Annotated in this window: 210 protein-coding genes, 1 pseudogene and 2 riboswitches (1 of these 213 only partly in view); of the genes and pseudogenes, 74 read left to right on the top strand and 137 right to left on the bottom strand. The window is 61.7% G+C overall.

Annotation, left to right across the window (positions count from 1 at the left end; genetic code table 11):
* Positions 1–185, top strand: the 3' portion of a protein-coding gene (locus JWZ97_RS17975) for an Arm DNA-binding domain-containing protein (protein ID WP_205431977.1). Its footprint begins 91 nt before the window's first position; 185 of the gene's 276 nt are visible here — the last part of the coding sequence; its start codon lies beyond the left edge, outside the window; the stop codon is at positions 183–185.
* Positions 186–850: 665 nt separating this feature from the next.
* Here the strand turns inward: JWZ97_RS17975 and JWZ97_RS17970 are convergent.
* Together JWZ97_RS17970 and JWZ97_RS17965 are read right to left on the bottom strand one after the other, a co-directional pair.
* Entirely contained in the window at positions 851–2,089 is a 1,239-nt protein-coding gene (locus JWZ97_RS17970) for an ImmA/IrrE family metallo-endopeptidase (protein ID WP_205431975.1), read from the bottom strand.
* Between the two features lie 39 nt (positions 2,090–2,128).
* Positions 2,129–2,413, bottom strand: a complete 285-nt coding sequence (locus JWZ97_RS17965) for a type II toxin-antitoxin system HigB family toxin (protein ID WP_205431973.1) — start codon at positions 2,411–2,413, stop codon at positions 2,129–2,131.
* Between the two features lie 1,096 nt (positions 2,414–3,509).
* Between JWZ97_RS17965 and JWZ97_RS17960 the strand changes: the two genes are divergently transcribed.
* Positions 3,510–6,437, top strand: coding sequence for a hypothetical protein (locus JWZ97_RS17960; protein WP_205431972.1), 2,928 nt, complete (start codon positions 3,510–3,512; stop codon positions 6,435–6,437).
* Between the two features lie 166 nt (positions 6,438–6,603).
* On the opposite strand, the gene JWZ97_RS17955 is transcribed toward JWZ97_RS17960, so the two are convergent.
* From JWZ97_RS17955 to JWZ97_RS17935, 5 genes are all read right to left on the bottom strand, one after another.
* Positions 6,604–8,808: a patatin-like phospholipase family protein gene (locus JWZ97_RS17955; RefSeq protein ID WP_205431970.1), complete on the bottom strand. Its 2,205-nt coding sequence runs from the start codon at positions 8,806–8,808 to the stop codon at positions 6,604–6,606.
* Positions 8,809–9,274: 466 nt separating this feature from the next.
* On the bottom strand, positions 9,275–10,285 hold the full coding sequence (locus JWZ97_RS17950) for a M48 family metallopeptidase (protein WP_205431968.1): 1,011 nt from the start codon (positions 10,283–10,285) through the stop codon (positions 9,275–9,277).
* Positions 10,282–11,343 (bottom strand): YjgN family protein, encoded by a 1,062-nt coding sequence (locus JWZ97_RS17945; protein ID WP_205431966.1) that lies wholly within the window; start codon positions 11,341–11,343, stop codon positions 10,282–10,284. The genes JWZ97_RS17950 and JWZ97_RS17945 overlap by 4 nt, the downstream gene beginning before the upstream one ends.
* Positions 11,310–11,912, bottom strand: coding sequence for a hypothetical protein (locus tag JWZ97_RS17940; RefSeq protein ID WP_205431964.1), 603 nt, complete (start codon positions 11,910–11,912; stop codon positions 11,310–11,312). The genes JWZ97_RS17945 and JWZ97_RS17940 overlap by 34 nt, the downstream gene beginning before the upstream one ends.
* Before the next feature lie 98 nt (positions 11,913–12,010).
* The gene (locus tag JWZ97_RS17935; protein WP_205431962.1) at positions 12,011–12,394 is read right to left on the bottom strand and encodes a hypothetical protein; all 384 of its coding nucleotides are present in this window, start codon (positions 12,392–12,394) and stop codon (positions 12,011–12,013) included.
* A gap of 103 nt (positions 12,395–12,497) precedes the next feature.
* Here JWZ97_RS17935 and JWZ97_RS17930 point away from each other — a divergent pair, with 103 nt between their 5' ends.
* Positions 12,498–12,935: a hypothetical protein gene (locus tag JWZ97_RS17930; protein WP_205431960.1), complete on the top strand. Its 438-nt coding sequence runs from the start codon at positions 12,498–12,500 to the stop codon at positions 12,933–12,935.
* A gap of 41 nt (positions 12,936–12,976) precedes the next feature.
* On the opposite strand, the gene rsmI is transcribed toward JWZ97_RS17930, so the two are convergent.
* Positions 12,977–13,840, bottom strand: coding sequence for a 16S rRNA (cytidine(1402)-2'-O)-methyltransferase (rsmI, locus tag JWZ97_RS17925; RefSeq protein WP_240342391.1), 864 nt, complete (start codon positions 13,838–13,840; stop codon positions 12,977–12,979).
* Between the two features lie 28 nt (positions 13,841–13,868).
* Between rsmI and JWZ97_RS17920 the strand changes: the two genes are divergently transcribed.
* From JWZ97_RS17920 to JWZ97_RS17910, 3 genes are read left to right on the top strand one after another with little or no spacing between them, the layout of a single operon-like run.
* Complete coding sequence (locus tag JWZ97_RS17920; RefSeq protein WP_205431957.1) at positions 13,869–15,752, top strand: penicillin-binding protein activator; 1,884 nt, start codon at positions 13,869–13,871, stop codon at positions 15,750–15,752.
* On the top strand, positions 15,749–16,120 hold the full coding sequence (locus JWZ97_RS17915; protein ID WP_205431955.1) for a YraN family protein: 372 nt from the start codon (positions 15,749–15,751) through the stop codon (positions 16,118–16,120). Before JWZ97_RS17920 ends, JWZ97_RS17915 begins: the two co-directional genes overlap by 4 nt.
* A 4-nt stretch (positions 16,121–16,124) precedes the next feature.
* Positions 16,125–16,712: a phosphoheptose isomerase gene (locus JWZ97_RS17910; RefSeq protein ID WP_205431954.1), complete on the top strand. Its 588-nt coding sequence runs from the start codon at positions 16,125–16,127 to the stop codon at positions 16,710–16,712.
* A 46-nt stretch (positions 16,713–16,758) separates the two neighbouring features.
* On the opposite strand, the gene JWZ97_RS17905 is transcribed toward JWZ97_RS17910, so the two are convergent.
* The 21 genes from JWZ97_RS17905 to JWZ97_RS17805 form a co-directional block, all read right to left on the bottom strand.
* Complete coding sequence (locus tag JWZ97_RS17905; protein WP_205431953.1) at positions 16,759–17,769, bottom strand: alpha/beta hydrolase; 1,011 nt, start codon at positions 17,767–17,769, stop codon at positions 16,759–16,761.
* A 24-nt stretch (positions 17,770–17,793) separates the two neighbouring features.
* Positions 17,794–18,954, bottom strand: coding sequence for an META domain-containing protein (locus JWZ97_RS17900; protein ID WP_205431952.1), 1,161 nt, complete (start codon positions 18,952–18,954; stop codon positions 17,794–17,796).
* A 65-nt stretch (positions 18,955–19,019) separates the two neighbouring features.
* Positions 19,020–20,459 carry an META domain-containing protein gene (locus JWZ97_RS17895; RefSeq protein ID WP_205431951.1) on the bottom strand — a complete coding sequence of 480 codons (1,440 nt, stop codon included), beginning with the start codon at positions 20,457–20,459 and terminating at the stop codon, positions 19,020–19,022.
* Positions 20,460–22,245: 1,786 nt separating this feature from the next.
* The gene (locus JWZ97_RS20405) at positions 22,246–22,314 is read right to left on the bottom strand and encodes a hypothetical protein (protein ID WP_371822630.1); all 69 of its coding nucleotides are present in this window, start codon (positions 22,312–22,314) and stop codon (positions 22,246–22,248) included.
* A 390-nt stretch (positions 22,315–22,704) separates the two neighbouring features.
* Positions 22,705–23,868: an acetylornithine deacetylase gene (argE, locus tag JWZ97_RS17885; protein WP_205431950.1), complete on the bottom strand. Its 1,164-nt coding sequence runs from the start codon at positions 23,866–23,868 to the stop codon at positions 22,705–22,707.
* 26 nt (positions 23,869–23,894) lie between these two features.
* Complete coding sequence (locus JWZ97_RS17880; protein ID WP_205431949.1) at positions 23,895–25,247, bottom strand: GH1 family beta-glucosidase; 1,353 nt, start codon at positions 25,245–25,247, stop codon at positions 23,895–23,897.
* Positions 25,248–25,296: 49 nt separating this feature from the next.
* Positions 25,297–25,614 carry a CcdB family protein gene (locus tag JWZ97_RS17875; RefSeq protein WP_205431948.1) on the bottom strand — a complete coding sequence of 106 codons (318 nt, stop codon included), beginning with the start codon at positions 25,612–25,614 and terminating at the stop codon, positions 25,297–25,299.
* Entirely contained in the window at positions 25,614–25,850 is a 237-nt protein-coding gene (locus tag JWZ97_RS17870) for a type II toxin-antitoxin system CcdA family antitoxin (protein WP_205431947.1), read from the bottom strand. The genes JWZ97_RS17875 and JWZ97_RS17870 overlap by 1 nt, the downstream gene beginning before the upstream one ends.
* Positions 25,851–25,942: 92 nt before the next feature.
* Complete coding sequence (locus JWZ97_RS17865; RefSeq protein WP_205431945.1) at positions 25,943–26,704, bottom strand: tetratricopeptide repeat protein; 762 nt, start codon at positions 26,702–26,704, stop codon at positions 25,943–25,945.
* A gap of 4 nt (positions 26,705–26,708) precedes the next feature.
* A complete protein-coding gene (locus tag JWZ97_RS17860) occupies positions 26,709–27,782 on the bottom strand; it encodes an NAD(P)H-quinone oxidoreductase (RefSeq protein WP_371822539.1) in 1,074 nt (357 codons plus the stop codon).
* The gene (locus JWZ97_RS17855; RefSeq protein ID WP_205431943.1) at positions 27,782–28,267 is read right to left on the bottom strand and encodes a protein disulfide oxidoreductase; all 486 of its coding nucleotides are present in this window, start codon (positions 28,265–28,267) and stop codon (positions 27,782–27,784) included. Before JWZ97_RS17855 ends, JWZ97_RS17860 begins: the two co-directional genes overlap by 1 nt.
* Before the next feature lie 127 nt (positions 28,268–28,394).
* Positions 28,395–29,522, bottom strand: coding sequence for a succinyl-diaminopimelate desuccinylase (gene dapE, locus JWZ97_RS17850; protein WP_205431941.1), 1,128 nt, complete (start codon positions 29,520–29,522; stop codon positions 28,395–28,397).
* Complete coding sequence (locus JWZ97_RS17845) at positions 29,519–29,887, bottom strand: ArsC family reductase (RefSeq protein ID WP_205431932.1); 369 nt, start codon at positions 29,885–29,887, stop codon at positions 29,519–29,521. The genes dapE and JWZ97_RS17845 overlap by 4 nt, the downstream gene beginning before the upstream one ends.
* Positions 29,888–29,940: 53 nt before the next feature.
* Positions 29,941–31,497, bottom strand: a complete 1,557-nt coding sequence (locus tag JWZ97_RS17840) for a fused MFS/spermidine synthase (protein ID WP_205431930.1) — start codon at positions 31,495–31,497, stop codon at positions 29,941–29,943.
* A 163-nt stretch (positions 31,498–31,660) separates the two neighbouring features.
* Positions 31,661–32,656: a VPLPA-CTERM sorting domain-containing protein gene (locus JWZ97_RS17835; protein WP_205431923.1), complete on the bottom strand. Its 996-nt coding sequence runs from the start codon at positions 32,654–32,656 to the stop codon at positions 31,661–31,663.
* 105 nt (positions 32,657–32,761) lie between these two features.
* A riboswitch (cyclic di-GMP riboswitch) is annotated at positions 32,762–32,843 on the bottom strand.
* Between the two features lie 466 nt (positions 32,844–33,309).
* Positions 33,310–34,071 carry a hypothetical protein gene (locus JWZ97_RS17830; RefSeq protein WP_205431919.1) on the bottom strand — a complete coding sequence of 254 codons (762 nt, stop codon included), beginning with the start codon at positions 34,069–34,071 and terminating at the stop codon, positions 33,310–33,312.
* 347 nt (positions 34,072–34,418) lie between these two features.
* Positions 34,419–35,306, bottom strand: a complete 888-nt coding sequence (locus JWZ97_RS17825; protein WP_205434713.1) for an FAD:protein FMN transferase — start codon at positions 35,304–35,306, stop codon at positions 34,419–34,421.
* A gap of 152 nt (positions 35,307–35,458) precedes the next feature.
* On the bottom strand, positions 35,459–35,980 hold the full coding sequence (locus JWZ97_RS17820; protein WP_205431918.1) for a transposase: 522 nt from the start codon (positions 35,978–35,980) through the stop codon (positions 35,459–35,461).
* A gap of 113 nt (positions 35,981–36,093) precedes the next feature.
* On the bottom strand, positions 36,094–39,465 hold the full coding sequence (locus JWZ97_RS17815; protein WP_205431916.1) for a DUF3570 domain-containing protein: 3,372 nt from the start codon (positions 39,463–39,465) through the stop codon (positions 36,094–36,096).
* A complete protein-coding gene (locus JWZ97_RS17810) occupies positions 39,452–39,676 on the bottom strand; it encodes a DUF4266 domain-containing protein (RefSeq protein WP_205431915.1) in 225 nt (74 codons plus the stop codon). The genes JWZ97_RS17815 and JWZ97_RS17810 overlap by 14 nt, the downstream gene beginning before the upstream one ends.
* An 18-nt stretch (positions 39,677–39,694) precedes the next feature.
* Entirely contained in the window at positions 39,695–40,192 is a 498-nt protein-coding gene (locus JWZ97_RS17805; RefSeq protein ID WP_205431914.1) for a TlpA disulfide reductase family protein, read from the bottom strand.
* 621 nt (positions 40,193–40,813) lie between these two features.
* On the opposite strand from JWZ97_RS17805, the gene JWZ97_RS17800 reads away from it, so the two are divergent.
* The 4 genes from JWZ97_RS17800 (at position 40,814) to JWZ97_RS17785 (ending at position 47,707) form a co-directional block, all read left to right on the top strand.
* On the top strand, positions 40,814–43,054 hold the full coding sequence (locus JWZ97_RS17800; protein WP_205431913.1) for a cytochrome c peroxidase: 2,241 nt from the start codon (positions 40,814–40,816) through the stop codon (positions 43,052–43,054).
* 93 nt (positions 43,055–43,147) lie between these two features.
* Positions 43,148–43,897 (top strand): VPLPA-CTERM sorting domain-containing protein, encoded by a 750-nt coding sequence (locus tag JWZ97_RS17795; protein ID WP_205431912.1) that lies wholly within the window; start codon positions 43,148–43,150, stop codon positions 43,895–43,897.
* A gap of 375 nt (positions 43,898–44,272) precedes the next feature.
* Positions 44,273–44,347: riboswitch (cyclic di-GMP riboswitch) on the top strand.
* A 145-nt stretch (positions 44,348–44,492) separates the two neighbouring features.
* Positions 44,493–45,338 (top strand): VPLPA-CTERM sorting domain-containing protein, encoded by an 846-nt coding sequence (locus tag JWZ97_RS17790; protein ID WP_205431911.1) that lies wholly within the window; start codon positions 44,493–44,495, stop codon positions 45,336–45,338.
* A gap of 230 nt (positions 45,339–45,568) precedes the next feature.
* Complete coding sequence (locus tag JWZ97_RS17785) at positions 45,569–47,707, top strand: cytochrome-c peroxidase (protein WP_240342389.1); 2,139 nt, start codon at positions 45,569–45,571, stop codon at positions 47,705–47,707.
* 65 nt (positions 47,708–47,772) lie between these two features.
* On the opposite strand, the gene JWZ97_RS17780 is transcribed toward JWZ97_RS17785, so the two are convergent.
* From JWZ97_RS17780 to dapA, 5 genes are all read right to left on the bottom strand, one after another.
* On the bottom strand, positions 47,773–49,047 hold the full coding sequence (locus JWZ97_RS17780) for a PepSY domain-containing protein (protein ID WP_205431907.1): 1,275 nt from the start codon (positions 49,045–49,047) through the stop codon (positions 47,773–47,775).
* A gap of 101 nt (positions 49,048–49,148) precedes the next feature.
* A complete protein-coding gene (locus JWZ97_RS17775; RefSeq protein ID WP_205431905.1) occupies positions 49,149–49,595 on the bottom strand; it encodes an Hsp20/alpha crystallin family protein in 447 nt (148 codons plus the stop codon).
* A 108-nt stretch (positions 49,596–49,703) separates the two neighbouring features.
* On the bottom strand, positions 49,704–53,579 hold the full coding sequence (gene purL / locus JWZ97_RS17770; protein WP_371822629.1) for a phosphoribosylformylglycinamidine synthase: 3,876 nt from the start codon (positions 53,577–53,579) through the stop codon (positions 49,704–49,706).
* A gap of 66 nt (positions 53,580–53,645) precedes the next feature.
* Positions 53,646–54,380, bottom strand: a complete 735-nt coding sequence (gene bamC, locus JWZ97_RS17765; protein WP_205431901.1) for an outer membrane protein assembly factor BamC — start codon at positions 54,378–54,380, stop codon at positions 53,646–53,648.
* Positions 54,377–55,261: a 4-hydroxy-tetrahydrodipicolinate synthase gene (gene dapA / locus JWZ97_RS17760; RefSeq protein ID WP_205431900.1), complete on the bottom strand. Its 885-nt coding sequence runs from the start codon at positions 55,259–55,261 to the stop codon at positions 54,377–54,379. Before dapA ends, bamC begins: the two co-directional genes overlap by 4 nt.
* A gap of 145 nt (positions 55,262–55,406) precedes the next feature.
* On the opposite strand from dapA, the gene JWZ97_RS17755 reads away from it, so the two are divergent.
* The 8 genes from JWZ97_RS17755 (at position 55,407) to JWZ97_RS17720 (ending at position 60,957) form a co-directional block, all read left to right on the top strand.
* Entirely contained in the window at positions 55,407–55,934 is a 528-nt protein-coding gene (locus JWZ97_RS17755; protein ID WP_205431899.1) for a glycine cleavage system protein R, read from the top strand.
* 17 nt (positions 55,935–55,951) lie between these two features.
* Positions 55,952–56,416, top strand: coding sequence for a peroxiredoxin (locus tag JWZ97_RS17750; RefSeq protein WP_205431895.1), 465 nt, complete (start codon positions 55,952–55,954; stop codon positions 56,414–56,416).
* Between the two features lie 183 nt (positions 56,417–56,599).
* On the top strand, positions 56,600–58,015 hold the full coding sequence (locus JWZ97_RS17745) for a PhoH family protein (RefSeq protein ID WP_205431893.1): 1,416 nt from the start codon (positions 56,600–56,602) through the stop codon (positions 58,013–58,015).
* Positions 58,016–58,106: 91 nt separating this feature from the next.
* Positions 58,107–58,316 (top strand): hypothetical protein, encoded by a 210-nt coding sequence (locus JWZ97_RS17740; RefSeq protein WP_205431885.1) that lies wholly within the window; start codon positions 58,107–58,109, stop codon positions 58,314–58,316.
* 99 nt (positions 58,317–58,415) lie between these two features.
* Positions 58,416–59,177 carry a Cthe_2314 family HEPN domain-containing protein gene (locus JWZ97_RS17735; protein WP_205431884.1) on the top strand — a complete coding sequence of 254 codons (762 nt, stop codon included), beginning with the start codon at positions 58,416–58,418 and terminating at the stop codon, positions 59,175–59,177.
* Positions 59,178–59,422: 245 nt separating this feature from the next.
* Complete coding sequence (locus JWZ97_RS20400) at positions 59,423–59,563, top strand: PhnA domain-containing protein (RefSeq protein WP_371822537.1); 141 nt, start codon at positions 59,423–59,425, stop codon at positions 59,561–59,563.
* Between the two features lie 126 nt (positions 59,564–59,689).
* Positions 59,690–59,905, top strand: coding sequence for a hypothetical protein (locus JWZ97_RS17725; RefSeq protein ID WP_205431882.1), 216 nt, complete (start codon positions 59,690–59,692; stop codon positions 59,903–59,905).
* Positions 59,906–60,003: 98 nt separating this feature from the next.
* Positions 60,004–60,957: a hypothetical protein gene (locus JWZ97_RS17720; protein ID WP_205431881.1), complete on the top strand. Its 954-nt coding sequence runs from the start codon at positions 60,004–60,006 to the stop codon at positions 60,955–60,957.
* 102 nt (positions 60,958–61,059) lie between these two features.
* Here the strand turns inward: JWZ97_RS17720 and JWZ97_RS17715 are convergent, their stop codons facing one another.
* From JWZ97_RS17715 to JWZ97_RS17650, 14 genes are all read right to left on the bottom strand, one after another.
* A complete protein-coding gene (locus tag JWZ97_RS17715) occupies positions 61,060–61,413 on the bottom strand; it encodes a hypothetical protein (RefSeq protein ID WP_205431880.1) in 354 nt (117 codons plus the stop codon).
* 517 nt (positions 61,414–61,930) lie between these two features.
* A complete protein-coding gene (locus JWZ97_RS17710; protein ID WP_205431879.1) occupies positions 61,931–62,671 on the bottom strand; it encodes a hypothetical protein in 741 nt (246 codons plus the stop codon).
* 185 nt (positions 62,672–62,856) lie between these two features.
* Positions 62,857–63,360 carry a response regulator transcription factor gene (locus tag JWZ97_RS17705; protein WP_205431878.1) on the bottom strand — a complete coding sequence of 168 codons (504 nt, stop codon included), beginning with the start codon at positions 63,358–63,360 and terminating at the stop codon, positions 62,857–62,859.
* 77 nt (positions 63,361–63,437) lie between these two features.
* Entirely contained in the window at positions 63,438–64,442 is a 1,005-nt protein-coding gene (locus JWZ97_RS17700) for a DUF4438 domain-containing protein (RefSeq protein WP_205431877.1), read from the bottom strand.
* Complete coding sequence (locus JWZ97_RS17695) at positions 64,439–65,287, bottom strand: hypothetical protein (protein ID WP_205431876.1); 849 nt, start codon at positions 65,285–65,287, stop codon at positions 64,439–64,441. Before JWZ97_RS17695 ends, JWZ97_RS17700 begins: the two co-directional genes overlap by 4 nt.
* Before the next feature lie 110 nt (positions 65,288–65,397).
* Positions 65,398–65,934 (bottom strand): hypothetical protein, encoded by a 537-nt coding sequence (locus JWZ97_RS17690; protein WP_205431875.1) that lies wholly within the window; start codon positions 65,932–65,934, stop codon positions 65,398–65,400.
* A 99-nt stretch (positions 65,935–66,033) separates the two neighbouring features.
* Complete coding sequence (locus tag JWZ97_RS17685) at positions 66,034–66,768, bottom strand: poly-gamma-glutamate hydrolase family protein (RefSeq protein WP_205431873.1); 735 nt, start codon at positions 66,766–66,768, stop codon at positions 66,034–66,036.
* A 95-nt stretch (positions 66,769–66,863) separates the two neighbouring features.
* Complete coding sequence (locus tag JWZ97_RS17680) at positions 66,864–67,742, bottom strand: hypothetical protein (RefSeq protein WP_205431864.1); 879 nt, start codon at positions 67,740–67,742, stop codon at positions 66,864–66,866.
* 115 nt (positions 67,743–67,857) lie between these two features.
* On the bottom strand, positions 67,858–68,955 hold the full coding sequence (locus JWZ97_RS17675) for a hypothetical protein (RefSeq protein WP_205431862.1): 1,098 nt from the start codon (positions 68,953–68,955) through the stop codon (positions 67,858–67,860).
* Between the two features lie 49 nt (positions 68,956–69,004).
* A complete protein-coding gene (locus JWZ97_RS17670) occupies positions 69,005–69,703 on the bottom strand; it encodes a hypothetical protein (RefSeq protein WP_205431860.1) in 699 nt (232 codons plus the stop codon).
* A gap of 35 nt (positions 69,704–69,738) precedes the next feature.
* Positions 69,739–71,517: a hypothetical protein gene (locus JWZ97_RS17665; RefSeq protein WP_205431858.1), complete on the bottom strand. Its 1,779-nt coding sequence runs from the start codon at positions 71,515–71,517 to the stop codon at positions 69,739–69,741.
* 42 nt (positions 71,518–71,559) lie between these two features.
* Positions 71,560–72,837 (bottom strand): hypothetical protein, encoded by a 1,278-nt coding sequence (locus JWZ97_RS17660; protein ID WP_205431856.1) that lies wholly within the window; start codon positions 72,835–72,837, stop codon positions 71,560–71,562.
* 40 nt (positions 72,838–72,877) lie between these two features.
* Complete coding sequence (locus JWZ97_RS17655; RefSeq protein WP_205431854.1) at positions 72,878–73,825, bottom strand: hypothetical protein; 948 nt, start codon at positions 73,823–73,825, stop codon at positions 72,878–72,880.
* Positions 73,826–73,869: 44 nt separating this feature from the next.
* Positions 73,870–74,982, bottom strand: a complete 1,113-nt coding sequence (locus tag JWZ97_RS17650) for a hypothetical protein (RefSeq protein WP_205431852.1) — start codon at positions 74,980–74,982, stop codon at positions 73,870–73,872.
* 234 nt (positions 74,983–75,216) lie between these two features.
* Here JWZ97_RS17650 and JWZ97_RS17645 point away from each other — a divergent pair, with 234 nt between their 5' ends.
* On the top strand, positions 75,217–76,047 hold the full coding sequence (locus tag JWZ97_RS17645; protein ID WP_205431849.1) for an SDR family oxidoreductase: 831 nt from the start codon (positions 75,217–75,219) through the stop codon (positions 76,045–76,047).
* Positions 76,048–76,060: 13 nt separating this feature from the next.
* Here the strand turns inward: JWZ97_RS17645 and JWZ97_RS17640 are convergent, their stop codons facing one another.
* The 4 genes from JWZ97_RS17640 to JWZ97_RS17625 are packed head-to-tail and all read right to left on the bottom strand — an operon-like array spanning position 76,061 to position 78,902.
* Entirely contained in the window at positions 76,061–77,410 is a 1,350-nt protein-coding gene (locus JWZ97_RS17640) for a peptide MFS transporter (RefSeq protein ID WP_205431848.1), read from the bottom strand.
* Positions 77,411–77,424: 14 nt separating this feature from the next.
* Positions 77,425–77,769 carry a HopJ type III effector protein gene (locus JWZ97_RS17635; protein ID WP_205431847.1) on the bottom strand — a complete coding sequence of 115 codons (345 nt, stop codon included), beginning with the start codon at positions 77,767–77,769 and terminating at the stop codon, positions 77,425–77,427.
* A gap of 26 nt (positions 77,770–77,795) precedes the next feature.
* Positions 77,796–78,350, bottom strand: a complete 555-nt coding sequence (locus tag JWZ97_RS17630) for an isochorismatase family protein (RefSeq protein WP_205431846.1) — start codon at positions 78,348–78,350, stop codon at positions 77,796–77,798.
* A 12-nt stretch (positions 78,351–78,362) separates the two neighbouring features.
* Positions 78,363–78,902, bottom strand: a complete 540-nt coding sequence (locus JWZ97_RS17625; RefSeq protein WP_371822534.1) for an arylesterase — start codon at positions 78,900–78,902, stop codon at positions 78,363–78,365.
* A gap of 64 nt (positions 78,903–78,966) precedes the next feature.
* Here JWZ97_RS17625 and JWZ97_RS17620 point away from each other — a divergent pair, with 64 nt between their 5' ends.
* Together JWZ97_RS17620 and JWZ97_RS17615 are read left to right on the top strand one after the other, a co-directional pair.
* The gene (locus JWZ97_RS17620; RefSeq protein ID WP_205431844.1) at positions 78,967–79,644 is read left to right on the top strand and encodes an ABC transporter ATP-binding protein; all 678 of its coding nucleotides are present in this window, start codon (positions 78,967–78,969) and stop codon (positions 79,642–79,644) included.
* A gap of 81 nt (positions 79,645–79,725) precedes the next feature.
* Positions 79,726–80,394: an LON peptidase substrate-binding domain-containing protein gene (locus tag JWZ97_RS17615; protein ID WP_205431843.1), complete on the top strand. Its 669-nt coding sequence runs from the start codon at positions 79,726–79,728 to the stop codon at positions 80,392–80,394.
* Between the two features lie 39 nt (positions 80,395–80,433).
* Here the strand turns inward: JWZ97_RS17615 and JWZ97_RS17610 are convergent, their stop codons facing one another.
* Positions 80,434–80,874 carry an FxsA family protein gene (locus JWZ97_RS17610; protein ID WP_205431833.1) on the bottom strand — a complete coding sequence of 147 codons (441 nt, stop codon included), beginning with the start codon at positions 80,872–80,874 and terminating at the stop codon, positions 80,434–80,436.
* Positions 80,875–80,921: 47 nt separating this feature from the next.
* Between JWZ97_RS17610 and cutA the strand changes: the two genes are divergently transcribed.
* From cutA to JWZ97_RS17595, 3 genes are all read left to right on the top strand, one after another.
* Complete coding sequence (gene cutA / locus JWZ97_RS17605; RefSeq protein ID WP_205431831.1) at positions 80,922–81,257, top strand: divalent-cation tolerance protein CutA; 336 nt, start codon at positions 80,922–80,924, stop codon at positions 81,255–81,257.
* A gap of 86 nt (positions 81,258–81,343) precedes the next feature.
* The gene (dsbD, locus tag JWZ97_RS17600; RefSeq protein WP_205431829.1) at positions 81,344–83,770 is read left to right on the top strand and encodes a protein-disulfide reductase DsbD; all 2,427 of its coding nucleotides are present in this window, start codon (positions 81,344–81,346) and stop codon (positions 83,768–83,770) included.
* Positions 83,770–84,294 (top strand): TlpA disulfide reductase family protein, encoded by a 525-nt coding sequence (locus JWZ97_RS17595; protein ID WP_205431821.1) that lies wholly within the window; start codon positions 83,770–83,772, stop codon positions 84,292–84,294. The genes dsbD and JWZ97_RS17595 overlap by 1 nt, the downstream gene beginning before the upstream one ends.
* 207 nt (positions 84,295–84,501) lie before the next feature.
* Here JWZ97_RS17595 and JWZ97_RS17590 read toward each other — a convergent pair whose 3' ends face one another.
* From JWZ97_RS17590 to JWZ97_RS17570, 5 genes are all read right to left on the bottom strand, one after another.
* Positions 84,502–87,687 carry an efflux RND transporter permease subunit gene (locus tag JWZ97_RS17590; RefSeq protein ID WP_205431820.1) on the bottom strand — a complete coding sequence of 1,062 codons (3,186 nt, stop codon included), beginning with the start codon at positions 87,685–87,687 and terminating at the stop codon, positions 84,502–84,504.
* A 1-nt stretch (position 87,688) separates the two neighbouring features.
* Positions 87,689–89,044 (bottom strand): efflux RND transporter periplasmic adaptor subunit, encoded by a 1,356-nt coding sequence (locus JWZ97_RS17585; protein WP_205431819.1) that lies wholly within the window; start codon positions 89,042–89,044, stop codon positions 87,689–87,691.
* Positions 89,041–90,291, bottom strand: coding sequence for a TolC family protein (locus JWZ97_RS17580; RefSeq protein WP_240342388.1), 1,251 nt, complete (start codon positions 90,289–90,291; stop codon positions 89,041–89,043). The genes JWZ97_RS17585 and JWZ97_RS17580 overlap by 4 nt, the downstream gene beginning before the upstream one ends.
* A 560-nt stretch (positions 90,292–90,851) precedes the next feature.
* Positions 90,852–93,617, bottom strand: a complete 2,766-nt coding sequence (locus JWZ97_RS17575) for a TonB-dependent receptor domain-containing protein (protein ID WP_205431817.1) — start codon at positions 93,615–93,617, stop codon at positions 90,852–90,854.
* Positions 93,618–94,693: 1,076 nt separating this feature from the next.
* Positions 94,694–97,861 carry a TonB-dependent receptor gene (locus JWZ97_RS17570; protein WP_205431816.1) on the bottom strand — a complete coding sequence of 1,056 codons (3,168 nt, stop codon included), beginning with the start codon at positions 97,859–97,861 and terminating at the stop codon, positions 94,694–94,696.
* A gap of 1,184 nt (positions 97,862–99,045) precedes the next feature.
* On the opposite strand from JWZ97_RS17570, the gene JWZ97_RS17565 reads away from it, so the two are divergent.
* Entirely contained in the window at positions 99,046–99,531 is a 486-nt protein-coding gene (locus tag JWZ97_RS17565; protein ID WP_205431815.1) for an SRPBCC domain-containing protein, read from the top strand.
* Positions 99,528–99,809 carry a SelT/SelW/SelH family protein gene (locus JWZ97_RS17560; RefSeq protein WP_205431814.1) on the top strand — a complete coding sequence of 94 codons (282 nt, stop codon included), beginning with the start codon at positions 99,528–99,530 and terminating at the stop codon, positions 99,807–99,809. The genes JWZ97_RS17565 and JWZ97_RS17560 overlap by 4 nt, the downstream gene beginning before the upstream one ends.
* A gap of 69 nt (positions 99,810–99,878) precedes the next feature.
* On the opposite strand, the gene JWZ97_RS17555 is transcribed toward JWZ97_RS17560, so the two are convergent.
* Positions 99,879–100,208 (bottom strand): hypothetical protein, encoded by a 330-nt coding sequence (locus tag JWZ97_RS17555; RefSeq protein WP_205431813.1) that lies wholly within the window; start codon positions 100,206–100,208, stop codon positions 99,879–99,881.
* Between the two features lie 38 nt (positions 100,209–100,246).
* Positions 100,247–101,137, bottom strand: coding sequence for a tRNA nucleotidyltransferase (locus JWZ97_RS17550; protein WP_205431812.1), 891 nt, complete (start codon positions 101,135–101,137; stop codon positions 100,247–100,249).
* Positions 101,138–101,334: 197 nt separating this feature from the next.
* On the opposite strand from JWZ97_RS17550, the gene JWZ97_RS17545 reads away from it, so the two are divergent.
* Positions 101,335–102,498 carry an AAA family ATPase gene (locus JWZ97_RS17545; protein ID WP_205431808.1) on the top strand — a complete coding sequence of 388 codons (1,164 nt, stop codon included), beginning with the start codon at positions 101,335–101,337 and terminating at the stop codon, positions 102,496–102,498.
* An 87-nt stretch (positions 102,499–102,585) separates the two neighbouring features.
* Here the strand turns inward: JWZ97_RS17545 and JWZ97_RS17540 are convergent, their stop codons facing one another.
* Both JWZ97_RS17540 and JWZ97_RS17535 read right to left on the bottom strand, forming a co-directional pair.
* The gene (locus JWZ97_RS17540; RefSeq protein WP_205431807.1) at positions 102,586–103,179 is read right to left on the bottom strand and encodes a DNA-3-methyladenine glycosylase I; all 594 of its coding nucleotides are present in this window, start codon (positions 103,177–103,179) and stop codon (positions 102,586–102,588) included.
* Positions 103,172–104,002 (bottom strand): PHP domain-containing protein, encoded by an 831-nt coding sequence (locus JWZ97_RS17535; protein WP_205431805.1) that lies wholly within the window; start codon positions 104,000–104,002, stop codon positions 103,172–103,174. The genes JWZ97_RS17540 and JWZ97_RS17535 overlap by 8 nt, the downstream gene beginning before the upstream one ends.
* Positions 104,003–104,300: 298 nt before the next feature.
* Here JWZ97_RS17535 and JWZ97_RS17530 point away from each other — a divergent pair, with 298 nt between their 5' ends.
* The 3 genes from JWZ97_RS17530 to JWZ97_RS17520 all read left to right on the top strand — a co-directional run bounded on the left by JWZ97_RS17530 (position 104,301) and on the right by JWZ97_RS17520 (position 106,568).
* Positions 104,301–104,891 (top strand): HNH endonuclease, encoded by a 591-nt coding sequence (locus JWZ97_RS17530; protein WP_205431804.1) that lies wholly within the window; start codon positions 104,301–104,303, stop codon positions 104,889–104,891.
* 61 nt (positions 104,892–104,952) lie between these two features.
* Positions 104,953–105,381: a bis(5'-nucleosyl)-tetraphosphatase gene (locus JWZ97_RS17525; RefSeq protein ID WP_205431802.1), complete on the top strand. Its 429-nt coding sequence runs from the start codon at positions 104,953–104,955 to the stop codon at positions 105,379–105,381.
* Positions 105,382–105,410: 29 nt separating this feature from the next.
* On the top strand, positions 105,411–106,568 hold the full coding sequence (locus tag JWZ97_RS17520; RefSeq protein WP_205431801.1) for a carboxynorspermidine decarboxylase: 1,158 nt from the start codon (positions 105,411–105,413) through the stop codon (positions 106,566–106,568).
* A 2-nt stretch (positions 106,569–106,570) separates the two neighbouring features.
* On the opposite strand, the gene JWZ97_RS17515 is transcribed toward JWZ97_RS17520, so the two are convergent.
* A complete protein-coding gene (locus JWZ97_RS17515; RefSeq protein WP_205431800.1) occupies positions 106,571–107,488 on the bottom strand; it encodes a LysR family transcriptional regulator in 918 nt (305 codons plus the stop codon).
* 168 nt (positions 107,489–107,656) lie between these two features.
* On the opposite strand from JWZ97_RS17515, the gene JWZ97_RS17510 reads away from it, so the two are divergent.
* The 3 genes from JWZ97_RS17510 to JWZ97_RS17500 all read left to right on the top strand — a co-directional run bounded on the left by JWZ97_RS17510 (position 107,657) and on the right by JWZ97_RS17500 (position 110,360).
* Positions 107,657–108,673 carry an NAD(P)-dependent alcohol dehydrogenase gene (locus JWZ97_RS17510; RefSeq protein ID WP_205431799.1) on the top strand — a complete coding sequence of 339 codons (1,017 nt, stop codon included), beginning with the start codon at positions 107,657–107,659 and terminating at the stop codon, positions 108,671–108,673.
* A 182-nt stretch (positions 108,674–108,855) separates the two neighbouring features.
* Complete coding sequence (locus JWZ97_RS17505; RefSeq protein WP_205431797.1) at positions 108,856–109,356, top strand: C40 family peptidase; 501 nt, start codon at positions 108,856–108,858, stop codon at positions 109,354–109,356.
* Between the two features lie 11 nt (positions 109,357–109,367).
* Positions 109,368–110,360 carry a zinc-dependent alcohol dehydrogenase family protein gene (locus JWZ97_RS17500; RefSeq protein ID WP_205431796.1) on the top strand — a complete coding sequence of 331 codons (993 nt, stop codon included), beginning with the start codon at positions 109,368–109,370 and terminating at the stop codon, positions 110,358–110,360.
* Positions 110,361–110,490: 130 nt separating this feature from the next.
* Here JWZ97_RS17500 and JWZ97_RS17495 read toward each other — a convergent pair whose 3' ends face one another.
* The 3 genes from JWZ97_RS17495 to JWZ97_RS17485 all read right to left on the bottom strand — a co-directional run bounded on the left by JWZ97_RS17495 (position 110,491) and on the right by JWZ97_RS17485 (position 114,824).
* Positions 110,491–111,687: a substrate-binding domain-containing protein gene (locus tag JWZ97_RS17495; protein ID WP_240342387.1), complete on the bottom strand. Its 1,197-nt coding sequence runs from the start codon at positions 111,685–111,687 to the stop codon at positions 110,491–110,493.
* 165 nt (positions 111,688–111,852) lie between these two features.
* Positions 111,853–113,253: a Re/Si-specific NAD(P)(+) transhydrogenase subunit beta gene (gene pntB, locus JWZ97_RS17490; protein WP_205431794.1), complete on the bottom strand. Its 1,401-nt coding sequence runs from the start codon at positions 113,251–113,253 to the stop codon at positions 111,853–111,855.
* Between the two features lie 17 nt (positions 113,254–113,270).
* Entirely contained in the window at positions 113,271–114,824 is a 1,554-nt protein-coding gene (locus tag JWZ97_RS17485; protein ID WP_205431791.1) for a Re/Si-specific NAD(P)(+) transhydrogenase subunit alpha, read from the bottom strand.
* A gap of 332 nt (positions 114,825–115,156) precedes the next feature.
* On the opposite strand from JWZ97_RS17485, the gene radC reads away from it, so the two are divergent.
* Positions 115,157–115,834 (top strand): DNA repair protein RadC, encoded by a 678-nt coding sequence (gene radC / locus JWZ97_RS17480; protein WP_205431782.1) that lies wholly within the window; start codon positions 115,157–115,159, stop codon positions 115,832–115,834.
* A 42-nt stretch (positions 115,835–115,876) separates the two neighbouring features.
* A complete protein-coding gene (locus tag JWZ97_RS17475) occupies positions 115,877–116,686 on the top strand; it encodes a pteridine reductase (protein WP_371822533.1) in 810 nt (269 codons plus the stop codon).
* A 191-nt stretch (positions 116,687–116,877) separates the two neighbouring features.
* On the opposite strand, the gene JWZ97_RS17470 is transcribed toward JWZ97_RS17475, so the two are convergent.
* From JWZ97_RS17470 to ndk, 10 genes are all read right to left on the bottom strand, one after another.
* On the bottom strand, positions 116,878–118,422 hold the full coding sequence (locus JWZ97_RS17470) for an MBOAT family protein (protein ID WP_205431781.1): 1,545 nt from the start codon (positions 118,420–118,422) through the stop codon (positions 116,878–116,880).
* Positions 118,423–118,424: 2 nt separating this feature from the next.
* Positions 118,425–119,531: a hypothetical protein gene (locus JWZ97_RS17465; protein ID WP_205431779.1), complete on the bottom strand. Its 1,107-nt coding sequence runs from the start codon at positions 119,529–119,531 to the stop codon at positions 118,425–118,427.
* 35 nt (positions 119,532–119,566) lie between these two features.
* Entirely contained in the window at positions 119,567–120,094 is a 528-nt protein-coding gene (locus tag JWZ97_RS17460; protein ID WP_205431777.1) for a dihydrofolate reductase, read from the bottom strand.
* The gene (gene der, locus JWZ97_RS17455; protein WP_205434710.1) at positions 120,091–121,491 is read right to left on the bottom strand and encodes a ribosome biogenesis GTPase Der; all 1,401 of its coding nucleotides are present in this window, start codon (positions 121,489–121,491) and stop codon (positions 120,091–120,093) included. Before der ends, JWZ97_RS17460 begins: the two co-directional genes overlap by 4 nt.
* Positions 121,492–121,493: 2 nt before the next feature.
* Positions 121,494–122,684, bottom strand: coding sequence for an outer membrane protein assembly factor BamB (bamB, locus tag JWZ97_RS17450; protein WP_205431775.1), 1,191 nt, complete (start codon positions 122,682–122,684; stop codon positions 121,494–121,496).
* On the bottom strand, positions 122,684–123,331 hold the full coding sequence (locus tag JWZ97_RS17445) for a tetratricopeptide repeat protein (RefSeq protein ID WP_205431773.1): 648 nt from the start codon (positions 123,329–123,331) through the stop codon (positions 122,684–122,686). The genes bamB and JWZ97_RS17445 overlap by 1 nt, the downstream gene beginning before the upstream one ends.
* A 13-nt stretch (positions 123,332–123,344) precedes the next feature.
* The gene (hisS, locus tag JWZ97_RS17440; protein WP_205431771.1) at positions 123,345–124,616 is read right to left on the bottom strand and encodes a histidine--tRNA ligase; all 1,272 of its coding nucleotides are present in this window, start codon (positions 124,614–124,616) and stop codon (positions 123,345–123,347) included.
* 15 nt (positions 124,617–124,631) lie between these two features.
* On the bottom strand, positions 124,632–125,384 hold the full coding sequence (pilW, locus tag JWZ97_RS17435) for a type IV pilus biogenesis/stability protein PilW (RefSeq protein WP_205431769.1): 753 nt from the start codon (positions 125,382–125,384) through the stop codon (positions 124,632–124,634).
* Positions 125,381–126,412, bottom strand: a complete 1,032-nt coding sequence (rlmN, locus tag JWZ97_RS17430) for a 23S rRNA (adenine(2503)-C(2))-methyltransferase RlmN (protein WP_240342605.1) — start codon at positions 126,410–126,412, stop codon at positions 125,381–125,383. Before rlmN ends, pilW begins: the two co-directional genes overlap by 4 nt.
* Before the next feature lie 112 nt (positions 126,413–126,524).
* The gene (gene ndk / locus JWZ97_RS17425; protein WP_205431760.1) at positions 126,525–126,956 is read right to left on the bottom strand and encodes a nucleoside-diphosphate kinase; all 432 of its coding nucleotides are present in this window, start codon (positions 126,954–126,956) and stop codon (positions 126,525–126,527) included.
* 304 nt (positions 126,957–127,260) lie between these two features.
* Here ndk and JWZ97_RS17420 point away from each other — a divergent pair, with 304 nt between their 5' ends.
* Entirely contained in the window at positions 127,261–127,602 is a 342-nt protein-coding gene (locus tag JWZ97_RS17420; RefSeq protein ID WP_205431759.1) for a hypothetical protein, read from the top strand.
* A gap of 86 nt (positions 127,603–127,688) precedes the next feature.
* Positions 127,689–128,840: a radical SAM family heme chaperone HemW gene (gene hemW / locus JWZ97_RS17415; protein ID WP_205431758.1), complete on the top strand. Its 1,152-nt coding sequence runs from the start codon at positions 127,689–127,691 to the stop codon at positions 128,838–128,840.
* 174 nt (positions 128,841–129,014) lie between these two features.
* Here the strand turns inward: hemW and JWZ97_RS17410 are convergent, their stop codons facing one another.
* The 6 genes from JWZ97_RS17410 to JWZ97_RS17385 all read right to left on the bottom strand — a co-directional run bounded on the left by JWZ97_RS17410 (position 129,015) and on the right by JWZ97_RS17385 (position 134,715).
* A complete protein-coding gene (locus JWZ97_RS17410; RefSeq protein WP_205431754.1) occupies positions 129,015–129,830 on the bottom strand; it encodes a formylmethanofuran dehydrogenase subunit C in 816 nt (271 codons plus the stop codon).
* Between the two features lie 13 nt (positions 129,831–129,843).
* Positions 129,844–130,740: a formylmethanofuran--tetrahydromethanopterin N-formyltransferase gene (fhcD, locus tag JWZ97_RS17405; RefSeq protein ID WP_205431753.1), complete on the bottom strand. Its 897-nt coding sequence runs from the start codon at positions 130,738–130,740 to the stop codon at positions 129,844–129,846.
* A 25-nt stretch (positions 130,741–130,765) separates the two neighbouring features.
* A complete protein-coding gene (locus JWZ97_RS17400; protein WP_205431748.1) occupies positions 130,766–131,251 on the bottom strand; it encodes a Uma2 family endonuclease in 486 nt (161 codons plus the stop codon).
* Positions 131,252–131,268: 17 nt separating this feature from the next.
* Positions 131,269–132,930 carry a formylmethanofuran dehydrogenase subunit A gene (locus JWZ97_RS17395; RefSeq protein ID WP_205431746.1) on the bottom strand — a complete coding sequence of 554 codons (1,662 nt, stop codon included), beginning with the start codon at positions 132,928–132,930 and terminating at the stop codon, positions 131,269–131,271.
* A 107-nt stretch (positions 132,931–133,037) separates the two neighbouring features.
* Positions 133,038–134,315: a formylmethanofuran dehydrogenase subunit B gene (locus JWZ97_RS17390; RefSeq protein ID WP_205431744.1), complete on the bottom strand. Its 1,278-nt coding sequence runs from the start codon at positions 134,313–134,315 to the stop codon at positions 133,038–133,040.
* 199 nt (positions 134,316–134,514) lie between these two features.
* Entirely contained in the window at positions 134,515–134,715 is a 201-nt protein-coding gene (locus tag JWZ97_RS17385; protein WP_205431742.1) for a hypothetical protein, read from the bottom strand.
* 2 nt (positions 134,716–134,717) lie between these two features.
* Here JWZ97_RS17385 and JWZ97_RS17380 point away from each other — a divergent pair, with 2 nt between their 5' ends.
* Positions 134,718–134,873 (top strand): hypothetical protein, encoded by a 156-nt coding sequence (locus JWZ97_RS17380; protein WP_205431740.1) that lies wholly within the window; start codon positions 134,718–134,720, stop codon positions 134,871–134,873.
* A 113-nt stretch (positions 134,874–134,986) separates the two neighbouring features.
* Here JWZ97_RS17380 and JWZ97_RS17375 read toward each other — a convergent pair whose 3' ends face one another.
* The 3 genes from JWZ97_RS17375 to JWZ97_RS17365 all read right to left on the bottom strand — a co-directional run bounded on the left by JWZ97_RS17375 (position 134,987) and on the right by JWZ97_RS17365 (position 139,332).
* Positions 134,987–135,277 carry a hypothetical protein gene (locus JWZ97_RS17375; protein WP_205431739.1) on the bottom strand — a complete coding sequence of 97 codons (291 nt, stop codon included), beginning with the start codon at positions 135,275–135,277 and terminating at the stop codon, positions 134,987–134,989.
* A 1,132-nt stretch (positions 135,278–136,409) separates the two neighbouring features.
* Positions 136,410–138,146: an RNA-directed DNA polymerase gene (locus JWZ97_RS17370; protein WP_205431737.1), complete on the bottom strand. Its 1,737-nt coding sequence runs from the start codon at positions 138,144–138,146 to the stop codon at positions 136,410–136,412.
* Positions 138,139–139,332, bottom strand: a complete 1,194-nt coding sequence (locus JWZ97_RS17365; protein ID WP_205431735.1) for a class I SAM-dependent methyltransferase — start codon at positions 139,330–139,332, stop codon at positions 138,139–138,141. Before JWZ97_RS17365 ends, JWZ97_RS17370 begins: the two co-directional genes overlap by 8 nt.
* Positions 139,333–139,644: 312 nt before the next feature.
* Between JWZ97_RS17365 and JWZ97_RS17360 the strand changes: the two genes are divergently transcribed.
* The gene (locus JWZ97_RS17360; protein ID WP_205431733.1) at positions 139,645–140,001 is read left to right on the top strand and encodes a hypothetical protein; all 357 of its coding nucleotides are present in this window, start codon (positions 139,645–139,647) and stop codon (positions 139,999–140,001) included.
* Between the two features lie 160 nt (positions 140,002–140,161).
* Here the strand turns inward: JWZ97_RS17360 and JWZ97_RS17355 are convergent, their stop codons facing one another.
* The gene (locus JWZ97_RS17355) at positions 140,162–140,410 is read right to left on the bottom strand and encodes a hypothetical protein (RefSeq protein WP_205431731.1); all 249 of its coding nucleotides are present in this window, start codon (positions 140,408–140,410) and stop codon (positions 140,162–140,164) included.
* 30 nt (positions 140,411–140,440) lie between these two features.
* Entirely contained in the window at positions 140,441–140,698 is a 258-nt protein-coding gene (locus JWZ97_RS17350) for a hypothetical protein (RefSeq protein WP_205431730.1), read from the bottom strand.
* 132 nt (positions 140,699–140,830) lie between these two features.
* On the opposite strand from JWZ97_RS17350, the gene JWZ97_RS17345 reads away from it, so the two are divergent.
* Entirely contained in the window at positions 140,831–141,022 is a 192-nt protein-coding gene (locus JWZ97_RS17345; protein WP_205431728.1) for a hypothetical protein, read from the top strand.
* A gap of 498 nt (positions 141,023–141,520) precedes the next feature.
* Here the strand turns inward: JWZ97_RS17345 and clpB are convergent, their stop codons facing one another.
* Positions 141,521–144,097: an ATP-dependent chaperone ClpB gene (gene clpB, locus JWZ97_RS17340; protein WP_205431726.1), complete on the bottom strand. Its 2,577-nt coding sequence runs from the start codon at positions 144,095–144,097 to the stop codon at positions 141,521–141,523.
* Positions 144,098–144,334: 237 nt separating this feature from the next.
* Here clpB and typA point away from each other — a divergent pair, with 237 nt between their 5' ends.
* The 3 genes from typA (at position 144,335) to JWZ97_RS17325 (ending at position 147,919) form a co-directional block, all read left to right on the top strand.
* The gene (gene typA / locus JWZ97_RS17335) at positions 144,335–146,158 is read left to right on the top strand and encodes a translational GTPase TypA (RefSeq protein ID WP_205431724.1); all 1,824 of its coding nucleotides are present in this window, start codon (positions 144,335–144,337) and stop codon (positions 146,156–146,158) included.
* Positions 146,159–146,377: 219 nt separating this feature from the next.
* Positions 146,378–147,202, top strand: a complete 825-nt coding sequence (locus JWZ97_RS17330; RefSeq protein WP_205431716.1) for a heme-binding protein — start codon at positions 146,378–146,380, stop codon at positions 147,200–147,202.
* A gap of 105 nt (positions 147,203–147,307) precedes the next feature.
* The gene (locus JWZ97_RS17325; RefSeq protein WP_205431714.1) at positions 147,308–147,919 is read left to right on the top strand and encodes a HEAT repeat domain-containing protein; all 612 of its coding nucleotides are present in this window, start codon (positions 147,308–147,310) and stop codon (positions 147,917–147,919) included.
* Between the two features lie 317 nt (positions 147,920–148,236).
* Here the strand turns inward: JWZ97_RS17325 and JWZ97_RS17320 are convergent, their stop codons facing one another.
* Positions 148,237–148,851 (bottom strand): M15 family metallopeptidase, encoded by a 615-nt coding sequence (locus JWZ97_RS17320; RefSeq protein ID WP_205431712.1) that lies wholly within the window; start codon positions 148,849–148,851, stop codon positions 148,237–148,239.
* A gap of 128 nt (positions 148,852–148,979) precedes the next feature.
* Here JWZ97_RS17320 and JWZ97_RS17315 point away from each other — a divergent pair, with 128 nt between their 5' ends.
* From JWZ97_RS17315 to JWZ97_RS17255, 13 genes are all read left to right on the top strand, one after another.
* Positions 148,980–150,194, top strand: a complete 1,215-nt coding sequence (locus JWZ97_RS17315) for an EAL and HDOD domain-containing protein (RefSeq protein ID WP_205431710.1) — start codon at positions 148,980–148,982, stop codon at positions 150,192–150,194.
* Positions 150,195–150,229: 35 nt separating this feature from the next.
* Positions 150,230–152,422 carry a primosomal protein N' gene (locus JWZ97_RS17310; RefSeq protein ID WP_205434709.1) on the top strand — a complete coding sequence of 731 codons (2,193 nt, stop codon included), beginning with the start codon at positions 150,230–150,232 and terminating at the stop codon, positions 152,420–152,422.
* Positions 152,423–152,708: 286 nt separating this feature from the next.
* Positions 152,709–152,900, top strand: a complete 192-nt coding sequence (gene hemP, locus JWZ97_RS17305; protein ID WP_205431708.1) for a hemin uptake protein HemP — start codon at positions 152,709–152,711, stop codon at positions 152,898–152,900.
* A 107-nt stretch (positions 152,901–153,007) separates the two neighbouring features.
* Positions 153,008–153,751, top strand: coding sequence for an energy transducer TonB (locus JWZ97_RS17300; RefSeq protein WP_205431707.1), 744 nt, complete (start codon positions 153,008–153,010; stop codon positions 153,749–153,751).
* A 5-nt stretch (positions 153,752–153,756) separates the two neighbouring features.
* Positions 153,757–154,500: a MotA/TolQ/ExbB proton channel family protein gene (locus JWZ97_RS17295; protein ID WP_205431705.1), complete on the top strand. Its 744-nt coding sequence runs from the start codon at positions 153,757–153,759 to the stop codon at positions 154,498–154,500.
* Positions 154,500–154,928, top strand: coding sequence for a biopolymer transporter ExbD (locus JWZ97_RS17290; RefSeq protein WP_205431703.1), 429 nt, complete (start codon positions 154,500–154,502; stop codon positions 154,926–154,928). Before JWZ97_RS17295 ends, JWZ97_RS17290 begins: the two co-directional genes overlap by 1 nt.
* Before the next feature lie 70 nt (positions 154,929–154,998).
* Positions 154,999–157,152 carry a TonB-dependent siderophore receptor gene (locus JWZ97_RS17285; RefSeq protein ID WP_205431701.1) on the top strand — a complete coding sequence of 718 codons (2,154 nt, stop codon included), beginning with the start codon at positions 154,999–155,001 and terminating at the stop codon, positions 157,150–157,152.
* 189 nt (positions 157,153–157,341) lie between these two features.
* Positions 157,342–159,513, top strand: a complete 2,172-nt coding sequence (locus JWZ97_RS17280; RefSeq protein ID WP_205431699.1) for a TonB-dependent siderophore receptor — start codon at positions 157,342–157,344, stop codon at positions 159,511–159,513.
* 99 nt (positions 159,514–159,612) lie between these two features.
* Positions 159,613–160,308: a PepSY-associated TM helix domain-containing protein gene (locus JWZ97_RS17275; RefSeq protein WP_205431697.1), complete on the top strand. Its 696-nt coding sequence runs from the start codon at positions 159,613–159,615 to the stop codon at positions 160,306–160,308.
* 141 nt (positions 160,309–160,449) lie between these two features.
* Positions 160,450–161,133: a Fe2+-dependent dioxygenase gene (locus tag JWZ97_RS17270; RefSeq protein ID WP_205431695.1), complete on the top strand. Its 684-nt coding sequence runs from the start codon at positions 160,450–160,452 to the stop codon at positions 161,131–161,133.
* Positions 161,134–161,325: 192 nt separating this feature from the next.
* Positions 161,326–162,831 (top strand): multicopper oxidase family protein, encoded by a 1,506-nt coding sequence (locus JWZ97_RS17265; protein WP_240342386.1) that lies wholly within the window; start codon positions 161,326–161,328, stop codon positions 162,829–162,831.
* A gap of 197 nt (positions 162,832–163,028) precedes the next feature.
* Positions 163,029–163,238, top strand: coding sequence for a dodecin (locus JWZ97_RS17260; protein ID WP_205431693.1), 210 nt, complete (start codon positions 163,029–163,031; stop codon positions 163,236–163,238).
* 18 nt (positions 163,239–163,256) lie between these two features.
* Positions 163,257–163,760 (top strand): disulfide bond formation protein B, encoded by a 504-nt coding sequence (locus JWZ97_RS17255; RefSeq protein WP_205431692.1) that lies wholly within the window; start codon positions 163,257–163,259, stop codon positions 163,758–163,760.
* Positions 163,761–163,821: 61 nt separating this feature from the next.
* Here the strand turns inward: JWZ97_RS17255 and JWZ97_RS17250 are convergent, their stop codons facing one another.
* From JWZ97_RS17250 to JWZ97_RS17215, 8 genes are all read right to left on the bottom strand, one after another.
* Positions 163,822–164,505 (bottom strand): hypothetical protein, encoded by a 684-nt coding sequence (locus JWZ97_RS17250; protein ID WP_205431682.1) that lies wholly within the window; start codon positions 164,503–164,505, stop codon positions 163,822–163,824.
* 80 nt (positions 164,506–164,585) lie between these two features.
* Positions 164,586–164,813, bottom strand: a complete 228-nt coding sequence (locus JWZ97_RS17245; RefSeq protein WP_205431680.1) for a hypothetical protein — start codon at positions 164,811–164,813, stop codon at positions 164,586–164,588.
* An 80-nt stretch (positions 164,814–164,893) separates the two neighbouring features.
* Positions 164,894–166,192 (bottom strand): MFS transporter, encoded by a 1,299-nt coding sequence (locus JWZ97_RS17240; RefSeq protein WP_205431672.1) that lies wholly within the window; start codon positions 166,190–166,192, stop codon positions 164,894–164,896.
* Positions 166,189–167,571 (bottom strand): amino acid permease, encoded by a 1,383-nt coding sequence (locus JWZ97_RS17235; RefSeq protein WP_205431668.1) that lies wholly within the window; start codon positions 167,569–167,571, stop codon positions 166,189–166,191. The genes JWZ97_RS17240 and JWZ97_RS17235 overlap by 4 nt, the downstream gene beginning before the upstream one ends.
* A 196-nt stretch (positions 167,572–167,767) precedes the next feature.
* Positions 167,768–168,565, bottom strand: a complete 798-nt coding sequence (locus JWZ97_RS17230) for an FRG domain-containing protein (protein ID WP_205431667.1) — start codon at positions 168,563–168,565, stop codon at positions 167,768–167,770.
* Positions 168,562–169,389 carry a hypothetical protein gene (locus tag JWZ97_RS17225; RefSeq protein ID WP_205431666.1) on the bottom strand — a complete coding sequence of 276 codons (828 nt, stop codon included), beginning with the start codon at positions 169,387–169,389 and terminating at the stop codon, positions 168,562–168,564. Before JWZ97_RS17225 ends, JWZ97_RS17230 begins: the two co-directional genes overlap by 4 nt.
* Before the next feature lie 200 nt (positions 169,390–169,589).
* Positions 169,590–170,003, bottom strand: coding sequence for a type II toxin-antitoxin system VapC family toxin (locus JWZ97_RS17220; RefSeq protein ID WP_205431665.1), 414 nt, complete (start codon positions 170,001–170,003; stop codon positions 169,590–169,592).
* Complete coding sequence (locus JWZ97_RS17215; RefSeq protein WP_205431663.1) at positions 170,000–170,239, bottom strand: type II toxin-antitoxin system Phd/YefM family antitoxin; 240 nt, start codon at positions 170,237–170,239, stop codon at positions 170,000–170,002. Before JWZ97_RS17215 ends, JWZ97_RS17220 begins: the two co-directional genes overlap by 4 nt.
* Positions 170,240–170,537: 298 nt before the next feature.
* On the opposite strand from JWZ97_RS17215, the gene JWZ97_RS17210 reads away from it, so the two are divergent.
* Positions 170,538–170,906, top strand: coding sequence for a YciI family protein (locus tag JWZ97_RS17210; protein WP_205431661.1), 369 nt, complete (start codon positions 170,538–170,540; stop codon positions 170,904–170,906).
* A 105-nt stretch (positions 170,907–171,011) separates the two neighbouring features.
* Positions 171,012–171,497 (top strand): VOC family protein, encoded by a 486-nt coding sequence (locus tag JWZ97_RS17205; RefSeq protein ID WP_205431659.1) that lies wholly within the window; start codon positions 171,012–171,014, stop codon positions 171,495–171,497.
* Between the two features lie 282 nt (positions 171,498–171,779).
* Here the strand turns inward: JWZ97_RS17205 and JWZ97_RS17200 are convergent, their stop codons facing one another.
* Positions 171,780–172,604, bottom strand: coding sequence for a bifunctional 2-polyprenyl-6-hydroxyphenol methylase/3-demethylubiquinol 3-O-methyltransferase UbiG (locus JWZ97_RS17200; RefSeq protein ID WP_205431657.1), 825 nt, complete (start codon positions 172,602–172,604; stop codon positions 171,780–171,782).
* Between the two features lie 618 nt (positions 172,605–173,222).
* Here JWZ97_RS17200 and JWZ97_RS17195 point away from each other — a divergent pair.
* The gene (locus tag JWZ97_RS17195) at positions 173,223–174,200 is read left to right on the top strand and encodes a quinone oxidoreductase (protein WP_205431655.1); all 978 of its coding nucleotides are present in this window, start codon (positions 173,223–173,225) and stop codon (positions 174,198–174,200) included.
* Positions 174,201–174,361: 161 nt separating this feature from the next.
* On the opposite strand, the gene JWZ97_RS17190 is transcribed toward JWZ97_RS17195, so the two are convergent.
* Complete coding sequence (locus JWZ97_RS17190; RefSeq protein ID WP_205431636.1) at positions 174,362–174,673, bottom strand: hypothetical protein; 312 nt, start codon at positions 174,671–174,673, stop codon at positions 174,362–174,364.
* A 275-nt stretch (positions 174,674–174,948) separates the two neighbouring features.
* On the opposite strand from JWZ97_RS17190, the gene JWZ97_RS17185 reads away from it, so the two are divergent.
* The 4 genes and pseudogenes from JWZ97_RS17185 to JWZ97_RS17175 all read left to right on the top strand — a co-directional run bounded on the left by JWZ97_RS17185 (position 174,949) and on the right by JWZ97_RS17175 (position 177,895).
* Positions 174,949–175,965 carry an efflux RND transporter periplasmic adaptor subunit gene (locus JWZ97_RS17185; protein WP_205431634.1) on the top strand — a complete coding sequence of 339 codons (1,017 nt, stop codon included), beginning with the start codon at positions 174,949–174,951 and terminating at the stop codon, positions 175,963–175,965.
* Positions 175,965–176,666 (top strand): annotated as a pseudogene (locus tag JWZ97_RS20395) (ABC transporter permease); the annotation flags it as partial. The gene JWZ97_RS17185 and the pseudogene JWZ97_RS20395, both read left to right, overlap by 1 nt.
* Positions 176,667–176,804: 138 nt before the next feature.
* On the top strand, positions 176,805–177,209 hold the full coding sequence (locus tag JWZ97_RS20390) for an ABC transporter permease (protein WP_371822628.1): 405 nt from the start codon (positions 176,805–176,807) through the stop codon (positions 177,207–177,209).
* Positions 177,206–177,895 (top strand): ABC transporter ATP-binding protein, encoded by a 690-nt coding sequence (locus JWZ97_RS17175; RefSeq protein WP_205431631.1) that lies wholly within the window; start codon positions 177,206–177,208, stop codon positions 177,893–177,895. Before JWZ97_RS20390 ends, JWZ97_RS17175 begins: the two co-directional genes overlap by 4 nt.
* Positions 177,896–177,989: 94 nt before the next feature.
* Here the strand turns inward: JWZ97_RS17175 and JWZ97_RS17170 are convergent, their stop codons facing one another.
* Positions 177,990–182,612, bottom strand: coding sequence for a PAS domain S-box protein (locus JWZ97_RS17170; RefSeq protein WP_205431629.1), 4,623 nt, complete (start codon positions 182,610–182,612; stop codon positions 177,990–177,992).
* A 203-nt stretch (positions 182,613–182,815) separates the two neighbouring features.
* Here JWZ97_RS17170 and JWZ97_RS17165 point away from each other — a divergent pair, with 203 nt between their 5' ends.
* The 4 genes from JWZ97_RS17165 to JWZ97_RS17150 all read left to right on the top strand — a co-directional run bounded on the left by JWZ97_RS17165 (position 182,816) and on the right by JWZ97_RS17150 (position 187,751).
* The gene (locus tag JWZ97_RS17165; protein WP_205431627.1) at positions 182,816–184,141 is read left to right on the top strand and encodes a dicarboxylate/amino acid:cation symporter; all 1,326 of its coding nucleotides are present in this window, start codon (positions 182,816–182,818) and stop codon (positions 184,139–184,141) included.
* Positions 184,142–184,209: 68 nt separating this feature from the next.
* Positions 184,210–184,353 carry a hypothetical protein gene (locus tag JWZ97_RS17160; RefSeq protein ID WP_205431625.1) on the top strand — a complete coding sequence of 48 codons (144 nt, stop codon included), beginning with the start codon at positions 184,210–184,212 and terminating at the stop codon, positions 184,351–184,353.
* Positions 184,354–184,923: 570 nt separating this feature from the next.
* Positions 184,924–186,390 (top strand): TldD/PmbA family protein, encoded by a 1,467-nt coding sequence (locus JWZ97_RS17155; protein WP_205431623.1) that lies wholly within the window; start codon positions 184,924–184,926, stop codon positions 186,388–186,390.
* On the top strand, positions 186,387–187,751 hold the full coding sequence (locus JWZ97_RS17150; RefSeq protein ID WP_205431622.1) for a TldD/PmbA family protein: 1,365 nt from the start codon (positions 186,387–186,389) through the stop codon (positions 187,749–187,751). Before JWZ97_RS17155 ends, JWZ97_RS17150 begins: the two co-directional genes overlap by 4 nt.
* 33 nt (positions 187,752–187,784) lie before the next feature.
* Here JWZ97_RS17150 and JWZ97_RS17145 read toward each other — a convergent pair whose 3' ends face one another.
* Both JWZ97_RS17145 and JWZ97_RS17140 read right to left on the bottom strand, forming a co-directional pair.
* The gene (locus JWZ97_RS17145) at positions 187,785–188,639 is read right to left on the bottom strand and encodes a general secretion pathway protein GspB (protein ID WP_205431620.1); all 855 of its coding nucleotides are present in this window, start codon (positions 188,637–188,639) and stop codon (positions 187,785–187,787) included.
* Positions 188,640–188,651: 12 nt separating this feature from the next.
* Positions 188,652–190,409: an ExeA family protein gene (locus JWZ97_RS17140; RefSeq protein WP_205431618.1), complete on the bottom strand. Its 1,758-nt coding sequence runs from the start codon at positions 190,407–190,409 to the stop codon at positions 188,652–188,654.
* A 582-nt stretch (positions 190,410–190,991) separates the two neighbouring features.
* Between JWZ97_RS17140 and JWZ97_RS17135 the strand changes: the two genes are divergently transcribed.
* Positions 190,992–191,513: a cell wall hydrolase gene (locus tag JWZ97_RS17135; RefSeq protein WP_205431617.1), complete on the top strand. Its 522-nt coding sequence runs from the start codon at positions 190,992–190,994 to the stop codon at positions 191,511–191,513.
* A 253-nt stretch (positions 191,514–191,766) separates the two neighbouring features.
* Here the strand turns inward: JWZ97_RS17135 and nth are convergent, their stop codons facing one another.
* The 14 genes from nth to JWZ97_RS17065 all read right to left on the bottom strand — a co-directional run bounded on the left by nth (position 191,767) and on the right by JWZ97_RS17065 (position 201,738).
* On the bottom strand, positions 191,767–192,405 hold the full coding sequence (gene nth / locus JWZ97_RS17130; RefSeq protein ID WP_205431615.1) for an endonuclease III: 639 nt from the start codon (positions 192,403–192,405) through the stop codon (positions 191,767–191,769).
* A 5-nt stretch (positions 192,406–192,410) separates the two neighbouring features.
* A complete protein-coding gene (locus tag JWZ97_RS17125) occupies positions 192,411–193,157 on the bottom strand; it encodes an electron transport complex subunit E (protein WP_371822529.1) in 747 nt (248 codons plus the stop codon).
* Positions 193,150–193,809, bottom strand: coding sequence for an electron transport complex subunit RsxG (rsxG, locus tag JWZ97_RS17120; protein WP_205431613.1), 660 nt, complete (start codon positions 193,807–193,809; stop codon positions 193,150–193,152). The genes JWZ97_RS17125 and rsxG overlap by 8 nt, the downstream gene beginning before the upstream one ends.
* Positions 193,806–194,831 carry an electron transport complex subunit RsxD gene (rsxD, locus tag JWZ97_RS17115; protein WP_205431611.1) on the bottom strand — a complete coding sequence of 342 codons (1,026 nt, stop codon included), beginning with the start codon at positions 194,829–194,831 and terminating at the stop codon, positions 193,806–193,808. The genes rsxG and rsxD overlap by 4 nt, the downstream gene beginning before the upstream one ends.
* An 80-nt stretch (positions 194,832–194,911) precedes the next feature.
* On the bottom strand, positions 194,912–195,697 hold the full coding sequence (locus JWZ97_RS17110) for an NYN domain-containing protein (protein ID WP_205431604.1): 786 nt from the start codon (positions 195,695–195,697) through the stop codon (positions 194,912–194,914).
* A gap of 104 nt (positions 195,698–195,801) precedes the next feature.
* Entirely contained in the window at positions 195,802–195,996 is a 195-nt protein-coding gene (locus JWZ97_RS17105) for an addiction module protein (RefSeq protein ID WP_205431603.1), read from the bottom strand.
* A gap of 36 nt (positions 195,997–196,032) precedes the next feature.
* On the bottom strand, positions 196,033–196,296 hold the full coding sequence (locus tag JWZ97_RS17100) for a Txe/YoeB family addiction module toxin (protein WP_205431602.1): 264 nt from the start codon (positions 196,294–196,296) through the stop codon (positions 196,033–196,035).
* Entirely contained in the window at positions 196,293–196,535 is a 243-nt protein-coding gene (locus JWZ97_RS17095; protein WP_205431601.1) for a type II toxin-antitoxin system Phd/YefM family antitoxin, read from the bottom strand. Before JWZ97_RS17095 ends, JWZ97_RS17100 begins: the two co-directional genes overlap by 4 nt.
* A gap of 211 nt (positions 196,536–196,746) precedes the next feature.
* On the bottom strand, positions 196,747–197,217 hold the full coding sequence (locus JWZ97_RS17090) for a hypothetical protein (RefSeq protein ID WP_205431600.1): 471 nt from the start codon (positions 197,215–197,217) through the stop codon (positions 196,747–196,749).
* A gap of 54 nt (positions 197,218–197,271) precedes the next feature.
* Positions 197,272–198,774, bottom strand: a complete 1,503-nt coding sequence (gene rsxC, locus JWZ97_RS17085; RefSeq protein WP_205431599.1) for an electron transport complex subunit RsxC — start codon at positions 198,772–198,774, stop codon at positions 197,272–197,274.
* Positions 198,774–199,313: an electron transport complex subunit RsxB gene (gene rsxB / locus JWZ97_RS17080; RefSeq protein ID WP_205431598.1), complete on the bottom strand. Its 540-nt coding sequence runs from the start codon at positions 199,311–199,313 to the stop codon at positions 198,774–198,776. Before rsxB ends, rsxC begins: the two co-directional genes overlap by 1 nt.
* 4 nt (positions 199,314–199,317) lie before the next feature.
* The gene (gene rsxA, locus JWZ97_RS17075; protein WP_205431597.1) at positions 199,318–199,899 is read right to left on the bottom strand and encodes an electron transport complex subunit RsxA; all 582 of its coding nucleotides are present in this window, start codon (positions 199,897–199,899) and stop codon (positions 199,318–199,320) included.
* Positions 199,900–200,106: 207 nt separating this feature from the next.
* Positions 200,107–201,387 carry a 3-phosphoshikimate 1-carboxyvinyltransferase gene (gene aroA, locus JWZ97_RS17070; RefSeq protein ID WP_205431595.1) on the bottom strand — a complete coding sequence of 427 codons (1,281 nt, stop codon included), beginning with the start codon at positions 201,385–201,387 and terminating at the stop codon, positions 200,107–200,109.
* 87 nt (positions 201,388–201,474) lie between these two features.
* The gene (locus JWZ97_RS17065; RefSeq protein ID WP_205431593.1) at positions 201,475–201,738 is read right to left on the bottom strand and encodes a YgaP-like transmembrane domain; all 264 of its coding nucleotides are present in this window, start codon (positions 201,736–201,738) and stop codon (positions 201,475–201,477) included.
* An 82-nt stretch (positions 201,739–201,820) separates the two neighbouring features.
* Between JWZ97_RS17065 and uvrD the strand changes: the two genes are divergently transcribed.
* Positions 201,821–203,998: a DNA helicase II gene (uvrD, locus tag JWZ97_RS17060; RefSeq protein ID WP_205431592.1), complete on the top strand. Its 2,178-nt coding sequence runs from the start codon at positions 201,821–201,823 to the stop codon at positions 203,996–203,998.
* A gap of 142 nt (positions 203,999–204,140) precedes the next feature.
* Positions 204,141–204,362, top strand: a complete 222-nt coding sequence (locus tag JWZ97_RS17055) for an acetyltransferase (protein ID WP_205431591.1) — start codon at positions 204,141–204,143, stop codon at positions 204,360–204,362.
* A 73-nt stretch (positions 204,363–204,435) separates the two neighbouring features.
* Here JWZ97_RS17055 and nfi read toward each other — a convergent pair whose 3' ends face one another.
* The 17 genes from nfi to JWZ97_RS16970 form a co-directional block, all read right to left on the bottom strand.
* Positions 204,436–205,098 (bottom strand): deoxyribonuclease V, encoded by a 663-nt coding sequence (gene nfi / locus JWZ97_RS17050; protein WP_205431590.1) that lies wholly within the window; start codon positions 205,096–205,098, stop codon positions 204,436–204,438.
* A gap of 42 nt (positions 205,099–205,140) precedes the next feature.
* On the bottom strand, positions 205,141–205,998 hold the full coding sequence (locus JWZ97_RS17045) for an EAL domain-containing protein (RefSeq protein WP_205431589.1): 858 nt from the start codon (positions 205,996–205,998) through the stop codon (positions 205,141–205,143).
* A 311-nt stretch (positions 205,999–206,309) separates the two neighbouring features.
* A complete protein-coding gene (locus JWZ97_RS17040; RefSeq protein ID WP_205431588.1) occupies positions 206,310–206,489 on the bottom strand; it encodes a DUF2292 domain-containing protein in 180 nt (59 codons plus the stop codon).
* Between the two features lie 301 nt (positions 206,490–206,790).
* Entirely contained in the window at positions 206,791–207,801 is a 1,011-nt protein-coding gene (locus tag JWZ97_RS17035) for a sulfate ABC transporter substrate-binding protein (RefSeq protein WP_305799085.1), read from the bottom strand.
* A 90-nt stretch (positions 207,802–207,891) separates the two neighbouring features.
* The gene (locus JWZ97_RS17030; protein ID WP_205431587.1) at positions 207,892–209,541 is read right to left on the bottom strand and encodes an OprO/OprP family phosphate-selective porin; all 1,650 of its coding nucleotides are present in this window, start codon (positions 209,539–209,541) and stop codon (positions 207,892–207,894) included.
* 426 nt (positions 209,542–209,967) lie between these two features.
* Positions 209,968–213,072: an efflux RND transporter permease subunit gene (locus JWZ97_RS17025; RefSeq protein WP_205431586.1), complete on the bottom strand. Its 3,105-nt coding sequence runs from the start codon at positions 213,070–213,072 to the stop codon at positions 209,968–209,970.
* 9 nt (positions 213,073–213,081) lie between these two features.
* Positions 213,082–214,314, bottom strand: coding sequence for an efflux RND transporter periplasmic adaptor subunit (locus tag JWZ97_RS17020; RefSeq protein ID WP_205431585.1), 1,233 nt, complete (start codon positions 214,312–214,314; stop codon positions 213,082–213,084).
* Positions 214,311–215,528 carry a TolC family protein gene (locus JWZ97_RS17015; protein ID WP_205431583.1) on the bottom strand — a complete coding sequence of 406 codons (1,218 nt, stop codon included), beginning with the start codon at positions 215,526–215,528 and terminating at the stop codon, positions 214,311–214,313. Before JWZ97_RS17015 ends, JWZ97_RS17020 begins: the two co-directional genes overlap by 4 nt.
* A 66-nt stretch (positions 215,529–215,594) precedes the next feature.
* Positions 215,595–215,954 carry a hypothetical protein gene (locus JWZ97_RS17010; protein WP_205431582.1) on the bottom strand — a complete coding sequence of 120 codons (360 nt, stop codon included), beginning with the start codon at positions 215,952–215,954 and terminating at the stop codon, positions 215,595–215,597.
* A 161-nt stretch (positions 215,955–216,115) separates the two neighbouring features.
* Positions 216,116–216,538 carry a hypothetical protein gene (locus tag JWZ97_RS17005; protein WP_205431580.1) on the bottom strand — a complete coding sequence of 141 codons (423 nt, stop codon included), beginning with the start codon at positions 216,536–216,538 and terminating at the stop codon, positions 216,116–216,118.
* Positions 216,539–216,656: 118 nt separating this feature from the next.
* Complete coding sequence (locus tag JWZ97_RS17000) at positions 216,657–217,706, bottom strand: OmpA family protein (protein ID WP_205431579.1); 1,050 nt, start codon at positions 217,704–217,706, stop codon at positions 216,657–216,659.
* A 111-nt stretch (positions 217,707–217,817) separates the two neighbouring features.
* Complete coding sequence (gene phoR / locus JWZ97_RS16995) at positions 217,818–219,110, bottom strand: phosphate regulon sensor histidine kinase PhoR (protein ID WP_205431578.1); 1,293 nt, start codon at positions 219,108–219,110, stop codon at positions 217,818–217,820.
* On the bottom strand, positions 219,111–219,809 hold the full coding sequence (gene phoB / locus JWZ97_RS16990) for a phosphate regulon transcriptional regulator PhoB (RefSeq protein WP_205431577.1): 699 nt from the start codon (positions 219,807–219,809) through the stop codon (positions 219,111–219,113).
* Between the two features lie 112 nt (positions 219,810–219,921).
* Positions 219,922–221,352 (bottom strand): dihydrolipoyl dehydrogenase, encoded by a 1,431-nt coding sequence (gene lpdA / locus JWZ97_RS16985; protein ID WP_205431576.1) that lies wholly within the window; start codon positions 221,350–221,352, stop codon positions 219,922–219,924.
* 30 nt (positions 221,353–221,382) lie between these two features.
* A complete protein-coding gene (locus JWZ97_RS16980) occupies positions 221,383–221,982 on the bottom strand; it encodes a Uma2 family endonuclease (RefSeq protein ID WP_205431575.1) in 600 nt (199 codons plus the stop codon).
* Between the two features lie 10 nt (positions 221,983–221,992).
* Positions 221,993–222,613: a high frequency lysogenization protein HflD gene (hflD, locus tag JWZ97_RS16975; RefSeq protein WP_205431574.1), complete on the bottom strand. Its 621-nt coding sequence runs from the start codon at positions 222,611–222,613 to the stop codon at positions 221,993–221,995.
* Positions 222,610–222,984 (bottom strand): nucleotide pyrophosphohydrolase, encoded by a 375-nt coding sequence (locus JWZ97_RS16970; protein WP_205431573.1) that lies wholly within the window; start codon positions 222,982–222,984, stop codon positions 222,610–222,612. The genes hflD and JWZ97_RS16970 overlap by 4 nt, the downstream gene beginning before the upstream one ends.
* 103 nt (positions 222,985–223,087) lie before the next feature.
* On the opposite strand from JWZ97_RS16970, the gene JWZ97_RS16965 reads away from it, so the two are divergent.
* The 4 genes from JWZ97_RS16965 (at position 223,088) to JWZ97_RS16950 (ending at position 225,797) form a co-directional block, all read left to right on the top strand.
* Positions 223,088–223,600: a YchJ family protein gene (locus tag JWZ97_RS16965; RefSeq protein WP_205431571.1), complete on the top strand. Its 513-nt coding sequence runs from the start codon at positions 223,088–223,090 to the stop codon at positions 223,598–223,600.
* Between the two features lie 93 nt (positions 223,601–223,693).
* A complete protein-coding gene (locus tag JWZ97_RS16960) occupies positions 223,694–224,116 on the top strand; it encodes a Mov34/MPN/PAD-1 family protein (protein WP_205431569.1) in 423 nt (140 codons plus the stop codon).
* A 134-nt stretch (positions 224,117–224,250) separates the two neighbouring features.
* Positions 224,251–224,454, top strand: a complete 204-nt coding sequence (gene rpmE / locus JWZ97_RS16955; protein ID WP_205431567.1) for a 50S ribosomal protein L31 — start codon at positions 224,251–224,253, stop codon at positions 224,452–224,454.
* 50 nt (positions 224,455–224,504) lie between these two features.
* On the top strand, positions 224,505–225,797 hold the full coding sequence (locus JWZ97_RS16950; protein ID WP_205431559.1) for a citrate synthase: 1,293 nt from the start codon (positions 224,505–224,507) through the stop codon (positions 225,795–225,797).
* Positions 225,798–225,830: 33 nt separating this feature from the next.
* On the opposite strand, the gene pstB is transcribed toward JWZ97_RS16950, so the two are convergent.
* The 4 genes from pstB to JWZ97_RS16930 all read right to left on the bottom strand — a co-directional run bounded on the left by pstB (position 225,831) and on the right by JWZ97_RS16930 (position 230,534).
* Complete coding sequence (pstB, locus tag JWZ97_RS16945; protein ID WP_205431555.1) at positions 225,831–226,667, bottom strand: phosphate ABC transporter ATP-binding protein PstB; 837 nt, start codon at positions 226,665–226,667, stop codon at positions 225,831–225,833.
* Between the two features lie 62 nt (positions 226,668–226,729).
* Positions 226,730–228,031 carry a phosphate ABC transporter permease PstA gene (gene pstA / locus JWZ97_RS16940; RefSeq protein WP_205431554.1) on the bottom strand — a complete coding sequence of 434 codons (1,302 nt, stop codon included), beginning with the start codon at positions 228,029–228,031 and terminating at the stop codon, positions 226,730–226,732.
* The gene (gene pstC / locus JWZ97_RS16935; RefSeq protein ID WP_205431552.1) at positions 228,024–229,397 is read right to left on the bottom strand and encodes a phosphate ABC transporter permease subunit PstC; all 1,374 of its coding nucleotides are present in this window, start codon (positions 229,395–229,397) and stop codon (positions 228,024–228,026) included. The genes pstA and pstC overlap by 8 nt, the downstream gene beginning before the upstream one ends.
* Positions 229,398–229,472: 75 nt before the next feature.
* Positions 229,473–230,534 (bottom strand): PstS family phosphate ABC transporter substrate-binding protein, encoded by a 1,062-nt coding sequence (locus JWZ97_RS16930; RefSeq protein ID WP_205431550.1) that lies wholly within the window; start codon positions 230,532–230,534, stop codon positions 229,473–229,475.
* Positions 230,535–230,686 lie beyond the last annotated feature (152 nt).

Here is a 230,686-nt window from a genome sequence, read left to right as displayed (position 1 = left end):
TGCCCGACGAGGCGAAGTATTGGCGGCTGAAATACCGCTATGCCGGCAAGGAAAAGCGTCTTGCGTTCGGCGTCTATCCGGAGGTTTCGCTCAAGGCCGCGCGCGAGCTGCGCGACAAGGCCCGCGAATTACTCCGCCAAGGTGTAGACCCCGGAGAGCACCGCAAAACCGTCAAAACGGCGTAAGCGGTGGAGGTCGACACGTTCGAGGTTCTTGCCCGCGAATGGCATGCCCTGAAAAAGCGGGCATGGACACCGAATTATGCGAACCAAGAGCTGGTGAGAGATGTAACGGGTGCTGTTCACTTGCCCTTCGGCTTGCCACTACCCCTTTGAGTAAGGGCTGAGGCCGCGACAGATTTAACCGCGGCAGAAGAGCTCGATTTTCTCAGCAGTTTGGCAGCGGTTGAAGCGACACGAGAGGATGTTTGTTCATTCGTTGTCTTTTTCGAAGCCATGTTGATTAACTCCAGTTTGCGGATGGTGGAAAGGCGGGAAGCGAGCATTGATCGATTCCCGCACTTGGTAGGTCAGACGAAAAGGTCCATCTGGCCGGGGTGCGAGCGCCAGTGTTGGCTCACGAACTCTAGGCATCCGTAACGGAACCTAGTGTAAGCGCGGACATAGACGCTTTTAAGGCGAGTAGCCATAAGCTATTCCTCATGTGCATTGAGAGGTTTTGGCTTGCCCGCGCGCCACAAACTGCTAGAATGCTTCGCTGTGTGAAAGCATTGTGTGCATGGGTGGTTTGGTAGACCCCTATTCACCTCACCAAAGGCCCCGAAGTGTTGGTAGCGCTTCGGGGTTTTTCTTTGATTTCTTCGCTTTAGGCTGTCGGTGGCAGTCCCCGGTCAGAGACTCCCGGCTTTCCCTCCCAGTTGGTCTTCGAAGTACTTCCGGACACTTGCGTTAAAGCCTGTCAGAAGACGCCAGTTATCAGTTTGGTAACGAACCCGCCCTGCCACAATAGCCGGATGAACCCGGAGTCGATCAGCCAGCGTGATTACGTGTTCTGCTGAATGCGTATTCTTCACTTCGGAGGCGTCCCATTCGGCAGATGGAATCAACGCCTCGCGGGCGCCTGTATCAGCCTCCAATTCCTCTTTGCTGGATCGACTCTTGTCATCTAGGTTGTCGGAGATAAACAGGTTCGAAGCATTCAAGTGCTTCTGTACGTGCACCAACTCGTGAATCAGCGCGAACCAGAAATTATCTAAGCGATCATGCCGGAGTGTCAGGGCGATGACCGGCATACCGTCGTCAAGCATCGCAGCCCCGTCAAGGTAGGTCTTCTTGAAGTGCTCTTCAATGACCAAAACAATGCCGATATTCGCTAGATATTCCTGAACCAGACGAGGTCCTTGCTCGAAGCAGGATAGCTTGGCTAGGTCGCGTAGCCAGTCGTCTGTGATCGAGCCATGTTTGTACTGGGTTCGCAAGTTTTGCTTTTGGTGACGCGCTTTCTTAAGGACCGTAACACACCATACCCGCAAGGCGTAATCGTCCATGACTCGCGAGCCGCTTTGATTGAGCGGCGCTCGGAGGAGTGCGGGCTGGTCAGGCACGCCGCGCATAAAACCGCGTATCAGTTCCTCACCCTTTTCTTTAGCCTGCTGTACGGAACCGGCAAAGTCCTTCAAGTAACCCCTACTCAACATTTCCTGCCAAGGGAATTTGGCATAGTCGTAGCGGGGCTCTTCGGATAGGTCGATATCCTGGTCTTCAGCAGCCCCTAGAAGAATGTCAGCAGGAATATCCAAACCTTTATGGATTTTCCGAATCATGACCAAACTCAGCGGCCGCTTGCGAGCAAGCACTTCTGAAACCTTCGATAGCGAGCCAAAGTAAGGGACCAAGTCTTTTTTCTTCAAACCCTGCTGATCCATCCGAAAATGGATGGCTTCAATCGGGTCAGGGGAAATGGGCACGACCTTGCTGCGCTCGTAAGACTCGATTACCAGAGCCCAAAGCTCAAGCTCTGCCTCCTTGCTGGAGCCTGGGGTGATCTCTTCGTCCATCAAAGCCGACAGACGAGCAATCGCTGCGTCATAGTCACGCTGCGTTTTAATAACTCGAACCTGTTGCTTCATATAGCCTCCGTCTCTCCGCCTCGCCCACTCACGTCATACCTAAAAGTTCTTTTTGTCATACTCGGCGTGAGTCCCAACCCACTCAATCAAAACGATCCCGTTTTGGTATCTCACCTTGATTACCACCCGGTAAGTGTTGCCCTTGATGTTGAAAATCACCCTGTTGTCCGCAAGAAAGCTCGCGCTTGGGTAGCGATTTTTTACATCCTGGGGGCCGTTCCAGTGTGCTTTCTCGACCTCCGCCTGCCAGACATCCAGTGGCCCGCGCGAATCCGCGTGCGTTCGCTTGAAAGCATCCAGCTTGATGAGGCCAAGCAATTGCATACACCGCCTTCATGTTTTCCATGTACGACAAAATTCTATGTTCCCTTTTTGGGAATGTCAACAAGTTCCCAGAATAGAGGCTTCCTGATATTGATTATGGCGGGAACCTTTGAGTCCGGCGGAGTAGTACGCCTACCTCAAGTGGGTGTGCCGACTTGCTGCATTTGACGCAGGCAAAAGTCACATAGTTTCGTCTCGATCCATATCATTAGTAAAAACTTCTCCTTTCCTCCGCAAGCCAAGGCTTGCCGGCTCAAAAAGAGTGGGAACAGGGCCGGAATCGACAAAACGACAAAACGACAAAACGACAAAACGACAAAACGAGCGACGTTTGAATATAAGCCAAAAGGATCAACGACTTACAAACTTGTGGCTGGTTCATTTCGGAGATTTCGCGGAAAAATGCATATATATCTCCATGGGCCGGGTTAATCCGGGGCAGGGATGCCCCGGCGCGGCGACAGGCCACGTGAGCCAAGGCCGGGCGTGTAACCGGCCTTGGCCTTGGCCCGAAATACCAGGAGGGTATTTACGGGCCTGATTAATAATATCGGCCGCCGCGAGAAAAGAGCGCGTGTTCTCCGAGCTAGGCTTCACCGGCTCCACGTGCCTCGCCAGGATCCGAATCGAGGCGCGCGCTTCCATGACCGCCCTCAGCTTACGCCTGATCGTTCCCCTGTCCTCGAGCCCTAGTCATCCTGCGTAAACTCAAACGCTCAGCGGAGCGGGGCGCTATGTCTTGCTTGGCGCTGGCAAGCTTGAGCTTGCTCCGGCACTGCTCCTCGGCTGCCACCCTGGCGGATTGCGAATTGGCTTTTCGGTAGCCCAACGCCCGCGAAATGCCCATGACGAGTTTTGCCGTAAGGGATTTTGTAGCTAGTCGCCTTCCCTAGGCTATGGAAAGATGCCTCGTCGAAGACCTTGCGGTCGGCGACGTGGCATCTATTCATGGAACACATGGAGAGAGACGATGAACAAGATCGACTTGAGCTTCACTTTCACGCCAGGCGGCACCCGGCAATCTGTGTCCATTTCCACCGCCCGGTTACCGGCTCTCACGGCACGATCACGATCACGATCACGATCACGATGCGCGATGATCGCAGTCATTTTTCTGGGGCTGGCCATGTTATGGGAGCACGGCGCTCAGGCTGCACCACCCTCTCCTCTTGAGACTTCGCGCTTTACGCTATTTGAATCCGGTCAGACTCGCCCTATCGCACTGTCGAAAAACGGCCGGCGCTTGTTCGCGCTCAATACGCCGAACAACCGTCTGGAAGTGTTTCACGTCGACCGCTCGGGGCTGACCCCCTTGTTTTCCGTACCCGTCGGACTGGAGCCTGTTGCACTGGCCCTGCGCAACGACCATGAAATCTGGGTGGTCAATCATCTGTCCGACAGTATCAGCATCGTAGATATCGACGAACAGGAGCACGCCCGCGTCGTTCGCACCCTGTTGGTAGGGGACGAACCGCGAGACATCGTTTTCGCCGGACCAGGCAAACGCCGAGCGTTCATCACCACCGCGCACCGCGGACAAAACCTCCGCTTCGATCCACAACTGACCACCCCCGGTGTCGGCCGTGCCGATGTATGGGTCTTCGATGCCGATCAGCTCGGCGATACGCTCGAAGGTGATCCGCTCACCGTCATCACGCTGTTTACCGACACGCCGCGCGCGTTGACGGTAACGCCCGATGGTCGCCGGGTTTACGCCGCGGGTTTTCATACTGGCAACAAGACCACGACCATCAACGAATTTCTGGTTCGCCAGGCGATCACGACCATCCCCGGGCGCATCTATCCGGAATTGCGACTTGCCCACAACAACCCCCCGGAACCGCTGGTCAACCATGAAGGAAAAAGTCAGCCGAGCGTCGGACTGATCGTACAGTTCCGCCATGGACACTGGGTCGACGACCTGGGGCAGAACTGGGACGACCTCGTGCCGTTTTCGCTGCCGGATCGCGACGTCTTCACCATCGACGCCATGGCCGATCCGCCGCGCGCGGTCGCTGACGAGTCCTACAGCGGGGTTGGAACCGTGCTGTTCAATATGATCGTGAATCCGGCCAACGGCCACGTGTACGTGGCCAACACCGAGGCGCAGAACCAGAACCGCTTCGAAGGGGCCGGCGCGGCGTCCGGGCACACGGTTCGCGGACATCTACACGAAAGCCGCATCACCGTTCTCGGCCGCTCGGGGCTGTCGGTGGAGCCCCGGCATCTCAACAAACACATCGACTACGACCATTGCTGCGATCCGATTCCGAACAAGGAAAACGACACCAGCGTCGCCTTCCCGCAAGGCATGGCGATCACGCCGGACGGGCGCACCCTGTACGTGGCGGCTTTCGGCACCCGCGAAGTCGCGGTCTATGATACCCAGGAGCTGGAAAGCGATCGTTTCGTACCGGACGCCCGCAAGCAAATCCCTGTCAGCGGCGGCGGGCCCAGCGGACTGGTATTGGACCGCCCGCACGGCCGGCTTTATGTATTGACGCGGTTCGACAACGGCATCTCCACCATCGACCTGGACAAGCAACGGGAAGTCTCGCACCTGAACCTGTACAACCCCGAACCCGCCCATATCGTGAAGGGACGACGCTTCCTCTACGATGCCTCGCTCACCTCCAGCCATGGCGATTCCGCCTGCGCCAGTTGCCATGTATTCGGCGATCTCGATAGCCTGGCCTGGGATCTGGGCGACCCCGACGGCGATCAGACCGAGAATACCGGACCTTTCAAAGTCGATACCGACATCGGTTTTTTCCTGCTCAGGGCGATCGATCCGCTCACCGGAGACTTGTTACCCAATCCGCTGACTCCGCATTTCCGGCCGATGAAGGGGCCGATGACCACGCAAAGCCTGCGTGGCCTGGATAACCATGGCTCGATGCACTGGCGCGGGGACCGCACCGGCGGCAACCGGGCCATCCTGGGCGAAGGGGCGGACAGCCCGGACGACAACGTGCAACCGAATGGCGGCTCGTTCGACGAGGATCTGGCATTCCGCAAGTTCAATATCGCGTTCGTCGGCTTGAATGGCCGGGACAGCATGCTGGCTAAGGAGGACATGCAGGCATTTACCGATTTCATCCTTGAAATCACCTATCCGCCCAACCCGATCCGCAATCTGGACAACTCGCTCAACGAATCGCAGCAACGGGGACACGATTTTTTCCTGGGCACGCTGCCATCCGACACCTTCCAGACCTGCCACGGCTGCCATGTGCTGGATAAAGACGGCAACCGGCAGTTTCCCGCGGTCAAACACCCCGGCTTCTTCGGGACGGATGGCCAGTTCTCGTTCGAGGGCGAATCGCAGTTCTTCAAGATTCCGCATCTGCGCAACCTTTATCAGAAAATCGGCATGTTCGGCATGGCTGCATTGGAAAATCCCTCGTTCCTGATCACGCCGCCGGGCAGCCTGCAATTCGCGCCGCTGGCCAATGTCGGCCCGCAAGGTGAGCAGGTCCGCGGATTCGGCTTTTTGCACGACGGCAGTACCGACACGGTGTTCCGTTTCGTCAGCGGGTCGGTGTTCTTCCAGCGCCCGCCGGGGACCATACCGATCCTGGATCCGCGCACCCCGGTCGCTTTGCCCGAATTCCTCGTCGACGGCGAGGACCCGGGTAATCTGGGCGGGCTACCCAATCCCGTGGTGCCGGAACAGGATCAGATCACCCTCCGGCGAGACCTGGAAGCGTTTTTGCTGGCCTTCGACAGCAATCTCGCGCCGGTCGTCGGGCAACAAGTGACGCTGTCCTCCAAGAACGCCGCCCGGGTCGGAGCGAGAATCGACCTCCTCATCAGCCGGGCTCAACTGGGGGAATGCGATCTGATCGCGCAAACCCGGCGGGGCGGATACGTTTACGGCAACGGCAAATTCGAGCCCGCAACGGGAAAAGGAACGGCGTTGAGTGATGCCAAACTGCGGGAAACGGCCGGCAAAGACTACGGCGAAATCACCTACACCTGCACACCACCTGGAACCGGTCCGCGTATCGCGCTAGGACGCTGACATAGCGACAAGCGCTGCACCGCCCCGGTCAGGCTGCGGCGGTGCAGCGCTCGGGGGCAGGATGTATCCAGAAATATCGCGCGCGTCCGATCGCCCCAGCGGCCACGTTGTCAGACGGCCTTCGCAAGAGTCAGGCTACACGCGCGCCTTGGCCGAGCGCGCCGCCTCAGCCGGCGGACCGATCTTGCGGCAAGCCGGCTTGCCAGACTTGCTTCAGCCTCGCCACTTCGCTAAACGAATCATTGGCGAGATCGTTCCAAGCGTCCTTTATCGCCTCCCGCTGTTTTTTCGTCAGCGTCCAGGACAAGGGCGGTTCATAGGGCTTGGGCTTCCGATCGGCCCCCACCAGCTTGCTCGTATACCGATCGATAGCCGCGTATCCCGTAGCCCATGGACGTTCAAAGAACGTTATCTCTGCGGGGAAAGTCATCTTGAAATCGAAAAACTCCAGGCCCGCCGCTTTGCACCGCTCCCCGATTTCGTTCACTTCGTCCTGATTCCGCTGCGCCTGTGTCGAGTTACGGGCGGCAAACACGGTGAGCAAAGGCCCGAAGAGCGCCACCAGCCATCCGGCATTACGTCTGGGCGCGGTTTCCAGGGGCGCGCTGTCGGGAAATGCCCGGATTTCCACGAACAAGATGCGCTCCAAGTTCAATTCCTGCCGAATGGGCAGCACCTGCTCGCCGAGCCAATCCACGGCGGTGATGACCCCGTAGTTGTCGAAGTATCCGCCGTCGGCAACGTGGAAAACATGCGCCTCTTCGGTCTGCGTTTCCGGTACCGTGCGGTTACGGGCAATCGGCGTGACATAGGGGAAAGTCGCCGACAGCAGTGCGGCGGTGCTGGCGTCCAGATCCTTGTCCGGATAAAAACCGTTGAATTCCACGCCTTCGAGAGGCGCGGTCGTGAAGGTCATGGGGCTAATCAGATAGTGCCGACCGTCTTCCACCAGCGTGGCATTGAACACCGGGGTCGGCAGCTGGCCGTTCTTAATGGGCTCGACCCAGCCGCGCAGAGTCGCCGCGGGATGCGCCATGAAAGACTTCCAGTCAGTGTCGATCGCCGCACCGCGATCCCGCGGCTTCGTGTGCAGAAAGGGCCATCCCGTGAACCGCCACAAGTCCGGATAGACCAGCCCCCAGCCCGTCGCGCCCAGGCTGTCCGCCGTGGCCGCCGCGAAAATAGCGTCGAGTTCGGCATCTTCCGGCGCGCCGTCAGGACCGAAACGGTCGAGGAAATGCAGCGTGCCCACCGACCCGCCCGAGACCGCGCTGATCAACCCGATGGCCCGCGTGAACTCCTGCTTCAGCAAGCGCTGCAAGCCGGTAAGGACCGCGGTCGTCCAACCGGCCGCCTGTATGCCGCCGCCGCTGGCGCAGACTACCACCAGCGTCCGCTTGCCCGTCTGGCTCGCGAGCCGCTGCTGCAGGGCGCGGACAAAATCGCCTTCGGACGGCGGAGCGATGGCGGTCGCGCGGATATCGTAGTAGTGATCGACCTTCCACAGCCGGTATGCCAAAGCCGACACCGCCAGGAAAGAGAGCAACACCGGAACCCGGTAATAATCGAAAACGAAGGTCAACAGCCCGAACAAAAAGGAGTAGATGAGCAGCAGGCCGAGCACATAGGACAGGGCGGGCAACTGCCAGGCCCGCTGCACCCGGGGCCGGTAAACAAACAACCCGATCAGGTACAGGATGCCGGCGACGAGCACAAACCCGAGCGCCGTCAGATGGCCGGGCGCCAAGCTTCCGTCCGACAACAGCAGGCCCTTGCGTGCCGCTTCGGGCAGGAAGGAAACGACGCTAAGCAGCAGCCGCGACGCCACATCCACGGAAAGAGCCGAGCGTATCCAGAACACGGCCGCAAGCAGCAAGGCGGAAAGCGCTAGCCCGATGAGCGCGCCCAGTGTGCGTTGCCGGCCCTCCATCTCCTTGGACGCCGGCCCGGACGACCAGTAGGCGGCCAGCGCGGTTGGAAAACCAAGAACGACAGCCCACAGATAAGGCGTCCAGGACTGGTCGGAGCCCAAGGTGGTGAGCCAGGGACACGGCTCGAGATCGAAACGCGCCGGTGCATTGGCACCGATGATACCGCCCACCAGCACGATACCCAGCGCCGTGGCCACGGCTCCGGGGATGATGAGTGCCAAGCGCCAGATATTGCCCATCACGAACAGGTTGCCGAGCATGGTGGGCAGCAGATAAATACAGACGACCGGCAATAGGAAGAGCAGCGCACCACTCGTCAATGGGACACGCAGATAAAACAGATATTCCAATAACTGCCCATCCCAATGCACCAATCCCAGAAGCAAGGCCGCCGGAATGCCGAGGTTCGCGAAGGCGACGACGTTCTGCTTTATAGTCATACCGATATCTCCATGAGAGCACAATGTGCCCGGTTGACAGGATAAACACCTGATCCTACAAACGGATGAAAACCGATATACGGCCAACAAGAAAGCGGCATTGCCGATTGATATTCGGCGGTATTCAAGTAATGGGATGGCCGGGGCGGCGCCCTTACCTCATCAAGCACCGCCGAGCAGGGCGGCTTACGCTTCGCCAGCCCAGGTCTTCGATAGGTTATCGATCTAGGTCGCCAGTTCCAGGATGGAATATCGGTGATACCCAAGGGCAGTAGGATGCGCCGGAGGTCTAAGCGCATCATTCGAGTATCCTTCGTTATTGGCCGACAGATGCCGTAGCCTCAAGATCTGCTTGCTAAATAAGGGGCGGCACTTAATATATGGGCCTTTTTGTATACCTGCCGCCAGGGGTATCACCTCCGGTTTGCCGACGCTAGTATCGGCTCGAACCAAGCCGGCGACAGTATCATCCGTCTGTCTGCCCCCGCGTAATCCGCTCGGCTCTTTCGCGAGCGGCGGGGTGGGTGGAGAACCAGTCCCACGTGGGACAATTCGACTTGCAGGCTTGCCGTTCCAGCCGCTCCAGCATCTCCGCCAGCCGCCCCGGCGCGATGCCCAGGGCGCGCAGACGCCGCACGGCGTAGTCGTCGGCTTGGCGCTCGAAATCGCGCGTATAGCTGTTTTGGATGAGCAGCAGCGGAATCCCGGCACCCAGCCAGGACGGGTCGCCCGTCAGCACCACGGCCAGCAGGCCCAGGCTGGTCTGCTCCAGCGCCATGCGCAAGCCGTGGCGGTAATGCAGATGTCCTGCTTCGTGGGCCAGCACCGCGGCGACCTCTTCCGGATGCTGGGCTAAGAGAACCAGTTCGTCGGTCACTACCACGATGCCGCCGGGAAAAGCCAGGGCATTGGCACCGATCGCGCCACCATGACGGAACTCCAGACGGTGCTGAGGCGCAGTCGCCGGATCGATGACGCGGCGGAATTGCTCGTCCACCTGCCGCTTCGTTTCTTCCGTCAGCGCGGACGCGGTGAACAAGGCCCGGTCCGCGCTGCGCCAGGCCTCCTCCCCCAGCTTCCGGTCGACCTCCTCGGGCAGGCGGAAGGCGGCGAATTCGGCCAGGGCGGGTATTCCGTAAACCACGCCGGCCCAATAACAGGCCGCCGTCAGCAACAGGCCGGCCAGCGCGGCCCCCGTGTAGCGCTCCATCCGCTGCCACCAGGGCGCTGCGCAAATGCCGCGCCGGGACAACCAGGCGTCCACCGCTTCGTAAGCCTCGGTTTCGAACACCGCCCCGTCGGAAAAGCGCAGCCTGCGCGGCGTGCTGCCCACGCGGTCCTCGACGCGCGTTTCTTCCACCCGGTATTCCAACTCCGCACCGCCGGACAATTTCAAAACGTCCATGCCGAGTTCCAGGCTCACGCGCCATCCGGCGGACGAACGGCCGTCGAAATACCAGCCGTCGATCCGGCTCATAGGCCCAAATCCACGTCCAGGAATTCGGTCAGTTCCTCGCCGGTGGCGCGCACCGCTTCCACCTCTCCGGCCACGAACGCCTCCAGATCGCCCGCCGGCAAAACATACAAATGATCCAGCCGGTATCGCATGCTGCGTATCGCGGCCCAGGGATAGAGAAAGCCGAGGCTAAGCAGGATCGCCAGGGCATTACTGGTATTTATCCACAGCAGCGACGCGAAACGCAGTTCGCTGCGGAACCGGTGCGGCCCCAGCGACACGCTGTTCCAGATCAGGTTATTCATCCCCGCCTGCAGGTAACTGGTCAACGTGAAGCTGGCCAAGGCCGCGAAAACGTAGCCCAGCGCCAAGAAAGGCAGCGGATTGCCCGCCCCGTCCGGGGCTGGGGCGCCTTGGGCCAGGCCCGTTCCCCAATGGGAAAGGCCGTATGCAAACACGGGTATGGTCGCACCGGCCAAGCCGGCGGCGATGCCCGAGAACTTGAGAAACAGGCCGTAAAAAGCCTGTACGTCCGCATCCAGCCGAAAAGGTGTGCGACCGTAGCGAAAGCCGTCGTACATGAACTTCTTTTGCTTGGCGATGACGTAGGGATAAGCCAGACCCAGGGTCAATGGCAGCAAAAGCAGCAGCAACAAATAAGGGCCCGCCGCGTCGCGAAATCCGGCCCTGAAGTCGAAGCGCAGGCCGCGATAGGCGGAGTTGCGCGCCTTGAAACGCAGGGAACGGACCACCAGCCAGGGCGTGCCTATCAGCAACAGCAGCAAGGCGGCGCCGTTCAGCACGGGCGACAGGCCGGCCGCGTAGGAATAGGCGGCGAACACGGCGAAGGCGATCAGCCGGCCCTTCAAGATGACCACGGGATCGGCCAGGTAGTCGAAGCTGAAAGCCCCGAGCCGGGTGTGTCCGTAAAAATATCGCTGCTTGCGCACCTTCGCCCAAGCAGAATAGACGCCTAAGGTCAGGATGCTCAGGCTGAGGTTGACGATCCAGATGCGGAAATATTCACTGGCATTACCGGTGAATTTCACGGCCAGCGAGGGCGTGGACAAACGTTCCATGCTAACTCCTTGTCTTGAGGGTACGGGCGACGCGTACGCCGCACCGGGATGGGCACACGAGGCTGGGGCCCGCACGAGCCGGGCTCGAGTTTGGGAATCAGCGCAATGACCTGATCCGCGGGGAGCGCGCAAGACGCCGGCAGGGCCGGCTCGGCGGAACGTCCCTCGGGTCTCTTCAACCAGCGCTTCAGGGTGGCCCCCAGGCGCTCGGGATCGATGAGTTTGGTCACGTGATCGCTCATGCCCGCCGCCTGGCTATTCTCGGCACCCTGGGCCATGGCCAGCGCCGTCATGGTTACGATGGGCAATTCGGCCAGCCAACCCCGGCCCGGCACCCGTCCCAGGGCGCGGATGTGCCGCGCCGCTTCCAGACCGTCCATGACCGGACATCCTGGATGTCCATCAAGATGCCGTCGTAGTGGCGCCGCCGCACCATCGCCACGGCCTCTTCGCCGTTCGCCGCCGGATCCCACGATGATGTTCAGGCCGCGCAGCAGTTCGACGGCGAATTCGCGGTTGATATCGACCTGAAGAAAAAAACCTGCAACGTGGTGCTCGTACCGGTCCATTCGTATAATCCATAGGCTCATCTCAGCCATGCCCAGGCACCTTGCAGACGGCCGACTCCCGATCACACAACGGCACAAGCGGCCGGCAGATTACCCGCTCAAGGAAATTTTGGTAAGTCCGACTCGAGAAACCATTGCTGCTTTTCCCTGTCATATCGCCACGCTTGGCGATCGGTGACGCTTTTTTCCACGCCCTCGTCTTCACGGTAATATCGGATTTCCACGATTTGCTCGGCGCGGTCGCCTTCGTCGAGTTCCTTGCGGTAGATCGGATCGTAGGAACTGATATGGATGTCTTGCAGCGATTTTGAGTCCAGCGCCCTGCGCACGGATTGGAAGTCCGCGGCGCGCTCGAACGAGCCCCAGCGGATTGCCGCGCCGTAGTTGGCAAGCGCCTCCTCCATCTTCATGGTATGGAGGTCGTGGCTGCAGGCCGTGAGGCCCAAGGCCAGGATGGCAATGCGTGCGGTTCGGATGCTCATGGTTTTGCCCAGCGTAAAGACCCACGGAAAACAAAGGCTTTGGATACGGTTTCCGAGGCCGAATTATATAATGCGTCCCAGCCCCACATTCGGAGAGAGAACTATGAAAATGAAATACATCGCAGGCGTCATGGCCATCCTCGCGGTGATCTACTTCCTTCCCGCCTATATGCGCATGCACAATGCCAACGAGCTGAGCGGCGGCAGCACGGAACAGCTGAAAAAATCGGCCATGCAGGTCAGACGCACCATGCCGACCAATGATCGTACCGTCTTCGACATGGCGTTCGGCATCCTGGAAAAACTGAAATCGGAAGAAGGTCCGGACGCCTTTACGCAAGCCGTCGACGGCCTGAAGCCCGACGAACTGATCGCGCTGGCGCGCCAGGAAGTGAACGTCAAGATCGCCGCCGGCCATCCGGAGTTCAAGCAATATGCCTCCTGGGACGACATGGTGGAAAAACTGACGGCCCCGCCGAAAAAGCCCGGCCAGCAGGCGACGCCTCTGCGCCAGTCCGAGCGGGCACCCCGTCCGAACTAAGCATCGCTTTCGCGCCGGAGCCCCACTCCGGCGTCAGCCCCCTAGTCCGCCCCACCCTCTTTGAACGCCAGCGCCGTCCGATAAATCAACTCCTTGCGCGCCCCGGTGATGCGCGCGCACAAGGACACGGCGGTCTTCAGCGAACATTCTTCCAGCAACAGCTTCAATATCCTGAGCGGCTCTTCACCGAGCGCATCTTCCGCCGGCACGGCCGGGGCGCCCTGAATGACGACGACGAATTCACCGCGCTGGCTGTTGGAATCGGCCTGCATCAGCGCGACGGCCTCGCCGGCCGTGGTGTTGAGAAAACTCTCATGCAACTTGGTCAACTCGCGCGCGATCACCACCGGCCGTTCGGCCGGCAGCACGGCGGCGATGTCGGAGACGAAATCCAGCACCCGATGACTGGATTCGTAGAACACCAGCGTGCGGGTGTCGCCACTCAAGTTCTCCAGCAACTTGCGGCGCGCCGACGCGGTGCGCGGGGGAAAACCTTCGAAGGCGAAGCGATCGGACGGCAAACCACTCGCCGACAAGGCGGCGATCAGGGCGCAGGGACCGGGAACGGGCACGACCGACACGCCGCGACTGCGCGCCAAGCGCACCAGCGGATAGCCGGGGTCGTTGATCAGCGGGGTGCCGGCATCGGAAATCAGCGCGGCCGACTCGCCCGCCTGCAAGCGATCCACCAGCCGGCCGGAAGCCGCGTCTTCGTTGTGTTCGTGCAGGGCGATCAGCGGCTTGGCGATGTCGTAACGATCGAGCAGAGGGCGGCTGTGGCGGGTATCCTCGGCGGCGATGAAATCGACCGATTGCAGGATTTCCACCGCGCGGAAGCTGAAATCCGCCAGATTGCCGATGGGCGTAGCCACCAGATATAGTATGCCGCACTCGCGGTCCGCCAACTCACTCCACTCCGTTCAACGTTCACACATGCCCAAGCTGCAACGACTCTCGCTGTCCCTCCTCGTTCTGACCCTCGCCGGCTGTGCCGCACAACGCGCCAGGGAGGCCGACGCCCCCTATCTTGCCGAGGCCGGAAGCCGTCTCAGAGCCGCCGATTATGTCGGGGCCTCGCAGATTTACCAGCAACTCGCCGACAGTTCCAATGCCCCGGATTATTACCGGCTGCAGGCGGCCGATGCGGAGCTGCGCGGCGGCAACAACCGCATGGCGCAAGCCCTCATCAGCGGCATCGACGAGGGCGAACTGGAGCGGGCAGACCGCTACCGCCTGTTGCTGCTCAAGAGCCGTATCGACCTCAACCAGGGGCGGGCACGGGAAGCCATGGCCAGGCTGGATCAACTCACGGACGCACAACTGGAGCCAGCGTCGCGGGCGCATTATCACACACTGCGCGCATCGGCCTACAACCAGTTGGGCAAGATGGTGGAAAGCGCCCGCGAAAGGGTGTACCTGGGGCAGTTGCTGAGCAGTCCGGAAGCCATCCAGAAAAACAACGAGGCCATATACGACACCCTGGGTCATGTCCCGGATGCCGCCCTGGCCGGCATGCGCGAGCCGAACGACTACATCCTGGGCGGCTGGCTGGCGCTCTCGCAAGCCGCCCGCGCACCGGTCGCGCAGCGTGTCGCGGCCCTGCAGACCTGGCGCGCACAGTATCCCGGCCACCCGGCCAACGGCGCCTTCGTCGGCGGCCTGACGCCCAAGCAAGCGCCCAACAAGACCATCGAGATCAAGCCGCTCAAAGCCGAAACGCCCGCCGTTCAAGCGCCACAGCCTCCGGCGGAAGCAGCCGCGGCGACCGGGAGCGGCGGTCACTTCATCGCCGTGCTGCTGCCGCTCAGCGGCAATTACGCGCCGGCCGGGCAGGCGCTGCGCGCCGGCATCGAAGCCGCTCGCTCGGCCGACTCCAACCCGGCCAAGCCCGAGTTGCGCTTCGTCGATGCGCAAGGTCCCGCCGTCGCCGAGCAATACCGGCAGGCCACGTCCGAGGGAGCGGAATTCGTGATCGGCCCTCTGCTCAAGGAAGACGTCGCGGCACTGGCACAATCCGGTGAACTGGGCGTGCCGGTGCTGGCCTTGAACCAGAATCCGGACGTCAGCCAGGACAAGCTTTATCAATTCGGCCTGACGCCCGAGCAGGAGGTGGAGCAATCCGCCGGCAGCGCCTGGTTCGACGGCCGGCAATCCGCTTTGGTGCTGGCGCCCGCATCGAGCTTCGGACAGCGCATGATCGCCCACTTCTCCACCTACTGGAAAAGCCTGGGCGGCCGGCTGGCGACGGTCAAGACCTATCAACCGGGCGGCAATGATTTCGCGCAACCGGTGCAGGAACTGCTGGCCAATCAGACCCAGTCCGGCGGTGCCGACTTCGTGTTCCTGATCGCCGATCCGCGCGACGCCCGCCTGCTCAAGCCGCAACTGGACAGCCAATTGACGAGCCCTTTGCCGGTGTACGCCACCTCGCACACCTACTCCGGGCGTAGCGACGCCAGCCTGGACAAGGAGCTGAACGGCGTGATCTTCTGCGATGCGCCCTGGCTGCTCAACACGACCGACACCGGCCCGCTCTCGCGCCAGGGCCTGCAAGGCGCACTCCAGCAGACGCCGGAAACCTACACCCGCCTGATCGCCATGGGCGTGGATGCGTACAACCTGGTTCCGCGCCTCGGTCAGTTGAAGAGCAGTCCGCCGAGCCGTTACAACGGCGCGACCGGCACCCTCAACCTGCTGAGCGGCAACCGGATACAGCGCCAACTGCATTGCGCCCAGTTCGAAAACGGCACCTTGCAGCCGCGCGGCATCGCCCCCTTGCTGCAGCCGGGCGCCGCCCCCGCTGCCGGAGCGCAGTGAAGCCCGACGGCCCGGCTCATCTCGTCGCCGGCCGTCGGGCGGAGGACGAGGCCCTGGCGTATCTGCAAGCCCACGGCCTGAAGCTGATCGAACGCAACTACCGCTGCCGCCAGGGGGAAATCGACCTGGTGATGGAAGAAGGAAACGGGCTGGTCTTCGTCGAGGTGCGCTACCGGGCCGACCCCCGCTACGGCAGCGCACTGGAGAGCGTCGGCGGGCGCAAGCGCACCCGCCTCATCGCCGCCGCGAGCCACTATCTGGCCACCCACCGCGCGGACCGGCCGGCCCGCTTCGACGTCATCGGCCTACAGCCGGAGGACGGCAAGATTTCCACGCAATGGATCAAGAACGCTTTTTCGGCATTTTGAGCGCATGAGCCTACAAGAACGCATACACCAGCAATTCAGAGACAGCCTGCAAACCAGCCAGGAAGCCCTGGCCAATCTGGGCGAGCTGATTGAAATCGCCGCCCTGCGCATGGCGCAGAGCCTGGTCGGCGACGGCAAGATATTGTGCTGCGGCAACGGCGGGTCGGCGGCCGAGGCCCAGCATCTGTCGTCCGAGCTGCTCAACCGCTTCGAACGCGAGCGCCCCGGCCTGCCGGCCATCGCGCTGACCGCCGACAGCTCGACGCTCACCTCCATCGCCAACGACTACCGCTACGAAGAGGTGTTCGCCAAGCAAATACGCGCCTTAGGGCACGCCCAGGACGTCCTCGTCGTCTACACCACCAGCGGCAACTCGCCCAGCATCCTGTCGGCCGTGATGGCCGCCCACGACCGCGAGATGACCGTGATCGCCCTCACCGGCCGCGACGGCGGCGCCCTCGTTCCGGTCCTGGGCGACAGCGACGTGGAAATCCGCGTGCCCTCGCAATCGACCGCACGCGTGCAGGAAGTCCACCTGATCATCACCCACTGTTTGTGCGATCTGATCGACCACCAGTTGTTCGGGTATTAACCGCTCCGCCTAGCCGAAACGGCGCCGGTTGCGGCGTACAAGGCCTTCAACCGGACGAAGGACTCGCCGCTCCCCTACCCCGCCGCGCGTCGAGAAAGGCCAATATCCGCTTCAATGCTTCCTGCCCGGCCGGATCGTCGAGATTGAACTGGTACTCGTGGGGAAGCGGCGGCGCATGGTTAGGGAAGAACAGCGCGTCGGTGCGCACTCCCAGACGATCGAGTTTTTGCGTCAGCGCAACGGCCTGGGGCGCGAGGGGATCGCCGTTGCCGCTGGAAATGAAGCTCGGCGGGAATGTCGATGTCACATGGCCGGTCACCGAAAGCAGCCGGAAGCGTTCGTCGTCGAGGAAATTCTCCACCCCCGAATACGCCCAGAGCACGGTCCTGAGAAACCAGGCGTAGTCGCCTTCGAAATCCAGCGCCGCCAGATCGTAGGCGCCGGACAGCAGGAGGACCGAGGAAAGCTGGTCCGGTTTCAATTGCGGTGCAATACCCAGCCGGTCTGCGTAGGCCGGATCGGTAGTGATCAGGGCGATCTGGCCGGCGATCTGAGCTCCGGCAGAATCGCCAGCGAGCACGACGGCCCCGGGATCGATGTGGAGATCGGCAGCATCGCGGACCAGACGGCCGAGTGCCGCGTTCACCTGCTGCACCGGCTTGGGGTAGGTGGCGCCGTAACCCGTCGAGTATTCGACCGCGACCGTCGTGTAGCCATGGCCCGCGAGCACCTTCATATAGTTGGCGATACCGTCCGTGCTGCCGCCGATCCAGCCGCCTCCGTGCACCCAGACGATGGTCGGCCCGGGCCCCTCCGTTCCCTGCCTGTAATAGACATCGAAGATTTCGTCCCGGCTTTCGCCGTAAGCGAGGCCGCGCCTGGCCACGATGCCGGCCGGTACGTGCTTTTCGAGCGCCGCCTCGGAAGCCTGGTCGCCCTTGGAAAACAGATAGGCGAAGACGGCGACCGACGGCCAGGGGCTGAGCTTGAAAGCCAACACCCCGGCGACGGTCAGGACGACTACTATCCCCGTGAACCAAAGAACAAGACGCTTCATGATCAATCGATCCCCTTAGCCCTATTACCTCGCCTGGAAGCGTGCAGCGGTTTTGCCGTCGACGTCCAGAAGTTCCAGACTCCGGCCGCCCAGACGCCAGGCTTTCACCCGATCGATCGCCGCCAGAAAGGCCCGCTGGATGTCCAGTCCGCCCCGGCACTGCGCATTCATGGTGGTTACTAGGCTGCCGAACCCCAGCTTGGAACCGTCCAGGGTATACCGACCCGTCATCTGGGCGCAGCCTGCATTGCCGGTGATGCGATGATCCAAGGGGCTCAGACTGAAGTGCGGCTGGGTTCGGTCGTATCGCGTCGGCACGGCCTCATCGCCCAGATGAGTGAGAGTCCACGGAGTATCTTCGAGCTGGATGGCCGTAAATTGGGTTCTGCAGGTTTCGCCGGGCTTTAACTCGATGACGCGCTCGACGACCAGAGCAGGCTGCAAGCCCCCGCCTTCCGGCTTGGGCTGCATGGTGATGCGGCCTTCGAATCGCGCGAGCACGTCGACGCCGGCCGCAGGAGCCAGGCGGCCATAAGCGGCTTCGAGCGCCGCGTTCACGCCCTCCTGCGCGAGCGGCAGGCGGCTTTGGCCCGGCCCCGTGCAGATCTCGAACACGCCGCTGCCTGCCACGTGGAGGTACATGCCGGTGAGCGTGGCGCGCGCCTCGACGGGTTGGAACGTAGAGGTTCGCTTGAGCACATAGCCCGCCCCCGACTTGTCGGCGCCCGCCATTCTGCGAGGCGGCCAGAGCAAAGTGGAACTGTCCGAGACCTCGAAAGTGAGCGCGCTGCGACGGTCGCGCTGCAACGTCAGCAACGAACCCGAGGGATTGCCCGCCCAGGTACCGACGGTGTCTAACGGACGTTGCGTGCCTTCATATTGGGCTCTCAGGACGTAAAGGCGGTCGGGGAAGATATCCAGGTGATAGCGGACGACCGGGCAATCGGCACAGGGAAGCTCACCCTCGAAGCTTGCCGGTAGCGCGCCAAGGCCCGCCTTGCCGGCACGTTGCGAACCCAACCTCTCGTGCTTTGTTCCCCCGACACGGGTCGTTTCGGCGAGCACCAAGCCATCCTTGCCGCGCGCCTCGGCGACGGCATAGGCATCCCCGCCCGCGGACGGAACGGCATACAAAATCGGCCACGACGATATCGCGGCGATCAATAGTCGCGTGAGCTTCTTCATGGGTCCTGCATATCTCCGTATCCGAATATCGGGCCGCGCCGGCACGGCCGCATCCTGACCGTCCGTCAGCGTAGCGCCGCCGCCTCGAAGCGTGCGAGCGGCGAGCCCTCGGCATCCAGCAGTTCCAGGTGGCTGCCCTTGATGCGGTAGCGCGCCACTTTCTCCAGGGCTTGCAGAAACGGGCGCTCCAGTTCCATGCCCTGGATGCAGGCCATCATGGTGCCGGCCAGTTGGCCGAACTTCAGCTTGTCGCCGCTCGACTCGAAACCGCCCGTCACCCGGTTGCAGCCGCTGTTGCCGGACAGGCGCGGCTGATCGGCGGCGAAGATCAAATGCGGCTCTTGCTGCCGCTCCGCGACGCGCACCGGCTCCCCGTTCAGGCGCACCAGCTTCCAATAGGTGCCCCGCAATGGAGTCTCCGCCAAGGCGTTGCCGCAGGACTCCCGCGGCCAGATCTTGGCGTAGCGTTCCACCACTAGGGTCGGCCTCGGGGGCTGGCTCTCCTCCGCCGAGGGACGTTTCGCGATCAGCCCGTCCAGTTCGACCAGCAGTGCCTGGCCCGGCGGAGGGCTTTCCTGCCGGTAGGCGGCTTCCAGCGCCCGGTAGTCGGCCTCCATGGCCACCGGCAGTTGCCGGTCATCGGCGCACAGGGTGATGGAAGGCGAATCGGCCAGGGATTTGAACAGGCCGGTCAGCGCCAGCCGCGGTTCGATCGGCGCCGGCTGCGGCAGGCGCCGCAGCCGGTCGTTGCGGGCGGCCGCGATAGGCTTGCCGGACTTATCCAGCTTGCGCAGCACGGCGCCGCCCTGCTCCAGCCGGAAGTAGCCTGGATTCGTGCGCTCCCCCCGCAACTCCAGCCGGCCGGTCTTGGGCTCCCGCAGCCAGCGGCCGATGTCGTCGACCGGCTTGGACTCGGGGGCATCCAGATAGGTGCTACGCGACTGGTAGCGACCTTCCGGCAGCAGGTCGAGATGCCAGAGGATGGCGCTGTTCGCGCCCGCCAGTTCGCCTTCGTAGGATGCGGGCAGCTCGAGCTCCCCGGCTGTCGAGCCGGCGCGCGGCTGCTTGCCGCCGCGGACGGACACCAGCAGCAGGCGGAGCGGCGTGTTGCCGCCGTCGAGCACGGGATAGCCGCGGTTCGTGGCGAACAGCGGCTGTCCGTCGCGGGTGACGGTAGCCCGGACGTCATAGCGGTGGCCCGGCTGCACGGCGGCATCGTCGTAGGTGATCTCGAAACGGAACGGCGGACTCCCCGCCGGATCGAGCCTGGCCCTGCCCAGCGTCTCGCCCGCCGCATCGGCGCTCGAGACGTCTTGCAGCACGGCTTCGAATACCGCGCCGGGAGGCAGTGCGATGCGTTCACGGTAAAGGGCGGTGCCTTGCAGCGTGCCGGCCCAAACCGGAGCCGCGAGGGCGCAGGCCAGTACCATCAGCAGAGGCACCGCCAACCGGCAGCAGCCCTGGATCGTCGAGGTTGTCGAAGTTTGCAGCGCAGTGTCTGTCATGGTCCTTCTCCGTGTGCGATGCGTGACCGCATGCCGCGGGCCGGGCCTATCCGGTCGCGGTCATGATCGGCCTAGGTATTTGGTCTGAAACCCGGGGGAAGCTCACCCCCTCGCGGCAAGGGATAGCGAGGGAATCTACCGGCTTGACACGTGATTCCGCCGTTGCAGCGCGAGCGGGTCAGACGATAAGTCCATACACACACAAAAAACAAGTTATTTTCGGCCGGCCCTGCAGTCCATCTCCTAACTTCGGCGACTCACCAGCGGGTCCGAGCGACCGGTTGCGGGCGCCTTTCGCCGAGGAGTTCGGGCAAACCTTCTCGGCACGCCGATTCGTATCGGACGAGCGAGGTTTTGCTGGCTAAGGCAGGCGCATTCGAGCCTGTCGACAAAGCCGCGGCATAGTTATCAATATCGGATTTTAAAGCCGCCTACGGAATAGTATCCGGCTATTTGTCACCACTCTCCGCCGGCCGGCTGGGCTCTGCCTGGTCGGAATACTTTACCCAATCCAGGTCGCACGTGTATCACCCGCCTTGATGTGAGCTGCACACGGACCGTCAAAAACGGTGTTTGTTGCCATCCGCCGAATGCTCTCATAGGCACTTCCGGCTGGAACGACGAAGTAATATAAGCTCCTTACGTGGGGTTATCAGGCTCCAACGCCAGCCGATATAAAAACCCTTTTATATTGGTTTTTTATCGTCATAAAAATCCGCCAGCAGGGAAAATTCGTCCATCGCAATTAAATTATAAATAATGTCATTCATGCTGCGACGGCCAGGAAATCATGCGCAGGGAAATAGCCGAATTTTAGGTATCGGCAATTCAGGATAAGGAGTTTTACCGTATTGCCAAGCGCAGTTATTCCGACCCATCATCAGGGTGGCTCAAAAGCCCTATATACCCTGAAATTTGTATAACAATAATCGTCGCAACGCCCGTCCTCGGGTGAATCCGCACAGGAGTAAGGTCATGCACAAATTTGCTTATGCATCGCTCGCCGTTTCGCTATCCGCCATGTCCTTGCCGAGCGGGGTTGGTGCCGCTCAGGATCCGGTGCTCATCGCAGTTCCTGCCCGAGCCGGGGCAGTCGATGGAGTAACCGAGAATTCCGATGCTTTCATCTGGCGGTTGTTCACGGAATTCGCCGCGCCCGTCTACGACCACAGGCCATCGCCGGTAGTCTTCGAGACCTGGGCCTCCGATGAGGACACTTTCTCGCCCACGCCGCATTGGCCTGCGCCGGACGCCCCGAAAAAGCTGCACGCCAGCGTGCTGGGAAAACTGACCAGCGTCCAGCACGGCGCCATCGACGTACCCTGTAATCCGCCGGCCGGCGCGGCGACCGCCAACTTCCCCACCAGCGGCACGCCCACGCCCTGCATCGCCGAGGAGGTCAAACGCAATCGCCCGCAGTACGACTACATCGTCAACAACCATCTCAACACCCAGGAAGGACTGGCGGCCGCCTACGCGAAGTCCTTCAACGTCGCAATGCCCACCGCGTCCATCGCGGTCAAGGGCGACTGGATACCCGTTCAGACGCTGCTGCAATGGCTGCCGCAACTGGGCAACCTCGACAAGATTAGAAAGCTTTATTACACCGCGGTCTCGGACTCGGTCGAATATGCCCTGGCGGGCCTGCATGTCAGCAGCCGGCAGAACCCGAACTGGGTCTGGGGGACTTTCGAGCACGCGCTGACGCCGGGCCGCTGCGACAGCATGGGCTGCTACGACAGCTTCGGCGCTTTGCAGCCGGTGGTGCCACCCAACAAGGCGGCGGTCAACAGCCAGTACGGCGCCTGCGCGAAGACGCCGGCACTGCAAGCCCTGATAGCCAAGGCCAAACTATCGCCGGTGTGGGAGAACTATTGCCTGAAATCTTCCCAGGTGGACTACGTCGCCGCGGACGGCACGCCCAACGTGCTGGGCAATTCGGTGATCGAACGCATCGTCGGCAACGGCACCGTGGCGGCGTCCTCCTGCATCGCCTGCCACGTGTACGCCTCCTTCGGTGCCAACGGCCTGCCGACCAATACCGCTCAGGCGATACTGCCGTTCAACCCGACCGGCACCCCGATACCGGCCGTGCTCACGGGGTCGCTGAAATTCGACTTCATGTGGGGCGTGCTGAATCTCCTGCCCAAGCAATGAGCTTGTCCGCTTGGCGAAGTCCGGGCGGGTGGCGATGCATGACATCCGTCCGATCACGCTAATCGGACTTACGTTTCCGGGCGCCGACTCAAGTTGCCACGCAGTAGCGCTCGATCAAGCCGCGCAGGATGGCGATGGCGGGCGGGATCTGGGCGAGTTCCAGGTATTCGTCGGGCTGATGGGCTTGTTCGATGTTGCCAGGGCCTAACACCAGGGTTTCCAGGCCTAAGGCGGATAGGAAGGGTGCTTCGGTACCGAAGGCGACGGAGCCGGCGGTCTGCCCCGTCAGATCTTCGCAGACTCGGACCAGATCGGCATCGGCCACCGTTTCGAAGGGCGGCAGGCCGTCGAACAGCGCGCGAGCCTCCAAACTGAGACCCTGCTGGTCGAGCAAGGCGCCCAGCGCCTTGCCGCGCAATTCCTCGCGCAGCCGCTCCATATTCATGCCCGGCAAGGGCCGCAAGTCCAGGTGCAGCTCGCAGTGGGCGCAGATGCGGTTGGGGTTGTCGCCGCCATGGATGGAACCGAAATTCATCGTCGGGCCCGCAACCTTGAAAGCCTCGTTGCGATGGGCCGCCTGTAGCTCCGCACGCCATACCTGAAGGGCGCCGAGCACCCGCCACATCCCCTCGATGGCGTTGGCGCCCAGGGCCGGATCGCTGGAATGCCCTGCCCTGCCGCGCACGGTCAGCGACTCCATCATCACGCCCTTGTGCAATCGTATCGGTTTCAACCCGGTCGGTTCGCCGATCACGCAATACCGCCCCAGCCTGGCCTGTTCCCGAGCCAGCGCGCGCGCACCGCTCATCGAGCTTTCCTCGTCGGCGGTGGCCAGGATCACCAGCGGCTTGCGCAGATCGCCCGCGCGGAAATGGCTGGCGGCGGCGAGACTTAAGGCGAAGAATGACTTCATGTCCGCCGATCCCAGGCCATAAATGCGCCCGTCGCGCTCCGTGGCAACGAAGGGATCCGAGCGCCACAGCTCGGGATCGCAGGGCACCGTGTCGGTATGGCCGGACAGCACCAGCCCGTCCGGCTGTCCCTCGCCACCGCCCAGTGTGGCCACCAGATTGGCCTTGCGGCCGTCGATGTCGCGCACTTCCACGCGGAAGCCGCAAGCCTCCAGCCGATCCGCCAGCAATTCGATCACCGCGCGGTTGCTCTGGTCCATGTGCGGGTCGGTGCAACTGACCGAGGGCCTGGCGATCAGTTCGCGTATCAGCGGCAGCGGATCGGAAAAATCGGTCGTCATGGCAAGCCCTCCTGGTGAATTCTGGTCTAGGACCTTAACACGGCGCCCCGGGTTGCGATGACCTCGGAATAAAAATGCGCGCTGGCCTTGGGCGTGCGGACCTGGGTGGCGCGGTCCACGTGCACCAGACCGAATCGTTTGGCATAGCCGCAGCTCCATTCGAAATTGTCCAGCAGCGACCAGGCGAAGTAACCGCGCAGATCGACGCCCTCCTCCATCGCGGCGCGTGCCGCGAGCAGGTGAGTGCGGAAATAATCAATCCGGTCGTCATCCTGCAAGCGTCCGTCTTCCGGCGGGGGGTCAGCCATCGCCGCGCCGTTTTCGGTCACGTAGAGCGGGATGTCGCCGTAGCGCCGCTTGACCCATTCCAGCGTTTCCTGGAGCCCGGAGGGGAAAACCTCCCAGTCCATCTCGGTATAGGTTGCTCCCGGTTGGCGCACCGGGCTGGCGCCGACCGGCAAGGCCTGGGGATCGGCCCGGTTGACCGAGCGGGTGTAGTAGTTGATGCCGAGGAAATCGAAAGGCTCGCGCAGCAGCTTCATGTCGGCCTCATCGAAACGCGGCCAGTGGGAGCCGTAGATTTCCGCCAGTTCTTCGGGATAGCTGCCCAGCAACACCGGATCGAGAAACTGGCGGTTCATGTAGGCGTGGGCCCGCGCCGCCGCCGCCTTGTCTTCGGCCTTGTCGGACGCCGTATATTTCGGCTCCAGATTGACCACCAGGCCGATCTGCCCCTCGCCGTCGGCGCGGAAGGCCTGCACCGCCAGGGCATGCCCGCGCAACAGGTTGTGCGCCGCGTGAGGCGCTTCGGCCAGGGACGCATGGCCCGGCGCGTGGACGCCGTGGACGTAGCCGCCGTCCACCGCCACCCAGGGTTCGTTGAGCGTGATCCAGTGCTTAACCTCGCCGCCCAGTTCGCGCATCAACACATGCGCATAGTCGGCAAACCAGGCCGCGCAATCGCGGTTCACCCAGCCGCCCAAATCGTCCAGCGCCGCCGGCAAGTCCCAGTGGTAGAGCGTCAAATAGGGCTCTATCCCCGCCTCGTTCAAGGCTTCGACCAGCCGCTGGTAGAAAGCCAGGCCCTTGGGATTCAGCTTGCCGCGCCCTTCCGGAAAAATCCGGCTCCAGGACACGCTGAAGCGGTAAGCCTGCAGGCCCAGCCGCTTCATCAAACGCACGTCGTCGGCATAGCGCCGGTAATGATCGCAAGCCACGTCGCCCGTGTCGCCATTATCGATCGCGCCGGGCTGTCGGCAGAAGAGGTGCCAGTTGCTGGGCCCTGCCCCGTCGGCCAGGGGCGAGCCCTCGATCTGATAGGCGGAGGTGGCGGCGCCCCAGACGAAGTCGGGGGGGAAGAGTGAGAAACGGTCGGTCATTGGGTTAGCCGGGGGACGGGAAGGCGAAAAGGCGGAGATGAATCAACGCTCAGAAACCGGTCAGGATGATATCCAGAGCGGCCATGATGATGGACCGGTGAACACCGAGATTGGCGACGCCAGGCGGCAAACGCTTACGTGGCACGCCCGCCAGTTCGGTAGAAACCATCACGTAGGATTGCCCTTGGACTTCGAACACCGGCATCAGGCCGCGTATCGGCGAAATACTTACAGCCGCCGGGTCGTAAAAAGGAACCACGACCGTCGTGTTCAGCGCGCCGAGCAAATCGCTCTGCACGTCCAGCAGGAAGGGAATAATGTGTTTTTGCCCGGCATGAGGATTGGGATAAACGTCGAACTGCGCCATCAGAACGAGCGCCAGGCGTCGCTGAATACGCCATCTTCCTCAACCCTGCGATTGTAAGCTTCTATGGCCTCACGGTTTTCTTCCAGCCAACGTTCGCGTTTTTTGATTTTGACCAGCTCGCTCAGATGGGTTTCGAACGCTTGGGACAGATTGATATTCAGAGCCTTGGCTTCGGCCAGCAAATCGGAACGGACCGAAAGATTGGCGGATTTTTTGGTAGTCGGGTGAGCGGCCATAGGACGAATTATTCATTTTGAATGCGCAAATATTATGCGCATTCCATCCCTTGCTCAACGCGGACCACACCCATCCCGGCCACCTCGGCGATTCAATGATGTTTACGGCGCCTCTTGCGAGCGGCAGGCTTATGTTTCTTCTTGCCGGACTTCGCCGCCTTATGCTTGTGGGCCGAGCGCAAAGGGGTGGCAGACTCCGGTTGAGCCGTCTTCTCCTCTGCCAGCGAAGCAGCCGGCTGGCTCGCTGCGGCGGCCGTCCCGTCCACTTGTGCGTCTTCTTTCCGCTCCAGATCGCGGCGCGTCTCGGCCAGGCGCTTGAGGGCCTCGTCCGTCTGGCCCGGCGTCATTTCCTCGGCCAGGCTGTCGCGGCCGCGGCGGGCCTCCTCGCTACCCTGCTCCATGGCCAGCGTGTACCAGTAATAAGCCTGGGCGAGGTCCGGTTTGACACCTTCGCCCTGGGCATACATCGTGGCCAGAATGGCCTGCGCCGAAGGCTCGCCCTGACGGGCGGCCTTCTCGAACCAGCGCGCGGCCTCGGCGGTATCCTTCAACACCCCCAGACCATGGTAATAAAGGATGCCCAGCTTGCTCTGCGCCATGCGCTCGTTCTGCTCGGCGGCGTTGCGGTACCAGCGCTCGGCCTCCACGTAGTTCTGCTTGACCCCTAGGCCCTTCATGATCAGGTTGCCGAGATTGACCTGGGCCGCGACGTCGCCCTCCTGGGCGAGCAGCTTGAATTCCTTCAAGGCAGTGGCGTAGTCGCGCCGAGCGACGGCGTCGACGCCGGCTTCGAGATCGGCCAGCGCTTGGACTGAAAACACGAGCAGCAGGAAAGAAAAAATCAGCGATTTCATAACTTTAAACAGTCAAGACGATTTTGCCGATGTGGACACCGCTTTCCATCAAACGGTGCGCCTCGGCGGCTAGTGCCAACGGAAATCTGGCGTGGATGACGGGCTTGATACGGCCGGCTCCCAGCAAGGGCCATACACGCTCGAGCAAGGCTGCGGCGATGGACGCTTTCTGTTCGACCGGACGAGCCCTCAAGGTCGAACCGGTGAGGGTGAGGCGTTTGAGCAGTATGGGCAAGAGATTGATCGAAGCCTTGGGCCCGTTCTGCACGGCGATCTGCACCAGCCGCCCTTCGGACGCGAGGCAGGACAAATTGCGCTGGAGATAATCCCCGCCGACCATGTCCAGGATCACGTCGACGCCTCGCCCCTCAGTGCGGGCCTCGATCTCGGCGACGAAATCGCGCTCGCGGTAGTTGATGGCGACGGCGCCGAGTTCTTCACAGACCCGGCATTTTTCCGCGCTACCGGAGGTCGCGTAGACCACGGCGCCCAAGGCGCGGGCCAGTTGGATGGCGGCGACACCGATGCCGCTGGAACCGCCGTGCACCAGCAGGCTTTCGCCGGCGTGGAGGCGGGCGCGATCGACCAGGTTGCTCCAAACGGTGAAATAAGTCTCCGGCAGGCTGGCGGCCTGTACGGCGTCGAAGCCGGCCGGCCAGGGCAGGCACAGCTCGGCCGAAGCCAGACAGTATTCGGCATAACCGCCGCCGGTGACCAGGGCGCAGACTTTCGAACCGATGTCCGGCAAGCTCAAAACCTGCGGAGACGCTGTCGCCCTATCCGCAGGCTTCGCCCTCACCCTGCCCTCACCCAGGGGGAGAGGGTTTCTGGCTTTTGCTTCGGGGGCATCCACTGCCACGATCTCGCCGGCGACTTCCAGGCCGGGGATGTCGGACGCGCCGGGCGGCGGCGGGTACAAGCCCTTGCGCTGCATCACGTCGGGCCGGTTGACGCCGGCGGCGGCCACGCGGATCAGCACTACGCCGGGACCAGGCTGCGGAATTGGACGGCTCGCGAGCCTGAGTACCTCCGGGCCACCGGGCTCGGCAATCTCGATGACGGCCATGGATGCGTTCATCACAAGCCTGCCAGCCAGAGCCGGAAACGCAGGCCGATTTCGCTGGTGTACCCCATGGCCGCATAGCGGATGACGCCGTCCGGCCCCAGAATCAAGGCGGCCGGTACGCCCCGCAAACCATACGCTTCGGAGATTTTCCCGCCCTCGTCCAGCACGGTGGGCGGATGAAAGTCCTGCTCGTTTTGGTAACGCGTCACGGCGTCGGCGCCACCCGATCTCAACGCGACCGTGATGACGGGAAAGTCGGACGCGACCGCTTGTATGGTGGACTGCATGGCCCGGCAGATCGAACACCAACTGCCCCAGAAATAAACCAGCGCCGGCCGGCCGCGCAATTGGGCCAGGTCGAAAGGCCGGCCCTGCAGATCGGCGGCATGGATGGCCGGCGCCTCGCCGGTCACCAGTTCCCGGTTGGCCCAAAGCTGGGCGGCCAGAAAAGCGGCCAGCAAAACGGGCCAGAACCAGTGGCGGCGGATGAAATTCATATCGAGGACTTGGATCGATACCGGGCTAAACCCCTAAATCGCGTAAGCTTGTAGGATGGGCAAAGCGCAGCGTGCCCATCACAATGCTCGATGGGCACACCTGCGGTTTTGCCCATCCTACGCTGTGTCATGCCAGCAGATTCACCAGCACCCGCTCGTAAATCCGCGACAAGCTATCCACGTCGGCCACCGGCGTGTGCTCGTCCACCTTGTGTATGCTGCCGTTGAGCGGCCCCAGTTCCACCACCTGGGCGCCGGTCGGGGCGATGAAGCGACCGTCCGAGGTGCCGCCGCCGGTGTCCGGCCGCGCCCTCCGCCCGACCACGCTTTCCAAAGCCTGCTGCACGGCCTCCACCAGTTCGGTCCCGGTCGTCAGAAAAGGCGCGCCGGACAAACGCCAGCTCAATTCGTAGCGCAAGCCGTGCTTGTCCAGGATGGCGTGGACGCGGCGCTTGATCTCGTCTTCTGTCAACGCGGTGGAAAAGCGGAAATTGAACAAGGCGTCCAGCCTCCCCGGCACCACGTTCTCGGCCCCCGTTCCGGAATTGAGGTTGGAGACCTGGAAACTGGTCGGCGGGAAAAATTCGTTGCCCTGATCCCACACCTCGGCCGTCAACTCGGCCAGAGCCGGGGCGAAACGGTGGATGGGATTTTCCACCTTCTCCGGATAGGCCACATGCCCCTGGACACCGAAGACCCTGAGCTTGCCATTGAGCGATCCGCGCCGGCCGACGCGGATCACGTCGCCCAGGTTATCGAAGCTGGACGGCTCGCCTATCAGGCACCAATCGATCTGGTAGCCGCGCGCCTTGAGGGTTTCGACCACTTTCACCACACCGTCCTTGGCATCGCCTTCCTCGTCGCTGGTCAACATGAGCGCGATGGAGCCGCGATGGTCGGGATGGGCCGCGACGAAGGATTCCAGCGCCGTCACCATGGCCGCCACCCCACTTTTCATGTCGGCCGCACCGCGCCCGTATAGTTTACCGTCGCGGATCACCGGCTCGAACGGCGGCGACGTCCACGACTCCAGCGGCCCCGGCGGCACCACGTCGGTGTGGCCCAGGAACACGAACAGCGGAGCCGATACCCCGCGCCGCAGCCAGAGGTTGCGGGTCTCACCGAAATTCAGCCATTCGGGCTCGAAGCCCAGCGGCGCCAGCCTTGCGGCGACCAGGTCCATGCAGCCGGCATCGTCCGGAGTGACGGAAGGGCAGCGGATGAGGGCTTCGGTGAGTTGCAGCGTGTCGCTCATTTTTCGTTCAGTGTTCGTGAATAATCGTCAGGGCTGAAACCGGCCAGGTAATTTTCGCCCGCTGCCAGGACGGGGCGCTTGATCACCGTCGGCTTGGACAGCATCAAGGCGATGGCGCTTTCCCGGTCGGTGATGCCGTCGCGCAATGTTGCATCCAGTCCGCGCCAGGTCGTACCGCGCCGGTTCAGCAGCGTATCCCAACCCAAGGCTTGCTCGAAGCGATCCAGCAAGGCCGGCTCCAGCCCGTCGGCGCGGAAGTCGTGAAAACGGTAGACGATGCCTTGCTGATCCAGCCAGGATCGTGCCTTGCGGACGGTGTCGCAGTTCTTGATGCCGTAGAGTACGGGCAGGGGTTTTTCGCTCATTTTAACTCGCGCTCGTTCGGGTGGGGGATTTCACGCAACTCGATTAAGAGCGATCAGCGTATCAGCAAATCGTAAGCGATGCGCTCCATGAATATCTTGCGATAGGCCTCGGCCTTGCGGGTCTGCATGTGTTCCAGGGGATTGAAATCATCCGTGACGACGATTCCGCCCTTCTCCGGTAGCTGCTTGCGTTCCCGCTCCAGCAGCCATTGCAGCCGGCGGTCGGCGATCGTGTCATCGGCCTCGAGCGGTTGAGCGGATGCCAGGAATATGAAGTCGGTGAATTCGCTTTTTTCGGTAACGAACACACGGATGTGCGGAAACAGGGTTTTGAGCGTCTTGTGTACCGAAGCCACCGCTTCCGAACCCTCGCCTTCGGTAAACCCGACGTAATTGAGCGCCAGGATGCCCCCCCGATTCAGCATGGAGCGCAGTTGGGCCAGCATTTCCACGGTCAGCAAGTGCGTCGGCTCCGAACCTCCGGTGAAGCAATCGTGGATGATCAAATCGTAGGCCTTGCCGAGACGCTTCACTTCATAACGCGCGTCGCCGACCACGAACTGGCCGGTCGGACGGAAGTTGAAATAGGCTTTAGCCGCGTCGGCCACGGCGGGGTCGATTTCGATGGTATCCGTGGCTATGCCCTGATTTTTCAACTCGCGCGCCACGTGCCCGCCGCCCAGACCTATCAACAACGCGTCTTTCATGTCGCGGTGAAACCGCGGCAGCACACCCATGGCCACCTGATAGCTGAGCAGGGTGTAGCCGCGCGCGATTTCCATGGCGCTCAGCACGGACGAGTCGGATAACAGCAGGCGGTAGCCGTGTTTCTCGTCGTCCACCACCCGCACCCAGCCATAGACGCTTTCCTCTTCGTGCAGAACCTTGAACTCATGAGAGCGGGTGGCCGAATGGGCGAAGCCCCGGCCGAGCAGCACACCCACCCCTATCGCGACGGCGGCTGCCGGCAGCGAGACGTAGCGGGCCTTGAAGCGCCGGTCTTCGAGCGCGAGCCATGCCGACAAGGCCAGCAGCACCAGCGTCAGCGTGAACAATATCGTCCGCGTGCCGAACTGCGGCAGCAGATAAAAACCCAGCACCAAGGTACCGACCACGCTGCCCACGGTGCTGATGGCGTAAACCGACCCGACCGCCGTGCCGACCCCCGCCAGGTCCCGGGTGAAGGACTTGATGACGAAAGGTCCCACCATGGCCAAACAGGTCAAAGGGAGGGTGAACAGCAACAAGGCGGCGGTAAAACCACCGGCCCGCATGCCCAGATTGTCAGTCGCGGTGAGTACCGGGCCGCTGATGAATGGAATGACCAAGGTGCTTACCGCCGCCGCCAGGATCACGTGGGGCAAACGTATCATTCCAACCCGGTCGGCCAGATAGCCTCCCACGTAATACCCCAAGGCCAGGGCAATCAGCGTCACCGCGATCAGCGACGACCACACATAAAGGCTCACGCCGTAAAACGGGCCGATGATGCGGGTACCGAGCAATTCCAGAATCATCACGGCCGCACCGCCGATGATCACGGTGAGATAACGCAGTAGCGCCGAACCGCTCGGTGCGGGCGGGGGATCGGGGGCAATATTCGTAGTCATGGATAAACCGGAGGCTGAAGGAAAGGTGGATAGTCGCGAAACAAAAAACCCCCAAGAGCCGTTTCGGGCGTATTGGGGGTTCGGACGTCCATGTGAGGCTATCCCTGCCGCCCCATGTTCAAGACATAGCGTTCCTTAGCATCATGCAGATGTCAGCTTGCTCTCAGGCAGCCGATTTGCGGCGGCTGATCACACCCATACCGGCCAGGGCGGAGCCGAACAGCCAGACGGCGGCGGGTACCGGCACAGGAGCGGCGGCCGCTACGGCGAAGTCGATGTGAGCGTTGCGAGCCTGGCGAAGCGCGGCATAAGCGGCGCCGTAGTTGGTGCCGTTAACCTCGGCGGCATTACTGAAGTTGCCGTTGGGCGTTCCTTGCTGCACTTCGGTGAACAATGCGCCCAGTTCGCTCAGGCTGCTGCCGCCGATGAAGATTGCGTAGACTCCCGGTCCCAAGGTGCCCGAAAAGGAAATCTGGTTGTCCAGGGCGTCGTCGCCATGACCGTCGCCGGCGGAAGAGATGTAATCCCATGTATTGAGTTGACCGGCATTGTTGGCCAGCGTGAAATCGTCGCTGCCGTTGAACACGCCCCAATTCGGCCCGCCCGCATCCGGCGCGCCGCCGCCGGCGGCGGCGATTTCGTCATTGGCATCGTAGAACGGGGACCATACGGCAAACGGCGCCCGAGCGGCGAGATAAGCCTGGAAGGCCGCATTTCCGTTTTGCGCGGCAATCACATCCGCGGACAAGTCGTTTTGGTCGCCGGCGCCATCATGGGACGAAGAGATCGGCGTCGTGCCTCTGTAAAGGGAGAAGCCGGGGTTGAGTATGGACGCGCCATTGGCATTGGCCGTGCCGGTGATGGTGAAGCTGACCAGGGACTCCTGCGTCAGGCTGAACCAACGGGCACGGGTGTTGTGCGTGTCGGCCAGGGTATCGACGAAAGCGGTACGGTTGACGCCATTATTGGCCTGGCCAGCGATCCAGCCGGCATTGCTGGTGACGGTTGGATCGAATCCGGCCGAACCGGCGGGCGCATAGGTGTCGGTAGCCTGGTCGTACAGCGCGGTGCCGTATCCCACGTGAGCGGCGGCGGAGCCGGCCATCAGCGCGAGGGCGGCGGCGGAAAGCGTTTTGAATGCAAAAGCGGATTTCATCATTAAAATCACCTGGTCACTGTTTAATTGGATTAACGAACAAACAGTGATGTCCGCAGCGCGAATTCCTTGGTTGGGCTTGCACTGCGGTCCTCCCCATCACCTATGGGAGGCGGCCCGGCCTTCTTGATTTCTCACAAGAACCGTGGCTTTCCGACCCCGCCTCGCGACGGGTGTGGCGATTGGTACATTCGACTTCCTGTCTTTCGGTATCCCTAGGGGACCGACCCCCGGGAGCGCGCGGCAACAACCCGCGAGAGCCCCCTACCTTGTAGGCACGCAGCATAATTAGCAGGTCTCGTGCCATGAAAACAACAATCAGAATCAACTAGATACACGCGGGCATTGATTGCGACTGCGCGATATCACACAGTCTGTGTGAAATACCTCACCCCGACCGATCCACTGTCCGTGCAGTAACCCCATGTTTTGCCGGGAAACGCGATTCCCCGGCGAGCGGGGGGTGCCGGATTGTGGGTTGAATCACACACCGTGATGCCGAGGCGACGTACTGGAGCCGGCACATCCTGCCCCATCCAATGGTTCGCATCGTCAAATAAGCGGGCAATAAAAACCCCCGAGGCCAAGAGACACTCGGGGGTTGAGACGGTCGATCCGGCTCCCGACACTGTCCGGGAGCCGGTCATTGGGCCCTATTAAGCGGCTTTCTTGCGGCGACTGATCGCTCCCACTCCGGCCAGTGCGGAACCGAACAGCCAGACCGCCGCAGGAACCGGAACCGATGCCGGCGGAGGCAGGACGACATCTCCGAGAACGATGTCGTCAACCCGGAGATCGAAATCCGGATAGACGCTCGTCAGATAATTCGTCGTCGGGCTGTGCGGGAATCCCGCGAAATGAATCCAGAAGGCGCCGATATTGCCCCAAGCCGGGTCCAAGGTGGCAAGACTAACGTTGCCGGCAAAAACACCGTCATTGGCAAAGCTATAAGTCGCAACCGGGGTTACCTGGCCCCATTCCGGTTCCCCGGTAGCGCTGTTCGACAGTAAAGGATCGTTGACAGCGTTGGCGTAACCGTAAATGACGTAGCTGCCGGGATTAACACCGGCGGGAGTTTCGCCATTCGTCACATCCAGCCAGATCGACTGCAGACTGAAATTCTGTTTGTCCTCTCTGCGGACATAGATGCCGGTGGAGTCCGGGTGATACTGGGCCTCCCGGTCCGAGCTAAGCCCTGCCCGGTGAAAGTGTGCCCCCGAATCGGTCGGATCGGCGACCACACCCACCACCACACCGTCTTGTACAAAAGACCCACTGCTTGAATCCGTGTTGGCGTGGCCTGAAGTTGCGGTTGCAACGCCCGTAAAGTTAACGGTGCTAGCCAGGACATTGCCTGAAAAAGCGGCGCAGGCGGCCATCAAAAGACCCGCCAACGGTTTCATCGAGAACATGTTCATGTACTTGTCGCTCCTAAGTGCTTTAGCTTGAATCGGTTAAGGGGGATTCGGGATGCGGGCATCCGCGCCTGAACGTCGGCGGTCCTGAGCTATCCATGCATCGACGAGGTCGATTCCTGCGCCGGACGAAGCGGGGCTCACCAGTCAGTCCATAAACTCATAGCAATCATCTCGCCAAGTTCGATACTTTATTGATTTCACTAAATTAAATATCACGACCAACGAGTACGGCCCGGCGAAACTGTGGCATATGACACAGTTTTTCAGGCTCGTACCGGGTATTTGCCTTACGGAAAAAGCCGATCCAGGCCATGTCTCTCAGATCCGGAGTGACTAATGCGCGCGCTTCAGCCACCCGCCACCTGGTTGATCAAGCCTGCCGACCCGCCCAAGCGTCCCTCGACATCCATCCACAAATGCGGCAGTCCCAATGACTCCAGCCAGGCGGGTCCTTCCGCCTCTTTGAGCAGCGCTATGGTAGAGGCGCTACCGGCCACGACGCAGTGCTCGGCCAGCACGCTGACCGCCGCCAAGTGGCCGACCGGCCAGCCGGTTTTCGGATTGAGAATATGACCGTAACGGATGCCGTCCACGATCACGCAGCGCTCGTAGTCGCCGCTGCTGGCGACCGCGCCTTGTTCTACCGAGAGCGTTAACAGGGTGTCGCCGGCCTTCCTCGGATGAGCGATGCCCACCCGCCAGGGACGGCCGTCGGGGCGGCCGCCTATCAACTTGACATCCCCCCCCAGATTGACGACGCCATGCCCGATGCCGGATTGAGTACACAGCGCCGCGGCGCGATCCACCGCGTACTCCTTGACGATGCCGCCGAAATCCAGCTCCATGCCGGCCTGGGGGAACTCCAATACCGGCGCGCGCCAATTCACCTTGTCCCAGCCCACGCCGACCAGCAACCGGGCGATCAGAGCCTGGTCCGGCAGTTGTCCACTATCGAAACGCCAGGCGCGCCGCAAAATACCGGAAGTGATGTCGAACAAACCCTCGCTCTGCCGGTAGCAGGTGTCGGCGTAGTTCAGCAAACCCGCCGTTTCGGCGTCGACTTCGATGGCTCCGCCGCTGGCGGCCACCCGGTTGATGGCGGAAAGCAAACTTTCCTCGCGGTAACGCGAATATTTGGCTTCGAGCCGCCCCACATCGGCCATCGCGATCTCGGCGGCGTGGCTGGCCGGTGCGGGATCGTCGGCGTAGAGCTGGATCTCGCAGGGACAGCCCATGGCCCTGAAGGCGAAGCGGAAATGTTGCAAGTTACGAATTAATGCGGCTGGTCGGCAGAATTCCGATGGGCGCGCCTGCGTGCTTTGCCCATCCCACGCTACGAAATTTGTAGTTTTCGTAGGATGGGCAAAGCGGCAGCGTGCCCATCAGCTCATTCACAATCCGTCGCATCCAATATTTCGACGGGCGCCGCCCAGTCGGAGGAATACCAACCTCGGGCAACCGCGCGCGAAAACGAGCTATACGGCCAGTCTTTCGGCGCGGAGACATACCCATGCTTAACCGGGTTGTAATGGATGTAATCCATATGTCTCCGCCAGTCGTCCTCGTCACGAATACAGTGTTCCCAATAGCGCCGTTGCCACACGCCTTTCTCGCGTTTCGATGCCTTGGAGGCGTTGACGACACCCGCAGCCAAACCCGCGGAAAACTTCCGTTTGATCGCCATCCAACGTCGGGAGAAATCGGAGTCTTCCTCAGGCAGCCGCCAAACTGTGTGTAGGTGATCGGGAAGGACGACGATGGCTTCGACTTCGAACGGATAACGCGAAATACCCAGTCGGAATGCATCCCGCAAGCGTTCGATATGGTCAACGAGCAAAGGGCGTCGTCCCTCGGTTACCACCGTGAAGAAATACCGCGAGCCCGGTTGATACAAGCGCCGGTATTCCATGAGTCGCGACCCCGGTAAATATGATGGGCACGCCTGCGGCTTTGCCCATCCTACACCACCACCTTTCGACGTAGGATGGGCAAAGCGGCAGCGTGCCCATCAGCCACCCGCGATCAAAACGCGTAGTTCCAATTGGCGTACAGCGAACCCTCGCGTTCAAGCTGGTAGCCGTTGAACTTGTCGGCGACGGGCTGCAGCCATTCCACGCTGAGTTGATGCCCGGCGAACGCCCCGCTCGGCACCGCGAGATTGAGGCCGAAACCTACATCCCAGAACTTGCCGCCGTAGTTGCTCGGAAAATCCACCGGTGCGCTGTGCGAGTGATCGCGATTGAGTTCCCCGCGGATCTTGCCCTGCTCGGTGTAAACGCCGCGCACCGAGGCCGTGAGCCAGGGCGTAAAGTTGTAGCTGCCCCAGGCATTGGCCTGGACTTGATCGCCCAGGACGTACCCGCTGTTGTTCCGCTTGTCCAGGCGCTTGGTGGCATTCACCTGCGCCCCCCAGGACCAGTCGCCGGCATGGCCGAGATAGGTGAGGCTGGGCTTGAAATCCCAGGTGCCGCTGCCCAGCTGCATGCCGTAGTCCTGCAGTTCGCCGCCCTCCCTGCCATCCAGGGTGGCGTCCACGTCGCCCGTGGGCGCGCTCACGCCCACCCCCACGTGCACGAAATGATGGCCCGACAGATCGAGCACCTTGACCATGGCCGCCATGAGCGTGTCGCCCAGACCGTGCGTCTCGTGCCCGCCGCCGTGTTCGCTTTCCCCGGTCGCGCCGGCCAAAGGCTCCAGTTTCATCTTCATGTCGACGAGCTGCGGCATCAGCATGAGATTCAGCCAGTCGGTCGGCGCGTACATCAGGTCGAGCATGTGCATTTGCATGCTCATCTCGGTCGGCCGCTCGCTGCAAAGCGACGAACCGCACGCCGCGCCGCGCACCCGGGCATCGCTCGCCCGCGAGTCTCCGTGCCGCATATCGCCGGTTTGGTTGCCGTACATGTAACGGTAGCCGACCATGATGTCGCCGGCCTTGTCCAGCATATGCGCATACATCAGGCCGGCCGGGGCATGGATGCCGTGGTGATGGTGATGATGTAGCTCGTCGTCCGCGCCCTCGCCGAACATCTGACCCGGCGCGGACAAATCGATGTTCAGCCGGGCGTTCGTCATCCAGTAGCTGAAATCGGCGTAATCGCTCTCACCGCCTCCGCCGAGCTTCAAGTCGCCCTGGTGGGTGTAATACTCCACGCCCAAATCGAGGCGTATGCCCCGGTTGAACTGCTTGGACAAGGTCAGCCCACCGCTCAAGGCGCCATAACCGGACAGCCGGAAGTCGCTGGAATAATGGCCGTCCTCACGCGGAGCAAGAAAATAGGGGGCGAAGAAGTCGGCCTTAGACTGCGAGTAATAACGCAGGCTGGGCGTTGCGGTCAGTCCCCAGGGCAGTTTCTGTATCCACTGCAACTGCAGGGTATGAGAGTCTATGCCCCAGTCGTCGATGAAAAAGCGGTAATCCGCATGCAAGGCGGCATTGAGCGGCTGGATATATTGATTGAGGCGGGTCGAGAAGGAAAACTGGTTGCGTAAATCCGGCCGAACCTCGCGGAATAACTCGAGGCCGACGACTTCGAGCTTGGTGATGTCGTTCCAGTTGATCTGACCCGGAGCGGTCGCTTCCGAAAGTAAATAGTACTCTTCGGGCGTGATTTCCCCACGCACGTAAACGAACTTGTAGGGGTTGCTCAGATAGCCCTGCTGCCGGGTATAGTTGGCGGACAATTGCAGCAGCGTGTTCTTGGTCATAACTTGGGACAAGCCCAGGTTGAAAGTATGAAAATCGCTGTTTTGCTTCAATTCGGGATAGATGGCCGGATTGTCATGACTGTGTTCCCCATGTCCGCTTCCGTGGCCCGCTCCGCTGCGGGTAATGACATTGCCGGTATAGCCATAACCCGCCGTAAGCGTCGTGAGTTTGTTATTGAGCTCATGGGAATAATTGACCGAACCGAAGCTGGAGTGGAAATCCGGCTCGTTCGATTGTCCGCCGGAGAATCCTAACGTCGCATTGTCGAAATAGTATTTCGCGCCGAACACCGGCATGGTGCGGGTTTCTACCGGCTGGGTCTGGAAGCGCTGCACGGTTTTTGTCTTGGGCGGTACCAGGCGGTTGAGAAAATTGTCGTAGGTCTTGATAACCGCCTGCTTGTAAATTTCTTTCGCCTGGGGTATGGCTTGTGCGAGCACCGCACTGAGTGCCGCACTGTAAGTACTATCCAGATTCTTTGTGAAATTGTTATATGCCGCCAACCAAGCGAGCTGTTCGGGCGTGGCATCCGGGAATACGGCACTATCCAGATTGATATTATCGATCCTGGCCTCAAAGTCATACTCTTTGGTTACAGGATTATTTAACGCGTCCCTTACAAACCCCTGATAATGAACCCACACGGCATTGACGTTCTGGAACAAGCTATTTAGCGTCAGAAGACCCGACTGATTATTGGCAACCGTCTGATAGGCTACGCGGGTTAAATAATTGGTTCCATCGCCATTATAAAGGTTCGGATTGACTGCAGTATTGAAGCCCAGGATTTCCCAAAAAGCACCGGGGCTCCCTTCCTCGGGAGTACTCACGGAATTGAAATCCAGACTCTTCAAGTTGAACGCCGCGCCAGTCAATGCGCGTATATAGATTCCGGCAGAGTCGTTATGATATTGCGCGATATTATTTATATTCTCATTGCCATATCGGTGGATATGTCCATTGGGATTAAAAGGATCACGTATGGTGCCCATTAGAAACTCGCCCTGAGCGTAACAAGCCTCCGCGGGCCCACCTGTGCCGGGATCATCGCAGCCGGAGCCCGTATTCAGATTGGCTTTTCCGTACACGGCATTACCCATAGGATCAGCGTTACGAGTACCGAAAGTCATCGTTTGAGCTCCCGATACGGTGGCCGGAAAATCCGGCCGTGGATTTTCCGCCAAATATTTGGCGATTTCCTGCTGTTTCTGGGCTTCGATGCTGGCTTTGGTTTGATCTATGTAGCTATCGCTCGCATTGGTCGCTCCCCTGAGACCCGGAATAACATCCTTAAAACTGTTAAGGTCACCCAGGGTCGTCAATCCCTGGGCAGTAACTCCGCCCGAAGCAGCGGAAATCACATCGATACGTTTTTCCTCCGCGCCCTTAATTCTGACCTGTTCGGTCATGGTCTGCGGAATGCTGAACGCGGGCGTCGCACCGCTGTAGGTGTCGCGGTCGACGTTGAAGGTGAATTCCAGGCGGTCGGTCACGGGCAAGGTGAAATCGCCGTGATAGACCTCCACCTTCATGCGGTCGTCGCTTTCCTGGTAATAGCCGTACTGGACATTGCCCGTGGCTTGCGTGACCGGCACCGCCGCCTCGGCATCCATGCCCGGCAAGCCCAGCGCGGCCGTGGTCAGCGCGGCCAGCGCCGCGCTTTTCTCGCGCTTAATTGCAGCCACAGCCCCCTCCCGAACCGCCATGCCCGCCCTGCGAGGCTTCCTTGCTGGTGAAGATGTGATCGCGGAACTTGTTCAAGGCGGGATAAGGGTCTAGGGCCATTTCCTCCCGCGCCAGATTGCCGCGTTCCCAAGGCTTGACCTCGGCGCACCCTTGCAGACTTCCTAAGAAAACGGCGAGCAATAAAGCGCCCGCGGTTCTTGAAATAAACATCGCTCGACTCGTCGGGAATTATTCGGCCAGGAGGGCTTCGACATGCTTGCGGATGGAGACTTCGTCCCCGTCGCGAAAGCCCAGGTGTATCGTGCGGATCTTGCCTTGTCTGTCGATCAAAAAGGACGACGGCATGGCCTGGACGTCGAAAACGCGCGGGCATTCCCCGCCGGGGTTGAAAGCCAGGTTGTACTCGACAGGGAATGCCTTCAGGAACTCCAGGGCTTCGTCGGTGCTTTCATCCACGTTGATGGCAACCACCTCGAATCCGTCCTTGAGGTGCTGTTTGTGCAGGCCGTTGAGGAAAGGCATGGACTTCTTGCAGGGCCCGCACCAGGTGGCCCAGAAGTCGAGCAACACCACCTTGCCGCGGTAAGCGGAAAGGTTGAACTTCTGATCGGCGGAAGCCAGGTTCGCCGGGCATGCGGGAGCGGGCGCACCTTCGCGCAGTGCGTAGGCGGGTGCGGCTCCGAGTAACAACAAGAGGGTGGATAAGGCAATTTTTCTGATGGTCATACAGGTTGGCCGTAAGCGTAGAATCGCGTTGCAACCTGCCCTTGCAGCATTAATGATGCCACCAGTCATGATCTGGCGTGGTCCTCGGCACGAGGAGCACGACATCCCCTCCGAACTGGCTTAATTCTTACTTCACACCATCACGGAACGATGGGCTTGCCCACGCGCGCCCTCCATCGGATAGAGCCCTTCCGCCCCGACCTGAGTGATATGCCTCACTTTCCACCTGTGGGTGAGGCATATCACTCACTCGCAAGACGATATCGCAAACCGTGACCCTGCCGCCGTCCCGATACGCCGCCCCTTCGTTAAATCAATAGCTTGGTGCTTATTCCGCAGGCGCAGCGGCAGATATTAGCAACTCCTTATAGCTTTATGCGCTCCAGCAGGCCGATTGCGATACTGGTCTCCATTTCGACCATTGGCGCCGTTTTTGCTATGTACCCGTCGACGGCGCATGAGGGTATCGCTTCGCTTGAAATGCGGTACCCCAACTCCTCCCAAACACAAGCAAGGCTACTCAGCGAGCCCAGGGTTCGAGACCGCGCCGGAACCCCGCAACAGCCTCCACAGTACCCGCTCGACGCCGCGCCGATCGGGCCGTAACCTGGGATTAAAACCATGCCATTCTTCCGGAATATTCTACTGACGAGCCTTACGCTGATCCCGGCGGCGGCGCTTGCCCATGGCCCCATGCCTACACCGCTGATTGGCGTTCCCATACCGCCCGTTCCCGGCCTGCTGGATGGCCCCGACCCCATCGTGGTCGACAAACAGAAGGCCATCGCCCTGGGCAAGGCCTTGTTCTGGGACATCAATGTCGGCAGCGACGGCATGGCCTGCGCATCCTGCCATTTCAGCGCCGGAGCCGACTCCCGCACCAAGAATCAGATCAACCCGGGGCAAAAAAGTAGCCACGCCAGCGGGCAGACCTTCGACGTGCTGGGTTCCGGTTCCGGTGGCCCGAACCACACGTTCACGCTGCACGATTTTCCCTTTCACCAGTACGACGACCCGCTGCACAAAACCAACGGTTCAGGCCTCATTCGCAGCACGGATGACGTGGCCGCCTCGGCCGGAACGTTCAGCGGGCAATTTGCCGGCGCGTCGAGATTTTCAGGGAGTGCCGATCTATGCGGCCGTAGCGTGGAGCCGGTCTTTCACGTCAACCAGGTCGGCACCCGCCGCGTGGAGCCCAGAAACACGCCTACCGTCATCAATGCGGTGTTCAACCACCGCAATTTCTGGGACGGCCGCGCCAACAACATCTTCAACGGCAGCAGCATCTGGGGCGACCGCGACCCCAACGCCGGGGTCTGGGTCAAGGTCAACGCCGAGACGGTCGCGAAACGGCGCCTGCATCTGGAAAACTCCGCCCTGGCTTCACAAGCCGTCGGCCCCGGCCTGAGCGATCTGGAGATGAGCTGCGCCCAGCGTACCTGGCCGGACATAGGCCGAAAACTGCTGCTGCGCCCGCCCTTGCAATACCAGAAGGTCCATCACGAAGACAGCGTATTCGCACCGCTGGGCCTGAGCCTAAGCACGGCGGGAAATTTGCGTGCTGGACTCAACACCACCTACAAGACCCTGATCACCCAGGCATACAACCCGAAATACTGGTCGTATACCCGGCTCGGGCCTTTCGGCGGGCGTGCCGGCCAGACGCCTTACAACCAGATGGAAGCCAATTTCGCCCTGTTCTTCGGTCTTGCCATCCAGTTGTACGAGTCGACACTGGTGTCCGACCAGGCCCCCATAGACTTGAGCCGCCGGGACGAAAATCTGGTCCCCATCGACTTGAGTCCGGCGGCGTTGAACGGTCTCGACAACTTCGTCCTGAACCACTGCAATCTCTGCCACGCCGGCCCCACACTGACCACCGCCGCGATACAGGCGAATGCGGGCCTGGTCACTCCGACTCCGGGCAAGACCTATGGACCATCGCATAGCCCCATTCCGTTCGGCCCCGATGCGCTGGGACCGTATGCCGCGGCGAAGGCGGCGGGCATCGGGCGATACGCCACCGTCGTGACGCGCGACCGGACCAGGACGGGCGGCAATCGGCTGATGGATTTCGGTTTCGCCAACACGGGCGTCGGCGATCCCAACGCCGATCCGGGCGTCGGCGGACTGGACGATTTCGGCCACTCCCTGTCGTTCACCTCGCAGTACGTCCAATACCTTCTGGACAATCCGGCGGCCATCCTGGATCCGCAGGTCGGCCAGGTCCGCTCCTGCGATTTCATATTCCCGCTCGCCCTCAACACCGACGCGACCGCCGCCCATGTGTTCACCGCCCCCGACGGCCTCATCGCGGACGGCAGCAAGGAAGGCCTGCTTCGCGATCAAAACTGCTCCCCGGCAAATTCCGCCTACATTCCGACGGCCGCGGCGGCCGCGGCGAATTTGTCCGGACAGAAAATGGCCTATTCCAACCAGGGGGTCTTCAAGATACCCAGCCTGCGCAACATCGAACTGACCGGTCCTTACATGCACAACGGCGGGATGGCCACGCTCGAACAAGTGGTCGAGTTTTACGGGCGTGGCGGAAATTTCGACAGCCTGCACAAGCATAACGGGACCACGATCGCCTCCCTGGCGAATTTCAGCCCCTCCGAAATCGCCGACCTGGTCGAGTTCATGAAAAGCCTGACCGACGAACGCGTCCGTTACGAGAGAGCCCCGTTCGATCACCCTGAAATCGCCATTCCCCACGGCCACGAGGGCGACGAATCGGCCGTGACCGCCGGCAACCCGATCAACGCCGGCTTCGCCAAGGACGACTATCTGGTGATACCGGCGGTCGGGGCGCAAGGTTCGGTGCAACCCATCCCGCGCTTCGACCAGCGTCTGGCGCCATAAGGCTGAATTGCTCCGTTCTGCCCACTGACCTTGCGGGAGCGCCTGAAGTCCGCTCCCGCACCGACTCATCAACCCCCACACCGGAATTGACACATGAACGTTCTGAAATCTCCCCTTCGACTCGCGCCTATTCTGTTGGCGCTTACCCCGGCGCTGTTGTGGAGCCCTGGCTCGCACGCCGCCAGCGTTTTCAGCGCTAGCGCCGAGCTGACCTATACCATCACCGGCATCGCCAACCTCGACCATCCGGGCCAGCTGTCGGGGCTGAGCGTGACCGGCTGGTTCCAGCCGGCTCCGTCTCCGGATTACGCGCTCACGCTGAATGGCGACGGGGCCATCCAGGACGAAAACCCGGAAACAGGCCTCGTCGCGGTCACACCGATTGCCGTCGGGTCGGGGTTCAGCCGGGCTTACTCGGTCAATGGCGATGTCCGCGACGGAAACGTCGATTTTTCGGGTCTGGGATTATTCGGCCTCAGCTTTGAGAATATGGGAAGCGACACCTACGCGCTCAGCCTGACCCTGAACTATCGACTCCAGACCTCAGCCCATGGCCAGTATGCCGACAGCGCTATTTATCTGGACTACTACAACGCAAGCCATACGTTCATCGGTTCCGAACAGGTCGTGGCTTCCGTGTTCGAGACACCCGCTACCGGAGTGGACGGAACGACCAGCGTATTCAATTTCACCTTGACGCCGGGCGTGTCGGAAACGCTGCACGCCGATGTGCTCATTGCCGGCAGCGTGGAAGCTTCGCCGGTCCCGCTGCCGGCCGGCGTATGGCTCATGATGACCGGCCTGTCGACCCTGGCGGCCTGCGCCAGACGACGACGCGTGTAGGCTCGGATCAGTCCCGCAGAGTAGGCCGGCACATCGCCGGCCTACTTGTTTTGGGGGCGGCCCAGCGGCCACCGATACCGATATCGGAACGACTCCCCGCCGCCGCCGTTTTTTGCCCGCCTTAAGGCCCGCCCTGGCAGCCCGCAAAGCCCTGTATCAAGTAAGTCTTTTCACGCACTGCTGCGGCTTATCCCTCATTTTTCGAACGCGTGAATGCGCCGAAAAGCCGGCAATCCGCGGCGAAATTGGCGTAAATGGCGCGAAAAACGGCCAATTCCTTCGCCGCTCCGGGAAGTGGCATAAGGATTGCCTTATAGACTACGTTGGTTATCCGGGAATTAAAGCGCCATCCCTAAGCTTCCGTTCGACCGTAACCAGCACCATCGCCACACCCGTCGCAAGGCGGGGCCGGAAAGCCACGGGTCTTTTCAAGATCGCCGGGCCGCCCTTCGAACATGAGGAGAGCCGGACGCCAACGCTGAGCGTCGTCGGGCATGTTCTGAATCCGACTGTCGCGCAAAAAACCAGCGACCAGCCGGCGCCCTCTCAACCCTGTGTAACGCCGCCAGGCGTTTTGTACTAGGAGCCTTAACGCATGAATAGCAAGCTTCAACTGACCGTCCGATTCCTACTTGCCGGCGCAGCACTGGCCGCGCTCAGCAGCGGAGCCCACGCGGCCGGCGCGGTCACGGCGCCCTCCGCGGCGCTCTGGACAGGCAGCGACAATATCCTCGGCGCCAACGAGACCATCACCTCCACGAGTATCGGACTGGCCGACACCTCCGGCGGCCGGGCCGGCTGGACCGGCAACGCCCTGTTGAACTATTCCGCCTGGGGCCATGCCGTCAAATGGCTCAGCTTTCAGGTCACGGGCGCCAATCAGACTGTGACGATTTCCGATGCGGTAACGTCCGGCGCACGCGACCTCGCCTTCACGGTCTGGGCCTCCAACGGCGCCTTCGACGGCGGCACGGGCGTCGGCGAGGAGAGTCTAAGCACGCAATCGCCGCATAGCTCCAACGTGGTGAGCCAACTGGGCGCCAACGGCACCAAGTGGGCGTCCGATCCTTCCGTGGTGGCCGGCGGCGGCGGCAACCTACTGGAGACCCTGGCCTACGTCAACGCCGGCGGGTCCTATGGCAGCGGCGAAACCGACTGGGGCGAAACGGTCAACTCCGGCGTCAATCAGGTCGGCGGCAACACCTATTTCTCCGGCGTCTCCGGCAGCGCGAGCGCCGCTCTCGTCCAGCTGACCTTCCAGAACCTCGCACCCGGCTGGTACACCGTCGCCGCCGGTGGCGCCAACAACGCCATCACCGGGCTTGCCAGCCACCAGCTTTCCGTCAGCGCGGTGCCGATACCGGCCGCGGTTTATCTGTTGGGCAGCGCCCTGGCCGGCCTGGGCATCGTCGGCCGCCGCCGGCAAGATAAAACGGCCTAAACGCCTGAGCGGAGCCGGAGTGCCCGCCAGCTAAGGATACAAGCGGCACGCCACACGGATGTGCCCCCCGTGCCTCTGCTTTCCACAGGAAATGCAGAGGCATTTTTGTTTGTGCATGCCGACCCTGTGATGCGATGAAAACTAGAAAAATGAACTCGTGGAGTCCCGCCATGTTGCCCAGGTTTGTACACCGATACGCTTTTGTCCTTCTCGTGCTGGCAAACGGGACGATGCCCGCCCTGGCAGGCGGATTCGGCCCGCTACCCATCAGCCTGAAGAACGTCCCGACTCCCGCGGTTCCGGGCCTGCTGGACGGCCCCGATCCCATCGTGGTGGACAAGAAAACAGCCGTCGCGCTCGGCAAGGCGCTGTTTTGGGATACCGCCGTCGGCAGCGACGGCATCGCATGCGCCAGTTGCCACTTCCATGCCGGAGCCGACGCCCGGACCAAGAACCAGTTGGCGCCAGGCGGAAAATCCACCGCCGCCTCCGCCCTAAGCTTCGAGACTACCGTCAGCGGCGGCCTCGGCGGCCCGAATTACCGTTTGAAAAAATCCGACTTCCCGTTTTTTCAACGGGCCAACACCTTCGATACCACATCGCCCATCGTGTTCCAGAGCGATGATGTCGTGTCGTCCGCCGGCACCTTCAGCGGAAGCTTTTCTTCCGTCCCTACGGACGGCAGCGCCGCCGACGTATGCGGCCGGGCGGCGGACGCGGTGTTCCACGTCGGCACGACCGGAACGCGCAAGGTCGCGCCGCGCAACGCCCCGACGGTCATCAATGCGGCCTTCAACCACCGCAACTTTTGGGACGGCCGGGCCAACAACGTGTTCAACGGCAGCAGTCCCTGGGGCGACCGCGATCCCGACGCCGGCGTCTGGGTCAAACTCGATAAAACGACGGTGCAGAAACAGCGTTTGCGTCTGATCAACGCCTCGCTCGCCTCGGTTGCGGTCGCGCCGCCCTTGAACGATACGGAAATGAGTTGCCGGCAACGCAGCTTCAAGGATCTGGCCCGCAAACTGCTGGATCGCAGGCCGCTGGAAAATCAGAAAGTGCACCCGCGCGACAGCGTACTGGGCCCATTGAGCTTCAGCGTATTCGGTGCGACCGGCGCAGCCCTGCCCGGACTCGACACCAGCTATCGCATGCTGATCATGGAGGCTTTTAACCGGAAATACTGGTCTTATGCCAAGCGCGACGTATTCGGCCAACCCAGCGCAGCCGGCCAGCCGGCCTACAGCCAGATGGAGGCCAATTTCACCCTGTTTTTCGGCCTGGCCATCCAGTTGTACGAGTCCACCCTGATCTCGGACGACTCCCCTTTCGACCGCAGCGCCCGCAACGCGGACGGCCTGCCCATCGATCTCACGGCGGCGGAATTGCGCGGGCTGGATCAATTCCGCAACGATCATTGCGCCTTATGCCATGTCGGGCCGACGTTCAGCGCGGCCACCGTGGCCACCAACGCGCAACTGGCGAAGACGCACCCCGAGGCTTACGGCAACGAAGCGTTCAGGATCGTGACCTCGAACAATGTCGTCAACCGCTTCCTCAGCAATGCCGGCTCCACCCTGAGCGACACCGGTTTCACCTCGACCGGCGTCACGCCGGCCGAAGCCGATATCGGCCTGGGCGACGTGGACGCCTTCGGCCACCCGCTGTCGTTCAGTCTCCAGTATCTGCAGTACCTGGCGGGCAATGGCGCCGGCGTTTACGACGCCCCGGTCGCGGCCGTCAGGCCCTGCGACTTTCAGCTCCCCTTCGCCCTGAACATCGACGGCCCGACGGCGAAGATGTTCACCCGCGCGGAGGGCATCCTGCCGCAGGCACCAGGCACGGAAGGATGCGCCACGCCGTCCTGGGGCTACCAGCCGACCCAGGCCGCGGCCCGGGCCGAACTCGCCAAGACGACCAGTGCCAGAACGCTGGCCGTGATGAGCGGCGCGTTCAAGATACCCGGCCTGAGGAACGTGGAACTGACCGGGCCCTATATGCACAACGGCGGCATGGCGACCCTGGATCAGGTCGTGGAGTTCTATGCGCGGGGCGGGAATGTCGAGACGGCCGGCAAAAATTTCGGCTTCGTGGTCGGTTCGGGCGAGATGGCCACTTCGGCGGAGCGCCGCGCCGACCTGATCGCCTTCTTGAAGACCCTGACCGACGACCGGGTACGCTACGAACGCGCGCCTTTCGATCATCCGGAAATCAAGGTTCCGCACGGCCACGTTGGCGACAACGTGTCGGTGGCGCCAGGACATGAATTGTCCGAGCAGTTGGGCCAGGACGAATTCCTGACCATAGACGCCGTGGGCGCGGAAGGCAGAAACGCCCCGATCTTGCCGTTCGACCAAGGCTTGCAGTAGGGACTCGGCGGTGGCGCGGCTGTCCGCTTAGGGACCGCGGCCGTAGCGGACGAATCGCGCCACGGTCATCCCCGCCGGATGTCGGCCAACAGCCGGAGCAGACGCCGCCAGCCCGCCAGCAGATGGGGATAAGCGCGCAAACCCAGGTTCCGGACGGCGTGCAGCAACGCCAGCCCGCGCGTCCCCCAGCGCCGGAAGTCCACCGCCGCATCGCGCAGCACTCCGCGTCCGATCAGCCAGTAGACCAGGCCGCTGAGATACAGGGTCAGGGGCAGCAAACCGACGACGAACCAAAGCAAGCGTCCCGCGCCGCCCAAGGCCTCGCCGGTATGCAGGGGCCAGATGCGGCTGAGCCAGCGCTCGCCTTCGCTGAACATGCGCGGATTTTGCGCCTCGCGGATCTGCCCGCTCCAGCGGTCGACCCAGATCCAGGTGGCGGGATGACGGCTGTAAGGCTCCTCGCGCTGCAGCAGTTCGATCCGGTAGGTGCCGGCCGCGCCGTCCGGTTCGGTGACCCGGCGCACTTCGCCGCGGGGAAACAAGCCCCGCGCCAGAAGAACGGCCTCCTGCATTTTGACCGGATTGTCGTTCTGAGCCGCCGTGCTGCGCACGGTCCTGATGTCTTCGCCATGACCCATGGCGCTGGCGCCCAGGAAACCTTCCATCAATCCCGGAAAAACCAGATGGAACCCGGTCAGCGCGAGCAGCAGCAGGAACAGACTGCCCAGCACGCCCAGCAAGCGATGGAGATCGACCAGCATGCGGCGCAGCCCTCCGTCGTGGCGCACCGCAAAGGCCCGGCTCAGGCCGGCGACCCCCGGCCACCACAGCACCAGGCCGCTGACGACCGATACGCTCAACACCAGACCCAGCACACCGATCAAGTTGGCGCCGAAACCGCCCATATGCATTTCGGCGTGCAGGCGGTAAACCCAGGTCACGGCGGTTTCGCCCCAGAAACGGCCGGCGACGACCTCGGCCGTGTAAGGATTGACCGCAACCATCAGCGGCGCGTAATAGGCTTCGCGCGTCTCCTTGGGCCGTTCGTACCAGGCGGTGATCATGCCGTCCGGGCGACGTGGCAACTCCAGGGTCCAGGGTCCCAGCCGGCCGGGCTGGGCCGCCTTCACCGCCGCCAGGATGCGGTCCAGCGGCAGGGGCTCACGCGGCGTTGCGCTCAATGTGAGGCGTGGATTCAGGAGCGCGTCCAGCCCATCGCCATAAACCAGCAGGCTGCCCGACAAACCGATGAGGGAATAGAAAAAACCCACGCCCAGGGCTAGCCAGAGGTGGAGCTTCAGCCAGGTGGAACGTGCGCGTATCAGGGTCAAAGCGTGCATGGGGACTTAGATCGATCCAAAACGAGGAAGAGGGGCCTGCGCCCCTCTCCGTTAGCGTACGACTCGCACGCCTGACATCCAGGCAGGCCTGGTGGGTGGAATCAGGACTCGCCCACCACCACGATCTTCTTGGGTTGGCGCGCGGTTTTCTTGGGGATGACGATTTCCAGCACGCCGTTGGTGTAACGGGCGGCGATGCCTTCCGCGTCGGCCGTATCGGGCAGGGAGAAGCGGCGATAAAAGCTGCCGTAGACCCGCTCGATGCGCTTGTATCCCTCGCGGTTGGCGCGGGCTTCGGTGACCCGTTCGCCTCTCAGGGTAAGGATGCCGTTTTCCATCGTCACATCGATGGCATCCGGGCTCACGCCGGGCAGGTCGGCCAGCAAGCGATAACAATCGATTTCTTCCTTGATGTCCACCGCCGGGGTCCATTCCGCGGTGGCCGCGCTGCTGTGGGGCTCCGGTCCGCCATGACCGGACTCGCCGGAACGCTCCAGTTCACGTTGCAACAGATTGAGCAGGCTCAGAGGTTCGTATCGGGTGGTCATAGCGATCTCCGGTCGGTTAAAGGAAATGCGTGTCCTATATGGATGACCCGGGGGAGGTTTTCAAGCCTCCAGCGCCGTCCGTTGGATGGGCACGCCTGCGCCTTAAGCCTAGCCCACCCAGGCCCGCGCGTTGCGGAACATGCGCATCCACGGCCCGTATTCGCCCCATTCGGCCGAACGCCAGGAGTTCTGCACGCTACGGAAACAACGCTCCGGATGCGGCATCATGATGGTGAATCGGCCATCCTCGTTGGTCAGCGCGGTGATGCCCAGCGGCGATCCGTTGGGGTTGTACGGGAAGGTCTCGGTCGGCTTGCCGTAGTGATCGACATAGCGCAAAGCTGCCTGCCGGCGCTCGACCGCCTGGGCCGGATCGGCGCGGAAATCCGCCCGGCCCTCGCCGTGCGCGACGACCACCGGCAGAACCGAACCTGCCATGCCGGCGAAGAACAGCGAGGGCGATTCGAGCACCTCGACCAGGACCACGCGGGCTTCAAACTGTTCCGACGTGTTGCGGGCGAAATGCGGCCACAGGCCCGCCCCCGGCACCAGTTCGCGCAAATGGGCCATCATCTGGCAGCCGTTGCAGACGCCCAGGCCGAAGCTGTCGGAGCGCGAGAAGAACGCGGCGAACTCGTCGTACAAATGCTCGTTGAACAGGATGGACTTGGCCCAACCGCCGCCCGCCCCCAGCACGTCGCCGAAGGAAAAGCCGCCGCAGGCGGCCAGCCCCTTGAAATCGGCGAGGCTGACCGTACCGACCACCAGGTCGTTCATGTGCACGTCGACGCTGGCGAAACCGGCGCGTTCGAAGGCCGCCGCCATTTCGACATGGCCGTTGACGCCCTGTTCACGCAGGATGGCCACGCGCGGGCGCGACAGATTCAGGAAAGGCGCCGCCACGTCTTCGTTGAGATCGAAAGTCAGACGACTGTAGCGACCGGGATCGAGATCGTCGGCCACCGCGTCATGTTCGCTGCGCGCGCACTCCGGATGATCGCGCAGCGCCTGCATGCGGTAGCTGGTTTCCGACCACAGGCTCTGCAGAGCGCTTCGCGCCTCCTGGTACCAGACGCCGCCCTGCCGGGTCACCACGATGCGGCGGTCGGCGCGCGGCGCGCCGACGACATGGACGGCACCCTCCAGACCGGCCTGTTTCAGCCTTTCCAGCACCTCGGCGAGCTTGTCCTCGGCGACCTGGATCAGCGCGCCCAATTCCTCGTTGAACAGCGCCGCGTAAGGGTCGTCGCCCAGCCCGTCCAGGCTGAGCTCCACACCGCTGCGGGCGGCGAAGGCCATCTCGCACAGGGTGGCCCACAGACCGCCGTCGGAGCGATCGTGGTAGGCCAGCAGCAAGCCGTCCGCATTGAGCGACTGGATAGCCGCGAAAAACGCCTTGAGGCGGACGGGATCATCCAGGTCGGGAGCCCGGTTGCCAATCTGCCCGTAGACCTGGGCCAGCACCGAACCGCCCAGACGGTTGCGTCCGAACCCGAGATCGATCAGCACCAGGCGGCTCGGGCCGGCATTCAGCTTCAGCTCCGGTGTGAGGGTCCGGCGCACGTCCAGCACCGGGGCGAAGGCCGTGACGATGAGCGAAAGCGGCGAGGTCATGTTATTTTCGCGCTCCCCCTCCCTCCATACGGTCTTCATGGACAGCGAATCCTTGCCGACGGGGATGGCGATGCCCAGATCCGGACACAATTCCAGGCCGACCGCCTTGACGGTGTCGTACAGCCGCGCGTCTTCGCCGGGCGCGCCGGCGGCCGCCATCCAGTTGGCCGAAAGCTTGACGTCGCCCAGTCGTCCAATACGCGCCGCAGCCAGGTTGGTCAGCGCCTCGGCGATGGCCATGCGGCCGGAGGCCGGGGCGTCGATCACGGCCAGGGGCGTCCGCTCGCCCATGGCCATGGCCTCGCCGGTATAGGCGTGGAAACCCGACGCCGTGACGCCGACGTCGGCGACCGGTACCTGCCAGGGGCCGACCATCTGGTCGCGGGCCACCAGGCCGCCCACCGAGCGGTCGCCGATGTGGATCAAAAAGCTCTTGTCCGCCACGGCGGGGAAAGCCAGCACCCGGCGCGCGGCATCGGCGATCTCGACGGTGCGCAGGTCCAGCTCGGGCAGGCTGGGAGCAACGCGCCGCACGTCGCGGGCCATCTTGGGCGGCTTGCCGAACAGCAGGGACATCGGGATGTTGATGGGCCGGTTGCCGAACACTTCGTCGCTGAGGATAAGTTGCTCCTCGTCGGTGGCATGGCCAAGCACCGCGTAAGGACAACGCTCGCGCCGGCAAAACTCATCGAACAACGCGACCGATTCGGGCGCGATGGCCAGCACATAGCGTTCCTGGGCTTCGTTGCACCAGATTTGCAGGGGCGACATGCTCGGCTCGTCGTTCGGCACCCGGCGCAATTCGAAGCGGCCGCCACGGCCCGCATCGTGGATGATTTCCGGCACCGCGTTGGAAAGCCCGCCGGCACCGACGTCGTGTATGGAGACGATGGGATTGGCCGTACCCAGGGCTACGCAGCGGTTGATGACCTCCTGCGCGCGCCGCTGCATCTCGGGATTCTCGCGCTGGACGGAAGCGAAATCGAGCGACTCGGCGCTCTCGCCGGACGCTTGCGACGACGCGGCGCCGCCGCCCAGGCCGATGAGCATGGCCGGCCCGCCCAGCACCACGATGGCGGAGCCGGCCGGTATGCCCTCCTTGGCCGTATGCATGGGCCGGATCTGGCCCATGCCGCCGGCGATCATGATGGGTTTGTGGTAACCCCACAGCCCTTCGCCTTGCGGGTCGCGCTGCTCGAAGGTGCGGAAATAGCCGGCGATGTTGGGCCGGCCGAACTCGTTGTTGAAGGCCGCGCCGCCGACCGGACCTTCCAGCATGATGTCCAGCGCCGAGGCGATGCGGCCGGGCTTGCCGTGATCGCTTTCCCACGGCTGGACATAACCCGGGATGCGCAGATCGGACACCGTGAAGCCGGTCAATCCGGCCTTGGTCCACGATCCCCGCCCGGTCGCGCCTTCGTCGCGGATCTCGCCGCCGGACCCGGTGGCCGCGCCCGGATGTGGCGAAATAGCGGTGGGATGATTGTGGGTCTCCACCTTCATCAGGATGTGGGCGGACTCCTCCACATAGCCGTATTCCAGACTCTGCGGGTCGCGCAGAAACACTTGGGCCTTGGGCCCTTCGATGATGGAGGCATTGTCCTTGTAGGCCGAAATGATGCCGGCGGGACTCTTGCGCGCGGTGTTGCGGATCATGCCGAACAGCGATTCGGCCTGCTCCTCGCCGTCGATGCGCCAGGACGCATTGAATATCTTGTGGCGGCAATGTTCCGAGTTGGCCTGGGCGAACATCATCAATTCCACATCGGTGGGATTGCGGTTCAGCGCGGTGTAGCTTTGTTCGAGATAGTCCAGCTCGTCCTCCGACAAGGCCAGGCCTAACCCGCTGTTGGCCTTGACCAGGGCCCAGCGCCCTTCCTGCAGCAGTGGCACGTAGTCAAGCGGCGCAGGGGGCTGGTGACGGAAGATCTGATCGTGCTGGCCGCGGCCCAGCACGACCTGGGTCATGCGGTCGTGCAACAAGGCCTTGACGGCTTCGCGCCTGGAATGGCTGAGCTCGACCTCGGTCCTCAGGCAATACTCGATCCCGCGCTCGATGCGCAGCACGGCATCCAGGCCGCAATGCCGGGCGATGTCGGTCGCCTTGCTGGACCAGGGCGAGAGGGTGCCGAGCCGGGGCACGACCAGGAAATATTCCCCGCCGAAGGCGCAGGGTTCGGCCTTGGCGCCGTAATCGAGCAGGGGCTCCAGCACGGCCAGCTCGGGCGGGGCCAGTTCGCGCGAGGTTTCGACGAAATGCACGAAGCTGGCATGCAGTTCGGCGATACCGGGCTCGACGCCCCTGAGTTCGCCCAGCAGTTTTTCCAGGCGGAATGAGGAGAGGGCGCGCGCGCCGCTTAACTTGAAGATCATGGTGCCCCGCTGGCTATGACTATGGGACCGGGTATCGTCCGCCTCCGCTGCGCTTGGCGCCGGTTATTCGCCTTTGTCCTTGCGTCCTTCGGCTTCGCTTTCCGGCTGGTCCAGGGTCCGAAGCGTTTCGTTCAGCCGCTGCAGCAACTCGTAGCCGGGACCCTCGGATACCGACTTGCCCGAAGCGTCGAGCACGAAGACATTGGTGACGTCGCCGGCCTCCTCCAGCTTCACGTGATATTCGCTGGCCTTTTCTTCGTTGGAGAACATCGACTTGAGGTCCTGCCACAAACTGCTGTCGCCTTCCTTGGGCTTGGGCGAAGTGCCGCCGTAATAGACGTAAAACACGCCGTCGGACCGGTTCTGGTCGGTCAGTTCGACCTCGAGACGCCCCAGCGCGCGGCTGACGTCGTTCCAGGTTTCCGCGTAGGGCGCCTCGACTTCGATCAGGGTGGCGTTGTCGTTGCTCTGCGCCAGGGTCGTCCTGGGCACTTCGGGCTTGGCCGCCGGTTTGCTGGCGGCCCGGCGCGAACCTGTGTTTTCTTCCGCGACCGCCGCTGACGGGGGGCTTTCCTCCTCCGCCTCACGGGAAGAGGGCCGGGGACCGCCGCCACCCTTGGTTCCTTCGAGGGTGGAGGAAGTCAGGTCCGGAGGAATTTCCAGCGCGGGTATATCGCTGCTGTAGCGGTACTGCTTCTGCTTGTCGGGAAACAGGCTTTCGAGCACGCTGCAGGCCGACAGGCTGCCGGCCAAGCCCAACAGGACCAACACGCGCAGCAAGGGTTTCGTCGCACTCATGACGCGCTCACGACTTCGGCCTGACGCATGGCGGCGCGAACCGGCTCGCGCTTGTCCTCCGACAACCAGGTCAGCGGCAAACGGATGCCCGTCCCTATCAGGCCCAATTCGGCGACGGCCCACTTGGCCGGTATCGGGTTGGATTCGATGAACAAGTCGCGATGCAGGCCGGCCAGCTTGGCGTCTATGGCCTCGGCCTTGGCGCGATCCCCGGCGCGGGCCGCGGCGATCATCTCGTGCATCAAGCGGGGCGCGACGTTCGCCGTCACCGAGATGACGCCGTGTCCGCCGCGCAGGCAGAATTCGCACGCCGTGGCGTCGTCGCCGGAATAGAGCAGAAAACCGGGTTTGGACAAGCGCAGAATTTCGGTGAGCCGATCCAGGTTGCCGGTCGCTTCCTTGATGCCGATGATGTTGGGCACCTGCGACAGGCGCGCGGCGGTTTCCGGCAACAGGTCGCAGGCCGTGCGGCCCGGGACGTTGTACAGGATCTGCGGTATCTCCACCGCTTCGGCGACCGCCTTGTGATGCAGGTACAGGCCTTCCTGGGTCGGCTTGTTGTAATAAGGCGTCACCAGCAGGCAGGCATCGGCACCGACCTCTTTCGCGCGGCGCGTCAGGCTGATGGCCTCGGTGGTCGAATTGGATCCGGTGCCCGCGATCACCGGGATGCGCCCTTTGACCTGCTCGACCACCAGGCGGATGACCTCGCAGTGCTCGTCTTCGTCGAGAGTCGCCGACTCGCCCGTGGTACCCACGGCGACGATGGCGTCCGTCCCCTGTTCGAGATGAAACTCGACCAGCCTGCGCAAACTCGCGACGTCCGGCGCGCCGTCGGCCTCCATCGGCGTCACCAGCGCGACCATGCTACCTTGTATCATGCGATGTCTATTCCAGCCTGATAAAAGCGGCATGGTAACGTGTGCCCGGCGCCCCTGACAACCGCGCGGCGCCTGGCCAGAGCGGTGGTCAAAAGTGATACACTGGCCTCTCGTTTTACCAGCCCCTTCATAAAGCAGATTCGCCATGCAGCTCGTCATCACCGCGCTCGGGGAAGACCGCCCCGACCTGATCGTGGAACTCACCCGCGCCCTCAAAGATTGTAAGTGCCACATCCTGGAAAGCCGCGTCACGGAGCTGGGCACCGAATTCGCCGCCCATCTGCTGGTGGACGGCAACTGGAACCATATCGTCAAGCTGGAGAATGCGCTGGAAGCCCTGGCCACCCGCCTGAAGCTGAAGATACACACCTTGCGCGCCAGCGAGGAGATCCCCGAACCGGACCAAGTGGTTCCCTATGCGGTGGACATCTTCGCCAGCGACCAGATCGACAACATCCATGAGTTGGCCGGGTTTTTCCTGGAACGCGGCATCAAGGTCATGGACCTGAGTACCAGCCGCTATCCCGCGCCTTACAGCGGCGCGCCGCTGTTTCTGGCGCACATGATCGTGAAGATACCCATCAGTCTCAAGATCGTCTCCTTGCGCGACGAATTCCTGGAGTTTTGCGACCACCAGAACCTCGACGCGATCCTGGAGCCGGTCAAACGCTAACCTCCTAGGAGCCCCGCATGAGCACCCCGGCACCCGACTTCTCCGCTCCGGCCACCAGCGGCAAAACCGTCAAGCTGTCCGATCTCAAGGGCCGCAACGTCATCCTCTATTTCTACCCCAAGGACAGCACCCCCGGCTGCACTACGGAAGGCCAGGACTTCCGCGACCTGGCCGGCGAGTTCGCGGCCCTGGACGCAGAGATTTACGGCATCTCGCGCGACAGTCTGAAATCGCACGAGAACTTCAAGAGCAAACAGCAACTTTCCTTCGAGCTGATCTCCGACGCCGACGAAACGCTGTGCGGACTGTTCGACGTCATCAAGCTCAAAAATATGTACGGCAAGCAGGTGCGCGGCATCGAGCGCAGCACTTTTCTGATCGACCGCGACGGCAACATCGCCAGGGAATGGCGCAAGGTCAGCGTCAAAGGCCACGCGCAAGCCGTGCTGCAAACCCTGCACGAGTTGGAGCAAGCCTCGTAGGTCGGGTTGGCGGCGCCCATCGCAAACGGCCGCTTTAGCCGCGACCCTTCCATGGCGTAACCTAAACACAAGCCGGATCGCCGGGTTACGGCCACTCATGCGTAACCCGACCTGCCACACCGCTTCCGGCGCAACGAGCCTGGATATCCACAGCAGCCCTTTCCTAATCGACGCCGGACGACCATGAGCCCCAACGACCACGAAAAGAAGCTCTTCATCCTCGACACCAACGTGCTGATGCACGACCCCTCCGCCTTGTTCCGCTTCCAGGAACACGACATCTATATCCCGATGATCGTGCTGGAAGAGCTGGACCACGCCAAGAAGGGCTTGTCTGAAGTCTCCCGCAACGCGCGCCAGGCCAGTCGATTCCTGGATGAACTGATCCAGCATGCCGATCTCGGCACCATCAGCGACGGTATCCCGCTGACCCAGATCGAATACGCCGCCCGCATCGACGAACGCAGCACCGGCCGCTTGTTCTTCCAGGTCAGCCGCATGACATCGGTGCTGCCGGAAAGCCTGCCCGGCGGCGTGGCCGACAACTCCATCCTGGCGACCGTGCTAGCCCTGGCCAAGGAATATCCGGACACCCAGGTGGTTTTGGTGTCGAAAGACATCAACATGCGCATCAAGGCCTCGGTGCTGGGCCTGCGCGCGGAGGACTACCACAGCGACCAGGTCCTGGACGACATCAACCTGCTGTACAGCGGCGCGGCCGAACTGCCGCTCGACTTCTGGGCTACCCACGGCAACAAGATGGAATCCTGGCAGGATCACCGCGGGCATACCTTTTACCGGGTGGCCGGCCCGCTGGTGCGCGAATGGCACATCAACCAGTTTCTCTACCTGCCGGACGAGTCCAACTTCGAAGCCATCGTGCGCAGCCGCGAAAACGGTGGCGCGGTCATCGAGCTCGCCCGCGATTTCCGCAACCCGCAGCACAACGTCTGGGGTATACAAGCGCGCAACCGCGAGCAGAATTTCGCCTTCAACGTGCTGATGGACCCGGAGATCGACTTCGTCACCCTGCTGGGCACCGCCGGCACCGGCAAGACCCTGCTCACCCTGGCAGCGGGACTCGCGCAGAGCGTGGACGACAAGGTCTACAAGGAAATCGTGATGACCCGCGAAACCATCCCCGTAGGCGAGGACATCGGCTTTTTGCCCGGCACCGAGGAAGAAAAGATGACCCCGTGGATGGGCGCCCTGCTCGACAACCTGGAGTTGCTCAACACCCAGGGCGAGGGCAGCGAATGGGAAAAGCAGACCACCCAAAGCCTGCTGCTGAACCGGGTCAAGGTGCGCTCGCTCAACTTCATGCGCGGACGCACCTTCCTCAACCGCTATCTGATCCTGGACGAGGCGCAAAACCTCACCTCCAAGCAGATGAAGACCCTCATCACCCGCGCCGGCCCCGGCACCAAGATCGTCTGCCTGGGCAACATCGGCCAGATCGACACGCCTTATCTCACCGCCACCACCTCCGGCCTGACCTACGTGGTCGACCGCTTCAAGAACTGGCCGCACGGCGCCCACATCACCCTGCGCCGCGGAGAGCGTTCACGGTTGGCGGATTTCGCGGCAGATAGTCTGTAGGGCGGATGCCCGTAAGGGCGATCCGCCGTATGGCGCCAGCGGTTTACCAACTGCCGAATTTCCGAAACAAACAGTGCAGGAGGACGATGCGGTGAAAAGCCCACGCAGTATCATCTGGATTGCGGCCTTGTCGCTCGCCGCCTGCTCCGGCAGGGAGCCGGAACCTCCGCAGAACGCCGAACATAAAGCGCTGTACCGGGACGTCAACGCACCGCTGGAAAAAGCCAAAGGAGTGGAACAGCTACTGGAACAGGAAGCCGAGCAACGAAAAAAGGAAGAAGAGAGGCGGTCGGAACAATAAACTCAGGAATGCGGCGAAACCGGCCGGCACAATATCCCATTTTCCCACAAGTGCTAGATTCGAATGACAACTGAGTATTCCCGAATTATTCGGGGCGCAATGATAATCGCACGCAAAGAGGGACCTCCTAACGGAAAATTCGACTTTCTGTTTTCAAACACATATCTAGCTCCATTTGTCCAACAAAAGCCAGACTACTGGGAGAAACTGCATGACATGCTCTATGGCGGCGGTCGGCTGAGAAAATTCGCTACGATAGTAGAGGACATTGTCGAGAAGTTTTCATTTCTGGCCCTTGCCCAAGATCAGATTACCGAGAGCGAATCAAGAAGAGATCGCGAGAAAAAGTTCTTTATTCACTATCATACGTACGCATACGTCTTTATGACCAAATCATTCCTTGATGCGTGTGCGGTATTTCTAAATGAGTCTTATGCGTTAGAGCAACGTGGAAGCGGAATCGCCTTGGACAAACAAAGCTTTATAAACTGCTTGGATAAGGTCAATCCTGATCTGACCAAACAGCTTCACAGTCAACGGGAATGGTTCAAATTAGTTGTTCGATATAGGAACAACTTGATTCACAAGCATGGTTTATACGTCGGCCCTATACCAACGGTCCCTGACTCACTTAAGGACCCGATTGCGGTGGACCAGTATATCTTGACGCAGCCGGCATACATCCCGAATGACCCGGACCTCCTGATCGACAATATATACAACGGCGTAGAAGGGGACTTTATAAAAGTAACTTGCTTTGTAGATGAATGGATAAATGAGGCATTTCATTTGTTCCACATAATCCTGAGCGGTTTTACCACATCGTTTGAAGTTCATGACCCCAACATTAACTCCAAATAGTACGTCACTGCGAAAAGCGGATGCCGGCAGGCTATCCGCCGGAATACTCACATGCGGCGGAACCCGATAACGCAGGTTCCGCACCATAGAGTCTGAATTTCCCATTGCCCCATAACCAAGAAGGCCCAACATGAATGGGCAAGAGAGGAAGCGGCGGAAGGCTCCGAACGGGGACATGTGGTGCGCGATGCCTATGGCACCGTACTCTACGACGGCCATACGATCACGTAATCAAGGATCTGAAGGTGAAAGGGCTCTTCGCTAGTGGTCAAGGCGGCACCAAGGGGAAGAACATCCGCCTGGTCGAAGGCGACCACGACATCGACTGCAAGATCGACGGCGTCGGCGCCATGGGTTTGAAAGCGGAATTCGTGAAAAAGGCGTAGTCTGGCATCCGCTTGCCTTCCCTCTGCCGGGGATGTCGACGAAATCCGTTGACACCGCTCCGCAGACAACCATGTTCAACCGGGTGGTCGACCCCGACGACAACCACGCAGCAAGAGGACGAACCGATGAAAAATCTACGCGAATTCGTCTGGATCACGGCTTGGGCGCTGGCTGCCTGCTCTGGAAAAGAACAGGAATCCCGGGAAATACCTCCGTCCAAAGATACGACCCTCTATGAAGAGATGGATGCACCACTGGAGAAGGCCAAGGGAGTAGAACGGCAATTGAAAAACGACGCCGAAAAACGCAGAGAGGAAGAGGAAAACCAGTTGAACCAATAAGCAAAAGGATGATATTGGAATGTAGGAACCGCATCCCACATTTCCGTCATAAATGGATAAGCGTCCGGCGTGAACTTAAACCACCACGGAGAACGTTCATGAATAAATTAAATCTCTTGTTGAGCCGATGGTTTTTAGCTCTTACGGTCCTAGGGATTAGCGCTTTTGCCGGAAATAGTCATGCGCTGACCGCGCCCTACCTTTCCAACAGCAGGATTTATGTCGATGGTGGGGTACCCACGGGCGAGATCGTCCACCAGGATCAGCAACAAGGCGCTGGAACCACTACACTCAACTACCCACCATCTTGCATCCCTCCGAATTGCGGCACGGTAATCCAGGCGGGTGGAAAGGGCGGAGAAGTCAGCGTTACGTCGAATCCTGCCGCCGGCACAATTAGCCTTTATACGCGAGCCGTTCACAACACCGGTGAGAAAGTCGGCTGGATGGTCACGCTCCCCGGCACAAATCCCTTCTATTACGAACCTCAGACATGGGGACTGGTTTCCGCCGATGGCTATATCCGATCGATTTATCAGTTGACCTCAGCAACGGGTAGCCTCGAATCGGGCACGCCGGCAACCATACACGCCCAAATCGATATCAGCGGTATTTTCGGCAGCTACCCGACTAGTTTGGCTAAAGGCGCCGTATTGATGAACCGCCTTGAAGATGCCTATTGGGCCCAGTCCGATCAAATACCCACCCTGCACTTTCTGGAGGACATGGGCATTCCGGCTTGGCGATTCACGGAAAACAGCACGAACGGAACCCCTGTCGACCTTGCCGACGGATTTGATAAAACGTTCAAGGTCGGGGACACCATCGTTCTGGAAGTGCTCTTCTCCGGCGCATCCAGCCTGCAAAACGCGGGAGACGGCCTCGTCGATACCTATGCGGACTTCGGTTCCACATTCCGCACCTCGCTCTCCACCACGACGGCAGGTGCGTCACTGCAACTCGTCCCGATACCGCCGGCGCTGTTTTCGCTCATGTCCGGATTACCGCTCCTGGGTATGATCGGCTTGCTCCGGCGCAAGATTTCGGCCTAAAGGGAAGGCGAGCAGCCCGCATTCGGCTCTTCCTCCTGACTGCAAAAAGGGCGGGCATGAATTCATGCCCGCCCCCAGACGGGATGCCATGGCTCCCGTCGCTTATTTCTTCATCAAGGCCGCTCTCAGGGCGTTGAACACCGTATTTCCCGCCACGGGGTCGTCGCTGCTGACGATCACGGCGACGATCAGCTTGTCGCCGAACTGGATGCATTCAGCCACGGCCGTGCTCTTTTCGCTCCAGGCGCGCACGGAATCCGCATCGCTGGTCAGTTGACCGACCTTTTCGGCGTTGAGTATGGTTTCGGCCTGTTTGACACATTCAGTCTGGTTCGGTGTCGCCGACTCAAAATGATCCCACCACATATTGGGTCTGGCCCACGCGGATGAGGAAGCGCTGCAAACCAGCAGTGCTGCGAGTAAGGAATAGAGACGTTTCTTGTTCAGGACGGACATGATGACTCCCCTTTACTTCAGAAGGACGACTAACTTGACCTACCCGATATCCGAGGCAGGCGCAGAGCAGTAGCCTCGTTTTGTGATGCTGGAGACCGATTCAAAGAGCCTCGTGCGGTTCATGCCATCCGCTTCGGCGCCTGCCCGACAAATGCAGCTTCGGCTGCCATTGGCTGGAGGAGATGAATCCGCTACTCCTTTGAGCGAAGAGTTCGAGCCGATGCCATCGGTCGGCACGATACTCCGCCCAGATCAGGGGGATGTCAACCAACGCATAAGGCGGATGCCGACAGGCGAGCCGCTGGAGGGATCCCATCCGGCGGAACCCGATAAAACCGGTTTCGCCCTACAGTTGCTGGCAGCAAAGTACCGCCTGGGTGAGCCGGCGGGCGCGGCTCGGATCGGCCCCGTAGCACACCACTAAGGGCCTCCAGTGCGGGGTCACTTTGCCCCCTCCGGATTACAACTCGGGAGCGGAAGAGCCTCCTCGGCAAAGAACACTAGCCCCGGCTGCCGCCTATAGAACGATGTCTTCGCCGGTGCGCGCATTCTTCTGCACAATGGGGTCCAGCCCGCAGCTTTTGAGAACTTCGGCGATCCTCTGTTGCGTGGGCCACTGACCGGTCTTGCGGATTTCATAAGCCAGTAGCATTTCAGCGCGCTCGACCTGACTGATCTGAAAGGATGTATGACCCGTCCCGTCGTAGAAAGTGATGCTCTGTCCGTTCCGCACCATGACTTCGTAGCTGATATTCGCGATGGTGAAGTCCAGGTCCGAGGCATCACCCTTGGCATCGGATGGTAGATGCGCGTACTCGAGCTGGTTGAACTGCACGGCGGACGAGGCGGTCTTGGCGGTGTGGCCTGACTGGCCGTCCTGAAGGATACCGCGCTGGATGTCGCGGTACTCATCCGCGACGGCCCCACTCCCGGTTCCCGGATGAGCCCGATGCAATGGCTTGACTTCGAGGTAAGCGAGCCCCTGCATTTCGATGATCTTCCCTTGGCCGTGCTTGCGGTCGTAATCCTCGGCGTACACATTGTACCCAACCACATGCTCCGACTCATGGCGCGTACCCGTGGTACCCAGTGTCTTGCGCTGAAAACCCGCGGACCCGTGGGTACCGATCCCGTACTTGGCCCGCCGCTTTTTGAGCAGCAACTTCATCTTTTTCCGATTCTTGTCGACTCCGCCCGAGAGCTTGAGCACGACTTCTACTTGGTCGGTGGTTTTGGTTTGTGATTTCAATCTCTTCATGATGACCTTCCCGGTAAAGTGTCCCTAGCCCGTCAGACCGCTCTCGAACGATGAAATCAAGAGCGGAAACCCGATGAGCTTCGCCGATTGCCGAGTTTGGAGCCTGCGGTCAAAGCGGCCTACTGTCAAACAATCTGCGGCTTCGAAACAACGCGTAAGGCAGATGCCTGCAGGCGAGACGGGATTCAGGAGCGCCGGATGCGGGATTCCGCAAGACCGTTCCGGCTGCAGATCAGGGAGGCGCAGCGGAAGGTCATGGCGGCACGGGATTCCACGCCCAGTTTGGCGTAGATGCGCCGCAGATAGGTCGCGACCGTCCATTCGCTGATGTGCAGCCTGTCGGCAACCTGCTTGTTGGGGCAGCCCATGGCGACCAGCGTGGCGATCTGCAGTTCGCGCGCGGTCAGCAATAACGCCAAGTTGTCGGCCCGATCGACGCGTTGCACGACGGCCAGTGTCCGGCCGCCCACTTCGAAACGGCTGATGGCGACGAACTTGGAGAGGTCGAGTGAGGGGTCCGCCGTGGCCTCCGCGATCACCCAGCACGGCTTGCCCTCGAGTTCGAACTCGCAGTACACCTCCACGCCCGTCGACTCGGGAGTATCCGCGTTAGGCCGTTGATGGTCATGGTAAACGTCCAACCGCCCCACCTTGGCTGCATCGCAGCCATCACCGAAAGGAAACCACATCTCCGTTCCCTTGGCACCGCTCCGCCGGCCGATCATAGGGTATGCGGCCGGGGCGTGAAATACGGAAATTTCGCAACTTATTGCGCCCGGACCGGAATCCGGCGCCCCTCCGCGACGCGTCGCGTCCCTTGTCCGCCCGGCCTTTCACGCCACGACAGAGGGCTGTAAGTGCGTGCCGCGGCGGGCGTCCTGACGCCGTATATCGCGGCCAGATTGGCGTTTGCGTCGTACTGCGGCTGCAACACCCGGGCCGGGCCGCTGAGCAGCGGCGCCACGCCCGGACCGTGTCCGCTCGCGGTGCTGTCGCCATGCACGATCACGCCCAGCGTGATCCAGCCTTGCCGGTAACTCGGACCGAAACTGGCGTAGGCATCCCGTATGGCGATCAAATCGCCGAAGCGCAAGCCGCCCAACTGGTAGCGCTGCCGGGTGGGCCGGTCGAACAACTGGATGTCGTAATCGCCGCGCCACACCGTGTTCTTGCCCAAACCGGAGCCCATGATGCGGGCGGGAACCAGATGGGTGACCGGAACATGCAAGCGGCCGGCGCGCTCGACGATGCCCCAGCGTTCCAGCAGGCTGGGCGCGCAATTGAACACGTCCACCTCGGGGTGATCGGGCAGGCGCAGCCCCAGGCCGCAACTGTAAACCTGTATGCGATCGCCGATATTCAGGCGTCGCAGCACGGTCGTGGGGAAGTCGGCGATCACGTGGTCGACCCCGCCGTGTTTGCCGGTCACCAAACCCCATTGCCCGGCACAGGGGCCGTTGACCACCCGGGCGCGGTTGCCGACGCAGGCATAGGTTATGAACGCCCTATTCGGCCCGTTGCGCGCGCCGACCACCTCGCGGCCGTTGTTGTGCAGCGCGACGCCGGGCTCGATGTGATCGCCCGCCAAGCCCACGCAGCGGTCGCCGATGCGGTGGTTCAGCACGATGCCGCCGGTCGCCGGCAACACCCTCGGCACGCCGTCGTTGCCGATGCGGTAGGGATTGGCGGCACCGACCGGATGGGCGATCTGCCCGGCCACGGCGACCATCACCAGTTCTTCGCGATTGATACGGGGGCCTTTGCTGCTCATAGCGGATACCAGAATCCTCGCGCCTCGCGCCAATAATCGACGGCCGGTCCCGCCGCCGGGGTTTCCGTTTCGTCCAGACCGTAATCCATGAAATCGAGCCCATCCAAGCCCGGCGCATCCACGGCACAGGCGGACGGCGCGGCGAGATGCAATACCGCCAGTCGCAGGCCGGACCATACCCATTTGCCCAGCCCCGTCTGCACCAGAACCTGCCTCAGCAAATCGCTTTCCTGTTTCTGCCAGGGATCGTCGTCCGCCACCTGGCGGCAGGCGATGCCGCCGGCATCCAGCACCCGGCAAATTGCCGGAGAAACCGGTTCGTCGTCGGCCTCCGCGGGTAGATGCGTCAACACGAAAGCCGCCGGCAGACACACCGCCAGCGCCGCCGTGTCCCGGCAGACCGCAGGCAAGGGCGCGCTCGCATCCGGCAGGCGCCGGTCGAGCGCGGCGCTGAGCGCCTCGTAACGCCAGACGATGTCCGGCTCGGTCCCATCGGGCAGAAAAGACTCCAAAGGCCCGTCGCCGATCCAGTAGCAATGCTGCCGCGACGGGTCGTTCTCCAATCGTATGCGCTCCCACTCCCGCAGCGTCTGCACGACCGCTTGCATCTTCTCCGCCCGGTTCCCGTTGCCGCCCGCAGCCATCAGTATTTCCGGGCGATCCAGGTAGTAATGCGTGTTGTCCAGGATGTGCCACAACTCCCGCGCCACCCACACTTCCAGCGCGGAACCCAGCCGGGTCAGCAAGGGCAGGCCATGCACCGACAGCGCCAGAGTCGGATCCAATATGCAGGCCCAGCGCTTGTGACTGACGTTGACCTGAAAGTCGGGTAATACGGCGGCCATATCGTTCGTAGATTCCCTCGGAGTCACGGGATGAAAGACCCGGCGTGCTCACCCATACATGTGGCGCTCGCTGGAATGCGCCTACACGGCTCACAAGCGGCCGGCTCGGCTCACCTCGCCCGTCGGCGACGCCTCCGGAACCTGCCCGGACCCGGACACATTCGGCCGGCGACACGAGCGGGCCACGCACCATCCCGGCATTGGTCCCAGCAGGCGTGGCAGACGCTCTGCCCGAACGGAATATTCCGGCGCCGTGCATTCTGCATGCACCACAGAAACGCGTCATAGCAGGGACCGGAGCTTTCCCCTTCATCGGTATCTTCCAGATAATCCGTCAGCAGATCAGCGAGATCGGCGTCGAAATCGTCCATTCGACTGCCCCCTTGCCCACGCCGGTTTCGATTGCGGTCGTCGGTAGCAGGCCGCCGCTCGGGCGCAGGCAGGACCGGTATTTCGCGCTGCACCGGTTGATGCGTGACCGGATCGGTTCCCGTGAGCGCACGGGCCGCGGAAAAAATGGTCCACCAGCGACGGAACCGCCGGGCATAGTCCGCTATGCCCTCGTCGATCCCGCTGTCTTCGGCGAAGGCAGAGAGTTCGTCGTCCAGCAGTTCGTCGATCACATCGTATTCAAATGCGCTAGCCATCTCATGCACTCCCGGCGATTGTGCAAAGCAGAAATCACCCCCGGCTCGACTCCACAGTGCCCCATAGCCCCCCTTCCTACCGCCCAGACCCGGCCTCATTTATTCGACCCGGCTCATCGCCTTACGTAGAGCCCTCGCCAGTAACCAGAATTTCGCCAGAGTCGTGTTCTTTCTCTGCGGCCGTGTGTCAGTCCCATACAGGCTTGCTCGAAAGCGCGTCCCCATCTCGAGTTGGACGCAACCACGAACCTTGGTCTTATTGGCGATGTTGCTCGCGACGTCGCCATCCAGCATCTCGTCGCTCGCGATCTGCGCAGCGATACCCTCGATGGACAATTCTTCCAACACGATGTCCCGCAGCGCGGAGTCGAGCCCCCCGATCTGAATGATTCCATCGGGCGCCTGACCCGATACTTTCGCTTGGCTATCCGTACACCCGTGCAAGCTGATGCAGCGCCGGGCGTTTTTGACGAGTTCATTGGCGATGGGCTCGTCATAATTGGAAGCCGTTACGTGTAGTCTGCGATTTCCGCACGGCAGCAAACCCTCAAATAGCCAGAAGTCGTGATGCCCATGTCCATCGACCAGGGGCAACAGGGTCGCCGGATGATAGCCGGCCGTGGCAAGGGCGAGCTCGCTGGTTCCCTTCTCGATACCGCCCCCGTGGAGGGCCAGGACGATCTTTTGCGTCTCGGCGTTGTCGGTAACCTGTTCTTCCACCATCTGGCTCCACTCGTGACGCTTCCAGCGCTTGGCATAGGTTTTACCCTCGTGATTAGCCGGGTCACCATACAGCGCGGTCATGGAGCGATAGGTATCGCGTTCGGAAGTCATCCGAGACATCTCCTCTAATTCATGAGCTGTTGCACGGGTTTCGTGCCGCTTCGTACCCTCCGGGCTTAATACTGATCCATGGGCAATCCGTTCTTTTACGCGCAAGCGGCTTCAAACCCGGCTTGCGCTGGAAGACCGTGCACATCCAGTACGAATTGTTCATAACAGTGGGCGTTCGCAAAAATTCCCGTGTCCTGGATGAAGCCGAAATAGATATGAAGGGCTTCATGCAGCAATGTCGAAGCTTGGAAATCGCGGTTTTGAACACTATTGCTGAGGCCCCTCCAGAACGGCCTGCACAAGACGATTTGAGAAGCTCCGCCGCAGGCCGCCGCAACCGTATCCCCCACGCAACCATCGTTGGGATCGGATCTGCACCTTATCCCGCCCAAGGTGAAATCAATGGTGGGTAGGCCCAGGCAGATGTAGCGCATCCAGCCATCCGCCAGGATTTGCCGGGCCCCCCGAAGTCGGCGGATCAATATGAGCACACTGCGGGCACCGGTTCCGGTCCAGATACGCCGATCCAGCGCGTTCATGCGAAAGCGCCGTTCGAGCGCGCCCCTGATTCCAACTCTGACCGATGCCGGCGCCGCGCCTGCGCGAACAACTCTATTGCGCTCGGCCGTTAGCTCATTGATCGCACCGTCTAACAGGGCGATTGCGCGGGTATTGGCCGCCTGGATAACGCCGACCGGGTCCGGTCCGGTAATCGCTCTGATAGCAGCGTTGGGCCGATTACAGCTTACAAAATTCGCTCTGACCGGGCGTGGTCGCTGACCCGGCGATCCGAATTCAAACTCGTCCATCAGATCAAATTCGTCCAACAACTCAAATTCATCTTCCATGAAGTCGAACTCATCCCGCCTGATGCGCCGAGGTCTATACGGAACGGCCCGTCGGATCGCAGGGGCAGACCTGGCGAATTCGTCGATGAGCTCATCGAACAAATCATCTTCGAAGGGAAGATACATGGCACTGCTCCTCAGTCACGTATGGCGAATACCGAAGGCGCTCCGCCCGTTGCATCGACGAAACCCGAGGGGGCGGTCAGCGTCCGAACCTATCGCTATAGTCGGCGTTCTTTAGCTAAACCACCGCCCCCGCCGCCTGGCGCACACCTAACACACTGCGCAATGCCGGCGTCACGCCGGAGAATCCCCGCCCCTCCGGCGTCATGCGGTAAGCCGCCACCCAGGCTTCGGCGTGGCCGCCCATGGGCCGGATAGTCGACTGGAACAGGATGGGATCGATGGCCGTCTTGAAGTCGTTGTCGGCGACGAATTGCAGTATGCGCCGGCCGCTCTCCGCCATCTTGGCCCGCTGCGACGGTTCGGCGATGCCGCCCAGGTAGCGGTTGGAGACGATCTCGACCACGTCCCACTTGGTGTTGGCATCGAAGGCCTTCTTGATGTCAGGGGCATCCAGCAATGTCAGCACCGACTTCAGGTAATGCCCGACCTCCATGGTCAGCGAGAAGATGTTGCCGTAGGTGGAACGGTCCAGGGCATAGCGCAGATCCAGGCCGATGCGCTGCACCGTGCCTATGGAGCCGAAGGGTCGTTGCTCGATGGTCGGGCCGCCGCGGATGACTTCGCCGATCAGCAGATCGCGGAAGTATTGCGACAAGGCCACCATGAAGCCCACCAACTGGCGGTGGAAATTGCGGTTGACCACCGCCCCGGCGGGCGCTTGAGCGGTGCCGTAATTGAAGGCCCGGCGATAGGCGGCCATGCGGTCGCGCAGGGTGTAGCGCAGCGGTTTCCATTTCTCCAGCAGATACAGGCCCCGCGCGCCGGGTCCGCGCTGGATGCGCATCTTGCCGAGGCGGAACAGGCGCAGCAGCACGTCCACCACCTGGAAGATCTTCATGCGCTCGTGCTGGTAGATGTAATAAAGCTCGGCGGCGGCATGGAGCTGGCTGGGCACCACCGAATCGTCGAAATCCGGCTGGATGTAGGGGTAGGAAATGTCGGCGAAATCCACCGGCCCCTTGCCACCGAAGCCGATCAAATCCATGAAGGCATCGCGCCCGTCGCCGTTGGCCGCATTCTTCAGCAAATCGCCGAAGCGGTCCTCGAACTGCTGCTCGTATTGCTGTCTGTCCTCCGGCGGCAAGGCGGCCAATTGCTCCCGCAAGAAGGTTTCCCAAAGCCTTTGGATGGTTTCTGTGGTGTTGAAGCTCATGGCTTGGCTCCTTGGGCAAAGAATTCAGTTTAATTTCGCGAAGGGCGGATCACGCGACCTGGAGCGCGAAGTGGTGCACCAACCGGGCATTGAGCTCGTGGATCAAGGCCAGGCGTTTATTGCGCTCCTCCTGATCGCCCTTGGAGAAAGTAGCGAACGCGCGCTCGAACTCCGTCCTCAAGGCATCGTCGGTGATCTTTCCCAGGATGGTTTTATAGGGCGTCCCGGCTTGCAGTGTTTTCACCATGGTTTCGTTGTTTTCCTTGAGTTTGAAACCCTGGTCGGTAACCAAATCCTGCACCTGCGCAAGCGCACGTATCGCTTCGACAGCCAGCGGGGTCACGGCGCGCGGGGCAAAGGTTGCCCCGCCACCCGTTGGTATGTGTGACTCCAATGCTCGCAGGCGCGGAAAGATGTCATCGTTTATTTTTCCTGCTTGTGCGACGAGCGCAGACTTCAGCTCCTTGTCGTTTTTTTCCACCTCGCCCAGACGATGTTCCAAAGTGCTCAAGTCCTTTTTCTGCTGGCCAATCACCCCCGATTGCTCATCCAACCGTTTTTCGAGCGCCCGCACTTTGTTTTCGGCCTTATCCAAACGCTCATCGATGTGCTTTGCCCCTCTCGTCGCCCAGTCGGAGAACTCCCGGGCGAGCTTTACCAGGGCCTGCGTTTGTTCGGCGATTTCCAGCTTGATTGCATTCGTTCCATGGTCGGTTACCCCGACATGAGTCGTCACTAAGCGTTGCATGTTGGTTTCCTCCGGCTAATGGACGCTCATCGGGTTCAAATCAGCGACGAGCGCCCCAGACTGACGTCGGGATGCGGCGGGAGCAATATATCGGTCGGCGGGCAGGCCCGCGGGGCCAAGGCGCCCAAACGGCCGATCGCGCGGTCGATCACCTCGAATATGCCATCGTAAACCGTCTCGAAACCGTGGCAATTCGGCGCCATCGTTTCCACCATCGAGCGCCATTGTTCTTCGCGGTTACGTTGCTGGCACAACTCCTGGTGCAGCAAACCCTGAAAAGCCGCGCGGCGCTGCGGATGGGCGAACTCGGTATGGAAGGCGGGCGGACGCAGGCCATCCGGCCCGGCGATGGCGTGCAGGCTGTCGCGTATGCGTCGCGCCAACTCCGGATCGCGCTGGGCCAAGCAATCGCCGAGCTTCGGCCCCGCTTCGCCGGCGGCCGGATGGGCGAATACCTCGATCAGCAAGCCGTAAGCCGAAGCGCGTTGCTCGGGGATGCCGAAAGGCTGTTGCCCGTAACAATAAAGATCAATGGAGCGGTCGGTGTCGTACAGCAGTTTGTCGAGCACAATTTGGCACAGCGCCGCATTGCCACTGCATTCGCAATCGGCCAGGCAATCCAGGGCTTCCGCCAGACGATTGCGTTGCACGATGAGGTTGATGAGGCGATCCTCCCCGGCATCCGCCACGCGGTTGCCGAACAAGCCGTAATACAGTATGGGTGGACGTGCCACCCGCACCAGCCGGAAACCGCCCGAACTGTCGAACGCTTCGGCGAACAGCAACAAGGCTTCCAGGAAAGCCGTCAAAGGGGGCGACCAGGGCGAGGGCTGATTCTGTTCGTCCACCGCCATCTGCTGGCCGATCAGCACCAGGCGACGGAATCGGTCGATGTCGATGCGGGCCGTCACGCCCAGGGCGCGCAAACCTTGCACGCGACCGTGGTCGGCGCGCACGATCAATTCGTCCATCACCCGCGCCAGCTCGTTTTCCTGCAGCAAGGCGCGCAAATCGCCATAGCCTTGGGCTTCCAGTTCGCGTAACAGCAAACGGTAACCGTCGAGGCCGCGCGGCCAGTCGTTTGGACCGTAGGCCTCCTGGGTCGTGCCGACCAGATTGCGCAAGGCGTAAATCGCCGCGTCGCGGCGGACCTGCAATTCGGTGTACGGCACTTGCAACAGGAAACGTCCGCCGTTGAAGCCTACATTCGACAGGCTCTCTCCCATCAGCACCAGGATGACCGCGGACGCCTCGTCGAGACTTTGCGCGAAACTCCGGTAGATCGATGCGGCCGTGGGCGACAGCGCACCGACCAGTCGAGCCATGCGGGCGTAATCGCCGAGCTGGCGACGTATCGCAAATCCCTTATCGCGTTGCCGGGGATCCAGCGCGAACCGGGCGGCCAGCGTCCCCTCCTGAATCGCGGAGCGAACCGCTTGGGCCCAGCCCTCGATTTCGGGCGTCACATCTTTGAGCAAGGAGTTGGTCAGCAATTCCTGCAAATCGCGGTCAATGTCGTCCTTGGCCTGCCGCAATTCGGTATCGGTCGAGGTGGATGCCTGTGCAACCGGGCTGCTTATCTGCAGCGCCTGTAAAAACGGCAAGCCGCGGGCCTCCTGATTGATCGCACGCGCCCTGGGGTCCTCTTTGAAACGCTCCAGCAAGGCATTGGCGATCTGCTGCGGATCGTTGGGATCGCTGACCTTGAGTTCCCGCCGGATCAGATTGTCCAGCGCCATCCGCTGATACCCGCTGGCGCCGGACGGGCTTGTGGAGCCTGAGCCGTAGAAAGGATTGCTCGATGCGGAAGTCATAGCTTCACCTCACTGAAATCGGGGAAAGTTCCTTGTGGGTCCTCAGGCCGCCATGCGTCGCGGCCGTTCGGCGGGGCTTGCACGTATGCTGTTCAAATGCTCGATCACCATCCGCGACAGGCGGTTCGGCTGGATTTTCCCGTCCGCCAGGGCGTAGCTGGCGGCGCTGACCAGTTGTCGCGGCGGCAGGTTTTCCGGCACCTGTCCCTGCGCCAGCCGACGCGCGCCGGCGTGTATGGCGGCCTCGTGCTCGGGCCGGAAGGGGATGATGTCGCTCAGGCTGCGGTGCGCCAGGTTGCGGCGGGTCTGGAAGGCGATCTCGTCCACCACTTCCGGTATCAGCCGGCTGGAGCTGGCCAGCAGCCGTTGCGGCAGCCGATGTTGCGCACCGGAGGGTCGATACAGCGTGTCCCACACCCGGGTCAGGCGCTCGGCCTCGCGGGTGAAGCCCAGCCGCCGCACCATTTCGGCCAGGATGTGTACGCGCAGATAGGCGGTGGGATGCGCGCCGCCGGGGCGGAAAGTCATCGTCCGTGTGGCCGGGTGGGCCAGGAAGGTAGCCATGCCCCAGGCGGCGGCCGGCCCGCCCAGCAGGATGGCGGCGAGATCGGCAAAGATTTCCTTGTGCCACACGCCCCAGATACGGGTCAGCCCGGGATCGCCTACCGAACGGATCACCCGGCGCACCACCGCCTGGCGGTTCTCCCGCCAGATCCCTAAGTCGGCCTGAAGGTTGTGCGAAACCTCGTGCAGAAACACCGCCTGCCAGGGATTGTCGCGGTCCCAGGGCAGACGGACGATGGGGAAGGGATTGGGCTCGCCCAGCAAGCGGTTGAGCTGCACCCCCCGCCGCATGGTCGCCGGGGAAAAGCCGTGCTCCATGTAGCACAAGGGCTTGAGCAAAGGGCCCCGGAAGATCCGGGGAGCGGCCTGGCGTATGGCCGCGTAGCAATCGGCGGCGATCACGTCGTGGGCGGCCAGGGTGGGTGCGAATACCGAGCCACGCTGGCTGAACAGCTCGAAGAACAGGCCGAAGGCCCGCCGTGCCCGGTCGACCTCACGCTCCACCAGGGCGATGTCGATCAATACCCGGTCGAGCGGCGCGCTTTGCCAGTGGCCTTGCAGATGTTCCAGGCGGCGCGCCACCTGGGCGTCTATGGTCGCGAGCCGCTGGTTGGCGGCGCGGAAATGGGCCTCGCTGGGCGCGTACGGCCTATCCTGCGGACGTATGCCCACGGCCTCGCCTTCGATGCCGGCCAGGCGTCTGGCCCGCGCGGCCAGCGCCCGTATCTTGATGCCCAGGAATTTTCGCGCCAACATCGCTCTGCCCTCCCCGCTCAAGCTTAACGACCCTGCATACCTAGGCTCTTGCCGGACCGCGCACCGCCAAGCGCTGGCGGCGCCGGCAGGCGGCACAGAGCGCCGCCGACGACGGGACCGGCCGGCGCGCCGTAGCCGCCCCAGCCACGGCACCGGCGCGCACCGCGCGGCGAACCAGACGGGGACTCTGCGCGACCCGCGTGGCGGTGCGGCGTATGGCTTGCGGAACCGCCCGCGGCGGTATGCGGCGCTGACGCACACCGCGCTGCACGGCGCCGACCACGGCGGGCAGCGCACGTGCGGCCTGCGGTCCCTGGCGGCGCGCCACGGTGCGTACGGCCTGAGTGGCACTGCGCACCAATTGGCGCCGCTGCGCGCGCGGCAGGCGGGCAACGCCCGGCATGGCGGTGCGGATGGTGAGTCCGGCGATCACCGGGGCCGCGGCGTCGATGTCGTCGACCTCGGCCAGATCGAACATCTCGTCCAGAGCCTCGAACTCGTCCGCCTCGTCCGCCATCAGACGCCCCATCACGCCGGCCACCCGGCCGATGGCCTGCGTCCACGGCAGCGGTATGGCGCTGGCGATGGGCGCCACGGTGCGGGCGATGCGGCCGACCACCGGAGCGACCCGGCGGGCCACCCGCACCGCGCCGCGCGCCACGCGACCGATGCCGCGCGCCAGGCGACGGAAGAACTCGTCGGTATCCTCCGCGTCCAGGGCGTCCACCACCGCCTCCTCCATGGCATCGATGGCGTCGCCTTCATACTCGTCGCTTTCGTAGGCATCCCATTCGTCGTATTCGTCGAATCCCTCGCCGCCACCGCCCATCAGGCCTCCGACCACCCGGCCCACGCCGCCTATGATGCTGCGCAAAAACTCATCGCTACCTTCGTAAGCATCGTACTCGTCGTATTCGTCGAAGTGGCGCGCGGGCCCTTCGGCTTCGTCGTAAAAGAGGTCGTCCATCACATCGGCTTCGAAACTCATGGCTGTCTCCTCGTTCTGATTGGCTGAGATACGAACGGTGCGATTCAGCGCCGCAAGATGATTTCCACCGGCCCGCGCAAAACCAGTCGGCGCGGCACACCGCCGCGCAGAGCCGGTCTCGCGGTCCCGATGCCCGCGGCGGGCAGAGGCGCGCGCGCCAAGCGCTGCGCCATGCCCGGACGGGCAGCGACGCGCTGGGCGGTGCGCTGCACGGCGGCCGGCAGCGCGGCCGGGCGTACTCCGCGCCGGGCGGCTGCCCGGCCCACGCTGCGAGCGATGCGAGGTAAGGCACGCACTGCTCTCGGACCTTGACGGCGAACCAGGGTGCGCGCGGCCTGCGTGGCCCCCCGCACCAGTTGGCGTCCGACGGCCCGCCCCACCGCGACCCCCGTCCTCCGCAGCAGCGGACCGACGGCCGAACGGGCGGCGATGCCGGCGAGCACCGGCAGGGCTTCGTCCGCGTCCTCCTCCTCGAACCAGTCGGCCAGATCCTCGAACACGTCCGCCTCGTCGGAGCCCTGCGCGGCGTGCTGCTGGAGCAGCGGCAGCAATTGCTGAAGCATGGCGGGCAGACCGCCGGCCTGGGCGGCGGGACGCCGCCCGGGCCGGCGAGGCGCGGGTTGCGGCGCGTACCCGGTGTCGTCGCCGGGACCGCCCAGGCCCCGCGCCGAACGGGCGACGCGCCGGGCGCTGCGGGCGAAACGCCCGGCGCGACCGGCGATACGTCCCGCCCGCCCGGCCAGCCGGCCGACCCGCCCCGCGGCACCGGCGACCCCGCGCAGGGCGCGCGCGCCCCGTCCCACGGCACCGGCGACCCGACCTATGCTGCCCAGTCCACCGATCAGCCGGCCCAGGAAATCGTCGCTGTCCTCGGCATCCAGGGCATCGGCCATGACGTCTTCCAACTCGTCGAGCAGATCGCCCTCGTCTTCCGCGAAATCTTCGGCGAGATCCTCGTCATAGGCTTCGGCGTATTCGTCTTCGAGATAATCCTCCTCGGCCTCGTCGTAGCTCTCCAGTTCGTCCGCCGAGTCCTCCTCCATCTCGTCCTCCCCGAATTCGTCGAGGGCGAGATCTTCCTCGAACTCGTCGGCCGCGGCGGGCGGCGCATCGGCCGCCAGGTCCTGCATCACTTCACCTTCGAATTGCTGGTCCACGGGAACCTCCTGCAGTCAACAACGATCAACGCGAGGCGATGGATGACATCGTCCTCCCCCAGGTTGGGCAACAACTTATTCCTCAAACGAGCCATCCAACAAGTCACACGATCGGAGTCACCGGATAGGGGTAACTTATTCATGCGACAGGGAAATTCCCTATGCCGGCGTTTGGCGGGACGCGGCTCGACCGGTATGCTTGCGCGCATACCAGGCAAGCAACGGGAAGCGGTCATGAACGGCAAGGCGGTGTTGATAAGCGGATGTTCCTCCGGCATCGGGCGGTGCGCGGCGGAAATCCTGAAGGCGCGGGGCTACCGGGTGTTCGCCTCGGCGCGCCTGCACAAGGACGTGGACCGGCTGAAGGCGGAGGGTTATGAAGCGGTTTGGTTGGACTTGCGCGATTCGGATTCCATCCGTTCGGCGGTGGCGCAGGTGCTGGACGCCACCGAAGGCCGTTTGTACGGCCTGTTCAACAACGCCGCCTACGGCCAGCCGGGCGCCGTGGAAGACCTGAGCCGCGAGGTGCTGCGCGAACAGTTCGAAACCAATCTGTTCGGCACCCACGAACTGACCAACTGCGTCATCCCGGTGATGCGCGCCCAGGGCGAAGGCCGCATCGTGCAGAACAGCTCGGTGCTGGGCTTCGTCGCCATGCCCTACCGCGGTGCGTACAACGCCAGCAAATATGCCCTGGAGGGCCTGACCGACACCTTGCGGCTGGAATTGAAGGGCAGCGGCGTCCACGTCTCGCTGATCGAGCCCGGCCCCATCCTCAGCCGTTTCCGCGAAAACGCCCACGCCGCCTACAAGAAGAACATCGAGCCCGAGAACAGCGTGCATCGCGCGACCTACCAGGCCATGGAAGCGCGGCTGGTCAAGCAAGGGCCGGCGGCGCCCTTCACCCTGGGTCCCGAGGCGGTGGTGAAGCGGCTGATTCATGCCCTGGAAGCCGGGCGGCCCAGGGCGCGCTATTACGTCACCTTCCCGACCTATTTATTCGGCACGCTCAAGCGCCTGCTTCCGGACAGCGTCCTGGACCGCATGCTGGGGCGCATCAACTGAAGGGACGCGCGCATCAGGCGTCGCCGACGGCTTTCTTGAGCGGCGACTTGAGGGCGAATATCGCCAAACCCATGCCTATACCCAGCGCAGCCAGGAGGAGGAAGAAGCTTTCCCTGGGCATGCGCTCATAAAAACTGCCGATGTAGCCGGAAAGATAATTGCCGAAGAAGGACGACAGAAACCACATCCCCATCAACAGGCCCAGCAAACGGGCCGGCGCCAGCTTGCTGACCAGGGACAGGCCTATGGGGGAGAGATAAAGCTCGCCCAGGGTGTAGACCAGGGTGCAGAGCACCAGCCATCCGAGCGCCATCTTGTTTCCCCCACCCGTGCCCGCCAGGGCCGCGATGAGTATCAGAAAGGACGCGCCCAGCAGGGCCGAGCCCAGCGCCATTTTGCCTATGCTGCCGGGATCGCGGCCGTGGCCGGCGAGGAAGCGGGACAGCCCGGCCAGAACCGGGGCGAACAGCAGGATGAAGGCGGGGTTCAGGGATTGAAACCAGGTCGAGGGCATTTCCCAGCCGAAGATATGCCGGTCGACATCGCTGTCGGCGAACAATTGCAAGGTGTTGCCCTGCTGCTCGTAGACGGCCCAGAACACGATGTTGAGCACGGCCAGGACGATCAGGCCGCCGACCGCCTTCCAGTCCGCTCCGCTCAGGGGCTGGGTGTCGGAGGCTGGTTTCGGGCCGCCCGACTCCCCCTCCACCCGCAGATATTTCTGCCCGGCGAGATAGATGAACAACCCGGCCAGCATGCCGACGCCCGCGGCGGCGAAGCCGTAATGCCAGCCGTAGATCTGGCCCAGGGTGCCGCAGACCAGAGGCGAAAAGAATGAGCCTAGGTTGATGCCCATGTAGAAGACTGTGTAAGCCCCGTCGCGGCGGGGGTCGCCCGGCGGATAGAGGCCACCGACCTGAGTGGAGATGTTGGGCTTGAAACAGCCGTTGCCCAGGATCAACAGCAACAGCGCCAGCAGGAATCCGGCCTCGAAAGCCATGAGGAAATGGCCCAAGGCCATCAGGACCGCGCCCAGCACCACGGTGTTGCGCGGCCCCAGCAGCCGGTCGGCGAGCAGGCCGCCGAACAGCGGAGTGAAATACACGAAGCCCGTGTACAAGCCATAAATCTGCGAGGCCAGGGGCTGGACCGCGAGCGGGCCGAACAGCGCCTCCAGCACGTTCTTGAGCCCCTCGAAGCCTATCACCGGGGAAGAACCGGACTGCGCCGCCGCGATCAGGTGCTGGGTCATGTAGAGCACCAGCAGGGAGCGCATGCCGTAGAATGAAAAGCGCTCCCACATCTCGGTGAAGAACAGGACGAAAAGGCCGGGCGGATGGCCGAGCAGGGTTTTCCGTTCCATGGGCAACCCGCGACTCACACGAGCCGCGCCAATGCGGTTTCGTCGTAGGCGATCCCCGCCCAGCCGTGCCGGATGAACGAGCGGATATTGGCGTGATCGCTTCCCTCGGGGTTTTCCAGCACGTCCTTGCGGTAATAGTCGCCGAACAAGCCCAAGGTTTCGGCCTGCGAGAGCTCATGGAGCCTGGCGAAATAGAAGAGCTTGCAGGAGCCTTCGTTCTGCCCGGCTTCGTTGACCACCCCGCCGTTGACGAAACGGGTGGGCGTGTAGGCGTAATGGGCGGAGATGACCGCGATCGTGTCCTGGAAGGTCACATGCTCGCCGCGTTTGACGCGGGCCAAGAAATTATCCAGAGCCATGGTTTACCTGTTACTTAAGTTGAAAGTCAGCGGATCAAGGCCGACAAGGCCTTGAACTGGGGATGGGCGGCATCGCCCAGCCATTCGAACAACACCGATTCGACGTTGGTCACGACGATACCGCCCCGCGCCATGCGCTCCAGGGCGTTGCGTTTGTGCGCAGGCTTGCGGGAACAGACGCCGTCTTCGACGACGAAAACCTGGTAGCCGGATTTCTGCAAGTCGAACGCGGTCTGCAGCACGCAGACATGGGTTTCCTGTCCGACGATCACGATCTGCCGGCGATCCACGCTTTTCAGCGTGTGCTCCAGACCGTCGGCGGCGCAGCAGGAAAAACCGGTTTTCTCGAAACGCAAGGCGCCGTCCGGCAAGACCGTGAGAAGGCCGGGCTCGGTCGGCCCCAAGCCCCTGGGGTACTGCTCGGTGTAGGAAACCGGGATGGCCAGGGCCGAGGCGGCCCGGGCAAGAATGCCGGCGACGCTCAGCACGGCATTGCGGTCCTCCTCGGCCATGGCGGCGAACAAGCGGGTCTGCAGATCGACCAGCAGCAGCTGGCTGTGCGCGGCGCGGCATAGCGGCATGGCGATGTCCCTTTAAAGCAGCGGCTTGAGCTTTTGCCAGACGTTCTCCAGCAGGATGGGCTGGGCGGTCCGGTTGGGGTGCAGGCCGTCGCCCTGCATCAGGTCGGCGCGCCCGCCGACGCCGTCGAGCAGGAACGGGACCCAAGGAATGCCATTGCGCTGGGCGACATCGGGAAAAGCGGCCTCGAACAGCTCGTTGTAGCGCTTGCCGTAATTGGGCGGGATGCGCATCCCTAAGAGCAGCGGCTTGACGCCCGCCTTCCGGGCCCGCTCCAGGATGGCGCTCAGGTTGTCTTCCAGCCTGGCCGGCTGCAGGCCGCGCAGGCCGTCGTTGGCGCCCAGTTCGAGGATCAGCACGATGGGACGATGGCGCTCCAGCAGCGGCCCGACCCGCGTCAAGCCGCCCGCGCTGGTGTCGCCCGGGATGCTGGCGTTGACGACTTCATGGCCTTTGCCCTCGGCGGCCAACCGTGCGCGCAGCAAGCCGACCCAGCCGTTGGCTTCCGGGTTTTCCAATCCATAACCGGCACTGATACTATCGCCCAGAACCAAGATGGTTCCACAGCTTCCTATTTCAGGCATGAACATCAACCAACCGGCGCATAGGAGCGCCACTATGCGCGCAGCAAACTCTATCATCACTGTCGAATCTCTTTGCAAATGGGTGGACACGGCCGACGGCCGCCTGGACATACTGACATCGCTGGACTTGGCGATCAACGCGGGCGAGACCCTGGCCATCGTCGGCGCGTCGGGCTCGGGGAAATCCACCCTACTAGGCCTGCTCGCCGGCCTGGATCTGCCCTCCTCGGGCACCGTGCACCTGTGCGGGACCTCGCTGAGCGCCCTGAACGAGGACGGCCGGGCCGCCCTGCGGGCCCGCCACGTCGGTTTCGTCTTCCAATCCTTTCAACTGCTCGGCCACCTGACCGCGCTGGAAAATGTCATGCTGCCGCTGGAACTGGCCGGCGAGCGCGACGCCCGCGAGCCGGCCCGCGCCATGCTGGAGCGGGTGGGGCTGGGACACCGGCTCAAGCATTATCCCCGCCAGCTCTCCGGCGGCGAGCAGCAGCGGGTGGCCTTGGCGCGCGCCTTCGTCACCGCCCCGCCCATCCTGTTCGCCGACGAGCCCACCGGCAATCTGGACAGCCGCACCGGCGCCCATGTCATCGACCTGTTGTTCGAACTCAACCGCGAACGGGGCGCCACCCTGGTGCTGGTCACGCACGACCAGGCGCTGGCCGACAGCTGCGCGCGCACCGTGCGGCTGGATGGTGGACGCATCGTGAACTGAAGGGTCTTGAAAAAATGCACTTTCGGCCGAACTTAAAGGTCATACGAGACATCAACGTCTAACCGAAACCGAGTGACCGTCATGACCACCGAAAACTTCGCGACCCGCTACGAAAACCTGCCGAACACGCTGCCCCTGTTTCCGCTGCCCAACGCGGTGGTCATGCCGGGTTGCCAACTGCCTTTGAACATCTTCGAGCCGCGCTATCTGAACATGGTTCAGGACGCTCTGCGTGCCGACCGTTTGATCGGCATGGTGCAACCGGAACCCGATCCGACCGACGGCGACGACGTGGTGATCTACCGGACCGGCACCGCAGGCCGCATCACCTTCTTCAACGAAACCGACGACGGACGCCTGCTCATCGTCCTGACCGGCGTCTGCCGCTTCGACATCGTCGAGGAATTGCCCGCCCTGCGGGGTTACCGCGAGGCCCAGGTGGACTGGAACCGCTTCCGGCTCGACTACGATGAGACAGCCGGCGACCCCATGCCCGGCAATCGCCAGCAATTGATGAACTTGCTGAAGACCTACTTCGCCCACAAGCACATGGAAACGGACTGGTCCGCCGTAGACAAGATGGATACCCTGGCCCTGGTCAACCGCCTGACCTGCGCCCTGCCCATCGAGCCGGTCGAACGGCAGTTGCTGATCGAAGCCGTGAGCCCGGAAACCCGCATGTCCAGCCTGCTCACGCTGCTGCGCTACGAAACGCTGCAAACGCCCAGCGTGTCCACGCAGCGCCATTGACCGGCACGGGGGCGGCCGGCTTCCGGCCGCCCCCCTCGCTCAGTCGTCCTCCCGCTTGAACTCCCCTTCTATCGTCCGCGCATCCTGGCCCTCGGGTCGACGCGGCCCGCGATAACCGAAATCGAAGCGCTTGCGCAGCAGCCAGTCGACGATCACGCGCCGGCTGGCCGGTATCAAACACAACAGGCCCGCGACATCGGACAAGAAACCCGGCAGCAACAGCAGCGCGGCGCCGGCCAGGACGACCATGCCGTTGACCAGTTCGGCCGCCGGATACTCGCCCCGATTCAGGCTTTGCTGCACCTGGACCCAGGTGGATAAGCCCTGGGACTGCAGCAAGCGGCCGCCCCAGACCGCCGCGCCCAGCAGGAGCAGCAGGGTGGGAAAGAATCCCAATGCGCCGCCCAGCTTGATCAATACATAAATCTCCAACACCGGCAGGCTCAGCACGGCCAGCAAAGCCCATTGCGCTATGTTCATCAATTCCCCTCGGGATTTACAATGCTCGAAATAACGCCGTTTTTGCCATGACCACGCCTTATTGTCTAGTTTTGTGCACCTGCCCGGAGGGCGATGTCGCGACATCGCTGGCCCGTTTTCTGGTGGAGGAAGGTCTGGCCGCCTGCGTCAATTTATTGCCCGGTGTCGACTCGATTTATCGCTGGGAAGGTGAACTCGAAACCGCCCGCGAGTGTCTGTTGCTGATCAAGACCGAACGTTCGCGCTACCCCGAACTGGAAACGCGGCTGCGGCAAGCACACCCCTACCAGATTCCCGAAATCATCGCCCTGCCCCTAGAACGCGGTCTGACCGATTACCTCCACTGGATTTCCTCATGCCTCTGCTCAAGAACCCCCGGCTGAAAGCCGCGCCTCACATCCTTCTCCCACTGGGAAGGTCGCGGCTGGAGCGACGTTTGCGATTGGTCGAAGGTGGCCCGAAGGGCCGGATGAGAGAAAAGCCCGCCCGGCTCCAGGGGCTCGATCCTCAGGCCCTGGAAACGGGCGGGCTTCTCCGCTACGCCGGCCTCCTGATACTGTTCTTCACGCTGTTCGCGCCTCAAGCGAATGCGGAAGGCCTCACCCCCTTGCCGCCGGAGCAAATATTCCCGCTCACGTCCCGCGTTCTTTCCGCCGACAGCGTTTTGCTGAGCTGGGATATCGCCAAAGACCATCATCTCTACCGGAAGAAATTCAAGTTCGCCTCGAAAACCGCCGGCGTAACGGTAGGTCCCGTCGAGCTGCCGGCCGGTGCCATGATGCACGAAGAGAATTTCGGCGACATGGAGGTGTACCGCGGCCATCTGGAATTGACGCTGCCGCTCAAGCGCACGGACCCCGCCATACGCGAGGCCGAACTGGAAGTGACGGTGCAAGGCTGCGCCGACGCCGGCTTGTGTTACCCGCCCTACAAGCGTCTGCTCAAGCTGGCACTGCCGGCCATGGACGGTGACTCCCCTCTCCCACTGGGAGAGGGGAGGGTGAGGGAAAGCGGTAAGGCCGTTGCTTCAGGCTTTCAGGAAAAATCAGGCGATGCTGCCCTCACCCCTAACCCTCTCCCAAAGGGAGAGGGTGCCAAAGCCGATCCATTGGCCAAATTCACCCGCTCGCTGAAAAGCCTGATACCCGGCGCCAATCAGGACGACCTGCTGCCGGCCGACCAGGCCTTCCACTTCATCGGCGAAGTCAAGGACGCCCACACCCTGCATGTCAGTTGGCAGATCGCCGACGGTTACTATCTCTACCGCGACCGCTTCCGCTTTACCCTGATCGGCGCCACCGGTGTGGAGCTGGGCGAACCCGTCATCCCGCACGGCGAAACCAAGGTGGAAGATCAGGGACCAGCCGAAGTCTTCCATCGGGAGATCGGCTTCGACCTGCCGCTGAAACGAACCTCCGCCGGACCGCTAAGCCTGCGCCTGCAAGCCCGTTTCCAGGGCTGCGCGGAGAAAGGCGTATGTTATCCGCCCATGGAGAAAATCGCCGAACTGAACGTCCCCGCCGCGGACGGCAGCGCGCCGATCACGGCCGCGCCCTCCCTCCCGACCTCGACCCGCGGGGAGCCGCCCCCCGCCGCCGAACAGGACCGCATCGCCGACGCCTTGAAATCCGACTCGGCGGCGCTCACCGCCGCCACTTTCTTCGGCTTCGGTCTGCTGATGGCCTTCAGCCCCTGCATCTTCCCGATGATCCCCATCCTCTCCGGCATCATCGTGGGCCACGGCCACAAGCTCACCACCGGACGCGCCTTCGCGCTCTCGCTGGCCTATGTACTGGCCGCCGCCCTGGCTTACACGGCATTCGGCGTGCTGGCGGGACTGTTCGGCGGCAACCTGCAGGCGGCATTCCAGACGCCCTGGATCATCATCCTGTTCAGCTTGGTTTTCGTGCTGCTCGCGCTGTCCATGTTCGGCTTCTACGAACTGCAGATGCCGGCCTACATCCAGGAGCGCGTCGCCGCCCTCAGCCACCAGCAAAAAGGCGGCACCCTGCTGGGTGCGGCCATCATGGGCGCGCTTTCGGCCCTCATCGTCGGCCCCTGCATGGCGGCGCCGCTGGCCGGCGCGCTGATCTACATAGGCCAGACCGGCAACGCCTTGCTCGGCGGCCTGGCGCTGTTCAGCCTGGGGCTGGGCATGGGCGTTCCGCTGCTGGTCGTGGGTGCTTCCGCCGGCAAGCTGCTGCCCAGGGCCGGCATCTGGATGAATGCGGTCAAGTCGGCGTTCGGCGTCGCCATGTTGGGCGTAGCCGTCTGGCTGATCCAGCGCATCGTGCCGGGCCCGTTGGCCATGGCGTTGTGGGCGCTGCTGCTGATCGTCCCGGCCATCTACCTGAATGCCCTGGACGCCCTGCCCCAACCGGCTTCCGGCTGGCGCAAGCTATGGAAAGGCGTCGGCGTCGCCATGCTGGCCTACGGCGTGCTCCTGCTGATCGGCGCGGCGGCGAACGGGCGCGACCCGCTGCAACCCTTGCGCGGCGTGGCATTGGCCGGAACCGGTGAAGCTGTCGAGGGCGTGGAATTCCGCAAGATTCACACGCCGGCCGAGCTCCAGCAACAACTCGATGCCGCCAAGGCCCAGGGCCGCTGGCTGATGCTGGATTATTACGCCGACTGGTGCGTCTCCTGCGTGGAGATGGAGCGCTACACCTTCACCAATCCCAAGGTGCGGGCCGAGTTATCCAAGTTCGTCCTGGTGCAGGCCGACGTCACCGGCAACGAAGCCGACGAACAGGCGCTGCTGCAACGCTACGGTCTGGTCGGCCCGCCCGCCACCCTGTTCTTCGCGCCCGACGGGCAGGAACGCAAGGAATTCCGCCTGATCGGTTTCACCGAAGCCGTATCCTTTCTTACCCACCTACAACGAGTCTTACGCTGATGCGATCGTTCATCTACACCCTGATAGCCGTCACCGCCCTTTCCTCCGGACTCTACGCCCAGCGCCTGCTGAGCGCTGAATCGGCCACCGAGCCCACGGCCGGCGCGCTCACGGAATCCTTCCCCGACCTCGAGGGCAAGCCCCATCGCCTGGACGAATGGCGCGGCAAGACGCTGGTAGTCAACTTCTGGGCCACCTGGTGCACGCCCTGCCTGGAAGAAATGCCGGCCTTCTCGGCGCTGCAGAACGAACTCGGCGGCCGCGGCCTGCAAATCGTCGGCCTGGCCATCGACGATCCGGTATCGGTCAAACGCTTCCTGGCCAAGCATCCGACCGCCTACCCCCTGCTGATCGCCGAATCCGGCGAAGGCCTGGCCGCCAATCTCGGCAACAAACTCGGCGTGCTGCCCTTCACCGCCATTTTCGACGCCACCGGTAAACTGGTAGAAGTCAAAACCGGCCCCTACAAAGGCGATGAACTACGCAAGGCCGTCGAACCGTTGCTGGCTAAGGCAGGGAAATAGCTCGTAGGGTGGGTTAGATGCGCAGACCGTTTATTTTTCCGGCGCACATCGACTTAATGCGCATCGTAACCCACCAAACAGCCTTGTCGGCCACACCGACGCCTTTTGGTGGGTTACGACGTGCATAACCCCCGATGAAACCGGAAACCTCGCGGCGATGCACGTCTAACCCACCCTACGAAAATACGAAACGCGGGTCTTCCAGCGTCAAACCGGTCCTGGACCGACCTGAGGAGCATATCCCGGTCGCGCCGCTTCGAGGCCGACGCCCGTTTTAAGCGGGCGCGGTAGTGAATACCCTTTGACCAGGGCGTAAATCGCCGGGATGACGAGCAGGGTCAGCAGGGTGGACGAGACCATGCCGCCGACCATGGGCGCGGCGATGCGGCGCATGACCTCGGAGCCGGTGCCGCTGCCCCACATGATGGGCAGGAGGCCGGCGGTGATGGCGACCACGGTCATCATCTTGGGCCGCACCCGCTCCACCGCTCCTTCGCGGATGGCGGCATAGAGATCGGCCAGATTCCAGGCGACACCCTCCTCCGCCCGCCGCGCTTTGATTTTTTCCAGGGCCTGGTCGAGATAAATCAGCATGACCACGCCGGTTTCGGCGGCCACCCCGGCCAAGGCGATGAAGCCCACCGCCACCGCCACGCTGAGGTGGTAACCCAGCCAGTACATGAGCCAGACCCCACCCACCAGGGCGAACGGCAGGGATAGCATGACGATGAGGGTTTCGGTCAGCCGTTTGAAGTTGAGGTAGAGCAGCAGGAAGATGATGGCGAGAGTCATCGGAACGGCGATGGCCAGCTTGGCCTTGGCGCGCTCCAGGTATTCGAACTGTCCGCTCCAGGTGGCGTAGTAGCCGGGCGGGAACTTCACCCGCTCCAGCACCGCCCGCTGCGCGTCGGCCACGTAACCGCCGATGTCCCGCCCGCGGAGATCCACGTAGATATAGGCGGACAACAGCGCGTTTTCGGTGCGTATGGCCGGCACGCCCTGGCTCAAGCCGACTTCGGCCAGTTGGCCCAAGGGGATCATGGCGCCGCCTAGGACCGGCACCAGCACCTGGGAGGCGATCATCTCGGGTGTATCGCGCAGCTCGCGCGGGTAGCGGACGATCACGTTATAGCGCTCGCGCCCTTCGACCGTGGTGGTGACGTTTTGCCCGCCGAGTGCGGTCGCGATCACCTCCTGGAAATCGCCGACGCCGAGACCGTAACGCGCCAGTTTCTTGCGGTCCGGCTCTATGGTCAGGTAATAGCCGCCGGTGATCCGTTCGGCGTAGGCGCTGGTCGTGCCAGGTACGGATTTGACCACGCCTTCGATCTGTGTGGCCAAGCGCTCCAGTTCCGCCAGATTCTTGCCGAAGACCTTGACGCCGACCGGCGTGCGTATGCCGGTCGACAGCATGTCGATGCGGTTCTTGATGGGCATGGTCCAGGCGCCGGTCACACCCGGCATCTGCGTCGCCGCATCCAGCTCGGCGATCAGTTTTTCGGTGGTCAGGCCCGGCCGCCAGTGGTCTTCCGGCTTGAGGTTGACCACCGTTTCGAACATTTCCAGCGGCGCCGGGTCGGTCGCGGTGGAGGCCCGGCCGGCCTTGCCGAACACCGACTCGACCTCCGGGAAGCTCTTGAGGATGCGGTTCTGCGTCTGCAGGATTTCCGCCGCCTTGGTGACGGACAGCCCCGGCAGGCTCACGGGCATGTATAGCAGCGTGCCTTCGTTCAGGGTGGGCATGAATTCGCTGCCCAGCCTGGACAGCGGGTAATAGCTCGCGGCCAGCACGGCCAGCGCGAGGACCACCGTGGTCTTCTTCCGGTTAAGCACCGTTTCGATGACCGGGCGGTAAAGCCCGATCAGCCATCGGTTCACCGGATTGCGGCTCTCGGGCAGGATGGGACCGCGTATGAACAGCAGCATCAGCGCCGGCACCAGGGTCACCGACAGCAGGGCGGCGCCGGCCATGGCGAAGGTCTTGGTGTAGGCGAGCGGCTTGAACAGCCGGCCTTCCTGCTCTTCCAGCACGAACACCGGCAGGAAGGACACGGTGATGACCATCAGGCTGAGAAACAGGGCGGGGCCGACTTCCTTGGCGGCGTTGACGATCAGCTCCGCCCGGTTCCCGCCGGGCCCGGCCCGCTCCAGGTGCTTGTGGGCGTTCTCGATCATCACGATGGCGGCGTCCACCATGGCGCCGATGGCGATGGCGATGCCGCCGAGGCTCATGATGTTGGAATTGATGCCCAGCCCGCGCATGACGATGAAGGCCACGAGCACGCCGACAGGCAGCATGACGATAGCCACCAGCGCGCTGCGCACGTGGAACAGGAACACCACGCACACCAGGGCGACCACCAGGCTTTCCTCGACCAGCTTGTCGCGCAGGTTGGCGATGGCCTTGAGGATGAGCACGGAGCGGTCGTAGACCGGGACGATGGACACGCCTTCCGGCAGGCCGGGACCGATCTGCTTCAACTTGCCCTTGACCTGTTCGATCACGTCCAGGGCGTTCTGTCCGTAGCGGGCGATCGCGGTTCCCGACACGACCTCGCCTTCGCCGTTCAACTCGGCGATGCCGCGGCGCTCGTCCGGTCCCAGTTCGACGCGGGCCACGTCGCGGACCAGCACCGGCGCATGCCCCTCGGCCTTGACCACCAGATCCTCGATGTCCGCGATGCCGCGCAGATAGCCCTTGCCGCGCACCATGTACTCGGTTTCCGCCATCTCCACCACGCGACCGCCCACGTCGCGGTTGCTGGCCGCGATCACCCGGCTGACCGCGGCCAGGGGGATGCCGTAGGCTTGCAGCTTGCGTGGGTCGACGATGACCTGGTACTGCCGCACGAAACCGCCGACGCCGGCGACTTCCGCCACCCCCTGCGCCTTGGTGAGCTGAAAGCGGACGAACCAGTCCTGCAGCGTGCGCAGTTCCGCCAGGGATTGCCGGGTGCCCTGCACCACATATTGAAACACCCAGCCGACCCCGGTGGCGTCGGGCCCCAGGCTGGGCGTGACACCCTGAGGCAGGCGGCTGGAGAGCGTTGTCAAATATTCCAGTACCCGCGAGCGCGCCCAGTAGACGTCGGTGCCGTCCTCGAAGATGACATAGACGAAGGAAGCGCCGAAAAAGGAGAATCCGCGCACGACCCGGGAGTGGGGCACGCTCAGCATCGCCGTGGTCAGGGGATAGGTGACCTGGTCCTCCACCACCTGGGGCGCCTGGCCGGGAAATTCCGTGTAGACGATGACCTGGGTGTCGGACAGATCGGGCAGCGCGTCGAGCGGCGTTCTCAGGACGGCGTAGAGGCCGGCGAAGATGAGCGCGAGGGTCGCCAGCAGCACGATGAAACGGTTGCCGGCCGACCACCCGATGATGCGTCCCAGCATCTCAGCTTCCCGCGGCGGAGTGCACGGCGTGCTGCTCGTGGCCGGCATGGCCCACCGGCGGCGCGGCTTCGGCCTGAGGGGCCGGGGAGCGGGCCTGGGCCTCGAAGGCGCCCAGGGCAGCCTTCAAATTACTCTCGGCGTCGATCAGGAAGTTGGCTCCGACTACCACCCGCTCCTGCGCATTCAAGCCCTCCAGCACCTCGACCACATCGTCGCCGCGGATGCCGAGGCGCACAGGGCGCGGCTCGAAGCGCCCTTCCCCCCGATCGACCAGGACCAGGGTGCGCCGCCCACCCTCCAGCACGGCCGAACGCGGCACCGCCAGCGCCTGGTGAGCCTGCGTATCCAGCTCCAGCTGGGCATACATCATGGGCTTGAGCTGGCCCTTGGGATTGGGCAGTTCCACGCGGACCTTGGCGGTCCGCGTGCTCGGCTCCAGGGAGGGATAGACGAAGGCCACCCGCCCCTCGAAGCTCCGGCCGGGAACGGCATCCAGCCTGACCTTCACCTTCTGGCCCGGGGCGATCCGGCCGATGTCCTGTTCGTAGACCTCGGCGACCACCCACACCAGGGACAGGTCGGCGATCTTGAACAGCACCTCGCCCGCCGAAGCGCGGCGGCCCGCCACCACCGACTTTTCCATCACCACGCCCGAGGCGGGGGAGCGGACGACCAGGCCGTGGCGGACCTGCCCCTGCTTCTCCAGGCCCGCCAGCTCGGCGTCCGAAATGCCCCAGTTGCGCAGCCGTTCCAGGCTGCTGTCCGCCAGGTCCTTCATGCCGGACTGTATCCAGGGCTCCGCCTTGGCGAGCGCGGAACGGGCGTTTTTGGCGGTCAGGTATTCGCGCTGGGCGGAAACCAGATCCGGGCTGTAGAGCTCGAACAAGGGCTGGCCGCGTGCCACAGCTTGTCCGGTGGCGTTGACGAACAGTTTTTCGATGTAGCCGTCGAAGCGCAGGGTCACGTCGTACAGTCGCCGCTCGTCGGCCTCGACGATGCCCACGCTGCGGACGGTCTGCGCGATCTCCCGCCTTTCCGCCGTGGCGGTCTTCACCCCCAGTTTTTGCACCTTCTCGACAGCGATCCTGAGCGTGCCGTCGGCGGCCCTGCCATCGTCCTCGGCATACACCGGTATGTAATCCATGCCCATGCCGTCCTTCTTGGGCACCGCGGACGTATCGGCGAGGCCCATGGGATTCTTGTAGTAAAGAATCTGCCGGCCCGCCCCTGCCGATGACCGGAGCGATTCCGCCGCCGGAGGGATGCCGGCGCGGCTGGATTGCACGACGGGCCAATAGACCGCTGCGGCGCCCAGGCCGGCCGACAATACGGCGGTCCAGAACAGTTGCTTGCTCATAATGCCTCCTTACCGACGGCGGCCACCAACCGGGCCAGGGCCTGATGCGCATCGGCCAGAGCCTGCCAATACTGCATCTGATAGTCGAACCAGGCGTTTTCCGCGCGCACCACGTTGAGGAAGTCGGTCTTTCCGACCTGGTAGGCGGTCAGCGCGGACGTCACGGTTTCCCGGGCCAGAGGCACCAGGCTGTCCTCGAACAGCCTGAACTGCTCGCGATTGCCGCGATAGACGGCCAGAGCGGACGCGATCTCCGTCTGGATCTTGCGCTCCGCTTCGTCCAGGGCGTAACGCTCCTTGAGCAGTTCGCTGTTGCGCTGGTCGACCGCCTTGGACTGCTTGCTGTCCGCGAAAACCGGCAGGTTCATGCTCAGGCGGAAATTGGCAAAGTCGCGCCGGTTCTGGCCATCCGGCGTATCCTGACGGAAGGCATAACCGGCGCCGACGGTGAAGTCCGGGTAATAATCCTTCTTGGCCAGATCCAGCCGGCTCTGGGCCGCATCTATCGCATGCTTGCGCTGCGCCAGTAGCGGCCGGGACTGCTCGGCCCAAGCCAGCAAGTCCGCGTCCGAGCGGATATCCGGCAGGGCCGTTTCCACCTCGTCCGGCAACGGTATGGCGCTGTCCGCCGAGCGGTTCAACAAGGCATTCAGGCGGGCGATTTCGCTCACATGCAGGCCCACATGCTGCGCCCGTTGCTGGATCAGCTTGGCCAGCTCCAGCCGCGCCGCGAGGACGTCCTGCTGCGCGCCTTCGCCTACCCGGTACTTGGAATCGGCGATTTCGACCAGTTGCTTAAGCAGCCGCTCGGCTTCGGCGATGATGGCGAAGGACCGGCGCAGAGAAACCAGCTGCCACCAGCGCATCTTCACGTCGCGGGCCAGGCGCAACCGCGCCTCTTCGACCGTGTCGGCCGCCGCTTCCGCCTCGAAGCGGGCGGCCTGCTCCTTGAGCGCCAGCTTGCCGGGAAACGGGATGGCCTGACTGACGCCGAGCTCCAGCATGGTCATGTCCTCCTTGCGGAGACTCAGGCCATCGCCGACCGGCAGATTGAGCGTATCGAAGTTCAGGGTCGGGTCCGGCAGGCTGCCTTCCTGCGAGGGTACGGCGGCCATGGCCTCGGCCCGCGCCTTGATCTGCGCCAGGCCCGGATTGCCCTCCAAAGCCAGGGCAACCGCCTTTTCGGGACTCAGCACCGGTTCGACGGCCGAAGCACCGCAAGAAAAAACCACGAGGCAAGCGGCCACCAGCAGGCATGCGAGACAGCTATCCCGGGACCTAGCTAATGGCAACGCAAACCTTACATCTCCACGTTCTTTCACTCTCGCGAAATGGAAGACCGAACTAATCCGCCCTGCGCACGAGGGGTCTATATCTGTGTTCTGGAAGGCGATACCCGTCAATCCTTCAGGCTCCACTACATCCTGGAGGGAGCCAAGGCAAAAACGATAAAAATAATGCCCTGCCGTCGGAGACCTGCTCATCGCGGCTTTCCCCAAAAAGGAAAGGGACTTGAGCCAACGACTTTAGAAAAGAGCTTATTTGTTAACCCGGCCATAAAATACCGATCATAGGAAAGGCCTGAATTTACTGGCCCTTGAGCGTCGTTTTTCCACAGAAATACATGACCGGATTAATAGCAAGCACATGGCCTTTTATCGATCGGGAAAAGTTGAATGGATAGAACCCTTAAGACCCGGCGGGAACAAAAATCCCGAATTAGTCTTAACGTCTAGCATCAACATTTCACGAACCCAAAGCCATCCCAACCTTCCCCCCCGCGGAGAAAGGTTGAGTCGGGAGTAGGCTAAAAGCTTGAGCGGAATTGAGCGCCAAAGTAACGCGCATCGCCATAAGTGCCCTTAGCCACCTGTGTACCTGTATATTGGTCCACATCGGTCACATAAATCGTGTCGAATATGTTTCGACCGACGAGATTAAGACTGTAGTGACCATCCTTTGTGCCAACACCGATACCGCCGTCCACAACATGATAAGACGGTTGGATGCCATACTTAGTCAGATTCGTATTAACGTTGGCTCTAGATTTGAAGCTATCAACAAGCCAAGCGTGCCACTCAAAACCATAATCAGCAAACTTGCCAAACCCCAGCGGCGTCCGGAGATCAACGCCGTAGTTGGCGGTAAACTCTGGAGCGTTAGGTATCTGTAAGCCTGTATAGTCACACGGCATGCCTGCCATCATATTCAGCTCTGGCGCGCACGGCGCATTCTTGAAGTCGGTATATACGGCATGATTGTAGGCGGCATTGGCGAAGAAGCTAACGCCTTCATAAGCCTGCCAAGCGGCGTCTAGCTCGACACCCCTAGCGGTAATACCCTTCACGTTACCCATCGTGCTGCGGGTGCCTACCGCAGAATGGTGGTCTTCTACTACTAGTAGCGACTGATATCCTTCTACGTCAGTATTGTATAAATTCAGATTGGCCGTAAGCGTATTATCGAGCCAGGCTGTTTTAATTCCCAACTCATAATCCCACACTTTCTCTGGCGCGATATTATCTGGGCGCCCAAAATTATCGAACTGCGCGACCCCGGACTTTTCACCGTATGCCGTCGAAAAGTAAATCAGGATATCTTTGGTAAGCTTATAGCTAGGATTGACAAGCCAGCTTTGAGAGTTTTCCTCAATTCCTTGTCTAGGCCCAAAATACACGTTGCCATAAGCGGCCTGTCTTATCGCTGCCACGTCGGCCCGATATGCGGGAGCAAAGCTACTCAGGAACTCGCCTCCGGTATATCCATTGGAGGCTTGATTGTCGCGCTTCTCCCAGGTGTTACGGAAGCCAAGAGTCAATGTAGCTTCGTCGGTCACGTGCAGGTTAAGCTGGCCAAATCCCGCCAGACTGGTTACCGTTGGATGAGTTTTGCTAGATTGCAATATACGATTCAGTGACTTCAACAATACCTCACGTCCAGCGGCGGTAGCATTCAAACGGTTATAAATGGCATCGGTGGAGTAAAATGCTCCGGCGTCGGAACTGAAGGTATGTTGGAATTCCGTTTCTGCGTCGCTGCGGAGTGCAAAAGCACCGAGCTGATAGTCAATGAAACCGAAAGCGGGCTCCTGCGAGGTCAAGCGGAACTCTTGCGTCCATTGTCTAGCGAGGGAGGTTCCACCCGTCATTGCACCGATATCAGCGGTGCTGTAGTCGTAGTCGTGGCGGGGCTCGTTCCGTGAACTGCGATAAGCGGTAATAGAGGTGAGTTTGTAGCCCCCCAGATCCCAGTTGATTTCTCCGGAGGCGCCTTGTTGATCGACGCGTGATATTTGATGGTTGTTATACGCAATTTTGCGCGGATCACCGATCGTATAGACCGGCTGACCGGAATTTTGAAGACTGGTAAACCAATCGCGATTCAGCCGTTTACTAAACGAACTTGGCCTGAGGGTACCGTCCGCGAACGTTGTAGGATCGGCTATGGCCGGATACAAAATCATTGTTTGCGCGGACGAGGAGCGATCCAGAATAATCCTGGCAGAGAGACTGTCGGTTGGTGTCAACAAAAACTGTACGCGACCGCCCAACATATTGGTGTCTTGATGCAGCGTATCGGTATGTGGGGAGTCGAGATTGAGTACGGAACCATCACGCTTGTCGTAAAAGACAGAGGCTCGATAGGCCAACAGTCCATTGATCAAGGGGCCGGTGGCCATAGCTCTTGCTTGTTGGCTATCTCGATTGCCGGCAAAGCCTTCGAAGTAATAACCGGCTTTGAATGAAGGTAGCTTGCTGTTCACATTCAAAAGGCCCACTGTACTGTTTTTCCCTTGCAGTGTACCTTGCGGTCCTCGCAGCAATTCGACATGGTCGAGGTCGACATAATTAGTCCAGGTTGAGCCCACCCAAGACCACACGTTGTCGACCAGCACCCCTACACTGCCCTCCATTGCCTCGTTGCCTTTGTTTTTGCCGATACCGCGCAAGGCTATGCTGGAATTTCTGGAACTCGGGGTCGACACGCCCAGGTTAGGTACGCGTCTAGCTATGTCGTTAATCGTAACGATATTGTCGCGTTTTAACTGTTCGCCACCGATGACAGAAATAGGCAACGGCACGTCCTGCAGCTTTTCTTCCTTGCGTCGGGCGGTGACCACGACCTCCGACAGATTCTTGGGCTGACTTTCGGCTTGGTCTTTTTCTTCAGCGACAGCGGCCGGAGCCTCGCTGACCAGCACCGCCTGGCCGGCAGCGGCAGGCGCGGACGACGGAGGCGGCTCCGACACCTTGGTGCTGGCGACCTCGTCCTTGAGCTGCTCGTTTTCTTTCCTGGTGTCGCTCAATTCCTTCTTGGTTTCTCCGAGCTCCTTCTTCAGGCGGGCCACTTCGGCTGCCAGATCGCTGTTGGCATCTGCGGCGGCGTAGCCCGGAGCCAGCAGGCAGGCGCCGGCGACCAGCATGGCGGCGCCGCTGAGGCCGACCGAGCCGCGAGCCGACGGCGCAGAGGCGTTTTTCCCCGACATCGACGACAGCGTTTCCGCATCATATTTCGACACCGCATTCAGATCTTCGAGTGAAACCGAAGAATCCACAAACTTTTCATTCCGCATCTACTTCCCCTATTTAATAATCGCAAAACCGTAATAGTCGCAACTGCCCGCCTAAAGGCCCCAGCGCTTTAAAAACCGGTCATGAATACCGGTTTCACTCTTATTTTTAAGATCCTGCCGGGCGCAGCGTGCCACCAAATTCATCCCCGCCTTCCGCGGCTTTAATACCCTTTTCAATCCGTCATAAAACGAAGAGAGGCCTCGCGAAATATAGAATTCCGCGCAAAGCTTTCCCCTCCCCACGCAAAGCAGGGCCTCGCCGTTCTACGGCTAATTTGAATACTGGAAACCGATTCTTTTCTTATTCCCGCAAGAACTTGCCGAAAGCTACCTAACACGTTCGGCGTATCACTCCCCACGCGGGTTTACCGAGCCAAGCTCATTATTTATTTAGCCATCGTTCGCTAAAGGAATACGAGGCGCAGCCTGGGGTTCCGGCCATACTCACCTGGCCGCACTTCCCCATGCGCTTTCTTGGAGCAAAGCAGAGCTAGCGCGCAACTATGCGCAGGTCAAAAAACGGCTTTCCCGGAGACATAGCATGAGTCATGCCAGGCCTTATTACCCGATATTAAGCCGTCGATTGAAAATCCGTGGCGCACGATGAGAAGAGGGTTTTTAGATCTCCCTGCCCTACGAAATCGATTTATGACGAAAAGGAATGGCAAGAAGTTGGTTACCGGGAAACACGGATTTGGTTAAATCCTGCTTGATGGTCAATATTCTGCGTATTTATCCACAATTAATTCGAAAAAGTGGTGATGAGACAACTATTAAGCGCATAAATCACCACATGCTTGCTCTGTGCATTTAAATCAGCATGCTGTTGATATACGCCCATCCGGGCGGGAGACTGCCCGTATAACCTTAGGGCGTCGACGAAACCGCCATCTGCTATAACCCCGGTTCCCCGGACCAAATAGTGTTGGCTACACGACACTATGGTTCGATACTGTTTCTTCAGCATCAAAATGGCGGCGGCGAAGCGGCACCCATGCGGTTCCCGGCCCACAAAAAAAGGCCCGGGGACAACCCGGGCCTTTCGATATCCGCCTCGTCGCGAAGCGGTTCCGGAACTAGAACTGTCCGCTAACAACCACCCCGTACCAGCGCGGTGATGTCAGCAGGGAGCCGCTGTTCGAACCCTGGGCCTTGGGCTGAGTATCCAGGACGTTCCTGGCCAGGAAGCTCACGTCGAAGAGCTTGTCCTTCCGGCCCAGGCCGATGGAAACGTCAGCCGTTCCGTAGCCGTGAACCCAACCGTATTTGGACAGGGTGACGTCATTGTTGTAGCCGGTCTGGAAGGAATAGTTGATGGATGTGTGCGCTTCGTAACCGTCGAGCACCGGTTGCCGGTAATCGCCGCCGACGTTGAAGGAAAACTTCGAGGCGCCTGGCAGGGTCTTGCCGGTCAGATCTTGAAACGGTGTGCCCCCCAAGGCGGCGCTGTAGAGCGGCGAGCCGGGATTTTGCTCCGCCGCCAGCGGCGAGTTCTTGAAGTCCGCATACCAGGCATCGGTATAGGCACCTGACCAACGCAGCGACGTCCTGGGTATGCCGGTGTACGAGCCGTCCACCTCGATACCCCAGGCCTTGACCCGGTCGGCATTGAGGGTGGCGCCCTGGTAGTAGATGAGCCCGTCGTTGTTCAACAAGGTTTGCTTCTCGTCCACGACCTGTATGGCCTGCTGGTAATCCGTGATATCGGTGTAGAACACGTCGGTGTTCAGGGTCAGCGACTTGTCGAAGAAATAAGCCTTCCAGCCCAGTTCGTACGACTCGGTGATTTCCGGTTTGGCCTGCAGGGACTTGCCGCTGACGACCTGCGCGATACCGGCTTTTTCGCCGTGCTGCCAGGTGGCGTAGACCGTGTGGTCGTCGTTGATTTTGAAGCTGGGACTGAGCAAGGAGGTGAGCTGGGTTTTCCTGAACGACTGCGCGCCTACCGTGTTGTAGAGGGTGCCAATTTGCGCCTTGCGCAGCGCCTGAGCCAGGGCGATTTTTTGCCTCTGGGTGTTGTTCAGGCCCGCCCAGGTACTCACGCCATAGTATTTCAAGGCCGCCTTGTTGGCTTGGTCCAAGGCGGCGGCATAATCGGCCGCATCGGTGGTAAGGCCGTTGTTGGCGCTCGTTCCCGTGGCGACGAAGGCGATGTTCTTGCTGGGATCGGCCTTGAGGCCCTGGCTGGTGATCGCCGTCGCCGCGCTGACGTCGGTACCCACCACCTGTTTCGCGCCGTTCAGGTAATAAGCACCCGACTTTCTGTTGGCGGCGATGCTGCCCGCCTCTACCCATTGCGCCTGGGTGGCGATCTTGTTGTTGACCAGATAAGTCGTGGTGTTGTTGGCCACATTGACGGAGTCGAAACCGCTGGCGATCTGCGCGTCCTGTCCGCCTACGACGCCCGTGGGGTTCAATACGCCGGCGTAACCGTCGTCGGTGACCACGCTGTAGCCGTTGGTCCGGCGGTCCTCCCGCGTCACGCGCAGGCCGGTGGTCAGGGTCAGCTGGTCGGTGAGATGCCAGTTGGCCGTGCCGAAGACGGCGGGGCTTTCATTGCGGATGCGCTGCAGGGAGTATTTTCTCAAGCCGTTGAGAGAGTCACCCAACAGATAGCGGTCCTGGGCCGTCGCGGTCGCGGAGCCCGCCAGCGTGCCGTAGGTTCCGCTCCAGACGGGTTGCGTAGTGCCGGTGACGGGGTCTAGGAAGGTGTTGGTGGTGCTGGGCGAGCCGCTGGCGAACCAGTAGCCGGCATCGGATCCGTAGCCGTTCTTGCCGCCGACGTCGGTGCGGGTCTTGATGTAATAAAGGCCGGTGACGTAATCGACGAAACCGCCCTTTTCCGACGACAGCTTGAGCTCCTGGGTGAACTGCGCGTACTTCACGTCGCCGCCGCCTTGCAGGGAAACGTCGTAAGGCGTGCCTTCGTCGTTGCGGGCGTCAAAATAGAAATCCTTCCAGCCGGTGATGGACGTGAGGGTGTGTGTACCCAGCTTCCAGTTCACATCGCCCGTCACCCCGTGCATGCCGGTTTCCAGCGCGAGCTGCTGATCGTTGTTTTGCGTGCCGGTGTGGTAGTTATAAAAATTGTTCAGGCCATAGTTTTTGATCTGCTGGAACCAGCCCCTACGCAGCCGGTTGCCGGAAGAATTCGCCAGGTTCCAGGCTACGCCATCAGAATAGGTGGCGGGCTCGGGGTGGAACAGGTTGAGGCCGTTGAAGTTCTCGGCGGTGCGGGGAGCCACTTCCACGCGCAGGCGGGCGGTGATGTCGTCCGTCGGGGTATAGAGGAACTGCACGCGGCCCGCAATCTTGTTGGTGTCTATATAGGTACGGCCGCGCAGGTCGTAGTCGTTCTGATAGACACCGGCGTTCTTGTGCACGAAGAAGGTGCCGCGCCAGGCCAGCGTGTTGTCGATGACCGGCCCGCCGTAGGACAGGTCGCCGTAAAAGGTATCGAGTATGCCGAAACGCATGGCATAGCGCCCGCCCGAGGTGAACGAGGGGGTGCGGGAGTTGATCTGCACGCTGCCCAAACTGGTGTTCTTGCCGCCGTAAGTACCCTGCGGACCGCGATTGACCTCGACCGATTCGACGTCCACCTGGTCCCAGGTGGCCAGTGAGTTGTAGCCGAAGCTGATGCCGTCGATCGACGTCCCCACACTGGGATCCTGCGCTTCCGTGATGCCCTTTTTACCGATGCCGCGGATGGCCAGGCTGAAAGTACGCGGGTTGCCGGTGTCTCGGCTGAGGTTGGCGGAACGCTTGGTGAAGTCGGCCAGGGTGTAGGCGCCAGTCTGCTCCAGCTCCTGGCCGGTAATAACGGAGGACGAGGTCGGAATGTCGTGTTTCTTCACCAGCCCCCGGCTGGTCCTGACGACGACTTCGCCCAGGGCCTTGGGCTCGTCGCCTTCTTCGCCCTTGGCGATCTTGGTCGACTCCTCGCTTTGCACGGCTGCGGGCGGCTCGGAAACGGGTTCGGAAACCGGCTCGCCGGCGGCCGGTTGCGCCGGCACGGCGCCGACTTGAGCGGCCAGGGCTTTCTCGCTTTTTTCCAAGGCCTTTTTCAGGCGTTCGACTTCGGCCTTGAGTTCGCTGACGACCTTGTCGTCCGCCGCATAGGCCGGAGCCCCGGCCACCATAACCGCACCGGCGATGGCCAGCACCAGGGAGGATCGGCGAAAGGGCACGGCCGCGGCGACCGGCTTTTCCGCCCAAGACGGGAACGTGGAGGTATTACTCATTATTGACGGCTCTCTTGACGTTATTAATAAAAGTTACTTTCGATGAGCATCGATACTGGCTTTATCAATCTCTGAAGACGCGGCCTAAGCGCGTGACGCTCCCATGAAGTCGATCGGCTCTCCGGCCTGCTCGCCACCGGCCATCGCCCGCCCATGAATGAAAGAAATACGAATAGGGTGGTCTGACAAATACCCATAAACCGCCGGCATGCGCAGAACGAATACCGGTCTTGCACAAATCGCAGACAAAAAGCCGCCCCTGCGGTATTGATCGATACCGCATCCGGGTCGTGTTTCTTTAAACCACAGAAACCGACTACCTTTTAAGGGATATTTTTATGGAGTAAATGAAACAGGTTTATCCATCCCGACCCAGATTAATCATGCGCAAGCGAGGAAAGTTTTTTCCGATTTCCTGTGCCGGCATCCGGCACACGCCCAGTCATCGTTTCTCGGCCGATACCTATACATGACCAGTGCACGAAATAGGGCCAAGACCTTTAAATTAAGCGTCACTCCGACATGAAAGGCTTGCGATTAACACAAGCGCTTGCGGTGGAAACGGCGATTTAACTCAAAGACGCTGGCGAAATCCTTGCGCAGTGAATGTCACGCATAAGAATTTCCGCCCGATAAGAGAAAGCATGACCCGTGCCACTACCGTTCATCCCTTCTCTCAGCCGCAGCGCCCAGATTTAATGGATTTGATAATGGAATCATCGACAAGAGCAGCTTATTGGTGCTGTATAACCACCCTCGCGGTGATTCCCGACTGCTGGAATATGAACTTGTTGCTTGTTGGGTGTATCGGGCCTGTTGGCTACCTGTTTACTGAGCAATAATGTGCTGACGCTACAACAGCCGGCTCGATCTATTGATGATATAAAAGCCCTCTGCTTATTGAGGTACTTATTGGTTTTATACTGGAGATTGACCAGCACTTTGCTGATATTTCAGCAGCGGGTCCGGAAGCCGTGCGAATACCCTCATCCGGCGTTGAGCCGCACGAGGTGGTTTACGCGCGAACTATGCTGGATGTCGGCGACATATAGCGTGCCTGACGCCGTAGCGTCGGTTCTGGCGTAGGAAGGAAGGAGTGAGGGCGAGACTGACCGTCTGCGGGAGACGCGCTGGCGATAATCGCTTAGGATGAGACGCTCGCCCACCCTATATCCCCTGTCCGCATGCTCGAACTGATCACGGAAATAGAGATCCACGCCGCGCCGCAACGCGTGTGGTCGACGCTGACCGACTTCCCTTCCTATCCCCTGTGGAATCCGTTCATTACCGCCATCGAAGGCGAACCCGTCGCCGGTAGCCGGCTTAAGGTCAGCATTAGGCCGCCCGGCGGCAAGGCCATGAGTTTTCGGCCCACGGTGCGGATCGTCGCGCCGAACGAGGAATTGCGCTGGCGCGGGAGACTCGTTTTGCCCGGCGTTTTCGACGGCGAGCATTTTTTCAGGCTATGCGCCACGGGAGACGGCGGCGTCCGCCTGGTTCACGGAGAACGCTTCTCCGGCCTCCTGGTAGGATGGGCGCAATCCGGCCTCGAAACCGGCGTCAGGGCAGGCTTCGTCGCGATGAATCAGGCCTTGAAAGCGCGTGCCGAAAACTCGGCCGAAGCCGAAATCCTGGCTGCTCGAACAACCCCTCCAAGCGCTACGCCATGAACAACCGCATCGAAATCCTTTACTGCAATCAATGCCGCTGGCTGCTGCGCGCGGCCTGGATGGCGCAGGAATTGTTGACCACCTTCGACCAGGAGATTTCCGAACTTGCCCTGAAGCCGGGCACGGGGGGCATATTCGAGGTCCGGGCGAACGACGTCCTGGTCTGGTCGCGCAAGGAAGAGGGGCGTTTTCCGGAGATCACCGAACTGAAGCAACGGGTCCGCGATCACATCGCACCCGGCCGCAGCCTAGGCCATAGCGACAAGAAGCCAGCCTGAAGGAATCGCCCGGACCGCAGCGGGCGACGCCCGGACCGCAGCGGGCGAAAGGCGGGCCTGGATCCGCGCTCAATCGGCGGTATCGTGGCCCGCGCGTTCCTCCAGCCAGGAGGAAATGGTGTCGATGAGCCGGATGGCACCCGGCAGGCGGCCATAGGCGTCCCGCTGGGCTTCATCGGCCGGTTCGAGAGTGCGCCACCAGACGATGAGCTGTTTGATCAGGGCGCGGGCCGGTATCCGCTGCGCCGCGAGTCCGGGGAAGGCGTCGAGCGCGAAACTCCGTTCGACGTCTTTGAAACAGGAAAGGATGTAGTCGCCATCGGCGCCAAAATCGACCGGCCTGTCCGGCGCCCGGTTGACCATGCGCACTTCGCTGAGTTCGGGGATGTAGCTTTTCATCGTCGCATGGCCGGGCAGCGGGGCTCCCGCCGGCCGGCTTATTCCGCTCCGCCCGACCAGCGCTCCGAACGGAACGCGACGGCGATCGCCGTGGCGCGGGCGGTCAGCACGCTTTCCGCGGCTTCGGCGGCACTGCGGCCGGATGACAACCCGGCTTCGTCGATGCTTGCGCAAGCCTGCAAGGCGGTGCCCAACAAGGCGGCCTTGGGATAGTCCTGGGTGGGACGCTGGCCGTAGGCCCGGTAGTCGCACGTGCACAGGATCATCAACTGTTCGAAGCACTCCGGCCGGTCGAAGGCTCCCACGCGCTCCAGCAGCGCGGCGACCGGCCCGGCGCGCACTTGCGACACCCGGTGCACCCGTTCGCATTCCGCGAGCGCCAGCAGGGCCAGGTCGCGGCATTCCCCGGGCACGCCGAAGCGTTCGCACAGCGCCTCGATGCGCGGACGGCCGCGCTCGATGTGGCGATAATGGACGGGCAGGTGTTCGGGGGGCGAATCCGACTTGCCGGCATGCATCACCAGCGCGGCGAAACGCACCGGCAGCGGCGCGTCGCAACGGGCGGCCTCGTCCAGCACGCGCAGCAGATGCTGGCCGATATCGACTTGCGGCGGGTCGTCCGCGATTTGCGGGACACCGAACACGCCCGCCACTTCCGGCAACACCTCGTGCAGCGCGCCGGACGAGTAGAGGGCACGGAACATGTTCGACGGTGTACGGCCCATAAGTCCCAGGACCAGTTCCGGCCATGCGGCGGCAGGGTCCATGGCGGCGAAAACGCCGGCTTCGACGCGTTCGAAAATCAGATCCAGCGTCTCGTCATCCAGCTTGCCGTCGGGACCGGCAGACAAGGCCGCCAAACGGAGGATGCCGAGCGCGGGATCGGTCTGCACCAAGTCCAGGGGGCGGGGATTGATTTCGGCGTTCATGAGGGTGGCCGTAATGGGATGCCTAATGGTTGAGGCAAGGTGCCGCCCGAGTCAACGGCGCGAGGGCGCACATTGGGGAAATTCACTGCAACCTCGCGCCGGCCCCGGTCTGGCCGCCGCCGCGCCGGGAATGAGGCCGTCCGAGGCGGGCGCGTGCCATAATCGGCGCAAATTCAGGCCAAAACGGGTAACGCAGGATGCTCCACACGCTCGCCATCGCCAATTACCGCTCCTTGCGGGAACTGGTCGTTCCGCTGGGTCAACTCAACGTCATCACCGGGGCCAACGGCTGCGGCAAGTCCAATCTTTATCGCGCCTTCCGGCTGTTGAGCGAAACAGCGCTCGGCGGCGCAGTGGCTTCCATCGCACGGGAGGGCGGCCTGCCGTCCGTACTGTGGGCCGGGCCCGAGTCATTCGCCAAATCCGTCCGCCGTGGCGAGCATCCCGTCCAGGGCGGCCCGCGCCGGGAGCGGGTGCATCTGCGCATGGGGTTTGCGGGCGATGATTTGAGTTACGCGGTCGATTTCGGCTTGCCCTCTCCGCCGTTCGGTTCTTTCGGTCTCGATCCCGAAATCAAGCGCGAATGCATCTGGCACGGTGCGGTCTTGCGCAAGGCGAACGCCGTCGTCGAGCGCCACGGCGCCATCGTCAGCACGCGCGGCGAGCGCGGACGCTGGGACGTCATCGCGCAGCACGTGCCGGCCTACGACAGCCTGCTCACCCACGTCGCCGATCCGCGGATCGCCCCGGAAGTGCTGCTGCTACGGGAGTCCATCCGCTCCTGGCGTTTCTACGACCATTTCCGCGCCGACACCGATGCGCCGGCGCGGCAAATCCAGGTCGGCACGCGGACGCCGGCGTTGAGCCACGACGGGCGGGACGTCGCGGCCGCCTTGCAGACCCTGCGCGAGATCGGCGATGGCGCAAGGCTCGATGAAGCGGTGGAAGACGCTTTTCCCGGTGCGCGTATCGAAGTGACGGTGAAGGACGGCCGCTTCGGCATCGAGTTCCGCCAGCACGGCTTGTTGCGGCCCTTGAGCCAGGCCGAGCTTTCCGACGGGACGCTACGGTATTTGTTATGGATCGCGGCGCTGCTGACGCCCCGGCCTCCCGAGCTGATGGTGCTGAACGAGCCGGAAACCAGTTTGCACCCCGATCTCATGCCTGCCCTGGCCAGGCTGATCGAGAACGCGAGCGAGCGCTCCCAGATCCTGGTCGTTTCCCACTCCACGCGCTTGATCGCCGCGTTGGAGCCATGCAAACAGAGCGAACCGATCCGGCTTTACAAGGATCTCGGCGAAACGCACATCGAAGGGCAAGGTCGGCTGGACGCCCCGCCCTGGCACTGGCCCGAGCGCTGAGCCCATGGTCTCGGCATCGAGCGGTACTACTCACGCGCCGGACGAGGTTCGCGGTGATTGCCCCCCGACACGGACGCGGCGAGGGGGTTATGCGGGAAGTTCTTCCCGGCCGCCGCCCAGCTCATGCCAGCGGAAACAACCAACGGCATGGTCGTTGACCAGCCCGACCGCCTGCATGTAGGCATAACAAATGGTCGGCCCGACGAAGCGGAATCCGCGCTTGCGCAAGTCCTTGCTCAAGGCGGTCGAAACCGCCGTGGCGGCGGGCGCCTCCTTGTAATCCTGCCAGGCGTTCTGTATGGGCTGGCCGTCGACGTAGCGCCACAGATAGGCGTCGAAACTGCCGTACGTTTCCTGTACCCGGAGATAGGCGCGGGCGTTGTCGACCGCCGCCTCGATCTTCAGGCGGTTGCGGATCAGGCCCGGATCGGCCAGCAGCATGGCCGTCTTTTCGGCATCGTAGCGCGCGACCGCTTCCGGATCGAAGCCGTCGAAGACTTCCCGATAGCGCTCCCGCTTGCGCAGCACCGTCAGCCAGCTCAGACCCGCCTGCGCGCCTTCCAGGATGAGGAATTCGAATAATTTCCGCTCGTCGTGCAGCGGCCTCCCCCATTCCTCGTCGTGATAGCAGCGCTCTTCGTCCGTGCGGACGGCCCAGGCGCAACGGGAGGTTTCAGGCATGCCAGCGGCTCCAGACCGGCGTCAGCCCCTCGGGCAGCGGCGGCAGTTTGCCCAGCTTGAGCCAGCTGTGCTCGGGGCTGTGGAAATCGGAGCCCAGCGAGGCCAGCAGCCCGAAGCGCTTGGCATGCTGGGCCATGGTCTGGATGTCGTTGGGCGACGAGGTACCGGAAATCACTTCCATCGCTTCGCCCCCGGCCTCCTTGAATTCAGCGAACAAGCGCCGCAGCCAGCTTCCGGTCATCTTGTAGCGCTGCGGATGGGCCACCGCGGCGATGCCGCCCGCCTCGCGTATCCAGCTCACGGCGGCTTCCAGGCCGGCCCATTCGGTGGACACGTAACCCGGCTTGCCGGGGGTGAGATAGCGCCCGAACACGTCCTTGACACTGGGCGACAATCCTTGCGTCACCAGGAAGTGGGCGAAATGGGTGCGCGTGATCATGCCGTCGCCGGCAAGCAGATAAGCCGCCTCGTACGCGCCGGGTATGCCCTCCTTGGCCAGCCGCTTCCCCATTTCCAAGGCGCGTTCCCGGCGGGTGGCCTGCAAGCCTTGCAGGCCGGTCTGCAAGCTCGCGCAGGCGGCGGAGATGTTGAGACCGACGATGTGCACCGACTTGCCCTGCCAACTGACGGACACTTCCACGGCGGGGATCAGTCTAAGGCCGTAGAGGGAGGCGGCCCGCTCCGCTTCGGCCAGGCCGTCGGTGCAGTCGTGATCGCTCAAGGCCAGATGGCCCACGCCCGCTTCGGCGGCCCGCCTGACCAGTTCAGTCGGGGTATAGGCTCCGTCGGAAGCGGTCGAGTGGGTGTGTAAATCGTATGTCATATAAGGGGCGAACAATGGCCTGGGCCTGTGGATAAGTCTGTGGGAAATGCCATGACAAACGACCGGAATCGCTCTCCGTCCGGACTCCCGGGATTTTCTGCAGGCCAAGTCGCAATCGGGCCAGGCATCGCAGTATCAGTGACTTACATAAGCCAACGAAAAAGGGAGCGGGCAGAGAGGACAGAAAATTTTACTTGACACGGCATTTCTATACACTGTGCGCAGACCCCGCTCGAACCGAATCAATCGCTTACCCGCACGCATGAGATGAAACCTTAGCAAGCTTAACGGAGGAACCATGGAGATCGATCGTCTACAGGTACTGCGTACCGATGCTTCCGGCATGCCGCTGGAATGGATCGGCTACCAGGAGGCCGCCAAACTCTACCATCTGGAGTTGGTCGCTTATACCTGCGGTAGCACTTTGTTTACCCTGCGCGGCGGAATCAACGCCCGTACCGGCAAGCGGAGCCTGATCGAGGTCAACTCCATATTGGCCACCCATAGCCATCACGGCGGAGGGTACAAAGCCGCCAGCGGTTATCTTCCGCCGCTCGGCAATCCGGCCCTGTTCCGCCGCGACAACCACCTCTGCCTCTATTGCGGACAACGCTTCCTGCACCGTGACCTCTCCCGCGATCATATCACGCCGCTCAGCCAGGGCGGGGCGGATGCCTGGAGCAACGTAGTGACCGCCTGCAAGCGGTGCAACAACCACAAGGCCGGCCGCACGCCCGAACAGGCCGGCATGCAGTTGTTGGCGATACCCTTCGTGCCCACTCATGCCGAATATGTTTATCTGCAGGGCCGGCGGGTGTTGAGTGATCAGATGGAGTTTCTGAAAGCCCATTTTCCGCGCCAGAGTCCCTTGCACCTCCGCCTGGCTTAAGGCGGCCGCCGCCGGGGTCGGTTAGAATGGCCTCCATGTCGACCACCATGGAGGCCCGCTGATGAAACAACTGACCCTGTCGGCAGGAGCCGTGATCGTGCGCGACGAGCCGCCGGAGCCGCGTTATCTGCTGCTGCGCGCATTCAGTTACTGGGATTTTCCCAAGGGCGTGGTGGAAGCAGGGGAAGATCCGTTTGACGCCGCCATACGCGAGGTGGGCGAAGAAACCGGGCTGGAGGCTTTGGACTTCCGCTGGGGCAAGGGCTACCAGGAAACCGCGCCCTACGGTTTCGGCAAGGTGGCGCGCTACTACCTGGCCGAATCGCGCGAGGGCGAGGTGTATCTGCCCATCAATCCCACCCTGGGCCGGCCCGAGCACGAAGAGTTCCGCTGGCTGAATTACGATCAGGCCCACGCCCTGCTGGCCCCCAGGCTGAAGACCATCCTCAACTGGGCCGATTGGCTGGTACAGCACAGTCACGGCGAGTGAGCGCCCCTTTTCGTCCTCGCCCTCTGCCCATGTCTTGCCGTCCCGGCCGCCTCGTCCCCGCCACTCCCGCATTCCTCTATGACGAAAGCCTGATCCTCAGGCAGGCCGGACGGTTGCGCCAGGCCCACGAAGCCAGCGGCTGCCGCATGCTTTATTCGGTCAAGGCCTTTCCCTTCCTGCCCCTGTTGCGCCTGCTCGCGCCCTGGCTCCAGGGCTTTTCCGTCAGCTCCCTGTACGAAGCCAAACTGGCGGCCGAAGCCGGCCGGGGCAGCCTGCACATCGCCACGCCGGGCTTGCGCCCCGACGAGATCGAAGAAATCGGCAGCCTGTGCGGCTATGTCGCCTTCAACTCCTTGAATCAGTTTCAACGCCTGCAGCCCGCCCTGCCCTCCTCTGTCCGCGCGGGCATCCGGCTTAATCCCAAGCTCTCGTTCGCCGGCGACCTGCGCTACGACCCCTGCCGCCCGCACTCCAAGCTGGGCGCCGACCTCGCCGAGACGGCCGCGCTCTGGCAGGACCATGCCGCTTTCCGCTCCGTGCTGAAAGGACTGCACGTGCATACGGCCTTCGGCGTCCGCGGATTCGCGCCGCTGCGGCTGACCGTCGCCCACATCGAGGAAGCGCTGGCACCGGTGCTGCAAGGCGTGGAATGGCTCAACCTGGGCGGCGGTTATGTGTTCGACAGCGCGGAGGATCTGGCCGAGTTGGGCGAGATTGCCCGGCGGCTGCGGGCAAACTACGGCCTGGAGGTCTTTTTCGAGCCGGGTAACGCACTGGTCGGGCGCGCCGGCTATCTGGTCGCCAGCGTCATCGACCGGTTCGAAAGCGACGGGCGCATCGTCGCCGTGCTGGATACCAGCATCAATCACCTGCCCGAGGTGTTCGAATACCAGAAGCGGCCCGAGCTGGACGAACCCGAGCCCGAGCAGGGCATGCCGGTGATCCTCGCCGGCTGCACCTGTTTGGCGGGCGATGTGTTCGGCGAGTTCCGCTTCGAGCGCCCTCCGGAACTCGGGGAGCGGGTGGTGTTCCGCCACGTCGGCGCCTACAGCCTGATCAAGGCCCACCGCTTCAACGGCCACAATCTGCCGACGATCTACGCCTGGGACGGCGAGGCCGTGCGCGAGATGAAATCCTACGCCTACGGCGACTACCGCCGGCAATGGACGGCGGACGGCAGCGCTTAGATCTAGGCCTGTTCGAATTGCCCGACCATGCCGGGTATCTCGGCCACCAGCGCATCGATCGCGGCCCGCGTCTTGGTCGGCAAATAATGCGATTGCGGCCACACGACGTGAATTTCCGTCGCCGGCAGGCTGTCGCAGCCCATCACGATCTCCAGTTGACCGGCCCGCGCATGCTGCGCCATCAGCCAGCAAGGCAGCCAGGCCAGACCCAGTCCTGCCATGGCGGCATCGGCGATCGCCTGCAGATCGTCGAACACGAAGCGGATATCGGCCCGGAGCTCGACGATCCGGCCCGCACCGTCGCTGATGCGCCAAGGCGAGACGCGGCCCGAGCGGCCATAGGCGATGCCCACATGGCGGGAAAGATCATCCGTGCCGGCCGGTTTTCCGTGTTCGGCCAGGTAAGACGGTGCGGCGCAAATCACCATGCGCTGGGCGCCCAGGCGTCGCGCGACCAGGCTGCCGCTGTCGGGCAGCTTGCCTATGCGCACGGCCAAGTCGTAGCCTTCGTCCACCAGATCGACGACGCGGTCGTTGAAGGACATTTCCATCTTCAGTCGCGGGTAGCGGCGCCCCAGGGCGAGAAACACCGGCGCGACGCAATGGCGGCCGAACAGCACGGGCGCGGTGACGCGCAAACATCCGGCGGGCTCGCGCTTGCCGCTGTCCAGCGCCGATGCGCCGGCATCCAGTTCCGCCAGGGCGCGCACGCAGCGTTCGTAATACGCCTGCCCTTCTTCCGTCAGGCTCTGGCTGCGCGTCGTCCGATGGAACAGCCGCACCCCCAGGCGCTGCTCCAGCCGCGCGATACTCTTGCCCACCGCCGAGCGGGTCAGCCGCATGCGTTGTGCCGCCAGTGCGAAACTGCCGGCCTCCACCGCTTCGACAAACGCGCTGATGCCGTTTAAGCGATCACTCATGGATTGGTTCCATACACGCTACAGAGTTGTTAACTAATTCCGCCACTGCGGACCGCGTGGCTCCGATATCATAACCGCCCATGTCGACGCGAGCACGACGACGATGTCGATCGTTGCGCCGACGGCCACTGCAAGCACAGATGTTTTGTTAACTAAAAGGAGATGGAAATGCAGGCTTATCAAATCAAATCGGGACAACAGATTGCCGGGCTGGAACAGGTTGAACGCAGCCTTGCCGCCCCGGCCGATCACGAAGTACAGGTGCGTGTGCACGCCGTATCGCTCAATTTTCGCGACCTGATGATCGCGGACGGGAAATATCTCAGCGCGGGCGAGGCGCCTGTGGTTCCCTGTTCCGACGGCGCGGGGGAAGTCGTCGCCGTCGGCGCGCGAGTGAGCCGGTTTCGCGTGGGCGACCGTGTCGCAGCCTCGTTTTTTCCGGAATGGATCCAGGGCGCACCCACCGTGCAAAACTCCGTGGGCGCACTCGGCGGGGCCCGGGACGGCATGCTGGCCGAAGCAGTGGTACTGCACGAAGACGCCCTGGTCTCGATACCGGCACATCTCAGTTATACGGAAGCCGCCACCCTGCCCTGTGCCGGCGTCACGGCCTGGAATGCGCTGTTCGTCGAAGGCGGACTCCGGCCCGGAGACAGCGTGTTGCTGCTGGGCACCGGCGGCGTGTCGGTCTGGGCCCTGCAATTGGCCAAGGCGGCGGGTCTGTACACCATCATCACCTCATCCAGCGACGAAAAGCTGGAGCGCGCGCGTCGTCTCGGTGCCTCGGCGACGATCAACTACCGGACCACACCCGAGTGGCAGGAGGAAGTCTTGCGCCTGACCGAAGGGCGCGGGGTCGACCTGGTGCTGGAAGTCGGCGGCAAGGGGACGCTGGCGCGTTCGATCGCCAGCGCCCGGATGGGCGGCACGATCGCCATCATCGGCGGCCTCAGCGGCTTCGGCGGCGAACTCAATCCTTTCGCGCTGATCGGCGGCGCCAAGCGCCTGTCCGGCATCTTCGTCGGCAGCCGCAGCATGTTCGAAGATCTCAACCGGTTCGTGAGCGTGGCCGAAATACATCCGGTGGTCGACCGCGTCTTTCCGTTCCGGCAGGCGCGCGAGGCTTACACCCACCTGAAAAACGCGGGCCATTTCGGCAAGATCGTGATCGAAGTGAACCCATAAGAAGGGAGACCGCGACCTTCGGTTTTCACCGCTTGCGGTCGATTCAAGAAAAAACCTGGAGTGCTAGCGAGGCCACGGCCGCAGCGCCGCAGACTACGCGATGTGCAAAGGCTGACGGGAAATCCCGGGCTGCTCTATGATATCGGCTCCTCGATCCGGGACCGACCAAGGTGGACTCACTCATGAGCCTCGCGCATCGCTGCTTGCTGTTGATCCTGCTCCTGGGCCTGGCCGGTTGCGCGTCGGGTCCAGCCTACAAGCCAGCCAGCCGGGGAGAATCGACTCCGGCTGTGGTGAACTACGCCCTGAGCCTGCAAGGCGCGCCCTACCGCCCCGGCAAGGACAGCCCGCAGGAGGGCTTCGATTGCAGCGGATTCATCGCCCATGTTTACCGGGAGTACGGCATCGTCCTGCCGCGCACGGTACGGGAGATGGCCTATGCCCTTCCCGAGGTCGAGCCGGCCCGGCGCCGGCCCGGCGACCTGGTCTTTTTCGATACGGAAGGCCGGGCTTTCAACCACGTCGGCCTTTATGTCGGCGAGGACCGTTTCATCCACGCGCCCAGCAGCCGTACCGGCCGGGTGATGGTTTCCAGCCTGGCGCAGCCCTATTGGGGGCAGCGCTTCAGCGGCGTGCGCCGACCGCCGGTTGGACAACGCCCCAGCCTTTCTTCCCTCCGCTGAACGAGCAATCCATGAAAGCCATACTCATGACCAGGCCGGGCGAGCCCGAACTATTGCAACTGGCCGAGCTGCCCGAACCGTCCATCGCCGATCCCGGCCAGATCAAGGTTCAAATCAAGGCGGCCGGCGTCAATCCCGTCGATACCAAGCTGAGGCGGCGCGGCGTGTTTTACGACGGCGCCCTGCCGGCCGTGCTGGGCTTAGACGGGGCCGGGGTGGTGGTGGAAACCGGTGCGGCGGTGAACCGTTTCAAGGTCGGCGACAAAGTCTGGTATTGCCATGGCGGCCTGGGGCGCGAGCCCGGCAATTACGCCGAATACACCGTGCTGGACGCCCGCTGGGCCGCGCCCATGCCCAAATCGCTGAGCTTCGAGCAGGCCGCGGCGGGCCCGCTGGTGCTGATCACGGCCTGGGGGGCGCTGTACGACCGGGGCCGGCTCCGGTCCGGACAAACGGTCTTGATCCACGCCGGTGCCGGCGGCGTCGGTCATGTCGCCGTCCAGTTGGCCAAGCTGCGCGGCGCGCGCGTCATCGCCACCGTGGGTTCGGCGGAGAAAGCCGAGCTGGCTACGCAGTGGGGCGCCGACGAGGCGATCGACTACAAGAATGAGGATTTCGTCGCGGCGGTCAACGATCTGACCGGAGGCCGCGGAGCCGACCTGGTATTCGATACCGTGGGCCCGGAGGTGTTCCGCCGCAGCATCGAATGCACCGCGCCCTACGGTGACATCGTCACCCTGCTGGACATCGGCGACACGCCCTTGGGCGAGGCGCGCACGCGCAACCTGCGCATCGGATTCGAACTGATGCTGCTGCCCCTACTGCGCGATTTGGAAGACGCCCGGCTGCACCAGGTGGAGATCCTGGAACAGTGCGGCCGCTGGCTGGACCAGAGCCAGTTGCGCATCCACCTGAGCCGGGTTTTGCCGCTGGAAGAGGCCGCCCGGGCGCACGTCCTGATCGAGGGCGGGCACACGAGCGGCAAGCTGGTGCTCGTGCCCTGAGAGTCGGCGGGTCCCATAACCCATGCAGGATGTGCTGAGCGATAGCGAAGCGCATCGATCGCGATCGATGCGCCTCACGTTATTCGGCACATCCTACGCTGGCTGGTACTGGCGCCTTAAGCGATGCGGCTTATTTGGCGGCCTTGGCCGGTTTTGTCGACTTAGTCGGTTGGGACGGCTTGGCCGCCTTGGCCGGCTGGGCGGGTTTGACGGGCCGGGCCGGCTCCTCGGGTAGCACGGGTTTGGGTTGTGCCGCTTGGACCGCCGGATCCAGTGACAGGAGCGGCGTCAGCGCCTTGGCATCCGCGGCATAGCGCGCGCGCTCTTCCTTGGGCATGGGGATCAGGCCGGCCGCGAGCAGATAGCCTTTGTCGCCCCAGGCCTTGTCGCCGGTGAATTCGGCCAGGTATTGCGGCAAACCTGGCACCCGCTCGACATGTGCCTTCTTGACATAGAAATACATGCCGCTCGCGATGGGATAGCGTTGACTGACGATGCTATCGTCCGTAGGCACGACGCCTTCGATACTCAGGGGTTTCAGCCGCTCGGAATGACGTTTCAGCCAGGTATAGGTGAACAAGCCGACAGCATTGGGATTGGTGAGCACGGCGCCCGCCCGGTTCTCGTCGGTGTCCTCGATATAGGCCCCGTCCTCGCGCACGCTGTAGCAAAGGCGCTTGAATTCCGCCTCGCTACGCGACTGCTTGGCGATCTGCGGATAGGCGGCACAGCCCGTCCCCATCACGAGGTCGCCGTAGGTGTCGCGGATACTGGCGCTGACCGGAGGCCCGTAGACTTCGATCTTGCTGTCCGGCAGGGCGGGATTGACCTGTTTCCAGGTCTTGTAGGGATTGGGCACCAGCGTGTCGCACTTGTCCTTGCAATTCGGGTCGATGATCTGCTTGGCCAGGGCCAGATAAAGATCCTTGCGCGACAGTTCGGTCAGAGCCGCGCCTTTTTGCGCGTCCGCCAGTACGACACCGTCATAGCCGATCTTGATTTCGACCACATTCCCCACCCCGTTGCGCTGACAGGCGTCGAGCTCCTTGGCGTGGATGCGCCGGCCCGCGTTGACGACGTCGGGATGTTCCATGCCCACGCCTTCACAAAACAAGGCGAAGCCGCCACCGGTGCCGGTGGATTCCAGCTTGGGCTGCTTGATCTTGCCGGATTTGGTGATGCGGTCCGACACCGCTTCCGAGAACGGCGCCAGCGAAGACGAACCTACGATGGACAGATAAGTCCGGAAACCGTCCGCCTGCGCCGCTCCGGCGGTCATCGCGGCGGCCAGTCCCCAGGTCGCAACATAAAAAGATTTCTTGAGCACTCGTTACCTCTGCATCGAATTTGATTGGATTTCCGCCCACCCCGGAAGGAAGTCTGCTGCGGACCTTGGGCTTGAGAAGAATACGGGCGAGATTATCCCATGTTCCATCGCCCGCCACCCATCGGCGACGGGCGGCGGAGGCTCACCGCCCGTCGCACGATACGCTCAAGCCTTCAAGTGGGTCAGCACTTCGTCCAACATCTTCTTGGCGTCGCCGAACAGCATGCGGTTGTTGTCCTTGTAGAACAGCGGATTGTCGACGCCGGCGTAGCCCGAGGCCATGGAGCGCTTCATCACGATGGAAGTCTTGGCCTTCCAGACTTCCAGCACCGGCATGCCGGCGATGGGACTGTTGGGATCTTCCTGCGCCGCCGGGTTGACGATGTCGTTGGCGCCTATGACCATGGCCACGTCGGTTTCCGGAAAGTCCTCGTTGATTTCGTCCATTTCCATCACGATGTCGTAAGGGACTCGGGCTTCGGCGAGCAGCACGTTCATGTGGCCGGGCATGCGTCCGGCCACGGGATGGATGCCGAAGCGCACGCCCACATTGCGCTCGCGCAGGACTTTGGTGATCTCGAACACCGTGTGCTGGGCCTGGGCCACCGCCATGCCGTAGCCGGGCACGATGATGACGTGCCTGGCCTCGCGCAGCAGTTCGGCCGTTTCCTCCGCCGAGATGGGCGACACTTCGCCCACCGGTTCCGCGCCCGCAACGGCCGGTTTGCCACCTTCGGTGCCGAAGCCGCCGGCGATGACGCTGACGAAGTTGCGGTTCATCGCCCGGCACATGATGTAGGAGAGGATCGCGCCCGAGGAGCCGACCAGCGCGCCGACCACGATGAGCAAATCGTTGCTCAGCATGAAGCCGGTGGCCGAGGCCGCCCATCCCGAATAGCTGTTGAGCATGGACACCACCACCGGCATGTCTGCCCCGCCTATGGCCATCACCATGTGGATGCCGAAGGCCAGGGCGATGCCCGTCATGGCCAGCAGCCAGATGATGCCCGCGGGCCCCGGTTCGACGCCGAGATAAAGCTTGGCGATGACGATCACGCCTATCAGCCCGGCCAGGTTGAGGAAATGACGGCCGGGTAGCAGCATCGGCTTGCCGCTGATCTTGGCCGACAGCTTGCCGAATGCGATGACCGATCCGGAAAAGGTGACGGCCCCGATCAGGATGCCGATATAGATCTCCAGCTCGTGTACGGTGTATTCCGCACCTTCGAAATGCGCCGTGGGGTCGATGTAGTTGGCATAGCCCACCAATACGGCGGCCAGACCGACCAGGCTGTGCATGAGGGCAACCAGTTCGGGCATCTCGGTCATCTTGACCTTGATGGCGGCGAACACGCCGACGGAACCGCCGATGGCCATCGCGATGATGACGGGTACATAGCTGTGGACCTTGGGCCCCAGCACGGTGGCCAGGATGGCCAGGGTCATGCCGACGATGCCGTATAAGTTGCCGCGCCGCGCCGTTTCCGGGTTGGAAAGCCCGCCCAGGCTGAGGATGAACAAGACGGTCGCGACGATGTATGAAACGGTGATTAATCCTTCCGACATTGTTGTTATCTCCAGCCTTATTTGCGGAACATGCGCAGCATGCGTTGGGTCACCCAGAAGCCGCCCGCCATGTTGACGGCGGTCAGGCCGATGGCCACGGCGGCCAGGCCGGTCAGGATGGCGCCGGGCGACGACACCTGGATCAAGGCGCCGATCGCGATGATGGAACTGATGGCATTGGTGACCGACATCAGCGGCGTATGCAGGGCGGGCGTCACGTTCCAGATCACCATGTAGCCGACGAAGCAGGCCAGCACGAAGACGGTGAAATGGGAGAGGAAGACCGGTGGGGCGGAGATACCCAGCCCGATGAAGGCCAGGGCGGCGATGCCCAAAGAAAGCGAAGTCTTGAGCCAGGCCGGCAGTAGGGGCTTCTTTTCGGGCTTGGCGATCGGGGCCGGCGTGGCGGCCTTGGGCGCCGCGGCCGGAGCGGCGGACAGCTTGGGTGCCGGTGGCGGCCAGCTGATGCTGCCTTCCTTCACCACGGTCGCGCCGCGTATCACCTCGTCGTCGAAGTTGACGTCGATCACCCCGTCCTTGGTCTTGCACAACTCTTCCAGCAGATGCAGAAGATTGGTCGCGTACAGGGTGCTCGACTGTTTCGACAATCGGCTGGGCAGGTCGGTATAGCCGATGATGGTGACGCCCTCGCGCACCACCACTTCGCCGGGCGCACACAGCGCACAGTTGCCGCCTTGCTCGGCGGCCAGGTCGACGATCACGCTGCCGGGCTTCATGGAAGCGACCATCTCGGCGCTGATCAGCTTGGGCGAGGGTTTACCGGGTATCAAAGCGGTGGTGATGACGATGTCCACGTCCTTGCACTGCTTGGCGATCATCTCGGCCTGCGCCTTTTGATAAGCCTCGCTCATCACCTTGGCGTAGCCGCCGACGCCGGTGCCTTCTTCCTGATAATCCGGCTCCACCCATTCCGCGCCCATGGATTTCACCTGGTCTTTCACCTCGGGCCGGGTGTCGCAGGCGCGGACGATGGCACCCAGACCGTTGGCGGCACCCAGCGCCGCCAAACCGGCCACGCCGCAGCCGATGACGAAGACCTTGGCCGGCGGCACCTTGCCGGCGGCGGTGATCTGGCCGGTGAAGAAGCGGCCGAAATAATGGGCGGCCTCGATCACCGCGCGATAGCCGGCGATATTGGCCATGGAGCTCAAGGCATCGAGCTTTTGCGCGCGGGAGATGCGCGGCACGCTGTCCATGGCCAGCACCGTGGCCTTGCGGGCCGTAAAGGCTTCCAGCAAGGCCGGGTTTTGCGCCGGCCAGACAAAGCTGATGAGGGTACCGCCTACACGCAGCCGTTCGACTTCGCCGCTTTCGAGTTCGGGGGATCGGACCTTGAGCACGATGTCGGACGAGGCCCACAAGTCGGCCGCGTCCGGGACGATTTCCACGCCGGCTTGCCGGTAGGCCTCGTCGGAAAAGTTGGCGGCCTCGCCGGCGCCGCTTTCCACGGCCACGGTAAAGCCCAGCTTCTGGAGTTTCTCCGCCACCTCGGGGGTGGTCGCGACACGCTTTTCTCCCGCGTGTATCTCTTTGGGTACTCCTATTCTCATAAGACTATCTCCTCCTCACTGTTGGCGAACCCCGCGCGTCGCGAGGCGTATTGTTGTGGATGAAGAGCTGCGGTCGAACGCAAAGAGTCCCGCCGGCAGGGTGCGGGAACGCGGGCTGGGTGTGTCGGTTATCTCATGGTCGGATGGAAGGAATGGTTGATCTGCGCTCGATGCTTCGAAGGCGGCCCGCAGTGTCTATACAGGCAAAGCCCCGGAGCGGTCAATGATTTTCCCAGCTCGGAAGCAAGCATAGACGTGTCTGTCCTGTTGGCTGGAAAGATGGTGGGCGGGCCTCTATCCTAGGCCTCAGGATATCCATCGGGAGGTGCACGATGCCCATCACGGACTGGCCGGACGCCGAGCGGCCACGCGAGAAACTGTTGGAGCGCGGTCCGGGCGCGCTCTCCGATGCCGAATTGCTGGCCATCTTCCTGCGTATCGGCGTCAAGGGTAAGACCGCCGTCGATCTCGCCCGCGAGTTGATAGCCGAGTATGGCTCCCTGCGTGCCTTGCTGGAGGCCGATTTCGAGCGCTTCAGCCGCAGCCACGGTTTGGGCATGGCCAAATACGCGCAACTTCAGGCCGTGTTGGAAATGGCCCGGCGCCATTTGCGGGAGGAGTTGCAACATGCCGACGCGCTGACCAGCCCGGAGCTCACCCGCCGCTACCTGATCGCCCGGTTGCGCGGTTACGGGCACGAAGTCTTCGCCTGTTTATTGTTGGACAACCAGCACCGCATCCTGCACTTCGAGGAATTGTTTCGCGGCACCCTGGACGGCGCCAGCGTTTATCCCCGTGAAGTGGTGAAGCTCTGTCTGAATCACAATGCGGCCGCCGTGATCTTCGCCCACAACCACCCTTCCGGCATTTCCGAACCCAGCGAGGCCGACCGTCTTCTGACCCAGCGGCTCAAGCAGGCCCTGGGGCTGGTGGACATCCGGGTGCTCGATCACTTCATCGTCGGCGATGGCGAAAACGGCTATTCCTTCGCCGAACACGGCTTGATCTGAAGCGTGAGAAGTGAGATGTCAGGAGCGAGGAGTTTGATGTAGTTGAACATCACGACGCGCCGGTTAACACTCGACACCTCACACCTCACACCTCACACCTCACACCTCACCGACATCATGCCGCCGAAAAACATCCTCATCACCGGTGCCGCCCGCCGCATAGGCGCGGCCATCGCCTGCGAACTGCACGCGGCGGGCCACAACCTCATCCTGCACTACGGCCGCTCGCGCGACGAAGCCGAGGCCTTGGCCGAAGAGCTGAACCGTATGCGCCGAAACTCGGCAATGCCCTTGCAGGCCGACTTGGTAAACATTGCCTCACTGCCGGCACTGGTCGAGGCGGCGGTGGGCCGCTGGGGCGGACTGGACGCGCTGGTGAACAACGCGTCGAGCTTTTTCCCGACCCCGCTCGGTACCGTCAGCGAAACCCAATGGGACGAGTTGCTGGGCAGCAATCTGAAAGCGCCGTTTTTCCTGAGCCAGGCCGCAGCACTCCATCTGCGCGACCGCAAGGGCGTCATCGTCAACCTCATCGACATCCACGCCGAGCGCGGCCTGAAAGACTACCCGGTCTACAGCCTGGCCAAAGCCGCCCTCGCGGCGATGACCAAATCGCTGGCCAAAGAACTGGCCCCGGAAATCCGCGTCAACGGCGTCGCTCCCGGCGCGATCCTCTGGCCGGAACACGACATGGATGAAGGAAAACAGGCCGACATCCTCGCCCGCATTCCCCTGCAGCGCCCCGGCGCCCCCCGCGACATCGCCCTCGCCGTCCGCTTCTTCATCGACCAGGCACCCTATGTCACCGGCCAGATATTGGCGGTGGACGGGGGAAGAACGGTGTTTGGCTAAAGCAACCTAGGGCGGAACCGTCTCTTCGGGTCCCACCAAACTGGGAAGCGGCGCACGACATCGTAGCCGGACTTGCCGGGTTTACGCTGACGGGCGCGCGTATCCATTCCGTACCTTGGCTGGCGGATCGCCTGCCGGCATCCGCCCTTGGGGATGGCGTATCCGATTACCAGCCGGTGTAAATACGAAGGCTAAAACTGGAAGTAGAGAAACTCGCTAACCCGGTCGAGTTGGGCGAGAGTTGTGAAATCCATGGCCGCGATCAAGGCCAGCCAGCCGTAGGCCGGCCGCCAGCGCAGGCTCGCGTTCGGCTGCACGTCGTCACCGTGCCCCAGGGCCGGCCGATAACGGCTCATCACCGTTTGCGTGTTGGGGAATAGCAGGGCCAATAGGAGTAGAGCGGCGATCCAAAGCGGCTGTTCGGGCCATTGGAAGAAATCGCCGGTGCCGCCGGCGTAGAAGTGCGGGTAGGTCCACCCGGTTGGGACGTGCGCGAGCAGGGAGGACGGAACGGGTATGCCGTCCAGGCCTGTCATGGCGCCGAGCACTTTGAATGCGGCAGCAGTGTCCTGAGCACGGAAGAAGACCCAAGCCACCACGACGGCGGCGAAGGTCAGCGTATGCGATCCCAAGCGGGCGAGCCGGCCCGGCCGGTCGGTGACCCAGCCGCAGGTTTCTTTCAGGCCGCGCCAGGCGTGGTTGACCATCAGGTAAAACCCGTGCAGCCCGCCCCAGATCACATAGGTCCAGCCGGCGCCGTGCCACAGCCCGCCCAGCAGCATGGTGACCATCAGGTTCAGATAGCGCCGGACCGGCCCCTTGCGACTGCCGCCCAGCGGGATGTAGAGATAGTCGCGTAAAAAGCGCGACAGCGTCATGTGCCAGCGGCGCCAGAAGTCGATGATGTTTTCCGCGCGATAGGGCGAGTCGAAATTCAAAGGCAGGCGTATGCCGAACAGCCGGGACAGGCCTATGGCCATGTCGGAATAGCCGGAAAAGTCGAAATAAAGCTGCAGGGTGTAGGCGAGCGCGCCGCCCCAAGCATCGAAAAAGCTCAGCGACGTGCCGTGCGCGGCGGCATCGAAGACCGGCGCGACGTAGACGGCCACGTTGTCTGCCAAGACCACTTTTTTGAACAAGCCCATGGAAAACAGCGTGATGCCGACCGCCAGGCTTTCGTGGCTGGGCCGGTAGGTGGCCGCTTGGGCGAACTGCGGCATCATCTCCTTGTGGTGCAGAACCGGCCCCGCGATCAGGTGCGGGAAATAGGTCACGAACAGCACGTAGTGCACGAAGCGGTATTCCTTCGCCTCGCCACGGTAGGCGTCGACCAGGAAGGCGATCTGCGTGAAAGTGAAGAAGGAGATCCCCAGCGGCAGCACGATTTGCCCCAGCAGCACATCGGAGCCGAACAAGGCGTTGAAGTTATCGACGAAAAAGTTGGCGTATTTGTAGTAGCCCAACAGGCCCAGGTTGGCGGCAATCGCGCCGGTGAGCAGGCGTTTGCCGGCGGTGCTGCCGGCCAAATCGGCCAGTCTTCGGCCGGCCAGGAAATTGAAGCCTATGGATGCCAGCAGCAGCAACACATAGACCGGCGACCAGTAGCCATAGAAAAACAGTGAGGCGAGCGCCAGCCAGCCGGCCGCCAAGCGGGCCGAGCGGGCGCCGAGCAGGAAGAAGCCCAGCGCAGTGACGGGCAGGAAGACGAAGATGAAAGCGTAGGAGTTGAACAGCATGGCTAGGGCTGCGGAAGCGATTGGTTAAGCTGGCCGGTCGCAGCCGGGGCGGGTTTGAGCGCGTTCAGCAGGACCTCGGCGCCCAGGCGGTGGCCCGTGGCACCCCAATGCGTGTCGTTGGGCAAATAAAGATCCTTGACGCCTTGCTCCAGTGCCGCGCGCATCGGCGTCAGCAGATCGGGCAGCCAGGGGGTGCCGGCGAGCAGGTTTTCCAGATGGCTGCGCCAACTGTCGTTTGGGTTCGCCATATAAGGGCTGTAAGCCGTCAGCTTGTCCGGTATCAGCATGGGGATGAAGCGCGTCTTGCCGTTGGCTTCGACCTGGGTTTCCACGGAGGCCAGCCCGCAACGGATTTGGCGGATATTGTCGGGCGTCCAGGGGCGGCCAATGAGATCTTCCACATAGACCAGCACGGATTGCGGCTTACGGTTGGAAAACAAGTCCGCGCGGGTCAGCGGAAACTCCAGCGCGCCGACCCGCCCGCCGTAATGCCGGCGCAGCATGCGTTGCAGATAGGCGAATACGTAGCCATGGCTGAGGTAGGCGGACGGCGGGTTGGCGTAGTCGACTAGATACTTCTCCACCGGCAGCGGCCGCCCCGCAGTCAGATGGAAGCCCGCGGGGGCGGGATGCTCGGCGCAGGTCTTGGGTTGTTGCGCGAATTCGCGCGTCAGCAGGCGTTCGACCCGCTCGTAGACGAACAGCTTGGGCGGTGTGGCGAGAAATACCGGATTGGATAGTACCGAGGCCAGCGGCACCTTGGTCGCGTGCAGCGTGGCGACCGACCAGCCGGTATGCGCGGCGAGGTAGTTCTGCCACTGATAAGGCATCTGGGTGTTGGAGAAGGAATCGCCCAGCACGACCACGTCGTAGTAGCGGTCGTAGCTTCCGTAGACCGATAGCGGTTGCTTGTAGCCTTCCTGGGGTTGCGTCCAGCCGTAGTCCCGCTCGGGAAAGCCGCCGGTGCGGGTCAGATCGCCTTGCAAAGGCCCCCAATACGCCCCCAGGCCCAGCACCAGCGCGGAAAAAACCGCGACGAGCAGAGCCAGTCCGATAACATAGCTGCGGTGCGCGGCATGATCCGCGTTGGGGTTGGAATCCGGCGGCATGGAGCGGGGCTGGGGTGAGATGAGGCCGTGATGAGTCAGGTCGGAGCAAGAATAGATGCCATTCCCGATCGGTGGATTTTCTCGAGAACCAGAAACTCGTATCGGTAGTCGACGGCCGCGTCGTCGCTGATCTCTCGGCGGGATAACTCTCGCCAGGACCCGGCATCGTAGTCCGGGAAATAAGTGTCCCCGTCGAATTCGCGGTGTATCAGGGTGAGGTAGAGCCGGTCGGCTTGCGGCAGGAAGGCTTGGTAGAGCGAGGCGCCGCCGATCACCATCAGTTCTGCGCAGTCCACCGGCAGCGCCGCGCGCGCTTCGTCCAGGCTGTGCACCACGGTGCAACCGGGGGCCTCGTAACCGGTGTCATGCGTGAGCACCAGGTTTTGCCGCCCGGGCAACGGCCGGCCTATGGCTTCGTGGGTGACGCGCCCCATCAATATGGGCTTGCCCCAGGTGACTTCCTTGAAATATTTGAGATCCGCGGACAGATGCCAGGGCATGCGCCCGTCCTTGCCGATCACCCGGTTGGCGGCCATGGCGACGACGAGCGAAATCCGCGTCATTTTTTCTTCACGTGCTTCATCAAACGGCGGCGTTTCTGGATCTGCCGCTCGGTCAGCACGTTCTTCCTGTCCTTGAACGGGTTGTCGCCGACCCGGTATTCCAGCTTGATCGGCGTGCCGTCAAGCTTGAGGAAGTCGCGGAACACATTGATCAGATAGCGCGTGTAAGACCCCGGCACCTCGTCGGTCTGGTTGCCGTGGATGATGATGGTCGGCGGGTTGTGGCCGCCCTGGTGGGCGAACTTCAGGCGGATGCGGCGGCCGCGGACCAGCGGCGGCTGATGCTTTGCCTGGGCGCGCATGAGGATGTCGGTCAGCTTGGACGCGGACAGCTTGCGCATGGACTGTTCGTGGATGCGGTCCACTTCCTCCAGCAACTTGCCCACACCGGTGCCGTGCAGTGCCGAGAGATAGCGTTTCTCGGCGAAGTCGACGAACGTCAGCTTGAGGTCGATCTGCCGCTTGATCTGATCGCGCTGATCCTGGCTCATGCCGTCCCATTTGTTCAAGCCGACGATCAAGCTGCGGCCCGTATCGAGCACCATGCCTAGCAGATTGGCGTCCTGGTCGGTGACGCCTTCGCGGGCGTCGATCAGATAGATGACCACATGGGCGCGCTCGATCGCCTGCAGGGACTTGATGACGCTGAATTTTTCGATGCCCTCGCCGACCCGCGCGCGACGGCGTATGCCCGCCGTATCGATCAGGGTGTAGCGGGTGCCTTCGCGTTCGAAGGGGATGTAGATGCTGTCGCGGGTGGTGCCGGGCTGGTCGTAGACCACGACGCGCTCCTCGCCCAGCAGGCGGTTGACCAGGGTGGACTTGCCCACGTTGGGCCTGCCGATGACGGCGATGCGCACGCCGGTTTGCTCGTCTGCCTCATCCACACCGGTTTCATCGCGCGCGGGCAGCAGGCTTTCGACATACTCCACCAGTTCCGCAACGCCGGTGCCATGGGCGGCGGCGATGGGGTGCGGCTGGCCGCTCAGGCCCATGCGGTGGAATTCGGCGGCCGCCAGTTCGGGATTCAGGCCTTCGGTCTTGTTGGCGACCAGCAGCACGGGCTTGCTGGTCCTGCGCAGTTTCTGCGCGATGGCCTCGTCGGCCGGGTTCAGGCCGGCACGGGCGTCGACCAGGAACAGGATCACGTCGGCTTCGTCCAGGGCGCTCCAGACCTGGCGCATCGCCTGGTCTTCGATGCCCTCCGCCTGCTCGATGATGCCGCCGGTATCCACCACCAGGAAGGGGCGCCGGCCGCGCTTGGCCAGTCCGTACTGACGATCGCGGGTGAGGCCGGGAAAATCGGCGACCAGCGCGTCGCGGGACTTCGTGAGGACGTTGAACAAGGTGGACTTGCCCACATTGGGGCGCCCGACCAGGGCGATGACGGGTAACATGCTCATTCGACCGACACCGCAGAAAGTTTGCCGTCCGCGCTGTAAACGTACAGCACGTCGTCGTAGACCACCGGAGCCTCCCGAATGGCGCTGTCGTCGACCTGGAGCCGGGCCTGGAGACTACCGTCGTCTTGCGACAAGACATGCAGATAGCCTTCGAAGTCGCCCACCACCGCGTAATTCTTTACCAGCACCGGCGCAGTCAGCTTGCGCTGGTGCAGTTCGTCCTGCTTCCAGAGATCGCCGCCGTCGCGCATGTCGAGCTGCCAGACGTCGCTGCTGGCGTCGGAGAGGAAAAGCTGCCGGCGGCTCGCGGCCAGGCCGGAATAGGAAGAGATCTTCTCCTGCCGCCAGAGCACTTCGCCGTCCTTGAGCGATACGGCCGCGACCCCGCCCTGATAACCGCTGACATAAAGCGTGTCGCCGCGCACCACCGGCACCGAATCGACGTCGACCAGGCGCTCGATTTCCGAACGCCCGTGCGGCAGGGCCACCGTAGCCTCCCACGCCAGTTTGCCGTCCTTGACGTTCAAAGCCACCAGCTTGCCGCTGGCATAGCCGTCTATGACCAGATCCTCGACGACCAGGGGCGAGCCCAGACTGCGCACGGAGAGCGCGGGGGTGCCGCGCTCATAGGTCCACAGGGTGGCGCCGTTGTTTTCGTCCAAACCGATCAGGTGGCCATCGCTGCCGCGCACCACCACGACGCCGCGCCCGATACGAGGCAAGGCGAGGATTTCGCTGGATACGGTGGTTTTCCACAGCAGCGCGCCATCGGCGGTATTGTAAGCCGCGACCTCGGCATTGCTGCTGCCGACCAGCAATTTGCCGCCGTCCACCACCGGCCCTGCAGAGATCGCCAGCTCGGTTTCGACGGACCAGAGTTTGTCGCCGCTCAGCCGGTTGCGCGCCTGGATTTCGCCGCGCCGGTCCGCCGCGTAAACGGCGGACTCGTCGGCGGCGGGAACCAGGTTGAGATACTGGCCGTCGTAGCCCTTGCCCACGGTGGCGTCCCACAGCACGGACAACTTGAGCTTATTTTCGAACTCGTCGGCGAGCTCGCGCGGCGGTTCGGCATTGTCCTTGCCGCCGAAATATTCGCCTATGCCCTCATAGGCATCGCGCAGCGTGTCCAGGCCGGCGCAACCGGTAAGCAGCACGCCGGCGAGCAGTAACAGCGAAAGTTTGCGCATCAGGAGACCGGTTTGGCGACGTCGACCGCCAGGTTGTCGAGTTTGAGCTGCAGACCGGGCGAAGCATCGCCGAGCTGCTTGGCTTTCTCGTAGGCCTTGCGGGCGTCGTCCACCCGGTCGACGGCCACGTAGGCATCGCCCTTGAGGACCTCGTAAACGCTTTCGAACTCGCCGACCTTGTCGCGCGGCAGAGGCTCGATCAGGCCCAGGGCCTCCTTCGCCTCGCCCAAGGCCAGCAACACGTTGGCCAGGCGGATGCGGATGACATGTTTGAAGGCATCGTCCTTGGTGGCGTTGAGCAGATCGGCCAGGGTTTGCTTGGCGCCGGCCAGATCGCCGGCCTCGACCTTGAGCTTGGCTTGGAACAGCGCGCCATAGGTGGCGTATAGGGTGCCCTGGTAATTGTCGACCAGGCGCTGGCTGAGCTGCTTGGCCGGATCGGTTTGCTTGGCCTCGACCGCCTTGAGCAGATTTTGGTAGAGCGCGGAGGCCTCTTCGGCCTTGTGGCGCTTGTTCGTTTGCCAGGCGTTCCAGCCGCCCATCACGGCCAGCCCCAGGGCGACGCCGACGATGGCGGAGCGATAGTTTTCCTTAACCCATTTTTTCAGCGCGTCGACGCGCTCTTCCTCGGAAAGATAAACTTCCATTCGTGGCCTCGTATCAGATCAGGGATTGCAGGTAAGAGATGAGTTCCGATTGTTTCAGCGTCTGCTGCGGGACTTCCTCGCGCAGCCGCTTGACGCCGATGAGCTGGTCGCGCGCTTCGTCGCCGCCCAGGATCAGCGCGATCGGCGCGCCGCTGCGGTCGGCCCGCTTGAACTGAGCCTTGAAGTTGCCGCCGCCGCAGTTGACCGCCAGGCGCAGCCCGGGCAGGGCATCGCGCAGGCGTTCCGCCAGGAGCGCGCCAGCCCGCTCCGCTTCCTCGCCCACCTTGATGAAGTAGGCATGCGGCGTTTGCAGGGCGTCGTAACGTTCCGGCTGATCGATCAGGTCGATCAGGCGCTCCATGCCCAGCGCGAAACCGACCGCGTGCGAAGCCTTGCCGCCCAACTGCGCGATCAGCCCGTCGTAGCGGCCGCCGGCGCAAACCGTGCCTTGCGCGCCCAGTTCGGTGGTGACCCACTCGAACACGGTCTTGGAGTAATAATCCAGGCCGCGCACCAGGCGGGGATTGAGGCTGTAGTTCAGGCCGGCATCGTCCAGCGCCCGCTTGAGGCCGTCGAAATGGGCTCGCGATTCCTCGCCCAGGTAATCGTGCAGCACTGGGGCGGCAGCGATCAGTTCGTACAGATCGGGATTCTTGCTGTCGAGGATGCGCAGGGGATTGCCTTCCAGCCGGCGCTGGCTGTCCTCGTCGAGTTTCTCGTAGTGTCCCCGGAAATATTCGACCAACTCTTCCCGGTAGCGATGACGCTCTTCCAGCGTGCCCAGGGTATTCAGCTGGAGTTCCAGCTTGTGCTCCACACCCAGTTCCTTCCACAGCCGGCGGCTGAGCAGGATCAGCTCGGCATCGATATCCGGGCCGGCCATGCCGTAGGCCTCCACGCCCATCTGGTGAAACTGGCGGTAGCGGCCTTTTTGCGGACGTTCGTGGCGGAACATCGGCCCCAGATACCACAAGCGATGGCTGGGGTAATGCAGCAGGCCGTGTTCCAGGCAGGCGCGCAAACAGCCGGCCGTGCCTTCGGGGCGCAGGGTGAGCGAATCGCCGTTGCGGTCCTCGAAGGTGTACATTTCCTTTTCGACGATGTCCGTGACTTCGCCGATGGAGCGCTTGAACAGCTCGGTCTTCTCAACGATGGGCAGGCGGATTTCCTGGTAGCCGTAGGCCGGCAGGACGCGCCGTATGGCTTGCTCCACGCCCTGCCAGCGCCCGCTGTGCTCCGGGAGGATGTCGTGCATGCCCCGGATGGCTTGTATGTTGTCCGTCATGTAGGTTTTTGGTGACTAATAGTTAGGCAGTTTGCGCGCCTGCTGGGCCTCCCGGCTGTCCGGGAAACGGGCGAGCAAGGCTTTGTAATATTCGGCCGCGGCATCGCGGTTGCCCAGGGCGTGTTCGACCTGCATGCCCAGCCAGAGCGACGCGGCATCGCGTTCGGCCACGGATTCGTAACGCTGTAGAAAGGCACGGGCCGACAGATGCTGGCCGCTTTCCAGGCTCAGCCGGGCCATTTCGAGCAAGGCCGGCGGAAAGGTGGGATTGCGCTCCAAGGCCCGCCGCAGATAATCCTCAGCCTGTTCGCGCTGGCCGGCGGAACGCGCGCACAGGCCGGCGTTGGTCAGGCCTACCCAGGGCGTGTCGTAGAGCTTCGAATCGATGATCTTGCGCAGGAGTTCCAGGGCCTGCTCGTATTTGCCCTGAGTGCAGAGAAATCGGCCGTAATTGTTCCGGATGTCGAAATTCTCTTCGTCCAGATCCAGGGCACGCTGGTAATGGCTGCCGGCCTCATCCGGATTCGCCAGACGTTCGTACAGCACGCCTAGGGCGTTGTGCGCCAGGGCATTGCGATCGTCCAGTTCGGTGGCGTGCTTGAAATCGCTCAGGGCAACGTTCAACTGCCCTTCCTCCATGTAGCGGATGCCTTTCCGTACGTAGATCTCCGAAGCGCTGGGCTCGTTGGGATCGTGCTTGACCGTCTCGGAAGAACAGGCGCCGAACCCAAGGACGAGCAAGCCGCACAAGCCGGCGCGGATATTCATCGCGTGGCGGCCTCGATCCGCACATGGCGTTTGCTCTTGTCCAGCACCTTGCCGACCAATTGGCCGCAGGCGGCGTCGATGTCCTCGCCGCGGGTCTTGCGCGTGGTGGTGATCAGACCGCCTTTCTGCAGGATCTCGCTGAAACGCGCGATGGTCTCCGGGCTGGAACAGCGATAGGGAGATTGCGGGAAGGGGTTGAACGGGATCAAATTGACCTTGCTCGGTATGCCCGCCAGCCGCTTCACCAATGCGCGGGCATGGGCCGGCGTGTCGTTCACGCCTTCCAGCATCACGTATTCCATGGTGACCTTGCGCCGCCCTTCGCCGACGTAGCGCTTGCAGGCGGGCAACAGCTCTTCCAGCGGATATTTGCGGTTGATCGGCACCAGTTCGTCGCGCAGCGCGTTATCCGGCGCATGCAGGGACACGGCCAGGCTGATGTCGGTCACCTCGGCCAGCCGCTCCAGAGCCGGCACCACACCGGAAGTGCTGAGGGTCACCCGGCGCTTGGACAGACTGTAGGCGTAGTCGTCCAGCATCAAATCGACCGCCGCGACCACGTTGGCGAAATTCAGCAGCGGCTCGCCCATGCCCATCAGCACCACGTTGGTGATGCGGGTTTCGGTGCCCAGAGCCTGCTGTGCGGCCCAGAGTTGGCCGATGATTTCGGCCACGCCGAGGTTGCGGTTGAAGCCTTGCCGAGCGGTGGAGCAGAAGGAACATTCCAGGGCGCAGCCGACCTGGGAGGAGATGCACAAGGTACCGCGTCCTTCCTCGGGGATGAACACGGTCTCGATGCGGTTGACGGCATCGACCTGCATCAGCCATTTGCGGGTGCCGTCGCTCGCCAACTGGTCGACCACGATTTCGGGCGGGCGGATTTCGCCCAGTTCGGCCAGACGGGCGCGCAAGGCCTTGCTGAGGTTGCTCATGGCGTCGAAGTCGGTGACGCCGCGCTGGTGTATCCACTGCAGCACTTGAGCGGCGCGGAACGGCTTCTCGCCGATCGCGCGGAAATAGTCCTCCATCGCCTGGCGGTTCAGGCCGAGGAGGTTGGTTTTTGCAACGGGCTCGACGACCGGGCCCCGCTCGCCTGCCGAAGCAAGAGGCGGGGCCGGTGTCGCAGCCGGACGCTCCGAATTAACGGGTGCGGGAGTGGAGCTCATCGGCCTTGAAGAAATAGGCGATTTCCTGAGCAGCGGTATCCGGGCCATCCGAGCCGTGCACGGCGTTCTCGTCGATGCTGTCGGCGAAATCCGCACGGATGGTGCCGGCAGCGGCCTGCGCCGGATTGGTGGCGCCCATCAGTTCGCGGTTCAGCGCAATGGCGTTTTCGCCTTCCAGCACCTGGATGATCACCGGGCCGCTGATCATGAATTTGACCAGATCATTGAAGAAAGGACGCTCCTTGTGTACCGCGTAGAAACCTTCGGCCTGCTCGCGGCTCAGGTGCGTCAGTTTGGCGGCGACGATCTTCAGCCCTGCCTTTTCGAAACGGCTGTAGATTTCACCGATCACGTTCTTGGCGACGGCGTCGGGCTTGAGGATGGAAAGGGTGCGTTCTACCGCCATGGGGTCTCCTGAAGTAAGTGAGGGATGATGTAAAAGGGAAGCCCCGAGCGGGGCACTGATCGCGGGGATTCTACTGGAAATTTGCCGCTTTGATAATCAAGACCTTGCGGCACCCGGGGACCTGCGACGAAAGGTCGCTCCCTACTCCTGCCCGAATGGGAGGCATACAAGCGTGTCGCCCGGGAATGAATCCCCGGCTCAGACAGCGGTCCTCGCCGGCCTTGCCGGCCGCGACACAACCCAATAACATGTAGGGGCTTGTAGTTAAAAGCAGTCTTTTCTCACGTTTTTTAAGGAGTTTGTCATGCTATTTGGAGCTTTGGGCGCATTCACCGTCGTTGCACTCGCGGGCGTATTGTTGGCCCTGGACGTATTCAAGGGAATCGGCTCTTCCAAGCAGTTTGCGCTGGCCCACGCGGGCGTCGCTTTGCTGGGCTCTTTGCTGGTCATCCTCGCTGCACTGGGTGGGGACAATCGCGTCTGGACCAACATCGGTTTGGCCGTGGTCATCATCGGCCTGGGCATCACCATTTCTTTCAAGCGCGCCAAGGGCGAGCATCCCAAGGGCCTGGTCGCCGCCCACGGCGGCCTGGCGGTGATCTGCTACCTGATCCTGGCTTATTACACCTTCACCCCCGCCGCTTGATACTCCGTAGGGGCGGGCGCTGAGCCCGCCCCTCAGCTAAACTGGCGCGGCTTTGCAATCCTCAACCGCCGCCATCTGTTTTCCTCATGCTGCACCCTCCCCCGCTCGGTCTTTATATCCACATTCCCTGGTGCGTGCGCAAATGCCCGTATTGCGACTTCAATTCGCATGCGGCGAACGACTCGGTTTCTGAACAGGCCTATGTGAGCGCCCTGCTGGCCGATCTCGACCAGGATTTGCCGCTGGCGGCGGGCCGCACCGTGGAGACGATATTCATCGGCGGCGGCACGCCCAGCCTGTTTTCCGCGCTATCCATCGATGAACTGCTGGAAGGCGTCGCGCAAAGGCTGGCGCTGGCGCCCGACATCGAGATCACCCTGGAGGCCAATCCCGGCACGGCGGAAAGTGCGCGTTTCGAGGGCTATCGCGCGGCGGGCGTGAATCGTTTATCGATCGGCGTACAGAGTTTCGACGAGGCTCATCTGCAGCGGCTCGGGCGCATCCACGGCCGCGAGGAAGCCATCAATGCGGCCTACATGGCCAGGGAAGCCGGTTTCGAAAATTTCAATCTGGATCTGATGTTCGGCCTGCCCGATCAGACCACGGAACAGGCGCTGGTCGATATCGAAACCGCCTTGAGCCTGAAGCCGACGCATTTGTCGTTTTATCAGCTCACCCTGGAACCCAACACCCTGTTTCACAAATATCCGCCACCGCTGCCGGGGGATGAAGCGATCTGGGAGATCCAGGGGGCCTGCCAGCGATTGCTGGTGGAACACGGCTACGCCCAATACGAGGTTTCCGCCTACGCCCAGGCCGGCCGGCGCTGCCGGCACAACCTCAATTACTGGCAGTTCGGCGACTATCTAGGCATCGGTGCCGGTGCCCACGGCAAGCTGACCGATCCCATCACGGGCCGGATCGCCCGGCGCTGGAAGGTGCGCCATCCGACTCTTTTTTTGGAACACGCCGGACGGCCGGCCAGCATCGGCGGGCACGACTTCGTCGAACCGGCCGAATTGCCGGTCGAATTCCTGATGAACCATTTGAGACTGCGGGAAGGTTTTCCCGAAGCGGCCTACGCCGAACGCACCGGCCTGGATAATCAGACCCTGCAACCAGGCCTAAATGAGTGCATAGAAGCCGGCCTGATCGAACGCTGCGACGGTCGCATCCGTTGCACCGAAACCGGCTGGAATTTCCTGGATAACGTGCTCGAGCGATTTCTGGGGTCGTAGGGTGGGTTAGATGCGCGGATCGTTAAGCTTGCCGCCTACTATCGAACCTGACGCGCATCGTAACCCACCAAACAACGTCGTCACCAATGGCGGCTTCTCGGTGGGTTACGACGTGCGCAAATCCTTACGGGGCCGGCAACCCTCGGGTGATGCACGTCTAACCCACCCTACGAACTACACGGCGACCAGAATTTCGCCCTTGCCCAAGCCGGACAGATCGCCGGCGTAGCGGCGCACCCGCTTCAAACTGTCGGACAACCCGGCGAAACGGGTGTCGAAGGAATGGTAGCCCTTGAGCAGCAGCGGCAGGAAGCCGAGGGTATGCGTGCCGCAGTCGTTGAAGGTCGGAGGAATCTCGGCGGGAGCATTCAGCAACAGCAGAGTGCCGCGCTTCATGGCGTAGCCGGGATAGGCACCCACCGAACCCAGCACGCCTATGGTGCCGGCGGTCATGCGCGCGCCAAGATAGGCACCGGCGTTGCCTTCGATCAGGATGGAACCGCGCCGCAGATGGTCGCCCACCCTATCGCCGGCATTCCCCTTGATGATGACGATGCCGCCCTGCATGCCTTTCTTGTTGCCGGGCAGGGCCGCGCCAACGTAGTCGCCGGCATTGCCGCCGATGACGATTTCGCCGTTTTTCAGTTCGTTGGCCACGTAAGCCCCGGCGTTGCCGCTGACGTAAATCGCCCCACCCTTGGCCTGCTGGCCCAGATAGGCGCCCACGTCGCCTTCCACGGTGATACAGCCGGCAGTCAGGCCCTTGCCGATGTAGTCCAGCTTGGCCGTCGCCTTGGCGAAGGCGACATCTTCCGCGTCGTCGCCCGTGATGTCGAAAACAGCATCGACGCGCACTTTGCGGTTGCCGGATTGCAGTTCGATGGCGGCGATCTCGGCGACGGACTTGCCGGCCAGCAGGTTAGGCGTCAGCGGGGAGCAATCCAGGCGCTGCTTGAGTTCGGTCTTGAGGGTAAAGGTCAAAGCGCTCATTCGTGCAATCCTCTTAAGCCATGATTTCCCGCAACTGGAACAGGAACGGACCCAGCTTGCCGCCGTAATTGCCGGCGCTGACGCGGCGTATGCCATTGGCGGAGCCGAGGTCGGTCGCCGCCTTGATGCCCACGCGCATGGCCTGCCGGATGTCTTCGTCGCTCAGGCCGTCGATGACGATCTCCATCACCGACTCGATTTCGGGGGAGAGTTCGCTCTTGGTCTGGCCTTTCAGGGTGGGACAGAAGGCGTCATTGGTGGAGGCGTTCAGCGCCTTGTAACGCGAGCCGACCTTGGAGCCGGAGCGCACCACGCCGCCGGGGAAAGGCATGATGACGTTGGGGATCTTCTTCATGGCCTCGATGGCGGCTTCGCAGGCGGCCAGCGCCTGCGGCTGCGATTCGGCCAGTATGAGGAAGTTGCCGCCGCCTATCGCAGGCACCATGCCGGTCGTTTCCTCCACCAGGAACTCGCCGTCCATCACCGGCACGCGCCAGTAGCGGTTGCCCGCGATGCGCTTGGAAATCTGGAAGCCGTCGCCGAAGAAGCGCAGGTTCTTGCCTAGCGCGATGCGGTCGCCGCCTTCGATGCCGGCGAACAGGGCCGAGGTGGGCGAGGTCAACACGCATTGGCCGGCGCGGGTTTCCAACTGCTTGGCCAGGCCCTTGCCGCCCATGGCGAAGATCATGGCGCTGACGCCGGGTCGGCCGTCCGGCGTCTCGGACGGATCGAGCTCACGTTCTATACCCGCCTCGCAGCCGCAGGCGATCACCGAAGTGGCGAAGCCGGTCAGGGCCTGGGCCGCGTGATAGGCCCATTTCAGGTTCTGGGCGGTGATGACGACCCGGGTCGCCTTCATCGGGAAGGCTTCGGCGAAGGTGTCGTCGATTTGTACGCCGTTGATTATCATGCGGTGCTCCGTGTATGGCGGGCCATCAATGGTGGTAACCCGTGTCGATGCGGTCCACGTTGGGAAAAAGACGAGAAGCAGCTAAGTGCCCGACGCAGTCGAAAACGCTGATCTGGCCCTGTTCGTCACACAGCCAGAACTCCTGAGCGCCTTTGGCCAAGTAAAGCTCCCTCTTCTCGTCCATCTCGGCCGGGGAGTTACTGGGCGAAAATATTTCGATACAAACCTCGGGAGCCTTCTGATAAGGCGTCACGTCGCCTTGCTGATCCATAAACTCGGCGGAGGCCCAGGCGACATCGGCCACCTTCACTCCCTTACTGGTCTGTACCGAGCATTCGGCGATTACCAGGCCGTCTTCCCGTGCGCGCGCCAGCGCGCGAACCAGGGCGGCCTGTAAAATGCCGTGTCGGTTTGAGGCCGGGCTCATGATGATTTTTCCCCATTCGTTGAGTTCGATCTTGTAGGGAAGATCGCGCAACGCCGGGTCATCGCATACTTCCTGCCATTTCATCGGTATACCTCGCTGAGTCAGGCTCGTCCGCAGGGATGCACGACTATCTTACTGCGGCCGTCGGCTTCGATTTCCTCGTCGCGGATGATGAAGTTGTCCAGTTTCATGGTCAGATAGCGGTCGAAATAGTCGCGCAGATCTTTTTCCACATGGGTCCGGTCGAACTCGGGCTTCACGGTATGGACGTTGCCCCAGACGATCTTCACCACCTCGCCATGCCTGACCACCAGTTCGCCGTCCTTGAACACGTAATCGGGCTTGGCGAACATCTTTTCGACGTCTTCCTGTTCGCTGTAGACGGTGATATCGGCGCCCGCACCCACGCCCAGATGTCCGCGGTCCGACAGGCCCAGCAGCTTGGCGGCGCCGGCGCGGGTCATGATGGCGATTTCGTAGAGCGAATATTCCCGGTCGATGGATCCCAGAGTGCTCAAGGCCGCGGCGTCCGGGTTGATGGTCGCCAGCAGGTCGTTGCGGTAGCTCTTGTTGGTCAGCAGCTTGATGAGATGCGGATAGCTGGTGAAGGGCGCGCCGTTGGGATGATCGGTGGTGAGGAAGATGCGCCAGGGATCTTCAGCCAGCAGGAAGATTTCCAGGCCGATGGCCCATTGCAGCGCGTTGACGAAATTCTTGTCCCTGTACTTGAAGGGCACCACGCCGCAGCCGGCGTCGCACTCGATGTCCATGCACACCCACTTGCCGTTGTGGGCGTGGCCGGCATTGGCGAATTGCCGCTGCGAATCGCCCGAGGCGGTGACGGTGGCGCCGAACAGGATCTGCCCCACATCGATAGTGAGGTTCTTGCTCTTGTTGAAGGCCTCGGCGATGCGCGCCGCGCCGGAGGAGAACTTGCGGTCGCCCTCGGTGCCGTAGCTGTGGAACTGGATGTGCGTCAGATGCAGCGGCAGGCCTTCGATGCCGTCTATGGTGTTCAGCGTAGTTTCGACGTTGCCGGGCACGCCCAGGTTGCAGCCGTGCACATGCAGGGGATGCGGCACGCCCAGTTCGTGCACCGCGCGCGCCAGCTTCTGCAACACCTGGCGTGGCGTCACGCCGTAATGGGCGTGCTGCTCGTCCAGGTCCAGGCTGCGCTGGTTAAACTTGAATGCGCTGATGCCGCCCGGATTGACCACCTTGATGCCGATGGCCTGGGCCGAATGGATGGTCCAGGCCACGTAGTTGTTGATTTCCTCCTGGCTCTTGCCGGAAGACAACAGGCGCAGGAAATAATCGTCGCTGCCCAGCATGGCGTAGCCGCCCACATCCAGCAGCGGCACGTCGGCCATTTCCTGGTGCGCCTGGCGCGCGTTAATGGGCAGCACGGCCGGTTCGAAACCGGCCGTGTAGCCCATCTCCGCGTAGCGATAACCGGTGGTCAGCGTGGACGGCACGGCATGGCCGCAGCCGGCGCGCATCAGGCCCTGGCGCTCCACCGGATCGCCGCGATGATCTTCCGGCAGCAGGTTGCGGGCGATGGTGACCTTGCCGCCGCCGATGTGGGTGTGCATGTCGATGGCGCCGGCCATGACGATCTTGCCGCGCAAGTCGTATTCCTGGTCGGGCTTGGCGTCGCCGGGGGAGGCGACGATACGGCCGTCGCGCACCCAGATGTCGCGCACCTCGCCGTTGACGCCGTGGGCCGGGTCGTAAACGCGCCCGCCTGTGAGTTTGGTCAGCATGTGGAAACTCTCCTAAGAACTTCTCGTAGGATGGGTGGAGGCGCTAGCCGCAACCCATCAAACCCCGGATAACGATGGGTTACGCTGCGCTACACCCATCCTACGGATCAAATCGCCTGTTCGATGGCGGCCAAGACCTCGGCGCCGCTCGGCAAGCCAGAGTCGCGCAGCTTGCGCAGGGGCAGGCAGACCACGTTGTCGCAGCGGTACATGTGACCGTCATGGTCTATGCCCGGCGCGCCGACGGGGATGTAAACGTCCGGTTCCTTTTCGAAAACCATGCCGGAGCGGCCGATGACGATAGTCGGAATGGATGCGGCGGGCGGCGTCTGTTTGGCATTCAGGGTGGAAACCCAAACCAGCGCGTCGGCCTCGCCCTCGGCCAGCAGGCGGGCGGTGGAGTTATGGTAAGGATCGTATTCGGGATAGCCGCGCGCATAGCTGATGCGGGTCGGGTAGCCGGTCTGCCAGGCGAATACCTGGCTGGCGGTGCGGTCGCCGTCCTGGCCGCCCAGCGGCAGGGCGGCGGAGCGAGTCTTGCCGGACTGGTTGAGCGAAATCACGAATTGGGTGAGTTGCTGCACGGTCAGGTCGGCATGGGCATAGGCCAGATGTCCGGCGGCCCAGGTCAGCACGCTGTAACTCGCGGTCTGCAAACGCTCGACCACTGCTTTCAGCTCGCTCACGGCGATGCCGCCCACGCTGTCGGTCTGCAGAATGCCGCCGCGCGCCAGGCCGTTCAGCGCGGCGGCAATGGCCGGATAGGCTTCGGGAGCGGCGGCAAGCACCTTGGCCTTGCGTCCATCGGGTGCGGTGGATGCGTCGCCGGACGGCGCGCGGCCGATGTAGATCACCTCACGCTTGGAAGTGTCCTGGCCGAACAAGGTCTCCTTGTTCCACACGAAGCGTTCGTAGAAACGCGGGAAGTCGGCCTCGATGTCGCTGCCGAACACCACCAGCACATCGACGCGGTTCTTCACCTCTGCCAAGGTCGTCGCCACCCAGCCGGTATCGGCCAGCACCAGCAAGTTGCGCAAACCGCCTTCGGCGCGCGACTGATCCAGCACGGCGCCGGTGCGGTCGGCCAGGGAAAGGGCGGCGCGGCTGTCGTTGACGTCGGTGCCGAAGCCTCCGAACAAGGGCAATCGCGCCTCGCGCAGATAACCGGCAGCGGCGGCGGCGGCTTCCGCCAGGCTCGTCGGCTTACCGGCTACGCGCGGCTGGGTGTCGGTGACCGCCTGTTCGAAGCCGGCGACGGTGACGGCGTCGCCGTTGGCCAATACCTGCAGGCGGTTGCCTTCGACTTGTATTTTCAGGTCGTCCGATGCGATGCCGCAAAACGGGCTGGGTACGTTCTCCCAAACCTTAGGGGCGCTGTCGGTCATGCCTTTCCCTCATCGTTTAACTTTGGAATTGGAGCGGAGCGATGGGCTGCCCGCCGTCGCGTCAGACGCCGGCTCACCGGGCTGCGCGGAGTCGGCAGAGCATAGGGAATCCGACCCCGATTTTCAACTTGATGCGGGCGTAATGGTGCATTACCCGGCCCGTGCATCGACTGGATGGCAGAAGCCTATTTTCCGCCGTTCAGCCTTCGGTCTCCCGGCCCGGCGATCTCAACTCCGGCGGCGCATCTTCGCCCACGGCAATCGGAGCTTGGCCATCCCAGACGACCGCGTACTGTCCCAAACGCCGCTTGCGCTCCAATGCGCCGGCGACCGCGCGGCGCAAGCTTTCCAACATGGCCAATGATTCTGGGTCGGGTGTCGGGCTTGTCTGGGCGGTCATAGATGAGCCTCTTGATACAACTGCTGAAAATTGTCGTGGTGAAAAATTTCTATCTGAGCCGATCGCTGCCGGAACACCAGTTCGGGCTGGCTGCCGTTGTTCATAAAGCAGCGCGTTTCATCAGCCAGTTCCGCGAATTGATGGAAAAGGTTGAATAGACTACGCGGAAAACGCCGTACGATATCCTCAGGCGGAACATCATGTCCTCCATGTGCGACGCGCTCCGCGACACGGAGCGCGGACATCTCGGCGTTGGACAAAGCCAGATAAATCAGCTCCAGCCGTCGGCCTTCAAATTACAAATCAGCTTCAAGTAACTTCGGCCGGCTAGGGTGGTTTCGAATGCAAAGTCTTGCGCCCGCTCGATGCAGTGATCAATCTCTCGCAAAAACAAACGGCTAGCGGCGATCAGTTGCCGCTCGGGAGCCAGTGGCGACAAACCCGCCGCGATCAGATCGGCATTGATGAAATGCTTACAGTGTGCCACCTTGGGTAGGTATTCCAGCGCGAATGTGGTTTTACCCGCCCCATTCGGTCCGGCGATGATCCAACAGGTTGGCATTGCTACGCCTCAAGTAAATAACGAGGGCCGGACCGGACACGTAGAAATCAACTCATCGCTGCCGTACGACCGATGACGTTGTCGATGGTATCGACGATTTTCCGCTTTCACTTGTCGCTGAAATGGGGCTACGGCTTCATTCAATAGCCTCTAGAGCCGGTTTGTGGATGGTATTTCTGCGCGCATCGACAATGCAACGTTACTCATCTCATCTTTTAGCTCCCTAGCCTCGTGTTTGCGAGCCGTACACCGGTAAAAAGCGTAGGCGGATGGATTATCGACATGGAGTCATGCGCCAAAAAATAAATCATTCGATGCTGAAGATAAAACGATCAATAAAAAAGATAGAGCGACGTACCAAAATGATACATCACTCTATAATGAACATAGAATGATGTATCAAATTGATGCAAGACTCTATCTCCGACATAAAGCGACGCACTAAATTGATACAATGATCTGTGTTGGGCATGGAGTGCTCCAGAAACTTTATAGAACATTCTATGAATTTCATGAAACGATGTATCAAAATGATGCACCATTCCATCATAAACATGGAACGATGAATGAATTTTATCGATCATTCTATCGCTAATATCGACCGATGAATGAAAGAGATGAAATCCTCTAACTCAACCAGTCACCTGTTTATAAAGAATATGGAACATTCCATCCCAAACATGGATCGATGGATGAAAAACAAGGGAAAGCCATTGAAAAATGCCACTTTCCAAAAACAGCGCATTTCGTCAAGGAAGTAATAATGCGGGGATTATTTCTTGTACGGCGTCGAAGTTATCGCTGCCCTTATGGATGGATCTCAAACCGATGATCAGTCATTGCTATATTTTATTGGCGGTTATTCGGCCATTGCCGTCATTGGTCCTCGGCGTTTGATTTTCTGGAATGGCGGCTTTCGGCAGAGTTGTTGAAGTGACGTAGTCGGACAATTCGAAGTTAGGGCCGGCGTAAAGGGTACGTTGGCTTTGCCGGTATCATGGGTCGGCAGTTTAAGCACAACATTTCGGCGTTAACGTATAAAGTGATGCTGCGAACGCGATAAGTCGAGTCCGACCATCTTTCATGTAATTCGATTTATTGCGGATGAAAAGTCATACACTATCCTTAGATATTAACTTCTGTATTCTGAACTGAGCAATGAAAGAGCTTCAAGCACAGATCCCTCTGATAGAGAATACCTAGTCCGTGCCAGCGTTGAAAGTTCGCTAAACGACGCGCCAAGGCGTAGAGACTCAAACTCATCATCAAAAGATAAATCCGGCTTTGACCTCACTACCGAAGTGCGGCTAACGATACGAAGTAGTCGTAATTCCTCTCTGTCTTCTATAAATTGCATAACATCCGTCGGGATGATTCCGTATAGACGCAGCGTGATTAACCCATCGATCTCTGCACGACTTAATCCTGTTTCAAGCGATAACAAACTGGCATTACCATGACCGTGTTCCGACCAAAGTTCAGCAAATGCTGCTGGACCACTACCATAGAATGGTAAGATTGGATTGACGGACCCTGTACTAAGCGCCTTGGCAAGTGCTTGTTGCTCCACTAATTCCGGAAAAGCGTGGAAAATGCTTGCTTGGTGTTTCCAGTCCTCAAACCGCCTCAAATAAAACAAAGAATTAATTATCCTCCGGGCCTTTTGTATCTGCCAACGACGCAAATTCGGTGATGTTTCTTTAGGAGTCTGGGCAAATTCGCTAAGCGCCTTTTCATAATCGGCTTTAAGGCTTTTTCCTCGCCCCAAAAAATCGGCGTTCTTTGAGAAATACAACTTGATTGGGTTTTTCCTGCGTAAGAAAAGTCGAAACCGACTATATTGAGATAGAGCGAACAGTCGACCAACTGGTATAGAAAGACCGGCATCTGTGAACATCATCTTCAACTCGTCAGCGCGGCCAGGGTGAAAAGCTAAGTATGCTGCTAAATCGCCGCAAAGCAGTCTCAAAGTGTCAGTTTCGGAGACATCGGCGCGCATGATACTGTGCTGCCATTGTGTATGCGTGGTTACAAGTGTTTTATCGGCATTAATTGAAAATCCATATTGCTCAACGCACCTCTGTATGTCTTGCTTTACAGTGCCGGCATCATCTACATCACAAACGACGGCTATATCGTCTACATATCTAAAATAGTTGCTGCCGTATTTACTGGTCATCTCACTATCTACATCGTGCAATGCCAGCTGTCCTAGTACATGACCGGACGCTGGACCGATTGGAATTCCATTTCCATTGGCGGCCAATAGTTGGGCAAAAAACTGAAAGATGGACTCATGTGGTAGCCCCGGCTGATTGTCACACTGTTGCAACCGCGATTGAAGGACCGATAAGACCTGTTCTTTATTTGCCGAAGGATAAAAGCTCTTGAGGTCGCTGACGACCACAACGCGATTCGACTGACTCAATGCAGAAGCGATTTCATTATTACGTTGCTTGTAACCCTCGAAGAAATAGCGATAACTAACGCCTGAACGATTAGAATACGGCCAACGATAACTATAAACCCTTGGCGAAACCTGAAATAGTGAGCTTTCTGCCAACCATTTCAAGATCAACGCTTCTGCAAAGGCTGTAAGAGGACTGGAAGCCAAACATTCCCGATAATGATGATCGTAGCCTTCCGGGGTCTGGATCGAGCCTTTGTAAAGCTTAAATGGCTTAAACCGCCAGGTATCGCCCGCAAGCAAACGGCGGCTGACCAATCTTTGCAAATACTCAGCTTCTTGAATTTGCAGTTGGCTGACGATTAACCGCAGGCCAATGTAGGAGGGAAAATAGACTTGTCTGGTTGCATTTAGCGCTCGTATAAGCAAGGTTTGATCGTTTCCAAACATCGACTTACTCATTTCTGAATGCTGTCACCACAACGTGGCTTTTGGTGACTTTTAATGCATGCGGGTCATACCAATCAAAATGACGAGGCTCAAGCTCTGTCAGAAGTAGGCCTTCCGTTTTAATTTCGTAAGATTCAGCCTTTTTTGAAAACGTGTAGGCAATTTTTCTCAGCTTCAAGAAAATCGTATCGAGGAATATTCTAAACCAAGGTTTCTTTGTGTGAGACGAGAACGGTTCAACCCACAGCCAAGAACTAGTTCGCTGGCTATGACTCAGCCAAGCAGCTGCCATTTTTAGGGAGTCGTGCATTTTTTCAATGCCCTCTTTTCCCACTCCAGATAAGGCTGAAATAACACAAATAAACCGGTTAACACCTTGCTGTTTCGCATCATCAAAAAAATGTTCCAACACTTCGTTAAAATTCCCCGTGATGGCCATATCGCAGACCGCAGTTTTTAATGATAAATTAAGGCCAACGGATGCTAACCATGGTTTGAGTTTATCAAGCATTTCCCGATAATAACACAATGCGTCTTCCGAAAAATCTACAGCAAAAATGGACACAGTTACCGGTAATTTTGGTATAGCCTTTTGTAATCGGAGCTCACAGAGCAATGAGAGCATGGCCAAGGTACCTGCACCATTACCGGCAGCTAAGTCCAATAAGAAAATGTGACCATCCCCTAGCTGGTCCAAGACCATATCGCGCACATCCAATTGTGCGCCGTCAGGTGCAGCGCATATAAACTGCATTCGCGCAGCGGAATTCAAGAATCGATTGATAAAATGTTCTACGGCATCTTCTGTTGTTTTTCCACCAATACTGCCTTGTTGACTGGGCTGATACTTTACCAACCAGCCATTGTGAATTAAGAAGTCCTTATGTGCCGAAGCCAGTGGCTCGGGTAGATATAAGACTCCGTTATTCCAAACTGTCGTCGGCAGGTTTTTACTGCTGAATAAGGATGAATAAATGCTCATCACGCGGGCTTCCCAGCTGTCTTTTTTGGTGACATTACTATTTCGGAGTATACAGTACGAGTGATTATCCAACGTCTGAACGAATTCAGACGCCGACGCCACTTCGCCTTGTTGCGAATCGTAGGCAAAGGTTGAGTCCCAGTCGACCATCGATTTGTGCAAGTGATAGCGCGGTCTAGAAATTGACGCCGGCATGGCGAGGGCGCCGATCTGCATGAGGGATTGTTTGGTCAGTTGAGCCTGGTGAGATAGACGATCAGCCGCAACTCGCCGTGTCGGAACGGATAAGTCAGTCCTGGTATCACATCAGATACCGAGCGTTGGCCGAGAGCGTTGATAAACACAGGCTGCTACATCGAATCATTAAGGTGGCCCGTAAATATTCGACGCGCCGGCATATTAAAATTTGGCGGATTGGCAGCTAGCAGATTTAGAGGCCGGATTAAATAGATGAAAGCAGCCAGCCATGATTGGCTGCTATCGGTCATCCCGAATGGCCGTTTAGGCCGATCTTGAGACGATAGTGCCGTGAAGTCCTGGCTTTACAGCTTTATCGTTTCTGATCGCGTTATGACTGCCTTCCGCCGAGGCCTGGGCACCCACGATCTATTCATTTCACGCGACAACAAGCAGATGTTCTGCTCCCGCGCCATGCACGACTTTCGGGTCTATCCGTCGGTCGAAAGTCACGAAACGGCCGCCATTGCGCACTGCCGGCGCAAGAAGATAAGCGTCGGTCAGCTGTCGGTGCCCCAGCAACTTGGACCAGTCGAAAATACCTTCTTCGAGCAAGTTCAGATCTGCCGTCCAGAACTGGTGGTGCTGACTTTTAGCCGCTTCCGCCAGGCGTGCTGCGACCTGTCCGGCCGGGAAGTGCCGGGGTAGGACGATTGCGTCATGATGCGGATGCAGCCGTTTTGGGTGATCGGGCAGGATGCCCAGCCGTGTTCGAGTTACCGCGCCAACCAATCCATGGCGAGGCGGTGATGGATATGGTCCGCATCCAGCAGGGCAATGAGCACATTGACATCCAGCAATGCGCGCATTAAACGCCCTCGGTGTCCCGCAGGGTGTCAATCAGTTCATTCGAAACCACCAGGCCCCGAGTAGGGAAAGGGCGAAAGCCCCCGACAGCCGCCTGCGCGTCCCTTTCCGGATGATGGTCGTCGGGTGTACCCGCCAGCGCCTTGCGCAACAAGCGTGACACCATCTGACCGGCAGAAATGCGCTGCTGCCTGGAAAGCTCCTTGGCAGCCGCCAGAACGTCATCGTCGATATCGAGCGTTGTGCGCATAAAAACCTCACTTGAATCGAGACAGTATCATCAGGAGGATATTGCATTGCGCATCAGCGCATCAATCACGTCTATCAACCGCGTTCGAGCAAAGACCGTTCCGGTGATGCTGTCGCCGGCGAAGGGCGATACGGGGGGAGAGTCGATTTTCGCTGACCACCAAGCTATGCATGAAGCGCTGTGTTTCACGAATCCCACATTGTCGCGCTTGGCTGGGTCGAAGTACTGCGCGGCCAGAGCCGTTGGATCTTCTACCCGTCTCTCGGGTAGGGATTGCGTGATCGCCATGGCCTTTCGAGGCACAGCAAGCGTCGTCTCCTGATAGTTCTTCTTTTGTACAGTGGGGTGTTGGTTGCATTAGGCGGTCCGGTAGCGGCCGTAACGAAAAGACCCAAACACATCTACGCAGAAGGGCACGAAATGGCTGGCTACAAGGTGACGATAGAAGAACTACCCAGCGGCAAGTGGGCCTGTTTCCTCAATTTGGAGGGACATGACGAACCCATCAATCTTGGGAAGGAGTTCAAGAGCGAGGAGCGGGCGGAAAACTGGCTGAATGTTTCCGAATCCGTGACGGCGATCGAAATGATGATCCGCAAGCATAAGAAGTAGGGTCAGCTCGAGAACTCTGAATTTATTAACAGTTTATGGCGCTTGCGCCACCCCTAGCGATGAAAGCACTCGCGCCATAAGCTGTTTCCCTCACCCCATCCTTCTCCCAAAGGGCGAGGGAGATCAAAGTGTTCGCTTCGCGACTTTCATGGTAACCCGGCCCACATGTCATGGTGGGAGCGGCCTTCAGGCCGCGATCTTCGCGGGCTAAAGCCAGCTCCCCCACAAATACCTGACCGGGGATTTTTCGGGCCATCTTAATAAGCCGTCGTTCCGGCATGGAAGGTCGCGACTCAAGCGACGCTTGCGATTGGAACTGCCGGAATCGAGGTTACAGGGATGTGAAACGCCTCAGCCATCCTTGGTCTCTGGACCCCGGCATTCCCTGCCGGGGTGACGATGTGCCTCTTAACTTTACGGCATTGCCCTGAGAGAGAGGGTCATAAAATCGGTGATTTGGAAGATAGACCTGCCTCCAAGACCGGATGGCTTATAGGCTTATCCTCGGCCGAAACTCAGCGCTCCATCGGCGACATCCACGCGGATCACATCGCCCGGTTCGAAACGGCCGGAGAGGATACTTTGCGCCAGCGGGTTTTCCAGTTGATGCTGGATGGCGCGCTTGAGCGGGCGGGCACCGTAGACGGGGTCGAAGCCGGCTTCGCCGAGCTTGTCCAGGGCTGCTTCGCTGATTTCCAGGGCGAAATCCCGGTCTTGTAAGCGCTTTTGCAGCAGGCCGATCTGGATGCGGGAGATGGCGCGGATCTGCTCCTTAAGCAAAGGATGGAAGACCACGACTTCGTCGATGCGGTTGATGAATTCCGGGCGGAAGTGGTAGCCGACGATTTCCATCACCGCCGCTTTCATGGCAGCGTAATGTTCATCTCCGGCCAACTCCTGGATGCGGTCCGAACCCAGGTTGGAGGTCATCACGATCACGGTGTTGCGGAAATCGACCGTGCGGCCGTGGCCGTCGGTCAGACGGCCGTCGTCCAGCACCTGTAACAAGATGTTGAACACGTCCGGGTGGGCTTTCTCCACCTCGTCGAGCAGGATGACCGAATAAGGCTTGCGCCGCACCGTCTCGGTGAGATGGCCGCCTTCCTCGTAGCCGATATAGCCGGGCGGCGCGCCGATTAGCCGGGCCACGGAATGCTTCTCCATGAACTCAGACATGTCGATGCGCACCATGGCTTCCTCGGTGTCGAATAGGAACTCCGCCAGCGCCTTGCACAACTCGGTCTTGCCCACGCCGGTCGGCCCCAGGAACAGGAAGGAACCGTTCGGCCGGTTAGGGTCGGCGAGTCCGGCGCGCGAGCGGCGGATGGCGTCGGCCACCGCCTTGATGGCCTCGTCCTGGCCGACCACCCGCTTGTGCAGGTTGGCTTCCATCTGCAGGAGCTTTTCCCGCTCGCCTTCCAGCATTTTGGAGACCGGGATGCCGGTCCATTTGGACACGACCTCGGCGATTTCCTCCTCGGTGACCTTGTTGCGTAGCAACTGCTTTTCCTGGGTTTCCGCATGTTCGGCCTGCTCCAGCTCCTTTTCCAGCTTGGGGATCTCACCGTATTGCAGCTCCGACATGCGCGCGAGATCGCCGGCCCGGCGGGCGGTTTCCAGATCGAGCCGCACCTTCTCCAGCTTTTCCTTGATGCTGGCCGTGCCTTGCAGCGAGGCCTTTTCCGCCCTCCAGATTTCGTCCAGATCGGCAAAGTCTCTTTCGAGTTCGTCGATATTTTCCTGCAAGGCTTCCAGGCGCTTGCGCGAGGCCTCGTCGGTTTCCTTCTTGAGGGCTTCTCGCTCGATCTTGAACTGGATCAGCCGGCGTTCCAGCCGATCCATCTCTTCCGGCTTGGAATCGATCTCCATGCGGATGCGGCTGGCCGATTCGTCGATCAGGTCGATGGCTTTATCCGGCAGGTTGCGATCGGTGATGTAACGATGCGACAACACCGCCGCCGCGACGATGGCCGGGTCGGTGATGGTCACGCCGTGATGCACTTCGTACTTTTCCTTCAAGCCGCGCAGGATGGCGATGGTGTCCTCGACGTTGGGTTCGTCGACCAGCACCTTCTGGAAGCGGCGTTCCAGCGCGGCGTCCTTCTCGATGTACTGGCGGTATTCGTCCAGCGTGGTCGCGCCGACGCAATGCAGCTCGCCGCGCGCCAGGGCGGGCTTGAGCATGTTGCCGGCGTCCATGGCGCCCTCGGCCTTGCCTGCACCGACCATGGTGTGCAGCTCATCTATAAATAAGATGATCTTGCCTTCCTGCTTGCCGATGTCGTTGAGCACGGCTTTCAAGCGCTCCTCGAATTCGCCGCGGAACTTGGCGCCGGCGATCAGGGCGGCCATGTCCAGGGCCAGCAAGCGCTTGCCCTTGATGCCCTCCGGTACTTCGCCGTTGACGATGCGCTGGGCCAGTCCTTCGACGATGGCGGTCTTGCCCACGCCCGGTTCGCCGATCAGCACGGGATTGTTCTTGGTGCGCCGCTGCAACACCTGGATGGTGCGGCGGATTTCGTCGTCGCGGCCGATCACCGGGTCCAGCTTGCCCTGCTCGGCCCGCTCGGTCAGATCGATGGTGTATTTGCTCAGGGCCTGGCGCTGTTCCTCGGCATTGGGGTCGTTCACCGCCTGCCCGCCGCGCAGCGAATCGACGGCCTTCTCCAGCACTGCCTGGGTGAGCCCATGTTTGCGCAGCAGCTCGCTCAGCGAGCCTTTATCCAATACGGCGGCCAGCACGAACAATTCGCTGCTGATGTACTGGTCTCCGCGTTTCTGGGCCAGCTTGTCGGTCAGGTTGAGCAGCCGGGACAATTCGTTGGAGATCTGCACGTCGCCGCCGCTGCCTTCCACCTTGGGCATGCGCTTGAGGGTGTCGGTCAAGGCCTGGCGCAGGGCCTGCACGTTGGCCCCGGCCTGGGCCAGCAGGGGCTTGACCGTGCCGCCTTCCTGGTCGATGAGGGTGGCGAGCACGTGCACCGGTTCGATGAATTGGTGGTCGTGACCCAGCGCCAGGCTTTGCGCGTCGGCCAAAGCCATCTGGAATTTGCTGGTCAGTTTGTCCATGCGCATGATCGTTCACCTGCAATGTTGAGTGGATGGCGCATTAGTGGGGCTGCCGCCCCCCCTTTTCAAGCAAGCTGTCATATGGACACGGTATCCTTGCCCGGACGCAAAAACCCTGCACTTTAGTTGGCCAAATTTGGGTGCTAACCGGTACAATGCTTGCTTTTTGCGCAGGCTTGCTCTTACCCGCCCGGACTGGCGCACTCACTACATCTCGGCTCTCCCGCCGCTCAACAAGGTTTTATGATAGAAAAGCTTAGAAACATCGCCATCATCGCGCACGTCGACCATGGCAAAACCACCCTCGTCGACAAGCTGCTCCAGCAGTCCGGCACTTTCGCCGCCCACGAAAAGGTGGAAGAGCGCGTGATGGACTCCAACGCGCTGGAAAAGGAGCGCGGCATCACCATCCTGGCGAAGAACACCGCCATCGACTGGAACGACTACCACATCAACATCGTCGACACCCCCGGCCACGCCGACTTCGGCGGCGAAGTGGAGCGCGTGTTGTCCATGGTCGACTCGGTGCTGCTGCTGGTCGACGCGGTCGACGGCCCCATGCCGCAGACCCGCTTCGTGACCCAGAAAGCCTTCGCCATGGGCCTGCACCCCATCGTGGTCATCAACAAGATCGACCGCCCCGGCGCGCGCGCCGATTGGGTCCTGGACCAGACCTTCGATCTGTTCGACCGTCTGGGCGCCACCGAAGCGCAGCTCGACTTCCCCGTCGTTTATGCATCGGCGCTGAACGGCTACGCCGGGGACAACCCGGACATCCGCGAAGGCAACATGGACTATCTGTTCCAGACCATCGTGGACAAGGTGCACCCGCCCAAGGTCGACCGTGAAGGCGGCTTCCAGTTGCAGATCTCGCAGCTCGACTACAACTCCTATGTCGGCGTCATCGGCATCGGCCGCATACAGCGCGGTTCGGTCAAGACCAACACTCAGGTCGTGGTCGTCAGCCGCGACGGCAAGACGCGCAACGCCCGCGTGCTGCAGGTCTTCGGCTTCAAGGGTCTGGAGCGCGTGGAAGTGCCGCAAGCCGACGCCGGCGACATCATCGCCTTCACCGGCATCGACACCCTGGAGATCTCCGACACCCTGTGTTCGCCGGACAACGTCGAAGCGCTGCCACCGCTGACCGTGGACGAGCCGACCGTGAGCATGACCTTCCAGGTCAACAACTCACCCTTCGCCGGCAAGGAAGGCAAGTTCGTCACCTCGCGCCAAATCCGCGAGCGCTTGCAGCGCGAACTGTTGCACAACGTGGCGCTGCGCGTCGAGGACACCGCCGACCCGGATAAATTCAAGGTTTCCGGCCGCGGCGAGCTGCACCTGTCCATCCTGATCGAAAACATGCGCCGCGAAGGTTACGAACTGGGCGTCTCGCGCCCGGAAGTCATCGTCAAGGAAATCGACGGCGAGCCGAGCGAGCCTTACGAATACGTCACCATCGAAGTCGAGGAGACCAACCAGGGCGCAGTGATGGAGAAGCTGGGCGAGCGCAAGGGCGATCTGCTCAACATGGTGCCGGACGGCCAGGGCCGCGTGCGCCTGGAATACATGATGCCTTCGCGCGGCCTGATCGGCTTTCAGACCGAGTTCATGACCGCCACTTCCGGCACCGGTCTGCTCTATCACGTGTTCGACCACTACGGCCCGCTCAAGAAGGGCAACATCGGCCAGCGCATCAACGGCGTGCTGGTTTCGATGGTGGCAGGCAAGGCCTTGGGCTACGCGCTGTTCAACCTGCAGGAGCGCGGCCGGCTGTTCATCGAACACGGCACGGAAGTGTATGAAGGCATGGTCATCGGCATCCATTCGCGCGACAACGATCTGGTGGTCAACCCGACCAAAGCCAAGCAGCTCACCAACATCCGCGCGGCCGGTTCGGACGAAAACATCCTGCTGACTCCGCCGATCAAGATGAGCCTGGAACAGGCCCTGGAATTCATCGACGACGACGAGCTGGTGGAGGTCACCCCGCAGACCGTGCGCATCCGCAAGAAACTGTTGCTGGAGCACGAGCGCAAGAGGGCGGGACGGGCGTCGAGCGCGGAGTGATCGTCGACTCGTCGCGGAAGCCAGCCGGACGGGCCTCCCGTCCGGCTGCTTTGTGATGCAGTTCACAAAATTGGCGGGAAAAGTTTATTGACTTCGGCGCCGCGTATAACAACAATCCTTACTCGCGCAGAGACCTCGCAATCGGACGGTTTCCGGCGCTTCACGGCCGACCGGCTGTTGAGTTCATGCTTGCTAACAACCTGTACTAGAGGGACTTTTATGAAGCTTAGAAACACTATTTCCCTGTTCATCAGCACCCTGGCTTTGGCCTTCGGTGCCCAAACCGTTTCGGCGGATGCCGGCGGCGCGACCAACAACACGGGCATCAGCCGTGATCAACTCGTCGCTGCGGTAAATCAAGCCACCACCGACGACCTGGACGGCGGCTATCCGCTGAAGTTTTGGGTCACCCTGGTGGACAACACGGGAAAAGTGATCGAAGTGGTGACCAACGGCGCAACCGGTGAAAACGCCAGCAACAGCGAATGGCTGGGCAGCCGCGTCATCTCCGCGCAGAAGGCCAACACCGCCAACGCATTCAGCCTCAACGGCTATGTCATCTCCACCGCGAATCTGTATAAGGCCACCCAGCCGGGTGGCAGCCTGTTCGGTCTGCAGCACAGCAACCCGGTCGACGCCAGCACCGCCTATGCCGGCAATCCCAAGAAATATGGCACCGCGGAAGATCCGCTGAAAGGCCGTCGCATCGGCGGCGTCAACGTCTTCGGTGGCGGCCTGGCGCTCTATGCCGGCGGCACGAAGGTCGGCGCGATCGGCGTATCCGGCGATACTTCCGTCGCGGATCACGCTTTCGCATGGCGTGTGCGTGAAGCTCTGGGCAAACATCCTGCCGCAGGTACCGTCGGCATCACGACCTTCAACGTCGATGTAGCCGGTGTCGCACAGACGCCGATCGCCGGCGCCGCCAAGGGCGACGAGCTGATCCTCGAAAGCGGCTCCGCCGACTACTGGAATGCCTGGTCCCACCCGGCCGCTCCGAACACCAAGGTCGGCACCAACGTCGGTATCCTGCAGGCTCCGTAATTCCGTAGTTACAGTCTCCAACGAGCGGGCGTACATCGCCCGCTTTTTTGTTCCGGGTATGGCGTGAGCGCATTCAGCCGTCGTCTTCTCTTGGCATCGGGCGTCGTGGCAACCGCCACAGTCCTTTATTTCTCGGCGCGTTCGGCGCCACCACATCCCATCCGACCGCCGGTCACCGATGCGCGTCCCGTCGCACCGGCGCCCCGTGCACCGACCGAAAGGCTACAAGCTCTGGCGGCCGGCTTTTCGAGCGCCTCCGGACAAGCCAACGGCGAAGCCGGGGAAATTTCCGGCCCCATCGTCACCGAACAAATAAATCTGGCCGGCAAGGAATTGCAGAGTCCGGACGCCGAAATGCGTGTCGGTGCCCTACAACAACTGGCCGCTTATCCGAACAAGGAATCGGAAGGGATCCTACTGCGCGCGCTGCAGACCGACCGCGATGAAAGTGTGCGTTCAGCGGCGGCGGAGGCCTTGTCTTCGGTGAGCAAACCCGGCAAATCGACCGTATCGGCGGTCGTCGCCGCCAGCGCCGATCCCAGCGGGCAAGTGCGCACGCATGCGCTAATGACTCTGGAAGTTTGGGTCGAACGGGAACCCTACGGTTCGGCGCGAACCAAGGCTATCCTGGAACAGCTCAGGCAACAGTTGAAGCGCCGCCTGAAGGTCTCGACGCGCGCAGACATCCGCGACTTTCTCGCGGACCACGCCTCATGAAATGAGCTGTGGGACCACGGACCTCCATACACCGATCCCCGAGTCCGGCGCTACACAATCTTCCGGGCATAAAAAACCCCCGTGCATCCCTGCCGGGGGTTGTCGCCTGCTTGGTTGGCATTACTCCTTCCGTCCCTGGTCACTTTCCTGTGCAATTTCCTTGAAATCCGTATCCGATTTTGGCGACGGGTGTAAGTCTGACAAAATCCGGGGCGCTTGTAAGTTAGATAATGCCGTATTCGATGTGAAATAGTTCACTTTTGGATAATTTCGCCCTCCAACGCGCGCGCCATACCTACGATGCGCGACAACTGGCTTCAAACTATCGCGTGAAACGGCAGATCCAGCAGGGCGTATTCGCGCCAGTCCTTGTAATCGAAATGCCACCATTCCGTCGGGTATACGGTGAAGCCGTCCGCTTCCATGGCGGTGCGCAGCAGCTCTCGCATGCGGCGAGGTTCGGGGTCGCCGCCGGCATAGTCCGGATGGGCCCGCTCGTTCATTTCGTCGTACGCGCTGGGCATGGTCACCTCTCGACCGGTCATCAGGTCGTATAGTGTCAGGTCGACGGCGCAGCCCCGATTATGACGCGAGCCTTCGGCGGGATCGGCGACATAGGGTCGTTGCTTCTCGGAGACCAGTTCCCAAAACAGTTGGGTAATCGACCAGGGCCGGTAACCGTCAAAAATCAAAAGTCCATAACCCAGGCCCTTAAGACGGCGGTTGATACGAACCAGCGCTTCGGCGCCGGGGCGTTGCAACAATACTCGCGCCTCGGGATAAACGGCACGTCCGATGAAATTCTCGGCCGTCGCGTAACGCACATCGAGACGCAACGCCGGATCCAATCGGATCAACTCGACCAATTCGTGCGGACGACACGACGCAGGGGACTCGACGGCACCCGGTAGGGCTACATGAATGTTCTGCATTTTTGCTTACTCGCGCGCAATCTCGTCGTGGCCAGCACGGGCGAGACATGGAATTCGGGATTGGATATCGTATTATCCTCACCGGCCGCGACATTTGCCCAACCCAAGCATGGGTTAACGGATATTGAATGCAAGAATTTCTGATCGGTCGCCAGCAAATCTTCGATCGCAATCTCGACATTTTCGCCTATGAACTGCTGTTTCGTGATGCCCAGGGACGCGGGCCACAGGAAACCGAAGCGACCGACGCCAGCAACGAAGTCATCGTCAACAGCTTGCTCGAGGAAGGGCTGAACAAGGTCGTTGGTCCGCACCGCGCCTTCATCAACTTCACCCGCGAGAACCTGCTGAACGGCACGGCCCATCTGTTGCCCAAGGACAAGGTGGTGATCGAAATCCTTGAGAGCGTGGCGATCGACGATGCCTTGATCGGCGCGGTACAAGCCTTGGCCCGTGACGGCTATACGATTGCACTGGACGACTTCGTCCTTTCCGACCCCTGGCTGCCGGTGATCAAACTGGCCCATATCGTCAAGCTGGACATATTGAACATGAGCCCCGAGACCGGCCGGAAGTACATGGAATTGCTGGGCCGGTTTTCGGTTAAATTCCTGGCCGAAAAGGTCGAAACCCACGAGCAGTACATCGAGTATCGCACGATGGGCTGCGACTATTTTCAGGGTTACTTGTTCAGCCGCCCGCACGTGGTCCAGGGGAAAAAGACCCATCACGGGCACCACGCGGTGGTCCGCCTGTTGGCTGAAATCAATCGTGCCGACGTGGATGTCGGCGAACTGGCGCAGATCATTTCGACCGACGCGCGCCTGAGTTATAAATTGCTCCGCTACCTCAATACCTCGGCGGCATTCGGACTGCGGAAAAAAATCGAAACGATCCGCCATGCCATCGTGATGCTGGGCCTCAATGAGACCAAGCGCTGGGCCAGTCTGCTCGCCCTGGTCAGTTTTCCCGCAGAGTCGAAGGAAATCATCGTGGTTTCGCTGAGCCGCGCCAAGATGTGCGAACGACTCGCGGTCGCCGCGCACCGTGGGAGCAGCGATGAATTCTTTCTGACGGGCCTGATGTCCATGCTCGATCATATGTTGGGCGCGCCGCTGGATGAAATCATCGAGGACTTGCCGCTGGCCGATGCGGTCGCGCGGGCACTGGTTAATCGCGAGGGCGTGCTGGGCGAAGCGCTGAACTGCGTCATCGATTATGAACATTGGAGCCTGGATACGCTGCGATTTTCCGAGCTTCCGGTAACCGAGATAGGACGGGCCTACCGGGAATCCGTCGCCTGGGCAAATGAAGTCGCCGCCTCGCTCGACCTTGCGGGCTAGGTGAGCATCCTTCCGCATCGAGTGATTTGGCCTCGATGACCCGGGTGCTCAAGGTGGCCGCCCAGGTTCCGCTGCGGCAAACCTATGATTATCTGCCGCCGGCGGACTTCCCCATGGAGCGGCTCCAGCCCGGCATGCGCCTGCTGGTGCCTTTCGGCCGGCGCCTGTGCGTCGGCTTCCTGCTCGGCATCGAAGACCAAACCAGCGTCGACCCCAAACGCCTCAAGCCGGTATCCAGCGTGCTGGACGAATGCTCCCTGCTCGCGCCGGCCGACGTCTCCGTCCTGCGCTGGGCCAGCGCGTATTATCACCATCCCGTCGGCGAGGTGTTCGCCACCGCTTTTCCCATTCTGCTGCGACAAGGACGGCCGGCGCGCATCGAAGCGGCTCAGGTTCTCTGCCTGACCGAAGCCGGCAAATCAGCGGATGGCAAGGCGCTCGCGCGCGCGCGCCGCCAGGCCTTGCTGTTCCAATGGCTGGGCGAGCGGCCTACCGGCGTTCCGGTCGATGAGCTGGCCACCCAGGAGTGGGCCTGGCGCCCGCCGGCGCAGGCCCTGATCGAGCGCGGCTGGGCTTGTTTCCGGGATGCACCGACCGACTTACCGCCCTCCACCGAACACCTGGCGCCGGCGCTCGCGCTCAACGACGCGCAAACGCAGGCCCTGGACCGGCTGACACTATCACTGGGCCGCTACGGGGCCTTTCTGCTGGACGGGGTAACAGGCAGCGGCAAAACCGAGGTTTATCTGCAAGCGGTGCAAGCCGTCTTGGCTCGCGGTGAGCAGGCCCTGATCCTGTTGCCGGAGATCAGCCTGACGCCCCAACTGGAAGCGGGATTTCGGACCCGATTCGCCGAACGGGTGGTCGTGTTCCATTCGGGCCTCAGCGAGAGTGAAAGGCTGCGCGCGTGGCTGGCCATGCAGCGTGGAGTAGCCTCGGTGATGCTGGGCACGCGCTCGGCGGTGTTCACCCCGCTCAGGCGGCCGGGCTTGATCGTGCTGGACGAAGAGCACGACACTTCTTTCAAACAGCAGGAGGGATTCCGCTTCTCCGCCCGCGATCTGGCCGTGGTGCGCGCGCGCCGCCTGAACATCCCCGTTCTGCTGGGATCGGCAACGCCATGCCTGGAAAGTTTGGGCAACGTCCAGCGTGGCCGCTACTGGGCCCTGCATTTGCCCGAGCGCGTGGGTGCCGCGCGTCCGCCCAAGTTCCGGGTCATAGACATCCGCGGGCAGCGCCTGAACGAAGGACTGTCCTCCCCGCTCGTTGCCCAGCTCGGCGACGCATTGGCCCGCGGGGAACAGGCCCTGTTGTTTCTCAACCGCCGCGGATACGCCCCGACCCTCATCTGTCACGCCTGCGGCTGGGTCGCCGAATGCCGGCGTTGCGATGCACATATGGTGATTCACGCACGCGACCGGCGCTTGCGCTGCCATCACTGCGGCCACGAGCACCCGGTGCCGGAGCGCTGCCCGAGTTGTCGAACCGCCGACCTGCGTCCGCTCGGACTGGGCACCGAGCGGGTGGAGATGGCCCTGTCCACGCTGCTCCCGCATGCGCGCGTTGCGCGCATCGATCGGGACAGCACGCGCCGCAAGGGTAGCCTGGATAGGCTGCTGGAAGACGCGCGAAACGGCGAAATCGACATCCTGCTGGGCACCCAAATGCTGGCCAAGGGGCATCATTTCCCCAAGGTCACCCTCGTCGGCATCCTGGATGTGGATACAGGTTTTTACAGCCAGGACTTCCGCGCCGGCGAGCACACCGCCCAGCTCATCATGCAGGTGGCCGGACGCGCCGGGCGCGAGAGCCAGCCGGGCCTGGTCGTCCTGCAGACCCGCCACCCCGACCATCCCCTGTTGCAGGACTTGCTGCGCGCCGGCTATCCGGCCTACGCCGAAGCCGCACTGCAGGAACGCCGCGCCGCGGCCCTGCCGCCCTATTCCTACCAGGCGCTCTGGCGAGCCGAAGGCGGCGATGCCGAAACGCCCCGCCTGCTGCTGGAACGCGTCAAGGAATGGACTGGCCGCGGCGTGACCGGCCTCGGCCCGGCCCCCGCCCCGTTGACGCGACAGGCAGGCCGCTGGCGTTGGCAATACCTGATGCAATGCGAGCAGCGCGCGCCGCTCCACACGCTCATCGACGATATCCTGCAGCGATTGCCGGCCGTCCCCGAGCATAGACGCGTGCGCTGGTCGGTGGACATCGATCCCATCGACTGGAGCTGAAGCGCACCGCCGCAAGCCTGGCCAACCGCCGAGCCGAACGCATCGCACCGACATCCGCGCATCGTTCCCCTTTGGATCGGAGCATGCGGTCTTCTAGACCTACACCTCCGATTCCCGGCATAAGCTCGTCTGCCGACTCCGCCAAGCTCATCCCACGCTACCTCAGGAAGACCGCCATCCGTGCAGGCTGTCCCCGCAATTCGCGAGCGAGCTCGGCGTGCGGCCTCAGGCACAACCGAACACGGCCGTTGACGACAGTAACAAGAATAATTATCATTAAGCCGTCATGAATAAAAACACCTCTTATCCCATCGCCGCTCCGCCCGTTTCGGAAAGCGAGGCCGGTGTTCGCAAACAGAGACGCCGCATCAGCAGTTCCGAACTGCTCGGGGTGGAGCGCGAACTGGTGATCGAACATGGCGGCAGCGAATACCGCTTGCGCATCACCAGCAACGACAAACTGATTTTGACGAAATAGCATCCGCCCGCCGAGTGCGGGCCAACACCAGCCAGCCACCCCGCCCGACGGCCAGGTAGCCAGCCAACGATAAGGTCTGTTTATTCGACTCATCGAGAGGCGGCATCATGCTGGCAGCAGTCTATACACAGGGCACATACACTCCCCCCAGCGGAGCCGAGAGCGCTCCGGCCCGAACCGCGTGCCTGCTTGCGGCGGTTCTGTTGCATGCCGCGGCGGCCGCGTGGGTGTTCGAGGGGGATAGACAGGAAGCGGCTCCGGCGAGAACCCCGCCCGCACCGGTCATGGTCGAACTGATCGCCCCTCCCGCACCGCCGACGGTGCAGCCGCCTCCGCCGGCTCCCCAACCTCCAGCCACGGCCAAGCCCAAGGTCGAACCGCCCAAGCCCAAGCCCAAACGGGTCGAGCGCCCGGCTCCGCGCCCGCCGGTGATTTCCCGCCCGGCCGAGCAGCCCGCAGCCGCGGCTCCGGCCGTGGCCGAGACGCCCCGTCCTCCTGCCGAACCGGCGCCCGCAGCCCCGCCGGTCCAAGCGGCCCCCGCTCAGCCGGCTCCGGCACCCGCCCCGGTCAGCCCACCCAAGTTCAATGCGGACTATCTGAACAATCCCGCGCCGGCCTATCCGTCGGCATCCCGCAGCCAGAGCGAGCAGGGCGTGGTCGTCCTGTGTGTGCTGGTCGATGCGAGCGGCGCGGCCGAGCGCGTGGAGCTGCGCAAATCCAGCGGGCACGAGCGGCTGGACGAGTCCGCCCGCGACACCGTCAAGCGCTGGCGCTTCGTGCCGGCCCGCCAGGGCGATCAGGCCGTTTCGGCCTGGGTCCTGGTACCGATTTCTTTCTCACTCGAAGGGTAAGTCTCATGGAAACCACAGCCAACCTGGGCATCAGCCACTTCCTCGCGCAGAGCGACGCGGTGGGCAAGGGCATCTTCGCCATCCTGCTCGCCATGTCGGTCGCCAGCTGGTACTTCATCGTGGTGAAAAGCCTCCAGGGCCTGATCGCCAAGCGGCGCACCGCGCGCTTCCTGGCGAACTTCTGGAACGCCTCCTCGCTGGCCGCCGTCGAGTTGCAGCTGGAAGAGCACCATCCCGACGAACCCTTTTCCCATTTGGCCTATCACGCCCTGGCGTCTTCCCGCCATCACGCCCGGCACGGGGCCAACCGGCTGAACGAAGCGGGCACGGCGGCGGACTTTCTCACCCGCGCCATGCGCCGGGTGATCGACGAGGAGACGGCGCGGCTGGAATGGGGCTTCACCCTGCTTGCCTCCATCGGCAGCACCGCGCCCTTCATCGGCCTGTTCGGCACGGTCTGGGGCGTCTACCACGCCTTGATCAGCATAGGCATGAGCGGCGACAGTGGCCTGGACAAGATCGCCGGTCCCGTCGGCGAGGCGCTCATCATGACCGGAGCCGGCCTGGCCGTGGCCATCCCCGCCGTGCTGGCCTACAACGCCTTTGGGCGATCCAACCGGCTAGTGCTTGCTCGGCTCGATGCGTTCGCCCACGACTTGTTCGCCTTCCTCACCACCGGCGCCCATTTCGCCGGCGCCTCCGGCGAACCGAAGGAAGCCCTGCCGCAAAGCTTCGCGGGAGGTGTGTGATGGCCTTCGGCAGCTTCAACCCCGCGCACGGCGGCACCCGGCCGATGAACGAGATCAACATGGTGCCGCTGATCGACGTCATGCTGGTGCTGCTGATCATCTTCATGATCACCGCCCCGCTGCTCAGCCACCAGGTCAAGATCGACCTGCCCAAGGCCAGCAGCCATCCGGCGAGCGAGGAGACCGACCACGTCGAACTCGCCATCGATGATGCGGGCCGGTTCTTCTGGAACGGCGAGGGGCTCGACCGCGCCGCGCTGAAGACCCGTTTGGCCGAGGCCGCGCTGAAACAGCCGCAGCCCGAACTGCATCTGCGCGCGGACAAGGCCACCGCCTACCAGATCCTCGCCGAAGTGTTGGCCGATGCGGCCAGCGCCGGCGTAACGCGCATCGGCTTCGTATCCGACCCGCGCGAGGCCCGCCCCTAACCCATCCGGCCGCCACCCAGCCGCTATCCGCCAGGCCGCCTGATCCTTACCAATAGACCGGAGACCCGTCATGACCACGAAACCCCCACACCGCCCGCTGCGGCGGCTCGGCCCCCTGTTGCCGCTCGGCGCCGCGTTGAGCGGCATGTCCACCGCCGCCCTCGCCGCCGACGAAGACCTCACCACACTGGCCCCGGTCAATGTGGTCGGCCAGCGCGTCAAGTCGGAAGGCGACACCCGGGGCTACGTCGCCAAGCGCAGCAGCACGGCGACCAAGACCGACACCCCCTTGATCGACACCCCGCAGTCCATCACCGTCATCACCCAGGAACTGATCAAGGACCAGGCCATGCAGAGCATCGCCGACACGGTGCGCTACGTACCCGGTGTCGTCATGTCGCAGGGCGAGGGCAACCGCGACGCGCCGATCTTCCGCGGCAACGCGTCGACCGGCGACATGTACGTCGACGGCATACGCGACGACGTGCAGTATTTCCGGGATCTTTACAACATCGACCGGGTGGAGGTGTTGAAAGGCCCGAACGCCATGATCTTCGGCCGCGGCAGCTCGGGCGGCCTGATCAACCGGGCCACCAAGCAGGCGAACTGGGACAACCCGCGCGAGGCGAACCTGCAAATCGGCTCCTGGGACAAGTTCCGCCTGTCCGGCGACTTCGGCCAGGCCATCAACGACGACTTCGCCGTACGCCTGACCAGTATGTGGGAAAGCTCGCGCAGCTACCGCGAAGGCTTCCATGCCGAACGCTGGGGCGTCAATCCGACCGCTTCCTGGCGTGCCGGCGAGCAGACCAAGGTGACCGTGGGCTACGAACACTTCGAAGACGACCGGGTGGCGGACCGCGGCATCTCGTCTTTCCGCGGGCGCCCGGTGGACCTGAAGGCCAATGTCTCCACCTTTTTCGGCGATCCGGAGCGCAGCCCGACCTGGGCCAAGGTTGACGCCTTCAACGCCGTGATCGACCACGACTTCGGCGGCGGCTTCAAATTCCGCAACCGCACCCGCTACGCGAGCTACGACAAGTTCTATCAGAACATCTTTCCGGGAGCGGTCAACGCCGCCGGCACCCGGGTATCGATCTCGGCCTACAACGACGCCACCCAACGCGAAAACTTCTTCAACCAGACCGACCTGACCTATGCGCTGGACACCGGGCCGCTCAAACACACCCTCCTGGCCGGCGCCGAATTCGGCCACCAGATAACCGATAATTTACGCCGGACCGGGTATTTCACGGCGGTCGGCCCCAACGCCACCTCGGTCAGCGTCTCCCTGGCCGACCCGCGCTACACCGGCCCAATCAGCTTCCGCCAAGCCGCCTCGGACGCCGACCGGCACAGCCTGACGACCATCGCCGCCGGCTATTTCCAGGACCAGATCGAACTCGGCAAGTATTGGCAACTGGTCGGCGGGGTGCGCTACGAGCGTTTCGAGGTCGATTTCCGCAACAACCGCAACGGCCAGACGCTGTTCTCCGGCGACGATTTGCTGTCGCCGCGCGGCGGCCTGATCTTCAAGCCGCTCGACGATGTATCCCTGTACGCCAACTACAGCATCGCCTACGTCCCGCGGGCCGGCGACCAGTTGGGTTCCTTGACGGTCACCAACCAGACCCTGCAGCCGGAACAGTTCAAGAACTACGAAGTCGGCGCCAAATGGGACATCCGCCCCGACCTGTCGGCGACCCTGGCCTTCTATCAGCTGGACCGCCACAACGCCCTGGCCACCGACCCCAACAATCCGGCGATCTCCTTCCTGGTCGACGGCCAGCGCACCCGCGGAATCGAGCTGGGCGTGAGCGGCAACATCACCGACGCATGGCGCGTCATCGGCGGCTACGCCTACCAGGACGCCGAGATCACCGAAAGCCTGTCGGCCAGCGCCCCGAAAGGCGCCAAAGTCGCCCAGGTGCCGGAACACACCGTCTCGTTCTGGAACCGCTACGACTTCACGCCGAACTGGGGCGCCGGCCTGGGCGCGGTCTACCGCAGCGCGATGTACGCCGCCACCGACAATCTGGTCACCCTGCCGGGCTTCCTCCGCTTCGACGCGGCGGTTTACTACAAGGTCAACGACCACGTTCAGGTGCAGGTCAACGTGGAAAACCTGTTCGACAAGGAATACGTGTCGTCGGCGCACAGCAACACCAACATCATGCCCGGCTCACCCATCGCCGCCAACGCCGGTGTACGGGTGAGTTTCTGATGCCGGTGCCATAGCCCGACTAGATGGAGGGAAGCCAGCCGACCGGCGAGCGAGATCGTCAGATAACGCCCACCGGCGGCCACGCCGGCTGCACGACCCGGCCGATTCGTAACGCAAACCCCAAAACGCCACCCAGCCGATTTTCGCCAGGTAGCCCGCTCGTTAAATCCACAAGACGGGAGACTACCCATGATAGAGAAGATCAAACACCGCCCGTTGCGGCGGTTCGGAACCCTGCTGCCGCTCGGCGCCATGCTGACCGGCGCCGCCCTGGCTGCGGAACCGCTGCCGGAGCAGCCGCCGAAGGAAGACGAAGTGACCTTGCCGCAGGTCAAGGTCAAAGCCGCACGCGAAGCAGCTCGTTACAAGGCCGACACCGCCACCACCGGCAGCAAGTTCGAGGCGCCGATCAAGGACATCCCGCAATCCATCGGCGTGGTGAAGAAGGAACTGATCGAATCGCAGAAGGCCTTCAGCCTGCGCGACGCGCTCAAGAACGTCAGCGGCCTCACCATCGCCGCCGGCGAGGGCGGGCGCACCGGCGATTCCATCACCCTGCGCGGCTTCAGCGCCAACTCCGACACCTATCTGGACGGCGCCAAGGAGAACGGCCAGTACGCCCGCGACACCTTTTTCCTGGAACGGGCCGAAGTGCTGAAAGGCGCCTCCTCCGTGCTGTTCGGCCGCGGCGCCACCGGCGGTGCCATCAACCAGATCGCCAAGAAGCCCTTGCGCGAAACCCTGGCCTCCGGCCAGTTCACCTACGGCTCCTTCGACTTCAAGCGCGCCACGGTGGATTTGGGCACGGCGATAAACGACCAGATGGCGGTACGCCTGAACGCGCTCTACCAGGACGCCGGTTCCTTCCGCCAGGAGAACTACACCAACCGCCGGGGCGTGGCGCCTTCGTTCAAGTGGGATTTTTCGCCCGACACCAACGTGACCCTGCATCTGCTGCACCAGGAGGAAGAAGGGGTATTCGACTACGGCCTGCCCATGTACCACGGCAAGCCGGCCAACGTGGCCATCGACACCTTCTACGGCTGGGAAGACGACCGGTTGATGAACACCGACGTCAACGTGGCGACGGCGATCTTCAGCCACCGCTTCACGGACGAGATCTCCTTCAAGCACACGGTCCGCTACGGCGATTACGAGCGCCACTACCGCACCCTGCTGCTGGGCGCGGTCACCGACCGGGGCCTGGCCTCCACCGTCGCGCGCACCCAGGCCTTGCGTCTGAACACCCAGCAAAGCCTGTTCAACCAGACCGACTTCATCGTCAAGCAGCCGGTGTTTGGCCTGAACAACACCCTGGTGTTCGGCATGGAGTTCGGCGACGAGGATTACAGCTTCCTGTCCAAGGACTCGACCGGCGCGCGGGCGGTTTCGGTCTTCGATCCGGTGCTCACGCCCACGGTCGGCGCCGGCCGGGCCAACAATTTCACCGGCACCCTGGCGACCAACCGCCTGACCACCTCCCAGACCTATGCCGGCTACCTGATGGACCAGATCGAGCTGACGCCGGAATGGAAGCTCTTGGGCGGTGCGCGCTACGACGTGTTCGAGGCCAAGCAGGAAGACCGTCTCAGCAATGCGGGCAATTTCGCCCGCACCGACCGGCAATGGAACCCGCGCGCCGGCCTGGTCTGGCAGCCGGTCAAGTGGCAGTCCTATTACTTCAGCTACGGCACCTCGTTCAACCCGTCCGCCGAGGCTTACAGCCTCAGCACCACCACCAGCAACATCGGCCCGGAGCAGAACCAGAACCTGGAAGTGGGCGCCAAGCTGGATCTGTTCGATGGCCGTCTGTCGGCCACCGGCGCCTTGTTCCGCCTGGAAAAGACCAATGCGCGCACCACCGATCCGAACGACCCGACCCGCAACATCCTGGCCGGCGAACAGCGTACCGACGGCTTCGAACTGGGCCTGGCCGGCGAGATCCTGCCCGACTGGGACTTGTCCGCCACCTACGCCTATCTGGACGCCGAGGTCACGGAGTCGAACACCACGGCCACCGGCGGCGTCAGCGGACGGGTGAAATCGCTGCAAGGCAAGGTGCCGGTCAACGTGCCGGAGCACAGCGGCGTGGTCTGGACCAGCTACCACATCACCAAGGAATGGGAGGTCGGCGGCGGCGTGTTCTACGCCTCCAAGCGCTACACCGACAACGTCAACGAGGTGACCCTGCCCGGTTACGCTCGCCTGGATGCGGTCATCGCCTATCACCAGCCACATTACGACGTGCAGGTGAACGTGTTCAACCTCACCGACAAGGAATACTACGAATCCGGCCAGACCCGTTCCGCTCTGCCGGGCGTGCCGATCTCGGCCCAGGCCTCCATCAACATCAAGTATTGACCGTAGGGTGGGTTAGGCGCGCAAACACCACGGCCCTCCCGGTCAGTTTGATCCGGGGCGCGTCGTAACCCACCGATAACCACACCCACAGAGGAAACCATGAGCCGTCCAAATTTTGCCGACCCACCGCCCGCCAGACCGTCCGGCGGCTATCTCTTCCTTCCCCGCCGCTTGGCGCGCGGGAGCTTTCTCAAATGGCTGCGCCGCACCCACGCCTGGCTGGGCTTGTGGGGCGCGGCCCTGGGCCTGCTGTTCGGCACCACCGGCATTTTGCTTAACCACCGGGAGGTGATGAAAATCCCCGCGCTCCGCGTGGAACAGAAGGAGGTCCAACTGCCCCTCACTGAACCTTACCCAGCCGATGCCAGGGCTCTGGCCGCCTGGCTGGAACAAACCCTGGGCGTGGCCTTCAGCAAGGCACGCATCCAGCAGGAGCCACCCAAGCCGGTGAGCTGGAATGGCGTTGCCGTACAGCAGCCAGCGCGCTGGCAGATATCCGTGCGCAATCCCCAGCGCTTTTTGCAGGCCGAATACTGGCAGGGCAACGCCTATGTGACGGTGAAGCAGGGAGAGGCGAACGCTTTCGCCTTTTTGACCAATCTGCACAAAGGCGTGGGGGTCGGCACCGGCTGGATACTGCTGGCCGATACCCTGGCCGGCTCCCTGGTGGTGCTCAGCCTCACCGGCGTGCTGATGTGGACGCGGCTGCATGGCCGCCGACTGGCCGCGGCCGGACTCGGCCTGGGCTCGTTGAGCCTGGCCGTGTGGTTCAGCCTGCAGGCGACCCTTGCGTGAATCGTGGATTTCCGGATTGCTGTTCGGTGGGTTACGCCGCGCCTACGCACCACGCGAACGGAAGGGTCGTCCGATTTGCGCGTCTAACCCACCCTACGACGAGCCGTTCGATATTCGATAGACAGTCTCAAGGAAAACGCCATGTTGTTGCACATACCCGAGGTTCTTACCCCCGAAGCCCTGGCCCGCTGCCGGGCGGTGCTGGAAAACGCCGCCTGGGTGGACGGGCGCGTCACCGCCGGCACCCAGTCGGCCCTGGTGAAAAACAACCGGCAACTGCCGGAAGAGTCGAAGAAAGCCAAGGCAGCGCGGGCCATCGTGCTGGAAGGCCTGGAGAATAGCCCCCTGTTTTTCTCCGCGGCCCTGCCCAAACGCATCTTCCCGCCACTGTTCAACTGCTACGAGGGCGAAGCCAACGCCTTCGGCAACCACGTCGACAACGCCATACGCACGATGGCTGCGACCGGCCAGCGTGTGCGCACCGACCTGTCGGCCACGCTGTTTTTGTCCGAGCCGGACGAATACGACGGCGGCGAACTGGTGATCGAGGACACCTACGGTGCCCACTCGGTCAAGCTGCCGGCCGGCGATCTGGTGCTCTATCCCAGTTCCAGCGTGCACCGGGTCGAGCCGGTCACCCGCGGCGCGCGCATCGCCTCCTTCCTCTGGCTGGAAAGCATGGTGCGGGAAACCGAACGCCGCCGCCTGCTGTTCGACATGGACATGGCCATCCTGGAACTACGCCAGACGCAAGGCGACACGCCGGCCGTGGTCAACCTCACCGGCAGCTATCACAACCTGCTGAGGATGTGGGCGGATGCGTGATCCGTGATTTAACCCAGGCCTGGGTCAAGTCCCGCAGTCGTCTCGGGCTCAAAGCGGTCTTTTCCGTTCCCAGGAGTCGGTGAAATGCCGCATTCGGGCGGGTGGCCCGCTAATTGCCCTCGCGACTGAGGGCCGGGAAAGACGCGTTTCTCTCTTCGGCCCGTCCTATCGCACCCAGAGAGAAGATCACGAATGCAAAATCGAAAAACTGTACTCGCCGCCGCCTGCCTGATCGGCGTCACGCTTTACCCGGCCGGTGCTTCCGCCATGATGGGAGGCGGAGGCTGCATGATGGGCTGCACATCCACGCCCACCCTCATCGATCCGCCGCGCGGGGCGGCGTTCAGCGACCCCGTCACCATGCCCAACCTGTCGACCACGGCGGGCATCGTCGAGGTGAACGTGGAAGCCAAGGTCGCGCCGGTCAACGTCAACGGCACGGTCGCCAATCTCCAGACCTACAACGGCTATTACCCGGCCCCCACCATCAAGGTGAAAAAGGGCGATTTGCTGAAGGTGCATTTCAAAAATTCCTTGCCTTACACCGGCCTGAACATGCACGGCCAACCGCGCGATCTGACCAATCTGCATACCCACGGCTTGCATGTCTCGCCTTCGGGCAATTCGGACAACATGATGCTGATGTTCGGAAGCGGCGAGGCGTTCGATCACGAGTTCGACCTCTCGCTCCATCCCGGCGGCAACCTCAATTTCTACCATCCGCATGTGCACGGCAATACCGCCGAGCAAGTCTGGGCGGGCCTGGCGGGTGCCCTGGAAGTGGCGGACGAGAACACGGCGCTGGCGGGCTACGAGACGCACACGCTGGTGCTGAAGGACATCAGCATCAGCAACGGCGCGCCGGCTCCGCACAGCGATTCCGACTTCATGAACGGCAAGGAAGGCGACACCATGATGGTGAACGGGCAGGTCAACCCGGTGCTGGCGATGAAGCCCGGCCAAGTGCAGCGCTGGAAGATCGTCAATGCCAGCAATGCCCGCTTCTACAAGCTGAATCTGGCCGGCCATAATCTCAATGTCATCGGCACGGACGGCGGACTGCTGAACAAACCCTACGCGCAGAGTACCGTGTTGCTTTCGCCGGGCGAACGCATCGACGTGCTGGTGAAGGCCTCGAGCAGCAAGGGCTATTACAAGTTCAAAGCGCTGGCCTACAACCGTGGCGCGGGCGCCTCGGCGAATCAGGAAATCACCCTGATGACGACCAACGTCACCGGCACGGCGGTCAGTCAGAGCCTGCCGGCCTCGGTCAACCCCAACGCCGTCAAGCTCAGCGTGCCGGCCAACGCCGTGACGCGTCAGATTACGCTCAGCATGGGCATGATGGGCGGCGGCGCCAGCATCAACGGCATCACCTATACGGATACCAGCGCCTACACCATCACTTCCAGCCTGAACACCTACGAGGTGTGGGAAATCTTCAATCACAGCATGATGGATCATCCCTGGCACCACCATGTGAACCAGGCGCAGGTGATTTCCATCAGCGGCGGGGATACGGCCTACAAATCCTTCTACACCAGCGTACCGGCCTGGAAGGACACCGTCATCGTACCGGCCATGGGCAGCATCAAGATCCTGGTTCCGGTACAGGATTATGCCGGCATGACCATGTTCCACTGCCACATCCTGGAGCACGAGGACATGGGCATGATGGGCGTCTGGAATATTCAGTAATCCTCAAAGGCAGGGACGCCGACATTCCCACAGCGCCGGACGAACTCGGTGCCCAGCGGCTCATCGATGAGTCCCGCCATCGGTCGCAACCAACGGCGAACGCAGACGAGGTGCGCGCGCTTGCGGCATCGGCGGTAGAATGCTCGCCGCGGTCGGCATCATAGCGATCGCGCCATTCATCCAACGGAGTGCCCGCCATGCCCAACCATGTCTATAAAGTCATCGAGATCGTCGGCTCGTCCACCGTATCCACCGACGACGCCATCCGCGCGGCGGTCGACAAGGCCGGCCAATCGATAAGGCATTTGAATTGGTTCGAAGTCGTGGAAACCCGCGGCCACATCCAGGACGGCAAGGTCGCCCACTTCCAGGTGACGCTGAAAATTGGTTTCCGCATCGAAGACTGACAGCCCCACGGACCGACCATGACCCTGCCCAACGCCCGCACGTCTTTCCTGCTCGGCTTCCTGTTCTGCGCCGGCCTGCTGCTGACGGCCATCTATTTCCAGTTCGTCAACGGACTGGAACCCTGCCCCTTGTGCATCTCCCAGCGCATCATGGTGCTCGCCACCGGGCTGGTGCTGCTGATCGCGACCCTGCACAACCCGGACCGCCTGGGCGTGCGCGTCTATGCGGTGTTGGGTGCGCTGGTCGCGCTGGGCGGTGCCTCCATCTCCGCCCGACACGTCTGGATACAAAATCTGCCCGCCGAGGAAGTGCCGGCCTGCGGCCCGGGGCTGGAATACATGTTCCACAACTTCCCCCTGGGCGAAACCCTGAAGCTGATGCTGACCGGCACCGGCGATTGCGCCCAGGTCGACTGGACCCTGCTGGGTCTGAGCATGCCGGCCTGGGTGCTGTTTTGCTTTCTGGCGCTGGCCGCGCTCAGTGTCGCTCAGTGGTGGAATGCGCCGCAGGCTCGGGACTGAGTGCGGGCGGCGTTTCCGGACCGGCGGCCGGGTCGGGCTTACCCCGCCGCTGTCATGCGGGCTAGGACTTGCGCCGGCTCCAGCCGATGAGCCCGGCCAATCCGCCGGCCATCAAAGTCAAGGAAGGCGGTAAGGGAACCGATTCCACCGCGTTGATGTGATAGCTATAGCCCTCCGTAACGTTAACTCCGGTGGGTATCCAGCCGTTCAGCTGCAGCGCGTGCTCCTGCACCGTACCGGTCAAGCCGCTGGTATTGCCGGTCGACCAGCCCGAGCAATAGGTGTCGGGACCCGAAGGAAAGGAGCAGGGGCCGGAATCGCCGGATAATTCCGCACCGATCACCCGCAGCAGAAAGTTGGGCAGCGCAAACCCCGCCAAGCTTTCCGCACCGTGCAATTCGGCGTTTTTCAAACGCGCCCAGGGCTCCTCCGTCGTATAAGGCGTCGCTCCCGATTCGGCGTCGGGCGGTAAAGACGTCCACCAATACCGATAGAACTCGACATTGAATCTGCCGCTGAGCGCATAGGTTTGCGGTTGCGGCTGGGCCGGTGGCGGCGCCCCGGTGGATGGGTCGTAAAAGCCAAAAACGGGCGCCGGAGTATAGGTAACGCTACTGCCCTCGCCTATCACATAGGTTCGCGTGGAGGTAAGTTCCACGCCACCGTCCACCGTGGCGGCGTAGCCATCGCCAACGGCCACCAGTCCCACGATTCCTGCCCATATCCCAAACGAAACATTCGACATCCGATTCCTCCATTCCTCATGATGGCCCGGTATCTGGGCCTGTTGCCATAAAAATCGCAAAGCGAACACTTTTATTCGGTTTATTTCGAGCGCATCAGCCACGCGATGACGCAGCTGAGACTGGCAATGATAAAGGCCAGGAGCCAGGTCTTTCCAATCAGATCGAGTAAGTTCTCCGACTCGACTCCATCGAATACCCAAAGGGTCAGGAGTACGGCCGACAAACTCAGGGCGAGGATCGCCACCAGTTTGAGCGTACCGGACAGGCCGTATTTTTCGCTCTTCGTATCGGGGGTTTGTTCATTCATGCTGGCCATCCTGAAACTTGCTCGTTCAAATTGCGGGAAAAAACCCAGAGGCGGAGAGCTCGCAGCCCCACCTGACACCGTCAATCCTCCACGATCAGGCTGTGGCGCCCGGTATCGCGCATGCGCAGGTAAACGATGAGCGACAGGCCGACCATGGCGCTGACGTACCAGTAGAAACCCCGCTCGATGCCTTCGGTCTTGAACCACAGTGCGGCGTATTCCGCGGTGCCGCCGAACAGGGTGTTCGCCAGCGAATACGGCAGCGCCACCCCGAGCGCGCGGATGTGCGCTGGGAACAGTTCTGCCTTCACGACCGCGTTGATCGAGGTGTAGCCGGTGACGATGGCCAACGCTCCCAGCACCAGCAGGAATGCCAGGTTCGGGTCGCCGGCGGTCTCCAGCGCCGAGAAGATGGGCACTGTGAACAAGAGGCCCAGCACCCCGAAGCCGGCCATCAGCGGTTTGCGGCCTATCTTGTCCGACAAGGCGCCGGCGACGGGTTGCAGCAGCATGTACAGGAACAGCGCCGCCGCTGTGATCCGGGTCGCTACCTCGCGGCTGAAGCCGGAGGTGTTGACCAGGAATTTCTGCATGTAGGTCGTGTAGGCGTAAAACGCCAGGGTGCCGCCGGCCGTCAGCGCCATCACCAGCAAAGCTTGCCGGGGATAATGGCGGAACAGGACCCAGCCGCTCGATTTCGGTTCATCCGTTTCCTGCGCGTTTCGAAAACTGGGCGTCTCCGCCAGGCGCCGCCGCAGCCAAAACACCACGAAGGCCAGCAGGCCGCCGGTCGCGAATGGAATGCGCCAACCCCAGCTTTCCAACTCGGCTTCCGACAAACAGGCCTGCAAGCCGATCAGCAGCGCCAGGGCCAGCAATTGCCCGGAGATCAGGGTCACGTATTGGAAGCTGGAGTAGAAACCGCGCCGGCGCCGCCCGGCCATTTCGCTCAGGTAGGTCGCGCTGGCTCCGTATTCCCCGCCCACACTCAAGCCCTGCATCAGACGGGCCGCGACGAGGATCGCGGGCGCCCACACGCCGATGTCGGCGTAACCGGGCGTCGCGGCGATGAGCAGCGAACCGCCGCACATCAGCGACACCGACAGCGTCAACCCGGCCTTGCGGCCCTTGCGGTCGGCGTAGACGCCCATCAACCAGGCGCCTATGGGCCGCATGACGAAACCCACGGCGAAGATCGCCGCCGCGTTCAGCAATTGCGCGGTCGTGTCGCCCTTGGGAAAGAAGACCGGCGCGAAATAGAGCGCGAAGGCGGAATAGACATACCAGTCGTACCACTCGACCAGATTGCCCGCCGACCCGCCCACGATGTGGCGCAATCGCTCCGCACGCGTCCAGTCCGGCTTGACGGTCACATTCACCGCGGCGCTCCCGGAGCGAGACGGCGCCGCGCGCCGAAACTCAGATAAGCGGCGAAGCCGATGCCGTTCCAGACGAGGAAATAGAGCTGGGTGCGTTGCGGCAGGCTGGCGAACAGATAAAGGCAGCCCGTTATGGCCAGCGGGCCGGTCAGCCAGGGCAGCGGCGCCTTGAACTTGAGCGCTGCGCCCGGCTCCCGCCGCCGCAGGATCAGCATGCACAGCGCCACGGCGCAGAAAGCCGCCAGCGTGCCGGCATTGGCGAGCGCGGCGATATCGGCCAGCGGAAACACACCGGCGATGGCGCCGACGATAGTCGCGGTGAACCAGGTGGTGCGCAGCGGCGTGCCGCGGCGGGTGAGTTTGGCGAGTCCTTTTGGCAACAGGCCGTCGCGCGCCATGGCGAAGAAGATGCGGCTCTGACCGTAGAAAAACGCGAGGATCACCGTCGGCAGCGCCACCACGGCCGAGACGGCCAAATAGCGGGCGATACCCGGCCGGCCGAGTTCGCGGAGTATCAGGGCCAGCGGTTCCGGACTGTCGGCGAAGCGGGTGTAGGCGAGCGCGCCCAACGCCGCACCCGCCACCGCGATATAGATCGCCACGCAGGCCAGCATGGAACCGACGATGCCGATGGCCAGATCGCGCTCCGGATTGCGGGTTTCCTCCGCCGCGGTCGCGATCGCGTCGAAGCCGTAGAAAGCGAAGAAAATGATGGCCGCCGCGGCCATCACGCCCCGCTCCACGCCGTCCGGTCCCATGGTCTTGGCGAAACCGAAAGGCATGAAGGGTTCCAGATGAGCCGGATCGAAATAGGCCGATGCCACAGCGACGAACACCACCAGCGCGCTGATCTTGACCAGCACCAGCACCGCGTTCAGGGTCGCGCTCTCGCGCGTGCCGAAAGACAACAGCACCGCCACCACCAGGATGATCGCGATCGCGGGCAGATTGGCGATGCCGCCCAGTTCCGGCCCCTGCATCCACGCCATCGGCACGGCGAGCCCCTCGTGCAGCAGCGGCGCCGCATAGCCGGACCAGCCGACCGCGACGGCACTCACCACCAGCGAATATTCCAGGATGAGGCTCCAGCCTATGATCCAGGCGAACAGCTCGCCGATCACCGCGTAGCTGTAGGTGTAAGCCCCGCCCGCCGTTGGAATGCGCGTGGCCATCTCGGCATAGGCCAGCGCCGCACAGGCGCAAATCAGGCCCGCGACGGCGAAGGAAACGATCTCCGCCGGCCCCGCCTTGGCCGCCCCGACGCCGATCAGGGTCAATATCCCCGTCCCCACGATCGCCCCCACGCCCAGCGCAACCAGATGCGGCCAGCCCAGCGTCGGCGACAGCCGGTGTTCGGGCGCCGTTTGTGTGCTCGCCACGATGTGTTTACGTGTACGCCCGTTGCTCAATTCGGCTCCTCGTCATCAAAGGCGCTTGGTATTAGCCCCGGCAGGTAGGTGCGCACGCCGACAATTCGCAAGAGAACGTTCCAACGGCAAGTGCCGATCGCCGGTATAAGCCCAAGCGAGCATCAGGCGTCGTGGCTTGTTTCCCATTCTTTAATGAATACGATTGTTAGATTGCATATACCTGTAACTCCATTTTAATTGCCTTGGCCAACCCAGTAAGATCGCCATATATAACTTTTGCATTAATGCCAGCCTTTCGCAATAGTGCATAAATATTCTCATAAAAGGCATGGCTGACCACAAACTTGTACATTCGGCATTTCTCATAGATCCCGGAGCTTACGATTGACTCAATAGTTTTTCCCCTATTTCCAGAGATCAAAAATGTCCCAAACTGCCTGTCCATTCGCGCATTTTGTTCTAACGGCTCAGTGATCCACAAAATATCGTACGCGAATCGATCAACCACCTCATCAAAAATATGATCTTTTTTGTCGCCAATAGAAGCTCTGGTTTCAGAGAATTTAGAGTCACGATTTCTTATGAATTCTATGGAGGCCTCCATTATGGCCGTATAGTCTATTGCATAAACTGAAAAATCTTCCTTTGATAGTGGATTATATGCTTCCAAAGCAAAATAAAGCGCCACATAAGGGCTCTCGGTAAAATCCAGCAGCCTAGTAGGAATACCGTAGTGCTGCATCACTGATAGCCACGAAAGCTTTGATGTCGGTACATGCTCAGATTTAGCGTAAATATGATATTTTGAACGAAATGATCGATACGAATAATCTTCAAATTTTCGTGCGTTTTCTGAACTCCATTTGTCGCCGATTACACGCTCTAGGGCCGACTCTAGCTTCCACCCTGCATTTGAGTGTCCTCTATAAATAAAATGATTAGGAAGGTCATTGAGTTTAAACATTAAATCATTCGGGCTTTCGATAAAGATTTCTTCAATCATTTTCTCACCCTGTAATAGGCTTCCTGCATTTCCTTTAAAGCCTCTGATTTAGGTTTTTCTGTATCTACAGTAATTCTCACAGCGTCGCCTTTCAACTTAATTATTGTGTATTCTTTGTCATGGCTAGGCTGTATCTTTGCTGATGCCGTATTTCCAGTAGCTGCTGTTGACTTAGCAACAGCCACAATATTTTCTTCGTTTAATTGCTCTCCAACAACCTCCACAGTTCCGTATTGGCCATTAACCTCTTTGCAATATACCGAAATAGGTTTTTGAAAAACCTCATCAGCATCAATAGGATTAGGCCCAGAAAAAGACGCCTTAAAACGCTTAATTGAATATGCGGAACGGAGCTTCTTAATGAAGCCATCAGGGTCAGGAATAATATCAATCCTAACTTCAACGCCATGTTCTTTTACTGTGTCTCCACTTTCAAATAATTTGGTAATTTTCCTTGCTATAGACTCAACGTCCGGGGCTAATTTGGTTTTTTTTGCAATACCTAAAAGCCCAATGGAACAATCAAATAGAACATTCGTGTATGGGCCAGAGTCGTCGATCAAGTCAATGAAATTACCCGTTTTAGCATCAAATCGCTCTACAGTTGTCTTCGTTGTGCGTCCGACCGCAAATGAACCGGTCATTTCATCGAAGTATTCAATATTCCCTATATGCCAAACATTGTCTTGCTTTAATGTAATCTCAGGCTTTTCATCTAGCGTTATCTTAAAAAGCAAAGAAGAAGAAATGTTCGGCAAGAACAGGTCGCCTTGCGTTGACTTAATGAACTTCGCTCGATGAAGATAGTATTCGATAACTGACATTATATTTGGCTCCTTCCCTATATATTTAAAATCTCATAGGTTACGCAATGCGTACCTTAAACTGCTCCTCAAGAGACGTCGAACACTTGTGTTCTCCAATTTAGCCATGTAGGGCGCATACCGTAATCTGCGACGTTTAGCCGCAGAGTAAGAGCCACGCGATATATACCATACGACTGAGGCTTCGCAGGCCTCTGACGCTATGGGAGCACAATGATCCCCACCCGCTTCGCCGCATCTGCGAGCGCATGGTCTTTGGTCGCCAAAGGCAGACCTCGCCTCATGGCCAATTCCAGATAAACCGCATCGTAGGTGGTTAGTTTCTCTGCGCGGGCCAGGGTCAAGACTTCCCGCAACGCTCTTGTTGTTGTTTCCTCATCTGTAGCTATGGGTAAATTCGCCAATAGCTCCAGGCGTGCCGTCACGTCTCCCGTGCTGATTCGTCCCCGGCGTTCGGCCTGTAGGAGCACATTCCCCAATTCGAGGTGCCACAAGGCGGGGACGAGTGCGGTCTCGTCCCGCACGCGTTCCAGAAGTTCATCCGTTGCGGCGGAAGCTTCATCCTCGAAACACCACGAAACGGCAATCGAGCAATCCAGTACGAAGCCGGTCACCGCCGCCCCTCGTCGCGCAGTTCCTTCCACGACCAGCCTTCCAGCCTTACTCCGCGCCTCAAGGCCTTGAGCTTGGCGATCGATTCGTCGACACTGGCACGGTCCAATACATGGGCGGGTACCAGCCGTGCGATAGCCTTGCCGTGCTTGGTTATCAAGACCTCTTCGCCCCCAGCCACACGTTCCAACAAGCTCGATAGATGGGTTTTTGCTTCGAAAGCACCGACGGTAATCATGAGGCGACCTTCTTAAACCAGTTCGTTAAACCAGTTTTGATTGTACAGCAGCGCTCGACAAGAGACTGAATGCAACGCCACCCCGAGTACTTGCCCGGCGGGCTGTTCTCCGGTTAGTAGTAGGGTGGGCAGCGCTTTTCTGCCCGCCAGCTTTGATTCAAACGGTGGGCAGACGATGAAACTGTTTGCCCACTCTACCCTGCTAGAAAAATTTGCAAGACTGATGTCGATTTCCGTAATCCCTGTTCGACTTTCCTATGCCAGGCCGATGAGGCCAGCTCAAACAAGGAGACAGACGATGCGTGTGATAGTGTTTGTGAAGGCGACCGAAGACAGCGAAAAGGGCTTTGTCCGCACGCCCGAGACGACGGAGATGCTCGAGGCGATGGGCAGATTCAATGATGAGCTGCGCGATGCCGGCATCCTGCTCGCCGCCGACGGCCTCACGCCGTCCTCGCAGGGCAAGCGTATTGCGTTCGATGGTCCCGGCCGTGCGGTCATCGACGGGCCTTTCGCCCACCCCAGGGAGCTGGTCGCCGGCTTCTGGCTCTGGCAGGTCAAGGATATGGACGAGGCGGTCGCCTGGGTAAAGCGCTGCCCCAATCCCATGCCGGGACCAAGCGAGATCGAAATCCGCCCGCTGTACGAGCTGGCTGATTTGGAGTAGGTAGGGTGGGCAGCGCTTTTCTGCCCACCGGCTTTGATTCAAACGGTGGGCAAACGATGAAGCTGCTTGCCCACCCTACCCGGCTCATATCGATGGAGAAGTGACATGATCAAGCAAGCGAAGAACACGATTTGCCTTTGGTACGATGGCGATGCCGAGGACGCGGCGCGGTTTTACGCCAAGACCTTTCCCAATTCGTCCGTCGGCGCGGTGCACCGCGCACCGGGAGATTTTCCGTCGGGGAAGGAAGGGGACGTGTTGACGGTCGAGTTTACCGTGATGGGCATTCCCTGCCTCGGGCTCAACGGCGGGCCTGCTATCAAGCATAACTGGGCATTTTCGTTTCAGGTCGCAACCGATGACCAGGCCGAAACGGATCGTTATTGGAACGCGATCGTCGGCAACGGCGGCCAGGAGAGCGCGTGCGGCTGGTGCACGGACAAATGGGGATTGTCCTGGCAGATTACGCCGAGAGCCCTGACGGAAGCGGTCACCGACCCCGATCCGGCCGTCGCCAAGCGCGCGTTCGATGCGATGATGCAGATGACCAAGATCGACATCGCTGCAATCGAGGCGGCACGCCGCGGTTGAGCTTGCGCCTTCGCCGCGTGCATCCCGGCAACGCGAGGGAAACAGGGTGGGCAGACCCGAACCCGCTCGGCCGTGTGCCTACGGTTTTCGACCGGGGGGCGAATAGGCCATTCCCTATCAACCCGATGAAGCACGGCTATGTCCGGCGCGTGTCGAAGTGGCCCCACTCGCCTTTCATCGGTATGTCGAATGGGGTATCTATGCGCTGGAAGGCGAGCGGGATTGAATCCCGTGAGGCGTAAACGGCTGGCGCCTCGCGCCCTACGCGGGCTACCCTGATCTTCACGAGTTATAGGATTTCTCTATCTCCAATATATCGGTAACTGAATCAATTTTGCTGGCATCATCAATTTCCGACCCTTTCGACTTGGACAGAATCGATTGCACGCGCTCGTTTGATGCAACGCACTTAAAGCCAGCTTTCTTGGCCATTGCTAAAAGTGTCGCCTGAGAGAAGTCCACGACATGAGCGATATTGAAATACCTTCTGAGATCCCCCTTGTATTCCCCTTTAGAAACCATCTTTATAGAAGGAACCTCTACATATAACATGTCATCCTGCTCCATTATTCTCCATAAATCCCTAAGAGTTGTTAGCGGGCTATACACATGCTCCAATACATGCGAAAGGATAAAGAGCCTGGGGCTTTTGGGCAAAACTCCGGGCAGACTGGCCACTTCAACGTCTAGCCCTAAATGATCTCTTGCGTACTTAACACCTTCAACATCCAAATCGCAGCCAGAGACTTGTTTCGCATAAGGCTTAAGCTCGGCGAGTACACCGCCCGAACTACATCCTATCTCTATGACCGAATAATCAGAAATATGAAAAAACTTCTCAACAAAGCCAAGAATCTGTCGACCTCGAGCCCTTTGAGACACTTCCAGTTCCGAATAATCTACAACCTCTGAGTTAGTGTAAAGCTTTCGGTAGTATTTATCATAAAACTCATTGTGAAACTCAGGCTTAAGCGATGGATGGGTCTGCACAAGCCCGCAGGCGTTGCATATCTTTTTCTGTAAATCAAACCCAAACCGACCCGTCTCGGCCAGCAGCGAGAAATCGTTAGCATCACAAAGGACGCACGTAGAGTCCTGCAAACCCATGCTCTTATACAATTGTCTGACGGCTTTTATCTGCTTGGATCGACTACTCGTGTTTCTCCTAAAAAACCCATAAATCCGACCAAAGCGAAAATGTGTCAACTGTCTTTCAGTCATATATTAAATAGTGAGTGGTGGTTAACAGAGGAAACGCGCAGGATACCATCAATATGGAAAAACCGGTCAGGCACAATTTAGTCGCTCTCCTTTTCTTGCACTCGGCCCACTTTGTAGCGCCATTCGCCCCGTTATAGGACGCAGAAAACCGCCGTTCAGGGTGGAGTGCAGCGACCAGCAGAACGGCATTCGACTTAGCGATTCCGCGCAGATAAGCTGACCTGAATCGAATGCAGGTGATTGTGCACTCTGATTTTTGTGATCTTCCCGCTGCGCCTGGCCTGTGAGGCCATGGCTCAAGACCAAGTTCTACTCGGCCGGCGCGGACTCGATAGCGCCGACGGTAATCATGAGGCGACGTGCTTAAACCCGTTTGATTGTACAGCAGCGCTCGACAAGAGGCTGAATGCAACGTCAGCCCCAGCACTTGTGCGGCAGGCTGTTCTCCGGTTTAGCCGCGTGCGAAGATGATCTTCCGACTATCCCATACGCCCAGAGGACGGCATGCCCTACGCGATACGCTTTCATCGGACCGGCGGACCGGACGTGCTGCGCTGGGAAGAAACGGCCTTGGCCGAGCCGGCAGACCACGAGGCACGGATCCGTCATCAGGCGATCGGTCTGAATTTCATCGATATCTATCACCGCAGCGGCCTCTATCCGGTGCCGCTGCCGTCGGGTTTGGGCCTCGAAGGTGCAGGCATCGTCGAAGCGGTGGGCTCGGCGGTGACCGGCCTCCAGCCCGGCGACCGCGTGGCCTATGCCGGCGGATCGCTGGGCGCCTACGCCGAGGTGCGCAACATTCCCGCCGACCGTCTGGTCAAGCTGCCGGATGCCATCGCCTTCGAGACCGCCGCGGCCATGATGCTCAAGGGCCTCACCGCGCAGTATCTGCTGCGCCGCACCTACCGCGTGCAGGCCGGCGACACCGTATTGATCCACGCGGCCGCCGGCGGCGTCGGCCTGATCCTGTGTCAGTGGGCCAAAGCCTTGGGAGCCACGGTGATCGGGACCGTCGGAACCGACGAGAAGGCGGCCTTGGCGCGCGCCCATGGTTGCGACCACGCCATCGTTTACGGGCGCGAGGATTTCGCCGCGCGGGTCAGGGAAATCACCGGCGGCCGCGGCGTGCCGGTCGTCTACGACTCGGTCGGCAAGGACACCTTCTTCGGCTCGCTCGACTGCCTCCGCCCCCTGGGGCTGATGGTCAGCTACGGCAACGCCTCCGGCCCGGTGCCGCCCTTCGAACTTCTCGAACTGTCCAAGCGCGGTTCGCTGTTCCTGACCCGGCCGACGCTGGCGAGCTATGCGGCCGAGCGCGGCGACTTGCTGCAAATGGCCGGCGAACTCTTCGAGGTGGTAACGACGGGAAAGGTACGCATCGAGGTGAAGCAGACCTATGCCTTGCGGGATGCCGCGCTCGCCCACGCCGACCTGGCCGCCCGCAAGACGACCGGCTCGACCGTATTCACGGTTTATTAACAGGTTATGGCGCTCGCGCCACCTCTGCCGATGAAAACACTCGCGCCATAAACTATTTCCCTCACCCCGTCCCTCTCCCAGAGGGCGAGGGAGATCAAAGTGTTCGCTTCGCGACTTTCATGGCAACCCGGCCCATATGTCATGGTGGGAGCGCTACCGCATCACCAGCCCGGTCCGCCCATGGTCTGCCGCAGATGCACGTAGTCGTAGAGGTCGCTCAGCATGAAATGCCTGTTCAGCGGGTCGCGCATGTGGGCCAGGGTCGCCTGGTCGCCCGCCAGATAGCGCGACGCCGTGGTGCGGAACTCCTGCGGCATGCTCAGGTTGAAATCAGAGGGCTTCGTCAAAAGGCCGCAAATATGCTCGAACAGCAAGCGGTAGCGCTCGTCTTCCGGCTCGAGATAAGCGTCGCCGAAATCCTTTCCATAGCGCGCGAAGAGCGCCAGGTAATCCTCCGTGTCGGGTTTGGTCATGAATGTTGCCTCGTATCGAACGTCTATCCGCCAATTCCAGGAGACCGGCCATGGGGCGAGTATGAACCGTTCGAACGTGCGGCTGAAGCCGCGCCCAGGAAACACTGATGTGCCGGTGCGTGTCCGCTCCCATCGCGCTTCGGTAGTCTGATCGCATGCGTCCGCAGAAGGCGCACATCTAAGGGGCGCCTGGCGTTAAACTAAACACAGTCTTGCGATGCTCCCCCGATCCCGGCGCCTCTTAATTCTCTTCACAGAGCCTTCCTCCCCGAATCATGCGACAGAAATGGATATGGATATTGGCCCTCGGCTCGCTGGCCGCGGCAGGTGGCGTTTACTGGTGGCGGGAGGGGCCGGTCGCCGTCAGCGTGGTGAAACCGACGCGGGGGCCGGCGGTGGAGGCGGTTTACGCCACCGGCACGGTGGAGCCCACCGTCATGCTGCCCATCGCGCCGCGTCAAGCGGGCTATCTGGCCGAACTGAACGTCGATGAAGGAGACCGGGTGCGTAAGGACCAGACGCTCGCCCGGCTGGACGACGCGGATTTGCGCAATACGGTGGAGGAATTGACGGCGCGCGCAGAGTTCGCCCGAGCGCAGTATCAACGCACCCAGGAACTAGTGAACCGGAAGCTGCTGGCGAACGCGGAGCTGGATAAGGCGCGTACCGATCTGGACGCCGCCAATGCGCTGCTGCGGCGAGCCCGCTCCCTGCGCGACCACATGACCCTCTCCTCGCCCGCCGACGGCCTGATCATCCGGCGCGACGGCGAGATCGGCCAGTTCATTCCCGTAGGACAAGCCGTTTTCTACCTGTCCTGCTGCGCGCCGCTGCGGGTCACGGCCGAAGTCGACGAGGAAGACATCCCCAAGGTGCGGGTGGGCCAGAAAGCCGTGCTGCATGCCGACGCCCTGCCCGACCAGGTGCTGGACGGCGAAGTGGCGGAAATCACGCCCAAGGGCGATCCGGTCGCGCGCAGCTACCGGGTGCGCATCCGCCTGGCGGAGCCGGAAAAGCTGCTCGTGGGCATGACGGTAGACGCCAATCTGGTGATTTCCGAACGCCAGGATGCGCTGCTGCTGCCTTCCGCCGCCATACAGAACGGTGCCGTGTGGCTCGTCGCGGACGGCAAACTGCACCGCCAGCCGGTGCGGATCGGGCTGGCCGGCGCGGTACGCACGGAAGTCGTCGAAGGACTGACACCGGACGCCCAGATCGTCGACGCCCCGTCGGACAAGCTGCGCGAAGGCCGCGCCGCGCGCATCGTTCCGCCCGCCGCGCCGAAATCCTGATGGTCATCCAGCTCCAGGTGGCGCTCACCCACCTCACCAGCCGCAAGCGCCAGACCCTGGTCTCGCTCACCGGGGTGGTGCTGGGCGTCGCCTTCTTTCTCGCCGTGTCGTCCCTGATGCGCGGGTCGGAGAAGGACTTCATCAAACGCCTGATCGACAACAGCGCCCACATCACGGTCTACGACGAGTACCGCCGTCCCGCCGTGCAGCCGGCCGAGCTGCGCTGGCCGGACGGGGCGGTGAAGGTGAGCAACGTCAAGCCTCAGACCGAAACCCGCGGCATCCGCGGTTACCGGCAGAAACTGGAGTTCGTGGAATCCCTGCCGGGCCTGCGGGCCGCGCCCGTGCTGCTCGGCTCGGCCGTGCTCACCTTCGCCGGGCAGGAAAAAGGCGTCAGCCTGTCCGGCATGATACCGGAGAAGATGAAGACGGTGACGACCATCCAGGAGAAGATGCTGGAAGGCTCGCTGGAAGCCCTCACGGCCAACCCGAACGGCATCATCATCGGCAACGGGCTGGCGCAGAAGTTCAACCTGCGCATGGGCCGCAACGTCAGCGTGGTCGCGCCGAACGGCAGCAGCCGAGCGATGAAGGTGGTCGGCATCTTCCGTACCGGCAACGCCAACTACGACGAAAGCCAGACCTTCACCCTGCTGAAGCGCGCCCAGGTCATGTTCGACCGTTCCAACCGGATCAACCGCTTCATCATCCAGCTCGACGACGCCTACACCGCGCGCGACGTCGCCCGGCGCATCGAAACCGTCACCGGCTACAAATCGGTCTCGTGGATAGAAGCAACCGAAGACATCCTGAGCGTGCTGGTGGTGCGCAACACCATCATGTACAGCGTGGTCTCGGCCATCCTCATCGTGGCCTCGTTCGGCATCTACAACACCTTGTCGACCATCGTGATGGAAAAGACCCGCGACATCGCGATCATGAAGTCCATGGGCTTCCACGCCCGCGACGTGCGGCTCATCTTCCTGTTCGAAGGCGTCATCATCGGCCTGATCGGCAGCGCGGCCGGCCTGGCCCTGGGAGCGGCGCTCATGAAAGTGCTTTCCGGCATCCAGTTGAAGCCGCCCGGCGTATCCGAGAAGGTGTTCATGCCGATCTGGTGGGGCCCAGAACAGTTCGCCCTGGCCACGGCCTTCGCACTGTTCTCCTGCATCCTCGCGGCCTATCTGCCGGCACGCCGCGCGGGCCGCGTGCACCCGGTCGAAATCCTGCGGGGCGCCGGATGACAAAGGTATTGCGCGCCGAAAACCTCGTGCGTACCCTGCCCGGCGAGGTTCCGGTCACCCTGGTCGACGACATCAATCTCGACATCGAGCGCGGGGAGTTCATCTGCATCATGGGGCCTTCCGGCTCGGGCAAATCCTCGCTGCTTTATCTGCTGGGCCTGCTCGACGTGCCCACGTCAGGCAAGGTGTGGCTGGACGGCGAGGACACCTCGGCCTACGGCGAGAACGAACTGGCCAACCGCCGCCTGGAAAAGCTGGGCTTCGTGTTCCAGTTCCATTTCCTGCTGGCCGAATTCACGGTGATCGACAACGTCATGCTGCCCATACGCCGGCTCGGCAAGCTCAGCGATGAGGCGGCGCACGCGCACGCGCTGGATCTGCTGGGCCGGTTCGGCGTCGCCGAGCAGGCCGAGAAACATCCGCACCAGCTCTCGGGCGGCCAGCGCCAGCGCGTGGCCATCGTCCGCGCGCTGGCCAACGATCCCCTGATCGTCCTGGCGGACGAACCGACCGGCAATCTCGACACGGCCTCCGGCGCCACGGTGCGGCAGATATTGCGCGACCTTGCGCATGACCTGGGCAAGACGGTGGTGGCGGTGACGCACGATCCGGCCTTCGCCAGCGCCGCCGACCGCCGCATCGGCATCGTCGACGGCAAGATCAACGCGGCGTGGAGGCCGGGATAAAAACGGCGTACTCCATCAGCGCACAAGCGGCCCGTTCCTGCGGGACGCTCGTCTGCGACGGGTCAGGGATAGCGTGGGTTGCTATCGGACTCGGCTAGCGACTGTCCGTCACCATGCGCTTCAACTGCGCGAGCATCACCTCGCTCCGGGCATGGAGCTCACCCAAAAGCGCCTCGACTTGCCGGGTATGGCCCTGTGCATGAAGCGCCAGCACCTGCGCCGCCATCGCATGCACCTGCCTGTGCACCGCATCGATCTCCCGGATGTCGGACTGTACGCGTGAACGGTTCAGTCCTTCGGTCTCCAGCCATTGTCCGAAGTGACACTGCTTGTGATCCATGAGCGGCGGGATACCGCGTCCGCCCTGGAGATGGCTTTCCAGGTCCGCCATCCAGGCGCGGTGCTCGACACCGGCAAATATCAACGGCAAGTCCTTGCGGTGCACCAGCGGCTGGTTGCGCCAGGAATCGTGCGGGCACCAGCTCGCCACCCAGGCCGGAATTTGCGCGGCCGGCATGGGACGGGCGATGCCATAACCCTGGCCCAGTTCGCAGCCGAGCTGCAACAGGAGTTCGCCGTGCTCCCTGGTTTCCACGCCTTCCGCGATCACCTTGCGGCGGAAGGCGGCGGCCAGACCGATCACACCCTCCAATATGGCCAGGTCGTCCGGGTCCACGAGCATGTCGCGCACGAAGCTCTGGTCGATCTTGAGCAAGGTCACGGGCAGGTGTTTGAGGTAGATCAGCGAGGAATAGCCGGTACCGAAATCGTCCAGGGCGACCGCTACCCCGAGTTCGCGGCAGGCGGCTATGGTTTCGGTGACATAGGCGAGATCTTCCAGCGCGCTGGTTTCCAGCACTTCGAGCTCGATGCTCGAGGGTTTGATACTGCCGTGTCTGGCCAGAATGCCGCGCAGGCGATCGACGAATTCCGGTTGCTGTAACTGGCGGGCGCCGATGTTGACGCTGACGGGGATATCCAGCCCAGCGCTCTGCCAGGTTTCCATTTGGGTCAATGCCGCATCGATGACCCACTCACCGAGTTCGACCGCCAAGGGATGATCCTCGATGAGCGGCAGGAAAACCCCCGGGGGCAACAGGCCCGACTCCGGATGCTGCCAGCGTATCAGCGCCTCGGCGCCGGTGGCTGTGCCGCTGCGCATATTGACCTTGGGCTGGTAATACAGCACGAATTCATGATGTGCCAGCGCCTGGCGGATGCGCTCCAGGCTCTCGTGGTAGCCGCGTATGCTGCGGTCGTGCTCGGCATCGAAGATGGAGTAACGGCTCTTGCCGGCGAGCTTGGCCTGGTACATGGCCTGGTCGGCCTGACGCAACAGCTGGTCGGCATCGACGCCTTCGGACTGTTGGTAGAACGTCACTCCGAGGCTGGCCGAAACCTGCAGAGTCAGGCCGCTCAAGCCGACCGGCCGGGCGGCGGCGGTCAGCAAGCGGGTAAACAAGCGCCCGTTCTCGGCATCGTCGCCCACGTCGGGCAGCACGGCGACGAACTCGTCGCCGCCGATGCGCGCCAGCGTATCGCTTTCGCGCATCTCCTGGCGCAAATGGCTCGTTACGCCGACCAGCAACTGGTCGCCGACCTCGTGCCCGTAGCTGTCATTGATCGCTTTGAATCCATCGAGATCGAGATAGGCCACCGCCAGGCGATCGCCGCGGCGCTGCGCCTGCGCCATCGCCAAATGCAGGCGGTCGGCCAGCAGCACGCGGTTGGGCAAATTGGTCAGCGCATCGTAATGGGCGATGCGTTCGAGTTGCCGCTCATGCTCCTTCAGTACGGTGATATCGGAGAACATGCCCACATAGTGCTGGACAACGCCGGATGCGTCGCAGACGGCCTCGATGGCAAGCTTCTCGGCGTATACCTCACCGTTCCTGCGCCGGTTCCAGATTTCACCGTGCCAGTGTCCCTTCTCTATCAGGCTGCGCCACATCTCGGCATAGAACTCCTTGCCTTCACGCCCGGAACTGAGCAGGCGCGGGTTCTTGCCCAGCACTTCGTCCCGCTTGTAACCGGTGATGCGCGTGAATGCGTCGTTGACCTCGATGATCGTGCCGTTAGGGACGGTGATGACGATGCCTTCGTTGGCATTGGTGAAAACGCTGGCCGCGAGCTGGAGATTTTTTTCGGCGCGCTTGCGTTCGGTGACGTCTTCAAATACCCAGATGCTTCCTGCGCTTTGATCGTCCGGACTGATCGCCTTCCCCGACAAACTGATCCAGATTCGATGGCCATCGCGATGCCGCATCTCGGTTTCGAGCGAGTAGCGTTCGCCGACTGCGAGTACCAGGTAGGCTTTATTTCCGAATGAATCAAACTCCTCCTGAGAGGTAAAGAACATCCGCGTGCTTTGGCTCGTGATTTCCTCGCCGGCATAGCCGAATATCTCCGCCATGCGTCGATTGGCCCAGATCAGCGTCCGTTTTCTGACCAGGGAAATACCGACGCTGGAATTATCGATGATGACCGACAATTCATTGATTTTTTCCGCGATCCGTTGCTCGAGCTGGATGCGTTCGGTGATGTCGTGAACGATGGAAAGCAACAGCAACCGCCCTTCGCTTTCGATGGGCGTCGAATGCACTTCCACGTCACGGACTTCTCCCGTAGCCAGACGGTGAGAAAAGATGAAGTAGTTGCATTCTTCGCGCACGGCACGCTGCTTCTCCTCGATCAGGCGTTCCGGCGGCAGCGAGTTGATGTTGCCGATCGGCATGCCGATCAACTGCTTGAGGGGATAGCCGTAATACCTCACCGCCGCCTGGTTGGCATCGACGATACAGTTCGATGCCGGTTCGATGAGCAACATCACCGACGAATTGTGTTCGAAAAACCGGCGGAACTTCGACTCGCTCGCGGCGAGCGCCTGCTCCGCGGCCTTGCGCTCCGTGATGTCGATGCAGGACCCGATATAGCCCAGAAAGACGCCCTGATCGTCGAACCGCGGCACACCGTGATCGAGGATCCAGCGATACTCGCCATCGAATCGGCGTAGCCGGTATTCCATGGCGAACTCCTGCCGCGCATCGAAGCTCGTCACATAAGTATCGAGACAATGCCGGAAATCGTCCGGATGCACGCTGTCGATCCACCCGTCGCCCTTTTCCTGATCCAGGCTGCGGCCGGTGAAATCCAGCCACACCTTGTTGAACCAGTAACAACGCTTGTCCAGGCCCGCGATCCAGATCAAGACCGGTGCATGGTCTGCCATGATGCGGAAACGGCTTTCACTTTCCCGCACGGCCTCTTCGGCACGTTTACGCTCGGTGACGTCGATGAAGGTCCAGAGGAACTCACCGGTTTCCTTGTGCAGCAGTGCGGCACTCTTGTCCAGCCAGATGCGCGTGCCATCCTTGCGCACATACTTTTGCTGGGTATGAACCACCTCGGTCCCGGCTATGCCCTCGCACGCCGTGATTCCCTGCAGGTAATCTTCTTCGTCCGCATAGAACAGCCGCGCCGGCGCGCCGATCAATTCCCCACCGCCATAGCCGAGCAGCGCTTCAAACGCCGAATTGGCCCATACCACCTTTTGATTGCGGACCGCGACAACGCCGACCATTTGATTGCCGAGTATGGCGCGCCGTTCGGCAAGCATGTTTTCGCGGCTTTCGGTGACGTCCTGTATCGTGCCCCGCAGACGCCGGGGCTGCCCCTGGGTGTCGAATTCCAATCGGCCGATTGCGCGTACCCAGCGCTCGGCCCTGTCGGTGCGGCGGACGATGCGGAATTCCTTGAGGAAGTCTTTGCGTCGGACTATCACCTCGTTTCTGAGCATATCCTCGACCACGGCACGGTCGTTGGGATGGACCAGGGCTAGCAATCCCGCCGCCGAATGGTCATAAGACGGGTCTATGCCCAGCAACTGATCCAGCACGTCGGAGCTTTTCCATATTTCGCTGCCGAGGTCCAGTACATAACTTCCCAGTCCCGCGATCAGTTGCGACTCCCGCAGGGTCAGCTCGCTTTCGCGTAACGCCTGCTCCGCCCGCCTTTGTTGCGTGATGATCCGGGCGATGCCGAAAAGGCCGGTAATGTTTCCGTGCTCATCCCGGAGCGGGTACTTGCGGTTGTCTACCCAGCCTTTGTTCCCTTTGACGTCCAGTGTTTCCTGAATTTCCTGGGCCACTTCAGTCCCGGCGAAAACCTGCTTTTCCAGCTTGTAGTAGAGATCGGCGTATTCCTCCGGGAACACGTCGTAGTCGGTGTGTCCGAGCAGATCGGTCCAGTGCTCGGAGGGATCGGTCACGGACACCAGGGTTTGACTAGCCCCGGTGAACACATGGTTGCGATCCTTGAAATAGATGAAATCGTCCGTGTTCTCCATCATGGCCTTGAATTCCGCCGTCATGGAATCGGCCGTGCGGCGTTGCCACAGGCTCTTGGCGTCCTGCAGACCCAATTCGAGCATGACGTTCGCTCCGGTGTCGTCGCGCGTCTTGCGGTAATGCCCTTTGACGCAGCGGACGCGGCCGTCAGCATGCCGGAGCCGGATGTTGAACGTGCCGGACGACGCGTCTGGATCGGGCGCAAACAAATCGTCCGCGATGTCCTGATCGTCGGCGTGTATCAGGTTTTTCAGGGACACGTGGCCAGCAAGAAAATCCTCCGCCCTGTAGCCGAGGAGTTCTTCGGTTTCCTCGCTGGCGGATATCGTCGCGTAAGGTTCCGTTAGTAGAATGCGAATACGGGCTTCCAATGTGTTAACCAGACAGATATGAAGGCGGAATGACAGTTTGGCGTCCCTGCCGCGCGGATGCTGCCGACCTCGGCAGGCGCGAGCCCATCAGGCCTATAAATCTTTATAGGATAATACCGGCCATCCATTAGCGCACAGTAATATTCACATGCACTGCATCGCCGCGTGGAGGCCGGAGTGAGATACGGAGGAATTTTGAGGCGATGAAGCGGCTCGCGCGTCATCTTTATTTCTGGGTGCTGCTCGCCATCCTGGCCGGCGGGCTGCTGGGCTATCTCGATCCCCAAACCGGTCAGAGCCTCAAGCCGCTGGGCGACGGATTCATCGCCCTGGTCAAGATGCTGATCGGCCCCATCATATTCTGCACCGTGGTTCTCGGCATCGCCGGCAGCGCCGACATGAAGAAAGTGGGCCGGGTCGGCGGCAAGGCCTTGTTGTACTTCGAAGTCGTGTCGACCATGGCGCTGGCGATCGGCCTGACCGTGATGCATCTAATCGGCCCCGGCCGGGGTTTCAACGTCGATCCGCAAACGCTCGACGCCAAGGCCGTCGCCGGCTACGCCAAGGCGGCGTCCGAGCAGAGCGCGGTGGACTTCATCCTGCACATCATCCCCAAGACCTTCACCGACGCCTTCACCGGCTCGGGCGATCTGCTCCAGGTCTTGCTGCTGGCTGTGTTGTTCGGCCACGCCGTAATCCGCCTGGGCAAGGCCGGCCAGCCGGTACACCGTTTCATCGAAGACGCGTCCCACATCTTGTTCGCCATGATGGGCACCATCATGAAGCTGGCTCCCCTGGGCGCGGGCGGTGCGATGGCCTTCACGCTGGGCAAATACGGCCTCGCCGCACTGAAACCGCTGGCGGCGCTGATGGGCAGTTTCTACCTGACCTGCGCGCTGTTCGTGTTCATCGTGCTCGGCCTCATCTCACGCTGGGCCGGCTTCAACATCGTGCGATTCATCCTGTACATCAAGGACGAGCTGCTGACGGTGCTGGGCACCTCGTCGTCGGAATCCGCCCTGGTGCCCCTGATGGAAAAACTGGAACGCATGGGCTGCTCCAAATCCGTGGTCGGCCTGGTCGTACCCTCCGGTTATTCATTCAACCTCGACGGCACCAACATCTATCTGACCATGGCGGCACTGTTCATCGCCCAAGCCTTGAACGTCGATCTGAGCCTCGGCCAGGAACTGACCCTGCTGGGCGTGGCCATGCTGACCTCGAAAGGCGCATCGGGCGTCACCGGCGCCGGTTTCGTCACCCTGGCCGCGACGCTGGCGGTCGTGCCCTCGATTCCGGTCGCCGGCCTGGCGCTGATACTGGGCATAGACCGATTCATGTCGGAAGCGCGCGCGCTGACCAATTTCATCGGCAACGGCGTCGCCACCGTGGTCGTGGCGAAATGGGAAAACGAACTGGACGGCGGGAAACTCGCCGAGACGCTCGCGCCGGGTTCAGGAAACGACGCGAGCCGGGAAAGCGAAGGCGACGCATCGTCTCGGAGGAGCGCAGGCTGCAAGCCGAGTTAGCCGCCCCACCCAACGCGATCACGCTCCCCTGGCCTTCGATCCTAAAACCTTGTCGCAGTCGAGGTAGGATGGGCAAAGCCGAAGGCGTGCCCATCCATGCCGCGCCGATGGGCACGGGCCTTCCGCCCTTTGCCCATCCTACCGCGTCGGATTCGATCGACGAAAAACAGGAAAATTTTCCGCGCGCGCAGAAAACCTGCCCACGGCCGTAAAAACCTTGCCGACGGCCGCAGGAAATAAATTCACGCGCGTAAATGACGGCGCTACGGCCGTGTAAAACGATACTCGGCGCGCAAAAAAGATTTCTACGGCCGCAGCAAGCCAATTGGCAGGCGTGGAAAAGATTTCGCGGCGCGTGGAAATATTTTCAGCGGACGCGGCTGGAGAATTTACGGCCGCATGAACGATTTCTACGGACGTAAAAAACTTTTCTACGCCCGTGGAAAAGTTTTTTACGTGGCGCGACCCAAGCATACGGCCACCGCCGGCCGTCCCCGACGCGGGAAAGCCGGCGATAATGATGCGCTTCGCGTTGCTCAGCGCATCCTATGGTTCCGGCCTTCGATCCTAAAACCTAGTCGCAGTCGAGGTAGGATGGGCAAAGCCGAAGGTGTGCCCATCCTACCGCGCTGCGGGAACTCCTTGACGCTCTCCGCCCCGCCTATCTGCCTATTTCCGTAGACAAAGCAAACACCCGAGGAACGCGCACGATCATCCCCGGCATGGTATTTTCCGCCACACGCCCTCGCTTCGCCCCGGAAACACAGCCGTCAAAAGGAAACATGAACACCACGCTCGCGCTAGCCGCCGAATTCCCGGAATTTGACATCCAGAGCGCTCTCGCCCGCATCGGCTCGGAGGCCGACTGGATCGGCCTGCGCTACGTGCAGGAAACGACCCATAGGCGCAGCGTGCGCAACGGAAAACCGGAAGACAATTCGGTCACCTTCGAACGCGGCGTGATGGTGGAAGCCCGCGTGGACGGCCAGCTTGCCTACGCCGGCACCAGCGACCTTTCCGAAAAGGGCTTGCGCGAGGCGACCCGCCAGGCGGTCCGTCTGGCCCGCATCTCGGCGCCGCACAAGGCCATGACATTCACCGACCGGCACCGGCCCCAGGCGGTGGGCCGCTACCTCAGCCCCCATCGCGCCGGGCTCGATACGCAATCTCTGGGCGAATTCACCGACCGGCTGATCGCCGCCAGCCGCCACCTGAAAGTCGCCGACAAGATCGTCAACGCCACGGCCGAGGCCACTCTGGTGGAAACCCGCTTGCAGTATGCGAGCACCAACGGCAGCGACATCGACGAGCAGTTTCTGCTGGTCGCATGCAATTTCGGGGTGACCGCCCAAGACGGTGGCGTAACCCAGCGACGGTCCCTGAACGGCCCCGTCGCGCGCTGCCGGCAGGCCGGGCTGGAATTCTTCGATTTCGAAGCCCTTTACGCCGAGTGCGAGCGGGCGGGCGTCCAGGCCCTGGAACTGCTCGCCGCGGACGACTGTCCGAACGAGACGCTGGACCTGGTGCTGGCGCCGGACCAGATGTTGCTGCAAATCCACGAATCCATCGGCCATCCGCTGGAGCTGGACCGCATCCTGGGAGACGAGCGCAACTACGCCGGCTGGAGCTTCGTCAGGCCCGAAGACTTCGGCCGATTGCAATACGGCTCCCACCTGATGAACGTCACTTTCGATCCCACGGTGGAGGGCCAGTTCGCATCCTACGCTTTCGACGATTGCGGCCATGCCGCCAGCCGCGAGCATCTGATCAAGGACGGCCTGCTGCTGCGCGGGCTCGGCAGCCTGGAAAGCCAGTCGCGCCTGGGGCTACCCGGCGTGGCCAATTTCCGCGCCGCGAGCTGGAACCGCGCGCCCATAGACCGCATGGCCAACATCAACCTGGAGCCGGGCAGCGGATCGCTGGACGACATCGTCGCCGCGGTCGAACGCGGGGTTTACATGGAATCGAACATCTCCTGGTCCATCGACGACTACCGCAACAAGTTCCAGTTCGGCTGCGAATACGCCCGGCTGATCGAGAACGGCAGGTTCACCCAGGTGCTCAAGAACCCCAACTACCGCGGTGTCACCGTGCCCTTCTGGCAGTCGCTGACACGGGTAGGCGGAACCTCCGAAATGTTCGGAACGCCGTATTGCGGCAAGGGTGAACCCAGCCAGATCATACGGGTCGGGCATGCTTCCCCGCCTTGCCTCTTCACGGGCGTCGAAGTCTTCGGAGGTGGGCTGTGAGCTTTCTGTCCGAGATTAGAGCTGTTTTCGACCGCCTGGCCGAGAGCGCATTCGCCGAGTTGAAAACCGGCGAAGCGCTGAACCTCAACCTGAGCGGCGAGGATCAGACCTATGTGCGCTTCAACGATTCCAAGGTGCGCCAGGCCACGCAGGTGCGGCAGACGACCTTGTCGCTCACCTGGCAGTCGTCCGGGCGCAAGGTGGAATACAGCTACGACCTGTCCGGACAGCAAGAGTGGGACTTGGCGACGCTGCACTCCCTGATGGCGAGGGCGCGGTCGGAAGTGAGGGTGCTGCCGGAAGATCCCTATTTGGTCCCCCTGGAGAACCATGGCGCCAGCGACCGCCATCATGCCGGCCGACTGCCGGTTGACGAGGAGATCATGGCGACCATCGCCGGCGAAACCGCGGGAACGGAGCTGACCGGCTTCTTCGCATCCGGCCCGCAGTTCCGCGCCAACCGCAATTCGGCCGGGCAGAACCACTGGTTTTCCACCGAATCCGCCTTCCTGGATTACTCCTTGTTCACGATCAACGCCTCGGGCGAGAACAAGGCGGTCAAGGGCTTATACGCGGCCAGGGACTGGAACCGGGATGAATTCCTCGCCGCCGTCGAGGCCAGCAAGAACTGCTTGCCCCTGCTGCGATCCGCCACCCGTCCGGTTGCGCCCGGCGAATACCGGGTGTATCTGGCTCCCGCCGCCGTGTCCGACATCGTCGGCATGTTCTCCTGGGGAGCGGTCAGCTACAACGCCTGGAAAAAAGGCGATTCCGCCCTGCAGCGCCTGATAGCCGGCGACGCCCGCTTCTCGGAGCAATTCAGTCTCCGGGAAAACTTCGAGCTGGGGCTCACGCACCGCTTCAACACCCTGGGCGAGCTACCGCCGGCCGATCTGCCCATCATCGAGCGAGGCCAGTTGAAAAACCTGCTGGTGAGCTCGCGCTCGGCCAAGGAATACGGAGTCGAATCGAATGCGGCGGATCCGGCCGGCTGGACCGGAGAATACCTCCGTTCCGCCGAAGTGCTGCCGGGCGAGCTCGCCGAGGCCGACGTGCTGCAAGCCCTGGGCACCGGCCTCTACATCGGCAATCTGCATTACCTCAACTGGAGCGACGTGCAGAGCGCCCGCATCACCGGCATGACCCGCTACGCCTGCTTCTGGGTGGAAGACGGCGTCCCCGTCGCGCCCATCCGCGACCTGCGCTTCGACGAAAGCCTCTATCGCATCTTCGGTTCCGAGCTGGAAGCCCTCACCCGCGAAAGCCGGCTCATCCCCTCCGTCGACACGTATTACCGCCGCTCGCTGGGCGGCAGGAAAATTCCAGGCGCGTTGCTGCAAGCTTTCCGCTTCACGTTGTAAAGCGGATTTGACGAGCGCCGCCGCCCACCGTGATCAGCGATGGCTGAGCCTGAATCGCGAGCCTCGCAGCTCCAACACCACGCCGTCGGCCTGTATTTCGGCCAACACGGCGCCTCCGGGCAAACGGTCGCCCTTGCCGTACTTGACCATGTTGATGATGGCGAAACGCTCTTCGGGCGACGAGGAGTAAGCGAGGACGTTGATTTTCAACTCGGACAGGCCGCGTGGCGGGGTCTCCGACCATACGCTGTGGGGTGGCGGATCATCCGCGGATTCCCCGGCCTGGCCGTCCGGAAGCGGCGAAAGCGTCTCATCGGTCTCGGGCAAGCCGGCGCTGTCCTGAGGCGCCGCCGTTTCGGCCGGACGAAGCTGTTTTTCCCCGGCTGATTGTGCGGCCACTGCATGCGAGCCGGCGTCTGCTTCCGGGTTCGGTCTGGATTTTGCGATCGGATTGGGGACGGGCTGTACGCGCGTCGGTTTCCTGGGCGCGTCTTCTGTTACCACGGACCGCAAGCTCGGTGCCGTCGGCTTTACCGGCTTGCCGAAATCGGTTCGTGCCTCGACTTGAACCGAAGGAGCGGGAGGTGGAGCGCCGGGATCCGCGGACTTTTTCGGTTCATCGGTCCTGGCCGGGGTTACTGTCTGGACCGGAATGCCGGGCTGACCGTCCGCATCGCCACCGAGCGCGCGAGGCGGCGATTTATCAGCGGCGCCGAGCCATAGCCAGAAAAGCACCGCGCAGACGATGCCCAAGACCAACACCAGCAACCAGGGCAGCCATCCGGGTCTCGATGGATGCGGGTTGTCCAGCACGCTGGGCAGGGTGGGTGCTTGCGCAAGCTGCCGTTCGCGCTCGGACTTGCGGAGTGCTTCCAAGATGTAGGACATGTCGGCTCTCGCTCAATGAAGGGTGGGGCCTGGCCGGGCGGCGGCGGCACCCCGCGTCGGCCGCATCAGATGGATCATGGTCAACGGTCCGACCAACCCGTCCGGCGGCAAACCCTGCTCGCGCTGGAACGCCATCACGCTCGTTTTCAATTTGGCGTCGAACAGATCGGCCGGACCGGCAGCATCGGTCTGGGACAAGCGCTGCCTGAGCCATTTCACGCCGGCGGCGCGATCGCCCGGATGCAGCGACGCCGTCGAATTCACCGGCGGTTTCCACAACAAGATGGCTTCGCCTTGCCAAAATTCCGCAACGGCGCCCGGTTCGAACGACTGATCGTCGGAGTCGATACCGGCCAGTTCGAGGCGGTTTTCGCGTATCCGGGTGAGCGCGGCGTAACGTTTGCTCCCGTCGGCCAGCACCAATGCCAGTACGGCCGGGTGGTCGAGCTTGGCGAGTTGGGGCCAGCTCCCCTGGAAGATCAGGCAGCGCAAGCCCTCCTGCCGGGCTGCGCCGCACTCCTCGACCCCGGGTGCCGGCGGCGGCAGGTGCCATAAGGCAAAAAGCTTGGACAGCGCCGCGCCGCGCGTATAGGCCGGCGACGCGATGAAATCACCCAGCTTGGCGGGTGTGGGCTCAGAGGAAGGGCTTGCCGAAACCACGGCACTTGCTTCGGCCGGCGGTATGGACGGCTCGACGGATACCTCAGCGACCGCCTCCGGCGGCGGGATTTCGGCACTGCCGGCGACCGCACTCGCGGCTGAAGAGGACGGCGGAAGCGGATCGTCCTTTTCGGCCGGTGGGTTGGCGAGCCTTTCGCGCGATTCGGACCTCAGCTCGGCAAGCGCGCGCTTGCCCCAATCGGTAAAGTTCGCTGGTATCCATCCGAAGTAGATCAGTCCGGCAATCCCCAGCATCACACTCCCCACGCCGACGCCGGCGAGGCGCAAGGAAACGCCTTTGGGCGACGGCAACACCTCCCGCGCGCTTTTACGGACGATGCGCCAACTCACCCCCTTTTTGCCCAGGGCGTAGGCGCCCAGCAGGGCGCGGTCGCAGATCAGGTTGATCAGACGCGGGATGCCGCCCGACAGACGGTAGATCGCGAGCAGGGCCAGTGGGCTGAATAGCCCGCCTTTGCCGCCGCTGACCGCAATCCGGTGATCGATATAGGCGCGCATCTCGCGGAAGGACAGCGGCCGAAGGTGGTAACGGGCGGTGATGCGCTGGGAGAGCTGGCGCAGATTCGGCCGCTCCAGTAGCTGCTTCAGTTCGGGCTGGCCAACGAGGATGATCTGCAGCAGCTTGAATTCGTTGGTTTCCAGGTTGGTCAGCAGGCGTATCTGCTCCAGCACGTCGTGGGACAGGTTCTGCGCTTCGTCGATCAGGACGACCGTGCGCCGTCCACGGGCATGGGCGGCCAGCAGGTGCTGGTTCAGTCGGTCGATGAGCAGCTTGATGCTGGCCCGGTGCTCCGGATGGGGAATGCCCAGTTCGTCGCAAATGCTGGCCAGCAATTCCCGTGCGTTGAGTCTGGGGTTGAAGATCAGGGCGATATCCACGTCGGCCGGCAGTTGCTCCAGCAGGCAGCGGCACAGCGTGGTCTTGCCGGTGCCGACCTCGCCCGTCAGCGCGACGAATCCGCCCCCCGCGCCGATGCCGTAAATCAAATGAGCCAGCGCCTCCCGGTGCTGTGGGCTCAGATAGAGGCAACGCGGGTTGGGGGCGATGGAAAAGGGTTCCGTGCTCAGATTGAAATGCTGCACGTACATGGCGTGGCTGGGATCGCGATGCTCGACGGAGGGTTAACGGTAAGCCGAAGGGGCGGACAAATTCGCCCGAAGCCGCAGTGTAAACCGGTACCGCGCTCGTTCATACAGCGGCGACGCTGATGGCCGCAAGCGGCGAGTCATAGTGCCGCGAGCCGGGACCTGCACGACAGCCCGACGGTCGATGGCGGCCACGCATGCCATTGCGCCCCCCTTGCATTTTTGCCGCTCGCCGCAATTTTTCTGGCATTCCCGGCGCCAGACGGTTACCCTCTAGCCGGGGTCAAGGCAAAACCTTGACGTCAAATTTGTGCCATCCGCAGGATTTCAGCGGTACGACGTTATCGTTCCGGCACCCCACAATTTCGCCGCGAGGCCCAACGCACAGGCAAGTGCTCAAGCTATGGAGGTCAATAAAAGGTTCGAATGAACCAGAAAACTTGTTGTGCTGTTTAGTTCAGTTTTTTCCAAGAAAAGGCCGTTCTAAGTAGTACGCTTTCGAAAATAGAAGATGTGGCCGCCCAATGACCGTATCCAAAATACCGGTAATTGGCTGCAACTTCGACGACGATAGGAAACGGAACTATGACAAACAACCTTGTCAAAATCGTATGTGTTTTAGCATTCTCAACTTCCCCCGCTGTCGCTAAATCCAGCCATCATCACGATGGACGGCAGCAACATTCTTACCATCATCAACGCGTCAAGCATCGCCTGCCTCAGGCCGACGTACCGTTGGACAGCGTGACCTGTCTGGCGAATACGGCTTATCGCGAAGCGCGAAACTCCGAAACCAATCTGCAGGCCGTGGCAAACGTCGTCAAGAACCGCCTTAGGGCCGGTTGGGGACGCGATTATTGCCATGTAATCCGGACCGGCCGGTTCGTTTACCGGGTAAGCCATGTGGACAGAGACGATTATGCTAAAGCATATGAAGTGGCCCAAAAGGTGATACAGGATGAACTGCCCGATAACACGGGAGGGGCGGTTTTCTTTCATGCCTCACGGCTGAGGCATTTACCGGGCTGGGCAAAACCCGAACTGAGGACCGCCAGTATCGATGGAAACGTCTTTTACCGCGATGAACTGGAGATCCAGGAAAATTAACGGCTTATGGTGCACGCGCCAGCGATGAAAGCACTCGCGCCATAAGCTGTTTCCCTCCCCCTCCCTCTCCGATCGCAAACGGTTGCTTTAGTCGCAACCCTTCCCGGAGGACGAGGGAGATCAAAGTGTTCGCTTCGCGACTTTCGTGGCGACCCGTAAACCCGTCAGGAACCGCCTCCATCGGCTTCCACCCGAGGGAGGCGGATCGTGATGACGGAGCATGCCTGGCGGATCGCCCGTTCGGGCATCCGCCCTACGCGTCCGCCGTCTTTTCCGGGTATTCGCAGAGATCGGAGATCACGCAGCTTCCGCAGCGGGGCTTGCGGGCGATGCAGGTGTAGCGGCCGTGCAGGATCAGCAGGTGATGAGCGTCCTGCTTGTGTTCCTTGGGCACCCAGCGTTCCAGCTTCTTTTCCACCTCCAGCACGGTCTTGCCGGGCGCGATTCGGGTGCGGTTGGCAACGCGGAAGATATGGGTGTCGACCGCGATGGTGGGGTGCCCGAAAGCGGTGTTGAGGACCACGTTGGCGGTCTTGCGGCCCACGCCGGGCAGGGCCTCCAGCGCTTCGCGGGTCTGCGGCACTTCGCCGCCATGCTTTTCCAGCAAAATCTGGCACAGGGCGATGATGTTCTTACCCTTGCTGTTGAACAGGCCTATGGTCTTGATGTATTCCCGCAGGCCGTCTTCGCCCAGCGCAAAAATGGCGGCCGGCGTGTTGGCGACCGGGAACAGCTTGGCCGTCGCCTTGTTCACGCCTTTGTCGGTGGCCTGAGCGGACAGCACCACCGCGACCAGTAATTCGAAGGGCGTGCCGTAGTTCAGCTCGGTGACCGGTTCGGGGATGGCTTCCGCCAGCCGGTCGAAGATGAGTTTGCGGATGGCGGCGTTCAAGGGGTTCAGGCACTCTTTTCGCTGCGCGCGAAGCTCACGGGCGCATCCGCCGGGGCCGACCTGGCGGCGGCGCGGGCGTCGATCACGTTTTTCACCGCGATGATGATCCCTAAACCGATGAAGGCGCCGGGCGGCAGGATGGCGAGCAGGAAGCCACCGTAATCGTCGACCAGTTGTATCGTCCAGTTCCTGGCGATCTCGCCGAACATCAGCTCGGCATGCGAGAACAGCGTGCCCAGGCCTATCGCCTCGCGCAGCGCACCCAGCACCAGCAGCGCGGCGGTGAATCCCAGCCCCATGAACAAGCCGTCCGCCACCGCCTTGTCGACCGTGTTGCGCGAGGCGTAGGCTTCGGCGCGGCCGATGATGGCGCAGTTGGTGACGATGAGCGGGATGAAGATGCCCAGTATCTTGTGCAGATCATGGAACAGCGCATTCATCAGCAAGTCGATGATGGTCACGTTGGCGGCGATGACCAGCACGAACACCGGCAGGCGCACCTCGTGGGTCACGCGCTCGCGGATCAGCGAAACGATGCCGTTGGAGAGCACCAGCGCGGTGGTGGTCGCCAGGCCCAGCCCCAGGGCGTTGATGATCGAGTTGCTGACTGCCAGTAGTGGGCACAGACCCAGCAGGGCGACCAGGGCCTGATTGTTTTTCCACAGGCCTTCGAAGGCGATCTTGCGGAATTCCGGCGAATTGCGCATCTCGCGGAACTTCTCGGCCAGGTTGGAAAGCAGGGGATTATTCATCTTCGTCTACCGGTGAATCGACGTCGGTTTGCGGTGCCTGCGTGTACAGCTCGGCCTGATGCGCGGCGAAATAGTCCAGGGTGCGGCGCACCTGCTTGACCACGGCGCGCGGCGTGATCGTCGCGCCGGTGAACTGGTCGAAGGCGCCGCCGTCGCGCTTGACCTTCCATTGCGCCGCTGGCGGATTGTTCAGCGACAGGCCGGCGAAGCGCAGGATCCAGTCCGACTTGTTCTCCTCGATGGGGTCGCCCAGGCCGGGCGTTTCCTTGTGTCCGATCACGCGCACGCCGGCCAGGGTGCCGTCGGCCTTGACCGCCACCAGCATGCGGATTTCGCCGCTGTAGCCGTCCGGCGCGCCGGGTGCGAAGACCACGGCGACCGGCTGATTGCCCTTGCGGGCTCGGTAGATCGAAACATCCCGGGCGCTGCCCAGCTCTTTGGCATCGACCTCGATGCCGTCGGCCAGCAAGTCGTTGTCGTAGGCCTCGGCCGGCACCAGCGCCTGTAGCGTGTGCAGCAGTGTCTGCCTCTGGTTCGCGGAAATACGGTTCTCCGTACCCTTGTGCACCAGGGCCACGAGGCCGGTGCCGATCACGGAGAACAAGGCCACGACCTTGGCGGCCTTGACGACGGAGGGCGGTAGCAGACTCATCGGGCGTGACCGTAAACGCGGGGGCGGGTGTAATGGTCGAGCGTGGGCGCCGCCAGGTTGAGCAGCAGTACGGCGAAGGCCACCCCGTCCGGATACCCCCCGTAGACGCGGATGACGATGACCAGAAAGCCGATCAGGCCGCCGTAGATCAACCGACCGCGCGGCGTGGTCGACGCACTGACCGGGTCGGTGGCGATGAAAAATGCGCCCAGCATGGTCGCGCCGCTGAACAAATGGAACAGCGGCGGCAAATTGGCGGCGGAATCGAAGAGGAAGAACAGCAAGGCGCTGACGAACAGCCCGGCCAGGAAGCCGGCCGGTATCTGCCAGGCGATGACCTGCTTGCGCAGCAGCCACAAGCCGCCCAGCAGATAGCCCAGGTTCACCCACTGCCAGCCCTTGCCGCCCAACGCGCCGAAAACCTGGCCCGAGAGGATCTCGTCCACGCCCAGGCTGAGCCCCAACTGGGTCTTGGCGCTGTCCAGCGGAGTCGCCTGGGCCAGCCCGTCGTAGGCGCTCTTATCCACCTGCTGGAAGATCAGCACCGCCGCATCGCTCAAAGACAGCGAAGTCGTGGCCAGATCGGCCGGCGGCAGCCAGGCCGTCATGTAGCGGGGAAAGGAAATCAGCAGCACCGCGTAGCCCACCATGGCCGGGTTGAACGGGTTATAGCCCAGCCCGCCGTAGATCTGCTTGGCGATGATGATGGCGAACAGCGCGCCGAACACCGTCAGCCACCAGGGCGCGAGCGGCGGCAAGGCGACGGCCAGCAGGGCGGCGGTCAGCGCCGCGCTGCCGTCCAGCAGCGCAGGCAGGACCGGCCGCCGGCGCAGTATCAGCACCGTGGCCTCGGCGATTTCCGCCGTGACCAAAGCAAGGCCCAAATTGACCAGCACCCCCGGACCGAATTGCCACCACTGGGCCAGTATGCCGGGTATCATGGCCAGCAACACCAGCAGCATGATGCGACTCACGCTGTTGGTCGGCGCGAGATGGGGGGAGGGAGTTGTGGGGAAGTGCATGGGGTGAGGGTTCAAAGAAAATCCGATAGCGAAGCCGATAGTAGTTGACGCTCGTTAGGAGGAAGCCCACTTGTGGGATGTCAATGTTTTTTCCTGATGTATACCGACTTGGCGCCGCTGCTATTCGACGACCGCTCCTCGATATCGAACACGTTCAGGGATTTAACGAGGTCGCTGAACTTTTTAAAGCCGTATAGACGGGGATCAAAACCCGGTGAAAGCTTATTTATGTTGCTTCCAACCGCGCCAAGGTGAGCCCATCCGCTGTCTTCCGAAACATCGTCCACGGTGGTAATGACTAGTTCGATTAACTTTTGCTTATCTACCGGCTTGTCAGACTCTTTAGGGGTTATCACCTCCTGAAGAACCTCACCTTCTACACGCAAAATCTCGGTATAAACAAACTTGTCGCAAGCCGACACAAATGGTTGCGGCGTCTTTTTCTCACCAAAACCATAGACGACCAACCCTTCCTCTCTCAAGCGTGATGCCAGGCGAGTAAAATCGCTATCACTCGATACGAGGCAAAATCCATCAAACCGCCGGGTGTATAGCAAATCCATCGCATCAATGATGAGCGAGCTATCCGTTGCATTTTTCCCTTTTGTATATCCAAATTGCTGGACCGGCTGAATCGAGTGTTGCAGCAAAACTTTTTTCCACCCGCCCAACTGAGGTTGTGTCCAATCTCCATAGATTCGCTTAACGCTCGCAATGCCGAATTTCGCAATTTCGGCCAATAATCCTTCGATGATCGATGGTTGGGCGTTGTCAGCGTCAATCAAAACTGCGAGCCGTGATTCGGCATCTTCGGACTCTATCTTTACGGCAAACTTCGACTGAATTCCTTTGTTATTGACTGACATCTCGCCACCTGTGCTCCTTAGAGAGTTATCAAACCAACGATGTGTCGCTGGAATTCGTTAACACTCATTCCAGCCTACTAAACTGCCTAATCCGCCCCTGTGCCTCATCTGAGTATAGGTGTTACTAGGCCGCTCCTCACCTCGTCACGACGCTTACGCGCCTCGGCTATCCAAAGCGACTTGGCTATTCCATCTTCGGCCGGGTCCAGGCTCTCTACCAAGCGATCGGCAAGAAGGGCGCGCGCCTCGCTGGGCAGCGACAGAACCTCTTCCTCAATTTGTTCGACGGTTAAGGCCATGGGCTTGTTCTCCGGGATAAGGTTGGTGAGCCTGTTTCACTCGTAGTGCGTCCACAATCGTAATACTTTCACGGCTTGCTCTTCCTCAAGAACTTGATAAACCAAACGATGCTGAATGTTGATCCTACGCGAATACGCGCCGCTCAAATCCCCAACTAGCTTTTCGTATGGCGGCGGGTTTTGAAAAGGGTTTTCGGCAACCAGCCTTAATAATTCTTGGGCTTTTTCTTTCAATCCGGCCGCGGCAAGTTTCTTGGCGTCTTTTTGCGCTTGCTTGGTATAAACGAGTCTCCAAGTCACCAATCCAGCTCCGGAGTGCATTCCTCGGCCGGGGTATTAAGTCCCTCGACGATGGAATCCCGCATACCCGGAACGGACAAGAGAAACAGGGTTTCCTGTATGGCGGCCCAGTCCGCTTCGGATACCAGAACCGCGTTAGCCCGCTTACCCGTAATCAATATGGGCTCGTGCGACTGCGCCGCGTCATCTATCAGGCGGTAAAGATTGGAACGCGCTTCGCTTGCCGTGATGATGGTCATAGCTTCACTCCCGGAAGTTTATACATCCAGCGTACGCTTTATCGTACGCATGTCAAGCGTTCCAGCTACGGCTCTTTATTCTCTCTCCAGGAATAAGGAGTGACGCCATCTACACCGATCTCGTTGAAGCGGGCTTCAGCCCGTAACTGGCGCCTAATCGCGGGCTGAAGCCCACTCTCACAGGGGATCAACCAAACAATGATCATCAGCCTCAGGACAATCCGGCTTCGAGATACCCCGCCCATTTCTGCGGCGTGATGGTGGCCAGATAATCGCGGGCCATCTCCGGGGTCAGGAACTCGATTAGTTGACGATTCTCGACCCAGAACTCGACGACCTTGAACAAACCGCCACGCTCGCAAGTCACCGCGCGCCAGCCTTCCCGCTGGGCGATGGCATGTATGGCGGCTTCGTCGCGCGCGACGGATATCGCGGCATGGGTCGGGCTATAGCCCTGGGCTTGGCCTTCATCGACGAAACGCACCTCCTCGTCCGCTTCGCCGGGCTGCATGAGGGTCTGAGCCAGATAGACCTCGATGGCCGTGGCGTGGCCGTCGTCGCACAATGCGATGTAGCCGCCGCGGGCCGGCGGAAAGGCGAACGACACGCCGCCCAGGACTTCCGCCAGGACGGCGGCGACATGTTCGGGATTCTGGGCGGCGATGGAAATATGATGAATCATGCGGCCTCCTTCCGGCCTTGGCTGTCAATTGAGATGCGCGAAACGGCCATCCTATCATGCCTCCTGGGCGGGTAAGGCCGGCTGGGCGTCCACCTGCGCGGGCTCCTTGGCCTTCTCCAGCAGCTCCTTTTTCCGCCGGGCACTTTCGGCTTTCTCCCGCTTTTCCTCGTCCTTGCGGGCTTGGCGGGCTTCGAAGCGCTCGCGGGCGTGCTCGGCCTTTAGTCGGTCTCTCTCTTTGGCGGCGATGCGGCTCTTGGCGGCGCGGAAATACTGCACCAGCGGGATATGGCTGGGGCAGGACACATCGCAGCAGCCGCATTCGATGCAATCGGCCAGCTTGTAGTCCTGCGCACGTTCCAGCTTGTCGGCACGGCTGTACCAGTAAAGCTGCTGGGGCAGCAGGCCGACCGGGCAAGCCTGGGCGCAAGCTCCGCAGCGTATGCAGGCCAGGGCCTGCTTCTCGCCGATGACCTCGTTCGGGCCGGCCACGAGTATGCAGTTGGCCGCCTTGACCAGGGGCAGATCGTCGCCGGGCAGGGCCAGGCCCATCATGGGTCCGCCCAAAATGAGACGCTGCGCCTGAGAGGTATAGCCACCGCACTGCCCGACCAGGTCGGCGATGGGCGTGCCGATGCGGGCCAGCAGGTTTTGCGGCTGGGCCACGCCCTGGCCGGTGACGGTAACGATGCGCTCGATCAGCGGTTCGCCGTGCACGATGGCACGATAGATCGCCGCCGCCGTGCCGACGTTCTGGCACACGATGCCGGCATCGGCCGGTATGCCGTTGGCGGGCACCTCGCGGCCGGTCAACACCTGGATGAGCTGCTTCTCGCCGCCGGTCGGGTAGATCGCCGGTACCGGCACGATTTCCACGCCGGGATAGCCGCCGTGGGCCAGTTCTTCGTTCAGGGCGGCGATGGCCTCGGGCATGTCGTCCTCTATGCCCAGCAGGCAGCGGTCGACCTCCAATATCTGCATGAGGATGCGCGCGCCGCCAAGCACCTGACCGGGATAATGGCGCAGCAAGGCATCGTCGCAGGTGATGTAGGGCTCGCACTCGGCGCCGTTGAGAACCAGGGTGTCGATGGGGCGCTGCTCGCCGGGATTGACCTTCACCGCCGTGGGGAAAGCCGCCCCGCCCAGGCCGACGATGCCCGCCTCGTGGATGTGGGCGCGCAGCTCATCCGGACTGATAGCGCCGTAATCGGGTGTGCCGGCGAACTCCAGCGCCTCGTCCTCGCCGTCGGCCTCGATCACGATGCAAAGACCGGGCAGACCGGACGGATGGGGCAGTTCCCGTTCCTCGATGGCGCGGACGATGCCCGAGGTGGCCGTGTGGATGGGCGGGTTCATCGGATGCCCGTCGCGTGCGATGACCTGGCCTTTCAGCACGCGCTGGCCGGGTTCGACCACCGGCTCGGCCTCGCGGCCGCCGCGCTGCTGCAGGGGGTAGATCAGCATTTCGGGCAGGCGCGCCGTACCCAAAGAAACGCGGCTGGATTCCTCCTTGTGCGTGTCCAGGTGGACGCCGCCGGAAAACGACCAGAGCTTGAACATCAGTGCACCTGCTTGGCGGGCGCAGGCCACTGCCAGGTGGCCAGGGTATCGGGAATGGCTTCCATGCTGATGCAATCGACCGGACAGGGCGGGATGCAAAGCTCGCAGCCCGTGCATTCCGAGGCGATGACCGTGTGCATCTGCTTGGCCGAGCCCAGGATGGCGTCGACCGGGCAGGCCTGGATGCACAAGGTACAGCCTATGCATTTCTGCTCGTCGATCAGCGCCACGCTCTTAGGCTTCTCCGCCGAGGCGCCGCCGGCCAGCGGCTTGGGATCGACACCCAGCAGATCGGCCAGAGCATTCACGCCTTCCTCGCCGCCGGGCGGGCACTGGTTGATGTCCGCCTCGCCCTGGGCGATGGCTTCCGCATAAGGCCGGCAACCGGGAAAGCTGCACTGGCCGCACTGGGTCTGCGGCAGGATGGCGTCAATCTTGTCGACCAAAGGATCGCCCTCGACCTTGAAGCGCAGCGAGGAATAGCCCAGCACCAGGCCGAACACGGTGAACAGCGCACAAACCGCCAGTATCGCCAGCATGGGATCAGCCCTTGACCAGGCCGGAGAAGCCCATGAAGGCTACGGACATCAGGCCTGCGGTGATGAGGGCGATGGCGTTGCCCTTGAAGGGCTTGGGCACGTCGGCCGCGTCCACCCGCTCGCGGATGGCGGCGAACAGACTCAGCACCAGGGTGAAGCCGGCCGCGGCGCCGAAGCCGTAAAGAAAGGATTCGATGAAGCCGTGCTTGGCCTGCACGTTGAGCAGGGCCACGCCCAGCACCGCGCAGTTGGTGGTGATGAGCGGCAGGAATATACCCAGCACCTGATAAAGCACCGGGCTGCTCTTGCGCACCACCATCTCGGTGAACTGCACCACCACCGCGATGACCACGATGAACACGATGGTCCGCAGGTATTCCAGGTCCAGCGGGGTGAGCAGGTATTCGTTGACCAGATAGCTGGAAACCGAGGAGAGCGTCAGCACGAAGGTGGTCGCCAGTCCCATGCCCACCGCCGTCTCGAGCTTGCGCGACACGCCCATGAAGGGGCACAGGCCGAGAAACTTCACCAGCACGAAATTGTTGACCAGCATCGTGCCGAGCAGGATGAGCAGATAGTCTTTCATCGAGAAAGGGAATAGCCGGAGCGGGAATTACAAGTGGTCGGCCATTTTAGAGGCGCGGGCGGGCTTGTCAACTAAGTTATTGATTTCCTTATTTACCATCAGGAAAGAGTGTGTCTCTTAGCGGGATGGCCCTGCTGCCGACGGTAACGAAGATGCTCGGAAAACACGACGCTGCCTTCGCCGCCAGGTGATCTGCCCGGGCAAGGCTCAGCCGACGATCGTGCCGTAGCGCTCGAAGTAATCGGGGAAGGTCTTGGCCACGCACCCGGGGTCGTTGATGGTTACCGGCACCCCACCGAGTGCGACCAGGGAGAAGCACATCGCCATGCGGTGGTCGTCGTAAGTGTCTATGGTCGCATCCGGGATGAGCGCGGCGGGCGGCGTGACGCGGATGTAATCGGCGCCCTCCTCCACCGCCGCGCCTACCTTGCGCAATTCGGTTGCCATCGCGGCGATGCGGTCGGTTTCCTTCACGCGCCAGCTCGCGATGTTGCGCAGCGTGGTGGTGCCGTCGGCGAACAGCGCGGCGACGGCCAGCGTCATCGCGGCGTCCGGGATGTGGTTGCAGTCCAGGTCCAGGGCGCGCAGGCGGCCTTCGGCGCTCGATTCTATCCAGTTCTCGCCGACGGTGATCTTGGCACCCATGGCTGCCAACGCTTCGGCGAAGCGCACGTCGCCCTGGATGCTGTCGCGGCCGACGCCCTCGACGCGCACCGGACCCTTGCCGATCGCGCCGGCCGCCAGGAAATAGGAGGCGGACGAGGCATCGCCCTCGACGTAAAGCGTGCCCGGACTGGTATAGAAGCTTCCGGCCGGCAACGTGAATGCCTGCCAGCCGTCGCGCCGCACGTCCACGCCGAAGCGCGCCATCAGCTTGAGGGTGATTTCGATGTAGGGCTTGGAAATCAGCTCGCCGACCACACCGATGGTGATGGACCGGCCGGTCAGGGGCAGAGCCATCAGCAGCGCGGTCAAAAACTGGCTGGACACGTTGCCGCGCACCGAAACTTTGTCACCCGCTATCGTCCCCGGCCGTATCTCCAGCGGCGGAAAGCCCTCGTTGCCCAAATAGCCGACATCGGCACCCGCTTGGCGCAAGGCATCGACCAGATCGCCGATGGGGCGCTCGTGCATGCGGGCGACGCCGGAAAGCGTGTAATGCCCGCCGGACAGGGCGAGTGCAGCGGTCAAGGGGCGGAACGCGGTGCCGGCATTGCCGAGGAACAGATCGGCCTGTTTGACCGGGAAGTGCCCATCCACACCCTCCACGCGCCAGTCATCTGTGCCGGTCTGCGTGAGTTCGACGCCCAATGCCTGCAAGGCTTCCAGCATGCGGGCGGTATCGTCCGAAGCGAGCAGTTCCTTGATGTCGGTCGTGCCCCGAGCGAGCGCGGCCAGCAACAGGGTACGGTTGGAGATGCTCTTGGAGCCGGGCAGTTTGACCGTGCCGCGGGCGCCGTGGGCGGGATTGAGCGTGAGAGTTTCCATCGGGTGAGTTTGGCGAGATCAGGAATGCGGACAGCTTGGAAGCCGCCCAAAACGATCGGGGCGGCTCGTGGCCGCCCCGCTTGCGCCTCAGTGGCTGTGGCCGTGATGGCCGCCGCAGCAGGTCGGCTCCGGCTCGTTGGGGTCCACCGTGCTCTTGCTCAGGCCAGAATAAACCGGGCACCAGCGGCTCTTGCCGGTGTACAGCAGGATGGCCCCGAGCAGCAGGAGGGGAATGTTGCCGAGGAAGACCGATGCGACGGCGGCAGCGGCGCCGACGCCATAACGGATTTTCTGCTCCTTCAGGCCGACGTTGATTTCCTTCTGCAAGGCTCTCTTGAAATCGAAACTCATGGCAAAGCTCCTGGTAAATTAACAGCCGGATTGTGGGGTCTGTGAAAAAAATGCGCAAGCCGAATTCCGGTAGAATGGCGGCATGGATATCACCGCGCTCATCGATCCCCTCAATCCCGCCCAACGGCAGGCGGTCACCGCCCCGCCTACTTCCATCCTGGTTCTGGCCGGCGCCGGCAGCGGCAAGACCCGCGTGCTGGTGCACCGCATCGCCTGGCTGATGCAGGTGGAACAAGTCTCGCCCAACAGCATCCTGGCCGTCACCTTCACCAACAAGGCCGCGCGCGAGATGCGCGGGCGTATCGAACAATTGTTGAACTTCTCCGCCGGTCCGATGTGGATGGGCACCTTCCACGGCCTGGCGCACCGCCTGCTGCGTCGCCATGCCAAGGAATGCGGCCTACCCGAAACCTTCCAGATCCTGGACTCGGACGATCAGACCCGCTTGGTCAAGCGCATCCTGCGCGGTCTGGAACTGGACGAGTCGCGCTGGCCGGCGCGCCAAATCTGCTGGTACATCAACGGACACAAGGAAGAAGGCCGTCGCGCGCGCCATTTGCCCGAGGCCTACGATCCCTTCGAGCGCCAGTTGCAGCGCGTCTACCGCATCTACGAGGAGCAGTGCGAGCGCTCCGGCCTGGTGGATTTCGCCGAGCTGCTGCTACGCGCCCACGAGTTCCTGCGCGACAACCCCGAGCCCCTGGCGCATTACCGTCGGCGCTTCCGCCACGTGCTGGTGGACGAATTCCAGGACACCAACAGCATCCAGTATGCCTGGCTGAACCTGCTCACCCAGGATCACGACAACCTGTTCGTAGTCGGCGACGACGACCAGTCCATCTACGGCTGGCGCGGGGCCAAGATCGAAAATCTCCACCAGTTCCAACGCGACTATCCCAACCACCAGTTCATCCGCCTGGAACAGAACTACCGTTCGACCGGCCACATCCTCGACGCCGCCAATGCCTTGATCGCGCAGAACGAGGGGCGTCTGGGCAAGAATCTGTGGACCGAGGTCGGCGCCGGCGAGCCTATCGGCCTGTACGCCGCATTCAACGAACAGGACGAGGCTTATTTCGTGGTCGACCGCATCCGGCGCAGCGCCCAGGAAGGCGGGAGGCGGTCGGAGATGGCCATACTCTACCGCTCCAACGCGCAGTCGCGGCAGTTCGAAGAAAAGCTGATCGCCATGGGCATCCCCTACCGCATCTACGGCGGCCTGCGATTCTTCGAACGTCAAGAGATCAAGGATGCTTTGGCCTATCTGCGCCTGATCTCCAACCGGCACGACGATCCGTCCTTCGAGCGGGTGGTCAACACGCCCACCCGCGGCATCGGTGCGCGCACCCTGGATGCCGTCCGGGAATGGGCCCGGCGCGACCAGGTTTCCCTCTGGCAGGCGGCGCAAGCCTTGAGCGCAAGCCAGGAACTGCCGGCGCGCGCGCGCGGCCTGCTGGCCGCCTTCCTGGAACTGATCGAGAAGCTGGCGGCCGCTAGCCGAGACCTACCGCTGCACGAACAGGCCCGGCACGGCATCGAAAAATCCGGCCTGCTGGATCACTACCGCAAGGACAAGAGCGAGCAGGCCGAGACCCGGGTGGAGAACCTGGAGGAACTGGTCACCGCCGCGCGCCAGTTCGAAAACGAATCCCAGCCCGAGGACGAGGGCTTGAGCAAGCTCGATCAATTCCTCGCCCACGCCGCCCTGGAAGCCGGCGAGGCGCAGGGCGATCCTTCCGAGGATTGCGTGCAGCTCATGACCCTGCATTCGGCCAAGGGACTGGAATTCGAGCAGGTCTACCTGGTCGGCCTGGAAGAAGGCCTGTTCCCCAGTATGCAATCGATGGAAGAGCCCGGCCGCTTGGAGGAGGAACGCAGGCTTTGTTATGTGGGCATCACCCGCGCGCGCAAACAACTGGTCATGACCTACGCCGAATCGCGCCGGCTGTACGGCAAGGAAACCTATTCCCGGCCGTCCCGCTTCCTGCGGGAAATACCCGCCGAGCACTTGCAGGAAATCCGCCCCCGCGCCCAGGTCAGCCGGCCGGTCACGGCGGCTACGGTCACGAAGTCCGCCTCGCTCAGTTCGGGCCACGCGGGAGGTTTCAAGCTAGGGCAGCGGGTGACGCACGCCAAGTTCGGCGAAGGCGTCATCCTGCAAGCCGAAGGCGAAGGCGCCCAGGCCCGCGTGCAGGTGAATTTCGCCAAGGAAGGCGCGAAATGGCTGATGCTGGCTTACGCCAATCTGCAGCCTGTTTAGGACAAATCGACCGAGAAAAGTGCTTTGCCACACCAAAACACGGCGTACAATCCCTGCTTGTCCGGTCTAAACTGGTGCTGAGTTCGCTCCGCAAACGAGCGGGCCTGCCGACTCGCTTCCATCACTTAAGGAGGGTAAAGCCATGTTTCTCAAACAAAAAAAAGATGGCCATCTGGTCGAAGTGCTGAGCCTCAATGATCTGGTCAATCCGACCCACAAGACGCTGGTAGGACGTTTTCATTATGGCGAGGAAGTCCAGGACGCCGACAAGTTCCTCAAGACCGATCTGCAGTTCCAATCCGGCGAGGACTTGCCGCGTTGCTGGCTCGACGTCCACTACCGCGACCAGGAATTGCGCAAATAAGTACGGGCCGCGCCCGTAGCATGGACCCTATCATCAGGGTCCCCGATAGGTTAAACGACCTATTCCCCAAGACCTAACCGGAAGCCAGCCCATGCGCCGCACGGGTGGTTTCCGGCAGGCGATAACGGGTGGTACAGCGCATCACCCAATCCACCGCCGTAGCCAGCCCGATGCGGTGTCCGGCGGAAACATACAAGGGTTGCACCCCGACCCGGCTGCGCAGCACGGCCCCCACCACCTCGCCCTTATCCAGCAAAGGCACCCAACTCCCCCGTTCCGTCGGCGGCTCGTCGTGCTTACCGATCAGCCGGGTCTTGCCTACGCCGATGGCGGGCAGACCGGTCAGCAAACCCAGATGACAGGCGATACCCAGGCGCCGCGGATGAGCATAGCCCTGGCCGTCGACCAGCAGCAGATCGGGGGCCTGCCTCAAGCCTTCCAGTGCAGCCAGGATCGCCGGCACCTCGCGGAATGACAGCAATCCAGGGACGTAGGGAAAGGTCGTGGGAAGTCGCGCCACAGCCTGATCTACCGGCTGCAGACCGGGAAACGACAGGACCGCCACCGCCGCGCGCGTCGTCGTGCCGCCATCTTCGAAGCCGCAATCCACGCCGGCCACGCAGCGGATCTCTCCAAAATCGTCCGTCAACACCAGGTACTCACGCAGCGATTTCTGGATGGCGACAGCCTCGGAGGGCGTCACGTTCCAGGGATGGCGAAATGGCAATGGAATCATGTCGGAACGGGGGCGGCCGCATGCCGCCCCAATGAGGCCACGCTAGGCGCCGGTAACTGCGCGTAAAGGTGGCTCCACCGCATCCTGCCGTTCGTAATAAGCGCCTTTGACCAGATCGGCGCGCAGGGCCTTGGCGAGTGCGACGTCGCGTTGATCATCTATACCCTCCACCACGAAATGGGCATCCAGGCTGTGTATGACCGAGAGCAAATTGGTCTTGCGCCTCGCCGAGACATCCTCGTTCTGCCGCAAGGTTGAGAAGAAGGTGCGATCCAGGCGCACGAAATCCGGTGTGATGCGATAGAGAAACTCGATGCAGTAACGTTCCAGAAAAGCCGCGTTGGCCTTGTCGTCGAACTTGATGGCCGTTCCGTACCCGCGTTCCTGATAGTTCTTCAAGCCTTCGAGCAGCAGAATCAGTTGGCGGTCGTAGACCGGCGTGACGGGCACGCTGATGACCACGCGGCGCGGGGAAAGTCCGCAACGGAATATTACTTCCTCGAAATAAGCGCCGTGGTCCCGTTTGACTCCGAGGATGTGGCGGGGATGCACATGCAGAAACAAATAGCCGTTTTCATGAGCGTCGGGCAGGTAGTTCAGCATGTGGATGGTGCGAACCATGCGGTCCACGTTGATGATGCTGCCGACGTCGGCGGCATGGAAGACCTTGGCGGCCAGGTTATGGCTGGATTCAGGTTCGAATGCCTGAAGCGTGGCGTCGTGACCGATTACTTGACTGGGATCGTCTGCACGGCGGATGGGATGAAATTCACTGGCCAGACGCAGATCGCCGAAGCGGCCTTCGATCTGTCCGCCCCGCACACTGAGTGGGGGTATTTTTAATCCTTGTTCATCACTGATACGTTGATTGAAATATTCGACCAGATCGTGCAATGGCATAGCTAGTGTCCTCTTGAATTACTCCCTGATTACGCATTATCCGGAAAGAGCGGGGAACCCCACCGGATAGCCCGCGTGAGCGGGTAAATGATAGTTTGGAATGGGTACATCGCATGACGTTGTGCATGGCTTACCTCCTCGACAGATGAATTAAATAACCGGGATGAAGACCCGTGCCCGATGTATGTGTGCGGCACTTAAGCGCCTGGATTCCCTCACGTCGCCCATATAAAAAAGGCGGGCTAAATGCCCGCCAACAAGGCTACGCCCCAGGAGAGAAGTATGAACCGCTGATAGATGAAAGAGGCGCCCTAACGGGAAGAGCCGTTATGTTCGAGGCGGACTTTCTCACGCCGTTCAATCTGGACCACGCGTCCGTCATGTACGGTTAATTCGATCGATCCAAAGCGCAGGTTACGCAAAGCATCTAGAAGCTGACTGACGATGCGCGCTTCGGTTTCGGATATGCTCGCCACAGTGGGAGATGACACCTTCTTTACCTCCAATCTCCAAGTAGGTTCCTTGGGGAGAGAGTTTAAGAGGCAATTTTTATTCCGTATACGAATACGTTTTTACAAGCGAATAACCAAAAAGAATAAGCCAACGCGGCACTGGGAGCAGGAATAGCGCTAGCGCTCGGAATTTCCTTGAGCGAGATAGCGGGAGCGGGAACGCTGACGCAGACCGCCTGGCCACGGCGCGGTCTTTAACGGAACGTCATCTACAGAAATTGGCGCCGGCAAGCCCTAGTGGCCTGCCGGCGCCGAACTGGCTTGGCTTATTCGAATGCGCTTACTGTGCGTAAATCTGGTCGAACACGCCGCCATCGGCGAAATGGGCCTGTTGCGCCTTGGTCCAGCCGCCGAAAACTTCGTCAATGGTGAACAGATTCAATTGCTTGAAATCCTTGGCGTGCTTGGCGGCCACCTCGGGATCGCGCGGACGGTAATGATGCTTGGCCGCCAGCTCCTGCCCTTCCTTGCTGTACAGATAGGTCAGATACTCCTTCGCGGCATCTTCGGTACCGTGCTTGCGTACCACGTCGTCCACCCAGGCGACGGGCGGCTCGGCCAGTATGCTGAGGGAAGGAGCGACCAGTTCATATTTGTCTTCGCCGAACTCCTTGAGCGTCAGATAGGCTTCGTTTTCCCAGGTGATCAGCACGTCGCCGATTTCGCGCTCGGCAAACGACACGGTGGAACCGCGGGCCCCGGTATCCAGAACGGCGGTGTTCTTGTAGAGCTTCTTGACGAAATCCTTGGCTGCCGCTTCGTTGCCGAGCTTCTTCAGCGCGTAGCCCCACGCGGCCAGATAGTTCCAGCGCGCGCCGCCGGAAGTCTTAGGATTCGGCGTGACGACTGAGACACCCGGCTTGACCAGATCGTCCCAATCCTTGATTTTGAGCGGGTTGCCCTTGCGCACCAGGAACACCATGGTCGAGGTGTAGGGCGCGCTGTTGTTCGGCAGGCGCTTCTGCCAGTCTTCAGGGATCAGCTTGGCTTTGCTGCTCAGCTGATCGACATCGTAGGAAAGCGCCAGAGTGACCACGTCCGCGTCCAGGCCATCGACCACGGCGCGCGCCTGCTTGCCGCTGCCACCGTGAGACTGCTGCACCTCCAAAGACTTGCCGGTCTTCTGCTTCCAGTGCTTGGCGAAGAGTTCGTTGTATTCCTGGTAGAACTCGCGGGTCGGATCATAGGAGACGTTCAAGAGCTTGACGTCGGCGGCCTGCACGGACGCCGCGTTGAACAATAGAGCCGAAAGTACGGCGCCCAGCACGTTATTGAAGATTTTTGTTTTCACGCGATATTCCTTTGTTGGAAAGATGACTTGATAAAACTCATACGAAGCTTCCTCCCGCAGGGTTGGGGGACGAACGACATCCACATCCGCTTAGAATGACAACTGGAAACGGGTGGAAAAGACTTTTTCGTTGGGTCGGTCTTTGACGTGCGCCAGAGTACCTGCTCCACCATCGAAATAGGTCTGCTCGTAGTCGGCGCGAATCAGGGTGAACTTATTCAGATACCAGTTCGCCCCCAAAGACCAGGCCGTTGCATTTCGGATCGACCTACTGGGATCAAGCAATTGGAACGGCCGTCCATTGACCGTTTGGGTCTTGAAGCTGTCTTTGTCGATTTCCAGTTCGGTCCAGCGAGCAGCCAGTTGCAGCGCGCCCCATTTGCCGTTGAGCGGGTCGAAGGCTTCGCGCGGCTTCACACCCTGGAAAGTATTGTCCTCGCCGGTCAGCACGTAGGAAAACAGCACCTGCCAAGCACGATTGTCTTGCTGTATGCGCGCAGTGTCGCCAGCCGCGCCATTGGAGCCGTTTGATTTCCCTCCCAACAGCTCTTGGGATGAAATTGCGTATTCCGCCATCAAGCCAAATGGTCCGCTATACCAGTAGGCTTGAGGGTAGATTCGGTAGTGATCGCCGTCGGCCACCAGAGAAGTAGTCTTGGTATTCGCTCCGGTGGCCCCTCCGAGCGCACCATAATTCACTATGGTATTACCGCCGTTGGCACTCGATATATTGTTCAACGTGCCTTTATGGTTCGGTTGCTCCCAACTCCCCGCCACACCCACGCCCAAGCCCTCCAGGGCCTCTATGCCCGAATGCTGGAAGGGATGCGCCCAGATGCGGCCGACGAACTCCTTGTCGTCCTGCTTGCTGGAATCGCTCAGATTGGAGGCCGCACCGTTGTCGCCGCTGCCGTTGAACACGCCGAGCTGGTAGCTGATGAAGTTCCTGAAATCGACCGGGCCGCCGTAAGTGACGTCGTAACCCGGTTTGGCGAACGAACCGTGCAGCATCACCCCGACATCGCGGTTGCTGGCCAGTTGCGTGGGATAGGCGCGTTCCAGGAAGGTGCCGTCGGAGTCGCCCTGCAAGCGCTCCAGACTCAGAGGCGTCTTCTGCTTGCCGATGTTCAGGCTGGCGTAGGGGAAGTAATGCGCGTCCAGATAGGCGTCCTGCAGCAGCGTGCCGCCATTCTTGCCGAAGTCCGGCATGATCTTGAAATCGAAGTGCTTGAACAGCGTGCCTTCCAGCCAGACGCGCGCCTGCTTGAGCTCGAAGCGGTCGGGAATGTTGATGCCGTTGGCTTCGCCCCCCACCACGGCGTGGTTGTCGTCCATGTAGAACTTGCCGTCCGTCTGCAAGGCACCGCGCAAGCGCACGACATGATCGCCCTCGGGCGACACGAAGCGGACCCCATCGGCCCCCGCCTCCAACCGGGGACTGGTTTTCTTGGCGGCGTCGGCAACCTCCTTGTCGACTTCCAACTTCCGCTCGATGATTTTTACCTTGCGGTCCAGTTGCTTAACCACCGGGCTTTCAACCTCCGGGGGCTTGGTCGCCAACTGCGTATTACGTTTTTCACTTTCCTCCAGACGCTTTTCCAGCAATTCGAGCCGCTTCGTCAGCGCTTCGATTTGTGCGTCCTTGGGCGAGGCCTTGGCTTTCGCCTCGACCGCACCGATCTGGCCCAACAGCAGGCCATTGGCGACCGCGGCGAGAGCCAATAATTTGGTTTTTTTCATGGATTCACTCCAGTGGCTAAAGAACTTCCGGCAGTCCGGTGAGTTCGCTTATGAGTCGCAAATGGTTTGGGTCGCCATCGGTACGGTGGACCATTTCCTCATGTCACGAACACTGGATAAAGCGCGCGGAACTATACAAACTCGGCTTTATTCCGTAAATGACATGATACTTACATGCTTATGAACAAAAGGAATATATTGAAACACAGTAGAGCTTGGAGTTTGCCACTTGTTCGTGGAACTAGGGTGCCGCCCATCGTTGATAATCCATTCAACGCAACCGCTATGGTCGACCGACGCTATCGGTCTTCCCTACGGCCACATCCCGGAACACCCGGGCACGGTGTCTGTAATTTCCACGTCGGTGTCGAGGGGCCACACCTCGGCGCCCGATAAGGGGGAGCGGACTCAAGTCCAGCGTGGCGGCTAGCGCCCGCGCCAGATTACGTAGATCGCCGGGATGACCAGCAGGGTCAGCAGCATGGCCGAACCGATGCCGCCTATCATCGGAGCGGCGAGACGCTTCATCACGTCCGCGCCTATGCCGGTCGCCAGCATGGTCGGAAACAAGCCGACGATGTTGGCCAAGCCCGTCATCATCACCGGGCGTATGCGCTCCATGGCGCCGGTGTGCACCGCTTCCAGCAAATCCTCCACGCCGTTGAGTCGGCCGGCATCCCGGCGGCGGCGGACCGCTTCATCCAGGTAGGACAGCATCACCGCGCTGGTTTCGGCCGCGACGCCGGCCAGGGCGATCAACCCGACCCAGACGGCGATGCTGAGGTGGTAGCCGAGTCCGTACAAGGTCCACATCCCGCCGACCAGGGCGAGCGGCACGCCCAGCATGACCATGAGGGTCTGGGCGACCGAACGGAAGGTGAAGTAATAGAGCACGAAGATGATGGCCAGCGTCAGCGGGATGAACAGGCTCAGCCGCTCCCGCACGCGTTCCATGAATTCGTATTGGCCCGACCAGGTCAGGGTATAGCCCGCCGGCAATTCGATGCGTTCCTTCACGACCCGCTTCAAGTCGTCCACATAGCCGCCCACGTCGCGCCCGGTCATGTCCACGTAGACGTAGCCGGACAACATGCCGTCTTCGTCGCGTATCATCGAGGGACCGCTCACCATGCGGATGTCGGCGAGCTGGGCGATGGGCACCTGGGCGCCGCCGGGCGCGCTGACCGTCAGTCGGCCCAGTTTGTCCACGTCGTCGCGCAACTCCCGCAGATAGCGCAGATTGACGGAATAGCGCTCGCGTCCCTCGACGGTGGTGGTGATACTTTCCCCCCCTATGGCCGATTCGATGATCTTGCTGATGTCCGCGACGGTGAACCCGTAACGGGCGATCTCCTCGCGCTTGACCGTGAAATCCAGGAAATAGCCGCCCGACACCCGCTCGGCATAAACGCTGCGGGTGCCGGGCACGGCTTGTGCCGCTGACTCGATGGACATGCCGATCTCCTCGATGCGCTTCAGATCCGGCCCGAATATCTTGATGCCGACCGGCGTGCGCACGCCGGTGGACAGCATGTCGATGCGCGCCTTGATCGGCATGGTCCAGGCATTGGTCACGCCGGGAAATTGCAGGGCGCGGTCCATCTCGGCGATCAGGTCTTCGTAGCCCAGGCCCGCCCGCCATTGCGCCTTGGGCTTGAGCTCCACCACGATTTCCATCATGGAGAAAGGCGCCGGGTCGGTGGAGGTCTCGGCGCGGCCGGACTTGCCGAACACATGCTCGACCTCGGGAAAGGCCATGAGCTTGCGGTCCATCTGCTGCAGGAGCCTGCCCGCCTCGGTGACCGAGATGCCCGGCAAGGTGGTCGGCATGTAAAGGATGGTGCCTTCGTACAGAGGCGGCATGAATTCCGACCCCATGCGCTGAAAGGGTACGGCGATGCTCGCCACCAGCGCCAAGGCCAAGACCACCAGCGATACGCGATAACGCAGGGCCAGTCTCAGCACGGGTGCGTAGGCCCATTGCAATAGCTGGCTGACCGGATTGCGCCGCTCCGGGATGATGCGTCCGCGGACGAAGAAAGACAGCAGGGCCGGAATCAGCGTCACGGCCAGCACCGCGCTGACGGCGATGGACAGGTTCTTGGTCAGGGCCAGCGGCTTGAACAGCCGGCCTTCCTGGGCTTCCAGGGTGAACACCGGCATGAAGGCGACGGCGATCACCAAGAGCGATGCGAATATCGGCGGGCCAACCTCCTTGGCGGAATCGATCAGTACCCGGCGGCGTTCGCCCGCCTTCCCGTTCCTTTCCCATTCCTCCAGCCTCCGGTGGGCGTTGTCCACCATCACGATGGAGGCGTCCACCATGTCGCCCACGGCGACGATGATGCCGCCTATGGACATGATGTTCATGCCGACCCCGAGGATATGCATGGGGATGAATGCAATCAGGATGGCGATGGGCAGGGTCAGGATGGGGATCAAGGCCGAGCGGAAATGCAGCAGGAACACCACGATCAGCACGCTGACCGTGACGAGTTCCTCCAGCAGGTTTTCGTTGGCGGTGGCCACCGCACCGCGGATGAGGTCGCTGCGATCGTAAGCGGTCACGATCTTCACGCCCTTGGGCAGCGAGGCTTCCACCTCCTTGAGCTTGGCCTTGACGCGGTCTATGACCTCCATCGCGTCCTCGCCGTAGCGCATGATGACCACCCCACCCACCGCCTCGCCTTTGCCATCGAGTTCCACGAGCCCGCGCCGCATGTCCGGACCGAGGCTGACCGTCGCCACCTCGCGCAGCAGGACGGGTGTACCGCTGGGGTTGGCGCCGACGGCAATCTGTTCGATGTCGTGTGTGGACCTGATGTAGCCCCGCCCGCGTATCATGTATTCGATGCCGGAAAACTCGACGACCCGCCCGCCGACGTCGAGGTTGCTCATGCGTACCTTCTCGATGATCTCGTTCAGGTTGAGCCGGTAGGCCAGCACTTTGTTGGGGTCGAGGGCGATCTGGTACTGACGCACGAATCCACCCACGCTCGCCACTTCGGCCACCCCGTCGACGCTGCGCAACCAGTAGCGCAAATACCAGTCCTGGAATGAGCGCAGCGAGGCCAGGTCCTGCTGACCGCTCGTGTCCACCAGGGCATATTGATACACCCAGCCGACCGCCGTGGCGTCCGGCCCGAGCTGTGGCGCCACGCCTTCCGGCAGCTTGCCGGCCAACTGGTTGAGATATTCCAGCACGCGGGAACGTGCCCAATAAATGTCGGTGCCGTCCTTGAACAAGACGTAGACGTAGGAATAACCGAAATCGGAAAAGCCCCGTACCACGGTGACATTGGGGGCCGACAGCAGGGCGGTGATGATGGGATAGGTGACCTGGTCTTCCACTAGGTCCGGGGAGCGCCCCATCCAGGGCGTATAGACGATGACCTGGGTATCGGAGAGATCGGGCAGCGCGTCTATGGGCGTCTGCTTCATGGACCAGTAACCGCCGCCCGACAAGGCCAGCACCAGAAGCAGGACGACGAGCCGGTTGCCGGCGCAAAACTCGATGAGTTTTTCGACCATGGCCCTGTCTCAGTGCTGGTGTGTCGCGCCGGGCATGCCACCGATCGCCGCCTTCAACTGGCTCTCGGAATCGATGAGAAAGTTGGCCGAGGTGACGACGTGCTCGCCTTCATGCACACCCTCCAGGATCTCCACCCTGTCGCCACTGCGCAGGCCGATTTTGGCGTTGCGCCATTCGATCCGTCCTTCCCCCGAATGGATGAACACGACCTGCCGCTCGCCGGATTCCAGCACGGCGTCCTTGGGTACGGCCAGCCTCAAGCCGAGCGGAATCTTCAGCTCCAGGTTGGTGTACATGCCGGGTTTGAGCTTTTCGCCCGGATTGTCCAGCTCGAAGCGAACCTTGGCGGTGCGGGTCTGCGGATCCACGGTGGGATAGATGAAGCCGATATGCGCCTGCAAGGTGGAATCCGGCGCGTAGGACAGGCTGACGCCGGCCTTCTGCCCGACGGCGATCAGCGGCATCTCGTATTCGTAGATGTCGCCCACGATCCAGATATGCGACAAATCGGCGATGGTGTACAACTCCTCGCCCGGCCTGGTCTGCATGCCCGCCACGGCCGTCTTGCTGATCACCGTGCCGGAAAGCGGGGCATGGATAGGCAAGGCGGTCACGACCTGCCCGGTACGCTCCAGGTCGCGGATATGGTTTTCCCGGATGTCCCACAGCCGCAACCGCCGGCGCGAGGCCTCCAGCAGGGAATGGGCGCCTTCGGCCACTTCGGGGAATTCGCTTTTCCCCAGCGTGCGGCTGCTGCGCAACGCGATCAGGTATTCCTCCTGGGTGGCCAGCAGTTCCGGGCTGTAGAGCGTGAACAGGATCTGGCCTTGTTTGACCGACTCCCCGGTGTAGTTGACGTAAAGCCGGTCGATCCAGCCCTCCAGCTTGACCGTGACGCGGGCGAGATAGCGTTCGTCCACCTCCACCCGTCCGACCGTGCGTATGGTCCGCTCCAGCGGGCGCAAGGCGGCCGGCTCGAACTTGACGCCAATGGACTGCAGCCGCTCCAGACCGATGAGCAGGCTATGTTCCGATGCCGCCGGCGCATGGGCGGTGTGGTCGACTTTGGGTTCGGAGGCATGGCCGACGTGGCCTGCGTGCTCCGGAGCCACGGCGGGGGCTGGCTCCGGTTCGACCCTGGCGACGACCGGGGTTTCGGTGCGGTAGATGCTCACGAAAACCAGGCTGGCCAGGACGCCGAAGACTAGGCCGATGAACAGGTCGCGGAAGCGCGGATTCATGGCGCTTCCCCCAGGATGCCTTCCAGCCGGGCCACGGCCTTCTCGTGCTCGGTCAGCTCGCTGTGGAACTCCAGCTCGTTTTCCTGCAGGGTCAGCAGGCTGTTGAGCAGGGTGAGGAAATCCACCTTACCGACCGCATAACTCGCCTGGGCGGCAGCGAGGGTCAGGCGCGATTGCGGGATGATGGCCCCTTTCAGCAGATTGACGAGTTTGTCCGCGCGTTCGGCCTGGGCCAGATTGTCCCGGATGCGGGCCAGCAATTCCTGCCGCAGGGCCACCAGTTCCTGGTAGGCGGCTTCGCGTCCCGCCACCGCCTCGTTCACGCCTTCTCGCTGCTTGCTGGCGTAATAGAGCGGCACCTTGACGTTCAGCATGACCTGGTAGCCGTCGGTCTTCATGGCATTGTCGTGCAGTCCCCGCGCGTCCAGCTCGAAGTCCGGGTAATACTCCCGCTTGGCCAGGGCGATGGTCTGATCGCCCCGTTCCAGATTCTTTTGTTGGCCGTGCAAGAGAGGGGAGGACTGTTCCAAGAGCGTGTTCAGCTCGGCGGGGACATGGCGCAGCCGCGTGAACGCCAATTCTCCCGGCGGCGCGAGCGGGTCTGCGGGCAAGCGGTTGAGGATGCGGTTGATGTCCGCGTGCAGCGATTGCCGCTTTTGTTCCAGGGAAGCCAGGCGGGCCAGCAGGCGGGAGATCTCGGTCTGCGCGCGCAACACGTCCTGCTGGGCGGATTGCCCGACGGAATAGCGGGCCGTTGCGGTGGCCTCGAACTCTTCCAACAGTTGCTTGGTTTTACCCAGCACGTCGATCGCATCATGAACGTAGTGCAGGTCGTAATAGGCTTCCTTGAGCCGGGCGACGACCGCCAACTCGGTCGCCCGATAATCCTGCTCCATGCGCTCGGCATCGCGCGAGGCGATCTCACCCTTGAGGCGCAGCTTGCCGGGAAAAGGCACTTCCTGGCTCGCGCCGTACATCAACTCCCGCTGCGGCGCCATGTCCTTGTAGCCGACGATCAGCTTGGGATCGGGCAGGGTCTGCACCTGCGGAATCACGGCCCGGGAAGACTCCCAGCGCCGGCGCGCCGCCTGGATGTCGGGGTTGCGCTCCCGCGCCTCCTCGACCAGCCGTTCCAGGCTAGCCTGTGTACTGAGGCCCTCCGCGCAGCACCACCAGGGCCATAACAGAACCAGCCCAAGGATAAGCGGTTTCATGGCGTTGCTCCTTCCCGTTGCGGCGCGGCCGAGAAGCCCGCATGCGGGCTTCTCGCGCGATTCTGCTCATTTCACAGTCTGGCCCAGGCTATGGTGCAATGCAGCCAGTTCCTTGTTCGCCTTCGCCACTTGCTCGTACGAGCGGATCAGCGCTTCGCAATGCGCCTGAACCGTGGCCGCCTGCCTGCCGTACAGATAGCTCTGCGCCTTGTACTGGTCGAGCAGGCTCCGGTGTTCCTTAACCGCCGCTTCCGCATCCCTGGCCGCCTGCTCGTAATGGGTGGCCAGTGCCTCGTGGTCCGTTCTGGTCTTGGCGCTTTGCACCGCCGCGCTCATGTCCATGGGGTGAGGATTGGGCTGGGCGCAGCCAGCCAATAGCCCGGCGATAACGAATGCAAACAGCAAAGTCTTGATGACGTTGTTCATGGCACAACTCCGATCGGTCGATGACATCGTTTAATCAAAAGCCTTTCCTTGTGCTCGGGGTCCTGGGAGCGGACGGGCGTCCTTCCGCCCTCGCAACGCCGGTTTCAGCAAGGTGCACGACGGCCCCTCGCCGTAATGGCGCGTGGTTTAGCCCCCGTGGGCTAATTCAGCAGGACGCAGTAGCGGTAGATGAGGGGAACGTGCCGGCCGGCCGGTGGACCCGCGGTACGGCACAACAGGCAGGAGCGGATTTGTGCGGGGAGGGGGATGACTATGAACCCGAGCAGGAACAGCCCGAACACTGGAATCTGCGGTTTGGACTCCTCGTACCCCAGAGTCGGGTCGAGGGCGTGTACCAGGCAGGATTTGAAGGAGCAGTCCGGCGTGGGGCGTGGCTCATGTCCCAGGGTATGCCCGTGGTCCGGACATCCTGCCGGTGCGGAGAGGGAAACGAGAGTGGCGCGCCAGGAAGCGGGCATGACACAGGTGGACGAGACAATGGAAGCCAACCAACTCACCAGCAACACATACACCAGGATGTGCAGGCAAGAACGGTAACTTTGGGAGCGCAACGCGATGATCACGATGTCCACCAACCCTATAACTTGGGCTAGATAGTAGCACAACGCGCTTGGTCACCCGCAAAAAACAAACCCGCCATGCGGCGGGTTTGTTCGGTAGTACGCGGAGGCTGAAGACGGATCAGTCGCCGATCCAGATCAGCTCTACGCGGCGGTTCTTCTCGCGGCCGGCTTCGGTGCTGTTGTCGGCGATCGGATAATCCTCGCCGTAGCCCTTGGCGTGCAGGGTGTTGGTGACGCCCTTGCGCTTCAGGTAGTCGGCGACCGACTGCGAACGGCGGACCGACAGCTTCAGGTTGTGAGCCGCGCTCGCCTCGCTGCTGGTGTGCCCCTGGACTTCGATGTCCTTCTTGATCGGGTAGGCGGCCAACTGGGCTGCCACGTCGTCGAGGATCGACTTGGCCGTCGGAGTGAGTTCAGCAGAATCGACGTGGAAGTTCACGCCCTTCAGCTCGATACGGATGGGGCAGCCGGTCTCGTCGACCTTCGCGCCTTTCAGTGTGTTGGGGCACTTGTCTTCGCAATCGCTAACGCCGTCGTGGTCGGAATCGCGCGTGGAACACTCGGGCTTGGGCGCCGGCGCTGCCGCCACGGGTTCGATCCGGGTCGGTGCAGGCTTGTCGCCGAAAGGAATCACGAAACCGGCATTGACCACCAGATCGTGGAACTCGTTGCCGTTCGGCAATACGCCCGAGTTACCTTCGTTGTTGTAGCGATAACGAACATCGGCGCGCAACTGGAGATTGTCGAGCAACTCATAGCTCGCACCCACACCGGCCTCACCGAAAAAGGAAGCACCGCTCTTGCCATTGGCGCTGGTGTTCAAGCCACCCAGGCCGATAACGGTGTACGGCGAGAAGGTATCGCGCTGCAGGTAGTATTGGAGATCCACGCCACCGCCGGTTAAATCGGCGCGTCCGCCGCGGTGTTCGCCATCCAGGCCCTGCCAGAAACCGCGCAGTTCGACATTGAAATATTCGTTGATCGCACGGCCGACGCCCAGGCCGGCGCCCCAGCCTTCCTTCAGCTCGCGATCGCCGCCCGGCTTCACGAAGGTTCCGAACGGAGCGATGTAGTAACGATCATCGTAGGTGCCGTCGGCTTGTGCCGCCAGAGCTACAGTCGCCAGACTGGCCAAGGCAAAGGCCTTCAAAAACAAATTCTTATCCATAGCTTACCCCCTTGTAGCAATTTCACAACGGAATTAGATAATAACGCAACATGGGCGATAATATAGCTCACTACGAGCGTTGGCAAATCAATTCCGCGAAATTGTCGTTTTTCATGCCGTGATTTTTGCCGACCGCGATACCCGGCGCGCGGGAAAAATCGCACTGAAACAACTGCCTTCGCCCGGCTTGCTGACGATTTCCAGCCTGGCATCGTGCCGGCTCAACACGTGTTTGACGATGGACAGACCCAAACCGGCACCGTTGCGCCGGGGAACATCGGCGCTTTCCACGCGATAGAAACGCTCAGTGATCCGCGAGACATGCTCGGCCGCTATGCCGGGTCCATCATCCCTCACGTCCAGGCGCGCGCCTTCACCGTCGTCATGCCAGATCACCTGCACATGTCCGGCAGCCGGCGTGTATTTCAGCGCGTTGACGACGAGATTGGAAAATGCGCTGCGCAACTCCGTTTCGGAACCCGATAGGCGAGCGTCGGTTTCGATGAGGAGTTCCAAATTCGGCTGCGGCCCTTGTAGCAGCGACACTTCCTCGGTCAAACTGCGTAGCAAGGCGGCGACGTTGACTTCCTGGGGCGAGGACTGCGCACCCGATTCGAGGCGGGTCAGGGAAAGCAGGCCGTCGACCAGGTTTTGCATGCGCTCGGTCTGTTCTTCCATGCGGCGGAATATCTTGAGATGGCGTTCCGACACCTGGGCTTCGTCCGTCAGGGTTTCCATGTAACCCTTGAGCACCGTGAGCGGAGTGCGCAGCTCGTGGGAAACGTTGGCGACGAAATCGCTGCGAACACGCTCCATCAGACGCAACTGGGTGATGTCCTGGGCCACCAGGAGGCGCAGGTCGTCGCCGTAAGGCACCACGCGGATTTCCAGCTGCCGGTTGTCCGTGCCGGGAGCAGGAACGCTGACGGTGTTGTCGTAATCGCAGGCGCGCAGAAATTCGGCGAACTTGGGCGCGCGTAGCAGATTGGCGATCTGCTGGCCGATGTCATAACGCTGCAAACCGAGCAACTCCCCGGCCGCTTCGTTGAACCACTCGATTTCATCGCGCGGCCCCAGCACCACGGTGGCGTCGGGCAAGGCGGCGGTGGCGGTGCGGAAACGCTCCAGCATGACGATCAAGCGCTTCTTGCGGCGCTTGTTGCGGCGGCGCAACCGATAGATGAGGTAGTAGATCTCCTCCCAGATGCCGCCGCCCGAAGGCACCTTGCCTCCCAGGCGCAACCAGACCAGCAAGCCATTGATATGGAAGAGATGACGGGCGAGATAGATCAGACTGGCCAGCCAGAACGCAAGGAAATATTGACCGGTCAGCTTGCCGAAAAAGGCGGCGACGAGCCCCAGCCAGCTTATCCAGTAGAGTTCCGAGCGCCAGGGGCTAAGCATCTAAACCCGGTCTTGAAGGGAGAAGCGATAACCGAAGCCGCGCACGGTTTGTATGAGATCTTCGCAACTATACTCCCCCAGAATCTTGCGCAGACGGCGGATATGCACGTCCACCGTGCGTTCCTCGATATAGGCGCTGCGCCCCCACACCTGGTCGAGTAACTGGGTGCGGCTGTAGACCTTGCCCGGATGGGTGAGGAAGAACTCCAGGAGGCGGTGTTCGGTCGGACTGAGCATGACAGGCTGATCGTCGATACTCAGGCGATGCTCGTCGGCATCCAGGACGATGGGCCCCAATTGCAGCTTGCCGGTCTGGCCGAAACGGCCCGCGCGCCGCAGCACGGCGCGGATGCGAGCCACGAGTTCGCGCGGCGAAAAGGGCTTCGTGACATAGTCGTCGGCACCGACTTCGAGTCCGCGCACCTTGTCCTCTTCCTCGCCGCGGGCCGTCAGCAGGATGACCGGAATATCGCCGTGATCCTTGTCCTTCTTCAGCCGCTTGGCCCACTCGACTCCGCTCATGCCCGGCAGCATCCAGTCCAGCAGTATCAAATCGGGCACGAAGTCGTTCAACAAATCGGTCGCCTGCTGGGTATCCGCAGCGGAGCGAACGGAAAAGTCCGCCTGTTCCAGAGCCATGATCAGCATTTCGCGTATCGCGTCTTCGTCCTCGACCACCAGTACCGGGATTGCAGCCATGTCAGGAATCTCGTGTCAGCCAAAAGGGCCATCTTAGGTGGGCATTGTTACGAATGCGTTAAACGCTAATCTGCACATCGAGGCTGCTGCCCGTTCCCGGCGAGGTGACTATCTACTTTTTGATGTAAAGGTCGGTGATCGAGCCTTCTATCATCTCGGCGGCGAAGGCGAAAGTCTCCGACAGGGTCGGATGAGGATGCACGCTCAACGCAATGTCCTCGACGTCGGCCCCCATCTCCAGCGCCAGCACCGCTTCGGCGACCAACTCACCGGCGTGCGGACCAACCAGGCCGGTACCGAGGATGCGCTTGCTCTCCTTGTCGACCACGATCTTGGTCAACCCCTCGCGTCGCCCTATCCCCAGGGCCCGGCCGCTGGCCGCCCAGGGGAAGGTCGCGGTTTCGTAGGCGATGCCCTGGGCCTTGGCCTGAGTTTCGGTCAGGCCCATCCAGGCGATTTCCGGGTCGGTATAAGCCACCGAAGGAATGGTGAGCGCCTGGAAGGCGGACGGATGGCCGGCGATGACTTCGGCAGCCACCTTGGCTTCGTGAGTGGCCTTGTGCGCCAGCATGGGATTGCCGACGATGTCGCCGATCGCATAAATATGCGGCACGTTGGTGCGCTGTCTGTCGTCCACGGGTATGAACCCGGCGCCGTCCACGGTCACGCCGGCCGCCTCGGCACCGATCAACGAGCCATTGGGCCGGCGCCCGACCGCGACCAGCACCCGGTCGTAGATTTCCGATTCGGGAGCGCCCTCGCCTTCGAAGTAAACCCGGAGTCCTTCCGGTGCGGATTCGATCCGACTGACCTTGGTCTTGAGCCAGATCTTTTCGTACTGCTTCTGGATGCGTTGATGCAGAGGCTTGACCAAATCCGGATCGGCGCCCGGAATCAACTGATCCAGCAATTCCACGACACTGATTTTCGAGCCCAGCGCGTGATAGACGTTGGCCATTTCCAGACCGATGATGCCGCCGCCCACCACCAGCAGTCGGCCGGGTATGTCTTCCAACGCCAATGCGCCGGTGGAATCGATCAAGCGCGGGTCGTCATAGGGGAAACCGGGAATCTGGGTGGCGCGGGAGCCGGCGGCGATGATGGCGTTGTCGAAGCGCACGCTCTGTTCGCCATCGGCGCTCGTCACCTTCAGGGTGTTGGGCGAGGTAAATTGGCCTAGGCCAGTGAGCACCGTCACCTGACGCTGCTTGGCCAAGCCTGACAGGCCGGTGTTGAGGGTCTTCACCACCCGGCTCTTCCAATCGCGGATTTTATCGAGATCCAGTTGCGGCTTACCGAAGCTGACGCCGTGGCTCGCCACATCCTCCGCCTCGTGGATGATCTGGGCCAGATGCAGCAGGGCCTTGGACGGGATGCAGCCGACGTTGAGACAAACGCCGCCCAACACCGGAAAACGTTCCACCAGCACCACTTTCTTGCCCAGATCCGCCGCGCGGAAAGCGGCCGTATAACCGCCGGGGCCGCCACCCAATACGAGGACTTCGGCATTCAATTCGGCGGGGTTGGCAGGACTATTACTCATGAGTCGACCTTAGTAATGTTGAAAAAGTAATCAGTGGGTCTGCGGCGGCCATTGCTCACGCCCGGCCTCCACATCTTCGAACACGGCTTCCAGCTCGGCCCGCAAGCCAACGCTGGCGAACTCCACGCGAGTACATCCCTCACTGGGATAAAGCACCCAATGCCCCGATTCGTCCTTGCGGAACACATCGACGCTGCGGCTGGCCGTATCGATCAACACATATTCCTTGAGCGTCGCTATCAATCGATAGGCGGCGAACTTACTGCCGCGATCGTAGGCCGCCGTGGAAGGCGAGAGCACTTCGACGATCAGGGCCGGGAACGCTTTCTCGTATTCGACCGGCTTGTCGCGCGGGTCGCAGGTCACGAACACGTCGGGATAGAACACCGCGTTGGCCGCATCAACCTTGAGCCTCATGTCGGCGATATAGGTGCGGCAGGGCGTGCCGCGCAAATGCGACCTCAGCAGGCTGAACACGTTGCCGGCGACGGTGACGTGCGCGTCGCGGGCACCGGTCATGGCGTACACCTCGTACACCAGCCCGTTGTAGAACTCGTGCTTGGTTTCCTGGCGGGATTCCCAGTCCAGGTATTCCTCCAGGCTCATGACCTTCAGTTCGGCGACGCTCATACAGCCTCCCTTACGCGGATTTGAGCAAACGGACCGCTTCGGCCTGCATCTTGCGGCGATGCAGCAGGAACTTCCAGCGGCTGCCGCCGCACTGCCGCCACAATACGGCAGCGCGGATGCCGGCCAGCAGCAGGGCGCGGATGCGGTTGGCATTGGCCGTATTGTTCAAGTGCAAAGGTTCGCCCACCACCATGACGCGCGGCCTGAGCTGGCTGATGGTTTCCTGGTAGATGTCGGCGAGCCCCGCGATCACGTTCTCGTGTGCCAGGCCGAAATGGGCGGTCTGTGCGGTCGCGCGCTCCACGCCGGCACGGATTTTTTCCAGCATGGCGGGATTCTGCTGGAGCTTGCGTTCGAGGAAGATCAGCGAGGCGGCGTAGCGGGCAAGTTCGGTGTCCACGCGGTCGGGCGCGCCCAGTTGTTTTTCCAACACGCGCAGGCCGGTCCTGAGCTTGTCCAGGCCGTCGTAGACGCCGAGCACATCGTCGGGATTCAGTTTCAGCACGCTGGCCAGCGACGCTTCCAGCTCCTCGGCGTCGGCCGAACCGGTGCGCGCGATGCGCTGCACCAGATAAACCGCCTGAGTCAGGCCGGCCAAAGCGATGGTCTGGTTTTCGAGGGTTTTTATCATGGCGCGTTCGGCGGGTCCTGGGGGCGGCGATTGTATTTGACGGCGTTGCCCCGGGCCAGGGCGACGGGGTATTTCTCGGCGTTCCGGCGCATCTTGTCGACCACCGCGCGGTTCAGATCGACATTCAGCTGATCGGCCAGACGCAGCAGATAAATCAGCACATCGGCCATTTCTTCCCGCACCGACGCCAGCTCCTCGGGACGCTCGGTCAGCCGCCGCGACTCATCTTCGGTGAGCCATTGGAAAGGTTCCAGCAATTCCGCGGCCTCCACGCTGAGGGCTGCGGCCAGATTCTTCGGGCTGTGGAACCGATCCCAGTCGCGCTCGGCGGCAAACTCCCGCAAGCTTTGTTGTATCGCTGCTATATCCACGCTGGGCTCCGCTGAGCGCTGTGTTTTCGACCCTCGCTTGGGTCACAATAAGCCGTCCCTGAGGACGTGCCGCCTATTATCCAATAAATGACCGCAGCCGAGGATGAGCCCGGTGGGAAACCTGCCGCAAGACCAGCCACTCGCCACGACCGATAATCGCCACGCCTGCCCCTGCGGCTCCGGCGCCGATTTCTCCGACTGTTGCGGCCCCTATCTGCAAGGGCTGAGCCCCGCGCCCACCGCCGCGGCCCTGATGCGTTCGCGCTACACGGCCTATACACTGCGCGACGCGGCCTACGTGCTGCGCACATGGCACCCGTCCAGCCGTCCACCGGTTCTGGATTTGGCGAACGACGACAGCGACTGGCTGGGCCTGGCCCTCCTGAACCGTGAGCGCGGCCAACCCGACGACACCGAGGGCGTGGTGGAATTCATCGCTCGTTACCGGCAGGGCGGCTCGGATCGTCAGTTGCACGAGATCAGCCGCTTCGTGCGGGAAGACGGCTGCTGGCTCTATCTCGACGGTAGCGCCGGCACCCGGAAGACCCGACCCGGCCGCAACGATCCCTGCTCGTGCGGCAGCGGGAAAAAGTTCAAGAAGTGCTGCGGCGCTTAGGATTAAGGTTTCCACCGGCAAACTCCGCCTGCCGATCATCGGCCCAAGATCTATTTCTACAATCAATCGCACCTTATCGCCACGGACACCGATATGAGCAATGTACCCGTCACCCTCCCCCGACCGCTAATCAATCAGCTCCTGCACTACGCCCAGCTCACGCCCGAAGCGGAGATTTGCGGGCTGATCGGCGCCGGCCCGAACGGGGCTTATCGTTGTTACCCGGTGCCCAACGCGGCTGCCGACCCCGCGCGCCGGTTCGAACTGGACCCTGCCGGACAAATCGAAGCCATACGTTTGATGCGCGAGCGCGGCGAATCGCTGTTCGCCATCTTTCACTCGCACCCCAGCGCCCCGGCCGAACCGTCCCCGGCCGATTTTGCCGAAGCGAGCCATCCCGAGGCGCTGTATCTGATCATCTCGCTGAATACCAAGGGTGTGCTGGAGATGCGAGGATTCCGCCTGGACGACGACAAGCGTTTCGCAGAGATCGCGCTGAGTCTGTCGTCGACCTAGGCGAAATCGGTCGAGCCCGCGAAGAAAATTCGGCATCAGCAAGCCGCGAACACCTCTACTATCTTGCGGTGGCCGCCAGTTTTGCGTAGCATGGCGCGTTTGTTTCTATCGCTTTTCCTATCCTGAGGCCTTCCATGAAGCCGGACATTCATCCCAATTACAAGACCATCACCGTCAACTGCAGCTGCGGCGCGACTTTCGAGACCAAGTCGACCATAGGCAAGGATCTGAACGTCGAAGTCTGCTCGTCCTGCCACCCCTTCTACACGGGCAAGCAGAGAGTGGTCGACACGGCAGGCCGGGTGGACAAATTCCGCCGCAAGTACGGCCGCGCCTGATCCGCTAGACGGCCGTCCTCTGACGGCCTTCTTCTACCGAGGAGCACCCCGTGCCGGGAGATACGATTACCGTCAAGGACAATCGTAGCGGGAAGACTGCGGAACTCCCGTTGCTCGACGGCACGGCGGGCGCCGCCACCGTGGACATCGGGCCGCTGGCGGCGCAGCTCGGCTATTTGAGTCTCGATCCCGGCTTCGTCTCCACGGCCAGTTGCAAGAGCGCCATCACCTATATCGACGGCGACGCCGGAATATTGCTGCATCGAGGCTACCCGATCGAGCAACTGGCGGAACACAGCACCTTCCCGGAGGTCGCCTATTTGCTGATGCACGGCGAGCTTCCGACGTCGCATCAGCTCTATAGCTTCAACGCCGATATCCAGCGCCACTGGATGATACACGAGGCGCTCCGCTCGTTCTTCAGCGGCTTCCACTACGACGCCCATCCCATGGCCATGATGGTCGGGGTCGTCGGCTCCCTGTCCGCTTTCTATCACAGCGAACTCAACATTGCACTCGAAGACCACCGGCGCAAGTCGGCGGTACAGTTGCTGGCCAAGATGCCGACGATCGCCGCCGCCTGTTACCGGCATTCGGTCGGCATGCCCTTCGTCTACCCCAGAACCGACCTGAACTATTGCGAGAACTTCCTCAACATGATGTTCTCGATACCGGGCCAGCCGTATTACGTGGATCCGGTGTTCGTGCGGGCGCTCAACCTATTGTTCATCCTGCACGCCGACCACGAACAGAACGCCAGCACGTCCACCGTGCGCGTGGCCAGCAGCACCGGCGCCAATCCTTACGCCTGCATCGCGGCCGGCATCGCCGCGCTATGGGGACCGGCACACGGCGGGGCCAACGAAGCGGTGCTGGCCATGCTGGCGGAGATCGGCGACATCAAGCGCATCCCGGAATATCTGGATCGGGCCAAGGACAAGAACGACCCTTTCCGCTTGATGGGCTTTGGCCACCGGGTCTACAAGAATTTCGATCCCCGCGCCACCCTCATCCGCAAGGCCTGCCATCAGGTGCTGGAGAAACTGGCGCACCCCGATCCCTTGTTCGAACTGGCGCTGGCGCTGGAGGAGATCGCCCTCAAGGACGATTACTTCATCGAACGGAAGCTGTACCCGAACGTAGATTTTTATTCGGGCATCATTTACCGCGCGCTCAGCATCCCCACCAACATGTTCACGGTGATGTTCGCCATCGCCCGCACCGCCGGCTGGGTGTCTCACTGGCTGGAAATGAAGGCCGATCCGGCGCAGAAGATCGCGCGGCCGAGACAGCTCTACGTCGGCTCCCCGCCGCGCGATTACGTGCCGCTGAAACAGCGCTGACCGCCGGCGCGAGGCCGGCAGCCGGAAGCGAGACTAGCCGAAACGCCCGGTGATGTAGTCTTCGGTGAGCTGATGGCGCGGGTTGGTGAATATCTGCGCGGTGTCGCCCACCTCGATCAGCTTGCCCATGTGGAAATAGGCTGTGCGTTGCGAAACTCGCGCGGCCTGCTGCATGGAGTGCGTGACGATAGCGATGGTGTAATCGTCGCGCAACTCGTCGATCAATTGCTCGATGCGCGCGGTGGCGATCGGATCCAGGGCCGAGCAGGGTTCGTCCATCAGGATGACTTCCGGGCTGACCGCGATGGTTCGCGCGATGCACAAGCGCTGCTGCTGGCCGCCGGAAAGACCGGTGCCGGGATGATGCAGATTGTCCTTCACCTCGTCCCACAAGCCGGCCCGGCGCAGGGACGTCTCGACGATCTCTTCCAGCTCCACCTTGGAATTGGCCAGGCCGTGTATCCGGGGTCCGTAGGCGACGTTTTCGAAGATGGACTTGGGAAAGGGATTCGGCTTCTGGAACACCATGCCGACCTGCGCGCGCAGCGGCACCACATCCATATCCTCGTCGTAGATATCGTTGCCGTCCACCAGGATTTCCCCGCTCACCCGGCAACCCACGATGGTGTCGTTCATCCGGTTCATGCAGCGCAGGAAGGTCGATTTGCCGCATCCCGAGGGCCCGATCAGGGCGATGACTTCGTTACGGCCGATTTCCAGACTGATGTCCTGAATACCCTGCTTCTCACCGTAGAACACATTGACATTGCGGCACTGGATGCGCGGATTCTGGGCGTGAATATCGCCCACCGTCCTGCCGTGCTCACGATCGAACGACGCGGTGGAAGAGGTTTTGTCCGGATTTCTCATCCTGAAGTTCTCGTTAATGCTTGAATTGGGGGCTATGGCGATGGTCACGGGGGCACCTCAGTTTACCAACGGCGTTCGAAGCGCTTGCGCAAATAGACCGCGGCGCCGTTCATGACGATCAGGAAGGCCAGCAAGACCATGATCGCCGCGGAAGTGCGTTCGACGAAGCCACGTTCCGGGCTGTCCGCCCAGAGGTAGATCTGTACCGGCAGGACCGTGGAGGGGTCCATCGTCCCTTTCGGGACGTCGACGATGAAGGCCACCATGCCTATCATCAGCAGCGGCGCACTCTCGCCGAGGGCGCGCGCCATGCCGATGATGGCGCCGGTCAGCATGCCCGGCATGGCCAGCGGCAGCACATGATGCAAAACCGTCTGCATGTGCGAGGCGCCGATGCCGAGCGCGGCCTCGCGGATCGAGGGCGGCACCGATTTCAGCGCGGAACGACCGGCGATGATGATGACGGGCAGGGTCATCAAGGTCAGCACCAGCCCGCCCACCAGCGGCGAAGAACGCGGCAGGCCGAAGAAATTGATGAAGACCGCCAGGCCCAACAGGCCGAACACGATGGACGGTACCGCCGCGAGGTTGTTGATGTTGACCTCGATCAGATCGGTCCAGCGATTGCGCGGGGCGAATTCCTCCAGGTAGATCGCGCTGGCCATCCCCAGGGGCAGGGACAGGCCCAGGGTCACCATGAGGGTGAGCGCGCTGCCGGCCACCGCCCCCCAGATGCCGGCCAGTTCCGGTTCGCGCGAATCGCCGGCGCTGAAAAACTGGGCGTTGAAGCGCGTTTCCAACCGGCCCTCGGCCGACAAGCGGTCTATCCAGGCGATCTGATAATCCTTGAAGTGGCGCTCATCCTCCGGCAGCGAGCGGTCGACCTGGCCCTTGGCGAACAAGTCCAGCTCGTCGTCCGCAGGCACCCAGACGCGCCGGGTCTGACCGATCAGGCCGGGCTCGGCTTCCACCATGCGCCGCAAATCATAACTCGCACCCGAGCTCACCAACGCGCCGAGCGCCCTTTTTTTCTGCCGCTCCGTCACTTCGGGAAACAAGGCCCCAAGGCTTTGCCTGAGCAAGGCGGAATAATCGGCGGCGGCCAGCGTTTCGGCATCGCGCCTGCCTTCCGGTGCGATGACCGTCTCATCAAAATTCACATCCAGGGCGAGATAGGTCTGCCGGAAGGCGCTATAGCCGTTGCTGATGATGCTGCCGAACAGAATGACCAGGAACAGCAGGCCGACGGCGATGGAAACCAAACCATAAAGACGGAAACGCAATTCCGCGCGACGGCGGCGCGCCAGGCCGGCCTTCACGGTGGCTCTGGCCTTTTCTCCACGCGACGGTTCGGTATTATTCATATTGCTCCCGATATTTGCGGACGATATACAGGGCCAGGACATTCAGCGCCAGGGTCACGATGAAGAGCACCAGCCCCAGGGCGAAAGCCGCCAGGGTCTTGGGGCTGTCGAACTCCTGGTCGCCCACCAGCAGGGTGACGATCTGGGTGGTCACCGTGGTGACCGCCTGCAGGGGGTTGGCGGTGAGGTTGGCGGAAAGTCCCGCGGCCATCACCACGATCATGGTTTCACCGATGGCGCGCGAAACCGCCAGCAGGATGCCGCCGACGATGCCCGGCAAGGCCGCCGGTATCACCACCTTGCGTATGGTTTCGGAGCGGGTGGCGCCGAGGGCGTAGGCGCCATCGCGCAGCGACTGCGGAACGGCGTTGATGAAGTCGTCGGACAGGGAAGATACGAAGGGGATGATCATGATGCCCATCACCAGTCCCGCCCCCAGAGCGCTCTCCGACGAAACCGTCAGCCCCAGTTGCGCACCGATATCGCGGATGAAGGGCGCCACCGTCAAGGCCGCGAAAAACCCGTAAACCACGGTGGGGATGCCGGCCAGAATCTCCAGCAGCGGTTTGATCACCGCGCGCACTCGCTTGGTGGCGTATTCCGCCAGGTAAATCGCAGACAACAAACCGATAGGCACGGCGACGGCCATGGCGATGGACGAAATCAACAGGGTGCCGGCGAACAAGGGCACCGCCCCGAAAGCGCCGGAAGAGCCAACCTGATCGGCGCGGATGGCGATCTGCGGGCTCCAGCTCAAACCGAACAGGAATTCGGTCAGGGATATCCGCTCAAAAAACCGTATGGATTCGAACAGCACGGAGAGCACGATGCCCACGGTGGTCAGCACCGCGACCAGCGAACTGCCGACCAACATAATCATCACGGCCTTTTCGACAGAATTCCGCGCCCGTTGCGCGCGCTGGATCTTCTGCCTGGCATAGGCCGCACCGGCCAGGGCGACGCTCACGCCCAGGATGCCCAGCAGCGTGTTGCTCCATTCCCGCAACCGCCGATAGTGGTCGGCCGCGGCGCGTATCTCTGCCGTCGCCTCCCCTTCTCCGCCGGCGATGTTGCGAATTTCGTTGAGCAGCAGCCCCTGGCGGTCCGCTGGCAGGCCCTGCAGTTCGGGCGGCAGATCGGCCAGCACCAGTTGGCTGATGACCGTCGACTCCAGCCCCAGCCAGAACAACAGAATCACCAGGGCCGGTATGCCGCACCACAGGGCGGTGAAATAGCCGTAGTAGCTGGGCAGGGAGTGCAGATTCGCGATCCGCCCCCCGGCGATCTTGTAAGAGCGCTGCCGCCCCAGATGGAAAGCCAGGGCGCTGAGAAACAGCAATAGGAACAAGAGCGTCGATTTTTGCATGTACATACCGGCTAAAAAACGGGCGGCCGATGTCGGATGACATCGGCCGCGCGGCAACTCGTGGTCACCTGATTGTTACAAAGCAAGGTTCTTCAGCTTCTTGGCGTCTTCGACCACGGCTTTGCGTTCCTTATCGGGCAAGGGGATCAAGCCCTTGTCGGTCAGATAGCCTTCCGGACCGGTCGCCTTGTCGCTCACGAACTCGGCGATAAAACCCTCGATCCCGAAAATCTTGCCGACGTGAGCCTTCTTCACGTAGAAGTACAGCGGACGGGAGATCGAATATTCGCCGCCGGAGATGGTGTCGTAGCTGGGCTCGACGCCGTCGACCGTCGCCGCGGCGACCTTGTCGGCGTTCTGATCGAGGAAGCTGAAACCGAAGATGCCCAAGGCATTGGGATTGGCGCCCAGCTTCTGGACGATCAGGTTGTCGTTTTCGCCGGCTTCGATATAAGCGCCGTCCTCGCGCACGGTCTGGCAGATATTCTTGTATTCCGCCTCGTCCTTGTCCTTCCTGGCCTTGATCCCGGGAAACGCCTGGCAACCGCCCTCCAAGGCCAGTTCGGCGAAAGCATCGCGGGTGCCGGAAGTCGGCGGCGGGCCCAGCACCTCGATCTTGCTGTTGGGCAGGGCGGGGTTGATCTGATTCCAGGTCTTGTAGGGATTGGCAACCAGGGTGTCGCAATCCTTGCACTTTGGATCCGGGACGCGTTTGGCCAGGGCGAGGTAAATCTCCTTGCGGGTCAACGCGATGCGCTTCGCCTTCTTCGCCTGTGCCAGCACGATGCCATCGAAACCGATCTTGACCTCGACGATGTCTTTCACGCCCGATTTCTGGCAGGCCTCAAACTCGGATTTCTTGATGCGGCGGGACGCATTGGCGATATCCGGAAATTCGACGCCCACGCCGCTGCAGAATAGCTTGATGCCGCCGCCCGTGCCGGTGGATTCGACCTTGGGGGTCTTAACCTTGCCGGTCTTGCCGAACTGCTCGGCCACCACGGTAGCGAAGGGATAAACCGTCGACGAGCCGACGATGCTGATGGTGTCGCGACCGCCCTCGGCGTGTGCCGCCCCCGCGAATCCGAATACCGCTACGGAAAGGGCCGCGCCCAGCGCCAAAAACTTGCTACTCATGCATACATCCCCTACTGAGGTGGATTAGGAAATTTTTTCGAGACTCGCCCCGGAAACGGCCGGGCAGGCCTCAAGCGCCCGCTTTATAACACCCTAATATGACAAGCCCGTGTCATTGTCATAATTCTACCGCGTCTTATCCACGCGCCGAA

This window comes from Methylococcus sp. EFPC2, from assembly GCF_016925495.1.
Taxonomy (GTDB): domain Bacteria; phylum Pseudomonadota; class Gammaproteobacteria; order Methylococcales; family Methylococcaceae; genus EFPC2.
This window is presented reverse-complemented; position numbering and strand designations above follow the sequence as displayed.

Bases quoted from the DNA above. Each gene is read 5' to 3' on its own strand.
- JWZ97_RS17260 (WP_205431693.1), top strand. From the start codon at position 163,029: ATGCCCAACCATGTCTATAAAGTCATCGAGATCGTCGGCTCGTCCACC.
- JWZ97_RS17410 (WP_205431754.1), bottom strand. From the start codon at position 129,830: ATGAGCGCTTTGACCTTTACCCTCAAGACCGAACTCAAGCAGCGCCTG.
- JWZ97_RS17545 (WP_205431808.1), top strand. From the start codon at position 101,335: ATGCTCCACACGCTCGCCATCGCCAATTACCGCTCCTTGCGGGAACTG.
- JWZ97_RS17620 (WP_205431844.1), top strand. From the start codon at position 78,967: ATGCGCGCAGCAAACTCTATCATCACTGTCGAATCTCTTTGCAAATGG.
- JWZ97_RS17320 (WP_205431712.1), bottom strand. From the start codon at position 148,851: ATGCAGAACATTCATGTAGCCCTACCGGGTGCCGTCGAGTCCCCTGCG.
- JWZ97_RS17465 (WP_205431779.1), bottom strand. From the start codon at position 119,531: ATGCCGCCGGATTCCAACCCCAACGCGGATCATGCCGCGCACCGCAGC.
- JWZ97_RS17520 (WP_205431801.1), top strand. From the start codon at position 105,411: ATGTCTTGCCGTCCCGGCCGCCTCGTCCCCGCCACTCCCGCATTCCTC.
- bamC (WP_205431901.1), bottom strand. From the start codon at position 54,380: ATGAGTGCGACGAAACCCTTGCTGCGCGTGTTGGTCCTGTTGGGCTTG.
- JWZ97_RS17500 (WP_205431796.1), top strand. From the start codon at position 109,368: ATGAAAGCCATACTCATGACCAGGCCGGGCGAGCCCGAACTATTGCAA.
- JWZ97_RS17350 (WP_205431730.1), bottom strand. From the start codon at position 140,698: ATGGCGATCACGCAATCCCTACCCGAGAGACGGGTAGAAGATCCAACG.
- JWZ97_RS17725 (WP_205431882.1), top strand. From the start codon at position 59,690: ATGAAAAATCTACGCGAATTCGTCTGGATCACGGCTTGGGCGCTGGCT.
- argE (WP_205431950.1), bottom strand. From the start codon at position 23,868: ATGACGACCGATTTTTCCGATCCGCTGCCGCTGATACGCGAACTGATC.
- cutA (WP_205431831.1), top strand. From the start codon at position 80,922: ATGACCACGCCTTATTGTCTAGTTTTGTGCACCTGCCCGGAGGGCGAT.
- JWZ97_RS17090 (WP_205431600.1), bottom strand. From the start codon at position 197,217: ATGATTCATCATATTTCCATCGCCGCCCAGAATCCCGAACATGTCGCC.
- JWZ97_RS17165 (WP_205431627.1), top strand. From the start codon at position 182,816: ATGAAGCGGCTCGCGCGTCATCTTTATTTCTGGGTGCTGCTCGCCATC.
- bamB (WP_205431775.1), bottom strand. From the start codon at position 122,684: ATGCGCAAACTTTCGCTGTTACTGCTCGCCGGCGTGCTGCTTACCGGT.
- JWZ97_RS17700 (WP_205431877.1), bottom strand. From the start codon at position 64,442: ATGAGCAGCAAAGGCCCCCGTATCAATCGCGAAGAACTGGTGATGGTC.
- JWZ97_RS17355 (WP_205431731.1), bottom strand. From the start codon at position 140,410: ATGCGCACAACGCTCGATATCGACGATGACGTTCTGGCGGCTGCCAAG.
- JWZ97_RS17420 (WP_205431759.1), top strand. From the start codon at position 127,261: ATGCTATTTGGAGCTTTGGGCGCATTCACCGTCGTTGCACTCGCGGGC.
- aroA (WP_205431595.1), bottom strand. From the start codon at position 201,387: ATGGAAACTCTCACGCTCAATCCCGCCCACGGCGCCCGCGGCACGGTC.
- pilW (WP_205431769.1), bottom strand. From the start codon at position 125,384: ATGAATATCCGCGCCGGCTTGTGCGGCTTGCTCGTCCTTGGGTTCGGC.
- JWZ97_RS17825 (WP_205434713.1), bottom strand. From the start codon at position 35,306: ATGGGCTGTCCCTGCGAGATCCAGCTCTACGCCGACGATCCCGCACCG.
- JWZ97_RS17395 (WP_205431746.1), bottom strand. From the start codon at position 132,930: ATGCTGACCAAACTCACAGGCGGGCGCGTTTACGACCCGGCCCACGGC.
- JWZ97_RS17630 (WP_205431846.1), bottom strand. From the start codon at position 78,350: ATGCCGCTATGCCGCGCCGCGCACAGCCAGCTGCTGCTGGTCGATCTG.
- JWZ97_RS17025 (WP_205431586.1), bottom strand. From the start codon at position 213,072: ATGGTCGAAAAACTCATCGAGTTTTGCGCCGGCAACCGGCTCGTCGTC.
- JWZ97_RS17610 (WP_205431833.1), bottom strand. From the start codon at position 80,874: ATGAACATAGCGCAATGGGCTTTGCTGGCCGTGCTGAGCCTGCCGGTG.
- JWZ97_RS16930 (WP_205431550.1), bottom strand. From the start codon at position 230,534: ATGAGTAGCAAGTTTTTGGCGCTGGGCGCGGCCCTTTCCGTAGCGGTA.
- typA (WP_205431724.1), top strand. From the start codon at position 144,335: ATGATAGAAAAGCTTAGAAACATCGCCATCATCGCGCACGTCGACCAT.
- JWZ97_RS17255 (WP_205431692.1), top strand. From the start codon at position 163,257: ATGACCCTGCCCAACGCCCGCACGTCTTTCCTGCTCGGCTTCCTGTTC.
- JWZ97_RS17805 (WP_205431914.1), bottom strand. From the start codon at position 40,192: ATGACCATCAGAAAAATTGCCTTATCCACCCTCTTGTTGTTACTCGGA.
- nfi (WP_205431590.1), bottom strand. From the start codon at position 205,098: ATGATTCCATTGCCATTTCGCCATCCCTGGAACGTGACGCCCTCCGAG.
- JWZ97_RS17200 (WP_205431657.1), bottom strand. From the start codon at position 172,604: ATGGGTTTGCAGGACTCTACGTGCGTCCTTTGTGATGCTAACGATTTC.
- JWZ97_RS17780 (WP_205431907.1), bottom strand. From the start codon at position 49,047: ATGCACGCTTTGACCCTGATACGCGCACGTTCCACCTGGCTGAAGCTC.
- JWZ97_RS17505 (WP_205431797.1), top strand. From the start codon at position 108,856: ATGAGCCTCGCGCATCGCTGCTTGCTGTTGATCCTGCTCCTGGGCCTG.
- JWZ97_RS17720 (WP_205431881.1), top strand. From the start codon at position 60,004: ATGAATAAATTAAATCTCTTGTTGAGCCGATGGTTTTTAGCTCTTACG.
- JWZ97_RS17655 (WP_205431854.1), bottom strand. From the start codon at position 73,825: ATGAGTTTCGAAGCCGATGTGATGGACGACCTCTTTTACGACGAAGCC.
- radC (WP_205431782.1), top strand. From the start codon at position 115,157: ATGCCCATCACGGACTGGCCGGACGCCGAGCGGCCACGCGAGAAACTG.
- JWZ97_RS17810 (WP_205431915.1), bottom strand. From the start codon at position 39,676: ATGTTTATTTCAAGAACCGCGGGCGCTTTATTGCTCGCCGTTTTCTTA.
- JWZ97_RS17190 (WP_205431636.1), bottom strand. From the start codon at position 174,673: ATGACCAAACCCGACACGGAGGATTACCTGGCGCTCTTCGCGCGCTAT.
- JWZ97_RS17370 (WP_205431737.1), bottom strand. From the start codon at position 138,146: ATGAGTAAGTCGATGTTTGGAAACGATCAAACCTTGCTTATACGAGCG.
- JWZ97_RS17800 (WP_205431913.1), top strand. From the start codon at position 40,814: ATGCCATTCTTCCGGAATATTCTACTGACGAGCCTTACGCTGATCCCG.
- JWZ97_RS17950 (WP_205431968.1), bottom strand. From the start codon at position 10,285: ATGAGCCGGATCGACGGCTGGTATTTCGACGGCCGTTCGTCCGCCGGA.
- JWZ97_RS17160 (WP_205431625.1), top strand. From the start codon at position 184,210: ATGGGCAAAGCCGAAGGCGTGCCCATCCATGCCGCGCCGATGGGCACG.
- JWZ97_RS17665 (WP_205431858.1), bottom strand. From the start codon at position 71,517: ATGACTTCCGCATCGAGCAATCCTTTCTACGGCTCAGGCTCCACAAGC.
- clpB (WP_205431726.1), bottom strand. From the start codon at position 144,097: ATGCGCATGGACAAACTGACCAGCAAATTCCAGATGGCTTTGGCCGAC.
- JWZ97_RS17295 (WP_205431705.1), top strand. From the start codon at position 153,757: ATGGAAACCACAGCCAACCTGGGCATCAGCCACTTCCTCGCGCAGAGC.
- JWZ97_RS17185 (WP_205431634.1), top strand. From the start codon at position 174,949: ATGCGACAGAAATGGATATGGATATTGGCCCTCGGCTCGCTGGCCGCG.
- JWZ97_RS17155 (WP_205431623.1), top strand. From the start codon at position 184,924: ATGAACACCACGCTCGCGCTAGCCGCCGAATTCCCGGAATTTGACATC.
- JWZ97_RS17065 (WP_205431593.1), bottom strand. From the start codon at position 201,738: ATGAGTTTCGATTTCAAGAGAGCCTTGCAGAAGGAAATCAACGTCGGC.
- rsxA (WP_205431597.1), bottom strand. From the start codon at position 199,899: ATGAAAGACTATCTGCTCATCCTGCTCGGCACGATGCTGGTCAACAAT.
- JWZ97_RS16965 (WP_205431571.1), top strand. From the start codon at position 223,088: ATGAGCCCGGTGGGAAACCTGCCGCAAGACCAGCCACTCGCCACGACC.
- JWZ97_RS16980 (WP_205431575.1), bottom strand. From the start codon at position 221,982: ATGAGCGTCGCCGAACTGAAGGTCATGAGCCTGGAGGAATACCTGGAC.
- hisS (WP_205431771.1), bottom strand. From the start codon at position 124,616: ATGACGGACAACATACAAGCCATCCGGGGCATGCACGACATCCTCCCG.
- JWZ97_RS17565 (WP_205431815.1), top strand. From the start codon at position 99,046: ATGCTCGAACTGATCACGGAAATAGAGATCCACGCCGCGCCGCAACGC.
- JWZ97_RS17845 (WP_205431932.1), bottom strand. From the start codon at position 29,887: ATGAGCGAAAAACCCCTGCCCGTACTCTACGGCATCAAGAACTGCGAC.
- JWZ97_RS17250 (WP_205431682.1), bottom strand. From the start codon at position 164,505: ATGTCGAATGTTTCGTTTGGGATATGGGCAGGAATCGTGGGACTGGTG.
- JWZ97_RS17745 (WP_205431893.1), top strand. From the start codon at position 56,600: ATGAGCCCCAACGACCACGAAAAGAAGCTCTTCATCCTCGACACCAAC.
- rlmN (WP_240342605.1), bottom strand. From the start codon at position 126,412: ATGGAGGACTATTTCCGCGCGATCGGCGAGAAGCCGTTCCGCGCCGCT.
- pstC (WP_205431552.1), bottom strand. From the start codon at position 229,397: ATGCAAAAATCGACGCTCTTGTTCCTATTGCTGTTTCTCAGCGCCCTG.
- JWZ97_RS17140 (WP_205431618.1), bottom strand. From the start codon at position 190,409: ATGTACGTGCAGCATTTCAATCTGAGCACGGAACCCTTTTCCATCGCC.
- JWZ97_RS17515 (WP_205431800.1), bottom strand. From the start codon at position 107,488: ATGAGTGATCGCTTAAACGGCATCAGCGCGTTTGTCGAAGCGGTGGAG.
- JWZ97_RS17275 (WP_205431697.1), top strand. From the start codon at position 159,613: ATGAGCCGTCCAAATTTTGCCGACCCACCGCCCGCCAGACCGTCCGGC.
- JWZ97_RS17055 (WP_205431591.1), top strand. From the start codon at position 204,141: ATGTTTCTCAAACAAAAAAAAGATGGCCATCTGGTCGAAGTGCTGAGC.
- JWZ97_RS17920 (WP_205431957.1), top strand. From the start codon at position 13,869: ATGCCCAAGCTGCAACGACTCTCGCTGTCCCTCCTCGTTCTGACCCTC.
- JWZ97_RS17910 (WP_205431954.1), top strand. From the start codon at position 16,125: ATGAGCCTACAAGAACGCATACACCAGCAATTCAGAGACAGCCTGCAA.
- JWZ97_RS17895 (WP_205431951.1), bottom strand. From the start codon at position 20,459: ATGACAGACACTGCGCTGCAAACTTCGACAACCTCGACGATCCAGGGC.
- rsxB (WP_205431598.1), bottom strand. From the start codon at position 199,313: ATGCTGGCGATACTGGCGGTTTGTGCGCTGTTCACCGTGTTCGGCCTG.
- JWZ97_RS17375 (WP_205431739.1), bottom strand. From the start codon at position 135,277: ATGCCAACCTGTTGGATCATCGCCGGACCGAATGGGGCGGGTAAAACC.
- JWZ97_RS17615 (WP_205431843.1), top strand. From the start codon at position 79,726: ATGACCACCGAAAACTTCGCGACCCGCTACGAAAACCTGCCGAACACG.
- JWZ97_RS17015 (WP_205431583.1), bottom strand. From the start codon at position 215,528: ATGAAACCGCTTATCCTTGGGCTGGTTCTGTTATGGCCCTGGTGGTGC.
- pstA (WP_205431554.1), bottom strand. From the start codon at position 228,031: ATGAATAATACCGAACCGTCGCGTGGAGAAAAGGCCAGAGCCACCGTG.
- JWZ97_RS17230 (WP_205431667.1), bottom strand. From the start codon at position 168,565: ATGATTGAAGAAATCTTTATCGAAAGCCCGAATGATTTAATGTTTAAA.
- JWZ97_RS17790 (WP_205431911.1), top strand. From the start codon at position 44,493: ATGAATAGCAAGCTTCAACTGACCGTCCGATTCCTACTTGCCGGCGCA.
- JWZ97_RS17820 (WP_205431918.1), bottom strand. From the start codon at position 35,980: ATGGAATACCGGCGCTTGTATCAACCGGGCTCGCGGTATTTCTTCACG.
- JWZ97_RS17285 (WP_205431701.1), top strand. From the start codon at position 154,999: ATGACCACGAAACCCCCACACCGCCCGCTGCGGCGGCTCGGCCCCCTG.
- JWZ97_RS17315 (WP_205431710.1), top strand. From the start codon at position 148,980: ATGCAAGAATTTCTGATCGGTCGCCAGCAAATCTTCGATCGCAATCTC.
- JWZ97_RS17570 (WP_205431816.1), bottom strand. From the start codon at position 97,861: ATGAGTAATACCTCCACGTTCCCGTCTTGGGCGGAAAAGCCGGTCGCC.
- JWZ97_RS17965 (WP_205431973.1), bottom strand. From the start codon at position 2,413: ATGCAATTGCTTGGCCTCATCAAGCTGGATGCTTTCAAGCGAACGCAC.
- fhcD (WP_205431753.1), bottom strand. From the start codon at position 130,740: ATGATAATCAACGGCGTACAAATCGACGACACCTTCGCCGAAGCCTTC.
- JWZ97_RS17380 (WP_205431740.1), top strand. From the start codon at position 134,718: ATGAGCCTCTTGATACAACTGCTGAAAATTGTCGTGGTGAAAAATTTC.
- JWZ97_RS17290 (WP_205431703.1), top strand. From the start codon at position 154,500: ATGGCCTTCGGCAGCTTCAACCCCGCGCACGGCGGCACCCGGCCGATG.
- JWZ97_RS17905 (WP_205431953.1), bottom strand. From the start codon at position 17,769: ATGAAGCGTCTTGTTCTTTGGTTCACGGGGATAGTAGTCGTCCTGACC.
- ndk (WP_205431760.1), bottom strand. From the start codon at position 126,956: ATGGCGGTAGAACGCACCCTTTCCATCCTCAAGCCCGACGCCGTCGCC.
- JWZ97_RS17675 (WP_205431862.1), bottom strand. From the start codon at position 68,955: ATGAGCTTCAACACCACAGAAACCATCCAAAGGCTTTGGGAAACCTTC.
- JWZ97_RS17715 (WP_205431880.1), bottom strand. From the start codon at position 61,413: ATGTCCGTCCTGAACAAGAAACGTCTCTATTCCTTACTCGCAGCACTG.
- hemW (WP_205431758.1), top strand. From the start codon at position 127,689: ATGCTGCACCCTCCCCCGCTCGGTCTTTATATCCACATTCCCTGGTGC.
- JWZ97_RS17680 (WP_205431864.1), bottom strand. From the start codon at position 67,742: ATGTATCTTCCCTTCGAAGATGATTTGTTCGATGAGCTCATCGACGAA.
- JWZ97_RS17860 (WP_371822539.1), bottom strand. From the start codon at position 27,782: ATGAACGCATCCATGGCCGTCATCGAGATTGCCGAGCCCGGTGGCCCG.
- JWZ97_RS17775 (WP_205431905.1), bottom strand. From the start codon at position 49,595: ATGACCACCCGATACGAACCTCTGAGCCTGCTCAATCTGTTGCAACGT.
- JWZ97_RS17345 (WP_205431728.1), top strand. From the start codon at position 140,831: ATGGCTGGCTACAAGGTGACGATAGAAGAACTACCCAGCGGCAAGTGG.
- JWZ97_RS20390 (WP_371822628.1), top strand. From the start codon at position 176,805: ATGTACAGCGTGGTCTCGGCCATCCTCATCGTGGCCTCGTTCGGCATC.
- JWZ97_RS17955 (WP_205431970.1), bottom strand. From the start codon at position 8,808: ATGACTATAAAGCAGAACGTCGTCGCCTTCGCGAACCTCGGCATTCCG.
- JWZ97_RS17870 (WP_205431947.1), bottom strand. From the start codon at position 25,850: ATGGCCGCTCACCCGACTACCAAAAAATCCGCCAATCTTTCGGTCCGT.
- JWZ97_RS17660 (WP_205431856.1), bottom strand. From the start codon at position 72,837: ATGTTGGCGCGAAAATTCCTGGGCATCAAGATACGGGCGCTGGCCGCG.
- JWZ97_RS17485 (WP_205431791.1), bottom strand. From the start codon at position 114,824: ATGAGAATAGGAGTACCCAAAGAGATACACGCGGGAGAAAAGCGTGTC.
- JWZ97_RS17945 (WP_205431966.1), bottom strand. From the start codon at position 11,343: ATGGAACGTTTGTCCACGCCCTCGCTGGCCGTGAAATTCACCGGTAAT.
- JWZ97_RS17400 (WP_205431748.1), bottom strand. From the start codon at position 131,251: ATGAAATGGCAGGAAGTATGCGATGACCCGGCGTTGCGCGATCTTCCC.
- JWZ97_RS17970 (WP_205431975.1), bottom strand. From the start codon at position 2,089: ATGAAGCAACAGGTTCGAGTTATTAAAACGCAGCGTGACTATGACGCA.
- JWZ97_RS17145 (WP_205431620.1), bottom strand. From the start codon at position 188,639: ATGTCCTACATCTTGGAAGCACTCCGCAAGTCCGAGCGCGAACGGCAG.
- JWZ97_RS17785 (WP_240342389.1), top strand. From the start codon at position 45,569: ATGCCCGCCCTGGCAGGCGGATTCGGCCCGCTACCCATCAGCCTGAAG.
- JWZ97_RS17125 (WP_371822529.1), bottom strand. From the start codon at position 193,157: ATGAATAATCCCCTGCTTTCCAACCTGGCCGAGAAGTTCCGCGAGATG.
- pntB (WP_205431794.1), bottom strand. From the start codon at position 113,253: ATGTCGGAAGGATTAATCACCGTTTCATACATCGTCGCGACCGTCTTG.
- rsxG (WP_205431613.1), bottom strand. From the start codon at position 193,809: ATGAGTCTGCTACCGCCCTCCGTCGTCAAGGCCGCCAAGGTCGTGGCC.
- JWZ97_RS17540 (WP_205431807.1), bottom strand. From the start codon at position 103,179: ATGCCTGAAACCTCCCGTTGCGCCTGGGCCGTCCGCACGGACGAAGAG.
- JWZ97_RS17510 (WP_205431799.1), top strand. From the start codon at position 107,657: ATGCAGGCTTATCAAATCAAATCGGGACAACAGATTGCCGGGCTGGAA.
- rsxC (WP_205431599.1), bottom strand. From the start codon at position 198,774: ATGTTCAAGCTCTGGTCGTTTTCCGGCGGCGTCCACCTGGACACGCAC.
- JWZ97_RS17695 (WP_205431876.1), bottom strand. From the start codon at position 65,287: ATGGCCGCCGTATTACCCGACTTTCAGGTCAACGTCAGTCACAAGCGC.
- JWZ97_RS17535 (WP_205431805.1), bottom strand. From the start codon at position 104,002: ATGACATACGATTTACACACCCACTCGACCGCTTCCGACGGAGCCTAT.
- lpdA (WP_205431576.1), bottom strand. From the start codon at position 221,352: ATGAGTAATAGTCCTGCCAACCCCGCCGAATTGAATGCCGAAGTCCTC.
- JWZ97_RS17265 (WP_240342386.1), top strand. From the start codon at position 161,326: ATGCAAAATCGAAAAACTGTACTCGCCGCCGCCTGCCTGATCGGCGTC.
- rsxD (WP_205431611.1), bottom strand. From the start codon at position 194,831: ATGCACTTCCCCACAACTCCCTCCCCCCATCTCGCGCCGACCAACAGC.
- JWZ97_RS17900 (WP_205431952.1), bottom strand. From the start codon at position 18,954: ATGAAGAAGCTCACGCGACTATTGATCGCCGCGATATCGTCGTGGCCG.
- JWZ97_RS17840 (WP_205431930.1), bottom strand. From the start codon at position 31,497: ATGACTACGAATATTGCCCCCGATCCCCCGCCCGCACCGAGCGGTTCG.
- JWZ97_RS17710 (WP_205431879.1), bottom strand. From the start codon at position 62,671: ATGAAGAGATTGAAATCACAAACCAAAACCACCGACCAAGTAGAAGTC.
- JWZ97_RS17835 (WP_205431923.1), bottom strand. From the start codon at position 32,656: ATGATGAAATCCGCTTTTGCATTCAAAACGCTTTCCGCCGCCGCCCTC.
- JWZ97_RS17795 (WP_205431912.1), top strand. From the start codon at position 43,148: ATGAACGTTCTGAAATCTCCCCTTCGACTCGCGCCTATTCTGTTGGCG.
- JWZ97_RS17110 (WP_205431604.1), bottom strand. From the start codon at position 195,697: ATGTCAGTCAATAACAAAGGAATTCAGTCGAAGTTTGCCGTAAAGATA.
- JWZ97_RS17880 (WP_205431949.1), bottom strand. From the start codon at position 25,247: ATGACCGACCGTTTCTCACTCTTCCCCCCCGACTTCGTCTGGGGCGCC.
- JWZ97_RS17755 (WP_205431899.1), top strand. From the start codon at position 55,407: ATGCAGCTCGTCATCACCGCGCTCGGGGAAGACCGCCCCGACCTGATC.
- JWZ97_RS17280 (WP_205431699.1), top strand. From the start codon at position 157,342: ATGATAGAGAAGATCAAACACCGCCCGTTGCGGCGGTTCGGAACCCTG.
- JWZ97_RS17690 (WP_205431875.1), bottom strand. From the start codon at position 65,934: ATGGCTAGCGCATTTGAATACGATGTGATCGACGAACTGCTGGACGAC.
- JWZ97_RS17215 (WP_205431663.1), bottom strand. From the start codon at position 170,239: ATGATTACCGTCGGTGCTTTCGAAGCAAAAACCCATCTATCGAGCTTG.
- JWZ97_RS17205 (WP_205431659.1), top strand. From the start codon at position 171,012: ATGATCAAGCAAGCGAAGAACACGATTTGCCTTTGGTACGATGGCGAT.
- JWZ97_RS17390 (WP_205431744.1), bottom strand. From the start codon at position 134,315: ATGACCGACAGCGCCCCTAAGGTTTGGGAGAACGTACCCAGCCCGTTT.
- JWZ97_RS17445 (WP_205431773.1), bottom strand. From the start codon at position 123,331: ATGGAAGTTTATCTTTCCGAGGAAGAGCGCGTCGACGCGCTGAAAAAA.
- JWZ97_RS17135 (WP_205431617.1), top strand. From the start codon at position 190,992: ATGACAAACAACCTTGTCAAAATCGTATGTGTTTTAGCATTCTCAACT.
- JWZ97_RS17095 (WP_205431601.1), bottom strand. From the start codon at position 196,535: ATGACCATCATCACGGCAAGCGAAGCGCGTTCCAATCTTTACCGCCTG.
- uvrD (WP_205431592.1), top strand. From the start codon at position 201,821: ATGGATATCACCGCGCTCATCGATCCCCTCAATCCCGCCCAACGGCAG.
- JWZ97_RS17830 (WP_205431919.1), bottom strand. From the start codon at position 34,071: ATGAACATGTTCTCGATGAAACCGTTGGCGGGTCTTTTGATGGCCGCC.
- phoB (WP_205431577.1), bottom strand. From the start codon at position 219,809: ATGGCTGCAATCCCGGTACTGGTGGTCGAGGACGAAGACGCGATACGC.
- JWZ97_RS17460 (WP_205431777.1), bottom strand. From the start codon at position 120,094: ATGACGCGGATTTCGCTCGTCGTCGCCATGGCCGCCAACCGGGTGATC.
- JWZ97_RS17245 (WP_205431680.1), bottom strand. From the start codon at position 164,813: ATGAATGAACAAACCCCCGATACGAAGAGCGAAAAATACGGCCTGTCC.
- JWZ97_RS17225 (WP_205431666.1), bottom strand. From the start codon at position 169,389: ATGTCAGTTATCGAATACTATCTTCATCGAGCGAAGTTCATTAAGTCA.
- JWZ97_RS17590 (WP_205431820.1), bottom strand. From the start codon at position 87,687: ATGCTGGGACGCATCATCGGGTGGTCGGCCGGCAACCGTTTCATCGTG.
- JWZ97_RS17960 (WP_205431972.1), top strand. From the start codon at position 3,510: ATGATCGCAGTCATTTTTCTGGGGCTGGCCATGTTATGGGAGCACGGC.
- JWZ97_RS17330 (WP_205431716.1), top strand. From the start codon at position 146,378: ATGAAGCTTAGAAACACTATTTCCCTGTTCATCAGCACCCTGGCTTTG.
- JWZ97_RS17930 (WP_205431960.1), top strand. From the start codon at position 12,498: ATGAAAATGAAATACATCGCAGGCGTCATGGCCATCCTCGCGGTGATC.
- JWZ97_RS17855 (WP_205431943.1), bottom strand. From the start codon at position 28,267: ATGAATTTCATCCGCCGCCACTGGTTCTGGCCCGTTTTGCTGGCCGCT.
- JWZ97_RS17105 (WP_205431603.1), bottom strand. From the start codon at position 195,996: ATGGCCTTAACCGTCGAACAAATTGAGGAAGAGGTTCTGTCGCTGCCC.
- JWZ97_RS17635 (WP_205431847.1), bottom strand. From the start codon at position 77,769: ATGGCTCTGGATAATTTCTTGGCCCGCGTCAAACGCGGCGAGCATGTG.
- JWZ97_RS17030 (WP_205431587.1), bottom strand. From the start codon at position 209,541: ATGAAAAAAACCAAATTATTGGCTCTCGCCGCGGTCGCCAATGGCCTG.
- JWZ97_RS17640 (WP_205431848.1), bottom strand. From the start codon at position 77,410: ATGGAACGGAAAACCCTGCTCGGCCATCCGCCCGGCCTTTTCGTCCTG.
- pstB (WP_205431555.1), bottom strand. From the start codon at position 226,667: ATGAGAAATCCGGACAAAACCTCTTCCACCGCGTCGTTCGATCGTGAG.
- JWZ97_RS17705 (WP_205431878.1), bottom strand. From the start codon at position 63,360: ATGTGGTTTCCTTTCGGTGATGGCTGCGATGCAGCCAAGGTGGGGCGG.
- JWZ97_RS17010 (WP_205431582.1), bottom strand. From the start codon at position 215,954: ATGAACAACGTCATCAAGACTTTGCTGTTTGCATTCGTTATCGCCGGG.
- JWZ97_RS17175 (WP_205431631.1), top strand. From the start codon at position 177,206: ATGACAAAGGTATTGCGCGCCGAAAACCTCGTGCGTACCCTGCCCGGC.
- hflD (WP_205431574.1), bottom strand. From the start codon at position 222,613: ATGATAAAAACCCTCGAAAACCAGACCATCGCTTTGGCCGGCCTGACT.
- JWZ97_RS17685 (WP_205431873.1), bottom strand. From the start codon at position 66,768: ATGACTTCCGAACGCGATACCTATCGCTCCATGACCGCGCTGTATGGT.
- JWZ97_RS17875 (WP_205431948.1), bottom strand. From the start codon at position 25,614: ATGGCGCAGTTCGACGTTTATCCCAATCCTCATGCCGGGCAAAAACAC.
- JWZ97_RS17670 (WP_205431860.1), bottom strand. From the start codon at position 69,703: ATGCAACGCTTAGTGACGACTCATGTCGGGGTAACCGACCATGGAACG.
- JWZ97_RS17555 (WP_205431813.1), bottom strand. From the start codon at position 100,208: ATGAAAAGCTACATCCCCGAACTCAGCGAAGTGCGCATGGTCAACCGG.
- dapE (WP_205431941.1), bottom strand. From the start codon at position 29,522: ATGAGCGACACGCTGCAACTCACCGAAGCCCTCATCCGCTGCCCTTCC.
- JWZ97_RS17530 (WP_205431804.1), top strand. From the start codon at position 104,301: ATGGAGATCGATCGTCTACAGGTACTGCGTACCGATGCTTCCGGCATG.
- JWZ97_RS17940 (WP_205431964.1), bottom strand. From the start codon at position 11,912: ATGGACCGGTACGAGCACCACGTTGCAGGTTTTTTTCTTCAGGTCGAT.
- JWZ97_RS17385 (WP_205431742.1), bottom strand. From the start codon at position 134,715: ATGACCGCCCAGACAAGCCCGACACCCGACCCAGAATCATTGGCCATG.
- JWZ97_RS17575 (WP_205431817.1), bottom strand. From the start codon at position 93,617: ATGCGGAATGAAAAGTTTGTGGATTCTTCGGTTTCACTCGAAGATCTG.
- JWZ97_RS17525 (WP_205431802.1), top strand. From the start codon at position 104,953: ATGAAACAACTGACCCTGTCGGCAGGAGCCGTGATCGTGCGCGACGAG.
- JWZ97_RS17000 (WP_205431579.1), bottom strand. From the start codon at position 217,706: ATGGATAAGAATTTGTTTTTGAAGGCCTTTGCCTTGGCCAGTCTGGCG.
- JWZ97_RS17270 (WP_205431695.1), top strand. From the start codon at position 160,450: ATGTTGTTGCACATACCCGAGGTTCTTACCCCCGAAGCCCTGGCCCGC.
- JWZ97_RS17935 (WP_205431962.1), bottom strand. From the start codon at position 12,394: ATGAGCATCCGAACCGCACGCATTGCCATCCTGGCCTTGGGCCTCACG.
- JWZ97_RS17210 (WP_205431661.1), top strand. From the start codon at position 170,538: ATGCGTGTGATAGTGTTTGTGAAGGCGACCGAAGACAGCGAAAAGGGC.
- JWZ97_RS17595 (WP_205431821.1), top strand. From the start codon at position 83,770: ATGCGATCGTTCATCTACACCCTGATAGCCGTCACCGCCCTTTCCTCC.
- JWZ97_RS17750 (WP_205431895.1), top strand. From the start codon at position 55,952: ATGAGCACCCCGGCACCCGACTTCTCCGCTCCGGCCACCAGCGGCAAA.
- JWZ97_RS17310 (WP_205434709.1), top strand. From the start codon at position 150,230: ATGACCCGGGTGCTCAAGGTGGCCGCCCAGGTTCCGCTGCGGCAAACC.
- JWZ97_RS17470 (WP_205431781.1), bottom strand. From the start codon at position 118,422: ATGCTGTTCAACTCCTACGCTTTCATCTTCGTCTTCCTGCCCGTCACT.
- dapA (WP_205431900.1), bottom strand. From the start codon at position 55,261: ATGATACAAGGTAGCATGGTCGCGCTGGTGACGCCGATGGAGGCCGAC.
- JWZ97_RS17550 (WP_205431812.1), bottom strand. From the start codon at position 101,137: ATGAACGCCGAAATCAATCCCCGCCCCCTGGACTTGGTGCAGACCGAT.
- JWZ97_RS17865 (WP_205431945.1), bottom strand. From the start codon at position 26,704: ATGAAATCGCTGATTTTTTCTTTCCTGCTGCTCGTGTTTTCAGTCCAA.
- dsbD (WP_205431829.1), top strand. From the start codon at position 81,344: ATGAGAGAAAAGCCCGCCCGGCTCCAGGGGCTCGATCCTCAGGCCCTG.
- JWZ97_RS17735 (WP_205431884.1), top strand. From the start codon at position 58,416: ATGATAATCGCACGCAAAGAGGGACCTCCTAACGGAAAATTCGACTTT.
- der (WP_205434710.1), bottom strand. From the start codon at position 121,491: ATGTTACCCGTCATCGCCCTGGTCGGGCGCCCCAATGTGGGCAAGTCC.
- JWZ97_RS17195 (WP_205431655.1), top strand. From the start codon at position 173,223: ATGCCCTACGCGATACGCTTTCATCGGACCGGCGGACCGGACGTGCTG.
- JWZ97_RS16960 (WP_205431569.1), top strand. From the start codon at position 223,694: ATGAGCAATGTACCCGTCACCCTCCCCCGACCGCTAATCAATCAGCTC.
- JWZ97_RS17645 (WP_205431849.1), top strand. From the start codon at position 75,217: ATGAACGGCAAGGCGGTGTTGATAAGCGGATGTTCCTCCGGCATCGGG.
- JWZ97_RS17300 (WP_205431707.1), top strand. From the start codon at position 153,008: ATGCTGGCAGCAGTCTATACACAGGGCACATACACTCCCCCCAGCGGA.
- phoR (WP_205431578.1), bottom strand. From the start codon at position 219,110: ATGCTTAGCCCCTGGCGCTCGGAACTCTACTGGATAAGCTGGCTGGGG.
- JWZ97_RS17020 (WP_205431585.1), bottom strand. From the start codon at position 214,314: ATGAATCCGCGCTTCCGCGACCTGTTCATCGGCCTAGTCTTCGGCGTC.
- JWZ97_RS17585 (WP_205431819.1), bottom strand. From the start codon at position 89,044: ATGAGCAAGCAACTGTTCTGGACCGCCGTATTGTCGGCCGGCCTGGGC.
- hemP (WP_205431708.1), top strand. From the start codon at position 152,709: ATGAATAAAAACACCTCTTATCCCATCGCCGCTCCGCCCGTTTCGGAA.
- JWZ97_RS17365 (WP_205431735.1), bottom strand. From the start codon at position 139,332: ATGCAGATCGGCGCCCTCGCCATGCCGGCGTCAATTTCTAGACCGCGC.
- rpmE (WP_205431567.1), top strand. From the start codon at position 224,251: ATGAAGCCGGACATTCATCCCAATTACAAGACCATCACCGTCAACTGC.
- JWZ97_RS17045 (WP_205431589.1), bottom strand. From the start codon at position 205,998: ATGCCATTGCACGATCTGGTCGAATATTTCAATCAACGTATCAGTGAT.
- JWZ97_RS17560 (WP_205431814.1), top strand. From the start codon at position 99,528: ATGAACAACCGCATCGAAATCCTTTACTGCAATCAATGCCGCTGGCTG.